Genomic DNA, 230686 nt, shown 5'->3' with positions numbered 1-230686 from the left:
GAATTTATTTATACTTGTAATGAAAAATTTAAATCTTTTAACGCCAATTGTTGTAATTGCCAGTTTATATTTTACTATTTTCACAGGTAATATGATTAGAGTATGGTTTGGAATCGTTAGAGATAAAAAAAGAAGCTTTTATGAAAGTAGTTTTGCAATGGGTCTGTTATTTTTTTATTTATGTGATATTAATGTGGGTCTTAAAAATATAAGCATGATAGAGTCTTTAATTCCATATTTAAATAGATTATTGGCTGTCAATTTTGGATTTATAATTTGGCTTTTTTATTTGCCTTCACAAGTAATTCTTTCTTTACATAGTGTGATTTACTGTGATGAATGAGATAAAGCCACAGTGATCTGTGGCTTTATCTGTTAAAAGCGTACCAAAATGAATTCACTTAATTAAAATAAATATTGTATCAAATTGCATTAAGAAACACAAAGAGAAATAAAATTATATAAAATTATAAATTTCTTATTGCATTATAATTAGGTATATGATAAAATACATTTTGTTCGGTTGTCACATGCGGATGTGGCGGAATGGCAGACGCATCAGACTCAAAATCTGACGAGGGCGACTTCGTGTGGGTTCAAGTCCCACTATCCGCATTAATATTAAGAAATCATTAATTATTGGTATCATATAATTAATGGTTTTTTTGTTTATCATATAATTAAATAACTTTTTTATAAAATTGTTTTAAAATTGTATGTTTTAGTGTATAGTAAATATGTATAATTTTATTGAATAATGATGATTGGGTGTAGTGATACTATTATGGAATGTAAAGAAGCGCAAAAATTAGTGACAAAGTACATAGCGGATGATATAACAGAGCAGGAGTTGGAGCAATTTATGGAACATATTCAAATCTGTAAGGACTGTTATGATGAATTGGAGATTAATTATACCATTTTTTCTGCATTTGTACAGTTGGACAACAATGAAGATTCATCAGATGATATCAATGCAATGCTTCTGGAAAAACTAAAGGCTTCCCGTAAATACATAAGAAGAAAGAAAATATTTAATCATTATAGAATACTCATTTATATTGCAGCTATGATAGTATTGGCGATAATCATATTAGTGCAGTTAGGGCTTTGGCTTTGAAAATAAAAGGATTTGGAGATAACTGATTTATGAAAGAAAAAATTGTTTTGATAGATGGACACAGTATATTAAACCGAGCATTTTACGGAATACCGGATTTAACGAATAGCAGCGGCTTTCATACGAATGCAATTTATGGATTTTTAAATATTATGTTTAAAATATTATCGGAGGAAGCACCACAGTATTTAACTGTAGCATTTGATGTAAGTGCACCTACGTTTCGTCATGAGTTATTTAAGGAATATAAAGGTACTAGAAAGCCTATGCCTCAGGAACTTAGAGAGCAGGTTCCTGTTATAAAGGATTTATTAAAGGCCATGAGAATCAATATCATTGAGAAAGCAGGATATGAGGCGGACGATTTACTTGGAACAATATCAAAACAATCATCAAAACAGGGGTTCGAGGTATCTGTTATTTCTGGGGACAGGGATTTGTTACAGCTTGCGGAAGAAGATATTAAAATCAGAATTCCTAAAACCAAAAGGGGAACGACAGAAATTGAAGATTATAATGCAAAAGATGTATTGGAAGCATACCAGGTTACCCCACTTCAAATTATTGAATTAAAGGCTCTTATGGGAGATACAGCAGATAATATTCCGGGTGTACCAGGAATTGGTGAAAAGACGGCTACTAAAATTATTGTGGAATATGGTAATATCGAGAATGCGTTTGCACACGCAGACGAGATAAAACCGAATAAAGCAAGAGAAGCATTGATGGAAAACTATGACAAGGCAAGGCTTAGTAAGACACTTGCCACAATTGATATCAATTGTGATATCCAATATTCCATAGAAAACGCTAAACTTGGAAATATATATACCGATCAGGCTTATCAAATGTTTAAGGAATTGGAATTTAAGAATCTTTTAAATCGTTTTGATGCACCTGTAAATGACAATACGTTAGAGGAAGTTTTTAAAACAATTACAATGCTTGATGAAGCAGAAAATATTATGAATCAGGCAAAGAAATGCGATAGAATTGGAATTCAAATGATTGTTGATAAAGAACGATTGATAGGAACCTCTATTGCACTAAGTGAGACACAGGTTTATTTTATTGTGGCAGAGGGCTTTATTACTACAGAATATATTGCTGACAGAGTAAATGAAATATTGAATAGTTCTATATCCATTTCGACGATTGGTCTAAAGGAGCAGCTTAGAATTCTGCAAATTTCAGATATTAATCAGTGCTTTGATGTGGAAATAGGTGCTTATTTGTTGAATCCTATGAATCCTATTTATCCTTATAGTGACCTTGCAAAGGAGTATTTGGGATTCATATTACCGGAGAGAGAAGAACTTCTTGGAAAATTATCCTATTTGGACGCATATGAGCAAAAGCCGCAGGAATTGTCAAAGGTAGTATGCTACATGAGTTATGTGGCACTAATGAGTGCGGGGGTTATTGAGGACAGGCTTAAGGCAGCAGGAGAATGGGATCTGTTTAAGAAAATCGAGATGCCGTTGATAGTTACACTTCATGATATGGAGACTACTGGAATTGCGGTAGAAAAAGATGAATTAAAAGAATATGGAAATCAGCTAAGTGTAAGAATCATAGAACTTGAAAAACAAATATATCAACTGTCTGGAGAAGAATTTAACATCAACTCACCAAAGCAGCTAGGGGAGATTTTATTTGGTAAACTCGGGCTCCCTAACGGGAAGAAAACAAAGACTGGGTATTCTACAGCAGCAGATGTTTTGGAAAAGCTAGAGGCTGATTATGAAATTGTGGCATTAATATTAGAATACAGACAACTGACTAAATTAAAATCGACTTATGCAGATGGACTGGCAAATTATATAGAAGCGGATGGCAGAATACACAGTAATTTCAATCAAACGATTACGGCAACAGGAAGAATTAGCAGCACAGAACCAAATTTGCAAAATATTCCAATTCGAATGGAGCTTGGCCGACTCATTCGAAAGGTATTTATACCGAAAGAGGACTATGTGTTTGTGGATGCAGACTATTCACAGATTGAGCTTAGAGTATTGGCACATTTTTCAGGAGACAAAAAGCTAATACAGGCTTATCGGGAAGAACAAGATATTCATAAAATTACGGCATCAGAGGTATTTCATACACCTTTGGAGGAGGTTACCAGCCTACAAAGAAGAAATGCAAAAGCTGTTAACTTTGGTATCGTGTATGGAATCAGTTCGTTCGGATTGAGTCAGGATTTAAGTATTTCCAGAAAGGAAGCCTCTGAATATATTGAAAAATATTTTGAGACTTACCCAAGAGTTAAGGAATTTTTGGATGAAGCAGTTATGAAGGCAAAGCAGGAGGGATATTCGACTACAATTTTTGGTAGAATAAGACCGATTCCAGAGTTAAAGTCAAGTAACTTTATGCAACGCTCTTTTGGGGAAAGAGTTGCAATGAATGCGCCTATTCAGGGGACAGCAGCGGATATTATAAAAATTGCAATGATTCGGGTTAATGACAGATTAAAAAGTGAATCAATGAAATCTAAATTAATTCTTCAAGTACACGACGAACTGTTGATCGAAGCACACAAGGATGAAATTGATAAGGTGAAAGAAATATTAAATTGTGAAATGCATGGAGCGGCCAATCTTTTGGTTCCGCTTGAAATAGATATGAGCACAGGAAATAATTGGTACGAAACGAAATAGGGTGTAATTATGAGAATAATAGGCATTACAGGTGGTATTGGCGCTGGTAAGACAAGTGTGTTAAACTATATACAAAAAAATTACAATGCAAGAATTGTTATGGCTGATCAGGTTGCTCATAGGTTGGAGGAACCGGGTCATAAATGCTATTATAATATTGTTGAGATGTTTGGAAGCAGTATATTGAATGCTGATACAACGATAAACAGACAGCGATTAGCACAAATTGTTTTTGAAGATGAAGAAAAAAGAAAAAAATTAAATGCTATTGTTCATCCCGATGTTAAGGAGTATATAACGAAAGAGATGAATGCTGAAAAAGAACGCGGCAAAATCGATTTTTTTATTGTAGAGGCGGCATTATTGATTGAGGATAAATATGACCTGTTATGTGATGAAGTCTGGTATATCTATGCGAAGGAAGAAATAAGAAGGGAACGCTTAAAAAAGTCAAGAGGGTATACAGATGAAAAAATAAATTTTATTTTTAACAGTCAGTTGACAGAAGATGCATTTAGAGATAAATGTGGGGTAGTAATCAATAATAATTTATCAGAATATAATACATATATGCAAATTGATGAAGTATTAAGGGAGGAACATTAGATTGGCAGAAATGATGAAATATCCTCAGCATTTAGTTTTTGGACTTGATATAGGCACGAGAAGTATTGTAGGAACAGTTGGGTATAAAGAAAGAGATAAGTTTAATGTGGTTGCTCAATATGTGAAAGAGCATGATACTCGTGCAATGATGGATGGTCAGATTCATGATATCAGTAAGGTAGGAGATACAATAACCTTTGTAAAGCAAAAGCTGGAGGAACAGATTGGAAGAGAGCTTACAGAAGTCTGTATTGCTGCAGCAGGACGAGTTTTAAGAACAGTTACGGTTACTGCTCACTATGAATTTGCAGAAGAGACAATAGTTACACCGGAGCATATTTATTCACTTGATTTACTGGGTGTAGAGAAAGCACACGATGAGATTAATGCGAATAACGAAACAGATATTAATTTCTATTGTGTCGGATATACTGTAGTGAAATATTATTTAAATAATTACATTATGAGTAATCTGGAAAATCATAAGGCAAATAAGATATCAGCGGAACTGATTGCAACTTTTCTTCCGGAAGAGGTGGTATCGGGATTAAATACTGCGGTTGGTATGGCTGACTTAGAGGTTGCTAATCTTACATTGGAGCCGATTGCAGCTATTAATGTAGCAATTCCACAGATGTATCGTATGTTAAATATAGCATTGGTTGATGTGGGAGCAGGAACTTCTGATATTTCTATTACAAAGGATGGAAGTATTATTGCATATGGAATGATACCACATGCAGGTGATGAGTTGACAGAACTAATTGCCAAGAATTGTCTTATTGATTTCAAGAGTGCTGAAAAAATAAAATTCAATTTAAGCTCAAAAAAGAAAATAATTACATATAAAGATATTATAGGAAATTCTATAAAAATGCCACATAGTGAGCTTCAAGAATTAGTAAATCCAATGATTGAGAATATAACACAGGAAATTGCTAAAAAAATAATAGAATTAAATGGAGGCAAATCGGTAAGCGCAGTTTTTGTTGTTGGCGGCGGAGGTAAAATTAAAGGTTTTGTAGAAAGCCTTTCGAAATATCTGAATTTGCCAAAGGAAAGAGTAGCGTTACGAGGCGAAGAGGTTCTTGGTGATATCAATTTCTTTCAAAAAGAAATAAAAAAAGATCCGTTGTTGGTAACACCGATTGGAATTTGTCTGAATTTTTATGATCAAAAGAATAATTTCATATTTGTTAACTTTAATGGCGAACGAGTTAAATTATATAACAATAATAGGCTTACAATAGTTGATGTTGCAATTCAGACAGGTTTCCCAAATGAAGAGTTATTTCCTAGAAGAGGGAAAGAATTAAATTATAAAATAAATGGAAAAAGCCGAATGGTTCGGGGGGAATTGGGTGAAGCAGCAATTGTAACGTTGAATGGCTTGCCTGTTGGTATTAATACATTGATTGAAGCAAATGATAAGATTAAAATAATGGGCTCTACATTTGGAGAAGATGCTAAAATTACTATTGATAAGATTCCTGAATTTAGTAATACAATTGATATCTTGGTAGAAGATAAAAAAATTAAGTGCCCTCAATATGCAGAAGTGAATGGACAAATAGTGTCGAATTATTATAGTTTACAAAACAATGATGAAGTAGTTATGAGAAATTATTATACTGTGGCACAAATATTAGAGTTTATGGATGTGGAAATTGATTTCAATACAGAAATATTTGTTAATAACAAGCCAGCTGATTTAGATGAAAAGGTGTATGAAAATTTTACAATAAATTGGACTTTTAAAAGCAGTGAAAGTTATGAAAAGGAAAATGTTAATGAAGCAGTTCAAAGTGGGCAAAACCACGAGGAAAACGAAGTATGGAAAGAGGACAAGCTTGAGCAGAACGAAGAAATAGTAAACTTGAATATTACTGTAAATAAAAAAGCAGTTACATTAAAGGGCAAAAATAAATATGTATTTGTAGATATATTTGACTGGATTGATTTTGACTTAAGAAATTCAAAGGGCAGAGAAATCGTGACCTTGCTAAACGGGGAAAAGACAAAATATACGCAGGAGTTACATGCTGCTGATAGAGTGGAGATTTATTGGAAGGAATAGATTAAGGTGAATTCTTCAAAAATTATTAAAATTCATACATATATTGCAAAAATTCGTTTTATATATTGGGTATTATTTGTCCTATATTATGTAGTGAGGGCGGCTGTAAATAATTGTTATCTAGGAGACTTGTTTGACGTAATTTCCAGGGTACTAATTTCAGTGTTAATTATATTGGACTTTGCTTATTCCAGAAAAAATTATAACAATAATTTTCAAATCATTCAGGTGATTCGAACACCTATGGCTATGTGGTCAAGTGTTAATGTAATCATTCATTCGGACAGAATTTATGTCGCTTTACTTTCTATGCTTTTTTTTGTTGCATTGGTCATACAAATTTTATATTTAACAGATATTTTTAGATTTAGGCACAAGCTTATTATGTTTTTTATTATTTTACTTCCAATGTTGATTGCCGATTGTGTCAAAATCATACAAATGAGTCATTGGAGTTTTATCATACATTTGATTCTTTTTAATTTGATTCTATTTACTTACATGCTAGTTATGATAACTTTAATTTCACATATATTTGCTGAAAATAATCTAGAAATGAAAAGATTAAGAAATGAATTATTTATCATGAAACAAAATGTTAAGTTAGATAATTTGGATACTGAGAAGTCTTTAGAAAATGCATATGAGAGGCTAAGTCACGAAAATTCTGAAATGCTTGTTGAAAATCTGATTCAGCAATATATATCTTCCTCTTTAGAAATAAGTAATCTAATGAAGCTAATATCTGAGAGTCTTTCAGAAGCCTTGGTTGTTAACTTATGCAGTATTATTGTAAAGAACGAATATGATGAAAGCTATCAGTATAATAGTCGTGCTATTTGTGAAAGTATAAAAATGGAACATTTTAATTCTCATATTGAGGATGGTAGTTTGATCAAATGCTTTCAAGATTTCAGAGAACCATTTGTAGATAATCAGGTTGATATGAAAAGATATGATTTTTTAGAGGGTATGAATATTAAATCATTGTTGATTTATCCTTTGGTAAATGAAGAAAATTGGCTTGGTATGCTTGTGATCGGTAAAGACACAAATGATTATTTTTTGAATAATATGAGTTTTTTTGAAAGAGTAAGCACACAATTTTCAATTGCATTAATGAATGCAAGAATATATACTAAAATGGAAAACATGGCAATGAAAGACGGTTTGACTGGTATATTTAATAGGACATATATGATACAAAAAATCAATGAATATATATCTGATATCGTTTTGAATAAAGGTTCATTAACTGTAATCTTATTTGACATTGATAAGTTCAAGAAAGTAAATGATACATATGGCCATTTATTTGGTGATGAAGTAATTAGGGTTTGTGCTGATGCGGCCAAAGAAGTTGCAGAGAAAAATCATGGTTTTGCTGCACGCTACGGAGGAGAGGAATTTGTTATAGTTTGTAAAGAAAAATCAATTAATAAGCTGCATCAACTGGCGAATCAGTTACATACCAAAATTAAGGAAACAAAAATAAAATACAGAGGCAGTACTCTTTTTGTGGATATCAGCATTGGCGCAGCGGCATATCCGACGACATGTGATAATCCCGCCGAGCTTCTTGACAGAGCAGATAAGGCCATGTATCATTCTAAGATAAGTGGAAGAGGATGCATTACATTTGACGGAGAGTATGAATAAGGCTATACAAAAGGAGGCAAACATGAATTTATGTAGTATAACAAGCGGAAGCAGTGGTAATTGTATATATGTTGGTTCTTCAAATACTCACCTGATGATAGATGCAGGAATTAGTGGAAAAAGAATCGAAAATGGTCTAAATCAAATAGGCTTAAAAACTGCGGATATGAATGGAATATTAATCACACACGAGCATTCAGACCATATTGGAGGATTGGGTGTGGTTTCCAGAAGATATGGTATTCCAATTTATGCGACCAAAGGAACTATTCGTGAAATAAAAAGTGCAAAATCGTTAGGTGCGATACCAGATGAATTGTTTAGAGAAATTGAAGCAGATAAGGAATTTCAGGTGGATGAGTTGACAGTACATCCGTTTACCGTGTCTCATGATGCAGTGCAGCCGGTTGCTTATCGAATTTCACGCGGTGAGAAATCAATCGCTGTTGCAACAGATTTAGGAAAATATGATGATTATACTATAGACAATTTAAAGGATTTAGATGTATTATTATTAGAAGCGAATCACGATATCAACATGCTGCAAGTCGGATCATATCCGTATTATTTAAAACAGCGTATTTTAGGTGATAAAGGACATCTGTCAAATGAATTGTCTGGCAGATTACTTTGCAGGCTGCTTAGTGATAAGCTAAAAGCAGTGGTTTTAGGACATCTTAGCAAAGAGAACAATTATGAAGAGCTTGCTTACGAAACAGTAAGGCTTGAAATATCAATGGGTGAAACCTCGTATAAGCCAGGTGATTTTTCTATAACCGTAGCAAAAAGAGACTCAGTATCTGAACTCATAGCAATATAGTACAGAGGGATCGGTTAAATTTAACATAGTAATTTATGAATCAACTGTACAGAATGATACAATAACGAAAAAGAGGAGATTAATATGAAAAAGACAATTATAACAGTAGTTGGAAAAGATACCGTAGGTATCATTGCTAAGGTTTGTACCTACCTGGCTGGAAATGACATTAATATCTTAGATATATCACAAACAATCGTACAGGATTATTTTAATATGATGATGATTGTTGATGCAAACAAATCATCCAAATCTTTTGGTGACATGGCTGTTGAACTTGATAAAATTGGAGAGGAAATCGGGGTTAAGATTACTTGCCAGCATGAAGATATTTTTAATAAGATGCACCGAATTTAGCAAAAGTTGGAGGACTTAACTAATATGATTAATATGTTTGAGGTCAATGAGACCAATAAGATGATAGAACAAGAGAATTTGGATGTGAGAACTATTACCCTTGGAATCAGTTTGCTGGATTGCATTGATTCTGATTTAGAAGAATTAAATAGAAAAATATATGAAAAGATAACAACAACTGCCAAGGATTTGGTTAAAGTCGGAAATGAGATTGAAAAAGAATATGGTATTCCCGTTGTAAATAAAAGAATATCAGTTACTCCGATCTCTTTAATTGGTGCTGCTGCCTGTAAAACTATAGACGATTTTGTAACGATAGCGAAAACGCTAGATAAAGCAGCTGTTGAAGTTGGTGTAAATCTACTTGGTGGGTATTCAGCACTTGTTTCAAAAGGAATGACAGCGTCTGATGAATTGTTAATTCGCTCCATTCCAAAGGCATTGGCAACAACAGAAAGAGTTTGCAGTTCTGTGAATCTTGGATCTACAAAGACAGGAATCAATATGGATGCTGTCCGATTGATGGGTGAGATATTGTTGGAAACAGCAGAAATGACAAAAGAAATAGATTCTGTATCATGTATGAAGCTGGTAGTATTTTGTAATGCCCCTGATGATAATCCATTTATGGCAGGTGCATTTCATGGTGTAACAGAAGCAGACGCTATTATTAATGTTGGAGTTAGCGGTCCTGGTGTTGTTAAGACAGCCTTATCAAAGGTTCGTGGTGAAAGTTTTGAAGTGTTATGTGAAACAATTAAGAGAACTGCATTTAAAGTAACGAGAGTAGGTCAATTAGTGGCACAAGAAGCATCCAAACGTTTAAGTGTACCATTTGGAATTGTGGATTTATCTTTGGCGCCAACACCGGCAATAGGTGACAGTGTGGCTGATATTCTATGTGAAATTGGACTGGAATATGCAGGTGCCCCAGGAACTACTGCAGCATTGGCATTATTAAACGATCAGGTTAAAAAAGGCGGTGTGATGGCATCTTCCTATGTAGGGGGATTAAGTGGTGCGTTTATTCCTGTAAGTGAAGATCAAGGAATGATTGATGCAGTATTAGCTGGTGCATTAACTCTGGAAAAATTAGAGGCAATGACATGTGTTTGCTCTGTTGGACTCGACATGATAGCTATTCCGGGGAGCACTAAAGCAACAACAATATCAGGAATTATTGCGGATGAGATGGCGATTGGAATGATCAATCAGAAGACAACTGCTGTTCGAATTATTCCTGTTATTGGAAAAGATGTTGGGGAGACAGTTGAATTTGGTGGGTTATTTGGTTATGCACCTATTATGCCTGTGAATCAGTTCTCATGCGATGCTTTTGTAAATCGTAAAGGACGTATACCAGCGCCAATTCATAGCTTTAAAAATTAAATCGAGTTTTCAAGCATAATTAGTATAAAGAGTTTCTACAGCAATAAGCTGTGGAGGCTCTTAATTCATGACATGAGGATAAGATTTATTAATTCAGCCTATAGAGCCTGCTATGGAACTAAGGATGGAAAATTTTAAAGAAAGGATAAATGCAAACACATAATTGAAACCCTCTGAGTTTGCGCCTCAACTAATATGTACATATATTGCTTGAGACTAGGTATTAAATTATGAAAACAAGGGATATTGTATCCTGTGGAATGTTAATAGGTGTTGCAATGCTTGCCGGGTATATTGAACAAACGTTTCCAATTAATATGGCAGTACCGGGTATTAAATTGGGACTTGCCAATTCGGCTACAATAATAGCTTTATCTGTTTTGGGAAAAAAGGAAGCAATTTTAATTACTGAGTTGAGAATTATTTTAACTACATTTATGTTTGGCAAATTATTTGCTATGATTTTTAGTATTACAGGCTCGGTACTGAGTCTTCTTGTAATGTTATTATTAAAGAAAACAAATAAATTTTCTAATGTTGGAATCAGTGTATCAGGCGCAGTTATGCATAATGTGGGTCAAATTATTGCGGCGGCTTTACTACTGCATACAAAAGCGATAATATATTATTTACCTGTTTTGTTTCTTTCGGGAATTATTGCGGGAATCATAATTGGGATAATCAGCCAGATAATTATAGACAGAGTGAATGTATTTCAAAATAGGAGTTCAGAGTGAAAAGAAAGTTAAATAATTTTACATTTAAAATATTACTAATAGGTGTAATTACATGGATTGGCTTAACAGGTTGTTCAGCAAAGAATTCAGATGCGTATACGAGTGTAGACTTTGCCATGGGAACGGTTATTAATCAGACTATTTATGCAGATTCTGATGATACCCAAGAGGTATTAAATCTGATAGTTGATATTGAAGATAATATGTTATCATGGAGAATTCAATCATCAGAAATAGCAAAAATCAATGCAATGGCTGGAGTGGGAGCAGTAAATGTATCAGATGATGTGAGAGCAGATTTACTTACTGCAATTGATGTTGGCAATCATAGTGACGGAGCCTTAGATATTACAATAGGAAAAATATCAAGATTATGGGATATTGAAGGGGATAATCCCAAGGTTCCACGCGATGAGGAAATCCAAGCACTTCTAAAGGATGTAGATTTTAATAAGTTAATCGTATCAGATGAAGGTGTTTCGTTACCTGCTAATTCAAGTATTGATCTTGGTGCAATTGGTAAAGGAATTGCATGTGATAAAATCAAACAATACTTTGATCAAAAGGGGAATGTAGATGGGGCAGTTATTTCAGTAGGTGGAAGTATTCTTGTCTATAAAAGCAAGCCGGATTCTTCAAATTGGAAAGTAGGTATTACAGATCCAAGAGGAGAACAGCAAGACGTTTTTGCTGCTTTATCATTTCATGATGCTTGCTTCGTTTCGACTTCAGGCGATTATGAAAAATATTTTATACAGGATGGAAAACGCTATCATCATATTTTAGACCCTAAAACAGGTTATCCAAGTGAGAGTGGTTTGATTTCAGTAACTATTGTAAGTGATTCTGGTGTTCTAAGTGATGCATTATCGACGGCATGCTTTATATTAGGATATGACAAAAGTTTGCCGTTACTGGAGTATTACGATGCCGAGGCTATATTTGTTGATTCCGATAAAAATGTCATGGTAAGTCAAAAATTAAAGGATAGTATTACAATTTTAAAAGATGATTATAAAATAATAGAATAAACAAGCAGCGTTCAATTTAAATGCGCTGATTGCTTTATTCAAAGATAACAATTTGTTGTTGAAATTCATTTGGAATGCTAAAGTCAAATTTATCAATGACAATGGTATTATAAATATCAGACGCTAAAATGTCTTGTTCCAACATAAGAAGTCCTAACTGTGTTAAGTGATTTTTGGCATCAGCCAGCTTGCTGATAATTGGGATACCAGAGTTTGCTTTGATGGCAGTCAGTAAGGGGGTAGAGGATTTCCTAAACCCAAGGATTCGTATATATAGAGCATAGTTATGCTCTATAAATTGGTGAATCGTATCTGCTTCTAGGTTTAATAGAATGTGAATCAGACTGCGATTGATTCTTGTAAAAGTGTATTGTTTACTTTTTAATAAGTTGGCAAAGTCCTCATAATTTTTAAATTGAGAAAGCATTCTTGTAATGGTATTTGCAAGAGATTCGGAAACGTCCCAATATGCCTGAAAAGGTTTTGAATTTTGAAGGAGCAGGCGATACTTTAATAAAGAAGAAAAGTCATTTGGATATATTGGAAAAGTTCTGTTATATGCCTCAGATAAAATGTCAAAAACATAAGAGGGTACCTGTTCCCTAAAGCTATTTAAGCCACTTGTTTGAAAGGCTGTGCGAATGGCTGTAGCGGAGCATATCTTGTCTTTAATTAAACTATCATGATAGCCGGATACGACTCGTTTAATAGCCAGAGGAATAATTTTACTATTTTGCTTAATCAGCGCTTTGATATATTCAATTGCCAGAATATTGTTAGGTTCCGATAAAATGGGCTCAAGCTCTTCTTTTGTCATTGTCGTATCGGCCATGTAATCAAGAAGTGCTTTTTTTCTTCCTATAGGAAAGGAAAGCCCCTCTTTTAGATATTTTTTCAGCAACTCCTTAAAGGTCAATGGCTCATCGGCTAGGATGAAAGCAATCTTTTTTAGAATTTCAGTATCACCACATTCACTGCCAAAGCATAAATAATCAATGCATCCCATTTGGCTAAGCAAAGCGACCGATCCTGATGCAAAGAATTCTGCACTTGACGTGGAATAAGCACAGGGCAGTTCAATGACTAGATCTGCCCCACTGGCTAATGCCATACGAGTACGGCTGTATTTATCAATAATGGCAGGAGTACCACGCTGTAGAAAATTGCCACTCATAACAACAACTACATAGTCGGCATCTGTTAATTTTTTGGCAGTTTTAATATGATATAAGTGCCCATTGTGAAAGGGATTGTATTCTGTAATAAGACCCACTATTTTCATGCTATAGGGAATCCTCTCTTTCTAAAAATATATTTGCATATACTATAACACATGAGTAGCGCAAGTCAAGGAAATTAATATGGTTGACAGGAATATAAATTAAAGCAAATTGTATTTTATTTAAAAATCATGTGAAACTTATGTTAAATAAATTGAGAAAGTATGTTGTTATAGTGCAAAAAGAGTTATAATAAAAAGGAATAAATTGTTAGAGTTAGAGAGGAATTTCAAATGAATATATTGTTTTTTTTGATACCTAAAAGTGATACGGCTTACATATATAGTGATTTTACAGTAAGGCAAGCACTGGAAAAGATGAAGCACTATGGATATACGGCAATTCCTATGATAGACAGAGATGGAAAATATAAAGGTACTGTTACAGAGGGAGATTTCTTATGGACTTTGGCTAATGATTTGAACAAAATAAGTGATTTAGAGCATATATCCATACTTGATATTAAGCGAAGGGTAAATAATAAGCCGGTTAATATTGATGCAAATATTGAGGATTTGATGGACATGTCATTGTATCAGAATTTTATACCGGTTATAGATGATCAAGAGGTTTTTATAGGTTTGGTTACAAGAAAGGATATTATACAATATTTATCAAAGCAATGTTTTCAAAAGTAAGATCTGGTAAAAAAGATTGTTAAAATTTTAATTAAATGTTCTAAAAAAAATACTTCTTGTATACAATAAACATTAGTAGTATAATGAAATTAAGCGTGATAAAGACATAATTTGAGGTAATAAATAGATATTTTCTATTTTTAAGGCGAATTATGCTTTTTTACTGAGAATAGTAATACACACTGGTGAATAAACCTCGATGAATGAGGAAAAAATAATAAGATACACATGAAAGGAGTCTTACCACAATGGGATTTATTGACACTATTAAGGAACGTGCAAAAGTAGACAAGCAAACGATTGTGTTGCCGGAAACTGAGGATCGCAGAACTTATGAGGCGGTGGCTGCCATATTAAAAGAAGGGATAGCCAATGTAGTTTTAGTTGGCAGCAAGGATGCTGTTGAAGAAGGAAGTAAAGGATTAGATATATCAGGAGCAGTTATTGTTGATCCAGCTACTTCTGAAAAAACATCTACATACATTGATAAACTGGTAGAATTAAGACAGAGTAAAGGAATGACACAGGAACAGGCTAGAGAAATATTGTTATCGAATTATTTATACTACGGTGTAATGATGGTTAAATTAGGTGATGCAGATGGAATGGTATCAGGTGCGTGCCATTCAACAGCAGACACCTTAAGACCATGTTTACAGATTCTTAAGACGAAGCCAGGTACCAAATTAGTTTCTGCATTCTTTTTAATGGTTGTTCCAGATTGTGAGTTTGGTGCAAATGGAACCTTTATTTTTGGAGATGCAGGTCTAGAGCAGAATCCTGACCCAGAGAAATTAGCAGCAATAGCAGCTTCTTCAGCAGAATCATTTAAGTTATTGGTACAAGAAGAACCGATTGTTGCGATGCTTTCCCATTCTACAAAAGGAAGTGCAAAGCATGCTGATGTTGACAAGGTAGTTGAAGCAACTAAAATTGCAAAGGAACTGTATCCGAATATTGAGATTGATGGAGAATTACAGTTAGATGCTGCAATTGTTCCAAGTGTTGGTCAGTCTAAGGCACCGGGAAGCAAGGTAGCCGGGCGTGCCAATGTATTAGTATTCCCTGATTTGGATGCAGGAAATATCGGTTATAAATTAGTTCAAAGATTAGCTAAGGCAGAGGCTTATGGACCAGTTACACAAGGAATTGCTAAGCCGGTAAATGATTTATCTAGAGGTTGTAATGCAGATGATATCGTGGGTGTAGTAGCAATTACAGCAGTGCAGGCACAGGCAAATTAGTCAATTAAACATAAGGAGGAAATTCAAATGAATATTTTAGTAATAAATTGTGGAAGCTCATCACTTAAGTTTCAATTAATTAACTCTGACACAGAGGCTGTATTAGCAAAGGGACTTTGCGAGAGAATTGGTATTGATGGAAGATTAGTATATCAGCCAGCAGGCAAAGAAAAAGAAATAACAGAGGCAGCAATGCCTACACATAAAGAGGCCATTCAAATGGTACTTGATGCATTAATGAATGCCAAAACAGGTGTGATTAAGAGCTTAGATGAGGTTGGTGCAGTTGGTCATAGAGTGGTACATGGTGGAGAAAAATTTGCAAGCTCAACTGTAATTACAGCAGAAGTTATGAAAGCAGTAGAAGAATGCAATGATTTAGCACCACTTCACAATCCAGCAAACATTATTGGTATCGAAGCTTGTAAAGCTTTAATGCCAAATACGCCAATGGTAGCTGTTTTTGATACTGCATTCCATCAGACAATGCCTGAGGAAGCATATATTTACGGAATACCGTACAAATATTATGAGCAATATAAGGTGAGAAGATATGGATTCCACGGTACCAGCCATAGCTTTGTATCTAAGAGAACAGCAGAGTATTTAGGAAAACCGCTTGAATCTTTAAAGACTATTGTATGCCATTTAGGTAACGGTTCAAGTATCTGTGCAGTAAATGGCGGTAAATCCGTTGATACTTCTATGGGGCTGACTCCTCTTGAAGGTGTTATGATGGGAACCCGTTCAGGTAATATTGACCCAGCTATCATGGAATTTATTGCTAAAAAGGAAAATCTGGACATTGATGCAATTATGAATATTTTAAATAAGGAATCAGGAGTTTATGGAGTTTCTGGACTTTCCAGTGATTTCAGAGATCTTGAGAATGCAGCGGAAGAAGGAAATGCAAAAGCTAAATTAGCAAGAGAAGCTTTCTGCTATCAGGTAGCAAAAATAGTTGGAGGATATGCAGCAGCTATGAATGGTGTAGATGCAATTGTATTTACAGCAGGAGTGGGTGAAAACGATGGTATCGTTAGAAAAGAAGTTTGTAAATATCTTGGTTATTTAGGTGTACAATACGATGAAGCTTCATCATCAGTAAGAGGTAAGGAAGCAACACTTTCCACTTCTGATTCTAAGGTTAAGGTTTTATTGATTCCAACGAATGAAGAACTTGCAATTGCAAGAGAGACATTATTATTAGTTACAAAATAAAGTATCAGGGCTTGTGTGTTTTAAATAGCTAAATATGTAAATGGTATTTGAATATGCACAGAGCGAATTTTATTTTGTAGTAAGAATATATTTCGATAGTATAGAAAATTTAAGCTCACGAATAATTGTGAGCTTAAATTTATAAAAGATGTTGACAAAGCAACACAAGGTAGGTATAATAATACAAGTGTGTATAGGAGACTATTATGCTAATAAAATTGACAGACGTTTTAGCCTATGAAGATAAAGTAATACAGACGAAAGCGCCATTAGAAATGGATTTTTTTGATATTAAATCAGGTAAATTTGAAATTGTATTTAAAAGTGATGTAAATTTGCTCCTTACGAATGTAGGAAATAAAAACATTACGATTGAAGCAAAAGCAGATTTAACTGTTTCCATTCCTTGTGACCGCTGCTTAGAGCCTGTTAAAACGAAATTTCATATTGATGTCACTAAAGATGTAAATCTGGGCTTAATTGAAGAAAATAGGGAAAATGAGCTGGATGAAAAAGATTATATTATGGGATATGATCTTGACGTAGATAAATTGATTTACGCTGAGATTTTAATTAACTGGCCTATGAAAGTTCTTTGTAAAGATTCTTGCAAGGGAATATGTAATAGGTGTGGTGCAAATCTCAATCTTGGGGAATGCGGCTGTGATCGGGCAGAGTTAGATCCAAGAATGGCAGTTATCCGTGATATATTTAACAATTCTAAGCAATAGTTCAATATTATTGAATTGGAATCATTCAATAATACTTTTGAAACTTATTGAATAATAAGGAGGTGTGACCATGTCTATCTGTCCAAAGAATAAATCTTCTAAATCGAGAAGAGATAAAAGAAGAGCTAATTGGAAAATGAGTGCTCCAAATTTAGTAAAATGCAGCAAGTGCGGTGCTTTAATGATGCCTCATAGAGTTTGTAAGGCTTGCGGATCTTACAACAAAAAAGAAATTATTTCAGTTGATTAGTTAGCTAAAAGCTAGTAAAGACAAGGGTTTGAAACAATATCATCCCTTGTTTTTTGTTATAAAATCTAATTTTACCTATTTGTAACATCAATTTATTTCTTTAACAATATCAGCACAATCTAGCTTAACCATTTCAAGTAAATTAGCACTGACACGTAAAATATGGTACGACAAATCAAAAGGTAAGAGATTATCTGAGTGTAGTAAAGGGAACAATGATCTTGATAATTCTATCAGGGTTATTTTTTTGTAATTTTCGTATTCCACTTTTATTTTTTGAATATGTATGATAAGATAAAAAATGTTTATCAATATAGTCAATAAAAGTTATATATAGATAGTTTACCATTTGTAATCTATTCTTCAATTACAAAGTTTCTATAGAAAAAAATAAGTTATAAAGGAGGAAGAAAATACATTATGAATGCAGATTTCGATACGATTGCGTCTTATTATGATGCAATGTATATTGATGAAGAAGAATACAAAAAAGAGGCTGAAAAAATTATATCTATTTCTAAAGAATTTAATATATCCGGAAATAATAAGCTTTTGGATATGGGATGCGGAACAGGAGAACAGACTAAAAATTTATCAAGTAATTTTGAAATAGAAGGAATGGACTTAAGTGAGGCTATGCTAAAAAAGGCAATTCAGAAAATGCCAAATTGTAAGTTCTACAAAAAAAATATGTTTGATTTTGAGTTGGATGAAACATATGGTGTTGCAGTAAATCTTTTTGGCAGTATTGGATTTGCTAATGATTATAATGAATTAGTCAATGGTTTAAGATGTACTTTTAGATGCTTGGTAAATGGGGGGATTTTAATATTAACACCTTGGGATACGCAGGAAACTTTTGAGGAAAATATTTATCATGGATCAGGAGAGACTGAAACTATTAAATTTTGCTATATGGAGTCTGTAAAAAGAATAAGTAATAAAAAGGTAGATGTAGATATGTATCATCTGATTAGCAATCATGGCAAAATTGATCAATATAAAAGTAAGCAGCAAATTACATTATTCACAGAAAAAGAATATTTATCTGCAATCAAAAAGGCTGGCTTTCATATGGTAAAAAGATTATCAAAGATAGATTTTCGTATGGGAGCTTTTATATGCAGAAAATAGTAGAGGAGAAAATATCATGATAGATACAATTAACGAATGCAGCAACAATAATGCATTGGCAAAAGAATTTACAGTTTATCAATTATTAAAATTTGCATTTCCTACTATCTTAATGATGATTTTTATGGGATTATATACTATTGTTGATACTATATTTGTAGCGCGATTTATTAATACGGACGCATTATCTGCGATGAATATTATTTGTCCGTTGAATAATTTTATTGTAGGTCTGGGGACTATGTTAGCGACAGGAGGGAGTGCTATTGTAGCCTGTAAAATGGGAGCAGGAGAAGATAGAAGGTCAAGACAGGACTTTACACTAATTATATTAGTGGGTTTCGTAATTGGTTGTATGATTGCTGTTGTAGGACTGATTTTTTTACGTTCTATTATATTCGCTCTTGGAGCAAGTTCATCTTTATATCCATATTGTAGAGACTATTTATATATACTATTGCTTTTTACACCTGCAAGTATGCTGCAAGTATTATTTCAAAATCTAATTGTTACAGCCGGAAAACCAAGTCTGGGTATGTTCTTATCCATTAGTGCAGGAGTTGCAAATATAATTTTAGATTATTTGTTTATTGTATTGCTTCATTGGGGCATGAAAGGTGCAGCGCTGGGAACTGGTATTGGTTATCTGATTCCATCCATTATTGGCTTTGCATTTTTTATAATTAACAGAGGTACTTTATATTTTAATAAACCAATTGTGGATTTTAAGGTAATAGCAAAAAGCTGCTTAAATGGTTCGTCAGAAATGGTAAGTCAATTAGCTGCAGCTATTACAACATTTTTGTTTAATATTACAATGATGAAATTAGCAGGAGAAGACGGAGTTGCAGCTATTACAATAATGATTTACACTCAGTTTTTTGCATCTACTTTGTATATTGGCTTTTCAATGGGAGTCGCACCAGTAGTAAGCTATAATTTTGGAAGTAATAATTCACAAAATCTTAAAAAAATCATAACAATATGTTTGCGGTTTATCATTTGTACATCCATTTTAATATGTGCATTACTATTTATATTTGCACCAAATCTGGCAGAGGTATTTTCTCCTTCACATACATCTGTGTATAAGATTACGAAAGAGGGATTTTTAGTATTTCCACTTAGCTTTTTGTTTAGTGGAATTAATATTTTTATTTCCTCTATGTTTACAGCGTTATCTAATGGAAAAATATCTGCAATTATTTCGTTTTTGAGAACATTTGGATTTATAACAATAGGTATTATCATTTTAGCAAAGCTATTTGGAATAATTGGTGTATGGTTAGCTGTTCCAATAGCAGAGTTTTCAACAATATTTATTTCCGTTTTTTTTATTATTAAATATAAAAAAATATATCATTATATTTAGTAGGCATTCAGAACCAACATATCACTATGTGATTTTGTTGGTTTTTTTTGTCCAGCATGGGCAATCATTCGTATGATAAAAGTCATAATAGGTCGAACTAAGATATGCAAAATTGAAATGAGTCGAAACAAAACGTAAGATGCGATAATAATTTCTTGAAAATAAAGATGAATGTTGTTATAATTTGTCTATATAAATAAACATTAAAACGGCTTGAATGCTGCGTTTTTCTGCTTATTTTGATTTGTATTTATGAAAAAGGAAGGGGCTTTTATGTATAAAAGGATGAAATTTCTTGAAGAAGGAAGAACAAAAGAAAAGCTTACGCCATATATGAATCCACCAAAAAATTATATTAATTCTGAAGAAAAGAGTGTATTTTTGGGTTATCCTCAAACAATACCGAATCCAATAGCATTGGAAACGTATAAAAATTATTTGGAATATAATGAAAATCATGTAGGTGTTTTTTCTAATGTATTTACCCAATTAGACCAAACAAGAAAAATGGAAAAAGAATTGATTGAGATGCTAGGGGACTTATATGGCGATGATACTGTGGATGGATATGTGACTTCTGGAGGAACAGAAGGAAATATAATGGGTACTTGGATTGGAAAAGAATTATTGGGAAAGGATTGCTGTGTCATTAAGTCCTATTTAACCCATCAGTCAATTGATAAAGCATGTTGCTTATGTAGTTTATCCAATGTAATAACAATTTCTTATACAGACGAATATGTAATGGATTTAGCCGAACTGGAATCAATCATTAATAGCCAAATTAACCTAGGTGTTAAAAGCTTTATAATTGTTGCAACAATGGGATATACCATGACTGGAAGTAAAGATAATATAGAAAAGATAGATATGCTAATTCAACATTATGAAATGGAAAATAGTATTAAGTTTTATTTTCATATAGATGCTGCAATAGGTGGACTGGTGTTTCCTTTTTTACATGAAAATGAGGGTATATTCAAATACAAAAGTGTGAAATCGTTAACGGTTGATCCACACAAAATGGGGTATGTTCCATTTTCAGCAGGTATATTTATTTGTAGAAAATCATTACAAGAGAGTATTGCTATTCCAATTAAGTATGCTAAAACGGTTTATGATAAGACACTGATTAGTTCAAGAAACGGAGCCGCCGCCGCCACATGTTGGGTTATGTTTCAGTATCTAGGAAAAGAAGGATTTAAGCGTGAATTAAATAAATTAATCATTTTAAAGGAATATCTGGTAAAACAATTATTAAGCAAAAACCTCATAGAAGTAATATCGGACCAAGGAACCAACATGGTATGCATTCATTTTAATTGTATACAAGATGGAATATTATCTGATCAATTAGAAAAAAAATATATTCTGGATGGTTTTATACTTAAATACAGAGGACAAGATTACTACTGCTACAAAATATATATTATGCCCCATGTCACAAAGGAAAGTTTAGACTATTTTATTGAGGATATTGTACGTATAAGCCAAGTAAACAGAAAGGATAACTAGGATGAAAACTATGTTGACGGTTCCATGTCAATGGAATTTAGAAAGTATAAAAAGAATAGTTGGATTGAGACAAAGTAATGGTATTCATATTGGAGAAATGTATGGAGCGTTATCAAACGGGATTACGCCTCAGGGACGGTCTTTAGCAATCGCTCATAATACAACAAAAGAAAATGCTTTGCAAATCAAGAGAATTTTAGATGAACATAATATTTCTTTTGCTTATCTTATTAATACACCTATTGAAATAGAATCATGCAGGTTTTTGGATGAGGAGCTGGAATGGATTATTAATGAGTTTAAGGCAGATTCCTTAACGATATCTTCCAAAGAACTGATGCAATATATAAGAAAGAGATATCCCGATATTAGAATTAACGTTTCAACAATTGCAGGAATAAAAACAATAGAGGATGTAAAATCTTATTTATCAATATCCCCGGCTAAAATCATTGCACACCACGACTTAAATAGAAATTTTAAGGATTTGAGAAAGGTTTTAGATTATGTAAAAAATAATAATATGCAATTAGAACTTATGGTGAATGAAAGCTGCTTGAGAAGATGCCCATATAGAGAGCAGCATTATAACGAATTGGGAATGGGGAATGATGATAGAAAGTTTCATGAAAAATGTAATTTAATCAAAATACAAAATCCTTATCAGCTTCTAATGGCAAATTTTATTAGACCCGAAGATTTGTATGTATACGAAAGCTTAGGCGTTAATCTTTTCAAAATTACAGGACGTTCTAAGCCAATAGCCTGGATGGAAGAAGTAGTTCAAACTTATCTTAACAGAGAATTTAAAGAAAATTTAATGCGTTTGTTAGGTATTGATCCTTTACTAAAAGCAGAAGATTGGATATTCATATCAAATAACAGTTTAGATGGGTTTTTGCAGCATTATTCTGATTGCGATAATTTACAACAGGAAATCAAATATTGTGAAGATTGGATTATAAAATTGTATCATAATAAACAATTTTATATAGATAGAGAAATGAATTGTCAAGAGAAAAATGGAAGATTAATATTTGAACCAGTAAACGGAATTTACTAAACGGGATATGGAGGAAAAATGGAAATTAAAAATTTTGATTATTTTAAAGTAGGAACGGTGTTTAATCCAATTATATGTAGAAATCCTGTTAAATTGCAAGGACAAAAAATATCAATTGATTATCCCATGAGATTAAATGCAATGGCAATAGACCCTAGCAAGATTGTAGAAAATAATAATATGAAATATACTCCAGGAGAGGTTGTTTTTTCTACTCAAATATTTGCAGAAATTGAAATAGGTATCATATCTGATGAAAAGATAGTTGTAAATGAGGAAATAAAAGATAGAGAAACTGTTATTAGACATGCATGTTTAATTATGAAGAAAGCACTGGGATATGAGGGCGGTTTTCAAGTTAATATTAAAAACTACAATAATTTAAAGCATTGTGGATTAGGTTCAACCGGATGCTTGCAAGCAGGAACCGCCGCCGCAATTAATCATTTGTTTGGCTGCCCGATTGAGGCTGACATATTAATAAGGTATTTGGCTCAAAATTATGGGGAGGAAATAGATCATGATTCTTTTAATTTAAATCCCGTTCAGTGTATTGGAGGCTCTGCCGCTTCGGGTCTGCATACCGGCGGATTATTAGTATTGGCAGGTGAAAGTACCGTAATCTTATCGGTTGATATCAAGGAGGACTATGATGTTATTATAGGAATTCCGGACAACTATGTATTTATAGATTCGAAATGTCAATTTGACGATGAAAAAGAGAACTTAGATAAGTTTATGGACTGCGGAACGAAATATAAAAATGAAATTGCCTTTAATATGTTACATTATTTTCTACCCTCCGCAATTAATGGAAATCTAGAAGTGGTAGGGGATGTCATTTACGATTATAGATATAATATGGGTAGTATACAAAATTGCTCCTATACATACAACGGTATGGTCAGCTTAATGGATGAATTATCCTTTCTTAAAACAGAAAAATATGTAGATGTCCTATCAATTTCATCTGTAGGACCGGCAGTATTTGCAATAACTAAAAATTCAGCCAAGTGTTTGGAAGCTTTTAAAGAAAAAGATATGAAAATTATAAAAACGAAGATCAATAATGGCATTTACAAAGTTAATTACATGAAATAGCGGAGAAAAAATATGAATTATTTAAGTCTGTATGAAAAATATCGCAATAATGAGGAATTTAGTGATTATTCATTAAGCTACAATAAGGACAATATGATATTTAATTTAATAAATGACTTATCTCCAAATGAAGTGTTTCAATATTTAAATAAGTATCCCGATGAAAATTATGAGGAAATAAAAAAAATTTTAAGTGAGGAATATTCAAATGAGAACTTTTTGGTTGGAGCAGGTTCTGAGGATATCATATGGAAGATTAATAATTTCCTACTAAAAAATCTAAAAGTAGGCGTTGTAGTACCAAATTTTTATCGAATATATGAAACATTAGATAATGTTGAATTTTTATTTCTGCCTATCAGTATAGAGGAATTATTATTAGATATTGAAAAATTAGAACAACAAATAAGATATAAAAAGTGTCAGGCGGTTTGGATATCCAATCCTAATCCTATTACCGGAAAAGGGTTCTTAATGCAACAATTAAAGACATTAGTGGAAAAAATGTCAGACATACTTTTTATAGTAGATGAAGCTTCCATGGATTCAGTGAGTGATATAAAGAGCTATTCTCTTTTGGAAAATGGAATCAGTTATCCTAATCTTATTATTCTTAGAACATTTTCAAAATATTATGGCTTTCCGGGTATCAGACTTGGTTATGCTGCAATGGACGAGAAATTCAAGCGAATAATAGAGGATCAAGAGTCAGTATTTCCAGTTAGCAATTATTCTGTTCTATTAGCAAAAAAGCTTATATTAAAGAAAAGTCTCTTTAAGAATATGGAGAAAAAAATAGATGATCACAAAATGCAGCTAACAAAGCTTGTTTCAAATAATACTGATTTTTATGTTTGCAATTCCTTAAGTAATACCTTAATTATAGGATATAACAATAATAGTATAAGTATATGGGATTTGCTGGTGAAAGAAAATATACTAAGCTTTTCGGTAAAAGAAGAAAAGGGATTGGAATTTGCAAATGCAGTAAGAATTACAATTCATAGTGATGAGGATAGTTTTGTTCAATTATATAAAGCGGTGGAAAGAATGTTAGGAAATATAAATATATGAAAGAAAAAAACAAGAAAGGAAATTATTTATTCATTAGTGATTTAGACGGTACTTTACTCAATAAAAACCATGAACTGGAGCCGGAAGCTGTCAAAAGTCTAAATGATATGATGAAAAAAGGACTCAAGTTTACGTATATAACTTCCAGAGATCATAGAAGCTCAAGGGAAATTATGAAGCATATTGAATTTACGCTCCCGGTGGCAATATGTGGCGGAGCTGCCATAGTGGATTTTAGAACAGGACGAATAATAAGGGATTGGAACATCAATTATGAAGTGGTAAGAATTGTCATATCTTTTTTGCAATTATACAATTTTGAGGTTTCACTAGTTACAAATGAAAAGGGAAAAGTTAATCATTATAAGATTGCTGGAAGCTCTGATATAGTCAAAATAGACAAGCTTAAATCTGAAAGAATAATTTCGATTGCTTTTAAAGATAAACCAGAAAGAATAAAAAATGTATATGAAAGCTTTATGAAACAAAATGGTAAGATGATGAAAGCATCTGTATTTCAAGATGCCGATAATACATCAGGGGCAATAATAGAAATTATATCTTCTCATGCTTCTAAAGGCTTAGCTGCTGAAAAAATAGTTAATATGTATCAAGAATTAAAAGAGCATAGGGTGGTTGCATTTGGCAATGATATGAATGATTTTGACTTATTAAAGTATGCAAAGATTGGCGTGGGAGTAGGAAATTTACCAAAAGAATTACAAAGGTATGCAGATATTCAATTAGAATATTCTCAAGGATTATCCGTAATCAAATTGATAGAAAACTATTTTTATGAAAGATAAAAGGAAAGGAAGTAAATTGAAGAAAGTAAGTGAAGAAAAAGCAAACGATTATTGGAATAGCAGCAAAATTGTAAGTGAATTTGCAAATGCAGGTATTCCGTTATACTGGAAAGATTATTTTACTTGTGTTGTTGAACCCCAAAATGATACAGTTTTAGATTTGGGATGTGGTGGAGGCAGAAACACGTATATGCTTGCATCACTTGGATTTCAGGTGTTAGCATGTGATTTACATGAAAATATGTTGGAAGCAGCGCGAAAAAAGATTGAATTACTGGAATTAAATGAAACAGAAAAAGTCAGCTTTAAAATAGCTAATATGTTAAGTCTTCCTTATGAAAATGAAAGTATAGATTATGTTTTGGCAAATGGAATCTATCATAATACATCATCTGTTGAAGAATTTATTACAGCAATTAGAGAAACATCACGAATATTAAAGAGAGGAGGACATCTATGCATGAATGTTTTTACCGATGCTTTCGTAGAAAAAGATTTGATTAAGAAAAGCGAAGATTATCTATACGAAACACCGGATCAATTGGATATGATTTTATTGCCAGAACATAAAATATTAGATATTTTAAAGGATAATTATTTGTTGCCAGAAGGTAATACATTTTCATACCAAACAAAAATTAATATTGGAAATAGGAGTGTCTTAAGGGGAATTTTCATAAAAAATAACTTGTGAGCAAAACACTGTATATAAGGTGTGCTAAATATTAAAATCAAACGAAAGGAGTAGTTTTTATGATGTCATTATATTAGATGTCATATGAACGAAAAGTTATATGAGCTTAAAGGTATGTGTAATTTGTAATTTAAATTGTAGCCGCAGAGAAATGGATATGGCTAAATTAAAAGTTTATTTGAGAGCCAATGGTTATGAGTTAACAAATAAAAAAGAAGAAAGTGATTATATTGTAGTTACGAGCTGTGGTTTTATTAATGAAACTGCGAAGATGGCATTAGATGAGATTGAGAGTGCAAAAAAAATATCAGCGGAAATAATTGTAACAGGATGTGTACCAGACACGGATGTGGATAAATTGAAATCTATATTTACAGGTACCGTTATTAGAAACACTGAATTGGAAAAATTCGATGACATATTCGGTAAATTCCATAAACTTTCTGATATTCAAGAAGTACATGATATGACTTGGGGGGACAAATACTTTTGTGTTGAGGTATCACGAGGATGTCCGGAAAATTGCTCATATTGTGCAACAAAATGGGCAGTAGGCAAATTACATAGTAAAACAGTAGAAGAGTGTGTGACAGAGGTGGAAGCATTTAATGAAAGTGATGCTGATAAAGTAGTCATTAATGGAGATAACGTGGGTGCTTATGGTTTGGATATTAAAGAGAGCTTTGCGACCCTACTCACCGCTCTTCCGTTTAAAGAAAATTCTTATAGTGCACTTATTGATTCCTTACATCCTAAATGGCTGTTAAAATATTACGATAGTATACTGGAAGCAGCAAAAAAGAATAAACTAGGAATGATAGTTTCAGCTATTCAGGCTGGAAGTGAGAGAATTATAGACTTAATGAACCGAAAAGTCGATGTGCATCAATTAAAGGAAGCTTATATTGAAATTAAAAAGTATAGTCCTGATATTATTCTGGGAACAGAGGTTATAGTTGGATTTCCAACCGAAACGGAGTCAGAATTTATGGAAAGCGTTGCATTTATTCTGGATACAAAATTTGATTGGGGGCACATCTTTGCATTTTCTCCTAAAGATGGGACAAAGGCAGCAGCTATGAGCGGTCAGATAGAACAACAGGAAAAAATGAGAAGAATTGATTTTTTCATAAGTCAGTTAGGAGAGAATGGATACGTAGTACATAAAGAAGAAAAATCGCAAGCGGTTATTTTTTGTAAAAAAGAAGTCTGTTTAAGAGCAAATACGAATGATAATGTTTATTGGCAACATTGCTTGGATACAATTTGTCCAGATAGAAGCAAGCAGAGCAAATATTTAGAAACCATAAATTCAGGAGTATAATAATGGAGAAGAATAAATATGTTTGTTTGATTCAGCCACATACATCATTTAAGCTGGCAAAAATACAGCCGGCGCTGTTCGATCAGTTTGACAGTATTGGCTTATTAGCCTTAGCTTCTTATCTTAAAAGTAAGGGTTATATTGTAGAAGTCTTACATTTAGCAAAAGCATTAAGAAACGGTTATACGGTAGAACAGGTTATAAATAAGATCAAAGAAAGAAAGCCTGTCTTGTTTGGAATTGGGAATATGTGGGTTCATCAGAGCGTAGGAATGTTAGAAACTGCGAAATTAATAAGAAATATATATGGAGATATTCCTATTGTTATTGGTGGACAGCATGCCAGCTTTTTTGCACAGGATATTGTTAGAGGTTATTTTGATATAATTGATGGAGTAATTGTGGGTGAAGGAGAAGAGACTCTTCATGAATTGGTGAGGTCAGTAGAGAATACCGGTAAGTTGGATAGGGATATAGCCGGATATATGACTTATGATCAGGACATGAATCAAGTCTCGTTTAAGCCAAGAGAAGTCAAACTAAAACTCGATGATCTTCCTTTTATGTCACATTCCGTTGTATGGCCGAAAATAAAGCCTGCAAAGGGTGATATTATACCGTTTGCTGCGGCTTTGGATACGGTTAGAGGAGGATGTCCTCAGCAGTGTGCATATTGCTTAGAAGCAGATGATATTGGGCGTTTGGGCAGAAGAAAACGTGACTTTCATTCTCCTGAATATTTAGTAGAGCAATTAAAAATATATTTAAAAGAAGGCAAAACAAATATTTTGATACAAGATTCCTTTTATGCAAATGGGAATAAACCGATAGAAAAATATGTGGAATTAGTTAAAAAGAATAATTTGAAAATGGATGCTATGCATTTTTTTATTGAGCCAGGCTATGTCAACTCAGATATTTTTGAAGTGTTAGAATCCTTTCCGGCTAAAAAAGTTGCAGTTGACTATGGCATTGAAACAGGTTCTGAAAAAGTTGCTAAAAATATGAACCGTTATCATAACATGGATAAAATATATTCAGATGTAGAAATATTAGGAAAAACAAAAACCTTATCAACAGCATGGTGGCTGATTAGCTTGCCGGGAGAGACTAAAGAGGACGTTCGGTTAACTGAGGAAGCGATTAAAGAGACAACGAAAATGGGAGTATTTACAGAAAGAGTTTCTCAACTATTGCTTTTCCCACAAACTGATTTATATAAAAACAGGCATTTATATAATATAAATGCATATTTTCATAATTATGATGATTTCAAAATATTCTCTACGGTAGAAAGAAGAGAAAATGGAATCTATTCCGAGTTAGTAACTCATGATATGCCATATCAAACTAAAGAGGATACTTTAAGATGGCTAAAGGAATTGAAAAAAAGTACAAGAGAAGCGACAGTAAAATCTCCATATTATAAACAAATGACTGAACTAGGCTTTGAATTAAATGATTTTGATTTCTTTTAAAAATTACATAAGGTGGAATAGAGAAAATGAAATATGTGGATATAGAAAAATCTTCAAGAAAATATTTGTATCAATTATATAAAAACATGGATTATCCGTATATGGGAGTTACTGTAAATGTTGATATGACACAACTTTATCTTTATTGTAAAAAAACAAATCTCTCAATTTTTAAAACAGTTTTATTTTTTGTTTCGAAAGCAGCTAATTCTGTAACAGAATTTAGATATCGATTAAAAGAGGATAAGGTAATAGAATATGAAATTATACATCCTTCTTATACATTGCTGACGGTAGAAGATGCTTTTAATTTTTGTACGGTTGAATTTGATGCGAATTTTAATAGATTCTATGAAAGAGCTGTTATAGAATCAGAAAAGCTGCGTGGCAATATAGATATCTATCATGAACCAGATAGAGATGATCTTATTTTTGTTTCATGCGTGCCATGGCTGGCTTTTACCCAGGTAATACAACCGGTCAATACTAAAACTGCCGATTCCATTCCACGAATTGCGTGGGGAAAGTATGAGAAAATAGGTGATACAGTTAAACTACCATTAGGAGTACAGGCACATCATGCTCTAATGGACGGATTACATTTAAGCCGTTTTTATGAAAAGGTTCAAGAATATTTTTACAATATTGAAAAATATTTGTAATATAGTAATTTTATACTATGCTTGTTATAAGAGGAGCTGTTGTCCAAATGGTTATATTAATCATTTTTCAACGGCTCTTTTTGTTATCTAAAAATGATATAATACAGTATAATGAGTCAGATATAATATTTATTGGAAAATAATCAAAATAAATATTGATTTATAAATCGATATCTAGTATATTGATTATTAGGTATTCAAGGAGGGAAATTGACTCATATGCAAGAAATAGTGAAAGTGGCAGTTGATGCTATGGGAGGGGATCATGCCCCGGGAGAAATCGTAAAAGGTGCAATAGAAGCAATAAATAAGGAGAACAATATTAAAATATTTCTTGTTGGCAAAGAAGAGATTGTTAAGGCAGAACTTAAGAAATATGAATATAATAAAGAACAACTTGAAATAATTAATGCTACAGAAGTAATTGCAACCGAAGAACCACCTGTAATGGCGATAAGACAAAAAAAAGATTCATCTTTAGTAAAGGCTATGAACATGGTAAAAAATCATGAGGCAGACGCTCTTGTATCAGCAGGTAGCTCGGGAGCTATTCTTGTAGGGGGTCAGGTAATAGTTGGAAGAATAAAAGGAATAGAAAGACCTCCACTTGCTCCATTGATTCCTACAGCTAAAGGAGTTTCATTATTGGTTGATTGTGGTGCCAACGTTGATGCCAGAGCATCGCATTTAGTTCAATTTGCAAAAATGGGTTCTATTTACATGGAGAATGTAGTAGGTATTAAAAATCCAAGAGTTGCAATTGTAAATATAGGGGCAGAAGAAGAAAAAGGAAATATGCTTGTTAAGGAGACGTTTCCTTTATTGAAGGAAAGCAGTGATATTAATTTTATCGGAAGCATTGAAGCAAGAAATATTCCAAGCGGATATGCGGATGTAATAGTATGTGAGGCATTTGTAGGAAATGTTATCCTCAAATTATATGAAGGTGTTGGCGCAACTTTATTGACTATGATGAAAGATGGTATGATGTCATCTTTAAAGAGTAAAATAGGAGCACTTCTTGTTAAGCCTGCGTTAAAAGCAACTCTTAAGTCCTTTGATGCCAGTGAATACGGCGGGGCACCGCTTTTGGGACTGAATGGACTTGTAGTAAAGACTCATGGAAGTTCTAAAGCCAAGGAAGTTACCAACTCAATTATACAATGTGTAGCTTTTAAGAATCAAAAAATTAATGAAAAAATCAAAGCAAATATTATAATGAAGGATGAGTAAGTAGAAAGGATTGAAAAAATATGGAATTTGAAAAATTACAAAAAATTATTGCAGAGGTATTAAATGTTGATGCAGATGAAATTACGATGGAGACAACATTTGTTGATGATTTGGGTGCCGATTCTCTAGATATTTTTCAAATTATAATGGGAATAGAGGAAGAATTTGATATTGAGATATCCAATGAAGATGCTGAAAATATAGTTTCAGTTGGAGATGTAATTGAACAAATTAAGAATCTTAACAACTAATTATAAGTGTTAACTGAGAGTATGAAACCCCTTAGGAAGCTTTCGGTTTGTGTGAAGTGCCTTATGGCCATACGATTATGGCGAATTGGCTTGTTTTATCGCATAAGTTGATACGCAAAAGCCCTGAATAGGGCTTTTGTGTTGTAAAATAGTAGGTGCAAAAGACGTTCTTATAAGATTATTTAGTAGTTCATTCAGGGAGGTGTAATAATGACAAAAAAGATATTATTTGAGGATTTAGAAACAAGAATAGGATATCAGTTTAAAGACTCTGGCTTACTTCGTCAGGCAATGACACATAGTTCCTTTTCAAATGAGCATCGATTAAGCAGATTAACGAGTAATGAAAGGCTGGAATTTTTAGGTGATGCTGTTTTGGAAATAGTGACAAGTGATTTTTTATATTCAAAGTATACAAAGTTTCCAGAGGGAGATTTAACTAAAATAAGAGCGAGTATTGTATGTGAACAAACGTTAGCTTTTTGTACCAGAGAAATCGAATTGGGAAAATATTTATTACTTGGAAAGGGGGAAGATTTAACCGGCGGACGAGATCGAAATTCAATAGTTTCCGATGCAATGGAAGCATTGATTGGAGCTATTTATTTAGATGGTGGTTTTGCTAATGCAAAAGAGTTTATCTATAAATTCATTTTATCAGATATAGAACATAAGCAGCTCTTTTATGATAGCAAGACTATCCTGCAAGAAATTGTACAAAGTGATTATAAAGACGAATTAATTTATAAGCTGATTGGCGAAGAAGGACCAGACCACAACAAAAAGTTTATTGTTGATGCAATGATAGGAGATAACATTGTAGGACATGGAATCGGCCGAACCAAAAAAGCGGCAGAACAAGAGGCTGCCTATAGCGCTATTGTAAAACTTAGAAAATCTTAGCAGGAGAATGGTATGTATTTAAAGAGTATAGAGGTGCAGGGTTTTAAATCCTTTGCAAATAAAATAGTGTTTGAATTTCACAATGGAATAACAGGTATTGTTGGGCCAAACGGAAGTGGGAAAAGTAATGTTGCTGATGCGGTTCGCTGGGTATTAGGAGAACAAAGTGCGAAACAGCTTAGAGGTGCCAGCATGCAGGACGTTATTTTTTCAGGAACGGAGAATAGAAAACCTCTTGGCTTTGCTTGTGTCGCTATAACACTTGATAATTCTGATCATAAATTGGCAATCGATTTTGAAGAGGTAACGGTTGCAAGGCGGGTTTATCGGTCTGGTGAAAGCGAATATCTTATGAATGGAACAAGTTGCAGGTTAAAGGATGTTCACGAGCTATTTTATGATACCGGAATTGGTAAAGAGGGTTATTCCATTATTGGACAAGGTCAGATTGATAAAATATTAAGTGGTAAGCCAGAGGAACGCAGGGAACTGTTTGATGAAGCGGCCGGAATTGTAAAATTTAAAAGAAGAAAGATGGTAGCACAGAAAAAGCTTGAGGATGAGAAGCAGAACCTGCTTCGTGTTACAGATATTTTGTCAGAGTTAGAGAAACAAATAGAGCCTCTTGAAAGACAATCAGAAACTGCTAAAGCATTTTTAAAGAAAAAAGAAGAACTTAAGCTTTTTGATGTCAATTTATTTTTAATGGATACCAAACGGATTGAGGAGCAGTTAAGTCAGGTAGATGAAAAGCTTTCTATTGCAGACAGAGATTTGACAGAAACTAAGTCAAGTTATGAAAGTACAAAATTGGAATACGAAAAGCTTGAAGCAGATATTGAAGCTATTGATTTGAAAATTGAAGAATATCGAAACAAACAAAATGAGACAGGTATCTTAAGCCGTGATGTGGAAGGTAAAATAAATGTATTAAAGGAGCAGATTAATTCTGTAAGGCAAAACGATGAAAATTTGCAGGAAAGAATATCAGCTATTACTTCGGAAGTTGCATTAAAAGAAAGACAAAAGGAAGAGTTCACCACTCAGAAAGAGGATATCAATCAACAGCTGGACGCTATTGATGATTTACAGATAAACGCAGCCGATATCATCAGAGAAATACAAAATAGAATTACTGGTTTAAATGCCTGCATAGATGAGTATAAAAATGAAATCTTTGATTTACTAAATGAAAGAGCATCTACTAAGAGCAAGATGCAGCGCTTTGATACAATGCTTGAGCAGATTAGTCTTCAAAAGGCAGAGCTTAGCCAAAAATTACTGAAAGTAAAAAGTGAAGAAGCAGAGCAGGATGAGCTTTTAAAGGAATATCAAAAAGGGTTGGAGACATTTTCAAGCAATATTCTTAAGCTTAATGAAGAAACCAGCTATAACGAAGATAAGGTCAAATTTATTCAAGAAGAGCTTCTTGAAATGAATCAAAGAAGAAATGAAACGCAATCTGCGTTCCATATGGAAAAATCCCGTTTGGATTCTTTGATTAATATAACGGAGAAATATGATGGCTATGGAAACAGTATACGCCGTATCATGGAGAGAAAAGAAGAAGAACAGGGAATTATCGGTGTTGTGGCGGATATTATTAAAGTGGAAAAGGAATATGAAGTTGCAATTGAAACTGCTTTGGGTGGAAGCATTCAAAATATTGTTACTGAGGATGAAGAGACAGCGAAACGAATGATTCACTACTTAAAGTCAAATAAATACGGAAGAGCAACCTTTTTGCCGCTTACAAGCATTGGAAATAAGACTATATTCAATCAAGAAAATGCCTTAAGGGAAAAAGGAGTTATCGGCTTAGCAAGTGATTTAGTGACGACGAAAGAAAAGTATCAGGGACTGTCTAAGTATTTACTGGGAAGGACGATTGTAGTAGATGATATAGATCATGCAATCTCTTTGGCTAGAAAGTATAAATATATACTTAGGATTGTAACCTTAGAAGGGGAATCTTTAAATCCGGGAGGCTCCATGTCTGGAGGTGCTTTTAAGAATACAAGCAATTTGCTTGGCAGAAGACGTGAAATTGAAGAACTAAAGGAAAAGACTGCCCTTCGTTACAAAGAGGCAGAGCTTCTTCAAAAAGAAATAGATGAAAAGAAAACAAAGCGACAATATGCTTATGAACAGATTGAAAAGCTGAAAAAAGAACTTCAAGAACAGTATTTGATGCAAAATACAGCAAAAATGAATATAAATCAGGCAGAGGATAGGAAAAACAGCAGTATTGTGTTATTTGAGGATTTAAAAAAGGAAAGTCAGGAAATCGAACAGCAAATCAAGGATATCACAAAGGGAAAAGAAGAGATTCAAACAGAACTGTCTGACTCAGAAGCAAAAGAAAAAGAATACGAAGTACTCATTGCAAAGGAAAGCAAAAGGTTAGAGGAAGAAAGAGCAAAAGAAATAGAATATTCAAAAAAAGCTGCTGACATAAATTTAGAATTTGCTAATCTGAACCAAAAGAACGAATTTATTTTGGAAAATATCAGACGTGTGAATCAAGAGATCAGTAAGCTAAATGCTCAGTTGCAGCAATTAAACGATAGTATTTTTGGCGCTAAAAATGATATTTTATTAAAAGAAGAGGAGATTAAAGCTCTTCAACAAGAATCTATACAAATGGAGAGTATATTCTTAGAATGTCAGGAAAATCTCAAGTGCTTTACAATAAAGAAGGAAGGACTGACTACAAGTCATAAGGGCTTTTTTTCAAAACGTGAGGAATTGTCTGAACGAATCAACCAATTAGACAAGGAAGTTTTTCGTTTGGTGAACCAAAAAGAAAAGTATGAGGAAGCAAGTGAGAGTCAAATTAACTATATGTGGGAGGAATACGAAATCACATATGGTTCAGCTCTTAAAATGCGAAATGAAGAATTAGATAGCCAGTCAGAGTTAAAAAAAGAAATCATAAGGCTTAAGGAGGAAATCAAAAAGCTTGGTGATGTGAATGTAAATGCAATTGAGGATTACAAAAACATTTCAGAGCGATATCATTTTTTGAGTGAACAAAGAGATGATTTGGTGGAGTCGGAAGAAACACTTCTTAAAATTATTGACGAATTGGATATTGGAATGCGCAATCAGTTCATGGAAAAATTCGAATTGATAAAAATAGAGTTTGATAAAGCCTTTCAAGAGTTGTTTGGTGGAGGTAAAGGAACGATTGAGCTAATGGAAGACACCGATATTTTGGAAGCAGGAATACGCATTATATCACAGCCGCCTGGGAAAAAGCTTCAGAATATGATGCAATTATCGGGTGGAGAAAAGGCACTTACTGCTATTGCATTATTATTTGCTATTCAGAATTTAAAGCCTTCTCCGTTTTGTCTTTTGGATGAAATAGAGGCGGCACTTGATGATTCCAACGTTTCTCGTTATGCAAAATACTTACATAAGTTGACAAAGAATACACAATTTATTATTATTACACATAGGCGTGGAACGATGGCAGCAGCAGACAGGCTATATGGCATCACAATGCAAGAAAAGGGTGTATCAACTCTGGTTTCGGTTAATTTAATCGAAGATGATTTAGATAAATAGAGATTATAATCAGTGAATAATAGTGGTTTCATAAAATAATTAGTTTTAGATACAGGAGGAAGATATGGGTGAGAAAAAGGGTTTTTTTGGAAAGCTGGTAGAAGGACTGACCAAAACAAGAAATAACATTGTATCAGGAATTGATTCTATTTTTAATGGATTTTCCAGTATAGATGATGAATTTTACGATGAAATTGAAGAAATCCTGATTATGGGAGATTTGGGAATTAATGCAACCACTTCTATTATTGAAGATTTGAAGGAAAAGGTGAAAGCAAATAAGATTAAAGATCCTGCTGAATGTAAGGAGCTTTTGATAGAGAGCATTAAGGATGAGATGAATGTCGGAGAGACAGCGTATGAATTCGAACATAGGAAATCTGTTATATTGGTAATTGGTGTGAATGGTGTAGGAAAAACTACAAGTGTAGGAAAACTAGCTGGGAAACTAAAGGATCAAGGAAAAAAAGTTGTTTTGGCAGCGGCAGACACATTTCGGGCAGCGGCAGGTGAGCAGTTGACACAGTGGGCAAATCGTGCAGGTGTCGATATTATCGGAGGTCAGGAGGGTGCTGATCCGGCAGCGGTTGTTTATGATGCAGTTGCTGCTTCAAAAGCAAGAAATGCAGATGTGCTTCTGTGTGATACAGCAGGCAGACTTCATAACAAGAAAAATCTAATGGAGGAACTAAAGAAGATTGACAGGGTATTAGAGCGAGAATATCCTGATGCGTATAGAGAAACTTTGGTGGTGCTTGATGGAACGACAGGACAAAATGCCCTTGCACAGGCAAAGCAATTTAAGGAAGCTGCGAACATTACAGGAATTATTTTGACCAAATTAGATGGAACGGCTAAGGGAGGAATCGCAATTGCAATTCACTCAGAGCTTGGTATTCCGGTTAAATATATTGGTGTAGGAGAAACTATTGATGACTTGCAGAAATTTAATGCGAATGATTTTGTTAATGCATTATTTGACGTAAAGCACGATGAGAAAGAAGATGATGAGTAAATGCTGACTTTAGAAAAATTTGAAGAAGCAACAGAGGTAGTGAAAAAAGTAATTTTAGAAACAAAACTGGTATATAGCGATTACTTTAGTGAACAAACAGGCAATAAAGTGTATTTAAAGCCTGAAAACATGCAATTTACAGGCGCGTATAAGATAAGAGGCTCCTATTACAAAATAAGTACACTAACAGATGAAGAAAGAGCAAAGGGATTGATTACGGCGTCAGCAGGGAATCATGCGCAGGGAGTCGCTTATGCAGCAAAGTTGTTTGGTGTCAATGCGACCATTGTAATGCCTACGACAACTCCATTAATGAAAGTTAATCGAACCAAAGGTTATGGCGCAGAAACAATTCTTTTTGGAAATGTGTATGATGAAGCTTGTAATTATGCTTTGCAGCTTGCGAAAGAAAAAGGTTATACATTTATTCACCCATTCGATGATTTGGCTGTCGCAACAGGGCAGGGAACTATAGCAATGGAAATTATAAAAGAGCTTCCGACAGTAGATTATATATTAGTCCCTATTGGGGGAGGTGGACTTGCAACAGGTGTATCTACTCTTGCAAAGCTTTTGAATCCAAAGATCAAAGTAATTGGTGTTGAGCCTGCAAATGCGAATTGCATGCAAGTATCAATGAAAAACAAAAAAGTAACGACACTTCCAAATGTTAATACTATTGCGGATGGAACTGCTGTAAAAACGCCGGGGAGTAAAATATTCCCATATATACAAAAAAACATTGATGATATCATTACAATTGATGATGAGGAATTAATTGTTGCTTTCCTTGATATGGTTGAAAACCATAAAATGATAGTAGAGAATTCCGGTTTGTTGACGGTTGCAGCTTTGAAGCATTTAGAAGCAAAAGGAAAGAAAATTGTATCAATATTAAGCGGCGGCAATATGGATGTAATTACAATGTCCTCTATTGTCCAGCATGGACTGATTCAAAGGGACAGAATTTTTACCGTATCAGTATTGTTACCTGATAAACCAGGTGAGCTTGTAAGAGTTGCAGACATCATTGCAAAACAGCAAGGCAACGTAATTAAACTTGAACATAATCAGTTTGTAAGTATAAATAGAAATGCAGCGGTTGAACTTCGTATTACACTGGAAGCATATGGACATGATCACAAAGTACAAATTGTACAGGCTTTAAAAGATAACGGATATGACCCTAAATTTTTACAGGCGAATCCTTGATTCATTGCTTCATAAAAGAACAAGATAGCAGCATAATGGAATTAAGAGGTAAGTTCCCCTTTTAATTCCATTATTTTAATAAAAAAATAGTTAGCCGACTATATAAAACGGCATTTTTACTCTGCTTTTATATTAAATATTAGCAAATTTAAATATAAAATGTGAAAAAAATGTGAAATAGCATAAAATATAGTTGCATTTATTAAAATAATGAATATAATAATTATTAGTCGACTAATTAAAGAATGGAAGTGAGAGTATGAATCAAACATCTTATGACAGTAAATCAACCAGAGAACTTTTTTTCGAATTGACGAGAGTATATTTTATTAAAAAGTATAAAATAGCCTCTGATGTAGGAATGCATCCGGGTCAGGAGGCTTTATTGAATCTGGTGAACAATGAATCTGGATTAAATCAAAAAGAAATAGCGAACAAACTGAAGATTCAACCGCCAACTGTAGCGGTTTCAATCAGACGCATGGAGAAAGCTGGATGGATAAAAAAAGAGATTGATTCGACAGATAAAAGAGTATCAAGAGTATTTATAACCAAAGAGGGTAAAATGCTATTAGAGAAAGTAAAAAACGTTACAAAAGATATAGACCAAATAATATTTTCAGGAGTTTCTGATGTTGAAATGTGTCTTTTGAGACGCTTGTTAATTCAATTAATTCAAAATATCCGTCAAACGCTTGATGATAAAGAGATTGATGAAGTAATGCAGGAATTTACTAAACATCATGATAAAATGCATCGAAAATAGATAAATAGGAAGGAAAATGCAATGTTTAAACTAGCTAAGTATTTAAAAAAGTCATTGATACCAATTATAGCAATTATCTTTATGCTTTTTATTCAGGCTTACTGTGACTTGTCGTTACCAGGTTTAACATCAAAAATTGTTAATGTTGGTATTCAGCAAGGAGGGATTGAAGACGCGGTAGCAGATCAGATCAGAGTAGATGAAATGAATAAACTGTATTTGTTTATGAGTGAAGAGGATAAAAGTCTGGTTGAAGCCAATTATGAGCAGGACAAAGACTTGCTAAAATTAGAGCAAATAGATGCTTCAACCAGAGAGCAGCTTAATACAGTCTTTGGTAAACCTATGCTTATTACAATGGCCTTGTCAAATGACACAGATCAAGCAGCGGCCATCAAGGAGAAATTAGGATTAACTAAGGATGAGGACATATTTGCATTTTTATCTCAATTACCAAAACAGCAGCTTGATGTAATGCTAGATAGCATGTCATCAAATATTGAAAATATGTCAGATTCCATTATAACGCAATCTTCAATTGCATATGTGAAAGCAGAGTATGTAGCGCAAGGGATTGATATTGAACATTTACAACAAGTATATATTTTAATGGCAGGATTAAAGATGCTTGCATTTGCTTTGCTAGGTATGATTGTTTCCATTTTGGTTACCTTTTTATCTTGTAAGGTTGCAGCAACCTTTAGTAGTGAACTAAGAGAGTGCGTGTATAAAAAGGTTATCTCCTTTTCAAGTTCAGAATTTGATAAATTTTCCACAGCATCGTTGATAACGAGAAATACAAATGATATTCAACAGGTTCAATTATTCATGACGATGTTATTTCGAATTGTTTTATATGCCCCGATTTTAGGAATAGGTGGTATTCTTAAGGTATTAAAAACGAACACCTCGATGTCATGGATTATTGTGCTGGCAGTAGGTATTATTCTTTTAGTTGTACTTATTCTGATGCAAATAGCGATGCCTCGTTTTAAGCTATTGCAGACATTGATTGATAAATTAAATCTCGTGACAAGAGAAATCCTTACCGGTATTACTGTCATTCGTGCTTTTAGTACTCAAAAGCATGAAGAAGAACGTTTTGAAGATGCGAATGCAAGATTAGCAAAAACAAATTTATTTGTAAATCGCTGTATGACTTTTATGCTGCCTCTTATGATGTTAATTATGAACGTAATAACCTTGTTGATTGTATATGTTGGTGCATACGGTATTGATAAAGGAGCCATGCAGGTGGGTGATTTAATGGCATTTATCCAATACACAATGCAGATTATTATGTCATTTTTAATGCTGACTATGGTATCAATCATGATTCCAAGAGCAAGTGTATCGGCTGTTCGTATTAACGAGGTACTTGATACACCATTGATTATTAAGGATCCGGAGGTATCGATGAAAGAGACACAGACTTTGAAAGGCAGCATAGAATTCAATCATGTATCTTTTGCTTATCCGGATGCAAGGGAAAATGTTTTGTCTGATATTTCATTTAAAGCATCTAAGGGTGAAACAACAGCAATTATTGGAAGTACAGGAAGTGGAAAATCAACTTTAATAAATTTAATACCACGGTTCTTTGATGTAACAGAAGGCGAAATTTTGGTTGATGGTGTTAATGTTAAGGATTATACACAGCACGATTTACATCAAAAAATAGGTTATGTTCCTCAAAAAGGAGTTCTTTTTTCAGGTACAATCGATTCAAATATCCGATATGGCTGTGATCATGTACCGGAATCGGAGATAGAAAATGCCGCAACGATAGCACAGGCGATGGAATTTATTAATGAGAAACCGGAAAAATTTAAAGCTGAAATTTCACAGGGAGGTTCTAATGTATCGGGCGGCCAAAAACAGCGTTTGTCAATAGCCAGAGCGATTGCAAGAAAGCCGGAAATATTTATATTTGATGACAGTTTTTCAGCCCTTGATTATAAAACAGATGTAATACTTAGAAAGGCGTTAAAAGCTGTTACAAGTGAAGTCGTTACCTTAATTGTTGCACAAAGAATTAGTACGATCTTACATGCGGATCAAATCATTGTGCTGGATGAAGGTAAGGTGGTAGGGATTGGAACGCATAAAGAGCTTTTGAATAATTGCGAGGTCTATATGCAAATTGCAATATCTCAGCTATCAAAGGAGGAATTAGCAAATGAGTAATGAAAGACCAAGAGGAAGAGGACCTATGGGACATGGTCCTGTGATGGCAGGAGAAAAAGCAAAAGATTTTAAATCCTCAATGAAAAAACTGATTCAATTTATGAGTACGTCTAAATATATGTTTCGTCTTATTGCAATGCTTGTATTTGCAATAGCAGGTACAGCTTTTAATATTGTAGGGCCGACTATATTAGGCGATGCAACAACTGAAATTTTTGAAGGTTTGATAAAAAAGATTAGCGGTACAGGTGGAATTGATTTTGATAAAATAATAAGTACTTTGACAATGCTTCTAGGACTCTATTTATTAAGTGCATGTTTTTCATTCGTACAAGGTTTTATTATGACTGGGGTTGCCAATGATGTAACCTATTCATTACGGAAAGATATATCAAAAAAAATAAACAGAATGCCTTTAAAGTATTTTGAAAGCAGAACGCATGGAGAAATTTTATCTAGAGTTACAAATGATATCGATACGTTAGGACAGAGTTTAAACCAGAGTATAACGCAATTGATAACATCGGTTACAACACTTATAGGTGTACTGATTATGATGTTAAGAATAAGTGGGTGGATGACACTGGCTGCTTTATGTATTCTTCCAATATCAATGGGATTGATTGGGTCTATTATGAAGCGTTCACAAAAATATTTTCAAAGTCAGCAAAAATTTCTTGGTGAGATTAATGGTCAGGTAGAGGAAGTGTTTTCAGGACATAATATAGTTAAAGTCTTTAATAAGGAAGAGTCTGTTATTCATGAATTTGAAGAGACGAATAAGAAACTATATGATTCTGCATGGAAATCACAATTTTTTTCCGGAATGATGATGCCAATTATGCAATTTATTGGCAATTTGGGCTATGTAATGGTTGCCTTATTGGGGGGCTATTTAACGATTAAAGGAAGTATTCAGGTTGGACAGATTCAGTCGTTTTTCCAATATATCAGAAGCTTTACACAACCAATTCAGCAGATAGCGCAAGTTGGAAATATGCTTCAGCAATCAGCTGCAGCAGGTGAAAGAGTATTTGAATTTTTAGAGGAAGAGGAAGAAGATCAAAACGTGAAAGATGCAGTTAATGTTGCTAAGTTAAACGGAAATGTTGAGTTTGAAAATGTATCTTTTGGATATAATAGGGATCAAATTATTATTAATGATTTTTCGGCTAAGGTTCAAGAAGGGAAAAAGATAGCTATTGTTGGACCAACTGGTGCCGGTAAAACGACGATGATAAAGCTTCTCATGCGCTTTTATGATGTTAATGCAGGAGTGATCAAAGTAGACGGACATGATTTGAGAGCTTTTAACCGTAATGAGCTTAGAGAAATGTTTGGTATGGTCTTACAAGATACCTGGCTGTTTAATGGAACAATAATGGAAAACATTAGATATGGACGTCTTGATGCCACAGATGAAGAAGTAATTGAGGCTGCAAAAGCAGCGCACGCTCATCATTTTATTATGACACAGCCAGATGGTTATCAAATGACATTAAATGAAGAAACAAGTAATATTTCACAAGGTCAGAAGCAATTACTTACAATAGCAAGAGCAATATTAGCGGATCCCAAAATTTTGATTTTGGACGAAGCAACCAGTTCCGTTGATACAAGAACAGAGATTCAAATTCAAAAAGCGATGGATCATCTGATGAGTGGAAGAACAAGCTTTGTAATTGCACATAGACTATCTACCATCAAGAATGCAGATTTAATTCTTGTGATGAAGGATGGAGATATCATAGAGCAGGGTAACCATGATGAACTGCTGGCAGCCAATGGCTTCTACTCCAATTTGTATAATTCACAGTTTGAAAGGGCAGAAGCAGTATAATTATTATGTATATCAGGTGACGCCTTATGAGTTGTAGGGAAGGGCATTAAAAGCCTAGATTCTATGGGGGTTAGGGCGATTTGGAAGTGCTTTTTCTTATCGTAACTCACCGTAGGTTTTGGGGCAAAATTGGAGTCAAAAGGTGTCAAAATTGGAGTCAAAAATGGGTGAAAAAGGTGTCAAATCAAAGTGGTGTCACTTGGTGAAAAAAATCAAGTGATGAGAAAAATTTATAATTGACTCCATTATAATGGTGTCAGGTAAATTTGGTGCTGATTGGCTTTGGAATAATGAATGGCGTCAGGGATTTTGACTGTAATGTGTAAAGAAAATAAATGAATTTGTAACGATGAAGTTGATTGCAGAAGATAATCTGTGAGATGGGAATCGGTACATGGAATGTATGGAAAGCAGTGTGTTTTAAGTTGTCTGTGAGGGTGACTTTGGCTACTGCTTTTATTTCGTTTTCTAAATATTAAAATATGGTTTAAGTAATAAATTGTTGTAGTTGATTTGGACTTTCCAATGAGTCTAAATTGTTATAAAAATAATAAAAAATATACAAATATTTACAGTTAATTAATAAATTAATATGAAAAATATGGTATTATTTAATAATGAATAAGGAAAATTGCAAATAAATGGATTATATGCAAGATATAATGAACAGAAAAAATTCACCAGTGATAAGGAATGGAAAGTTGGTTACTTCAAAAAGTGATTCGGATAACCATGGTCTTGGTATGTCCATTGTTTTAGATATGGTAAGGCAAAATAGGGGGGATATGAATTATATTTTTTCAGGGGATGTTTTTAAGGTTACAATTCTATTGCCAAAGTCAGAGGGAAACCTTAAATCGACATAATCTATTGGACGTGAATTTCAAAACGAAAGCTTGAATGAAAACCGAGAATCCCTCATAATAAAAGTTGAAAGTTTTGAAGGAATAACTACTTTTCTTGATGAAATAAGTGTTTCAAATTTAAGAAAAAGTAATTATAATAGCAGAAGAAACTATAAAAGAGTGATATTTTTTGCGCAAGATATCCAGACATCTGAAAAATACTTGCAAAAGTAAAATCCACATGTCGAAGTTTGTTTTTCATGGAATGATATCTGTCTGCAAGATGAAAGTGAAACAGGAATTAATGTTTCAGAAGTCTCGGTGTTAAAATAATTTTATCGGATTCAATTACATGTAGGTCTAATAGTTCAAGTAGCTTTGAATCAAGAAGCAACAGAGCCAGTTCAAATGGGGTGCGACCATTTAAACTGGCTCTTGCTGTACTGTTGATATGGTTAGTCATTAAAAGGATATCCTGTGGCGTATAATCGGTCAGAGAAATACCTTTAGGTATAATTTTGCGGATATATTCATGATTTTTCTCCAGTTTTCCTTTTTGCCAGGAAGCAAGAGGATCGCAGAAAAAAATCTTTGTCCGTAACGCACCATCCATAACGAAAATTTGAAGGTCACTTACAAAATGTGAAACTCGTTTACATAACGGGAATCTCGTTCTACATTGCACCAAAATCTATTGGAAATAGATTAAAAATATACCACTCGCGTAAATCCTATTGCAATTTTTGTGAATTAGTGTATGATTATAGTCAGAACGGAGGCTAAACATGACGGTTTTTTTTGCAGAATATTTGACTGAAATATTGATAATAAATGGGATTATCTATGCGGATTCTGAAGCCTTATGACTATTTTGAGTATCTTCTGACAGGGATTCCAAAACATCTGGATGAAAAAGACAGCAGTTTCTGCGAAAATCTGCTCCCTTGGTCGGATAAACTTCCGGCGAATTGCCGAATGCCGCTCATAGGAGCGGTTAGCTTTGTAGGAGTACCCACTATGGATCGGTTACGTTATATCTATTAAGACTAGTCACTTCATCAAAAAATGCTCCATACACAGTTCTCTACGATTATTTACATGAGCAACTCTACCATTCGCATGTCCTTTGAGCAGACGAGTTATGTAAAGCAGTGTATAACTCGTTTAATAATACTGTTATATTTTGTAGAAAAATAGGTAGGAAGCCAGCAAATAAAGCTTCTCCCCTTTACTTTACTCTACATATTATTTTTTATTTTATAACCAATCAATAAGTGTCTGCTTTTCTTTTTCGGAGTATTTATCAATAGGCGTATCAATTTTTAATGTGAACTCCTCTAAAAATTTACGCTTGAACTCCGGATTTAATCTTGTATAAATTTCTGTTATTGTAACAGATGAGTGAGCTAGAAAATCTCTGTTATACATAAGATTACACTGCTTTCAAGAAGATGCCTAGAATTCGAAAGCCTCAAAATTGTATATACTATACTCATGATTGCGAACAACTTCTTCTGCTTTACTCATTTTTATATTTTTGCAAGATGATGATATCTCAGAATGAGTGAATAGACCTTGGTGATTATTAATAAAGACAAGCTGTTCTGGATTAGATAACTGATGTATTTTAGCATATTTGCCAATGTTGTCATTCACATTTAACCTTGCGTCCTTTCCCTGTTATAGAGTAACCGATGTAGGCGTTCTAGATGTTCATAAAGTAATGCTTTCAATCGTAGATAGCATTCTGTTGATTCCAAAGGTTTCCTAAATGTGTTTCGTATTGTAACTGGTGAATAATAATCACCATAGGTGGAAATAATCAGTAAAAATGTATATTTTATGTAATCAGAATAGTTCTCAAAAATTTACAGACTAAAAGTGAAATCTCTGATAAAAAGCAAAGTGAGGTTAGGATTTGAAAAATAAATTAATAATAACGGTTGCTATTTTAACTACATTAATTAATATATTTTCTTTCTTGCATATTAATAAAAATGTAATTGATAAATTATTGTTCGATAAAACTACTATATCTTTTTCTTTTTATACTACTGATAATAATGAATTAATATCAGAGTTTTTAAAAAAAATTAATAATTTTTCTGAAGAAAACGATGTTGAAATTGCACAATATAGTTTTTTAAGTACAAATAAAATCGATATATATTCTACTATGAATGATAAATATAAGGAAGCATTATTTATGCCTAATTTATTATTTAATAGGGATATAAAAGTACATAGTTTTGAGGAAATTTTGGATGTCGGATTTAAAAATTTGTTATATATTGATACTAATGATAAGGGCATAATCAAGAAACTTTCAAATGAACTCAAAAACTACTGTGAACTATCTGTTCTAGAATCATCGTTTAAAAAAGATACATATTTATCTAATAGATTTGTTAGTTATATAGATGTAAGTGTTTTCCCTATATTTGCTTTGCTCATTTTTTTGTTTATACTAATCATATTTTTTTATTATTCAAGTAGTAAGAAGGAGTATTTTATTCATCAGCTATGGGGATATACGCATATTCAAATATACAATATATTAAACAAATCTATATACAAGTCATTATTTTTAACTATATTCATAAGTAACTTAACGATGATTGCAATTATATATAAATTTGTTTTTTTTAATCAACAAATTGAAGTTATTTTTATAATGATAACATTGAATATAGCTATCGCGATATTATTATTTTTACTATCTATAGTTTTGTTTTCATTGATTTTTACTACTGTAAATAATAAAAGTAGAAAAAAAGGATTGTCGAAGATAATAATCATTTCTTATTTTTTAAAATTTGTTTTACTTTTACTAGTTATTTTTATATTCCAAAATCTATTTAATCAAAATGTAATATTAAATGAAAATCAAAATAGTTTAACTTTATGGAAAAATACAAAAAATTTATATAATCTACAAGAAATATATTCACCATTTAATTATGATAATTTAAGTTCTGAAAATTTACTTAATGATAAAATTTCAAGAGTATATAAAGATTTAAGTAATTTAAATAAAGGATTTTTAATGAAGACAATAAATTTTGAACGTCCAGAAAAAGAAAATATAGATGGGAACAAAGAAGAGTATGATTATAACTATAATATAAATGTAAAAAGTGAAGAAGATTTATATTCTCCTTATGGCAGAAATATAGTAGTTGATATCAATTATCTAAAGAAACATATTGTCAAAACTCCAGATGAGAAAAATGTTATTGATATAATAGATAGAAATGACAATGTTTTAAACATATTAGTACCAGAAAAATTTATCAGTTATGAAAGTATCATAGAGAAGTCGTTTAAAGAATGGTTTTATTTTCAAAAAGTTGAAGTGACTAATATTTATAAGGATGCTAGTAATCAAAAAAAAATTGAACAAAAAATTAATGATTTAACAATTAATATAATCTATATAGAAAATAACCAGCATTATTTTACTTATAATCAGAATAGTGGAGATGCTCTGAATACAGTAGAAGATCCAATAATTACTGTATACACAGAAAATATAGATAATTCTTTTTTAGCCTCATGTTTGGGAAATTATATGTTTGTAGAGTCTGAAGATGAATATAGTGCATTAAAAGAAATCAGCACAATAACACAAAAATATAATGTTGCCGAACTAAATTCAATTACATCCGTGTATGACAAAAAAGGACAAGAAATTAAAAATGTAGAAGATAAAATCGATAATTTAATATTAAATACTATAATTATATCTTTATTAATAATATTATTTATGATTGTAATAACATACGCCTATTATAAGTCTTTTTTTTCAACAATTATTATAAAGTCTTTACATGGACATCATTTTATCTTTATTTATAAACATTTAATTTTGGCAAACTTATTTATAAATATATTTTTATTAATTTTCGTGGCTATTATATGTAAAAATATACTATTATATAGCATTATTATTGTTGCTCTAATGTCAATTGTGGATTATCTTGTGGCTAGAATAATAAATATGTATTTACTCTTAAAAGGCGAGATCCAATTTATTAAAGGAGAATTAATATGATAAAATTATCAAACATTAATAAGAATTTTGATCAAAGAATAATCTTATCAAATGTATCTCTATGTATAAGTAAAAATGAATTTGTTTGTATAACTGGAGAGAGCGGTGTTGGTAAAACTACATTATTAAACATCATAGGATTACTTGAAAAACCAGATAGTGGAGAATTAAGTTTAAATGGTAGAATTAATTTTACCAAGACAGATATATTAAGACTTAGAAGACAATTTTTTGGATATATATTTCAAGACTTTTTATTGATGACCAATAAAACCGTTGAAGAAAATATCAAAATATCTAATTTGGGAAAGCTGGATAAAAAGGTTATAAATGACATTATGAAAAAAGTAGGTTTAGACCTTAGTTATTTAAATAAAAAAGTTTATCATTTAAGTGGAGGAGAACAACAAAAAGTAGCAATTGCAAGGATGATGATGAAGCCATATGAGCTAGTATTAGCTGATGAACCTACCGGAAATTTAGATTATAAAAATAAAATGGATGTTATAGAGATTTTTAAAGACATAAAAAAAGCTGGAAAAACAATTGTTTGTGTGACCCATGATAAAGAAGTTGCAGATTCAGCGGATAGAATTATTAATTTAAACAAATTATAGTATGATTATCAAATAACTCTAATGAAAGGAATGAACGCTGTATGAAAAAGAATAAAAAAACAGCTATAATCTTCTTATTATTATTTCTTCTTTTGTTATTTATTTTTCTTCTATATAAATATGGTATGCAACATATAATAATTATAATTAGAAGGATAATACATATCTAAGGTATCAAAGAGCCAGACGCTAAGACGCAGAGCCGATGAACTTGTGAGTAATCACAGATCATCGGTTTTTGTTTGTATAACCATAAAAATAAACCTCCGGCTATGCCGGTGGTCCCTCGGTTTTGCTTTAGCTTTAAGTAAAAAACCTCCAGCGTTATAATATGTAAAGGTTCGCCAACCACGCATATAAAACAAAGGAGGATCCAATAATGGATAAAAATACTTTAGCACACACAACGTGGGAATGCAAATATCATATTGTATTTGCGCCAAAATACAGAAGACAGGTATTATATGGACAAATCAAACAGGATGTAGGTCAGATACTTAGCATGTTGTGTAAGAGAAAAGGGATAGAAATAATTGAAGCAGAATGTTGTAAAGACCACGTGCACATGTTGGTAAGAATACCACCCAAAATCAGTGTATCAGAATTTATGGGATACCTAAAAGGAAAAAGTTCATTAATGATATTTGAAAGACATTCAAATTTAAAATATCGATATGGAAACAGGAATTTTTGGTGTAGAGGATATTATGTTGATACAGTAGGTAAAAATGCAAAAAAGATACAAGAATATATTCAGAATCAAATAAAAGAAGATTGTGAATATGACCAAATGACGTTAAAAGAATATTATGACCCGTTTACGGGTGAGCCAGTAAACAAAAGCACTAAGAAATAAGGGAGCCCTTTAGGGCTTTGCGGAAAAAATAGCCCGGCTGGCGATGAGTGCTCTCGTGACGACGCTATATCTCCAAAGCTTTGGCTTATATTCTATAAGATTTATTGGCTTCTAAGGGTTACAAAACTTTTGACTCTCCAGAGTAATATAAATAGAAAAGTCGAGATTTTTCTCGACTTTTGGCATATCAAATCAAGCATTATTAAGTCGTGGTAAATAGAATACCACACAATTAGATGAAAACTTTAGTATACACTTCATGGAAAGTATACTTGACATTGGTTATAAAGAGTGATATTATTCGGTTATGGAAAGTAAACTTAACATTGAAAGGAAGGTTGCTGTGAAAAATCGTCTAGAAGAAATCCGAAAGCAAAGAGGCATCAAGCAAGAGGAATTGGCGGCTATATTAGAAGTTTCTAGACAGACAATAGGTTCACTAGAAAACGGAAGATATAATCCGTCTATTGTTTTAGCTTTCAAAATAGCCCGCTACTTTGAAATGACAATTGAAGAAATATTTATATTTGAGGAGGAATTAAGATGAAAAGTTTGAAATCAAGTTACATTGCAATAATAATGGGTGGAGCTTTATTAGTGATAGGATTATATTTGGTTAAATACTTAATTAATCCACAAGGAATCATGTTAGCATTGCCATATATCTGTGTCGGTCTCGGTTGTGGTGTGTTTGGTCATGGAATGGGCAATTATATTTCATGTAAAGCAATTAAAGGTAATCCAGAAGTACAAAAACAAATTAATATAGATAAAAATGATGAACGTAATGTAGAAATTGCTAATCGATCTAAGGCAAAAGCTTATGATATGATGATCTTTGTATATGGGGCATTGTTATTGTCTTTTGCATTAATGGGTATTGATATGATAGCTTTATTATTATTAGTTTTCACATATCTATTTGTACAAGGGTATGGAATATATTATCGCTTCAAATATGATAAAGAGATGTAAGATTACCGCACCATCAGTAATTTTGCGCTCTTCAAGGGGAAAGCAGTATAGTTTAAATGTTGGCAAGCCAAGTGGCAATCGTGCTAGCACGAATTGGCATTTGGCAAACGTACGACACTGAGTAGCTTTGCTACTAGTGTTTTCAGAAATTTATTTTAGAAAAGATGTGGTTAGGTATCTTTCATTTATGGTAATCAGGTTATAGGGTCATTTATTTACATGATTTTAATTTGTTATATAATGTAATTCCTTTGCTTGTTAGATTAGGCAATATAAGACTCCACAAGATAGATAAATAATTTTTTTGATTTTTAATAAATTTTTTCAGAAAAATTATTTCCTGTGCCCCATACATATTCAATAATAACAAAGAAGTGGATAAATCTTCATATTGCCCAGGATACAATTCTTTTTTCATAATTCCTTTACTAATGAAATTAGAAAATAGGTCATTATAATAAGTATATAATTCATTTACAACATCAATCTGGATTTTTGATATTTCAGGATATTCTTTAGATAATTCTGTAAAATTATAAAAATAAAAGAAATACTTTTTGCGAAAGGCATCAAAACTTAGAAATTGTTGATTAAGTTCTTCCATAGAAACATCTGATGAAAATTTTAATGTTTTGTATTCTTCGTATTGTTTTGCAATTGCAAAAAGCATTAAATCCTTTTTTCGCTTAAAATGATATGTTAAATTACCTATACTTATATTTAATTCCTCTGAAATAGTTCTCATTTTTACATTAGAATACCCTTTCTCATTAAATAGTTCAATTGATTTGTCTATAATTTTATTTTTTAAATTATTGCTCATCGAATCTCCTTAATAAAAAAGTATAAAAACATTTACTTTTTCTATATATATTGAATAACTAAAAGTGATTTTAATTTATCAGTCTAAAGAAGTTTTTTACTTATAATCTCCACTATAATTTCGTATTATATCATAAATATGTTTTAAAAAGTTACTTTTACTAAAACATGTCATGAATATTTTAATGAATTAAATTGTTTAATTAATATAAATAGCATTTTAGAAAGAAGGAATTAGTAAATTTTTAAGTTATGTATACTTAAAAAATTAAACTTGCATTAGTACAAACGTACTAGTATAATATTATTAGTACATATGTACTAATAATATTATACTAAGATAACTTCTCGGAATTAGCACCTATCGGTGCTAAGACAGATTAAAAACTGAATACTGGTAATTTTGGAAAATGCCATAGAAGGCGGCAGTACCAAATTTTTGGTTATTTGTCAAGATTTTTTGTGAAAAAATGCGGGTGATTTTTAAAATAAGGAGTCTGAAAGCCTTATGAAATAAGAGCTCAAGATTCCGAGAAGTTATTAAGATGTAGAGGAGGAAAAACATGAATCAATGCAATATTGATATTAATGAAAGAAGTAATCATTTCTATGAACTTACGTGGGAAGAAGTAAAAATTCCTATGCGTGATGGTAATTATCTTGCCGCTAATCTTTATCAACCTAAATCAGAAGGTAAATTTCCAGTAATTATGACGATGTGCCCATATGGAAAAGATCTTCATTTTTCAGAATTTGGTCCTGCTAATCCCAAAATTGCAATAGAATATTCTCGTAGTCAAGATAAAGGACCATTGCTTAGTTGGGAAACTCCGAATCCTGAATTTTGGGTACCACAAGGATATGCTGTACTTAGAGTAGATGAACGTGGTATAGGTAAATCTCCTGGAAAACTTGATATATTATCAGAATCTTTAAAGAGAGATTATTATGATGCAATTGAATGGGCTGGAGCTCAATCATGGAGCAATGGAAAGATAGGATTACTAGGTATCTCATATCTAGCAATGAGTCAATGGGCTGTAGCATCAGAACAACCTCCTCATTTGTCTTGTATTATACCATGGGAAGGAACAGTGGATTATTATGCTGAATTTGCTTGTCCTGGGGGAATTCAAGCAAATGGTTTTCTAGAATTTTGGTGGAAAAATGCTATTTTGCCTAATCAGTATAACCCTAATGGAGAATATTCAGAAGAGCAGTTGAAAGATAATCGTATTGATTTTCTTACTGTAGTAAAAAATAATCCTTTACGTGATAAAATGTGGACAAATCGTTTTGCTGACCTCAATAAAGTAAAGGTACCTGTTTTATCAGCAAGTAATTGGTTTAGTGCTGGAATTCATACACGTGGAAATTTCCTGGGCTTTCAAAATGCAGCATCTGAATATAAGTGGCTTGAAGTTCACATTGGTAGTCATGTAGGTGAATTTTATACTGCTCAAGGCCGTGCATTGCAAAAAAAATTTTTAGATTATTGGCTTAAGGGACTTGATACTGGCATAATGAAAGAGCCTAAAGTTAAGCTTGCAATTCCTAGTGGAGGAAATAGATATAAATGGCGTTACGAAAATGAGTATCCACTTAGTCGAACTCAATGGACTAGATTTTATCTCAATGCAAGTTCTAAAACACTTTCAAAGGAAGCTCCTAAATCTAAGGAAATGATTTGCTATAAAGGTGATAAGGATCAAGAGTCAAAATATTGGCCAAGACCTTTTATAAAAAAATTTTCTAAGAACGAAAGTAGTTCTAAACGTGTAATGTTTGAAACAGTTCCATTTGAAAATGCCACAGAAATTCTTGGACCCATCAAACTCCGTTTATGGGCATCTTCAACTATTGATGATATGGATATTTTTGTGTCTTTACGTAATATTGATTCATTGGGTCATGAAGTTGTTAACTCTGGAGCAAATTCAAATGAATTTCCTATTAGTCAAGGATGGTTACGTGCTTCTTTACGTAAAATAGATGATAAATTATCTACTGATTATAAGCCTTACTATACTTTCGATGAGGAACAAAAATTAATTCCAGGTGAAGCCTATCCATTAGAAATTGAAATATGGGATAGTGCAATTGTTATACCTAAAGGAAATCGGCTTCTTTTAGAAATTGGAAGCCAAAGTCAGAGTGGCTGTGCACTATTCACACAAACAGGTGATGATAGAATATGGGATGCAGATGTAACTATATACACAGGAGGTCAATTTGATTCATATTTAATGCTACCAATAATTCCTTAAATTCACTAGATAGTTTTGGGTGAAATTGAACTCAAGAATAGTTTTTAAAGGATATAAGGAGAAGATATTAAGCTTAAGAGGTTTTGACAATAGATGACAGAGACAAAAGTAAAGAAAAAATTATATTTATTATGCAAACTATAGAGTCAGTAAATAGGAGGAACCGGAAAAACAGCGGTCGTTGCTGCTTTATCTAAACTGGCTAAAAATATTATTAATTTAACGATTATGAATATAATGGTTATATGGTACCGCTGCTAACAGATGTTACGATAACTAAGGCAGAGGCGCCAGATGTTACTTATATCTATTATAATAATTATTGAAAATGACTTATGTTTAAAATGCATGAGATTAATTTTAAAAAGATTTCGATATTGACATATGCCCAAAATTGCATTAAAATATTTTTTAATGAATTGATAGTAAAATAAAATTTATGATTGGAGTATTATTATGAAGGAAAAAGAAAAAGGATGTTCTGATAGTGAATGTACAAAAGAATCCTGTGAAGGCTGTGAACATAGTAAACAAAGTATGCTAGAGGACTTAAATCAGTATAGCAATATAAAAAATGTGATTGGAGTTGTAAGTGGCAAAGGTGGTGTCGGAAAATCATTTGTTACCGCTATGATAGCAGTATTGATGAGTAGAAAAGGATACAAAGTAGGAATACTTGATGCCGACATTACTGGACCATCTATTCCTAAAATGTTTGGAATTACTCGCAAAGCAATGGGAAATGAGTTGGGAATCATACCAGAATCTACTGCAAACAATATTAAAATAATGTCAGTAAATCTATTATTAGACAAAGAAGATGCGCCTGTAATATGGAGGGGACCAATACTTGCTAATACAGTAAAACAATTTTGGACAGAAGTTGTATGGGAAGAATTAGATTACTTATTTATCGATATGCCGCCTGGAACAGGTGATGTACCACTTACCGTGTTTCAGTCAATTCCATTGGATGGAATTGTTATTGTAACTTCTCCACAGGATCTTGTTTCTATGATTGTTAAAAAGGCTTATAATATGGCGAAAATGATGAACATACCAATATTAGGTTTGGTTGAAAATATGAGCTATGTAAAATGTCCTGATTGTGGGAAAAAAATAAATATATTCGGTGAAAGCAAATTGAATGATATTTCAAAAGAAATAGGGATTGATATATTGGGAAGAATTCCCATTGATCCAGTCATTGCACAATTGGTTGATGAAGGTGATTTTGAAAGATTTTCATGCGATTGTTTGATGGAGGCAGCGGAGAAAATTAATAATAAATTTGCAAATGAAATGGTGTAATGGAAGCAGAAACTAAAATCATTACAAAATATTCGGAAACAGATCAAAATCGAAAGCGGCAGTTAACGAATTGATTAAAAAACAAGTAGTTTAGAAATAACGAAAACCTCCAACCATTTTTATTTATAGTTGGAGGTTTTACTGCTTTTTTGACTAAAAAGGAATCAGTGCTGGCATATGTCAATAATAAATTAATCTATACTTGCAGCATTTTCATACAGAGCCTGAACTTCTTTTTTTGATACCATTTTTGACAAGATAAAAGCGATGATGATAATTCCAGGTATATCAATTAGAAGTCGTGTAATAGCAAAAGTATTGCCAAGTGCTGCTATTTCAAAAAGGAACATAGGAATCTTAGTCGTTGACCATGCACCTATGAATATCAATATATTCATGAATTTAACACCTTTTTTCATAAATACAGCAGCAACAGGAAAAGCTCCATATAATGGGCCGGCGGCAGCAGAACCAATGAAGATGGCAAGTAAGACACCTTTTATTCCTGAACCTTCTCCCATATATTTGATCATAGTTTCTCTTGGTACCCAGACGTCCAAAAGACCAAGCAATAGAAAAATCGGTGGAATTACTAATAACATCTCTTTCACGGAGTTTCCTGTGATGCGAAGTGTTTTAAGTCCAAGTTCTTGATTAAAAAGGATAAGGAGTATCATTGCTGCGAGAACAAATAGAAATCCTCTGTATCGTTTGATTATCTTTTTCATTAAGCCACCACCATTCCAATAATTATAGCTACAATAAAGGAAAAGAAAAATGCCAGTATATTACGTATAATTGAGATTTTCTTTCCAAAATACTTTATTTCAACGGGAAGCGTTACAATACCAACCATCATTAGAGTAGATAAAAATGCGGCAATCTGCATGTAGCCAGCTCCGTTTTCTAGCAGGATAGCTGCAGTTGGGAACGCTACGAATCCAGGAATAAGTGTTATAGAACCGATTATACCAGCAAGTATAATGCCAAACCAACCTGACTCAGCACCTATTATTTTTGAGATTGTCTCAGGGTTTAGAATAGCAAGTAAAAATCCTACTAGTAAAATTACTACTAAAAATTCAGGCAAGATATTTTCAAATGCTTTCCAAGCTTTCATTAACGCCATTTTTGTCTTTTTTTTATCTTTTACGAAAGAGAAAATCAAGAGGAAAATGGCAAGTCCATAGAAAATATAGGAATCCATGGGATTACCTCCTGTTTTTTGTTATTATATCTAATATTGTTACAAATGGATAGTTCGTACATCATGTTCTACAATTAGCTTTAATATCATTTCAAAATATTCCTTATGTGATCGTGGTCTTTACCAATAATCGTGGTGCGGATACCAGCTCTTGTTGTATATAGTGCAGTTGAAATACCTGCAGAACCATTTCCAATAATAATTACATTCGCCATAATACATTCCACCTTTCTTTTTGACTGTGTAGATTATAGCAATAATAATACTGTTTGTTCTGTGACAGAGTCACATGAAATTAAAACTGGCAAAGGCCGTGGTAGAACAACATTTTTGAATCATATCTCATTAAATGTATCTAAGATTACAGTTGGTTCTAAGTAGAATGGAAATGTTATTATTAGGATGGATATCGTAAATGTGGAATAATGCGTTCAAAGTATAAGGACAATTAATTAAGAGTTTACATCTTTTAAACGACGAATTCAAGTTAAAAATATTTTTATTGTACATGTAGATTTCAATGTGTATTTGGTATAGTATAAAGCTATATCAAAAAAGGAGATAGTTAAAATGAGTAAAAAACACACACCATTTCGGTTCGACTATGTAGGAAGTTTCCTAAGACCAGATTATCTTAGAAAAGCTAGAGCAGATTATGAAGAAGGAAGTATAACAAAAGAGGACTTAGTAGAAGTAGAAAACCGTGCAATTCTTGATTTAGTACAGAAACAAAAAGACGCTGGATATCATAGATGATACCTATCTGATCGGCAAGATTTCTGTGGAAAATCATCCATTTGTTCAACATTACAAATTTGTGAAAGTACTTGAGGATGATAAAACAGTTGCCAAGCAGACGATACCGGCACCAGCTCAGTTTTTTCAGCAGATGATTGTACCCTCTAATATTGAAAAGACCAGAGTATTTTATCCTACGAATCAGGAATTAATTGATGATATTGCTTTGGCATACCGAAAAGTAATTAATGAACTGAACAATGCAGGTTGTCGTAATATTCAGTTTGATGATTGTACATGGGGAGTATGTGTCGCGCAGGGAAGTGTGAAACGTTATGGGAAAGATGCTGACCTGAATACAATTATGGAGCAACTTCTGTTAGTTAATAATCTGGCTATTGAAGGTAAACCGGAAGATTTGTCTATCAATACCCATGTGTGTAGAGGAAATTATCATTCTACATTCTTTAGCAGTGGGGCATATGATTCTGTAGCAGAATTTTTGTTTACAAGAGAAAATGTAGATGCTTATTATCTGGAGTATGATGATGAACGATCTGGGAACTTTGAACCGCTTAAGTTTGTTTTAGGTGATAAAAAAGTTGTTTTGGGACTGATTACTTCAAAGTCACCTGTACTGGAAGATAAGGAGCTGGTTATCAGAAAAATTCATGAGGCTGCAAATTTTATACCATTGGATAGAATCTATTTAAGTCCACAATGCGGTTTTGCTTCTTGCGAAATTGGTAATAAACTTACAGAAGGAGAACAGTGGAAAAAGCTTGCATTAGTAAAGGAAATAGCTGAAGAAGTATGGGGAAAATAGATGATAGGAGGAAAACCATGAATAGTAGATTACATAATTGATCCAGATAATGAGGTGCAGTAAACTAAATAAAATGTACAAAATATACTTGACAATGCAATATAAAAGTATTATATTCAAAACAGTGTTATGAAACACTGTTTTGAATTGAGGAGGAAAATGCATGGCAAAACAAATTAAAGGTGTTTATGAGAAAGTGTATGAATGTGCGAAAAAGGAATTCTTAAGTAAGGGATTTAAGGATGCATCTCTTCGCAACATTGCGAAGGAGGCTGGTACCAGCACAGGTTCTATTTATACACGTTTTCATAATAAAGAAGGGTTGTTTCATGCCATCGTATATCCAGTTGTTGATGAATTGAAATCATGGTTTTTAGAGGTACAAGAGTCATTTCACAAAAAAGATTCTGATTATCAAAAGAAGAATATGTTTCATTACAGTGGTATGGAAGCGGAATCATTCGTGGCTTATATTTATGACCACTATGATGTATTCAAATTACTATTAGAATGTGCCGAAGGAACAGAATTTTCTGATTTTTTAGGTCATCTGGTGGAGATTGAAATGGAATATACTGTGAAATACATGGAAGCCACAAAGGATGATGCACTCAAAAATAAGACAATTACATCGGAATTTCTTCACATCGTAACTAGTTCTTATTTTTCCGGAATTTTTGAAATGGTGCGACATGATATGAAAAAAGAAGATGGCATGTTGTATGCAAAGCAGCTAAGAGAATTTTATTATGCTGGGTTTGCTAAAATTTACAATTGGAAATAGTACATTCATGTCTAAAATGCGGGGCTTTTTTCCGCTATTTTTTAAAACATCAGGTTAGATAAAACTAACTAAAAGGAGGATTTATGGAACAAAAAAATCAAAGTCCACTAAAGCGAATATGGGCATTGGCAGAAGTAGAACATTCAAGACTTAAGTTCTCGATTATTTTGGCAGTTCTGGGGGTGTTGTCAGGTTTCATACCGTATTTTTGTGCTGGAAAAATCATTATTATGTTACTGGAGCAGACTGCCGACATGCAAAGCTGTATTCCATGGCTTATACTTGCCTTGACAGGTAGCCTTGGGAAAGTACTCCTTACTACTTTTTCAACTGCGTGGTCCCATAAGGCAACCTTTGCAGTATTGGCAGAAGTACGAAATAAATGTGTACATAAGCTGGCAAAGCTGTCCATGGGAACCTTACAGAATCAATCGGTTGGAAGATGGAAGAGCATATTAGTTGATCAAATTGAGAGTATGGAAACAACGCTTGCTCACCTTTTACCTGAAATGACGTCTAATGTTTTATCTCCGTTGGTGCTAATCATTACACTATTTTTCATTGATTGGAGACTGGCATTGCTATCGATTGCCACGCTTCCAATTGGCATGATATTTATGATGACTACGATGAAATCTTATCCAGTAAAATATCAGGAATCGGTCCAAATCGGTAAGAAAATGAATGATTCTATTGTAGAATACATCAATGGAATTGAAGTAATCAAGGCATATAATCAAGGTCAGGAAGCTTATAAAGGTTATGTGGATGCAGTAGATGCGAATGCCTCTTTTTTTTATGGCTGGATGAAAAGTGCACAGTTTGGTATGGCATGCTACCGGAATTTCAGTCCTGCTGTTCTGATAGGAGTATTACCCGCAGGATTAGCGTTTTATCTTAGCAAAAGTATTACATCTTCTGAATTTATTATGATAATGATTTTGTCCATGGGAATCGTTGGACCAATTATCGCAGCTTCTAATTTTATTGATTCGCTGGCACAGACTGGAACCATTATTGAATCCATAGAAACGATATTAAAAGCACCGGAACAACACCATCCAAAGGAGTCAGTCACCCTGTCAGGAATGGATATTGAGATGAATCATGTTTCCTTTGCGTATGAAAAAGAACAGGGGAATATATTAACGGACATTACATTAAAAATACGTCAGGGCACAGTGAATGCTTTTGTTGGACCAAGTGGAAGTGGAAAATCAACGCTTTCAAAGCTGATTGCTGGTTTTTGGGATATTGAAACAGGAAGTATCCGAATCGGAGGTAAGGAAATTAGCAAAATTCCACTGACACAAATTGCAGATCAGATTGCGTATGTATCTCAAGATAATTTCCTGTTTGATGATACCATTCGGGAAAATATCCGTATGGGAAAGGAAAATGCTTCTGATAAAGAAGTGGAAGAGGTGGCAAGAAAGGCAGGTTGTGATGCTTTCATACGAGGTCTTGAACGTGGATATGAAACAAAAGTAGGTGGTGGTGGAGCACACTTGTCTGGTGGTGAACGGCAGAGAATAGCCATTGCAAGAGCCATGCTAAAAGATGCACCGATTGTTATATTAGATGAAGCTACTGCCTATATTGACCCGGAGAATGAAGCGGTTCTTCAAAAGGCTATCTCAAAGCTGGTACAGGGAAAAACGCTGATTATGATTGCACATAGATTATCGACGATTGTTGGTGCAGATCAGATTATTCTCGTGGATCAGGGAAAAATCAGTGCTGCTGGAACTCATAAACAGTTATTACAGGAATCTGAATTATATCAGAATATGTGGAATGCGCATATCGGAGCAAAGGATGGTGAACAGGAATGATAGAAATTTTTCGTAAAATATGGAGATTCGCTGGCAAGGAACAAAAAAATATTAGAAATTCTATCATCATAGGATTTTTTAATGCGATCTTTCATATGCTGCAGATTGGGGCGATTTTTCTTACTATTCAGGCACTAGTCGAAAAAAATGCCAATCATACAACTATATGGTATGTGCTAGGTCTTATGATTGTAAGTATTGCAGGTAAAATTGCCACAAATTATTTTTCTCAGCTACAACAAACACATGCGGGATATTTTATGGCTGCAAATAAAAGGGTTTTTATTGGAAACAGGATGAAATTAATACCGATGGGATTTTTTAACCAGAGCAGTCTTGGGAATATTACAGGTATTAGTACCACGGTTTTGGGAGATGTGGAAACTACTGCACCAATGGTCTTGGTTCTGACTTTAGGTGGGTTTATCACTACCATCGTATTTACTGTCTATATGCTGGTTTTTGACTGGCGAATGGGACTAATTACATTGGCAGGTGTTCTCTTATTCTGTCTGATAACCTCGGCTATGGAGAAAAAATCAAGGGATACTGCACCTAAAAGACAGAAAGCACAAGCGGAACTTGTAGAAAATATATTAGAGACTATACAGGGAATGGGGATCGTAAAATCCTTCAACCTAACAAAAATTGATAACAAGAAAGTAGATAAAGCAATTGAAAGCAGTAAAATAACGAATCTGGCAATGGAACAGTTGATTACGCCCTATACGATTATGCAAGAAGGAATATTACGGATATTTAGTGTAATCATGATGGCAGCAGCCTTATATTTCTATTTTAATGGAACCATGCAGCTCACATACTCGTTGATGTTTATAGTTGTTTCTTTTATTATTTTTGAACAGATTGAATCCGCAGGACACGGAGTTGCAATTCTTCGTGTATGTGGCAGTTCTATCGAGCAGGCAAATCAGATGGATGATGTACCTTTAATGGATGAAAAAGGAATAATTATTAAACCAGATAATCATGAAATTATATTTGAACATGTGGATTTTTCCTATGAGAAGAGACAAATATTAAAAGACATGAACCTTCAGATCAAGGACAAGACAATGACGGCCATCATTGGACCAAGTGGGTCTGGAAAATCAACTATCTGTAATCTGATAGCAAGATTCTGGGATGTAGATAGCGGTAATATCATGATTGGTGGAAAAAACATCAAAGATTATACACTGGAGTCATTAATGGAACAAATTAGCATGGTGTTTCAAAATGTATACCTTTTTGGAGATACCATTGAAAATAACATACGCTTTGGAAGACCAAATGCAACCAGAGAAGAGGTTATAAAGGCAGCGAAAAAAGCATGTTGCCATGAGTTTATCAACAGTCTTCCAAATGGATATGATACGGTGATCGGAGATAAGGGGTTTGCGCTTTCTGGAGGAGAAAAACAGAGAATATCCATAGCAAGAGCTATTTTAAAGGATGCGCCAATCATAATTTTTGATGAGGCAACAGCCAATGTAGATCCAGAGAATGAAGTGCATTTACAAAAAGCCTTTGAAGAACTGACCAGAAATAAAACAATTATTATGATAGCACACCGATTAAAAACAGTCCGCCATGCAAATCAGATACTTGTAGTAGATGGAGGAAAAATCGTTCAAAAAGGAAGGCATGAAGAACTGATTGAACAGGAAGGAATCTATAAACGTTTTGTAGGTAAAAGAAAAGAGGCTGTTTCCTGGAGCATTTAGATATCGCAGATGGACACAATAATTCATGTCTCTTTTTATGCAGGTTTTAATTCCAGTTATTGATGGGATTTAACATCAAATGGTTACCTATATGTTGTTACGCATAATGTCAGTGAGGATTATCAGAAACCGCCTGAGAGTATTCTTGGCTGGTTATCCAGCCATTTGGACGGACTTGATGTACTACTTACAAAAAAGGATATTGAAAATGCTTTAACAAGACATGGATTTCAATATATTCTTATTGATGATGACGGTGGAGTATTTGAAGGGCTGCAAGGCGAATTTTACTTAAAAAGAACGGGAGGTCTCCAAGATAGATAAGTTACAAAAAATTGTAATTAATGATTTTATACAGATGACAGAGCAAATTGCCAATGGAAAGACAAAGATATTAGATTTTGGCTTGGAAGAAATGCAGTTCTATCGTGGAGAAATCCACATGATTAAAATGGTGGGTGATCATCCAGGTATATTTATTTCTGAAATGGCACGAGGCTTTAATGTAACACGTGCTGTAGTAGCAAAAACTGTCCGAAAACTTGAAGTACACGGATTTCTCGAAAAAAAAGAGGATGACGAGGATAAAAAGCGATTCTGTCTTTTTCTTACAGAAAAAGGAAAAATGGCTTATAAACATATTTAGCATAATTTTATCAGGGGGAAATCGGGCAAATGTGATTAACTTTGGAGAAAATATCTTGTTTCAAAATGTCTTTGTATCAATATCAAACAACTTTAAACGGAAAAAAATTTCAGGGTTAATATTTATGATTGATGAAAAATATGGTATTATTAAAATTATGAATTAAATTAGGAGTTGTAGAGAAAAGGATTATAGTGTACAGGGCATTAATGAGTTCTATAGAAGAATTCATAATCAAAAGTGGCTTAGTATGCTGAAAGGTTAATCTAAAGCGAGGATGAATATAATATGAATACTGATTTTGTGAACTTAACAACAGAAAACCTAGTCAATGAGCATTTATGCTGCATTATCCGCAGTAAAAAGCTCCATCAAGGTATTGAAGCAAAGCGACAATGGCTTTCAGATCGGCTAAAGGAAGGTCATGTCTTTAGAAAGTTAAATGTAAAGGCTCCGGTTTTTATTGAATATGCTCCTCTTGAAACAGCTTGGGTTCCCATAACTGGTGACAACTATTATTATTTGTACTGCTTATGGAGTAGTCAAAAAGGAAAAGGGTATGGGAAATTGCTGATGGAGTATTGTTTGGCTGATGCCAAAGAAAGGGGCAAATCTGGCATTTGTATGCTCGGAGCAAAAAAGCAAAAAGCTTGGCTTTCGGACCAATTATTTGCTAAGAAGTTCGGTTTTGAGGTTGTTGATTCTACCGATAATGGATATGAATTGCTTGCCCTTTCTTTTGATGGAACAAGGCCAAAGTTCGCCGAAAATGCTAAAAAACAAGAAATTGAAAGTAAAGAGTTAACAATTTATTATGATATGCAATGCCCCTTTGTCTATGAAAGGATTGAACTGATAAAACAATATTGTGAGATAAATGACGTTCTAGTTTCTTTTATTCAAGTGGATACGTTACAAAAAGCTAAGGAATTGCCTTGTGTTTTCAATAACTGGGGAGTGTTTTATAAAGGAAAATTTGAAACAGTGAATTTGCTAGATGTCGCTTACTTAAAGAGGATACTCAAAAAATGAAAGATTTTATTAATGGATACAAGTGAATACGATGTTCTGAGAGGACATACTTATAATATTGGAGATATATAATGCTAGCAATTTATCCAAATCAAAAATATATACCTGAACGTGCAGTTATAATGGCTTCGTCAAAGGAAAATACTGTAAAAACAGAGGCAATAATACCCAGAGGAACGCGTTATCAGATTCATGCTGTGGGAATGAAGGGAAAAATTTTGACAACGGAGATTCAAAAGGGATTACTTTTGACGCTCTCAGATTTTACGTTGGACAAAAAATTGGAGATCGATGAACAATATTCTAATCAGGAGATTTTTCAGCTATCTTTTTGTATCGAAGGAGAATTTCAGTGGTTCCATCAAAATGAAAATACGATTCAACAGTACCGACTTGGAGCACAGGAATGTCAGATTCGTTTTGGAGCTTTACAACAATGTCACAGTACTTTCTTTGGAGGCAGGAAATATCATTCGATTAGTATTACACTCGATAAGAGTAGATTTGAAGAACTGTTTCATTGTATTTATATAAGACAAGCAATCTGTATTTTGGAAAAGAATTACCCTGTAAAAGTATATCGGTATACACCCCGTATCAACAAGCTATTATCGGAGATTGAAGAATGCGTTTTGTGTGAAGAAGTAAGAAATATTTATCTTCACGGAAAGATATTAGAGTTGATAGCAATTCTTTGTGATGAGGTGATGTGTGAAGCTGCAATTAATCATTATGGAGTCAGGATTCATGAACAGGAGTATGAGGCACTATTGAAGGCGAAGGAACTAATCAATCAGAATTATGCACACCCATTGACTATTGCAGAGATAGCAAAGAAAGCGGCTATGAGTGAAAGCAGATTACAAAAAGGATTTAAACAGTGCTTTGGATTAACTGTGAATGATTATATCATCAAAAAAAGGATGGAAATGGCAAAAAAACTGTTAGAAAGTGGTAATTACAGTGTCAGTGCTGTTGCATGGATGGTAGGATATACTCATACGGGTTACTTTATTCGGCGATTTCACGAAGAATATGGGATAACACCTGGGGCAATAAAAAAAATAAATAAATAAAATGATTTGAATCAAAAGGGTTTGCTGAACAAAGGCAGACCCTTTTGTGATATAAAAAAGTTGGATTGTGACATTTTAAGCAGAAAGAAACTGATATAATTTTGAGTTAGAAGCAACTAACCAAAGAAAGATTGAAAGCAGGTGTATGAGGTGAAAGAAAAGAGAGAAAATCCAATGAAAGGAATTCTTGGTTTTGCCGGAGATAAGAAGAAAGAGCTTATGAGTGCACGGATATTATCCTTCTTATCCGTACTGGCAGGATTTATTCCTTACATATGTATTGCAATCCTATTAAATGGTATTTTAGAAAAAAGAATGGAACATGGCAGAGTAATTTTACTGCTTGCAGCGGCATGGAGTGGGTATCTGATAAAAACATTATTATTTAGTAAAGCCACTATGATGTCCCATAGAGCAGCATATCAGATAATGAAAAACATTCGAATGAGGTTAATGGATAAGCTGGCGAAAATACCTATGGGAGAGATTCAGAAAAAGACCGCTGGGGAAATAAAACATCTGATTATAGATGATGTGGAACAATTGGAATATCCGCTGGCTCATGCAATACCGGAACAGATGGGATATACGCTTCTTCCCGTTCTAGTAATAGTTTTTTTAATTACAATTGATTTTAGATTGGCATTGGCTTCACTTGCATCTTCGGTGCTTGGAACACTTGCTTACAGTGGAATCATGCTAGGGCATGGAGAAATGATGAAGAGATACATGGAAGCCAACGCAACTATGAATGGAACAATCGTAGAATATATCAATGGTATGGAGGTAATCAAGGCTTTCAACCAAGGAGATTCCTCTTTTAAAAAATTTCATACTGCAGTTGTTAATGTAAAGGATATGACTTTAAAATGGTACCGAAGATGCTGGCCTTACATGAGTCTAGGTCAGGCAATTATGCCATCTTGTATTGCCTTTGTACTTCCTGTTGGAATACTTTTGTTGAGAAATAGTTCTGTAACACAGGGAGAATTGATTACGTCCATTGTACTTGCATTAGGAATTGTGGGTGCACTGCAGAAACGAATAGAGTTTCGAGAGCATGAGGCCGTATTCTATGAGTTGCAGCCTAAAATAGCGGCTGCTTTGGAGGAAGTTGAATTGGAAACAACAAGGGAAACAACGGGAGATTTCATAAAAGAAGCAGTGAAAGTGTATGATATTGAATTCAAAAAGGTGTCATTTGCTTATGACAAGCAAGAGGTGTTACATGATATCTCACTAAAAATACCACAAGGAACATCAACAGCTCTTATTGGACCATCTGGATCTGGTAAATCCACACTGGCCAAACTTTTAAATCGTTTCTGGGATGTAACAGAAGGAGAAATACGGATTGGAGGAAGGAACCTAAAGTCTTTTAGCATGAAAGAGTTAACCGATATGGTCAGCTATGTGTCTCAGGATACTTTCCTATTTGGGCGTTCTATTATGGATAACATTCGAATCGGAAAGCCGGACGCAACTGATCAGGAAGTAATGAGGGCAGCTAGATTGGCACAATGTGAAGAATTCATACAGAGATTTCCAGATGGTTATCGTACGAATGCGGCAGATGCCGGAAAACGATTATCAGGTGGTGAACGACAAAGAATTGTGCTTGCCAGAGCGATATTAAAGGATGCTCCCATTGTAATTCTTGACGAAGCGACCGCATTTGTAGATCCAGAGAATGAAGATAAAATACAAGATGCAATCGTTGTAGTGACAAAAAATAAGACACTTATCACGATTGCACACAGACTTTCAACAGTTATGTTTTTAGACCAGCTCATTTTGCTGGAAAAGGGAAATATAGCGGCAAGAGGATCGCATGAAGAGCTGCTAGATACATCAGATACTTACAGACGAATGTGGGAGGCACATCTCACATCAACAGCGTGGAGTTTGGGAGGAGGTGCACAGAATGATTAAGATCATAATAAGGATTCTTCGAATAGCAGATGAGTTGTCGCAAAGATTAAAGCTTAGTTATTTATTTAGTTTTTTGGATGCTATATTTTCCATGTTTTCTCTGGGAGCATTATTTCTATTTTTGTCAAATTGGGAGAGACAGGGACAGTATACAAGCAGGTTACTGTTTCAAGTCATTCGCTTATTGGTTTTTGGAATCGTTGGAAAGGCTATCAGCCAATATCTTGTCTACCGGCTTCAAAGCACTGCAGGCTATGAGGTGGTGGCAAAAGAAAGAATGAATGTAGGAGATCATTTGAAGCGTGTGTCTATGGGATATTTTTATGAACATGATCTAGGAGATATCACTGCATCTGTGACCAGTGATTTGAATTTTATGGAACAATATTCTATGCATATGATGGACAAAATTGTAACGGGATTTCTTGCAACGGTTACAATCAGCTTCTTTGTCGTGACATTTAACTGGAAAATCGGATTGATTTTTATTGCAGGAGTAGCTATTTCTATGATGGTCTATCATAAGCTACAGATTCAATCCGTCATTGCATCGAAAAAAGAACAGGCAGCACAAAGAGATGCTATTGCAGCTACGTTGGAATACATTCAGGGAATTTCAGTAGTAAAATCTTTTCATATGCACGAAAAGCATCTGGATGGTATGGAGCAGATATTTACCAAAAGTGAGCAGGCATCCAGTGAACCAATAAAAGTCTTTACACCCTTATATGGTGTATACTCCATGATTTTTCGCACGGCGGCCTGCTTGATTGTGCTATCAGCATCCTATCTGGTACTAGGAAATGATATGGATTACGCTAGTTTTGCCGTGATTGTATGTGCAGCATTTACTATATTTACTCCACTTGAAACATTGGGACAGCTTACACAATTGATACGTCGTATGGATGAATCGCTTAATCGCGTGGAAGAATTAAAAACTGCCAAAGAGATTGATCAGGATGGAAAAAAAATTGAGCTTAGTAAGTTTGATATTACTTTTGAGAATGTAGAATTTTCTTATGATGAAAAAACACCTTTGATTCAGAATGTAAGCTTCCAGATTCCAGAGCATACGATGACTGCAATTGTGGGACCATCAGGTGGCGGTAAAACTACAATTACCAGACTCCTTGCACGTTTTTGGGATGTACAAAAGGGAAGTATTCGAATTGGAGGAAGAGATGTACGAGATTTTACCAGTGAGAGTTTGCTATCCTATATAAGTATGGTATTCCAGAATGTATATTTGTTTCAGGATACAATAGAGAACAATATTAAGTTTGGAAATCCAGATGCCACAAGAGAAGAGGTAATAAAAGCAGCGAAAAAAGCCTGCTGTCACGAATTTATTTTGGAATTGTCAAATGGATACGATACTATGATCGGGGAAGCTGGTTCTACATTATCAGGGGGGGAAAGACAACGAATATCGATTGCAAGAGCGATATTAAAGGATGCACCAATTGTATTGCTAGATGAAGCAACAGCAAGTGTAGATCCAGAGAATGAGGTCGAAATACAAAGAGCAATCGATGCTCTTGTTAAGGACAAAACTTTGATTGTAATTGCGCATCGTATCTCTACTATTAAAAATGCCAATCAAATTATTGTAATCAACGAAGGGAAAGTAGCACAGTGTGGGAAACATAAAGAATTGCTTAAAGAAAAGGGAGTTTATCAGACTTATTGGAATATTCGAAAGAAAGCAGATAACTGGCATGTGTAAAGGTCGGTAGTGAAAGGAGGAATTATAATGACAAGAGTGAGACTGGAGAAAGAAGAGAGAAAAAAGCAAATTAAAGAAGTTGCTTTACAGCTCTTTATTGAAAAAGGACTGGTCAGAACTACGATGGACGATATTATAGAAAAAACTGGTATTCATTATATGGCTCTTCTAATTCATAATTCTTCGATATTCTCCGGGGAGTATACCAACATTTCTCTTGAAAAGCTCTGCAAATCTGCTGGCATTAGAGTATCCAATAGTCTGCGCAATCTGTGCGATACTTAAATCGGTATGTGATAATAAAAATTCAGCATGTTCAATTCGTGCCTGTTGGATAAATTCTGTAATGGTACAATCGTGAATTAATTTAAAGCTTATTTTTAATTTCGTTTGTCCCATACATGCAATTCTTGATAGTTGTTCCAACGTTAAAGGAAAAGCAGCATGATCCTTAATATATGCCGATACATTATAAATCTGTTCTATATCTTTATCTGAAATATGCGGCTGTTCCTTACTTTTCTTATGAAAATGTTCCACTACTAGAGAAACAGCCTCATTTACTTTTGCTTCATAAAACAGCTTGGCACTTATTCCAGTGCCCCGATATTCAGCCACTTGATTGAGAAGAAGCAGCATTTCAGGAAAATGTAATGTTTCATCAATGGAGCAAAAGGCTTCATAAGGATTTAAATAATCATCCGGATATTTTTCTTTTAAATAATGTAAATAATAAGCAGGCAGTATTTCTATTCCTACCGCCCGAATGGGTATTCTTTTATGCATGACAGCTTTATATGGACTCTTTCCACCTATAAATGTTTTGATACAATTCGCATTGATTCTACGATACGGAGTTAACTCATGACCAGCAATTGATTGATAATAGGATACGCTCATGCATTCAGGCAGTTGGCACTCGAATAAATAATCCTCAAAAAACGAAAAATCATGTATCTTGATATCGTATAAATCAGTTTCTGAATAAATCCAGTAAAATCCTTCTCCTAAGTCCTTTGAAAGCTGATAAGTTTGTCCACAGGAATTAAATCTTCCATTTGGTTTGATGGATATAAAGCCTCTGTCTACCAATATATTTTCATAAAAAAAATCTATTTTCTCTTTCATTAAACTCTCCATTCTTAACATAATACCTTGATTAGACATATGATTACCTTGATTAGGCGAAACTAATCTACAACCATTGAAAATGAAATACCTATGTGGTAAATTTATAACCGAGGTTAGATACAACTAACATATATTATAACATAATTTCTTGCAACGTCAAGAAATAAGAAAAAGGAGGAAAATTATGGGTAATCAGACGAGAACAAACAAAAAAGGTTTAAGTATAAAAGATCTGGTGACAATTGGTATTTTTACAGCACTTTTATTTGTTACCATGTTAGTAGGTGGAATTGTATTTGCACCTAATCCGGTACTTACTTTTTATATGCCGCTAGGAGCCGCTTTACTTGGAGGACCTGTTATGATGCTTTTAATTGCAAAAGTTCCAAAGAGTGGTGCAATTGCAATTGCGGGTATCCTGTGTGGAGTAATATGGTTTGCAACCGGAATGCACTGGGCAATGGATTTAGGCTATATTGTGGGAGGAATCATCGGTGATTTGATTGCAGGGATTGGAAAATATAAAAATAAATTTCTAAATATGCTTGCATTCATCTGTCTTAGCTTAGGAGCTACCGGGACTTATATCTGCTATTTTGCAAACCGTAATACATGGAGCAATTACATGCTAAATGGCGGAACATCAAAAAGCTATATTGATGCCATGAATACAGCAGCAAAGAACTGGATGCTGGCTGTTATTTTAATTGGAACAGTTGTAGTAGCAGGAATGAGTGCATGGATTGGAAGCATACTATTGAAAAAGCAGTTTGAAAAGGCGGGAATAACAGCGTGATGGGAGTTCGATTTGACCCGAGGACAAAGTTGCTTTTGCTATTACTTTGTGTTATTTGCACCATGTTTGCACCCTCACTACGATATGAATTGGTTTTGGTTTGCCTGATTGCAGTATTTTCACTGCTGTCAGGGCAGTTTGGACATGCTTTTATGGGCACTTTATTTTATGGAATGATTTATGCTGGCACTTTGCTTTCTGTTACAAAGATGACAGGAACTACACAGGCAATATTTGCTGCATTTTTAGGACTGGTAAATAAAGTGTACCCTTGTGGATTCATGGCGGGTCTTATGATCAAAACAACAAAGACAGGAGAATTTATGGCAGCCTTTTATAAAATACATATACCGAATCGCATTGTGATTCCTTTTGCAGTTATGTTGCGCTATCTCCCGGTGGTGAAAGAAGACTGGCATTATATAAAGGATGCCATGCGTATGAGAGATATTTCACCATCCATAAAAAATATCTGTTTACGTCCGATAATGGTAGCAGAATGTCTGTACGTACCGCTCATGATGGCGGCCTCGAATACGGCGGATGAATTATCGATTGCTGCTGTCACACGAGGAATAGAAAATCCAAATCCAAGAACAAGCCTTGCCCAAATCAAATTTTTACTTAGAGATTTGATAGCGGTGTTTGCTTTTAGCATTTACCTTGTCATTGGGCTTATAGGGATGGTATAAGGAGGGGATGATGATAGAGAAAATTCGACTTGATAATATTTCCTTTGCATATGATGGTACAGGGAATGGAAAAATAAAAAACATTAGCTTTTCTGTTTCGCCTGGTGGGTGTGTTGTATTAACAGGACGCAGTGGCTGTGGAAAGACTACTGTTACTAGAATGATCAATGGATTGATACCAGAGTTCTTTTCCGGGGAATTAACAGGCAGCGTGTTTGTAGATGGTGAGAACCTTGCAGATAAACAACTATATGAAATTGCAAAAAAAATAGGATCTGTATTTCAGAATCCCAAAACCCAATTTTTTAATACGGATACGGATGGTGAGATTGCTTTCGGAATGGAGAATAATGGAGTGCCAAGGCAGGAACTTATAAAAAGGGTAAAAAAGACTGCGGATAATCTGAATATCACAAATCTTTTAAATCGCAGTATCTTTTCTTTATCGGGTGGAGAAAAACAAAAGATAGCATTTGCTTCTGTATATGCCATGAATCCTGAAGTTTACCTTTTGGATGAGCCATCCTCCAATCTTGATACCGATGCAATTTGTGATTTAAGAGAGTATATTCAAATTTTGAAAAGTCAGGGAAAAACCATTATCATTGCAGAACATCGTTTATATTACCTTAAGGATTTAGCGGATGAGATTTACTATATGGATGCTGGGGAAATAAAGCATAGATGGACACAAGAAGCTTTTCTAAACTTATCTGTTCATGAGAGAAAGCAGCTTGGACTAAGAAGCCTGAACCAGGAAGAACCTAAAATTAACGATAAATCATTAAGAAATGACAACGCTGATATTGAAATCAAGGATTTTTCTATTGGATATGGTAAAAAAGATGTGTTAACTGATATTAATTTCAAAGCGAATAAAGGAGATATTATTGCTGTAACTGGACATAACGGAGTCGGAAAATCGACATTGTTAAGAACCCTATGTGGTCTGCAAAAAGCCTTGAGAGGAAACATTTTTTGGAATGGAGAAGTACAGAATCAAAAAATGTTGTTAAAGAGAACCTATATGGTCATGCAGGATGTGAACTATCAATTGTTTGCAGACAGTGTAGAGCAAGAGACATGTTTTGGAATCAAAAATCCAGATTATAAAAAGGTGGAACAAGTATTAAAGGAACTGGATTTATATGAATTAAAAGAGAAACATCCAAATACATTATCGGCTGGGCAAAAGCAGCGTCTAGCAGTAGCAGTAAGTATGCTTTGTGATAAGGATATTCTGGTTTTTGATGAACCAACGAGCGGTCTTGACTTAGAAAGCATGCGAATGGTATCAGAATTAATGTATAAATTGGCAAAGATGGGAAAAATCATTTTCTTAGTTACCCATGATTTTGAATTGGTTTCTCTGGCATGCACCCGAATTTTTCCGTTAGGATAAGTTTTTATAATGGATATCGCAATAAAGAAAGGAACGAAAATGATGAAGAAAAAAGAAAGTTCGGTACATCTGCTCTTAAAGTGGGCTGGTAAGGATAAATATTATCTGTATTTATCGATCCTTTGTTCATTGATAAGCGGACTTTGCACTATGATTCCATATTATGGGGTATATCAGGTGATCACAGCAATTTATCAGAATTCATGTACAAAAGAGGTGCTCTTTCATAACAGCATATTAATTTTTGTGTCAATTGTGCTTCGCTTTGTTTTATTTGGATGTTCGGGAGGATTATCTCACAAGGGTGCTTACCGTACACTTTATAAGGTTCGATGTATGATTATAGACCATATGGCGAAGGTTGGGTTAGGTGTATTAAGTGAGCATAATTCAGGTGCCATCAAGACAATATTAAATGAGGACATTGAAAAGCTGGAATTATTTTTAGCACATCATCTGCCAGAATTAATTTATTATATGTGCGGTCCAATTGCAGTATTTTTATATCTTTGTTTTGTTAATTTGCCATTGGCACTGGTTTCTCTGATACCACTTATACTGGCAATGGCAGTTATGGGAGTGATGTTTTCCGGTATGTCGAAAGTGCTAGAGGATGCAAACCAGTCTCTCGTAAATTTGAATTCGGTTATAATTGAATACATAAGCGGTATGAAAGTTATAAAAGCATTCCATATGGGAAGCAACTCTTTCCTAAAATATAAAAATACCATAGAGGAAGAAAATAAGATATGGAATAAGATATCAAAAAAAATGGGACCTCCGTATGCTGCATATATCGTCATAACAGAATGTGGATTGCTTTTTATGGTACCAATTGGGGGATTTTTCTTTTTACAAGGCTCTCTTTCATTGAATGTATTACTCCTTTTCCTATTTATAGGTTCTTTGTATCTGACAGAGCTAAGACCACTTCAGGAGCTTGGCTCAAACTTTGCAAAAGTATTGCATGCAGTGATAAAAACAAAAGAAATTCTGGATATCCCTATTTTTGAAGGCGGTGACGATTTTCCAAAGAGACATGCAATAAGTCTTAACAATGTATGCTTTGCATATCCTTCCAATGAAAAAGAGCCGGTGCTGATAAACTGCAATCTTGAGATTAATCATGGAGAGAAAGTGGCTTTGGTTGGAAAATCAGGCGCAGGGAAAAGTACAATTATTCAGTTGATTGCCAGATTTTATGATACGGAGAAAGGTAGTATTACGATAGGTGGAATGGATGTTCAAAAGTTAAATTATGAGCAGATTTTGGAGAATGTGTCCATTGTATTTCAAAAGACATTTTTAACAAGAGACAGTGTCTTTGAAAACATCCGTATGGGGACACAGGCAACACTTACTCAAGTTAGAGAGGCAGCAAAAAAGGCACAGATTGATTCCTTTATCATGAGTTTACCAAATGGATATGAAACAAAGGTTGGAAGTTATGGAACTCGTTTTTCTGGAGGAGAAAAACAGAGAATTGCAATAGCAAGAGCAATCTTAAAGAATGCACCGATACTAATCTTAGATGAAGCTACTTCCGCAGCAGATCCGGAGAATCAGGTAGAAATAGATAAAGCGATTCAAAATCTTTGTGAAGGTAAAACAGTTATTATTGTTGCTCATCGGCTCAGTGCATTAAAAATATGTGACCGTATTGCAGTTGTAGAAAATCATGCCGTTAGCTGTATCGGTTGTCATGAAGATGTTTTGAAAGAAAGCGCCTATTATAAAGCAGCATGGGAGAGCTTTCACAAAGCAAGGACTTTTGTCTATCAGATGAAAGGAGGTTTAGTTTGAAAAATATAATTTTTCGTCCTAACGAAGTGATTTCACCATTACGAACAAGTGAAAACATGCGTGTTAAAATGAATAAGAATAATCCGATGAAATGGAACAAACAGCTTTTTCTTTCTGTAATTTGTGTTATGTTAGAAGGACTTTTATCTGGATGTAATTTTATGGTCATGTATTATATATTTCAGTCTCTGTGGAAACAGCAGATGGTCATGGGAAAAATCATGGAAATCACAGGAAGTATTGCTGTCATTTTTCTGATCAGACTTATCATTTATAGTTTTGGGTACGTTCAGGGGCAGGTAGGTGGTGCCAGTGTCAGCAAACACATACGATTATTTCTTGGAGATAAATTAAGAAAGATTCCACTTTCCAGATTTCAAAAATCCATGACCGGGGAATATATCAATGTGGCAACAGAAAATGTAAATAGCTATGAACAGATTTTAACACATAAAATGGGAGATATCATAAAAAATCTGACACTTACAGTGATGCTGATTATTTTTATTGCAACTTTATATATACCCTCGGCATTGATTTTATTAGCTGCTGAGCTTTTATTTATTCCTGCAATTGCAATCTCCTTTCGTGCGGTAAAAAAATACGGGATAAAAAAGAATGCAATCTGTGCAGAAAATGTCAGCAGTATGGTAGAGTATATTACAGGAATACAAACCTTTCGTGCTTACGGAATCGGAGGAACAAAAAATAAATCGGTTACGAGTTCTATGAAGAAATTTAGTGATATCAGTTTTATTTATGAGTTGAAAATTATTCCGGATGGAGTAGTATATAGTATTCTAATCGGATGTACACTTCCTCTTGAGATTATGGTTGCTGGTGACAGTTGGATGAGTGGAAGACTGGAAACAACTCCCTTTGTCATAATTTGTCTTTTACCATTATTTTTGACGAAATTATTAGGAACTATATTTGTAGATATGACAAGCTATAAAAATCTGATGATTGCAAAACAAAAAATCAATGCAGTGGTTGAAATTCCAGAGGAGATACAGACCAATCAGGTATTTGCTCCGCAAAAACATGATATTATCTTTGAACATGTTGATTTTTCTTATGAAAAGGGAGAAACTATTTGCAGGGATATGAATATCCGAATAGAGGATCAGAAATTAACTGCGATTGTCGGTGATTCCGGTTCTGGAAAATCTACAGTTTTGAACCTGATATCAAAATATTATGATCCAGATGCAGGAGATATCAGGATAGGAGGATGCTCTATTCAGAATATGGGAACAGAACAGGTTCTCTCACAGATATCCATGGTAGATCAAGATGTGTTTCTTTTTGATGATACGATCCAAAATAATATCCGGTATGCAAGAGTGCAAGCCACGAATGAAGAAATTGAAAAGGCTTGTAGAGAAGCAAATTGCGATGAATTCATACGAAAAATGCCACAAGGATATGATACAATGGCTGGCGAAAACGGAAACCAATTATCTGGAGGAGAGCGTCAGAGACTTTCCATAGCAAGAGCTATCTTAAAAGATGCTCCAATTCTTTTACTGGATGAAGCTACAGCAAATCTGGATGTAGAAAATGAATTAGCTGTAAAACAGGCGATTGTAAATCTACTAAAAAAGAAAAAGACGGTTGTAATAATTGCACATACTATGTCGATTGTTAAAAATTCCGATAAGATTCTAGTGATTGCAGACGGGAAAGTAAAGGAAGAAGGAAAACACGAAGAATTGCTTCGTATCAATGGAAAATATGCTGCTATGTGGAAAGCAGAGCAACAGTTATAGAAATGGACAGTTGATAACAACGCACAAGCAAAACGAATCATAGTCAATTGGCAAAAAATATAAAGCAATCGGATATTGATGTACAAATGTTTCGTCCAATCGGAACAAAATGGTCTGATTGGACTAGATTTAAATAAACACTTCTTATATGCTAACAGATAGAAACGCTCTAGCAGCGTTTTTGTTTGATAGCTAAGTTAGTCAAAACTAATCATAAGGAGGAGTCATTATGTCACAAATATCAAACAGTAGTAGTCTCAAAGGAAAAGACCTAATTACTATTGGTATTTTTTCTTCAATTTATTTTGTTATTAACTTTATTTTTATGTTATTGGGAGGATTGCATCCTATCATGTGGATTCTTATGCCTGGGTTTATTGCTTTGTTTACAGGATTACCTTTTATGCTAATGTGCTCTAAGGTTCCAAAAATGGGAGCAATACTATTAATGGGAGTTATTACGGGATTAATTTATTTTATAACAGGTATGTTTACGGTTGTTATATTGATTACATTTGTGATTGCCTGCGTTTTAGGAGAAGTGGCACGGTTCATCAGCGGGTATTATAGTGTAAAAGGAAATATCGTTGCTTTCATCTTTTTTTCTCTTGGAATGACAGGCTCACCTCTTCCAATCTGGATTATGCATGAAAAATTCATGGCACAGATTAGTGGACAGGGGATGCCAGATAGCTACATAAAATCCCTTGAACGTCTATCCTCTCCAGTTATGCTTTTGATTCTATTCTTTGCACCAATCATAGGAGCGGTTCTTGGGGCATGGATTAGCAAAAGGTTGTTTCACAAGCATTTTGAAAAGGCAGGAATGGTTACTAATGCATCATAGGTCAAGAAGCGGTTCCTTTTTGGATCCACGCACATTTTTATTGCTATTGCTAATCGCAAATGTAATAACTTTTTCTCAAATTAGCTTATGGATTGAAATGGGATGGATTGTATTTGTAGACAGTATGATCTTGTTATCTGGAAAATATAAAATGGCAGTGAAGTGGATTTTGTTATTTTGTATCCTATTACTCTTACAATACATTGTGTTACCTGCATCACCTGAAATCATAGCCACAATTTTCGTTATTTTGGTAAATTATTCAATACGGATGTTTCCGTGTCTGTTGATAGGTTCTTTTATGATGAGAGAAATATCATTACGACAATTTGTTCTAGCTATGAGAAAATTACATTTTTCAGAAAAACTAATCATTTCATTATCTGTAACCATCCGCTATTTCCCTGCGATTAAAGAAGAAATATATCATACCAAAGATGCAATGAGTTTAAGAAAGATAAAATCTTCTAAGAAGCTGGAGGCAATGTTGGTTCCACTTATGATGTCGGCTGCTGCAACGGCGGAAGAGCTATCTGCGGCGGCTGTAACAAGAGGGATTGAGAATCCTATAAAAAAGACAAGTTTACTGACATTAAAATTAAACTTCAATGACTATGCGTGTTGTGTGATTGGATGTCTGTTTCTTGTCGGAACCTTTATACTAAAATAAGGAGCAAACGTTATGGTATCCATACAAGGTGTATCTTATGGCTATGAGAGTCGAAAAAAAATATTAAAAGATATAAATTTAGAGATTAAGCAGGGGGAATGCATCCTTTTGTGTGGTGAATCTGGCTGTGGAAAAACAACAATGACAAAGTTGGTAAATGGTCTGATTCCGCATTTTTGTGAACAATGTGAATTGGAAGGAACTGTTCGCATACAAGACATGGAAGTAGCAAGTACTAAGCTATATAAAATTGCAGAATCGGTTGGATCTGTATTCCAGAATCCAAAGAGTCAGTTTTTTCAACTGGATACAGATAGTGAAATCGCATTTGGAATGGAAAATCAGGGAAAAAGCAAAGAGGAGATGCAATCGAGACTTCAAAATACAGTTCATAATCTTCATTTGGAGAAGCTTTTAGGTCGGAATATATTTGAACTATCTGGAGGAGAAAAGCAGTTATTGGCATTTGCTTCCGTTTATGCCATGAATCCATCTGTCTATGTATTGGACGAACCTACTGCAAATTTAGATTTTTCTGCAATTCAATCAATCAAACAACTTCTTCGTATTTTAAAACAGAACGGTCATACAATAATCATAGCGGAGCACCGACTCTCATTTTTATATGATTTGCTGGATCGAGCGGTATATTTGAAAAATGGAATTCTCATAAAGGTTTATTCCAAAGAGGAGTTTCTGGCATTATCAGAGCAAGATCGCAAACGGATGGGTTTAAGATGTTTGAAAGAGGAAGAGGGGGAGCTTCCTAAGGCGCATGGGGCAGGTAAAGATATTGGCTTATCCATTGAAGCACTTACCGTTGGATATAAAAAGAAGTGTGTTTTATTTAATAACATTTCTTTTTCTGCTATTCAAGGCGAAATACTTGCTATTACAGGGTATAATGGAATTGGGAAAACAACCTTAATTCGTTGTGTATGCGGGTTGATGAAGCAAATGGGAGGACAAATATTACTAGATGGCAAGATAATGCCCGAGAAAGTAAGACGCCAACAATGTATTTTAGTCATGCAAGACGTCAATCATCAATTGTTTGCAGAGAGTGTATGGGAAGAATGTAAAATATCTGGAGACGGACTGGAGGATTCTGTGATAAAATCTGAATTAAAACAAATGGGATTATTGTCTTATGCTGATCGTCATCCGATGGCTCTTTCAGGAGGGCAAAAGCAACGTTTGGCTATTGTTACCGCTATCCTTTCCTGTAAAAAAATTTTAATTTTTGATGAACCCACAAGTGGATTGGATTATGCAACTATGATAATGGTATCTACCCGGTTAAAGAAGCTTGCAAAATCTGGGAGAATTGTCATTGTAGTAACCCATGATAAGGAGTTTATGTTATCTGCCTGTGACAGAGTGTTAAAAATATAGTAAAGAATGATATGGAAGGAGAAATGGACTATGAGGTGTCAGGAAACAAAAGAAGAGGAACAGATGATTCTATTGGCAGAAACAAAAGAATGCAGCGTCTTTCAGATGAAAAATGATACGGGTGAAGGAATTATGACCATGTATCAAGTGTTTCCGGGAGTAAGTATTTCCTATAACGATTACCATATGGAAAGTTTTGACTCAACCTATAACACTAACCGAAATATGTTTTGCATTGACCATTGCAGGGAGGGCAGATTAGAATATGCAACTACGCAGAAAGCCTTTTCTTATTTTGAGGCGGGTGATTTAAAATTAGACCGAAGAATCACCCATCAGGGACACTTCGAATTTCCTCTTGCACATTATCATGGACTTATGATTACTTTTGATATGGATCAGGCAGAGATAACTTTAAAAAAGGAAATCAAGGATTTTCCTGTGAATCTGATAAGCTTGCAAAAGAAATTCTGCAAGGGAAATCAGCCTGTAGTGATTCATAATGCACCTGCGATCAAGCACATTTTTAGCGAGCTTTATATGGTTCCAGAGAAGATTCGTATCCCCTATTTCAAAATTAAGATATTTGAACTATTGCTCTATTTGGACGTATTAGAACTTCCCAAGAATTTAGAAGAAAAGCCATATTTTTATAAAAATCAAGTTGAAAAAATAAAGGCAATGCAGAATATAATGATAGGAAATTTGGAAAAACATTATACGCAGGAAGAATTATCAGAGCATTTTAACATTCCTCTCACTCCCATGAAAAATTGCTTTAAAAATGTCTATGGAAGCCCAATTAATACTTACATGAGAGTATACAGGATGAATCAGGCAGCAGTTTTACTGAAAAAACAGAGCCATATGAGCATTACTGATATTGCTGGTAAAGTTGGATATGACAGTCCGGGCAAATTTTCGGCAGCTTTTAAAAAGGTAATAGGAAAATCGCCTTTAGAGTATCGAAAAATATTCGGTCCAAATGGAATAAAGTAGTCGGGATGGAGAAGAAAATAACATAGCAATACCTTATGATATGGATGGTCAAAGAATTTTGACGATCCATTTTTTATTTAATAAGAAAGTTCTACGAACATCCATATTAAATAAAAGGCACTACGTGCCAAAAAGCGCATCTCGCGGAAAGGAATTCCGCTTTCTTGCGATTACTTGACATTTATGATGTAAAAAGAAAGGAGATTATCATAATGAAAAAGAAAAAGGAGAACTGGTTTTCCTCTCTAATGAATTTTGCGAATGGAAGTAAAGGGAAACTTTCGATGTCTGTGTTGTTATCTGTAATAAGCATTGTGTCAGGTCTTGTACCCTATTATTGTTTGTATAGAATAATTGAATTATTTACCCAAAATGTTGTGACAAATACTTCTATGATTCATTGGGGCGTACTGATACTTATGGCGTATGTGGTAAAGGTGATTACGTTTGGGGTTTCCACTGGCATTTCCCACCAAGTAGCATACCATATTCTTGAGAATCTCAGACTGCGTGTCTCGGATGCATTTATGCATGCACCTCTTGGAGAGGTTACAAGCCATTCAATTGGAGAAATTAAAAATATCATGGTCGATAAAATTGAAAATATTGAACCACCGCTGGCACATATAATTCCTGAGGGAGCCGGACATGCCGTACTGCCACTGGTAAGCCTTATAGGGCTTTTCAATGTAGACTGGAGAGTAGCATTTGCTTCACTGGTTACCTTACCACTTGCTTTTGTGTGCATGGTGCTTACCTATAGAATAAGTGGAAAAAATTTTAATAAGTATAATGAGTCCAATAGTTACATGAATAGTACCATTGTTGAGTATATAGAGGGGATCGAAGTTATTAAGGCATTTGGAAAGGAAGGAACTTCCTATGAAAAATTTGCAGGAGCAATTACAAATTACCGTGATTTTATACTAAAATGGCTCTCCTCCACTTGGATCACCATGAAACTTTCGTTTGCACTTTTTCCATCCACATTGCTTGGAGTACTTCCAGTTGGATTAGTACTATACAGTAAAGGAATTCTAACTCCTGCACAGGTAGCGTTATGCTGCATGTTATCCATGTCTATGATTGGTTCGCTAGCAAAGCTAGAGGTATTTAGTGAAGGGATAAGGGAGATGCAGTTTACCATAGAAAATCTCCAACAGTTTCTTGATATGCCTTCATTACCAGAAGCAAAAGATAATGTGAAACTGAGAGGATATGACATCAATTTTTGTAATGTTACCTTTTCCTATGATGAAAAAGAAGAGCATGAAGTATTGCACGGAATCAACATGAATCTTTCCCAGGGAAGTTTTACGGCACTGGTCGGTCCTTCTGGTGGAGGTAAATCAACAATTGCCAAACTACTTGCACGTTTTTGGGATGTTACAGCAGGAACGATTGAAATTGGCGGCATAAATGTTAAAGAAATACCTCTCAAACAACTTGCAAATACGATTAGTTTTGTCACACAGGATAATTTTTTGTTCCGCTGTTCTTTACTTGAAAATATACGATTAGGCAATCCAAACGCATCGGATGAGGACGTATATGCAGCGGCAAAAGCTGCACAGTGTGACGAGTTCATTCGTAAACTGGAAGCAGGCTATCAGACGCCGGCAGGAGAGGCTGGAAAAAGATTGTCGGGCGGAGAAAAACAGCGTATTGCCATTGCAAGAATGATATTGAAAAATGCACCTATTATCATTCTCGATGAGGCCACTGCCTTTACCGATCCGGAAAATGAAGAAAAAATTCAGCATAGTATTGCAGCACTTACAAAAGGAAAAACGCTTTTGGTAATTGCCCATAGGCTTTCTACCATTAAAAATGCAGATCATATTGTAGTTCTAAATCACGGTAATATTGTTGCAGAGGGAAAACAGGATGAATTACTAAAACACTCATCATTCTATGCAAATATGTGGAAAAACCATATTGGTGCAAAATCATGGTCGGTAGGAGTACGGGGAAAGGAAGTGAGTCAGGATGTTTAAATCGATAAAACGAATCATTTGCTGGTGTGGTGAGTTTAAAGGAAAATTATATATAGGATTTATATTTTCTTTTTTTTCTTCATGGTTTGCGGCAATGCCAGTTATTATTGCAGCATATACAGTAGGCATGCTGATTGAGGAGAAAAAGGGTGGTACGAGATTTAATACGAAATGGATTGGATTCAGTATTTTATTGATGTTACTTTTTGTATTTCTTCGCTTTCTCTTTGATTATTTAAGAGCCAAATTTCAGGAAACAATCAGTTATGAGCTGGTTTCCAGAGATAGACTAGCAATTGGTGATTTGCTAAAACGCGTATCATTGGGCTATTTTCAGAAGATGAATACAGGTGATATCTTAAATTCAATCACGACAGGTCTTCACACATTAGAGAATATGGGAATTCGTATGGTCGATACTTTTATAGGAGGATACTTAAATTTCCTATGTATTTTAATATGGATTGCTGTAATTAACCCAATGATTTCTTTGATTACAATCGCAAGTATGATCGGTTCTTTTGTATTCTTATTGGTAATATCAAAGTATAGTATGCTGAATGCTCCTGTATCTGCTCAGGCAGATCGTGATCTTACCAATGCGGCAATTGAATACGCAAGGGGATTACCGGTAGTAAAATCTTTTGGACAGGATGGTGTGGCCATATCTACCATGAAAAAGGCTTGCAGCGAGAGTAAAAAGATTCATTTAAAAATTGAATGGGGATTTGTACCAGCAAACTGTATTCATTTACTTGTACTGAAAATAGGTTCTCTATGTATTCTTTTGGCAGCTGTTTATCTTGGCGTTACAAATCAGATATCAGTTTCAAATATGCTCTTATTGTCTTTTCTGTCGTTTAGTGTATTTGCTTCTATTGAACCAATCAGTGATAGTGCACATGTATTGGGGGTAATTGAAAATGCCATGAATCAACTGGATGCTCTGAAGTCGGAAGAATTTATTGATGAGGGAGGCAGAGAGGTATCTCTGACTCAATATGGGATAGAATTTCATGATGTATCTTTTGGCTATGATTCCAGATTAATATTAAATCATGTGAGCTTTACAATTCCGGAAAAAACAACGACTGCAATTGTTGGTTCCTCAGGAAGCGGAAAAACAACAATTTGCAATCTAATTGCAAAGTTCTATGCTGTAAATAGTGGAAGCATTGAAATAGGTGGTGTGAATGTAAAGGATTTTACCTGTGATAGTTTGCTATCCAATATTTCAATGGTATTTCAAAAGGTTTATTTATTCCATGATACGATTCGCAATAATATCTGTTTTGGAAATCCTAAGGCTACAGAGAAAGATTTGATTTGTGCAGCGAAAAAAGCATGCTGTCATGATTTTATCTCTGCCTTACCAAACGGATATGATACGATAATCGGAGAGGGGGGTGGAACGCTTTCCGGTGGTGAAAAGCAAAGGATATCCATTGCAAGAGCCATACTTAAAGACGCACCCATTATCATTTTGGATGAAGCGACTGCTTCAATTGACCCTGAAAATGAACACTATATTCAGGCAGCCATTTCTGAACTAACGAAAGGTAAAACGATTGTCACAATCGCACACCGTCTGGCTACTATTGAAAATGCGGATCAAATACTGGTTATTGATCATGGAGAAATTGTAGAAAGTGGAACACATAAACAATTAGTGAAGAAAGAAGGGGTCTATAAGAAATTTGTTGAAATACGTGAAAAGGCAGAAAGATGGAATATGGAATAGAATAGATTTTATCAAGAAAATTGACAAGTGAGATGATTGATGCTAGAGGAGCTAATGGAACGAGGCAAAACCTATGCTTCATTTATTCATAAATTAAGTCAGAGAGGAAATTGGAGTCTGTCTAGATGAATTTTTTAGTATGAATAATGAAGGTACAACCAAATAGTACCTGTTTTGTAAATGGAAGAGACTATTTGGTTGTATAATATCTGCTAGACCCTAAGATTTTATAAATCTCCAGCTTGGGATTTACGTTTTTCTTTATAAGGAAATTGTTTTTCAAAATTTGCTAATTCTATATCAGAAGGATCAAACTTTGTGTCAAAGTAATAAGTACCTGATTTACTTAATAAATATCCATCTACAAGTTCCTTAGCCATAAAAAATGCTGCTTCATCATCTAATGTAAGATTTGGAAGATGTATATTATATCTACTTGCAGAAACAAACCCAAATCTTTGGTAGTATTTGGGATTACCGGTGATAAGAACTGCTTTGTATCCAAGTTCTTTGGCGGTCTGCATAGATTCTGTAATAAGAAGTGAACCTACACCTTGATTTTGGAACTCAGGAAGAACAGATACTGGCCCAAAGGATATGATGTCTTTGCAGAGTTTACCTTCTTTAATCATTTTTGTATAAATAATATTACCGATAATAATGTTATTTTCTTCAATAACATAATCTAATTCTTTAATAAAAGTGGCTGAATTTCGAAGATTGTGAAGAACTAAATGTTCATTACATCCAGGCCGATATACGTTCCAAAATGCCTCACGTGTTACATATTCATTTTCTTTATAATCGTTTTCTGTTTCAATTCTAAGATTCATTATAGTAACCTCCCATTTCTCAATAGAATTATTTTATATCAAAATCAAAAATAAGTATAGTAACAAAATAATTAGAATCTTTAGAGACAGAATGTATGATACGGTAAATAATATGTAAGGAAAAAGAGTGCAAATATTATTGACATATTAATGGACGCTAAGTATAATAAATGCAAATCATTTGCATTTATTATATAATGGATCAATAAAAAGTAATAAATGTTTTATCGTAGTAATGGAAGAATATCTGAAGGCTAATGAACGATAATATAATAAACTTTGTGAGAAATATCAAGGAGAAATAACATGTTTAATCAAATTGAAAATAAAATACCAGTCACATTAATTACCGGATATCTGGGTTCTGGAAAGACAACATTTATGAATGAACTGCTAAAATTGCAATCGAATAAAAAGGTTGCGATAGTTGTAAATGATATGGGCGAAATTAATGTTGATTCCTCATTGATCAAAAATAATTCACTTGCAAAATATCCAAATATGGAATTAATCAGCATGCAAAATGGATGCATTTGCTGCACCTTACGAGAAAAATTCATGGATCAGATAATTGAATTATCGCATAAAGATATTGATGCAATTCTAGTAGAAGCATCTGGTATCAGTGATCCCGTATCAATAGCTGAAGCGTTTTTGGCTTACGAAGAAACCGAAAAAGAGATACCGGTTTATCTGGACTCAGTTATAACTGTTGTAGATGCAGATCGGATATATGCCGAATTTTTGGATGAGTTAAATGACTATGTCGATTCGGATAAAGATAAAACTGAAACAGATGAAACTGAAACAGATGAGGAAGAAAATGATCCTGATATTATTAATCTTATTATGGATCAGATTGAATTTTGCAGTCTTATTCTCCTAAATAAATGTGATCTGTTGACAAAAGAGCAGTTAAGAGAGGTTAAAGAAGTAGTAAAAATTATCCAACCGGAAGCAAAAATTATTGAAACTGAGTATGCAAGAGTTGACTTTGAAAATATAGTTTCTCATATTCCATATGATTATGACAGAATTAGGGATTCTTCACTAATCAATAAGACTTTATTTAAAAATAATCACAATGAGGAGTGGATTGACGGAGTGCATGAAGAATATGGAATATCATCTTTTGTTTATACAAAACGTCAGCCTTTCAGCTATGATAAGTTCATGAAGTTTCTTGAGGATGACTACCCGGAAACTTTGATTCGAGCCAAGGGATATATCTGGTTTGCAGATGATGATATTCATACGCAATTATTTGAACAGGCAGGTAGAAATGCATCGGTTACTGAAATTTCGAATTGGGTTGCAGCTCTTCCAACAAAAGACAGAGAAGAAGCAATGGCAAATTATCCTGAGATTTTAGAGGATTGGGATGAAACCTATGGCGATCGGATAAATCAGATTGTTTTTATTGGAAAAGGTTATTCCAAGGAAGAAATAACAGAAAAACTAAATCAATGCCTCGAAACCTATAAGAATACAAAATAGTATTTATTAAAACAAGGCAGAATTACTTTGTTTGATAATTGAATTATTGATCTTATGTGGTAAGTTAATTATACTTGTATTGTCAGAAGAAAGAAGCCTGCAATCAGATGTCGAGCATGAAAATAGGCTGATGAAAAACTACAAGAGAAATCAAGTAATAAAGTATTTGACATATGGAATAATTCTGATACAATATGTTAAGGGCATATGCTAATAATTAAGCTAATATATTATAAAAATAAGAAAGTTACGAGGATATAGTAAAAGTGGATGCAGAATTACACATAACGGAAAAAACACACTCAGAACTTGCAATGGCATATTTTAAAGAGGGCTATAATTGTTCACAATCTGTGTTTATGGCATTTAGCGAGGAATATGATATGGACTTTGAAATGGCGTTGAAAATCAGCTCCTCTTTTGGAGCAGGAATGGGAAGATTACGAGAAGTATGCGGAGCAGTAACCGGAATGTTTATGGTCGCTGGGATGGTATATGGATATGCAGATCCAAAAGATCATACTTTAAAAACAGAGCATTATAAAAGAATTCAATATCTTGCAAAAGAATTTGAAGAAAAGAATCATTCTATTATTTGCAGAGAACTGTTGGGTTTAGATGCTGGTAAGGATAGTCCAGTTCCAGAACTTAGGACAGCAGAATACTATAAAAAGAGACCCTGTGTCGAGCTTGTTGGCATGGCGGCAGATATTATGGAAAAATATTTAGAAGAAAATAGATAGTATCGGAGCAAAACAAGCGGAGCAGGGATAGAGCATTTTGCAGGTGGAATGGGAGAAACAGCACAGGGAAGGAAATGAATTGTAGAAGAGGGAAAGAAATTGATGGAAATAAAGATAACAACTTTGATTGAAAATAATACAGATGATAAGGGTCAGTTGCTATTTGAACATGGTTTATCTTTATATATAGAAGCTGATGGAAAAAAATTTTTATTTGACACTGGACAGAGTGGCGATTTCATTGAAAACGCTAAGTCTCTTAGTAAAAACTTAAATGAGTTAGATTTTTGCATCATAAGCCACGGACATTATGATCATAGTGGCGGATTTGTAAAATTTGTAAATGAAATTGGTAAATTTCCACCACTTATTGTAGGCGAAGAATCTCAGAAAGGGTTGACATACCAATATACGCTGTGATTGGTGGTACTCATTTAATTGAAGCAGACGAAGCCAGAATACAAAAAACAATCGATGCTTTTAAAGAAATGAAAATACAATTAATTGCAGTGTCACATTGTACTGGAGAGGAAGGAATGCGTCTGATTAGTGAAGAGATGAAAGAGCAATTTCTTTATAATAATACAGGAAAGGTGATAGAGATTTAAATAAAATAATAAAATACGTAAGAAAACGACAGTAAGTAATATAGAACAAAAGAACTGGAGGCAACAATGGAATTATTTTTTGACTGTATACCTTGTATGTTAAAGCAGGCAATAGAGGCAGCCAGAAAGACTACAAGTGATGTGGAAATACATGATAAGATAGTATGTGAAACAATTAATTTAATAACCAATTATAAAAAATATAGAAATTCACCTGATTTGGCACGGGATATTCATAGAATTGTTAAGGAAAAGACTGGAATCAATGATCCATATTCTGAAATCAAAGAAAAAGATTTAGAAGCGGCAAAAATTGTATATCCATATTTGAAAGATTTTATTCAAAGTAAAGAGAATAGTCTTTATTGGGCATTAAAAATAGCTGCCACAGGTAATAACATTGATGCAGCTGTATATAGTAATATCGATGTAAGAAAATGTATTGAGAAAGAGTTAGAGAAAGAGTTCTCAATCTGTGATATTGACATTATGGAGAAAAAATTACAAACCGCATCAAATATACTTATAATTGGTGATAATACGGGAGAGACAATTTTTGATAAAGTAATGATAGAAAGTTTTCCAGATATTAATATTACATATGGAGTAAGAAGTGAACCGATCTTGAATGATGTAACAGAAAAAGAAGCAGTTGCTTCCGGATTGGATCGGGTTTCGAAAATAGTGTCTACTGGATGTAGTGCACCAGGAGCCATATTAGAGGATTGTAGTGAGGAGTTTATAGAGATCTACAATAAATCAGATATTATAATAAGTAAGGGACAAGGGAATTACGAAGCTCTTTCAGAAGAAAAAGGAAACATATTCTTTTTGTTAAAAGCAAAATGTCCCATGATATCACAGAAACTTAATGTTAATTTAAATGATTATATATTTAAGCATGGCTGATTTTTCACTGATTGACTTCATATAAAAATATATGGCAGATTCGAGTAATAAAAATGGAAGAAAAGAAAAACTACATCTTTGCTAAAGAGATGTAGTAATGGAAACAGTAGTTTCCATATATGACATAAAGCCGAGGTTATCTTCGGCTTTTTTTTGTTACATAGGAAAGACCTTTTTGGTGGTAACGTAAAATAGTTTGATTCGAATGTGTAAAATGTTACTGTGTGACTGCATTCCGTTTTTATATTCAAATAATAAAATTTATATATAAGAGGTGTCATATGTATAAGGTTTATTGGAGAATTGTGATAAAAAATACTATAATTCGGCATATAATGACTTAATTATTACTATTATTATTTTTTTGTACTAAATAATACAAAAAAATCTAATTAGTGCAAAAATATTGTACAATTTACCGAATAAAGCTTGACAAATGATTAATAAATGATAAAATATATAACGAATTATATATATTTATTTAATTTTAATACAAATTATTATCAAATACATACAATGATTTTTAGCAAATATATAACAGTCTATAATAAGGTTGTTGAAAATAAGAACGGTAAAGTAAATATAATCTAAGTAAATTTTTGAAAGCTGCAATTGTTTTAAACAGAAATAGATAATTTAATCAAGTTTAACAATTTTATTAAGGAGAAGGTAAAATGAAAAAAGTAAAACTTTTTTGCCTGGCACATGCAGGTGGATCAGCTATGTATTATTGTAAATGGAAGAAAATGTTAAGCGATTCCATCGAATTAATACCGTTAGAACTTGCAGGCAGGGGAAATCGTATAACAGAGAATTTTTATAATAACTGTAATGAAGCTATAAATGATATTCTTAAGCAAGTTTCAGGTAAATTAGACAATAGTGAATTTGCTTTTTGGGGACATAGTATGGGTACAATTATTACATATGAATTAGCTCGCAAGTTAAAAGAATTAAAGGAGGAAGAACCAGTTTGTATGTTTTTTTCAGGAAGATGTCCACCACATATTATAAAAAAAGAAGAAAAAATTCATATATTACCAAATAATGAATTTATAAATAAAATAAAAGAATATGGCGGAATGCCTGATGAAGTATTGAAAGAAGAACAATTAATGAAATTAGTTACACCAATATTAAAAGCTGATTTCAAGCTTATAGATGATTATAAATATGTTAATGATGGTTTTAAATTTAACTGTGACATTGTAGCACTAATAGGAAAGGATGATAAGGGAGGAGCTACAAAAGAGTTTAGAGAATGGAGTAAATATACCAATGGTAATTGCAAGATTTACGAATTGGAAGGAGGACATTTTTATCTTAACGACAGGGAAGATGAAATATTGAACATAATAAACCAAAAATTAGTGTTTCAATAAGAAGATAATAAATAGCTAGTATAGGATATCTATAAATATTTTTATATTTGTTCGTAGAATTTCAAAATATAAAATAGTGAATCTGTAAACTGCATTTTGATTCGGCAATAGAAAAATTAATATTTGCTGAGGTGGGAAGAATGATTAATAAAAATACGATACTAGATTTAATGTATAAGTCAATACAGGGGAAAAATGAAAGTATAACTTTTATAAAAGAAAGTAATATAGAAAAAAAGGTATTATATAAAGAACTATATAGTAAATCAAAATTAGTTTTAAAACACCTACAAGATAGAGGACTGAAAAAGGGTGATGAAGTAATAATTAGATTATCTGATAATGAAAAGTTTCTATATACATTTTGGGCATGTTTACTAGGAGGAATCATACCAGTTCCTTTCGATTATTTAGCAACAAGTGCAAACTTTAACAAGTTAATAAAGATATATAATCAAATACCTAAATCATTTATGGTAACCGAGGAAGATATATTAAAAGAATTACATCATATAAGTGATGATGAAGCAGAAGTAAATTTAAAAGATATTGAAACTAAAGTAATATATTTTCAGGATATAAATTCAGATAACGGATATGGCAATTTAGAAGATATAGTTGAAACAGATATTGCATTTATACAATATTCTTCAGGGTCTACAGGTAATCCAAAAGGTGTTGTGATAACACATGAAAATTTGATGTCAAATATAGAATCAATTATTATTGGGTCAAAACATACGGTGGAGGATAGATATATAAGTTGGATGCCATTGCATCACGATTTGGGATTAACTTGGTTTTGCTTAATGCCTATGGTATTAAATGTGAAACAATATAATATTGCTACATCACTGTTCCTAAAAGACCCATTGTTATGGTTAGAAAAAACCTCTGAAAAAGGGGCGACTATATTGGTATCACCGAATTTTGGATATAAATATTTGCTGGAAAAATACGAAGATAGCAAAAATTATGGTTGGGATTTATCAAGAGTAAGACTCATAATAAATGGAGCAGAACCTATATCTGTAGATATAGTAAATGAATTCATTAAGAAAATGAAAAAATATAATTTAAATCAGAATACTATGTATACCGTTTATGGATTAGCAGAATCAACATTAATTGTAAGTCTGGCCATACCCGGTGAGCCGTTTCAATCAATAAAAATTGATAGAAATTATTTGTCTGTTGGAGATAAAATAGTTAGAACAAAACATAGAGAAAATGGGATTGAACTAGCTATTGAGGGTATAAAAGTAAGAGATGTTGATTTTAGGATAACAGATCTAAAACATAAAGAGTTACCAGATGAGCATATAGGTCAAATAGAGATTAGGGGAAAAAGTGTTACAAAAGGATATTATAAAGAAAAAGCTTCTGACAGGAAAACATATATGTCAGACGATGGTTGGCTGAATACAGGTGATTTAGGATTTGTAACAAATAATTATTTGGTGGTTGCAGCTCGTCAAAAGGAAATTGTAATAATAAATGGTCAGAATTATTATTTATATGATATTGAACAAGTCTTAGAAAAATTAGATGAAATTCCCATTGAAGGAGTAATTGCCAGCGTAGTTTCATCAGCTAATAATGAGGATTTACTGATTATATTTGTAAAACATGAGTTAATAGATGATAAATTTATTAATAAATATAGAGCTATCGTAAGTACGTTAAATAAAGAATTTGGAATTCAAGCATATTCAATATTGCCTATAAAAAATATACCAAAGACAACAAGTGGGAAATTGCAAAGATATAAGGCGGCCGAGATTTATAAACAACTATCCCAAAGCGAAAAAAACAATATGGAAAGTACCATAAAACAAGTTCTGAAATCAGTAAATACTGAATATCGAAAAAATGCTTATAAAATTTTGGAACAATCAGAATATAAGCTAAATTCTGTAGAAAAAAAAGTTATCGAAATAACATCTAGTGTCCTAAAATACAATGAAATCAATATTTTTGATAATTTTTTTGATTTAGGAGTAAATTCAATATTAATGAAGCAAATTGGAGAAGATTTAAGGGAAGTATATGGAGAAAAAATTTTACCTTCAGCGATTTATAAAAACCCAACAATAAAAGAATTATCTGATTACATTATAGAGCACGTCGATACTCCAAATATCAAATTAGAGAAAAAAAATAAGAAAAATAATAATTATTACAAAATAAAAATGGATGATTATTATAAGTTATCAGAAGAACAAGAAAGACAATATGTATTAAACTGTCTGGATCATAAGTCGACTAATTATAATATATCCGTAGTCTGGATATTAGATGGAAAGTTAGACTTAAAACAACTTAATTATGCTTTTATGAAATTGGTAGAGAGACATGAGAGTTTAAGAACATCTTTTCACTTAGTTAAGGGAACACCAAAACAAAAGATACATAAAAATCTTAATATCCGTTTAGAAGAAAATAAATTAAAAAAGGATGAAGATTTAGAGGAAGTAATAAGTAAAAGTATTAAACCTTTTGATTTGACTATGGCCCCACTAATTCGAATCAAGATTATTAATTTTGAAAAAGATAAGAATGTGATGATTTTAGACATGCATCATATAATTGGAGATGGCGCATCTTTAGAGATATTAGTGAAAGAGTTAGAAAGTTTATATTGTGGAAGAAATCTTTCAAAGGTAGATTTTCAGTATAAAGATTATGTAATGTATCAATACGAGTTTATGAAAAGTGTGATGTATCTTAAAGAAAAAGAATTTTGGAATAGTATGTATGAAAAGAAGCCATTTGAAAGAGAATTAATAACTGATTATAAAAGGTATCATACATTAGATAATAGTGGTAAAAGAATATACAAATCCATGAATAAAGAATTAAGTGAGAAAATAAAAGGGATTGGTAGAAGCAATAATTGTACATTATTCATGGTATTACTTGCGGCATTTAGTATCACTCTTTCAAACTATTATTATGAAGATGATATTTCCATTGGAACTCCTATTATAGGAAGACCAAATAAGAATTTTTATGAAGTTATCGGTTTATTTGTAAATACATTAGCTATTAGACTACACTTAAACAAGTCAATTACATTTGAAGAATATTTATGTTATGTAAAAAATATATGTATAGATGCTTTTAGTAATGAAGAATATCAATATAACGAATTAGTAAATCATTTAAATGTAACTAGAAAAACAAACAAAAATCCGATATTTGATGTATTTTTTGCTTTGCAAAATGCAGGTACCAGTGATTTAAATTTAAATCAAATTTTAGCAAAAAAATATAGCTGTAAAAATAATTCTGCTAGATTTGATATATCAATAGATATATATGAAAAAGAAGAATTAAGTTGTGTATTAGAGTATAGAACCGGTTTATTCAAAGAAGAAACAATTTTGGAAATGTTTAGTGATTTTGAAAATGTATTCATTCAAGTAGCGAATAATAGCAAAATAAAAATAAATACGATTAAATGTATTCAGAAAAGACAAAATGATAATAAGAAAAACAGTATGGACTTTAGTTTTAATTTTTAAAATCTTACAATTAGTATACGAAAGGCAGAAAGAAAACAAAGGCAGGAAGAAAGGAAAGATTAGATTTCTTGGTTATTAGGTTGTGAGTATGATAAGAATAGAATAGATAAAGAAAAGAGGTTATACATATGGATAGTAAAGAGAGTGGTAAAAATTTAAGTGAAATTACATATTCTCTTGGAGAAGATTTATCTAAAAAAGTAATAAAAATAAGTAATGATTCATTATATGGAATTTATACTGTAATATTATCAGCGGGTTTGTATGTGATGTCTAATTATGAATATGATGAATTTTCTAATATTGATATACCAATGTTAGAAGATAAGGATAAGAGCATAGTTCTTAAAATGAATTTATCCGATTACGCTAGTTACAAAGATTTTTTAATACATGTAAAGAATTTTTTATCTAATATTTACTCAAGTAACGCAAATACTTTAAATGAAGATAGTTATGATGATAGATGTTTACTATTACTTAGTAATATTCATAAAGAAACTAGTGAACATCTAACTAGAAAATATGATATTGTAATGCACTTTGAGGTATGTGATAAAAATATATTAGTTAGAATGAGTTACAATTGTAAAGAGTATTTACCATGGTACATAGAAAGTGTTTTTGAGAATATCATAAAAACATTAGAATATATAACGGAGAATATTAATATAACTTTTGAGGATTTAAGTAAAAAAGTAGAATCATTAAACTCATTGGTATATAACAAATTGAATGACACAAAGAAATCAATATGGAAAGAAGCTACCGTTAATCAATTATTTGAAGAGGTTGCTGCAAAAAATCATGATAAAGTAGCTTTGATATGCAATGGGAAAAGTATTACTTATCATGAGCTAAATAAGCGTTCAAATATATTGGCCAATGAGTTAATAAAAAATGGTGTTGGTCAGGAGACATTAGTGGGGGTTATGACAAATCGGTCAATAGATCTATTTGTTAGTATTTTAGGAACTCTAAAAGCTGGAGCAGGATATGTACCAATGGATTCAAATTATCCGCAAGACAGGGTTACTTATATTTTAAAAGAAAGTAATATTAATATTCTATTGATAAATGATGATAAATTAAAGCAGCTTGGAAAGATAAAAAATATCAATGTAAATACAGATTTAAATTACTTAGAAGAAGTAAGTGTTCCGGTAGTAAATAATAGTAGTAACATAGCATATGTTATATTTACATCTGGGTCAACGGGAAAGCCCAAAGGAGTGGTAATAGAGCATAAAGCATTAGTTAATTTTATATATGGAATTAAGTCAGTAATTGAAGTTACCCAAACTACAAAAGTATTAAATGCGACAACGGTATCATTTGATATTTTTGCGTATGAATCTTTTGTACCACTACTTTCAGGGGCTACAGTAATATTGGCTAATGATGAAGAGCAAAATAATGTAAAAAAACTTGGTGAAATGATAGAAAAATTCAAAGTAGATCTATTTCAAACCACTCCATCAAAGATGAATTTAATGCTAGATGATAAAAATAATAGTAAGAAGTTATCTGAATTAAAGCATCTTGTTATTGGAGGAGAGCCATTTCCAAGTGAGATGTTAACCAAAATAAGAAAAATGGTAAATGCTGAAATATATAATTTTTATGGACCAACTGAGGCTACAGTATGGGCAACTTATAAAAAATTAAATGATGAAAAGGAAATAAATATTGGGAAGCCTTTACCTAATTATGAGATCTATATAATAGGAGAAAATAATAAACAAATGCCAATAGGTTCCAATGGAGAAATAGGTATTGCAGGGGAAGGTTTAGCAAGAGGATATTTAAATAATAAAAAATTAACTTCAGATAGATTTATAAAATTTATTGATAACAATGGAAATGAAAAAAGGCTATATAAAACAGGAGATATCGGAAAGGTATCGTTTAAGGGCGAAATACAATGTTTTGGCAGGAAAGATAATCAAATTAAGCTGAGAGGATATAGAATTGAACTAGGTGAAATTGAACATGCTTGTATTCAGTATAAGGACATAAAGGATATCGCAGTCCTATGTATAGATGTAAATGGAGAAAAAAGTTTAGTTGCTTATTATATAGCCAATGAAGAAATCGAAATAAAAGAAATGAGACATTTTTTAGTTAAAAGTATTCCATTATATATGATTCCTCAATACTATATAAAAATAGATAAGATGCCACTTAATATAAATGGAAAAGTAGATAGGCTTGAATTAGAAAAAATTAAATTTGAATCCTCTAGTTATGAAGAGGAAGAAGATATTAATTCAGAAATTGAGAGTACATTATTAAATATATGGAAAAGTGTATTAAATAGGAGCTATATTGGAATCCATGACAATTTTTTTGATATAGGTGGTACATCAGTTTTATTATTAACAGCACATAGTAAAATAGATGAAATCTATACAAATAAAATTACAGTATTACAGTTGTTTGATATGCCTACAATTAAAGAGATAGCTGACTTCTTAGAAAAAGATAATGAGAAAGACATATATGAAAACGAAGGCATCCAATTTCCAGACGAATATTTTGATATAGGTCAATATGATAATTATGAATTATTAAGTCAAGAAATTAATAATAAAGATTTAGAGATATTAAATATTTTAATTGAAAAATTAAATATTAGTATGGAAGCGGTATTTCTAGGTATGTTTAATTATTGTATCTATCAGATAACTGAAATAGAAGAAATCAATACGCCTATAATAAAAAATAATGAAGTAATGGGAATATTGATTCATTATTCTAATATAAAGAACATGGAAGATTTATTCAATCTTATAGATCAAAAATTAAAAAGCAGATCAAAAAAAATCACATTAAATCTTTCAAAAATAAAGGATGAAAAGCGTTATCGTAATAAGGTATATCCATTGTTTTGTATAGACAAAATTGGATCTTTCAAAGAATTGGAAAACAGTTACGATTTGATTATAAGATCAGAAATAGTTCAAGGTGGAGTGAAATTTCTGTTAAGTTATAAAAAAGAAAAACTGTTGAAGGAAAAAGTAATAGTATTATTTGAAAGTTATAGGAATCTAATAAAAGCACTAATAGATAGTATAAAAGAATAGAGGGGTTAAAATGAAGGATTTAGCAATCGTGTTTCCAGGTCAAGGTTCTCAATATATAGGTATGGGAAAAGAATTATATGATAAGTATGATTATGTAAAAAATATTTTCAAAGAGGCGAATGAAGCATTAGAAAAAGACATAACAAAGTTAATATTTAATGGAAATGAAGAAGAACTAAAAGATACAAGAAATGCACAAGTTACAATTTTAACTGTCAGCTATGCAGCTTATAAAGTATTTGAAAATGAAATAGGAATGGAACCAAAGATTTTAGCAGGGCATAGTCTGGGAGAAATTTCAGCATTAGTGGTTGCTGGTGCAATCGATTTCTTTCATGGAGTTAAGATAGTAAGAAAGCGAGCTGAAATAATGGCAGAGGCTATGAATGGCTCTATTGGTGGAATGGCGGCAGTTTCATCAATAAACAGTGACATAGTAAAAGAAATATGTATAGAATTATCGAATGAAACAGATAGTATAGCTATATCAAACTATAACTCAAAGAAACAAATAGTAATTTCAGGGAACAAAGATTTAGTTATATTAGCTAAAAATAAATTAGATGCGCTAGGAGCAAAGACAACGCTGTTAGAAGTTAGTGCTGCATTTCACAGTAGATATATGAAGAATGCCGGTGAAAAGTTTAAACTAGAATTAGAAAAGTATAATTTTAAACCTTTGAATCGAAAGGTATTGTCAAATGTAACCGCAGATTTTTACGAAAGTGCTTCAGATATTAAAGATGTATTATCGAGGCAAATATACTCACCAGTACGATGGTTAGAAATAATAGAAAAAATTAAAAAATATAGTGGTCAAGCTATAGAAATGGCTCCTAAAAATGTTTTGACTAATTTATCGAAGAAAGATGATACAAAATTCCCAATATTCAAGTTTGAAAAAGAAAATGACATAAAAGCTGTCATAGAACAAATTTATCCTAATTCAAAATATTTAACGAAAGATGATTTTGTTGAAAGAATTTTAGCTAATGTTGTTTGTACAAAAAATAACAATTTTAATAATGATGAATATGATGCTGGTGTCGTGAATCCTTATAAGAAATTGCAGAAAATGAACACTGATTTAAAAGCGTCAGAAAGAGAAATCAGCGTAGAAGAGATGAAAGAAGCTTTAGATTTATTAAAAGAAATTTTTGATACGAAAAAAACAGAAATAAGTGTTCAAAAAGAGAGATTTAATCAATTACTTTTAGAAACTGATTTAAAAGGATTGTTATCATATTATGTTAATGCAAAATTTCAATAATTATTGGGGGAATTAAAATTATGGCAAAATTATTGGAGTTCAATGGTAAACAAATAGGAGATATAGAACAAGAAAAGAAACAGGAGAGAAGTTCCAAAAAAAATGATGTTGCTATAATAGGAATGTCTGGAATAGTAGGAAATTCGAAAGATATGAATGAGTTTTGGATAAACTTATTAAATGGAACTAGTTTTATAGATAATTTAAATGATGAAAGAAAAAAAAGTAATAATAACTATATAGAGTATTCAAAGAAATATAATATATTAAAAGATGATGCAACGTGTTTTCCAGGAGCATATATGAGTGATATATATTCTTTCGATAATGATTTATTTTCTATATCACCCAGAGAAGCAAGTCTAATGGATCCAAATCAAAGAAAATTTATTGAAGTTGCATATCATACAATTGAGGATGCCGGATATGGTGGAGATAAGCTGAAAGGAACGAATACAGGAGTTTTTTTAGGATATAGTGATGATTTTTTTGAAAATTATAAACATAATATATTATTAAATGACCCATCATCATATGGTTTATCTTTAGTGGGGAATATAAGATCCATAATATCTGGTAGAATATCTTATTTTTTAGATTTGAAAGGACCAAGTATAACGTTTGATACAGCATGTTCATCATCTTTAATAGCTATAAAAGAAGCTTGTATACATATATTAAACAATGAATGTGAAATGGCAATTGCAGGTGGAGTAAAAATTATACAATCTCCAATTAAGGATGATGATTGGGAGATAAAAGTTCAATCACCAGATAACATAGCTAGAACTTTTGATGATTCAGCTTCAGGAACAGGAATTGGTGAAGGTGCAGTAGCGTTTTTATTAAAGCCGTTAGACAAGGCATTAAAGGATAAAGATAATATATATGCAGTAATAAAAGGATGGGCTAATAATCAAGATGGCAAATCTATAGGAATCACAGCTCCTAGTCCAAAAGCACAAGAAGATTTAATGACAAATTTACTAAAGAATACAGGTGTGAATCCAGAAGAAATAACTTTTGTAGAGGCACATGGCACTGGAACAAAATTAGGGGATCCAATTGAGGTAACGGCATTGACAAATGCATTCAGAAAATATACAAATAGAAAGCAATTTTGTGCTATAAGTTCTGTAAAAACTAACATTGGACATTTAGACTGCGCAGCAGGTGCAGTAGGAGTAGCTAAGGCTGTTCTATGTTTGAAAAATAAGATTTTGCCACCACACTTACATTTTAAGAAAATAAATAGAGAGATAGATTTAATAAATTCACCCTTTTATATCCCTGCTGAGTTAACTAATATAGATAAGAATCAAAAATTAAACAAAGCAGTAATAAGCTCCTTTGGATTGAGTGGAACAAACTGTCAGATACTAATAGAAGAAGCTCCACATATAGAGTCTAAAAAAGAGGATAGTAGTACAAAAGTTATATCTATCTCTGCTAGAAACGAAAAAAGTTTTAATCGATATATAAAAAATCATATGGATTTTATAAAGGAAAACAAATTTATAAATTTAGATGATTATTGCTTTACATGTAATACAGGACGAGCCCATTTCGAATATAGATGTTTAATTATCTTTTCGAATAGAGATGAACTATTAAGAAAATTAGAGTATGTAAACAGTCATAAAGACAGTAACAAAAAAGATGGAGTATATATAGGTAAATTTAAAATAATTGACAATAGTGTAATAAAAATGGACAGCAAAGAGATATCGTTAAAAGAAAAATCACAATTGGATTTAAAAGCCAAAAAGGTTTTAACGAATGACAAAAATTTAAATTCTATATGTGACTTATACATAAAGGGAGCTTTTATAGATTGGGAAGACTATTATTCTACTTATGATTATTGTAGAATCAGTGCTCCGGTGTATCCTTATAATGAAGTATTTTATTCAGCTTTACAATATGTTGACTCTTTTGATATTAAATTATTAGTAGAATCCTATGATTTAGAAATTTATTCGCTTAAAATATTTAGTAATCAATGGGTTGTTAATGAACATAAAGTGGACGGTTATAAAGTGTTACCTGGTACTGCATATATTGAAATAATAAGTAATTTATTTAAACGATATTATAATAAGAAAGTCGAAATTAAAGAATTATTTTTTGAAAAAACGTTATCATTTGAGGAAGAAGAAGATAAGGTCTTACAAATAAGATTCAATAAAAATAGCAATGAAATTGTGGTATGCAGTAAGTCAAACGGTATTTGGATCGAACATGCAAACTGTCAAATTGAGGATATGAAAAGTGATAATGGCAGCTCAATCAATATTGATTCTTTTATAAAAAATGCTGAAAAAGTTATTGATGTAAGTGATGAAGATTACAGAGAAGGCTTTGTTTCTACTGGTCCTAGATGGAATAATATTAGGAAAATATATTACAACAAAAACTATATTTTAGCGTATATAGAGTTAAAAGAAAGCTTTGCAGAAGATTTTAAAAATTTTGAATTACATCCAGCAATGCTAGATTGTGCAGCTAATTTAGGAAAAGAACAATATATTGAAGGGAACTTTCTGCCATTTAGGTATGAGGACATAAAAATATACAGTAAGTTAACAAGACAATTATATAGCTATATTGAATTAAAAAATGATCTTGACCAAAGTGATGAAATACTTACATTTGATGTGAAACTCGTAGATATAAAGGGTAATTTATTGATGGATATCAATCATTACTCTATAAAAAAAGTAAATAAGGAGGTAATTGAAAAAAGTAAAATTGAGTATTTTAATCTTCAGCTAAGAGCAAAGCCTTTAGAAAATAAAAAATTATTCTACACAGATAATGTATTAGTTATCAAAAATGATAATGAAATATCCAGAGAGGTTGAAAAAGCATTATTAGAAAATAATGTTAAATATACATTGGTAAATACGAATATATCTATCAATGATTTGAGCAATATTTTGACAACAAAGTCAATCAGGAGAGTGATTCATTTAGGTGCATTTAGCGCTCAATCAGACATAAAAAATATAGATGAATTTGAGCAGGTGCAAGAAGACAGCGTTATTAATTTATTTAAATTATCAAAGGCTATTTTCAAAAGTCACATTAATGATAAATTATCAATCGTTATTTTAGGTAACAAAAAGCTATATCCTGATAGTACAACAGCATACGGTATTGGAAAAGTAATGAATAAAGAATTTTATAATGTGTCATGTAAAACAATAGATATTGATGAATTTACTAATATAAGGCATGTACTGTATGAAATGGATAAAGAAGCAGAGGAAAATATAGTCTACTTTAGAAATAATGTAAGGTATATAGAAGAATTGAGAAATATTTCAATCGATAACAAGGATAAGTTTAAGATTAACCTAAAAGGAGATGGTGTTTATATTATTCCTGGTGGAACCGGAAGTATAGGGCTAGAAGTTTGTAAGTATTTAATAGCTAAAGGGGCTAAAAATATTGTACTGATATCAAGAAATGGAGTGATAAAGGAAGCCGATCAGATAAGTTATAATTTGGTGAAAGAAATTAGTAAAGAGTATAATTCTAAGTTAGCGATATATAAATGTAATCTTTCTCATTATGAAGATATGAAAGAAATCATTAATCAAATAAAGAAAAAGTATAAAAAAATTAATGGTGTTATCAATTGCGCTGGAAATGCTGGAGATGGATTAATTATTAATAAGAGTTTAGAAACGTTTCATAACGTTTTAAAAGCAAAAGTACATGGAACTTGGATATTAGACCAGTTATTACAAGATCAAAATTTAGATTTTTTTATTATTATGTCCTCAACCACGGCTTTAACAGCAGAAATAGGACAGTCAGATTATACAGCAGCTAATTTTTATTTGAATTGCTTTGCAGAAAGACGTAGAGCAGAGGGTAAAAATTATATAGCAATAGGATGGCCTGCATGGAGAGATGTTGGAATGGCTGTTAGATATGGGGTAGATACAAGTAAAGCTTTATTTAAGGCAATTAAAAATGTAGATGCAATAAGAGCATTGGATGAAATAATAAGTTTTAACGTTTCTACTGTAATACCAGGTGAATTAAATATAGGTTTGGCAAATTCCTTAAAAAAGAAATTAAATCTAAATTTATCTGATGAAATAAATAAAAGATTACCTAGAAACTACAAGGAACCAAAGAAAAATACTAATCAAAAGGACGTAATTATTAGGGGAAAATATCAAGAAGAAATAGATGAGATAGAAAATGAGATTGCCAAAATATGGGCAAATGTTTTGCAATTAGAAGAAATTGATGTTAACGATAATTTTAATACATTAGGAGGAGATTCTATCTTAGCCATTAGATTATTACGAGAATTAAACAGCAAATTTGACAATATGGTTGATATGTCTGATATTTATACATATTCATCAGTAGACAAAATGGCAAAAAATATAAGAAGACAAAAAGAACCTATTAAAACGGATTTTAATGAAGAGGAAGATTTAATAGATAATATATTGGATAAATTAGAACAAGGTACTGTTAAAGTAGATGAAATAAAGAATTTATTAGAAAAGCAGGGGTGATATTAGAAATGCTAGAAGTAGAAAATTATATATATAATCAGGTATCTCAAAAAAATCTATCAAAGGAAAGTGCAAAAAAAATGCTTCTTGAATTAAAAAATTCTAATAAAAAAAAGAAGTATAAAGATATGGCGATTATAGGGCTTGCTTGTAGATTACCTGGAGCAAATAATCCAGAGGAGTTTTGGGATAACATTAAGAACGGAAGAAATTGTTTAGATAACTTTCCTTTGGATCGAACAAAAGAATGGATAGATATATATTCTAATGATGTCTTGTATAAATTCCTAACAGGTGTAGAAAAAGGTGAGCCCGAGGAATATGTTATTAACAATAGACCGATTGGCGGATTTTTAAACGATATAAGTCAATTTGACAGTTCATTTTTTGGAATTTCACCTAAAGAAGCTAAGTTCATGAGTGCAGAGCAAAAGTTGATGTTAAAAGTTGCTTGGGAGTCAATTGAAGATGCAGGATATGGTGGAGATAAAATTTATGGAACTAATACAGGAGTTTTCATAGGAAAAGATAATACAACATTAGGTCTTTATAAATATTTAACTGAAGCAGATGTGATGCATGTTACTGGATCGTGGAACTCAATATTAGCTAGTCGGTTATCTTATTTATATAATTTAAAAGGACCAAGCATGATTGTAGATACAGCATGTTCTTCAGGACTGGTATCGTTGCATATGGCATCTAAGGCAATAAGCAATGGTGAATGTGATATGGCAATCGTTGGTGGGTTACAAATTCAATATATGGCAGAAATATCGGATTCTAAGCTAAGTTTAAGCATGGTTGAATCGAAAGATGGTAATGTCAGAACTTTTGATAAGAGTGCTAATGGTACTGTGTGGAGTGAAGGTGTTATATCTGTAATAGTAAAGGACTTAGAAACTGCAATTAGGGATGGAGATAATATACATGCTGTTATGAAAGGAAGTTCCACTAATAATGATGGAGCATCTAATGGAATAACAGCTCCTGATGCACGTGCTCAAGAGGAAGTTATAAGTAAGGCATGGGAAGATGGTGAAATAAATCCGGAAACCATTTCCTATTTTGAAGCGCATGGAACAGGAACAATTTTAGGTGATCCAATTGAGATAAAGGGTTTGACAAATGCATTTAGAAGATTTACAGATAAAAAGCAATTTTGTGCAATCGGTTCAACAAAAGCTAACATTGGACATACTGTAGCTGCATCAGGGTTAGCAGGGGTAATAAAAATAATTTATGCTATGAAGAATAAACTATTACCACCAAGTATTAATTTTATGGAAGTAAATCCTTATATAGATTTTGTAAATTCTCCAGTATATTTAAATGATTCACTAAAAGAATGGAAAGTAGATATGGGAGTGCGTAGAGCATGTATTAATTCATTTGGGTTTAGTGGAACGAATTGTCACTTAGTACTAGAAGAAGCACCTAAAAGAACTAGGGTAAATAGTGATAAAACGGAAAAGATATTTCTACTTTCAGCGAAAAGTGAAAGCTCAATCAAAGAATTATGCAATAAATATATTGAATATTTAGAAAAAGATTTAGATGTTTCAATTGATGATATATGTTACACAGCAAATACTGGAAGAGGTCATTATAACTATAGATTAGCTGTAATATGTATGGATAAAGAGAGTTTAAAAAGCAGGATAGAATTTGCATATAATAACTTAATAAGTGGTAAAAATAGAAACGAAAAAAATGTATTTTATGGATACCATAAAGTTGTTAATAACGTAGGTATCATGGAAGAGAACGAAATAACTGAAAATCAAAGATATGAATTAACCAAGATGCTACGTTCAAATATTAAAAAGAAGAAGGATGATTTAGAAAATATAGGTACGTTATATGTACAAGGAGCCGACATAAACTTCAAAGATTATTATTCAGATCATAAATATAGAAGGGTTTCGTTACCAACTTATGCTTATGATGATAAGTATTGCTGTGCTAAAAAGAAAACTTTTGAAATTGAGGTTACAAAAGAGGTGGATAGAAATATAGATCATCCATTGTTTGACCGATTATTAGCAGATTCAATGAATACTGTGATTTATGAAACTGAATTTAGTCCTTCCAGACATTGGATTTTAGCAGAACATATTTTTTTAGGTGTAAGTGTTGTTCCTGGCACAAGTTATATAGAAATGGCAAGAGAAGTATGCTCAAGATACTTTGATACGGAAAGTATTGAGTTAAAAGATTTGGTATTTTTATCTCCAATATCAATAAAAGAGAATGAATCTCTTAAAGTGCAGACTATTCTCGAAAAAACGGATGAGGGAGTTAAGTTTTCAATTTGCAGTAAGAATGTTGATGGAATTTGGACAATTCATGCCAAAGGAAATGGTTCAAAGATAGAGAAAGAGAATAGAAAATATGAGTTGAAAGAGTTACGGGATAAATTACATCTTTTGTTATATCAAAACGAAGATGGAAAATATTATAAAACAGAAATGAGAAATATTGAAAACATGGCATCAGAATATTTTGTTTTTGGTAAAAGATGGCAAAATACTATCAATGTTTATGGAGATGAAAGATATATTGCAGAGGTATTGATCACTCAAGAATTGCCAGATTTATACGCTGCAGATTTAGATGATTATTATTTGCACCCAGCATTGATTGATAATGCTATCAATAACGAGATAAGCGTTTTGCAGGGAGCATATTTACCTTTTGTATATAAAAGTATAAAAATATATAGAAAAACTGGTAAAAGGCTATATAGTCATATAATAAGAAAAAATCCTGAAGTTGTAAATCCAGAAACTGCAACTTTTGATGTTGTACTATTTAATGAAGACGGGGATATTATATCCGAAATTAATTCATATTCAATTAAGAAAATGAATGTTACAGAACAAAATACATTTTTAAATAAAAATAGTAACAAAGTTCCTTATTTTAAAAAGGTATGGATAGAAAGTCCGATAAAGGATGAAAGTAAATCAATTAGTTCAGAGAAGATTTTAATATTTGAAGACAATAAAGGTATTGGTAAAGAGATAAAATCAATATTAAAGTTACAAGGCGCAGTTACGATAGACGTTAAAAAAGGTGATAGATATGAGAAAGTATCTGATAATGAATATAGATTAGGGAATAGTCTTAATGAATATATTACATTATTTAAAGAACTTAAGGATAGTAGTATAACGAAAATAGTTCATTGTTTCGGGTGTGATTCTCCTAATGAGGATAACCGAACAGATGAAAAACTAGAGGATGGATTATATAGTTTATTCAATATAACAAAAGCATTAATAAACAATAAGATTTCAGATAACATCGGCATTTATGTAGTAAGTAAATATGCTAATTCTGTGGATGGCAGTGAAAAAGTAATATGTCCGGAAAACAATGCATTAATAGGTATTACAAAAGTAATCTCAGAAGAACATGCAAAGTATGCTACTAAGTGTATCGATCTTGATGATGAAACTGATTCTAGCAAGGTAGTCGTTGAAATAAAGAATTCATTTGATAAGGTGGTGGCATATAGAGGTAATGTAAGATATATGGAACAGCTTAAGAAGTACAGTCTAGAAGAGATCAGTTATAATGAAATAAAAATAAAGGAAAATGGAACTTATGTTATTGCGGGTGGAACAGGTGCTTTAGGACTAGAGGTATCAAAATATCTTGCGAATGAGAACAAAGTAAATTTGGTTTTACTAAATAGGTCAAAATTACCTGAACGCAAATATTGGGATGATATTATAACGGATAATAAAGAAAAATCATTAGTTAGTAAGCTAGATAAAATAAGGAAAATAGAAGAGTTGGGAAGTAATGTTTATTCATATAATGTAGATATTTCAGACGAAGATCAGCTATCAAAAGTTATTGATGACATAAAGAATAAGTTTGGAAATATTGATGGAATCGTAGGAGCAGCGGGGGTTGCTGGTGATGGGTTTATAATGAACAAGTCAAGATATGTATTTGATAGTGTAATAAAACCTAAAATTCACGGAATTATTTTATTAGATAAATTAACAGAAGATCTGAATGTTGATTTTTTTATTAATTTTTCATCCGTGGCATCAATTCTGGCTGGGGCAGGACAAAGTGATTATACAGCAGCGAATGCATTCTTAGATAGTTTTAATGATTATAGAAATAAAATGGGCAAGCAAACGAAAGTTATTAACTGGCCGGCATGGAAAGAAATTGGAATGGCAGCAGATTACAGTTTCAATAATGAAAACAATATATTTAAAGAAATTGATATAAATAAGGGAATAGAAGCTTTTGATGAAATATTAAAATCAGATATTTTAAAAGTAATACCAGCAGATATTAATTATGATGTATTGGCCAATAATAAAAATTATTTATCTATTAATTTATCAGATGAATTATTAGAAAAGGTTAATAATATTCAAGTACACAAAGAACGTAAAAATAATGCAAGTATAAAAGAAATTATATCAAATATAACATTAAGAGGCAGAGGAGAAGAATATACTGAAATTGAAAGAAAGGTTGCAGAAATTTGGTGTAAAACATTGGATATTGAAGAAGTAAATATTTTTGATAACTTTAATTCTATAGGCGGTGACTCTATATTGGCATTACAAATTTCAAATAAAATGGAAGAATTATATCCGGGTATCACAGATATTACAGATGTTTTTTCTTATTCAACGATTGCATCTTTCTCAGAATATGTTTCAGGTAAAACAGAAATACATACTAAAATAGAAGAAAAAGAGCAAGAAAAATTTGAAGATAATAATATAGATAATTTATTAGATGATTTTGAAGAGGGAAATATTTCTTTAAATGATATATTGGATAAATTTGAATCATAGTAAATCTAAAATACATCTAGTAAATTTAATGATGCATTCAAATGAGTAAGAGACTTTTATGATTAGTAATAATGTACTTGTAGTGTAGAAAATAAATGGAAGAAGGTAAAGTTGTGATATGAGTAAAAAAGCATTCATTTTTCCAGGACAAGGCTCACAATATATTGGCATGGGAAAAAGTTTATATGAAAATTATAAAATTGCGAAAGATATTTTTGATGAATCGAGTGGAATTCTTAATTTCAATTTAAAAGATCTCATATTTAATGGAGATATAAATGAATTAACGAAAACAGAGAATGCGCAACCAGCAATTTTAATTGTTAGCTATTCCATATTTAAAGTTTTTTCAAATGAATTTGAAATAAAACCCAATTTTTTGGCAGGCCATAGCTTAGGTGAGATATCTGCATTAACTTGTTCAGGAAGTATTCCGTTTCATGATGCCTTAAGACTTGTAAGACAAAGAGGATTATTTATGAAAGAAGCAGCGAAGTCAGATATTGGAATTATGAAATCTATTATATGTGAAGACAAAACCGTTGTTGAGAATGAATGCGAAAGTATAAGAGATTTAGGTGAAGAGGTTGTGATTTCAAATTATAATTCTTCAAAGCAAATTGTTATATCTGGAACTAAAAAAGCAGTAGAAATGGTGGCTGATAATGTAAAGGATAAAGTGAAAAAAATAATAAATCTCGAAGTTAGTGCACCTTTTCATAGTCCAATTATGGAATCTGCTTCCAATAAATTTGGAGAAGAATTAAAAAAATACAATTATAAAAAGGGCATATATACTGTTATTTCTAATACAGACGCTAAGCCTTATGACAATTTCCAAGAAATAAAAGATAAACTAAAAAATCAGATTATTTTACCGGTGCAGTGGAATCAGTCGATAGAGTATTTAGTGAAACAAGGCGTAACTTGTTTTATAGAAATGGGTCCCAAAAAAGTTCTGACAGATATGATAAAAAAAAGTTATCCCAATATGTTGGCTTTATCTTGTCAAGATTCAAATGATATGAATAAATTAAAGAATATTCTAAGTAAAGATATGATAAAAACTAAAATAGCTTTTATTAGCAAATGTATAAAGGCAGCTGTAAGTACTAAAAATAGTAACTTTAATAGTATTGAGTATAAAAAAGGTGTTACAGAGCCATACAAAAAGATAAAAAGGATAGAAGATACTTTAGAAAAAGAAGAAAGAAGGCCTAATGAAAGTGAGATAAATGAGGCAATCATAATGCTTAAATTAATATTTAAAACTAAAAAAGTTCCAATAAAAGAACAAATGGAATATTTTAACGATATATTTGATGAGATAAGTAATAAAGAAAGATTTATTAATATAATACAAGAGTAAAGTGCAAATTATAATAGGGTAAATTCATATATATTGACCATAGGAGGCTATAAATGGGAAGTATAAAAGAAATAAGTAAATATATACTGAATGAAGTTAAAAATAAAAAAATGAATAAAGAGGAAGCATTATTCATTTTGAAAAAAATTTCAAATGAGTTTGTTGAAAAACATACTGACATAGCAATTATTGGATTGAGTTGTCAATTATCAGAAGCAAATAACAAAGATGAATATTGGAAAAATTTATTAAATGGTTATTGTAGTATAAGAGAATTTCCAGATAAGAGAAAAAAGGATATAGAAACTTTGCTGGGATTCAATGAAAACATAAATTATAGTAAGTCAGGTTATTTAGAGGAAATTGATAAATTTGATTCCGAATTTTTTAAGATAGCACCGAAAGAAGCTATTTTAATTGATCCATTTCACAGAATATATTTGGAGAATGCTTATGAAGCATTGGAAGATGCAGGATATGGTGCGGATAGAGTGTATGGTACGAATACAGGAGTATTTGTAGGTATGGATCATACAGCTAAAATCAAAATAACCTATTTAAATTTAGTTGAGGAGGTTGATTTATTAGCTGCAACAGGATCATGGACAGGAATGCTTGCAAGCCGACTCTCTTATTTGTTCAATTTGAATGGTCCTAGTGAAGTAATTGATACAGCATGCTCTTCGGGGTTAGTATGTGTGCATGAAGCGTGTAAGGCTTTAAAAAATGGTGAATGTGATATGGCTATTGCAGGAGGAATAAATTTAATTTTAAATCCTAGTGTTGATGGTATATTGGATTCTATACAGTCTGGAGATATCAGTATAAGATCTTTTGATAGATATGCAAATGGAACAGTATGGGGAGAAGGCGTAGCTTCTGTAGTATTAAAGACTCTAGATAAAGCAATTGAAGATAGAGATAATATATATGCTGTAATAAAGGGTAGTGCTGTCAATAATGATGGAGCTTCTAATGGAATAACAGCACCGAATGCGTTAGCACAAGAGGATGTAATAACGAAAGCTTGGAAAGCCGCTAATATAGATCCTAGAACCATTTCATATATAGAATCTCATGGTACTGGAACATTATTAGGTGATCCTATAGAAATCAAGGGGATTACGAATGCATTTAAAAGATATACAGAGGATAAGCAATTTTGTGCAATTGGATGTGTCAAACCTAATATAGGACATACGGTAGCAGCTTCTGGAATAGCAGCATTAATTAAGGTTGTCTTATCTATGAAAAATAATGTTATTCCAGCAACTATAAACTTTGATGAGCCAAATAAATTTATAAATTTTTGTGAATCACCCTTATACGTAAATGATAGAGCTAGGTCTTGGGAAAAGGCTGAACAACCAAGGAGAGCCGGAATTGATGCATTTGGTTTTAGCGGTACAAATTGTCATGTTGTGATAGAAGAAGCTCCAATCATTTTAAGAAAAAAAGATGAAAGTAAACCTTTCAAGTTATTCACTATTTCTTCTGAATATGCAGAAGGGATTACAAAATTGATTGATAGTTATATTGAATTTATAGATAAAGGAAATGATTATGACTTAGATGATTTATGTTTTACTGCTAATACAGGAAGAAAACAAAGTAAATATAGAGTGGGTATAATAATCGATGGGAAAGAAAGCTTTGAAAAAAAAATAAGAAGCTTAAAAAATAGAACCGTCATGGACTGCTTACATATGAATACTGAGGATAAAGATAAATTATTGACTGAGGTAAATAAAAGAATAAATAGATTTCTGGAAAATAATAATAAAGATAAAGAGGCTTTGGAATATATATGTCAAGCTTATGAAAAGGGGATAAATATACCTTGGAATCTTTTTTATTCAAATGAAAAACGAAATAAGATCAGTATTCCAACAACGCCTCTTAAGAGAACTAGATGTTGGCTAGATGTTTCAAAAAGAAGAACAAGAGCAATGAATGAAAAGAATAGTGAAAAAGAAGAAATTGAGCTTGAAAAAATTAAACTTTGTGGAAGAGAAAATAATACATATACTGAGTTAGAACAAAGCATAGGTACTATTTGGGGTAATGTTTTAGGGTTAAACAAAATAGATATTGATAAAAGTTTTTATGAAATGGGTGGCAATTCTATTATATCAATAAAAATAATTAATTTGATTGAAAAGGAGATTGGAGTTAAATTACAAATATCAGATATATTAAATAATGCCAATATTAAAAAAATAGTTCATTTAGTACAAACCAGAGAGTTAAAAGATAGAATGAGTCAATACGAAGAAATTCCATTATGTGATAAAACTGAATACTATGAAGCTACATCAGCACAACAACGTATTTTTATGCTAGATCAACTGGATAAAGATGAAACGGCATATAATATTCCAGTATTTATTATGATACAAGGAAATTTTAATAAAGACAAATTTGAAGAGGCATTTAAAAAACTGATAGCCAGACATGAGATATTAAGAACTTCATTTGATTTTATAGAGGGGCATGTAGTACAAAGGGTCAGGGATTCTTTTCAGTTTCAATTAGAGGAAATCATAGTTAATAGCGAAGAGGAAATGAATGATATTATTTATAAATTTATAAGACCTTTTAATTTGAAAGAAGATGTACTGATTAGAGGCAGTATTATAAATATTAAACATAATCAAAACCTTTTATTGATAGATGTACATCATATAGTGGCTGACGGAGCTTCAATTGAGATTATTGAAAGAGAACTAATCTCTTTATATGGAGGACAAAATTTAGGAGAATTAAAAGTTAATTATAAAGACTATGCAAGATGGCATAACAGATTAGAACAAAGCGAGGATTTAAAAAGGCAAGAAGAATATTGGATCAATAAATTTCAAGGTGATATTCCAGTTTTAAATATGCCAACGGATTATCCAAGAGGTTATACCAAGGAATATGAGGGTAAAAATATAATCTTTTATTCTGACGAAACTGTTTTAAATAACTTAAATAAACTATGCTTAGAAACAGAAACTACATTATTTATGACTTTAATTGCAGCATTTAACATATTGTTATCAAGATATAGTAATCAAGAGGATATCATTATAGGAACTCCTATTGCAGGAAGAAATCATCCAGATGTTGAAAACTTAATTGGTATGTTTGTAAATACAATTCCTTTGAGATGTAAGATAAATTCGGGTGAATCGTTTAAAGATTTTCTTTTAAGAGTAAAAGAAACGTCTTTAAATGCATATGAAAATCAAGAGTATCAATTTGATAAATTAGTGGAGAAGTTAAATATTCATAGAGAATTAAGTAGAAATGCTCTGTTTGATGTAATGTTTGTATTGCAGACAATGGATGCTCCAACTTTAGAAATTAATAATTTAAAATATATTCCATATGAGTATAGTAAAAAAATATCAAAGTTTGATTTGGTTTTACAAGTGATGCCAAAGGAATCAATATTAAAATTTGATTTAAGTTATTGTTCAAAATTGTATAAAGAGGAAACGATTCAAAAAATAGCCAGTCATTATTTAAACATTTTAACTGAAATTGGAGTAAATCCGGATCTTAAAATTTGTGACATCAATATGTTAAGCCAAGAAGAAAAAGACAAAATAATAAATGTTGGACAGGGGAAAAAGGAATTTGTAGATAAAGTTCATAAAGTTAATGAGCTTTTTGAAAAACAAGTAGAACTAACACCAGATCATATTGCGGTAACAGCTATTGATGGAACACTTACATATAAAGAATTAAACAGTAGAGCAAACCAAGTGGCTAGATTATTAATTAAAAAGGGTGCTAAATCAAATGATATTATAGCAATCATAAGCAATCGTACTAGTTCTATGGTAGTTGCGATAATGGGAATACTAAAAGCCGGAGCCGGATATCTTCCTATAGACATAGAATATCCTACAGAGAGAATCAATTATATGTTAAAGAATAGCTGTGTAGATATCATTTTAACCACAGAGGTTTTGGCTGAAAATGTAGAGTTTACTGGAGAGTTTATAGACTTAAATGTTCAAAAAATAAAAGAAACCGATGATGGAAATATTAAAACTTATGGAGAACAAAATGATGCAGCATACGTAATATATACTTCTGGCTCTACAGGAACTCCAAAAGGGGTAATGATAGAGCATCGCAACTTAGTGAATTTAATGACTGCATTAAATAATAAAATATACAAAAAATTTGATCAGTACTTAAATATTGCATTACTGGCACCATATGTTTTTGATGCATCGATTAAACAAATATTTGTTGCATTACTAAATGGACATAACTTAAATATAGTTCCAAGTGAAGTAAGAATAGATGGAGTTAAGCTTGTTAAATATTATAAGGATAACAAAATCGATGTATCAGATGGCACACCAAGTTATATAAAAATTTTATCAGAAACGAAAGGGTGTGCTGAAATTAATGTAAAGCAATTTATAATAGGTGGAGAAGTTCTTCTGGCAGAAAATGTTCGTAAATTTTACGAAAGATTTTCACTTAGAATTGATGCTCCTTGTATTGCCAATGTATATGGACCAACAGAGTGTTGTGTAGATACTACAATTTATATGGTTCATGACGATAATTTACGTAATTTTGTATCCATTCCACTAGGAAATCCGTTACCAAATTGCAATGTATATCTATTGGATACGAACTTAAAACCGGTTCCAAATGGAGTAATAGGAGAAATTTTTATTTCGGGAAATGGAGTAGGAAGAGGATATTTAAATAATGAAGGCGCAACGAATCAAAGCTTTCTGAAAGATATAATGAATCCTAACAAAAAAATGTATAAAACTGGAGACTTGGGGTTATGGTTAGATGATGGTAATATTCAATTTGTTGACAGGGTGGACAACCAGGTAAAAGTAAGAGGATTTAGAATTGAATTAGATGAGATTAAGAATATTATATTAAAGAATAGAGCAATTAAGGATGCTGTTGTAACAATTCATAAAGATAGAAGAGGAGAAAATTATATTTGCGGCTATGTTATCTATGAAGATGGTATTGAAGAAATAAATTTACCAGACTATTTGAAGCGGTATTTACCAGAATATATGATTCCTAAATATATTGTAAAAATACAACAAATACCTCTTACTTATAATGGAAAAATTGATTACAAAAATTTACCAAATCCTAAAAAAGTATGGGATGATAAAAACAGATATGTTCCCCCAAGAAATGATATAGAGAAAGCATTATGTGAAATATGCAGAAATTTATTAGGTGTTGACGAGTTTGGAATTGAAGATAACTTTTTTGAGAACTCTGGTGATTCTATTAAGGCAATGCAACTAATATCCAGAGCAGAAAACTGTGGATTCTTACTTGAGGTAAAGCAAATATTTACATATCAAACAATAAAAGAGCTTAGCAAGGTAGTAAAGATAGGGCATAAATACATAGATAACCAACTTATTACGGGCGAGATTGGAATTACTCCACTTCAGTTTTTCCTTTTAGAATATGGAATAAAAAATGCAGGAATTAGAAATCTTTCATTTATGTTATACAGAAAAGAAGGATTTGGAATAGACAATATTAAGAAAATATTTAAGAAGATCATTGAGCAGCATGACGCATTAAGAATCCTATTTAAGTTTAGGGATGAGAAATTAATCCAATATAATAGGGGGCTTGAGGATAATATTATAGAAATAAGAGAGGCAGATTTATGTAATACCTCTAATCAATTAGAGTATGTAAATTTAGAGGTAGACAAGTTACAAAAAGGAATGGATTTAACCAAAGGGCCTTTAATTAAATTAATACTATTTAAGGATAATGTTGGAGAACATTTATTTATAACTATTAATCAAATGTTGATCGATCATATGTCCTGGAGAATAATTTTAGAGGATTTAACGATAGCATATATGCAGCTTATTAATAATGAAGATATTAAGTTACCTAATAAGACAGATTCATTTATGAGTTGGAGCAAATATATCTATGAATATTCAACTAGTGAACGCTTATTAAATGAAAAGGAATATTGGAAAAAAATTGAATATACAGAGATTAAGAATATTCCAACTGATTATAAATGTGACAGGAGTATTGCAAGAGATACTAGGCTGATAGAAGGTTATTTATCGATAGAAGATACGGAAGAACTAATTAGAAAAGTAGATTTAAATAAAGGAATTAAAATAGATAATATACTTTTAGCAGCTTTGGGGTTAACATTAAGAGAAATTGCAGGGGAGTTTGTTTATGCCGTGAATTTCGGTAATAACGGAAGAGATATAGAAGGCTGCAATTTGAAAATTAACAGAACCGTAGGAAGATTTACTTCAATATATCCAATATTAATTGATATGAGCAACTATATCAATATAGAATTATTAATGAACGATATGAACCAAAATATCCAATCCATTCCAAACAAAGGTGTAGGGTATAATATTCTTAAATATTTGTCAAACAGTAATGATATTAATTATAAATTAAGACCAGAAATAGGATTTAGCTTTATGGGAGCATTTGATCAAGATATTATTACTGATGTATTTACTATATCTAAATTAATAACTGGAAAGAACTTAAGTGATGAAGAGCCAAGAAGATACAAATTTAATATAGTAACTATGATAAAAATGAATAGGTTAAATATAAGAATAGATTATAGTTCAAGACAGTTTAAAGAAGAGACTGTTGTTAAATTTAGAAATTATTATATAGAAAATATATATAAGATGATAAATATAATAAAGAGGAAGAATTAATACATTAAATTATTTGTAAAAAATATTATCCTATGTAAACTTAAGCTAAATCTGCTAAATAATATGAATTTAATAGAATACTAATATCATGTAGTAAATTAATAAAGGAGATAAATAGAGTGGATAAAAATTTGAAAAATATACAATCACTACAGGCTATTGTAATACAAGGAGTTGCAGGATACGCATTTTCATTTGCAATAAAGGCAGCAATTGAAATTAATTTATTTAACGAATTAATAAGTGGCTCAGCTAAAATCAGTAAATTAGCAGAGAAGTTAGAAGTCAATGAATCTTCTTTAGCAAGATTAATAAGAGTATTGATGTCTGCAGGGCTTATTTATGAGAAAGATGATACATTTATGGTAACAGAAATGGGAGAGGTTCTTCAAACAGATTCCAAGGGTTCATTAGAAGGGCTGGCTAAATACTTCCTGAACGATCTGTTGATTAGTTCTATGGCAGATTTACAATATAGTATAAAAACAGGAAAATCATCATTTGAAAAAAACAATGGAACAAGCTGGTATGAGTATGGAAAGAAAAATCCAGATTTGTTAAAAACTATGGATAAGGGAATGAATGAATTTTCTAAAATAGGTATTTTACAATTTGTAGAATCATATCCATTTGAAAAATACCAATTAATTGTAGATATTGCCGGAGGAAATGGACAAATAATATCAGCAGTACTTCAATACAATAAAAATGCAATTGGAATATTATTTGATCAGCCAGCAACAATTGAAAGGATAGAAGCTGATAAAGTTAGTTTTGGACTAGATGATAGATGCCAATTAGTTAGTGGAGATATGTTCAAGAAAATTCCAGAAGGAGGAAATTTATATTTAATAAGTAAAGTTCTAAATGATTGGGAAGATAATAGTGTCATTAAAATTCTGAAAAATATAAAAGCTGCAATGTCAAAAGAATCAAGGCTTTTAATAGTAGAATCATTGATAGATAATAATGAAAAAATATCACCCAAAGAGGCATATAGAGACTTACTTTTCTTAGTATGTTCCGATGGAGGAAAGGTTCGAAGTAAAGTAGAATTTAATAAACTGATAGAGGAATCAGGTTTCGTTGTCACTAATGTAAGAAAAGCGTATGGAGAGTTTTGGTCGATAGAATGCAAATTACATTGAAAATGGAGAAAGCGCCTATAAGGGGCTTTCTATTTCTACATAGAAAAATATTTGCAAAAAACTATTGACTTAAGTCAGTCAATATAATATGATTAAAACAGATTCAATACTGACTGATGTCATTCAAAGGAGCAATAAAGAGATGAATAAACAAGAAAAGTTGGAAAAACAACCTATAAATAGTTTAGTATTTAGTTTAGCAGCGCCGTCGATCGTATCACTTTTAATGAATTCAATCAATATAGCTATTGATAGAATTTTTATTGGAATTGGAGTTGGAACAGTAGGAATAACGGCTGTAACGGTTGCATTTGGTATTTATTTAATTATTCAAGGATTATCACAATTAGTTTCTGGAGGTGCGGCTTCAACAGTTGCTTTAAAACTTGGTAAAAAAAATATTGAAGATGCAGAAAAGGTCATAGGAAACACAGTAATATTATCATTAATGTTATCATTATTTATTTCAATTATGGGATATATTTGTATGAATCCAATCATTAAATTGTACGGTGGTTCAGGGCAGGTATTTAACGATGCAAGAGAATATGCATCCGTGCTAATATTAGGATGTGTATGTTTTGTATATGCACAATCCTTAAATTCAATCATACGCGGTATGGGAAATGCAAAAGCAGCAATGATTAATTTTCTTATAGATATATTTTTAAATATAGTTATGGATGCTATATTCATATTTGTTTTTCATATGGGTGTATTTGGAGCTGCTTTGGCTACTACATTAAGTAGTGGAGTTTGTGCAGTTATTGCTTTTATACAATTATGTTCTACTAAGAATCCGGCTAAAATAAAACCTAAGTATTTTAAATTAGAGAAGAATATTGTAAAAACTATAGTTTCCATTGGAATACCAAGTTGTATTACGCAAATAGCTATGAGCGTAGTCGCATTGGTGTTTAACAGAGCTTGTTTAAAGTATGGCGGCGAAACAGGTGTAGCAGCCTATGGAATAGTTACAGCAGTTTGCTTGCTAATTAATATGCCTATAGTTGGGCTTGCATTGGGAATTCAACCAATCATTGGATATAATTATGGAGCACATGCAATAGATCGAGTAAAAGAAGCATTAAAGGTAGGTTTCAAAGCGGGAACTCTATTTGTTACAGCAGCCTTTTTAATCGTAGAACTATTTGCAGGACAAATAGTAAATATTTTTGGAAGTAGTGATGATTTAGAGCTATATCACTTGGCAACAAAAGCATTAAGATTATCTCAAATTATGCTGCCAATATTAGCAATTCAAGTTATTGGAACATTTTTCTTTCAATATATTGGTGAAGCTAAGAAATCAATACTTTTAAGCGCTTTACGTCAAATAATAGTTTTAATACCATTAATACTATTATTACCTATTAAGTTTGGCATGAATGGAATATTTATATCACAATCAGTATCAGATTTAATTTCTGGAACAATAATTATCAGATTTATCATGAAAGAAATTAAATTGCTAAATAAAGTAGAAGAAAATAAAAACGTTGAAGAAATTGAAAATACAGAAGAATCTGAAAATATAGTAGAAAATAAGAATTCAGAAAATGTAATAATATAAAGGTAAAATGAAATACTAAAAAACATATAGTTAGAGATATACTTTTTGTAACTTTTATATTATACTTTTTTAGAGGTGATTCAAAAGTGGGAAGAATAACAAAAACTCCAGAAGAAAGAAAAAGCGAATTAATTGAAGCAGCAGAAGAACTTTTTAGTACGGTAGGTTACAGTAAAACTACAGTAAGTCATATAGTAAAAAAAATTAATGTAGCACAAGGAACATTTTATTATTATTTTAAATCAAAAGAAGATATATTTTTAGCTGTATTTGATCAAAATGTAAAAAAAAGTATAGTCATATTGAATGAAATTGTCAACCGTAAAGAAGGAACAATTATAGAAAAATATATGGAGATGTTAGAAATTCAATTTAAAACTATAGATTTTCATGAAAGCTTAAATATTCAGTTACATCAAGAAGAGAACAGAGAGATCCATCAAAAAGCAATTATTAATACAATAAAATTATATTCACCAGTATATGGAAGATTATTCAAAAAAGGCGTAGAGGAAGGGTTTTTCAAGACCGAATATCCAGAAGATATAGCAGAATATTTTATGATTGTTGTTAATTATTTATTTGATCCAGGTATCTGCCAGTTAAAAGAAAATGAATATGATAAGAAAATTTTAGCATTGAATAATATTATGATAAGGGCACTTGGAATAACTGATGAAGATTTCAAAATTTCTACAATAGTTAAAAGAACTTTTGAGTTGCATCAAAAATTACAATATATAAGTCCCAATTAGAAAATATTGTTGGGAATATAAAAACAAATGATGTATGATTAGTTTATTAAGCATCGTCTTTTAAAGTGGCGGTGCTTTTGGTATGCCAAGCTTTATGCAAAGACTTCTCTGTTATAGTATCAATATGGTATAATGACAAGGAAGATTTTTGATTGTAGGACGAGTAAAGCGTATCAGAGATATTTCTGTTACTGATTGTACAAGGAATTAGGAAAGGCGTTGAGGTAAAATGAATATACAGATATTTGGAACAAACAAGTGTTTTGATACGAAGAAAGCACAAAGATATTTCAAGGAACATGGTGTAAAATTCCAATTCATTGATTTAAAAGAAAAGGGGATGAGCAAAGGGGAATATAACAGTGTAAAGCAGTCGGTCGGAGGTCTTGAGCATATGTTGAATCCAAATTGTAAGGACAAAGATGCATTGGCATTGATTCAGTACATTGCAAAGGAAGATAAAGATGAAAAGGTATTGGAGAATCAGCAGGTACTCTTAACTCCAATTGTACGTAATGGTAAGAAAGCAACGGCTGGGTATCAGCCTGACGTGTGGAAGGGATGGGATTAAAGAAAATTAGTATAAATGATGCTGAATTTTCAATCCCCTTTTTGTAAGTGAAAGGAAATAAATATGCAGAAGAAAAAATCCTTTATTAGAAAAATAATGTTATATCTGTTAGTTTTAACAGGTTTACTTATTGTGGCTTTGGGAGGCTTTCTCATATCTTCCTATGGCATATTGAATAAAGAAATTAAAGATTCTTCTAATACTTTTTTAGAAATATATAGCAATGAGCTTAGTAATAATATAGCAGAACTGGATCAAATATTAACAAGTGTTACAATGCAACGAGAAGATCTGGAAAAACTAAAAAGAAATAATGAAAATGAGCGTTTGCTGTCTTCTATAGCATTACAACAATATATGCAGAGTTTAATATCAGATAATGGAGTAACAGATATCATTGTAGTATATGATAGTAATTATGACATTTGTCTAGACGCCATTAAAACAGGTTTTCATTTTCAGAACAAGAATAGTATTAGAGACTATACAAAATTAGCTTTTGAAAATAAGACGACACAAAATTTTAAGTGGGATTTTATATATCTAGATAATGAACGCTATTTATGCAAAATGTTCTTAACAGATAGCCGAGTTATTGCTGTTTATATCAGGACAAGTAAATTATTGGACTATCTTGACATGCAAAATAATGGGAATCGTTCCATTGCATTAGTAAGCAATACAGGAATGATAGGAAAATTATGGGGATATGAAAAAAAGGATATTAATGAGGGTGGATATATCAGTAAAATTAATTTAAATAATTATTATACAGATAAGAAAATGATTGTTGACGGACAGCTTACGATTTATTGCTATACAGGTAAAACCAGTGTCTTTCAACAGGTACATTCCAGTATGATTGTAGTTGCTATTACAGTTTATATTGCTGTTTTATTTATGCTGTTTATTTTACGATATACCCAAAAAGATATTGCGGTTCCAATGAAACTTATGGTTAATGATATGACATCAATCAGAGAAGGAGAATATCAGAAGCGTATTCAGGGAGAATTTAATACAAAGGAATTTCAGTTACTGCAAGAAACCACCAATCAGATGGTAGATGAAATTATAGGACTAAAAATACAAACATATGAAAAAAGAATTGAACTGCAAGATATGGAACTCAAAAGTATACGTCTGCAACTGAAACCACACTTTTTTCTTAATGCGTTAACAACAATTTCAAGTTTAAACAGTCAGAATAAAAACGAACAGGTAAAAATGTATATAGACTCATTGTCTAAAAATGTGAGGTATATGTTTCGTGCTGGTTTTCATACGGTATCAATCAAGGAAGAAGTAAGACATGTGAAAAACTATTTTGAAATGCAGGAACTAAAATATCCAGAGTGCATTTTTTATTTGATTGATTTGCCCCAAGAATTAGAAGAATGGAAAATACCACAGATGTTAATTCATACCTTTGTTGAAAATGAATATAAGCATGCTATTTCAATGGGCAAAATTTTGACTATATTAATAAAAGTTTGCAGGCAGGATTATAAGGGAGAAAATACGTTGTTAATTGAAATAGAAGATGATGGAAAAGGCTATTCTAAAGAAGTTTTAGACTATATGAACGGTCACACCATAAACATCAGTGAAAAAGGTAACAGAATTGGGCTGTGGAGCATAAAAAGATTGATGGAGCTTATGTATGAAAGAAATGATTTGGTTATGCTGGAAAATATCAATCCACACGGATGCCTAAATAAGATTTATGTACCAGAAAATCCAAAACATGAATTAGAAGAAGAAACAATTCAGATTAAAATATAGGAAGAGGTATTATGATAAATCTATTGATTGTAGATGATGACATAGCAACAGTTGAAGTAATTAGGGACTCGATTAGTTGGAGCAAGATGGACATTGATAATGTAAGTACGGCTTTTAATGTGTTTGATGCAAAGAAAATACTACTAGAGCAGAAGATAGATATTATAATTAGTGATATTGAAATGCCACAGGAAACAGGTCTGGGCTTATTAAAATGGATAAGAGATGAAAAGCTGGAATGTGAATTTTTGTTTCTTACGTGCCATGAGAATTTTTCTTATGCAACCAATGCAATCAACTATGATGCAGCAGCATATTTAACAAAGCCATTTGATATTAACATTATGGAACTTAACATACAGAAAATAGTTTCAAAGCTAAAACAAAAACGTAATTTAAAAAAGAATAGCGAATATGGAATATGGGTAGAGAAAAATCTTAGGGTTATGAAGTTGGATTTTTGGAAGGCAGTTTTTGAGAGTGAGCTGCTTGATGATACACATATTAAATTAGAAATTGAACGCAGACATCTCAACATTGATTTTTATAAGAAATATTGTTTTGTATATTCAAAGCTAAGCAATAACGACATTGATATCGAACGTTATGGTAAAAGTGTGTTTGAATTTATATTAGAAGGATTTCACTCAGAAATATTAACTGAAAAAGTTGAAAATGAAAGTGTAATAAAGTTTTATAGTACAGATACATTAAGTTTAAGTATCATAACAATATGTGATGATGAAAAACGTGTAGAACTGAGAGAAAAATGTGAACATTTAATTGAAGTTTATAATCAATATTTTAAATCAACAATTACTTGCTGTATTAGCAATGCGTATGAGATTACAAAGCTTTCGAATGCCAGACAAAATATGAAGAAATTATTTGATTATAATGTTGGATGTTTTGGGAAAGTGTATCTGGAAAACGAATTAAAATTGCCAGATAACAATGAAATTCAAATTCTAGATCTAGAAAAAGTAGTTAGTTTTGTAGAAAATAAAGAGAAACCAAATTTATTGCGTTATTTAAAACAGATTTTTGATGAGTTATCGGCAAATAATAAATTGAATCTTCATTCCCTTTATTTGATAAAACAAGAAATTGTTCAGGTAGTGTATGCAGATTTAATGAAGCAGGGGATACAAGCTACAAAGCTGTTTTATGATGAATTATCAATCGAAATGTCTGATCATGCATTGGATTCGACTGTTGATATGATTCGTTGGGTAAATTATTTGCTTGAGAAGACATTTGCGTATGAGGATGAGATTGCGAAGTCGGTTACAATTGTTGATAAAATAAATGATTACATTCATAAACACTATTCGGAAAACATTGGGCGAAGCGAAATTGCAAGAGACTTTTATTTAACATCAGAATACCTTTCAAAATTGTATAAGAAAAAGACGGGTATTAATCTAAAGGATTATATTAATGAATATCGTATTGAAAAGGCAAAAGAGCTTTTAAGAGCAGGAGAACAAAATATTAGCGAGGTTGCAATTAAAGTAGGATTCGATAATTTTTCATATTTCTCAACCTTATTCAAGAAATTAACAGGGATTTCTCCTAAGGACTATAAGAAATAACTTTAATTCTTACTATATTTTATGATTAAAAAAATCTATCCTAATGTTAAAAACAAATTTAGGATAGGTTTTTTTATATGAATTAAAATAATGCTTTAAGGTATTCTATTAGAAAATGAAGCCGTACAACAATAACTTATGGTGTAGAATATAGCTTAAAATTAAAAAAATATAGCTTATTTTTAAAAGAGCGCTAAAGATAATATTGATATACTTGTATTATCAAAAGGAGGAGATTTTAAGATGAAAAAGATGAAAAAAATAACAGCAGCAATCCTAACTATTTCGATGATTGCCGGACTTTCTGCTTGTGGTACAAGCGATGGAGAAGAAAGTTCTACAAAAGATGCCAGTACTGATTATGATAAGATTGTTTATGCGTATGCTACATTTAACAATATTCCAGAGTCAGATACACTGGATACGGTAGAAGAGGAAATCAATAAAATTACAAGAGAGAAAATTGGTGTTGAAGTTGAGCTGATGCCTATTGCCATTTCTGATTATTCTTCTAAAGTTAATCTCTCATTACAAGGTGGAGACCAAATTGATGTTTTTGAATCTCTAGGTGATTTTAATACTAGTGTATCAAGTAGTATGGCTTATGATTTAACAGATTTGATGGATACATGTGCACCAGAAACGAAAGCACTTCTAGGTGAAGATTTACTAAATGCATGTGTAAAGGACTCAAAACTTTATGGCATTCCAACTTACAAACCATATGCATTGACACCAATGGTTATCTACAAACAAGAAATAGCAGATGAACTTGGAATTGACATGACTCAAGTAAAAAGTATCTATGATTTAACAGATGTTTTAAGAAAAGTAAAGGAAGCATATCCCAATATGGCACCTCTTGTGCCAGTATCACAAGGTACTTCGGGCATTAATCTAACAATTGGGAATGTAGATTATTTGACAGATGATTATAATTATCCTAAGGGAATTTTATTAGGGGATGATATGACAGTAAAAGATTACTATAGTACAGAAGAATTTACAAATGCTTGTTCACTTGTTAGAACATGGTATAACGAAGGATTGATTTTACAGGACGCTGCAACAACAACAAGTACGTCTACAGAACTTATGTCAGCAGATAATAGTTTTTGCTATGTAGCAGCATACAGTTATCCAACGGAAGATACAGCAGCTTCATTGGAACCACAGGTTGGTGGAACTTCTTTGGGAGCAGTTCAAATAGGAGATGCATATTTGGATACAACTTCTATTAATGCAGTATCCTGGATGGTTTCTTCCACTTCTAAGGTACCAGAAGCAGCACTTAAATTTTTGAATTTAACATTTACAGATAAGGACATTGTAAATCTTTTGGTATATGGTATTAAAGATAGAGATTATGTACTAAATGATGATGGTTCCGTATCTTATCCGGAAGGTCTGGACGCAGCTACAGTTCCTTATACTGCGCAGTTATGTAGTGGAACATTAGGAAACTTTTTTAATATGTATCAAATGGGAACTTCAAACCCAGAATCCTTAGTATGGGAAGAAGAACAGAACCAAACAGCTAAAAAATCGCCGGCAATGGGATTTACATTTGATTCTAGTTTAGTTAAAACAGAATATACTTCAGTAACTAACGTGATTCAACAATATCTACCAGGATTATTATGTGGAAGTATTGATCCAGAAACAGCTCTGTCAGAATTTAGAGGTAAATTAGCAGCTGCTGGTTTGGATAAAATTATAACAGAAAAGCAGAAGCAATTAGATGAGTGGTTAGCAAAGAAGTAAAATGGAGAAAGATATGAAAAGTACAACAAAAAGGAAGAATAAGGGACTGGTCAAAAACGGTCCCCTTCTCTTAATCGCATTGCCAGGAATTACATATCTTATCATTAACAATTATATTCCTATGTTTGGTGTATTTCTTGCATTTAAAGATTACAATTACGTAAAAGGAATTTTTGGAAGTGATTGGTGTGGTTTTAAAAATTTTGAATATTTATTCAGTCAGGATGCGTTTACAATAGCCCGTAACACAATACTATATAATTTAGCATTTATCATACTAGGTACAATAGCGGCCATTTTTGTTGCAATATTGATGAGTGAATTAGGAACAAAGTTTAGAGTTAAGTTTTTCCAGTCTTCCTTGCTCTTACCAAATATATTATCATGGGTAGTAATAGGATTTGTTGGTTTTGCATTTCTTAACTCAGATACAGGTTTTATAAACAATACGGTGATAGAATTATTTGGTGGAAAAGATGTGGCTTGGTATACTACACCAAAATATTGGCCAATTATATTAACTATAGTGTTTATGTGGAAAAACGTAGGTTATAGCAGCATTATTTACATGGCAAGTATTGCTGGTATAGATAAAAGTATTTTTGAAGCTGCTAAAATTGATGGAGCTACAAAGCTAGAACAAATCAAGCATATAACAATTCCAATGTTAAGACCTACCGTTACGATTCTAACATTAATGGCAATCGGAAGAATATTCTATTCCGATTTTGGATTATTTTATCAAGTACCTATGAATTCAGGAGCTTTGTATGATGTTACACAGACGATTGATACTTATGTATATCATGGATTGATGGAATTAAATAATGTTGGTATGTCTGCGGCAGCTGGATTATATCAATCCGTTATTGGATTTGTTCTTGTTATTTCAGCAAATGCAGTCGTTAGGAAAGTTGATAATGACAATGCACTGTTTTAAGGAAGGAATGATGAATAAAATGACAGATGAAAAAAAATTTAGAATAGGTGCTACCGTTATTCTTACGATATTATCGGTTATTACACTTCTTCCAATTATTTTGATAGTAATTGCTTCCTTTACGGATGAACAGGCATTAATTTCAAATGGATACTCTTTTTTTCCAAAAGCATTTAGCTTTGATGCATATTATTATATTATTAATCAAGGAAAAACAATACTAAGATCTTATGGGATAACAACTATAGTAACTGTATTGGGAACGTTAGGGAGCGTTATTGTTACCACAACATTGGCATATCCCATGTCAAGAAAAAACTTTAAATATAGTAACTTTCTAGCTTTCTTTGTATTTTTTACAATGCTTTTTAATGGAGGAATTGTATCATCCTATATTATGTGGTCAAGTATATTTCATATCAAAAATACAATATGGGCATTAATTTTACCAAACTATTTTTTGACGGCCTTTAATGTATTTCTAGTAAGAAATTATTATACAAATAATATTCCTGAAGCATTAATAGAATCAGCAAAAATTGATGGTGCAAGCGAACTTCGTATTTTCTGGAAAATCATTATTCCACTTTCTGTACCATCAGTGGCAACTATTAGTTTATTTACCGCTTTAATCTACTGGAATGACTGGGTAAATGGATTATATTATATAACAAAACCAAAATACTTTGGAATTCAAAATCTATTAATTAAAATCATGAATAATGTGCAATTTTTAAAATCAGGATCTTCTAATCTATTAGGCGTAGGGAATATTGATTTGCCCGGTACTTCGGTAAGAATGGCAATGGCTGTAATTGGAATTCTTCCGATCGTTATTATCTATCCGTTTATTCAGAAATATTTTATAAAAGGTGTAGTAGTGGGAGCAGTAAAAGGCTGATATAACAGGGCATGCATTTTTATGCATGCCTTTTCAAGAGAAAAAATAAAGATGATAACGTCTGAATAGAATAGATTGTTCTAAAAAAATGCAAACCGTTAATGAATGAAACAGAGATGTTTTTACGAATTGTAGGAGGAATGAAGATGACAGTAAAAGAAATTATTGATGGAATCATTAAAAAAACAGGAATGGAACCATTGCCGCAAGACAAGACTTGCGATCGTTTGATGACAGGCAGTTATGATATGGAGGTTACGAAAATTGTAACTACGTTTATGGCAACAGTAGAGGTAATACAAAAAGCAATTGATATAGGAGCTAACTTTATAATTACCCATGAACCAACCTGGTTTACAGGAATGGATGGGATCGATTGGCTAGAAAATGATCCTGTATATCATCAAAAAAGAAAACTAATTGAAGACCATAATATTGCAATCTGGAGATTTCATGACCATATGCATATGGGGAATGAAGACGGAATTTATCGTGGATATGATTTGGAATTTGATTGGGGAAAATACAAAATTCAAAGCCCAAAAGAAATGCAATATTTTGGTGCATGCTACCAGTTGCCAAGCATTACATTAGAAGAGTTATGCAAGTATTTTAAAGAAAAACTGGATATGAGTGTAATACAAATAGTAGGAAATCCTAAAATGATTGTAGAACGTGTTGGAGTACTTGTTGGCGGGGGGAGTCTAGGACTTGGAATTGAAGAACTACCAATGAAGCTTATGCATGAGAATAAGCTGGATTTACTTATATGCGGTGATATTACAGAATGGACGATTAGCGCCTATGTCAGAGATGCAGCAGCTATGGGAATGAACAAAGGAATGCTTGTATTAGGTCATGAGCGTAGTGAAGAGATGGGAATGAAGCATCTGGGTGCATGGATGCAGGATATTACAGGCAATCTTGAAATACAGTTTGTTGATGCGAAAGAGCCATTTCTTTATTTATAACAGGAAAAGTGTGATACTGCATTTTTTCAAATAGATTAAAGATTAGCAATTCGGTGAATGGTATAGATTAGGAGTAAAATATTATGACAAATATAGTGGAATCAAACATACTAAAAGATAAGAAATTCAATCAAATTCTAATGGATTCATGGAATCCGCCAGTCGTTTCGGCAGATATTTCTCATGGTGATATGCCAGGAGATAAAGTGGAAATTAATGAAACACATATTGCAAAAGCAAATATTATTTTCCCCGAACTATTAAAACAAATAAATACAATTATACAGAAGAACAAATATCAGAAGGCAGTCATAGCAATTTGCGGAGGTTCAGGCGTTGGCAAATCAGAGATTGCATCTTTAATATCATACTATTTCCAACAGATTGAAGTTGGAAGTTATACACTTTCTGGTGACAACTATCCGCATAAAATTCCAAAGTATAATGACGCAGAAAGATTACATGTTTTCCGTGAAAGTGCTATCAAAGGGATGATAAAGGAGGGGGAATATACAAAAGAAAGATTTGATATTATTAATAAATTTCAACAAGCCGGTGATGATGCAAATCCAGAACATATAAAAACATTTCCGTGGTTTGAGTCTTATCTTAATTTTGGAAAAAAAGGATTACAAGGATATCTTGGAACTAAAAATGAGATTGGATTTGATGATATTACATCTATTATTTCGTCGTTTAAAAAGGGAGAGGAAAAAATCTGGCTAAAAAGAATGGGACGAGAAGATACCGAATTATGGTATGAGCAGGTGGATTTTTCAAAAATAAATGTACTTGTAATAGAGTGGACACATGGAAATAGTGACAATTATCAGGGAGTAGACATTCCAATATTATTAAATAGCACACCGCAGGAAACATTGTCACATAGGAGAGCAAGAAATCGTGATGGTGCTACAGATAGTCCTTTTACGACTATGGTACTAGAACTTGAACAGAAATTATTAGAGAAACAGTCACATAAAGCTAAAATTATACTATCCAAAAATGGAGAGTTATTGACATATAACCAGTATTGTAAATTGATGTTAGAGAGTAAACAGTAGAAAATAGAATACAATTTAAGTTGATATTCAGTTGGAATGAGAGGAATCTATGAGCAAAACATATACAGATAATGGCCCAATGTTAAATGCATATCCAGATAGCGTTGGTGGTACATTATCAGACATTACATATTTTCTTAATAAAAAGGAAGTAAAAGATGTATTCCAAACATTTTACATTCTTCCAAGTATTTTTAATACGGATTTAGACCGTGGCTTTTCCGTTATTGATTATGAATTAAATGAACTTTTAGCAAGCAGGGAAGACCTTGAAACGTTAGAAAAGCTAAATCTTGATTTGAAACTAGATTTTATATTAAATCATTCTTCTGTTCTTTCAAAACAGTTTCAGGACATCTTAAAAAATGGGAATAATTCAAAGTATAAGGACTTTTTTATTAATTGGAATCAATTCTGGAAAGATCATGGAACAATGACAGAGGATGGGTATATCCAACCAGATCAGAAATTGATTAAAAACATGTTCTTTCGTAAGAAGGGGTTACCAATTCTTATGGTCAGAATGCCAGATGGAAAAAATATTCCTTACTGGAACACTTTCTATCAAGAAGTGCGTTATGAGCGATTGGATGCACAGGATTTGATGAAGGCAATGAATATACAGTACGCATCAGCAGTCGAATTAGCAAAGATGATTGATACTGAATTAGCAGAAGGAAAAACTCCTGTTGAAATTCAATATGGCAGGTATGAAAAATATAGTAAAAGAGTAATTGAACTATTGGAGTCTAAACGCAAGTATTTAGGACAGATGGATTTAAATATACAGTCACCTCTTGTGTGGGACTATTATGATGATACATTAAAAACGCTTGCTAGTTATGGAGCTAAAATTGTTCGTCTTGATGCATTTGCTTATGCACCAAAAGCGCCTGGTGAAAAGAACTTTTTAAATAATCCTGGAACTTGGGATTTGCTTAAAAAAGTTCAAAATTTAGCAGATCAATATCAATTGACACTTTTGCCTGAAATTCATTCTAGCTATGCTGAAAAAACATATGAATTGTTAGCCCAAAAAGGATATATGACCTATGACTTTTTTCTTCCAGGTCTGATTATTGATGCAATGGAACGAGGCAGTGGAGAAACCCTTGTAAACTGGGCAAAAGAATTACAGGAAAAAAAGATAAGAGTTGTAAATATGCTTGGTTGTCATGACGGAATTCCTTTATTAGATTTAAAAGGTTTGATTTCAGAAGAACAGATTGGAAAACTGATTGATATTGTTGTAGAACGAGGTGGCTATGTTAAAAACCTTCACGGACAGAAAAATGTATATTATCAAGTAAACGCTACTTATTATAGTGCACTTGGTGATGATGATCAAAAAATGCTTTTAGCTAGGGCAATACAGTTATTTATGCCAGGAAAGCCGCAGATTTGGTATCTTGATTTATTTGCAGGAAAAAATGATTATGAGGCGATAGAAAGAGCAGGAGAAGGTGGTCACAAGGAAATCAACCGTAGTAATCTTTCCTTGAATCAGATTGAGGATAAATTGAAATACGATGTTGTGAAAAAGCAATTAACGATGTTGAGGTTTCGCAATACATTTGCAGCATTTGGCTTTGATTCGGATTTAATGATTCGTGAACAGTGTGGTTGTATAGAATTTGTATGGAAGAATCAGGGCTGTGAAGCAAGATTAAATGTGGATTTAAAGAAATATGAGTTTGAGATGACAGGAATCAGTATTAATAATGAAATAATATTTCATATGGATTAAGAATAATAAACTTGATGTAATAAACGATTAAATTAAAATAATACAGAAGTTATTATTGTTGTTGAACTGTTGAGGTGGAAAATTCAAATAATGAGTTTTCCACTTTTTTGTGTTATAGGTTATAGCTAATTGCGTCCTATTACATAAAAATGCTTTGCAGGATGCGCACGAATAAATATATAAATCCGCTGGAATATCGCAGACTTTGTTCTTTACTAATTCAATAAAAAACAGCAATATATGGTAAGTGTTTCGCAAGCTATGATAGGAAAGAAATAAGAAAATATAGTATGCTGTTATGTGATAAAAGTCTTGTGAATAGATGTCCAGAACCAGATAAAAGATGTCTGTTCTATGAAAGAAGTGTCTCATTCTATGAAGATTTTTAAATCGAAGAAAATATAACTGACTAGTATAGAAAGAAAAGGGTAAAAAGATGGGGATTCAATATTTTGAAAAAGAAAGATTATTTAAATTAGATACTCCGGGGAGCAGCTATTCGATTGGAATAATTGGAGAAGAAAACTTTGTGGCACATATTTACTATGGAAGAAAGATAAAAAGCCATCAATTAACTTATCTTATGGGATTAGGAGAACCGGCGAGTGTTCCGGATGAAAATTCTTTTGACCGTGTTACTTTTATGGGGTCATATCCAAAGGAATATCCCTCTCATGGACTGGGTGACTACAAGGAGGATGCTATTGGTATACGTACCAAAAGCGGGCATACCGCATTAAAGTTATGTTATAAAGAGCACAAAATCTATAAAGGGAAACCTAAGCTTCTGAATTTACCGGCCACCTTTGGTACAAAGGAAGATTGTTCAACATTAGAACTTATTTGCGAAGATAAACTTCTAAAAATAAAGGTTATATTAATGTATAACACGTTTGAAAATATTGATGTTATCACCAGAAGTGTAAAAATCATCAATGAAAGTGAAACAAAACTCTACCTTACAAAGGTGATGAGTGCCAGCTTAGATATGGATAATAAAAACTTCGATATCATTACCTTACATGGAGATTGGGCAAGAGAGTGCCGAATCAATCGGTATCCACTTACAATGGGTACTCATAACGTAAATTCTGTTTGTGGTAAAACAGGTCAACAGTCCCAACCTTTTATGGCGATGGCTGCACATACGACTGATCAAAACCAAGGAGAGGTCTATGCCATGCATCTTGTGTATTCTGGTAATTTTCTGACTCAGACCGCGTTGGAGCCAAGTGGTGCATTACGTTTTGTTATTGGAATTCATCCACAGGATTTTTGTTGGAAATTGGAAGAAAATCAGTTTTTTCAGTCCCCAGAAGCAGTTTTGGTATATAGTACAAAAGGGATCGGCGGTATGACTAGAAGCTTACATGATCTGTATAGAAAGCATCTGATACGTGGAGCATATTCCAACAAAAAGCGTCCGATTTTAATCAACAATTGGGAGGCAACTTACTTTGATTTTAATACTGAAAAGCTATTAGCGATTGCAAGAGAAGCCTCAAAGCTTGGAATTGAGATGCTGGTAATGGATGATGGATGGTTTGGTAAAAGAAATGATGACAGCAGTTCTCTGGGAGACTGGTTTGTAAATGAAGATAAATTACCCGGTGGTCTTTCCTTTTTGGTAAGTGAGGTAAACAAACTAGGAATGAAATTTGGTATCTGGATGGAGCCTGAAATGGTTTCACCAAATTCTGACCTATATCGTGCACATCCAGACTGGGCAATTGCAATTCCAGGCAGAAAAGCAGGTTTACGACGAAACCAGTATGTTTTGGATCTTTCCAGACAAGAGATTGTGGATGCTATTTATGAAATGATTTCAACGGTATTACATAGTGCAAATATCGAATATATCAAATGGGATATGAATCGTTCACTTTGCGATCTTGGCACACTTGGGCTGCCTCCTGACAGACAAGGAGAATTAATGCACCGCTACGTTCTGGGAGTTTATCAGCTACAGGAGCGTATGACGGCACAATTCCCCTATCTGCTTTTGGAAAACTGTTCGAGTGGTGGAGGGCGTTTTGACCCCGGAATGCTCTATTACGGTCCCCAGATATGGACCTCCGACGATAGTGATGCCATAGAACGACTAGCTATTCAGGAAGGAACAGCGATGCTTTATCCTCTGTCAGCATTGGGTGCACATATCAGCGACTGTCCCAATCATATTACCGGCAGAAGCACTTCATTTCATACAAGAGGTATGGTTGCTTTGGCAGGAACTTTCGGTTATGAACTGGATGTAACAAAAATACCGAAAGAGGACAAAGAATTGATTCCACAGCAAATAAATGAATATCATTTGTACAATGATTTAGTTCGGGATGGGGATTATTATCGAATTGCTTCTTATACGGATAATCATACCTACGACTGTTATATGGTGGTATCTAAGGACAAAAAAGAGGCACTTGTTACTTTTATTCATGTAGTGCTTCATCCAGGTGAGTTAATTCATACCATATGTTTTAAAGGGCTAAATCCAGATGCCGAATATGAAATTGATGGAGAGAATCGTACCTATACCGGTGAAGAATTGATGTATGGAGGCTATCAGTTCAATACTCCATGGGCCAGTGGTGATTTTACGGGACATTTGATTCACTTGTCATTAAAAAATAGCAATATTTGATGCCTATTCTTTTTAAAAAAATTGAGAGCAGTACCCATAAAGAGCTGATGAATACAGAGAGGAATTTATTACAAGCTTGTTAAACACAGCTTTCCATCAAAGAAAAGAGAGAAACTTATTAATTAGTATAATGTACTTTACTATATAAAGCTCTGTATTCACTAGGGGTACAATTTTTTTGATGTTTAAAAATGCGGTTAAAGGTGGTAATACTGGTAAATCCAGACTGTAAGGCTATTTCTGTAATAGAAAGATCTGGTTTGGCCAGTAGATTTTCTGCTGTTTTGATACGTTTATAACTAAGATAGTCATAGAAAGTAAACTCGGTATATTGCTTGAATAATCTGGTGAAGTGATATTTGGAAAAGCCACTATAAGAAGCAATATCATCTAAGGTCAAGTCTTCCATATAATGAGAATCAATGTAATCTAAAACATTATTGAATTTTTGCATATATTCTTTCTGCTTATAAATCCGTACATTTGGAAAAATATCAGTATTACTAACTCGGTTTCTGCCAAAGATGACAAACAGATTAATTAAATGGGAATAAATAGCAAGCTCACGGATTTCATTGTTGCCAAAATATTCATTTCTAATTTGTAATAGAAGCTGATAGATATCCTCGTATATTTGAGGATAGGTCTGTTTTGTCATATAAAGGCAGCTATTTAACATAGACTGGATACAGGAAAATCCTTTCAGTCTGCTGATATTAGATATATCAAACAAAAAGATAAAGCGTTTTCCTGTTTCAGGGGCAATTAACTGATGCGTTTCGCCTGATGGAATGATAAGAATTTCACCAGGTAAGATATGATAAGTAGTGGATGATGCAATTACCTCATAGTAATTTTCTACAGGTATAATAACTTCTAATGCAGTGTGCCAGTGAGGTTTAAAATTCTGATTCTGTTCGTTATACCAGATACGGATAATTGTATCATTCTGGTATTTGATGATTTCGTAATCACCTTCTACAATGCGTTCTTTCCAGTCACTGTTTTGCGTGTAAAAGTCTAAATGATTTCTTTTTATTTTATTAAATTTTGTCATATAATTTCCCCCCAAAATGATATGTGCAGAGATGGCATAAGAGCACAGATGTTACACTCTTATTTATGAAAAAAGATGCAAAAATATGCGATTAATACGAAAAAAATGCACGAAAGCACTAGCTAAATAGTATTATAACATATTACAAAGTAAATATTGTATAATAAAAGGAATAATAATCAGAATAATTAGGCAATAATTGCATATTAACTAGCAATAAATGATAAGCAGTAATATTTGAGAATGATATGATATTAATATAGTGAATTGGTATCTAAAAATAGATTGCTATACATTAAAAAGAAGGTTCTCTGATAGTAATGCAATAGACAAACAGTAATCTTTAGGAATGATTCAAAAAATAAGTGGAGGCATTATGAAAGCGGCTGTTAAGAAAGTATTAATAATGGTTGGAGTAGTTCTCGTAATAGGAATCATTTGCTTTGTCAAAAACAAGACGACAGTAAATGATAATTATGCTGATAAGTATGAGAGTACGGATCTTACCGCAAAGGTGGATGGACTGAGCCGGGAAGGTACTTATACAGAGTATTTAAGTAATCATGCTAATGCTGAATATCCAAAAGAGAACATTGACATTGATCTTTGCAATTATGATTCAGGTGAAAATATAGAGGTTTATCAAAATTATAAAGGGGAAGAAAAAGTTCTTTATACAAAAGATCAATCATCCGTTACATGGAGCGTTGATGTTCCAGAAGCAGGATACTACAATGTGTATATAGAATACATGACAGTGGAATCAAGAGGAGTTGTAGTGGAACGCTCCTTTCTTATTAATAATGTGAATCCGTTCAAGGATGCAGCAAATCTTACATTTAATAGATTATGGACAGATGACGAAAATGTAATTACGGATAACCAGGGCAATGAAATCCGACCGACTCAAGTAGAGGTATATGAATGGCAAAGTGCTTACTGCAAGGATTGTATGGGTTATGAAATAGAGCCATATCAGTTTTATTTTGAAAAAGGAAAAAATAAAATCACATTGGATGCAGTAAACGAACCTATGATTTTAAGGAAACTTGCACTGACAGCGATCGGTGAGAGAAAAGATTATATAATATATTGCAGTGAGCAGCCAATTATGAAAAATACTTTATCTGATTTTGAATTAAAGATTCAAGGAGAGGATTCTATTATGCGTTCGGAACCTTCTCTTTATGCAAAATATGACAGATCATCACCGACAACACAACCTTACAGTGTGACTAAAACAGTTTTAAACTATACAGGTGGTGAGGCATGGAACACTCCGGGACAATGGATTGAATGGGAATTTAATGTGCCTGAAGATGGATATTATAACATTACAGTAAAAGGCAGGCAAAACTATGCAAGGGGAAGCGTATCGTGCAGAAGCTTATATATAGATGGAGAGATTCCATTTAAGGAAGTTGAGACTATTTCCTTTGATTATGATAACGACTGGAATGTAATGATTTTAGCGGATGAAAAAGGAACACCATACAGATTTTATCTGGCAGAAGGTACACATAGGATAAGATTAGAAGCTACGCTTGGGAATATGGGGGAGATTTTGGAAGAACTGGAAGATTCCATCTATCGTTTGAATCAGATTTACCGTAAGATTTTAGTCTATACGGGGGCAGATCCGGATGACTATCGTGATTACAATATAGAACAGGTTTATCCAGAGGTAATCGAAGCAATGGATTTAGAATCAAAACGTTTATATAAAATCATTGACGAGGTTGTCGCCTATACCGGTCAGAAGGCAGAAAAAATTGCTACAGCCCAGACACTGGCCAGGCAACTGGAACAGTTTGTTGAAAGACCGGATAAGATAACGGTTAACTTTACTACATTTAAAGATAATATTACATCACTTGGTACTGCAATTTTAAACATGAGTGAGACAAAACTGGATATTGATTATCTAATTGTAAGCAATGATGGGAATGAGATAACAAAAGATAAAACCAGCGTATTTGCAAAGATATGGCATGAAATGAATTCCTTTATTGCCTCTTACTTTGTAGACTACGATGCTGTTGGCGATGTCTATCAGGAAGATAATGATGTTGTAAAAGTATGGATTGTAACAGGACGTGATCAGGGAAGTATTCTAAAAACAATGGTAGATGATACGTTTACTCCCAAAAGTGGAATTAAAGTCAATGTAGAAATTGTTGATGCCAGTGCACTTTTAAATGCAGTAGTGGCAGGAAGAGGTCCTAATGTAGTTTTATCTGTTGGAGCAGATCAGCCAGTGAACTATGCATTACGAAATGCAGTAGAGGATTTAACTCAGTTTGATACTTGCGATGAAGTGCTTAATTCTTTCTATGAGAGTGCATACCGTGCTTATGAATATAATGGCGGTTTGTATGCCATACCGGAAACACAGACATATAACGTTATGTTTTACCGCAAAGATATTTTGGAAGAACTGGGACTTGAAATACCAAACACTTGGGATGAGATGATTGAGATGCTTCCAACGATTCAGGGTAACAATATGGAGGTTGGAATTCCCGCAACAGCAAGTACCACATTACCTGACTTATCACTTTTTTATACATTGCTTTACCAAAATGGAAGTGATGTCTATGATGAGGATGCCAAAAAGACAATTATTGATAACGAAGCAGGCGTCCATGCATTTGCTATGTATACTAGCTTCTTTACTGAATACGGAATGCCTGCCGATTACGATTTTGTCAGCCGTTTTCGTTCTGGAGAAATGCCAATTGGAATTGCAAGCTATAGCATATATAACACACTGATAGTATCAGCACCAGAAATCAGGAGTTTATGGGATTTTACATTGATTCCGGGAACCGTTACAAAAGATGAAAATGAATGGGAGCATATAAACCGTTCTGATTATTCCACTGGAACCTGTAGCATGATGATTAAAACAGAGAATGAAAATACAAGGCTGAATGCATGGAACTTTATGAAATGGTGGGCACAGACTGAAACACAGGTACGTTTTGGTCGTGAATTGGAAGCATTGCTTGGTTCATCAGCAAGATATGCAACGGCGAATAAAGAAGCTTTCAGCCAGCTGGCATGGAGTGCCAATGATGTGCAGGTACTTCAAAAACAGTGGGCATCTACAGTGGGATTTCGGGAGGTTGCCGGTGGATATTATACCGGACGACATATCATCAATGCAGTTCGTAAGGTAATCAATGAAAAGGAAGATCCAAGAGAGACAATTCTCGATTACGCAATTACAATTGATGAAGAGCTTATTAAGAAACGAACCGAATTTGGACTTCCATTGGACTAACAGGGGGATAACAATGAAAAATTATGTAAAAAAATTATGTATATTGTGTCATTACGAGCTTCAAATTATGATAAAAAAAGCGAGAAAAAGCAAAGCCTGCTATCTATTTTTGGCACCATACGCAATTTTGTTTACTATGTTTTATATACTTCCGGTATGCACCTCAATTTTCTTTAGCTTTACTTATTATAACATACTAGAAGTACCCAAATATATAGGGTTACACAACTATATTAATTTAATTATGCAGGATGATATTTTCTTGACAGCAATCAAGAATACGTTTTTGATTGCTGTTATCACAGGACCACTTGGTTATATCATGGCGTTTTTGTTTGCCTGGCTCATTAACGAATTGCCCAGATGGCTAAGAACCATTGCAGTGATTGTATTCTATGCACCCTCCATTGCAGGAAATGTATTTGTAATTTTCTCCATTTTCTTTCGTGGGGATGCTTATGGTTATGTCAATGCATTGTTTATGAATGCAGGAATAATTGGTTCACCAATTCTTTGGCTGACCAATCCCCAATACATGCTTTCTGTCTGCATGATTGTTATTCTTTGGATGAGTCTTGGAACAGGATTTCTTTCCTTTGTAGCAGGTCTTCAAGGTGTGGATAATGCCCAGCTTGAAGCAGGTTACATGGATGGCGTTAAGAACCGTTGGCAGGAATTATGGTATATCACATTACCTAATATGAAACCAATGCTGATGTTTGGTGCGGTTATGACGATTACACAGGCGTTTGGAGTTTGTGATGTTACTATGGCTCTATGTGGTTATCCAAGTACGGATTATGCAGCAAGAACGGTAGTAACCCATTTGTACGATTATGGATTCTCCAGGTTTGAAATGGGATATGCGTCAGCAATAGCGACAACACTGTTTTTGATTATGATTTTATGTAACAAAGCAATTCAGAGCTTATTAAGAAGAGTGGGAACTTGATATGAGTAAAAAAATAAAAGATGAGACAATAAAGCGTCTAAAGCATAAAAAATTAAAAAAAAGAAAACCAAATCGTTCTTTCGCGGGTGATTTATTTATTTATTTCATATTATTTTTGTTTGCGCTGGCAATGGTATTTCCACTGGTATTTGCAATCAGTAGTTCATTGAAACCGTTAGATGAATTGTTTTTGTTTCCACCTAAGGTATTTGCACAGAATCCAACGCTGGATAACTTTCAGGATCTGTTCGTAACCATGAGTAAATCATGGGTAACTTTCTCTAGATATATATTTAACACCATATTTATTACAGCAGTCGGTACTGCCGGACATTTGATTATTGCTTCAATGGGTGCATTCGTACTTGCAAAATATGATTTTCCTGGTAAGAAACTTTTCTTTACGATTGTAGTAACTGCCTTGATGTTTAACGGATATGTAACAGCAATTCCTAATTATTTAATTATTAGTAAGCTAGGATGGATAGATACTTACTGGGCTATTATTATACCTGCATTTGCAGCGCCGATGGGTCTGTTTCTTATGAAACAGTTCATGGAAGGAATTCCAATGTCACTTGTGGAAGCCGCAATGATTGATGGAGCAGGTCTTGGAAAAGTATTCATGCAGATTGTTATGCCAAATGTAAAACCTGCATGGCTGACGTTAATCATCTTTTCTGTTCAAAATCTGTGGAATAACAAAGCTGCAACATTTATTTATTCCGAAGAGAAGAAAACACTGGTTTATGCATTGCAGCAGATTCAAAGCGGCGGCATTGCGAGAACAGGTCAGGCGGCAGCAGTAACTGTTGTTGTAATGATTGTTCCAATCACAATTTTCATCCTGTCGGAGAGCCAGATTCTTGAAACAATGGCAAGCTCTGGTTTGAAAGAATAATGAAGATGGAGAATGATAAGATGAAGAAAGGATTCAAAAGTCTGATTATGCTGCTTATAGCTGCTTGTATATTTTTTAGCTCTGTAACAGTGGGAAATGCAGACGATGGTTCAGAAAAAGGATATACCTACAATTATGATTATTGGGGAGATATTCAGTATTCACCAGATGCATACAGCACAGTAGGCGTGTATACATCAGTAGAATTGAAACTGGATAAAGGATTTAATAATGCGACAGGTATGTATGTGCATGGAGATACAGTTTATATTTGTGATACAGGAAATAACAGAATTGTAAAATTACAGCGAACGAATACAAATACTTTTGAATTGGTAAGGATTATTGAATATATCAATGGAGATATAGATGTAAAAACATTATCAGGTCCTACAGATATCTGCGTACCGGAAGATGGATATTTATATATTTGTGATAAAGGAAATAACCGTATTTTAAAACTAGACAATGATTTAAATTATGTAATGGAATTTACAAAGCCAATGGATGCAACCTTTGATCAGTCCACTGCATTTTTACCAAACAAATTAGAGGTGGATGGAACCGGCAGAGTTTACTGTATTGCTGACAATGTCAATAAAGGTATGATTAAATATGAATCCGATGGAACCTTTATGGGATTTTACGGAGCCAGTGAGGTTACCTATGACTGGACAGATTATCTTTGGAAAAAATTTGCAACGAAAGCACAGCGTTTGGCGCTTAAATCCTTTGTTCCAACTGAGTATGACAATTTATATATGGATTCAGAAGGCTTTATTTTTGCATGTACCACGAATGTCACTGAAGCTGGAATAGATAATGGAACAGATGCGCCAATCCGCAGGCTGAATCTAATGGGAAAAGATATTCTCATTGAAAATGGTAATTTTAATGTTATTGGTGATATTTACTGGGGAGATGCAGGTGGTTATAAGGGTTCTTCCTTAATGACTGATATTACAGCGCTGGATAATGGTATTTATTTTGCTTTGGATAAAGTGCGAGGAAGAATTTTTGGATATGATACCCAGGGAAATCTATTGTATGCCTTTGGTGGTAATGGTAACTTGGCAGGTTGCTTTAAATTACCGTCAGCAATCGAACATATAGGTAAGCAACTTATTGTACTTGATTCTCAGAATGCAAGTATTACCATATTTAATCCAACTGAATACGCAAGTCTGATTTATAAAGCAATCGAAGAATATGATGCAGGAGATTATGATGCCTCAGGTGCCACATGGCAGCAGGTAAAAGCCTTAAATGGAAATTATGATCTTGCCTATATTGGTATCGGAAGAGCCTTAATGCGTCAAGGAAAATATAAAGAGGCCATGTCCTATTTTAAACTGAAATGGGATGAACGCAATTATTCTAAGGCATTCAAACAATATAGGAAAGAGTGGGTTGAAGATCATATGGGATTCATTGTTGCAATTTTTATCCTTATTTTTATTTTACCAATGCTGACAAGAAAAATTAAAGCAATAAAACATAAGATTGACGTAGCAAAAATATTTCAAGATTGATCTAGAAACGGAGACAGAAATGCAAGCTTTATTAAAGAAAAAAGAAATATACAGCTCCTATTTTGCAACCCTAAAATATGCATTGTATGTTATTACCCATCCATTGGATGGTTTTTGGGATCTGACACATGAAAAAAGAGGATCATTAGCAGCGGCGAATACAATAGTTATCTTAATGTTAATGGCCAGAATTATGAAACTTCAATTCACAAGTTTTTTGTTCCTAAAGGTTTATTGGGAAGGAATCAATATCTTCTTATATATTGCAAGTATGTTATCTCAACTGGTATTGTTTTGTGTAGGTAACTGGGGGTTAACAACCTTGTTTGATGGAAAGGGGAAATTGTCACAAATTTATATGGGAACTGCTTATGCGTTAACACCATATCCACTGCTACAGTTTTTAATGATTCTTTTTAGTAATGTAGTGACAGATGAAGAGGGAGCTTTTTATTTTTTTGCAGCCGCCCTTTCTATCGGATGGACGGCAATCCTAATTATTTGTGCCATGATGCAGATTCATGAATATACAATAAGCAAAACAATTTTATTTATCATTGCCTCGTTTTTTGCAATGCTGGTTATGATATTTATTTTATTATTGTTTTTTAGTATGATCACCCAGGGAATTGCATATTTTGTTTCCATCATGAAAGAAATCATGTTTCGAATGTGACAGGTTGGAGGGTAAAAGGATATGAAGAAAGTCAAGGCAGTAACAATTGTTAAGAAACTGATTCCTGTTCTGTTTTTACTGGTGATTATAGCAATCATTTTAATAGTAGTAATTTATAAAGAGGAAGAAGAACCAGAAGAGATTATTAGGGTGAATGAATATGAAGCTTTGGATAATAAAATTACATTGGAGAATGATAAACTGAAATTCGTTATGGATTCGTCTACCACACAGTTTTTGGTAACAGTAAAATCCACAGGAAAGACGTGGTATTCCAATCCACAGGATGCAGATGAGGATACCATAGCACTTTCCACGGATATTGATAATCTGAAATCAACACTTCTTCTGACCTACAGTACAATCAATGGTGTTGATACACTGTATAACAATTACAAATACAGTATGTCAACTGGACTTTATAATATTAAAGCAACCAATGATTATGTCAAAGTATATTATTCTATTGGTGAGGTAGAAAAAGAGTATATTGCTCCAAGAGTCATTTCAGCAAAACGGATGGAAGAGTTGTTATCTAATATGAGTCATACGAATGCCAACACAGTGGAGCAGTATTATAAAAAGTATGATATTAACAATCTTGGTAAAAAGGATGACAAGAATGAGCTGTTAAAACAGTATCCGATTCTTGAAAATGAAATCATTTATGTAATACGCGATGGTATAAAAGACAATTTAAAGAAAAAATTCGAAACTTATTTTAGTGATGCAGGATATACAGAAAAAGAATATGCAGAAGAAAAAGAATTATATGTAATTGATTCTTCCTCAACAAAACCGGTATTTAATATCAATATGGAATATAGCCTTGATGACAGTGATCTGGTAGTAGAGATTTGCAAGGATGAGATTGAGTATAAAGAAGATTATCCACTTCTTACTTTAAACGTATTACCATTTTTTGGAGCCGCAGGAACTTCAGAAAAAGGATATATGCTAGTTCCAGAAGGTGGTGGCTCTATTATTCATTTTAATAATGGAAAGACAGTACAAAACAGCTATTATTCCAATATGTATGGATGGGATATGGCACAGGGAAGAACTTCTCTGGTTCATGAAACGAGAAACGATTATGGTGTTTATGGAATATCAAATAGTGAAGAATCTTTTATCTGTATGTTAGAGGAGGGGGCTGCATATGCATCCATTCAAGCTGATATCAGTGGAAGAATCAACAGTTATAATTATGTAAATGCCAGTTACAGTATTTTACACAGAGAACAATGTGATGTTGCAGATAAGTATAATGGAGAAATGTTTGTATATGAGCAGAGTATTCCAGAGGAAGATATTGTAACACGTTATCGTTTCATTAATTCTGGAGGTTATGTTGATCTGGCAAATGCTTATCATGATTATCTAGAGGAAAAATACGGCGACAAATTTACAGAAAATGATGATAATGATGTGCCAGTTGCAGTTGAAATCATTGGTGCCGTTGATAAGGTAGGACAGGTGCTTGGAGTACCTGTTTCCAAAACATTAGAGCTTACTACTTATCAAGAAGCAACAAAGATGATTGAGACGTTGAGGGCGAATGGAGTAACCAATATGTCTGTCAAATTAAGTGGTTGGATGAATGGAGGAATCAAGCAGACTATACTTACCGATGTTCATTTAATCAAAGAATTGGGAAGAAAAAAAGATTTCAAAAGTTTAACCTCTTATGCAACTGAGAATGGGATTAATATTTATTTAGATGGTGTAACAAATTATGCATATAATAACAAGCTGTTTGACAGCTTCTTCATATTTAAAGATGCAGCAACACTGGCAAGTAAGAAAAAAGTTGAGCTTTTAGACTTTGACCCCATTTATTATGGCAAACAGGAATGGATGGATTCCTATTATTTATTAAAACCAGAATTAATTACTAAAATGATGGCAAATCTTGCAGATGCAGCAAAAACTTATAAAGCGGCAGGAGTATCATTTAGAGATATTGGTTATCAACTTTCGGCAGATTACAGCCAAAAGCATTTGGTTAGCAGACAGCAGGCAGAAAATGAACAGATAAAGCAATTAAATAAAATTAGTGATTTAAGTCTTGGCATTATGACAAATAAAGGAAACGACTATACGCTTGGTGCTACGGATTTTATAACCAATATGGACTTAAATGGTTCAGACTATAACATTATTGATGAGACGGTTCCATTTTACCAGATTGCCATTCATGGTTACGTTAATTATGCTGGAGAAGCATTGAACCTTGTAGGAGATAATCAGGAGGAGCTTCTTAAGTCAGCAGAATATGGAGCTGGATTATATTTTACATTTATGGAGGCGGATACCTCAATATTACAGAATACATGCTATACACAGTATTATGGAGCAAGCTTCGATGCATGGAAAGACAATATGCTTACCATATATCAGAAATACGAAAAGAATCTTGGTGGTACTTTTAACCAGCGAATAACAGATCATGAAATCATAGACAGTGGAATTACCGTAACCACCTATGAAGATGGAACAAGGGTTTATGTGAATTACAACTATGAAGACTACAAAATAGCAGGTGGCAGTATTCTGCCGGCCAGAGACTATTTGGTAATTCGATAATAATGATAGAACGCGTCAGTGTATCAGACTGAGGATTTGGAAAGGGTTGGTTTATAGGATGAAGAGGCAAAAGAAATATAGGGGTATTCAAAGAAGAAAAGCAATATCAGGATATATGTTCATAATGCCTTTTATAATTGGATTTCTGACATTTATGGTAAAGCCTTTTATTCAGTCGCTTTACATGAGCTTTTGTAATGTGGAAATAAGCTCTGACGGATTTTATTTGGTATTTGCTGGACTTGCAAATTATACCAGATCATTTACTGTTGATACAGAATTCAATAGAATGCTAACAGAAACTATTGGAAAAATGACTTATAATGCACTGGCAGTCATGGTATTTAGCTTTTTTACAGCTATGATTCTAAACCAGAAATTCAAAGGGCGTGCATTTGTCAGAGCAATCTTTTTCCTACCAGTCATCTTATCCTCAGGGGTTATTCTTGGGATTGAATATAATAATTCATTACTGGCAAGTGTACAGGATGCAATTCAGGAATCGACGGGAAATGCAAGCATTACGAGTGTCATTCAGAAAATTTTAACGACTAGTGGAATGGCTAACAGAGCACTGGAAAAGGTATTTGAAATTGTAGAAGGAGTATATGATGTTGCAATTGCATCAGGGATTCAGGTTATAATTTTCTTATCCGGATTACAGACAATTTCAAAGAGTATGTATGAAGCAGCAGAACTTGAAGGTTGTACCAGTTGGGAAAGCCTTTGGAAAATTACGTTTCCAATGATTAGTCCATTGTTTCTGGTTAATTGGGTTTATACGATTGTAGACTTTTGTATGAGGTCAGATAATCAGGTCATGGAGAAAATCAGCGATACCATGATTGTTGATTTAAATTATGGCTTTGCTTCGGCAATGGCTTGGGTATATTTTGGCATTGCAATTACAATTATAGGCATAAGCTCACTCATTATTTCAAAAGGAGTTTATTATTATGAATAAAGAACAGATGCAAAAAAAATACATCAGTTATTGGGAACGGAATAAAAAAACGAGTGGTTATCTGTTAAAAAAGGATATCAAAAATTTAATTTATCGAATCATACGTTTTTTTCTTTTGTTTGGTATGTGCTTCCTGATATTGCAGCCAATTTTTAATAAAATATCTATTAGCTTTATGGCTGAAGAGGATTTGTATAATGCAATGGTAATTTCAGTGCCTGAGCATTTTACCAGTGCCAATTATCTGCTGGCAGCACAGTTTATGAGTTACTTTAGTACTCTTCGTAATACTCTGCTGGTATCTTTAACAATTGCTGTATTGCAGATTATAGTTTGTACGGTGGCTGGCTATGGATTTGCCAGATTTGAGTTTCCATTTAAAAAGTTCTGGTTTGCATGTGTCATGTTAGCTATTATTATTCCACCCCAGACAATCTCATCTTCTTTGCATCTGCATTTCAGATATTTTGATATCTTGGGGATTGCGAATTTGACGATGGGACACACCATAAACTTAAGAGGCTCTGTACTTCCTTACTATTTGATGAGTGCAGGGTGTATGGGACTGAAAAATGGTTTATATATCTATATGATCAGACAATTTTTTCGAAACATACCAAAAGAAATGGAAGAGGCAGCTTATGTGGATGGTTGTGGAACATTTAAAACATTTATCCGCATCATGCTTCCGGATGCAAAACCAATTGTAACATCCTGTTTTTTGTTTTCTTTTGTTTGGCAATGGACAGACAGTTTTTATTCAAAGATGTTCCTTGGAAATGTAAAATTACTTTCCATTCAGTTGCAACAGATTGGAGAAAAATTAAGTAACTATATGATTTATACACTAAATCAGGCGACCGGAGCATCGGTTGGATATACCGAGTGTATCATTTCTACTGGTACTCTTATGGTTATTTTTCCACTATTGATTCTGTATCTATTTGCACAGAAAGGGTTTGTAGAAAGCTTAAGTAGTACTGGTATTAAAATGTAACGATATTTTTTCTGGAGTGCCAAAAACTGTTGATACAACAGGAAATCAAATGGAATATCATTTGCAGCCGTGAATTTATTAATTAGAGAGAAGAATCTAAAGGAGGAAATTGAAATGAGTCAATTGAAACGAATATTGGCAATTATGATGGCAGGAATTATGCTTATTGGTATAACTGCATGTGGAGAACCTTCCGATGAAGCATCATCTACGGTTGGAGAGACATATGAAACAAAGGATGCGTTAACTGAAAATACGAAAGAGGAAGCAGCAGTTACAGAAGAAGAGGTTGATCAGTATATCATTCTTACTGACGAGGATGGAAATCCATATGATTTGGGTGGCATGGAAATCATTATTGCAGATTGGTGGAGTTCAGGAGAAGAGGAGGAAGCTGTCAGTGCATATGATGAAGCACATCAGGAATATTTAGACTGGATTCAGAAAACCTATCACTTCACAATCAAGCAGCAGGCAATTACTTCATGGGGGGATGTACCAGAGGATTTTGTAAACTATGCGACTACTGGTGGTGAGGAAAATTATATCTTTACTTTGTATCAGGGAAGTGCATTAACATCAGCGCTTATGAGTGGTTTAATGTATGATCTTTCAACATTGGATTGTCTTGATTTTTCTGAAGATAAGTGGGAAACTGTAGTAACAAATTTAATGACAATTGGAGATGCAACCTATGGCATGCGAGGTATTTTACATGAAGCAACGGCAGGTATTTATTTTAATAAGAGATTATTAGAGGAATCTGGTATTGATCCGGATTCTATCTATGAATTACAGGCAAATAATGAATGGACATGGGATAAATTTGAAGAACTCTGCCAACAGGTTCAGAAAGATACAGATAATGACGGTGTCATTGATCAGAATGCTATGACAAACTTTACAAGTACTTTATATCCAGCAGCTGTTTTCTCAAATGGGGGAGAATTTATTGGAAAAGATGAAAATGGATACTATAATGCGCTTGAAAGTGATGCAACTTTGGAAGCTTTAAACTGGGCGCTTGATATGATTGACAAATACGAAATGATATATCCCGAAGATGCGGAATGGGATTATACCTATACAGCATTTGCAAATGGTGAAGCAGTATTTACTTGTGCAGAATCCTATAAAGCTGGTGAATGGTCTGATATGGAGGATGACTTTGGTTTCGTTTGCTTTCCAATGGGACCTTTGATGGATCATTATGTAAACTACGCACATGACAATGTATATGTAATTCCTTCTTGCTACGATGAAGACAAAGCTTGGAAGCTTGCTTTTGTTTATAATCTATATACAGATCCAGTACCAGGGTATGAGGATTCAGAAACATGGAAATCTGGTTATTATCAATCCTTTAGAGATACAGAATCGGTAGATGAAACACTTGCTATCATGGTTAACAGTGGTGTTCCTATGAATGAAAAAGCAATCAATGGTATTGACATGGGATCAGATCTTTTCTGGAGCATAAGTAAGGATAACACTCCAGCACAAAAAGCAGAATCGATTAGAAATACATGGCAATCCTATATTGACCAGACAAATAGTCAGTAAGATAAAATGAATGATATTTAAATGTATGTAATAATGAGTATTGAGAATACGAAATTCTTTGCGGGGTGGTATGCATTGGCTGCCATCCCATGATTTGTCATTTGTAAAATGTAACATTGTAAGATGTTAAAATTTGTATAGAGGCAGTGTGAAATGAGGTAAATATGGAAGAGATTTTTAGGCTGGATGGAGTGATTATGAACTTTTTGTCGAAAGTATCTGATATTTGTATTATAAGTATTTTATGGTTGTTATGCTGTCTTCCGATGGTCACGATTGGAGCATCTACAACAGCAGCATATTATACAATAGTCAAGGTGGTAAGGCGTCAGACTGGAACACTTCATCAGGAATTTGTTAAATCATTCAAGAGTAATTTTAAAGATTCATTACTAACTAATCTGATATATTTGGTAATAAAAGGAATTCTGGGAGTCAACATATGCCTTGTATTCCAATCATTAGAGACAACAAATTCCTCTTTTGCACTGGATCTGCTTTTTATTTATGTAATATTTTTTTTATTAGTGATTGGAGTAGAAATTTATACATATCCGATTTTGTCAAGATTTGTTATGGGAAGAATTCAATTGGTAATGTTTTCAATAATGTTACTGTTTCGACATTTTCCGACAACACTGCTTTTCATTACATTATTTATTTTATCCGTGGTTATCATGATTGTTTTTCCTGTTGGGGTTATTTTTATGCCTGGATTTTGTCTCTATTTCTATAGTAATTTCATGGAAAAAATTATACGTAAATATATGACAGAAGAGATGAAAAAGACATGGGATGAGTTGGGAAAAGTTGAGAAAGAAAATTAGACATGGGGACATAAATTCTGAGAACTCGCAAGATAAGAATAGTAATTAACAAAATCTGAGAAGAAATGAATGAAAAAGAAAGCTATAATAAGAAAAGAGATGAGGATGTTGGTAATGGGTAGGTAGTACATAAGCTGGCAGAATTTGATCAAATTCAGAAAGTAGATAGCAATTGAAAGGAGGAGAAAAAATGGAAGGACCAAAGGCACCAAGGGATCCTGAAAAGAGACGTCCGTATTTTTATATTATGCGGGGAAAAGAGATTTTTGGAGCAAAACAGACAGATGGAAAAGGGGTTCAGTTTATTTTTGAAAATGATGGACGTTTGATTAATAGTGCCCAGATTACTGGTAATATTGCAGACCAGGAGATTTTGGATTTATTAAAGACTACGGACGGATTTCGAAAATTGATACATAGTATTGGTATTTCAATTGAAACGGAGAATACAGAAGATAGTGTTGAATTTGTATTTCAAATGTACGGACAAAAGGATGTGTATGGAGGTGGTTCACTTCTTATATTGAAACTAAAAGGGGATGGAGCAGAGAGTAGAATTTATCTATCTGATGTTCTGTGGACAGAGGATGATTTTGAACCAGGACAGATTAGATTTGTTTTTGATGTTCCAGAAAAGATTGCAAAAGCCAGTGTACGTTTTTACCTCAATGAGGGATACTCAGCGCCAATAATAATAGACGAAGAGGAAGTTGATGTCAATTCAAAAGATTACCAGATCATGATTGCACGCTCCTTAATGCAGACTGGTAATGCAGTCCGTATTATGAAAGCCATCAGAAAGGCACGTGCAGGAGAGGATGTTACACTTGCTTATATCGGAGGTTCTATTACTCAAGGAGCAGGAGCTATACCAATTAATAAAGAGTGCTATGCATATAAATCTTATCAGGAGTTTGCATATAAGTATGGAACGGGTGATAATGTACATTATGTTAAAGCAGGAGTAGGCGGGACACCATCCGAGCTTGGAATGCTTCGTTTTGATCGGGATATTTTAAGGGACGGCGTACAGCCTGATGTGGTAATTGTTGAATTTGCAGTTAATGATGAAGGTGATGAGACAAAGGGAATATGCTATGAGAGTCTGGTAAAGAAGATTTTAAAGCTTCCAAATCATCCGGCAGTCATATTGCTTTTTGCTGTATTTGCAAGCGACTGGAACTTACAGGAGCGGCTTTCACCAGTAGGAAAGCTTTATGATCTTCCCATGGTAAGTATTCTTAATGCAGTAACACCTCAATTTAAATTGAACAAAGCACAAGGAAAAGTTTTATCTAAAAACCAGTTTTTCTACGATGTATTTCATCCAAGTAATATAGGGCATACTATTATGGCGGACTGTCTGACTAACTTATTTAAGCTGTCAGATAGTATGTTGGATAGTAATAAAAGTGAAATACCAGATGATCCAACAGAATCACTTTTATTGCAAAAGCCAGTCCTTGGGGATGACTTTACAGAAGTAAAACTAATAGATAAACAGATGAAATGCAGTATTTTCAAGATTCAGCCTGGTGATTTTACAGAAACAGATAAGGAGCTGCAATGTGTGGAAATGGATGAAAATCTAATGGGGACACCCGAATTTCCATATAATTGGATGTATGATGGAACAAATGGTGTTAAAAAGCAACCTTATCTAGAATTAAAGATAAATGTAAAAGCATTTTTTGTTATTTCTAAGGATTCTGGAGCCATGGATGTTGGAAAAGCAGATATTTATGTGGACGGTAAAGTGGTTAGAACCGTAGATCCTCATCAGAATGGCTGGATTCATTGCAACCCTATACTTGTTTTAAACGAAACCGAAAGTAAGGAACATGTTATTCGGGTACAGTTAGCTTCTGGTGATGAAGATAAAAAGTTTACTATCCTTGGCTTTGGCTATGTAGCATGAAAGGGATGCTATATGATGAATGTTGATAAATTGCTGCATTGTTATACAGTATCAAGAACTTCTGTCAAGTAGACAGGAGTTCTTATTCTGTAATCCGTTTAGCGTTTTTCCCAAAAGCGTTTAATGGAATCCATATTTGAGGTCATACTCATAAATAACATATCAAGCACAGTAACTGCAACCATAGATTCTACTACCACAACAGCTCTTGGTACAATAATCGGGTCGTGACGGCCTTTAATATTAATATTAATATTTTCACCTGATTTATTGATGGTTTTCTGAGACGCAGCAATGGATGGAGTAGGTTTTATAGATGCTCGCAATAAAATATCAGTACCATCACTGATTCCTCCAAGTATCCCACCTGAATGATTCGAAAGCTTTATGATATTGCTGTTTTCATCATATTGATAAGCATCATTATTGCTTAAACCGGTTGCTGTTGCAACCTCAATGCCATCCCCGATTTCAAAGGCCTTTACAGCTCCGATGGAAGTTACAGCCTTAGCCAGATTTGCATTCAGCTTCTCAAAAGCAGGTTCACCTACCCCGGCAGGTAAATTTGAAATAATACATTCGATTTTCCCGCCGGCAGAATTATGGTTTTTTATACATTCTTCAAGATAAGAAGAAGCATCAAGAGCTGTATTGGCATCAGGCATATAAAGTGAATTGTTCATAATTTCATTTCGATCAAAAGTATGAATTTCAAAAGGACCTATGGATTTTGTATAAGCAAAAATGTCTATTCCAAGAGTGTTCAAAATTTTAGAGGCAATTGCACCGGCAGCTACACGGCCAATAGTTTCTCTGCCTGAGGACCGTCCGCCACCTCGATAATCGCGAAACCCATATTTCACATCATAGGTTAAATCGGCATGTCCCGGTCGATAATAATTTGCAATCTCACTGTAATCACCAGAACGCTGTGTTTGATTATAAATAATCAATGAAATGGGAGTTCCAGTTGTCTTACCGTCAAATACACCGGACAGTATTTCAACAGAATCTTCTTCTTTACGCGGGGTAGAAAATTTAGACTGGCCGGGTTTTCTTCTATTTAAAAATAACTGAATATCTTCTTCACATAAATTAAGCCCTGCAGGGCAACCGTCGACTACGACACCAATTCCCTTGCCATGTGATTCACCCCATGTGGCTATTGTAAATAAGTTTCCTAATATTGAACCTGACATAATGACCTCCATTGTATGATAAAACAAGTATTTATTTTTTATAAAGTTTTTCATATCTATTTTTGTTTATAGAAGAAATGGCTTCTTTTCTCATTCTAGTATAGAGACAGGTTCCCAAATTTGCAATATAAATATTAGCAAAATTATAAAAATTTCATAATAAATATAACTATTATTCTTATAATATTCACATTTTTATGTTATAGTATTTGTGAATTTTGTGTTAGTTTGATACTTACTGACGAGTGGAGTAGAAATATGAAATCGGGTAATGAGGGGTTACAAGATTAATAGGAGTATTCTTAACAAGGATAAAAGTAAGTAAGAGGTGATTAATTTATGGCAGATTTAGAGCAAAACACAGAGGTTGGGCAAATTAGTGTAATTGGTGATAAGGAATTAATTAAAAATCCTGAATTTTTTATTAATCAAACATTACAATTTCAAGAGCTTATGATGATGTATGATTGTGCTATTAAGGAAGTAAAAACTAAATTGGAGGTTCTGAATGCTGAATTATCGGTAAGATATAAAAGAAATCCCATTGAGTTCATCAGTTCCAGAATTAAAAAACCTGTAAGTATAGCCAAAAAACTTCAAAAAAAAGGTAAAATAATCAGTGTTGATTCCATTGAAGAAACGCTATCGGATGTTGCAGGTGTACGAGTGATTTGTTCATTTGTAGATGATATATACGAAATTGCTTCCATGCTTGTAAGACAGGATGATATTGCTTTGGTAGAACAAAAGGATTATATTAATGAACCCAAATTAAATGGTTATCGAAGTTTACATTTAATAATAGAAATACCGGTATTTTTTTCCGATCAAAAGAAAATGATGAGAGTAGAGGTTCAAATCAGAACCATTGCAATGGATTTTTGGGCAAGCTTAGAGCATCAGTTAAGATATAAGCATGTAATTAATAATGAAGAGGAGATTACAAAGGAATTAAAGGAGTGTGCTGATATTATAGCAGCTACTGATGTTAGGATGCTTAGTATCAGAAATAAAATACAGGAAAATACGAATGAAGAGGATTTCCTTGATAAGATGGAAAAGTTTGATTTGTCGAGTTTTTACTAACTGAAAATAGGAAGAAAAATCTTCCTATTGTTAAGACTGCTAATGTATATTGCAAACGTTATGTTTTTTAATTTATTCTTGTATATCAAACATTTTCCAAGTGTGTTTTGATACATTATATATTAGTTCTAAAGTGGTTTCCTGATTGAGTATCTGAGCCTTGCATAAGTAGCGGATAAATTTAATATTTCTTAAATAGAATTCTTTATAATTTAAAATTTGCTTTATTTCTACCATTTGAATACCGTGATTTCCGTCTTCAAAGCGAAAGTACATGGGTGAATATTCTGAATTATTATGAAAAGCAGAAAATATTTGTACTGGCATAAGAAACCTCCTTTATAATAATGTGAACTTGTTTTCTTACTATAGTATGTGTAATGCTTGTCTTATTATTCTAATTCGAAAATGTAGATAGTACATGAATATATAGTGAAAATTAGATGAATCATACATATTATGGAATTTAAAAGAAAATGATAAAATCTTAAACCTAATTGATTACAATATAATTGTATGATAGAATAGTAAAAACATTAAAAGTTAGGAGTAAAAATGAAAGATGATTTATTAAAGTTGGAAAATCAACTATGTTTTCCATTATATGCATGTGCGAAAGAAGTAGTAAAACAGTATAAACCATATTTAGATGAAATTGAGCTTACCTATACTCAATATATAACCATGATGGTATTATGGGAAAAAAAATCTTTAAATGTAAAAGCACTTGGCAAATACTTATATCTGGATTCGGGAACATTGACTCCATTACTTAAGAAGCTTGAAAAACAGGGATTTATAAAAAGAGAACGTTCAACTCAGGATGAGAGAAATTTAATCGTTACAATTACAAAGGAAGGTGAAGCCTTAAAGAACAAGGCGATTGAAATACCTGCAAAGATTGGAAGTTGTATCAATATTCCGGAAGAAGATGCAAAAGTATTGTATCGCATTTTATATCAAATACTAAATCAGATTGTGCAGTAAAACGCAAATAAAAAACGTTTTACTGCATCTGCTTGCGATTAGTCAAAAGGAATGAAATAGTTCTGACCATCAGGCGTAGTAATCGTCAAGGAGCTTAAATTAAATTCATCGTCAAAAATGGTAAGATTATATTCGAAGATATCATCATTATCATGCTTTGACATGAATACATAGCTTCCATTTTTCTTGCCGTCCACTTCATCGCAGATTTCATTATAAATATCAAAACCGCTTATACTGGATAAATATCCAGAAGCTTTAATCAGATTTTCTATAATTTCATATATATCGTCCATAAAACCTCCATATAAATTATTTTTTAAAGTAATAGGAAATTGCGTCCTATTACATTAAAATGTTCCGCGGGATGCGCACGAATGCAAGTGGAAAATGTCACTGCGTGACTGCATTCGACGCGGCAAAGCAGTCAAGTCCCTCATGAGTGAGGGATTAGGGAGTTGGTGCGGACTTGTCCACTTTGTTCTTAAAATCTTTCATATTGTAACATATAATTGGAATTATGGAAATGAAAATGTAACAGTGTGCGTGTAACATGAATAAAATGAGTATTAGGTATTGTAGTATTTTTATGGTATAATGTTACAGAGAAACTTTATCAAAATCAGCAGGAGGGATGAGTAATGAAAGTTTTACTAATAAACGGCAGCCCGAATAAGGAAAAGTGTACGTATACGGCACTTAAGGAAGTTGCAGATCAATTAAATAAAAATGATATTGAGACAGAGATATTTCATATCGGAAACAAACCAGTCAGAGGCTGTATTGGGTGCGGAAAATGCTCATCAAATCAAAATCGATGTGTATTTAATGATGATACAGTGAATGAAGCTATTGCGTTAATGGAGGAAGCAGACGGTTTAATTATTGGCTCTCCGGTATATTATGCATCTGCTAACGGATCATTAATTTCATTTCTTGACAGAATGTATTATGCAGGAAAAACTTGCTTTGCGTATAAACCTGGTGCAGCAATAGTTTCTGCCAGAAGAGCGGGTACTACTGCATCATTAGATGAGTTAAATAAATATTTTACAATAGCCAAGATGCCTGTTGTGTCTTCACATTATTGGAATATGGTTCATGGAAACACACCACAAGAGGTTAAAAAGGATTTAGAAGGTATGCAGATACTTCGAGCATTGGCAGATAATATGGCATGGCTTTTAAAGTCAATTGAAGCAGGTAAAAAGGCCGGTATCACATTACCTGAAAGTGAAACAAGGGTAAGAACTAGTTATATTCGTTAAGAGCTTCGTCTCTTAGAAAAATGTCAGATTATACATTATAGTTGCTGTTGAATATATTGTTATTCAGATGTATAATAACTGTATATGTCAAAGCGTAGAGATATGAAATAGAGTGAAATAATTGAGGGAAACGAATGAAGAGATATGTAAAAAATATAATAATACTATCATTGGCTGTGGCTATGATGACAAATACAGTGCATGCAACGTCTTCTTCTGAGGTGAAAAAGCAAAAAGAAGAAACTGAGAAAAATCTAAATTCGATCAAGCAAAATATTAATAGTCTGGAACAAAAGAAGTCCAATATGTCAGCACAAATATCCGATAAAAACAATCAGTTGGTAGATTTGCTTGTTGTATTGCAGGTTTTAGAGGATGATATGGCGAATAAAGAGGTAGAAATTGCTCAGGCTCAGGAAGATTTCGATGCAGCGAAGGCAAAAGAAGAGGAACAGTATGTTGCCATGAAAAAGCGTATTAAATACATGTATGAAAATGGTAATACGATGTATATAGAAGCGTTTTTAGATTCAGACAGCTGGTCGGATTTGCTAAATAAGGCTGAGTATGTGAATGAAATCTATAATTATGACAGTCAGTTGCTAACGAATTATGAGCAGGCCAAGGAAGAGGTTGCAAAACTTCAGGTAGAATTAGGGGAACAAAAGGAAGAAATGGTTGCTTTGGAGGCGGATTATAAGGAACAGCAATCGAATCTGGAAGCTGCTATTTCGGATATGAAAGAGCAGGTATCTGATTTTGATTCTGAGCTTTCCAAGGCACAGGCACAGGCTAAATCCTATCAGAACATGATCACAGAGCAGGCAGCGCAAATCAAAAAATTGGCAGCAGCTGAGAAAAAAGCAGCGGATGAAGCAGCAGCGAAGAAAGCAGCCGAGACGGCAAAGAAAACTACTCAAAGTTCAAATTCATCATCCAGTAGTACTACTTCCACAGAAACAACTACATCAACCACGACAACTACATCAACTACTACAACTAATAGTTCGGCAGGAAGCGGTTCAGGAGCTTCCATTGCATCCTATGCGTGTCAATTTATTGGGAATCCTTATGTTTCAGGTGGTACATCCTTGACCAATGGTGCTGATTGTTCTGGATTTACGCAATCAGTGTATGCTCATTTTGGCATATCAATTCCCAGAACATCAGGAGAACAAGCGTCATCTGGAACATCAGTGTCCTTTTCTGATATACAGGCAGGGGATATCGTATGTTATGCGGGACATGTTGCTATTTATATAGGAAATGGGCAAATAGTACATGCTAGTACACCTGCAACGGGGATTAAATATGGGAATGTTACATATAGGACTATTTTAGCAGTCAAAAGATATTATTAAGATTTTCTAATAGAAGAAAAGTGCAAATTGTACATTTACAGTTTGCACTTATTTACTCTTTAAGGATGACCGTGTATCGTAAAGAAAGCAGCAAATGCAAAAAGAAAAAGATACTACATGAAGGATGCATATTAATCCACTTTTACTCAAATAAGAAAGGAAAATAAAATGTTAAAATGTTTTGTCTTGAATCAGGAAATTAGTGAGGAAGAATGCAAAAATACAATTGAACAATCCTATCAGAATAAACCGATAATACCAAAAAAATTTAAAAGAATAGTAGGCTGGAAATATATTTGTAAAGAATGCCCAAATCATAAGAATAAGTAAAGCAGTTAACGTAAAACGTTGACGTTTTTATCAACTTGTTTTATACTATTTCCTAGAAATATTATCAAATTAGTAGGAAAAGGAAAGAGAATATGTTAAATCAATTTTCACGAACTGAGCTTTTATTTGGAAAAGATGCAATGCAGCGTTTGGAGCAGGCCAGAGTAGCCATATTTGGCATAGGAGGAGTAGGGGGATATACCGTCGAGGCATTAGCAAGAAGCGGGATTGGCACGATTGATATTATTGATGATGACAAGGTTTGTTTGACAAATATTAATAGACAAATTATAGCTACCAGAAAAACTGTAGGACAATATAAAGTTGAGATTATGCAGGAAAGAATCCATGATATCAATCCTAAAACACAAGTGAATAAGTATCAGTGCTTTTTTTTACCGGACAATGCAGATCAGTTTGAATTCGAAAATTATGACTATATAGTGGATGCAGTTGACACAGTTACGGCTAAAATAGAATTAGTAATGCAGGCTCAAAAATACAATGTACCAATTATTAGTGCAATGGGGGCAGGAAATAAGCTAGACCCAACTAAATTCGAAGTGGCTGATATATACGATACTTCAATTTGTCCGTTGGCTAAGGTAATGCGCCGTGAACTGAGAAAAAGAAACATAGGAAGCTTAAAGGTCGTATACTCGAAGGAAGAACCAATAAAACCTCTGGAAGATATGGCTATTAGCTGTAGGCAAAATTGTATTTGTCCGCCTGGTGCAGAACGAAAATGTACACAAAGAAGATCGATTCCAGGAAGCAATGCTTTTGTGCCATCTGTTGCAGGATTGATAATTGCAGGAGAAGTAATTAAAGATATTGCTTACAATTTTGGAAAAAATTAAATTTCTGCTGTACGAAAAATAATTTCTGCTGTACGAAAAATAATGCCTTGACAAATATTTTGAAAATATATATAATAAATGAAATTAAACAAGCGAAATTAATTAAATGATTAATAATAAGATAAAGAAAAGCTATGATAAGAAGAAGTAGTAGCAATGATTCCATACAGAAAGTTACCGGTTGATGAGAGGTGCATGGCGAATTACTATGAATACATCTTTGAGCTTCACACCAAACGACGAAGTCTAGTAGGCTGCTGACGGATTCCCGCACACGTTATAGTGCTAGAGTATTACCCATATTATAATGGAGTACTTGAAAAGGTAAACAGTGTGAGCTGTTTATAAACTTAAGGTGGTAACACGAGATGATGCTCTCGTCCTTTTGAATAAGGACGGGAGCTTTTTTTTGTTCTTTAGAGGAATTTAGTTATAGTGAAGTAATAAAGTAAGCGAATTTTAAAGAATAAAAAAACTCCGAATTAAAAACCTAGATGCTTTTTCTAAATCTTAACGCTGACAAGAATATAAGGAGAGATTACTATGAAAACGGTAGAAGAGCAATTTAGAATTATAACAAAAGGAGTAGATACACTGGTTAATGAGGAAGAATTAAAAGAAAAATTAAAGTTATCTGTTGAGCAAAACAAGCCGTTAACCATTAAGCTTGGACTGGATCCAAGTGCGCCGGATATACACCTTGGTCATGCAGTTGTCTTAAGAAAAATGAAACAAATGCAGGACTTAGGTCATAAAGCAGTTATCATAATTGGAGATTTTACCGGCAAAATCGGAGATCCCACCGGAAAAGCAAAAGGGAGAGCAGCATTAACGACCAAACAAGTGGAAGAAAACGCCAAAACCTACTGTGAACAAATTTTTAAGATACTCGACAAAGATAAAACAAGAGTATGTTTTAATAGTGAATGGCTGGCAAAACTGAACTTTGAAGATATAATCAGGCTGGCTTCAACAACCACGGTTGCTCGAATATTAGAAAGAGACGATTTCCAGAATAGATATCAGAAAAAGATAACAATTGGCTTACATGAATTTTTTTATCCATTAATGCAAGCCTATGATTCGGTAGCAATAGGAGCAGATATTGAATTAGGAGGAACAGATCAGACTTTTAATATTTTAATGGGAAGAACATTACAAAAAAGCAGAGGTGAAAAGTCTCAGGTTGCTATATTTATGCCGATTTTGGAAGGCTTAGATGGAATAGAGAAAATGAGTAAGAGTCTCGGTAACTATATCGGAGTAAATGAAAGTGCCGAGGTAATGTTTAAAAAAGTAATGGAAATACCGGATTGTCTTATTATAAAATATTTTGAATTAGCAACCGATGAGCATCCAGATCGGATTTTAGTATTTAAGAAAAAATTAGAAGACGGATTTAATCCGAAAGAAATCAAGCTTCAACTAGCTCTGACAATTACAGGATTGTACTTTGAGGACAGAGAAACTCAAAAAGCATATGATTATTATCATGCAGCTTTCGAGACAAAAGCAATACCAGATAATATTCCAAAGCTAGTCATAGAATACCAAAAAGATATGCTGTCGGATGTGATTGGTTTGTTGGTAGAAAATAATTATGTAAGTAGCAGCAGTGAATTTAGAAGATTAATTATTCAAGGAGGAATAAGCATAAACGGCGAAAAGATAAGTGACTTAAATATTGTGATGGCGTGTGGTGATGTTATCCGAATTGGGAAAAAAAAATTTGTGAAAATAGTTAAATAACTTTAAAAAAGCAATAAAATACTCAAATTTAAAAAGCAAATGTCATAAATTATCAGTTTATAAAAGAAAAATATTATATATTACACACAAAAAAACTTGTTCTTTTCTGTTTGATTTGTTATCATTAAAGTAGGGTAAAAGGTGCGGAAGAAAATTGCCAAACATGTCAGGTCTTAACATATAGTAAACAAAGTTTTGTTATATGAAAGAGGGGCAGTGTTTATGCAAAAAATATATGAAATAATTATAGGGGCGTTGATTTCAAAATTAATAAGTTTTACATTTGATAAAATTGATAAAATCATTGAAAACGAAATTAACGGTCGTTCCTCACGCAAAGTCAACGACCGTTAAATAAAGGGATAGAAAGCTAGAATTTAACCTTCTATCATTTCATAAGAGTAATAGGCATTTGGCATTTTAACTTGCGTTACCTTTTACCCAAATAGATTATATCATGCAGGGATTAATTATACAATAAAAACACTACTCTATATTATATGCAAAAAGTCTATTTTAAGCACTATTTTTTTTGAATTCAATATATTTTGAATCATAGTTGTTATCAATGAATGATTCAAAAATGAGAATAAAAAATAAAAAAGGAGGGTAGATAGTTAGGTAACTTATTGATTAATAGGGGGGTTGTTATGATGATAAATAAAAACAGAACTATAAAACTCAGCTTCAAGCAGCTATTGACACCATTGTTAATATTTGCGCTTTTTATAATTTTAATTCAAAATAATATACTAAGTGCAAATGCTCAGAATATGCAAGATTCATCTGTAAATGCTAATGATTTATTAAATGTAAATACAAATGAGAGGATTGAAGATGGTACAATTTTACATGCTTTTTGTTGGTCCTTTCATACAATCAAAGAGAATATGAAGGATATAGCAGATGCTGGTTTTACCAGTATTCAAACATCACCAATAAATGAAATTAATTCTGATTATTCTAATATGAAGCTTATGGGATCAGATACAAGCAATGGAACTGACGGCGCATGGTGGTGGCATTATCAACCTACAGATTGGAAGATAGGAAATTATCAACTAGGAACTAGAGATGAATTTATTGCAATGTGCAAAAAAGCAGACGAATACAATATAAAAATAATTGTAGATGTAGTTCCAAATCATACAGCAAATAATACAGAGAAAGTATCTAAAAATCTAATCAATGCATGTAACGGAAATTTATATCACGACACAGGATTTACAGCAGTATCTAATTGGTCTGATAGGCTTCAATGTACAAGGTACTCACTTATAAGCCTGCCGGATGTTAACACTGAAGATAGTGGTTTTCAAGATTATTTTATATCATATTTAAACGATTGTATTGCATGCGGAGCAGATGGATTTCGATATGATACAGCCAAACATATAGGCTTACCCGATGATGATAGACCTTATGGTGTAGTAAATAATTTCTGGACAAGGGTAACTTCTGAAATCAGAAATGCTTCTGAGATATTTAATTATGGTGAAGTATTACAAGGCGGCAATGAAAGAATTTCGGAATATATTAAAGTAATAGGCTCAACAACAGCAAGCAGTTATGGATATCAAATCAGAAATGCAATAAATGGCAATAATTTAAGCGTTTCAAATATTATAAATTATCAAGTTGGTGATGTAGATACTTCTAAACTTGTAACTTGGGTTGAATCACATGATAATTATATTAATGACGGAACATGGCAACAATTTGATGATACCAAAATAAAGCTTGCCTGGGCAGTAATAACAGCTCGTAAAGATGGTGTTCCATTGTTTTTTGATAGACCTTATGGCAGTTCAACCAATAATAAATGGGGTAGTAATACAATTGGAATAGCAGGAAGTGATATTTATAAGGATGATGAAATAGCAGCTGTTAATAAATTTAGAAATGCTATGATAGGAGAAAGCGAAAATCTTATAAATCCCAACAACAATTCACAAGTTCTTATGATTGAAAGAGGTACAAAAGGTGCAGTACTTGTGAATACAAGCTATAATGACGTTACGGTTAATACTTCAACTAATTTAGCTGATGCTGCCTATAACAGTATTACCGATGATCAAACCATGTATTATGTTACAAATGGTAAACTGTCTGGAACAATTCCAAGTCGATCAGTATCAGTGTTAATGAAAGATAGCGAGTATGGATCAAAGTTATATATAGAGAATTTTAAAGCATATTTTACTTCAGATACTTGTGATATTATACTTAGAGCTAAGGATATAACAAATGCAACCTATCAAATTAATAATGGTACAAGCAAATCATTTTCAGATGGGGACACTATTACGATAGGAAAAGGAGATGCATATAACACAAGTTATACTTTGGTTCTTTCAGGAAATGATACCAATGGAGAAAAATATAGTAAAGAGTATACTCTAATTAAAAAAGAACCTGGAAAAGAAAATACAGTTTATTTCCAAAAGCCAACCTCTTGGTCAAATAATATTTATGCATATGTTTATGATGAGAGTGAATCATCAGTAAAAGAAATTGCTCCATGGCCAGGTGAAGCCATGAAAATTAATGAAAATGGTGTATATAGTTATTCATTTGAAGAGGAATATGAGGAACCTTTAATTATATTTAATGATGGCACGAATCAGGCACCTGGTAGTCAAGAGCAAGGATTTTTGCTTATAGATGGTGGAACCTATAGTATTGATGGATTAATTACTAATCAGGAGAATGAAATTACAATATACTATTACTCAAGTTGGTCAGGAGCCAATATTCATTATAAAATTGGTAATAAAGATTGGACAAGTGTACCTGGAATTAAGATGAAAGATTCGAAAATAAACGGATATAAAGTGGTAACGATTGATATGGCTGGAGAAAAAACGTTGACAGTCTGTTTTAATAATGGCAACGGAAGCTGGGATAATAATAATGGCAATAACTATTACATTAATAACACAGGTATTTATACAATAAAGAATGGAACTATTACAAACGGGATACCATAATTAATATTTACCCAAAAGCATAGGAAAGATAGAGCATAGATACTTATTTTTGAAACTATAAAAAATCTAGATAGGATAAGTTTCAAAGCGATTAAAAATAAAAATGTCAAGAATCTAGAAATAAAAATATTGACATAAGTCAAATTATAACTTATAATTAGCTCGAAATTATTTAAATAGTTCCGGTAGGTGAGGCTACTACAGGGATATGGATTGCTGCCGCGAAATGGTGGAGACACTATGAGCTGGTTTGAACAGGCTATATCGAACAAGAAGGTATAATCTAATGCAATTTCACGTTGCTCATGCAACATGCCCTGCAAAGTCAAAGCTCAAACGGTGGCGTTACTTTATTTTGAGTAATGAAGGGTATTATTAGGTGATAACCTCGTCATTGTTTAACTTTGACGAGGTTTTTTGACGTGAAGCTATTTAATTATTTCTGCTTTGAAAAATGAGTGAGAAATTTAATCTGCAATAAAAGAAAGAGAGGTGAGGTCAATGGATTATGACGGGCATATGCAAAAGGGAAAAATGAAAGAAAAATATGGAGGATATGCTATGGATAAGAAAGAATTCTTAGAATTATTTGAAAAAAATGAACTTAAATTAATTCGGGAAGCACTGAATTTAATGAATGCTGTTGACCTTGCTTCGTTATTGGCAGAGCTTTCAGATAAAGAAAATGTGATTGCTTTTCGTTTAATCGAAAAAAAGAAGGCAGCAGAAGCATTTGCCTATATGGACGGAGAACAGCAAGAAATGTTTTTGAAAATATTTACGAATAAAGAAATGAAAGAAGTATTAGATTCCATGTATACTGATGATACGGTTGATTTGGTGGAGGATATGCCAGCTAATGTAGTAAATCGAGTATTAGAGAATCTGGACAAAGAAACAAGAATACGTATTAATGAAATTTTGCGTTATCCTGATGATAGTGCCGGAAGCATTATGACAATAGAATATGTTGATTTACATGAAGATATGACGGTCAAGGAAGCCTTGAAGAAAATAAAACGCGTAGGGATTTACAGTGAAACCATTTATACTTGCTATGTCATTCATGATAGAAAATTACTCGGCGCAGTTTCAGCAAAAGACCTTTTAATCCATCAGGATGAAACTCTGATTGAGGAATTGATGGAAAAAAACATTATTTCAGTTAATACGCATGATGATAAAGAAAAAGTGGCCAATCTGTTTCGTAAATATGGTTTGCTTGCAATACCGGTAGTTGATTCCGAACAATGTATTGTCGGGATTGTAACAATAGATGATGCTATTGATGTATTAACCGATGAAACAACAGAAGATATGACTAAAATGGCAGCTATGAATCCAAGTGATGAGTCCTATTTTAAGACGAGTGTTTTTACTCATGCTAAAAATAGAGTTTTATGGCTTCTGATTCTAATGCTTTCCGCAACGATTACAGGAACCATCATAACAAAATATGAGGCGGCATTTCAAGTCATTCCAATATTGGTATCTTTCATTCCTATGCTAATGGATACTGGTGGTAATTGCGGATCGCAAAGCGCTACACTGATTATTCGCGGATTGGCCATTGATGAGATAAATTATACTGATATTTTTAAGGTTATGTGGAAAGAATTCAGGGTAGCAATTCTTGTCAGTGCTGCTTTAGCTTTGGCAAATGGACTTAGAATATGGTTAATGTATCAAGATTTTAAGCTGGCATTAGTTATTGCTATTTCTTTGATAGCAACCGTAATAATATCAAAATTAGTAGGATGTGTACTGCCTTTGGTGGCCAAAAAGGTAAAACTGGATCCGGCCATAATGGCGGCACCGTTGATTACTACTTTAGTGGATACTTGTTCTATTTGTATTTATTTTAATATCGCAACTTTTATTTTTAAATTATAATGTAGTGAAAGAAAATCTTAAAATCCTTTAAGTATTCTTGCTACAGTACATACTTTTCGCTATAATTAAAGTATATTAAGTCTTAAAATATAGGAGGCATTTACTTTGATTGATAGTATTATAGATTATAATAAAGAGTTTGTGAAACAGCAAAAATATCTTGAGTATCAGACAGAGAGTAAATATCCAAATAAGAAAATTGCTATTTTATCCTGTATGGATACCAGATTGACACATTTGCTTCCGGCGGCTTTAGGTATTAAGAATGGGGACTGTAAGATAATTAAGAATGCTGGTGGCGTAATTTCACATCCATATGGAAGTGTAGTAAGAAGCCTTTTAATTGCTATTTTTGAATTGGGTGTGGAGGAAATTATGGTAATTGGGCATACTGACTGTGGAGTTGGATATATTGATGTAAATTCTTTACTTACTAAGATGAAACAAAGAAATATTTCAAAAGAAAACATTGATATGATACAATTTGGAGGCATTGACTTTCAACGGTGGCTTGGAGGGTTTGAAAATGTATCTCAATCTGTAAGAGAATCGATTCATTTACTGCAAAAACATCCATTAATACCAAAAGACATTACAATAAGAGGATTTGTTATGAATATTGAAAACGGAAAATTAGAAGAAATTGAATAAATTTGTATGTGTGAGGTTAATATGAATTATGAATTTAACAATGAATTAGAAATACAGACAGGAGAACCTTTTACCGGAGAAAAATTAGTAAAATTAAAGCAGTTTTTATCTTTGCAGGATTTAAGCTATGACAATCAAATTCAATATTCCTGTAACTTAATAGATGAAAATTATTCTATTATAGGTACGGGATCCCTGGATCAAAATGTATTAAAATGCATTGCGATTGACGAAAAATATCAGGGACAAGGTTTGCTTTCCAAAGTGATGACCAATTTGACATGGAAAGCCTTTGTGAATAATCAGAATCATTTATTTCTATATACCAAGCCTGCTAATGAAAAGATGTTTTCTGATTTTGGATTTTATGAAATTGCTAAAACAGAAGATGTTTTATTAATGGAAAATTTAAAGCATGGCATTAAAGAATACGTGGGTGAAATAAAAGAGAAAACGCAACAAAAATTCAAAAATATGAATCAGAAGCAAGTACTGCAAGGTGCTATCATTATGAATTGTAATCCTTTTACATTAGGGCATCAATATTTAATAGAGAAAAGTGCCAGTATGTGTGATATTCTTCATATTTTTGTTGTTTCCAATGATGTCAGTATGTTTTCACAAACGGCTAGGTTTAAGCTTGTATATGAAGGTACTAAGGAATTATCAAATGTAATATTACATGAAACTAAGGATTATTTGATTTCTCCGGCTACATTTCCTACTTATTTTATTAAGGATAAGGCAAGAGGAGAAGAGATAAATTGTAAATTGGATATTGAAATATTTAGAAGATATATAATAGAAGCATTAAATATAAAAAAAAGGTTTGTTGGTACAGAGCCAAATTGTAGACTTACAGCATTCTATAATCAGCAATTAAAGAAGTACTTAAACAAATGTGATGTAGAATTGGTAGAAATTGAGAGAGTCAAAAGAAATGGTGTAGCAATTAGTGCGTCAATGGTCAGAAAGAATATGGAAGAAAATAAGCTTGAAGAAATAAAAAGCTTAGTTCCTCCATCAACTTATCAATATATTATTGAAGAATTTTATTCAACAACAAATTGATAACCAACACCCCAAACGGTTAATAAATATTTCGGTCGTTTTGGGTGTTGCTCTATTTTGTTACGAAGATGACTGATATAAACCATAATTGCATTTTCATCCACAATACAGTCGCCCCATATTTGCTCATAAAGCATATCTTTTGTATATACTTGGCCTGGGTGATCCAAAAACAATTTCATCATTTGAGATTCTTTAGAGGAAAGAACTATTTCAATATCATTTTTGTAGAATTTCATTGTTGCATTATTAAACTGAAAGGGACCAACCTGCTGTATTGTTTTATTAGAAATAGCAGAAGCGGCATTACGTCGAATTAAAGCCTTTACTTTGGCTCCAAGTATGACAGGGTTAAAGGGTTTCATGATGTAATCATCCGCCCCTAGATCCAAACCGTATAGCGCATCATAATCCTCATTACGACCACTTACCACTATAATTGGTACATTAAGACCTTGCTGTCTGATTTTTTTAATTACATAAAATCCATCTATATCGGTCATATTTATATCCAATAAAATCAGTTTATAGGTAAAAGATTTAATTAGTTCAAGAGCTTGAGTACCATTACATGCAGTCTGTGGTTCAAGCCCATTTGTTGTAATAACCTTTGACAATAACTTGCGAATTGCGACATCATCATCTACGATCAGAACTTTACCTGACATAATAACCTCCTGTATTTATACAATATATTTAATTATTATAACAAAATAAAAATTAAAAACAACAAATTGTAACATAAAATTATAAGTGTTTTGATGAATTAAAATTTTAAGGGGATGCATATGAGAATTAGAAAAAATAATAGTACCAAATATATAGTTGCTATTATGATAATTTGTACAGGATTAATAGGGATTTTATTAGTGTATATATGCAAGGGTTATTTCGATATTACAATTGAAAATCAGGAAAAGCAATTGCTTATTATATCAAAAAATGTTGCTACAGCACTTGAGACAACAATTCAAAGAAGTGAAGATGATATGGAATATCTGATTTCTTCACCAGAGTATTTAGCAGGAGAAGAGGAATATTGTGAAACAGGAAGCTGCGATAAAATAGATACATTAATTCATTCTTATCTGGATACACATTCATGGGAAGTAGACAATATGCTTTTGTGCAAAGAATCCTATGATGTACCATTTTATACAGCTAAAGATATTCAATATGAGAAGGTATCAGATGTCAGCATTGAACAAGACAGAGAGATTATATTATTAAAAAATTCAGATAATCAGATGTTTATGGCAATTTCGACAAAAGATAATAGAAATTATAAATTATTTATCATGATTAATTTAGAACATTTGTATGAAGAACTTGTATCCTATATTACCTTAGGTGATCAAGGCTATGTTATGGTAAAGGATTCCAATGCGACAATTATTATGCATAAACTTTCTAATCAAATCGGTATTAATGCGATTGATGACAGACAAAATTTATATCCATCGATCGACATTAAAAATGACAGTTTAGAAAATATGATAAATAATCAAATTCTCAAAGAGGAAGGTAGTGAAGTTTACGAATCCTATTGGTGGGCGGAGGAAAACCCAAAATTAGTAAAAAAAATAACTGCCTATACGCATGCTGAAATTGAAAAAGGATTTCTCATTGTAAGTGCAGTCATGGATTATTCTGCAGTAGCTAAGCTTATTATAAATGATGTAATGAGAATTGTATTATTATCCATACTAGTGGTGATCGGTGTGGCGGGTTTGATGATTTATATTATACTATCTATTAGAAGAAGAAATATAATTGCCAAAGAAAATGAGTATTTAAAGGAATTAAATAAGTCATTACAAACTATACATGAAAACGAATTGCTTATGGCACATCAACAGCAGCTACAAATTATAGGGACAATGACGGGAGGAATTGTGCATGAATTTAATAATCTTTTAACACCGATTATGGGATATGCCGGCTTAATTATAAACAGTATGGATCAAAACGATATCTATTATGAGGATATATCAGAGATATACGATGCGGCTGATAAGGCCAAAGAAATTATTCATCAAATATCCAGTTTGAGCAGACAGAATATGGATACGGTATTTAAATTTGTTGATATGAATCAGTTGTTAAATAGAGTAAAAAAAATGGCAGAATCAGTGAAGCCTGATAATATTGAAATTTCAGCACAAATCCAGTCAAGTGAAAATGGAATTTTTGGTAATGCTACACAAATTAATCAAGTTATGCTTAATTTAATTATGAACGCTTATTATGCAATTGGAAATAATCAAGGTAAAGTAGTAATTAGATATGATGAGATTGAAAAAGAAGAGTTAGAAAATTTCCAACATGAATCATTAGAAGCTTTAAAGAAATATAATTGTAAATTTGCAAAAATAGTCGTAGAGGATAACGGATGTGGAATAGAGGATCATATTGCTATAAGGATATTTGAACCTTTTTTTACTACAAAAGGAAGTGAAGGAGTGGGATTGGGTCTGGCTCTGGTTAATAATATAGTCTCCTCACATAAGGGTATTATATTCGTTAAGAGTAAGGTTTTGTCAGGAACAAAGTTTTTTATAATCTTTCCGCTTACAGAAAAAGCAAATCAGAAAAATTATATTGCTACAAATAAATCAATAATAGGTTCTGATACAAGTATTAAAATATTGGTAATAGATGATAATCCAAAGGTATTACGATTATTGGAAAAAGGTCTAAAAAGCCATGGTTATCAAGTAAAAGGAAAGAGCAATCCTCTTCAGGCCCTGGAACTGTTTGAGGAGGATAATAGTTACAATATTGTTATTTCCGATGATTCTATGAAAGATATGAATGGGATACAGCTTGCCATGAGTATAAAACAAAAATATCCTCAGATATCAATTATAATTATTACCGGAATGTTAAGAAAGGAAATAATTGAAGCTAAAGAATCAAAGGTAATTGAAGAATATATGGTTAAGCCCATTGCAATTGACACAATTGAAGAGGTTATTTTTAAAATAATAAAAAAGTCTTAAAATTTTTTAAGACTTTTTTATTTGCTTTTAAGATGCTGATTTTATAATGAGAATATAGCAAATAACAAAGTAAAAAAATAGATCGAGGAGGATGACAATGAAAGTCGTAAAAACTGGTGTTGCAGGAACTATGGAATCAAGTGATATTATGATTACAGTCTGCAAAAGTGATAAAAATGGAATTGATATTAAATTAGAAAGTTCCGTTGAAAAGCAGTTTGGAAAACAAATTAAAGCAGTAATAGAAGCAAGTGCGAACAGACTTCAATTAAAAGATGCAAAAATTATCGCAATTGATAAAGGTGCTTTGGACTGTGTTATTAAAGCAAGAGTCGAAACCGCAATCTATAGAGCATGTGAATCAACTGATTATAGGTGGGGAGAGCAATAATGATGGATGAAAAATTAAGACGTACAATGATGTTCGTGCCGGGAAATAATCCAGGTATGGTAAAGGATGCATACATTTATAATAGTGACAGTATTATGTTTGATTTAGAAGATTCCGTGTCAATTGCTGAAAAGGATGCAGCCAGAGCCTTGATTTATTACGCACTTACTTCATTTGACTATGGTGATAAAGAGCTAGTGGTTCGTGTCAATGATCCTGCAACAGAAGTTGGAATAGCAGATTTAGAAGCAATGGTTAGAGCAGGTGTTCATGTAATCAGACTTCCGAAAACAGAAAAAGCAGAAGATGTAGTGTTTTGTGAACAGCAAATTGAAAGAATCGAAAAAGAAATTGGAAAAGAAGTAGGAGTTACAAAGATGATGGCAGCAATAGAGAGCGCAGAAGGCGTTCTCAATGCAAGAGAAATTGCTTTGGCAAGTAAGAGACTGATTGGTATTGCACTTGGAGCGGAAGACTATGTTACCGATATGAAAACAAATCGTTCCCCAGATGGAATAGAATTGTTATTTGCCAGAAGTATGATTCTTCACGCCGCAAGAGCGGCCGGAATTGCAGCAATTGATACTGTTTATTCAGATGTCAATAATGAAGAGGGGCTGATTCATGAAGCAACATTGATAAAGCAATTGGGCTTTGATGGAAAATCTGTAATTAATCCAAGACAAATTAAACCAATCATTAAAATATATACTCCTACAGAAAAAGAAATTCAAAAATCATTAGCCATTATGGAGGCGATAAAAGAAGCAAATGCCAAAGGTTCAGGTGTAATTGCGTTGAATGGAAAAATGATAGATAAGCCTATTGTTTTAAGGGCAAAAAGAGTATTAAAGCTTGCAAAGGCTGCGAAAGTTTTGGAATAGGAGGATTTACCATGAAAAAGATTGAGGTTAATAAAATACCTTACATAGAAGAAATGGATGGTATTCATGAAACATTTACTGAAAAGCATGCAAAAAAAGATATAAAAACATTAATAGAGAGAGAAGCAAGCCAAAATAAAATAGTTGCTTCCTTAGAAGAGGCCATTACTAAATGTGGCTTAAAGGATGGAATGACAATTTCTTTTCATCATCATTTCCGTAATGGAGATTTTGTTATCAATATGGTTATGGATGTCATTGCTAAAATGGGATTCAAAAATCTTACACTTGCTGCATCTTCGCTAATTGATATACACAAACCCCTTATCAAACACATTAAAAATGGTGTCATACATAGAATTGAAACAAGTGGAATTCGAGGGGAATTAGCGGAAGAAATTTCCAGAGGACTTATGGAAGTACCGGTTGTATTTCGGTCACATGGTGGAAGAGCGTATGCAATTGAAAATGGACAATTAAAAGTAGATATTGCTTTTTTGGGTGCACCTTCTTGTGATCCATTTGGTAACGCAAATGGTTATTCAAGGGACAATGACAAAGGAGTCATATGCGGTTCTATGGGTTATGCAAAGTTAGATGCTCAATATGCAGGAAAAGTGATTATTGTTACTGATAATATTGTGCCATTCCCTAATATACCATTTGGGATTCCACAGTCAGATGTTGACTATATAGTAGAGGTAGATGCAATTGGTGATCCAAACGGAATAATGAGTGGTGCAACACGATACACAAAGAATCCCAAAGAGCTTCTGATTGCGGAAACAGCAGCAGATGTTATTGAGGCGAGCGGGCGTTTTAAAGAGGGATTTTCTATTCAGATGGGAACTGGCGGAGCTTCTCTTGCCACAGCAAGATTCTTGAGAGAAAAAATGATTGCAAAGGACATTAAAGCAAGCTTTGCATTAGGCGGGATTACGGGTCAGATTGTTGAACTTCATAAAGAAGGATTAATTAAAAAAATTCTGGATGTACAATCATTTGATTTGGATGCAGCACATTCTCTTAAGGATAATCGATTTCATCAACAGATTTCAGCGTCCTATTATGCTAGTCCCAATAATGAAGGAACAGCGGTCAATCAGCTTGATATAGTCGTTCTTTCTGCTCTTGAGGTTGATATAGATTTTAATGTAAATGTTTTGACAGGCTCTGATGGTGTAATCAGAGGTGCAATAGGGGGACATTGTGATACAGCAGCGGGGGCTTCAGTATCTATTATAGTGTGTCCTTTGATCAGAGGAAGAATTGCGACGATAGTAGACCATGTAAATACAATCGTAACGCCTGGAAAAACTGTTGATATTGTTGTTACAGATCAAGGCGTAGCCGTACATCCTAAAAGAAAGGATTTACAGGACTTGCTTACAAAAGCTGGAATAAAAGTTCGAACCATACAAGAATTAAGGGATAATGCAAAAAGAATAGTTGGTGATGCTGCGTCAATTAAATATACAGATAAAGTAGTTGGCGTTGTAACATATAGAGATGGCTCAGTCATTGATTTAATATATCAAGTTGATGAAAGTGAAGAGGAATAATTTAGGAGTTTAAAGATATGAAAGAAGCACTGATAGAAATTACATTAGAACAAATGCTGCAAGTACGAGAAGAACGTGTGAAAATTCAAAACGAAATATTGGAAAAAACAAATTCAATATTAATTACTTTCACTATGAATATACCAGGACCCATCAAAAACAATAAGGGGATAGAACAAAGTTTTATTTATGGGAAAAGAGATCTTATCAAATATATGAAAGACTATTTGATAAAAGAGATACGGTGTAGAAAACTTGCTTCAGGAGGAGAAGCATACTTAGTGATTGATAAACAATTTTCTGCCAAAGAAATTAAATCAAAAATTATTGAATTTGAAGAAACTCATCCAATAGGCAGATGGTTTGATATTGATGTAAAAAGTGCTCCTAATAGGAATATCTCAAGAGCCGAACTTGGCATTAAGCCAAGAAAATGTTTTTTATGTAATGAAGATGCTAAAGTGTGTGGAAGAAGCAGGCGTCATAGTGTGGAAGAACTCTATAAATTTACTAATGAAAAAATTCAGGCTTATGTTGCTTCTCAATCACGCAATAGTATAAAAACAGCATGATAAGGGAAAAGGAGAAAGTTTATGTATTTAGGTGTTTTAGGATTTATAACAATGGCAATTATTATTGTTTTATTGCTAAAATCAAAAACAGTACCATCTATTGCATTTATTGCGGTACCAGTAGTAATGGCTTTAATTGGAGGATGCAAAATTGCCGACATTGGGACATATGTTAAGGCTGGTGTGTTAGATACAGCATCAACAGCAACCTTGTTTATTTTTTCTATTTTGTTTTTTGGAATCATGTCAGATGCAGGAATGTTTGATAAAATTATTGATGCGTTGGTAAAAAGAGCGGGTAATAGTGTGATGGCAATTACTATGCTTACAGCGTTGGTTGCAATGATTGGACATCTCGACGGAGGTGGAGCATCTACCTTTTTAATTACAATACCAGCTATGCTGCCAATTTATAAGAAGATGAATATGAGAAAAACAACACTTATGACAATATGTACAGCTTCTATGGGTGTTATGAATCTTTTGCCTTGGGGAGGACCGACTATGAGAGCGGCTTCCGTACTGGAAATGGATGTAACAGCTCTTTGGATGCAGCTTATTCCAATGCAATTTGTAGGCATTTTCTGTGCCTTTGGACTTGCCTTTATTTTGGGCCGAGTAGAGAAGAAAAGAGGGGCAGGCTATCAGGGTGATGCTGTTGCTGAAGTTGCTTTAACGACTCAAGTAAAAGAAAATGAATTAGCAAAGCCGAAATTATTCTGGTTTAATATTGCGCTTACTATAACTGTTATTATCGCTTTAGTATTCTTAACAGAAGTACCTTCCTATTTAATATTTATGCTTGGAGTAGTAATTGCATTAATGATCAATTATCCAGGAAAGGAAATGCAGGATAAAATTATTAAATCGCATTCTGGTCCTGCCATTATGATGGCAACTACACTGTTAACAGCAGGTGTTTTACTTGGTGTGCTAGAAAATAGTGGAATGATGGACCAGATGGCCAATTTATTGGTAGCGGTTATTCCAGAAGCATTAGGACCACATCTTGCAATTGTAATTGGTGTTTTATCAGCGCCACTGGCTTTAGTATTCTGTACAGATTCTTATTTTTACGGTGTGCTTCCAATTATGATTAGTGTTGGTGCAAAATTTGGCGTTAATCCATCAGAAATTGCAATTACAATGGTAGTGTGTCGTAACTGTGCAAGCTTTATCAGCCCGGTAGTTCCAGCAACTTTCCTTGGGTGTGGTCTTGCTGAAGTTGAAATAAATGATCATATTAAAAGCTCATTTGTTCCGGTATTTGCGATTAGTATAATTTGTTTAATTTTAGGAATTGTTTTAGGAGTAATTAAATTTTAAAATAATAATTATTTAAATGGAAAGGGGAAGGTGATATGTTGAAGCAGAAACAAAAGGAAAATTTTTATATGCACACTAAATTGTCGCATCAAATCGTTGAGTTGATAGGATGTGCTGCTACGAGCAGCCTGATTGCCGAGGTAAGTACAACTCCAAAGCCGGGTTTAGTGGACTGCGTCAGTAACGGCGCGCATAAGGATATGAATTACAGAACCTTTATGTATAGTGCTTTTGCAATATCACCTTACTTTTTCGAAATGGCACAACTAGGATTTGGATGGAAACATTCTCTTCAAGAATTATTTTTAGAAATACGGAAAATTGGAATGAAAGCAGAAAATGAGATGTTTAGAGCTACTAATGGTGTAAACACTCACAAGGGTTTGATATTTTCAGCAGGAATTCTATCGGCTGCTTCTGCTTATATATACAGTAGATTTGGTATGTTTGATATCGATGCGATGTTGGAAACCTGTAAACTTATGACAAATGATATTTTAGAAGAAGATTTTAAAAATATAGATTATAATCATCCAAAAACTAATGGAGAAAGACTTTATATTAGGTATGGAAATAGGGGGATCCGCGGAGAGGTTCAAAATGGTTTCCCAACGGTTAAAAATATAGCATTACCGGCTTTACAATATTATAAAAGCCTTAATTTCAATAATAATCTTACACAAATCCAAGTGTTAATGCATTTGATTGCGAATACAGAGGATACCAATGTTTTGGCAAGACATAATCAAGAGACGCTTATTTTTGTTCAGGAAACAGCTAAGAATTTTCTTGCGCAGGGAGGTGTTTTTGCCGAGGATAGTTTGAACAAACTTAAGAATATGGATCATTTGTTTATTGAAAAAAATATAAGTCCGGGTGGATGCGCAGATTTGCTAGCTATTACAATTATGTTATGTAATTTATCAAAGGAAATATAAGATTTAGGATATTTTGAAGAAATTAATTAAAAATATATTTACTTGCAAGATAGTATTTTTTATGATATAGTTTCAAAGGAAATAATTGACATTTTAAATATAGAGAAAGGAGGAAATTATAATGATAAGAATGAATCATAAAGTAAAACAGAATTGCTTATTAAAATTAAATAGTAGTCCTTACTGTCTTGAGTATACGGATATAATTACCCTCCATTTTATGAAGTGTGTTGATTAAAGCCATCTGATATAGAACTCATTCTGACAGTGAGGTTTAAGAACTGTCAGCAAAGATAGATAACAGTAGTGTAAGAATTAGAGCTGATTATTAAGCTTTTGCGCTGTGACGCAGAAGACTTATAATTAGTTCTTTTTTATTTTAGGAGAAAATAGTATGGCAAAGGATAGAGAAACAGTTTGTATGTATTATGAATCACTTGGAAAATGTAAAAAGGGAAGAAATGCCAGTCATAAAGGCTATTGTCAAAAATGTGATAAATATGTTCCAAGAGTAAGAGAAAGACATATCAATCAAAAGAAAAAGAAGCTTGAAAAGATAAAAAGAGAGGAACGTTATTAACATGCAAATAATAGAAGGAATTTTTAACCAGGCAAAGGTTTTTACAAATGTGACAGAGGAAACGGCACGAGAGCAGATTCTCTTATTGTGTAATCAAGAATTTACAGTAGATTCCAAAATAAGAATTATGCCAGATGTGCATGCCGGCGCAGGTTGTACTATAGGAACAACCATGACGCTAAAAGATAAGGTGGTTCCAAATTTAGTTGGAGTGGATATTGGATGCGGTATGGAAACAATTCAAATTAAAAATAAGCATATAGAGCTTGAAAAGCTAGATAAGCTTATTTATGAAAAAATTCCGTCAGGATATAACATACGAGAGACATTTCATAAATATAATGATGAAGTCGATTTAAAAGAGCTGCGTTGTATAAAAGATGGAAAAATAAACCTCGAAAGAGCAGCAAAAAGTATTGGAACATTAGGAGGCGGTAATCATTTTATTGAGGCAGATCAGGATGAAGAAGGAGTCATTTATCTGGTAGTACATTCGGGCAGCCGCCATCTTGGTTTGGAAGTTGCAGGCTATTATCAGGAGCAGGCTTATTTACAGCTTGATAATCGATTAAGAAAAGAAATTCCTAAAACGCTTGCTTATGTTCAGGGAAATCTAATGGAGGATTATATTCATGATATGAAGCTCGTACAAAGATTTGCTATGCTGAATCGAAAAGCGATTATGGATGAAATAATTCGAGGTATGAAGCTTAAGGTAGAAGATGAATTTACAACTATTCACAATTACATTGATACAAAATCTATGATTTTAAGAAAGGGAGCTGTATCAGCAGCAGTTGGAGAGAAATTGTTGATTCCAATTAACATGAGAGACGGTTCTTTAATCTGCATCGGAAAGGGAAATAAGGATTGGAATCAGTCAGCTCCACATGGAGCCGGGCGTTTAATGTCAAGACGCGAAGCCAAAAATACGTTTACTGTATCAGAGTTTAAAAAGCAAATGAAACAGGTATATACTACATCTGTTAATTCAAACACATTAGATGAATGTCCAATGGCTTATAAAAATATGGAGGATATTGTAGAAAATATAAAGGATACGGCTGAAATCATAAACATAATAAGGCCGATTTATAATTTCAAGGCAACAGAATAAAAAGAAAATTAATACCCCCTTAAGCATAATTTATTCCATGTGCGGCATATACTATATCAGCACATTACGTTATATTATCGCAAGGGGGTATTATGATACATGGAACCGAATAATGAGTTCAATCTATACAAAGATATACAAATGCGGACAGGAGGAGAAATATACATAGGGGTAGTAGGACCGGTACGGACGGGAAAATCGACTTTTATTAAACGATTTATGGATTTAATGGTTCTTCCAAATATGGACAATGAACATAGCAGACAAAGAACGCAGGATGAATTACCACAGTCAGCAGCAGGCAAAACGATTATGACCACAGAGCCCAAATTTATTCCGAAAGAAGCGGCACATATACAATTAGCAGATGATGTCAATGTAGATGTCAGACTGATTGATTGCGTGGGTTATATGGTAGAGGGAGCTACCGGCCATATAGAGGATAATGCGGAGCGTATGGTGAAAACTCCTTGGTTTGATTATGAAATACCTTTTACCCAAGCAGCAGAATTGGGAACAAAAAAGGTTATTAATGATCATTCCACAATAGGTATTGTTATAACTTGTGATGGTTCTTTTAGTGAAATACCAAGAGAAAATTATGCAAAACCGGAAGAAAAAACAATTACAGAGTTGAAGAAATTAGGAAAGCCATTTATTGTCCTTGTTAATAGCCAAAAGCCTTATAGCGAGGAAGCAATTAATCAGGCAAAAAATATTGAGGATAAATATAAAGTAACTGCTATGTCAGTGAATTGTGAGCAGTTAAGAAAAGAAGACATCAATAAAATTCTGGAACGCATTTTATATGAATTTCCAATTTCAGAGATAGAATTTTACATTCCTAAATGGGTGGAAATGTTGCCAATGGATAACAAAATAAAAGCTGATTTAATTGCTAAAATAAAAGAAACTATAAAACCTATTAAAATGATTAAAGATGCAAATAATGAAAGTCTGCAAATAGATAGTGAATACATAAGGCGGATGAAAGTAGACTCTATCTCTATGGCAACGGGTTGTATCAAAGTAATAATTGATATATTAGAAAAATATTATTATGAAATTATCAGTGAAATGACAGATACACAAATTGACGGTGAATATCAGATGATATCAATGCTAAAAGAGCTATCAAAGATGAAAAAAGAATATGTTAAGGTTCTTAGTGCAGTTGATTCAGTAAGACAGCGAGGATATGGGGTCGTTACACCGGATCAAAGTGAAATAGTATTGGCTGAACCTGTGCTGATAAAACACGGTAATAAATTTGGCGTTAAAATTAAGGCAGAAAGTCCATCCATTCATATGATACGAGCTAATATAGAAACAGAAATAGCCCCTATTGTAGGAAGTGAAGCACAAGCAGAGGACTTGATTAAGTTTATTAAAAATACTAGTAGTAGTGGAGATGGAATATGGAAAGCCAATATATTTGGAAAATCAATAGAACAACTGGTTGAAGATGGAATTAACAGTAAAATCGCTCAAATGTCGGATGAAAGCCAACTTAAATTACAAGAGACTATGCAAAAAATAGTAAATGATAGCAATGGAGGATTAGTTTGTATTATCATTTAGTTTAACAAAGTTTTGAATGATTGTGTATAAAAAAACTCCTTGCGGCAATAATAAATATAACCCCTTTTATTAGACATAAATCTAATGAAAGGGGTTTTTGAAATCAGAAATCAACAATATTTGATTTAAAAAATACAAAGAATGGTGTGAAAATATAGACAAAATGTTTAAATATTGTAAAAAATTAGAATTATATAAAGAAAATATAGATAAATTTAGATGTAAATTTAAAGGTTGCAAAAATTACTGTTTGGAGTTATTATGTACTACAAAAGAAGAAGGAGGAGGAGCTATAATGGCGTTAACATCAAATAAAAAGCAGACTGCAGCAAAAAGAACTGCGATAATAGAAAAAGAGACAAAACCAATTGTAATAACCCAAAATTCTATTGGAATTGATAAAGAAATCAATCAAAAGACGACTGAGAGAGTCACAGATAATAAGCTTTCAGAGAAAGAAATGGATAAGAATCAAGAAAAAGCAAAAACTACGAAAGCAAAAACTACTTCAGTTAAGACTACAAAAGCCAAAGCTACATCGCCAGTCAAAGAGGCAAATGTTAAGACTTCCTTAGTGTTACAATATCAATCACTTGAGATTAACAGTGAGAATTTGATATCGAAAGTAAAAGATATGTGGGTGAATACTCATAACAAAACGGAAAAGGAACTAAAAAATATTGATTTATATGTTAAGCCGGAAGAATATTCTGCTTATTATGTAATTAATAATAGTGTTAAAGGCAGGATAGATTTATAATAGAAAAGTATTTTTCTATGTGCTATAATAAGATTGTCACTTCGTGGCAGTCTTATTTTATTCCATAAAATTGTCAGTATTTTAATCAATTACTTTTGGAGGTGTTCTATGAGTGAAGAATATTTAAAACTACAAAAATGTTATGAAAGTTTTAAGAAAAAAATAGATTTCATACCAAAGATAGCCCTTATTTTAGGATCTGGACTGGGTGATTATGCAGAAACGATAAAAGTGGAAGAAACACTTGATTATCATGAAATTGAAGGCTTCCCGATATCAACAGTTCCTGGGCATAAAGGAAGATTTATATTTGGATATATTAAAGAGGTACCTGTTGTTATTATGCAGGGACGTGTTCATTACTATGAGGGATATCCTATTTCAGATGTTGTTTTGCCAGTCAGACTTATGAAACTGATGGGCGCACAGGTGTTGTTTCTTACCAATGCCGCTGGTGGAGTGAATTATGATTATAATGCCGGAGATTTTATGCTGATTTCGGATCATATTTCGAACTTTGTGCCATCTCCGTTAATTGGCCAAAATATGGATGAGCTTGGTACTCGGTTTCCGGATATGAGTCATGTTTATGATAGTGATTTAAGAGAAATCATTAAGAATACGGCTAAAGAGCTTACGATATCATTGCAGGAAGGTGTTTATGTTCAGTTGACAGGCCCTGCTTATGAATCGCCGGCGGAAGTTAGAATGTGCCGTATTCTTGGTGGTGACGCAGTTGGTATGAGTACTGCTTGTGAAGCTGTTGCAGCAAATCATATGGGTATGAGAATATGTGGAATTTCATGTATATCTAACCTTGCATGTGGTATGAGTGATGCACCGCTGAATCATAAAGAGGTGCAAGAGGTAGCAGATCGGGTAGCACCTTTATTTAAGAAGCTGGTTACGGCATCTATCATAAATATGAGTAAGACGTTAACCGATTAAGGAGAGAATTATGAAGCATAGTGAACTGATTAAAGAGGCTTTATTGGCAAGAGAAAAATCGTATTCTCCCTATTCAGGCTTTCGTGTAGGGGCAGCATTGCTTGCTTCAAATGGTATGGTTTATCAAGGATGCAATATTGAAAATTCATCCTATACACCTACAAATTGCGCAGAACGTACTGCTTTTTTTAAAGCCGTAAGTGAAGGGATTACAGACTTTGAAGTGATTGCAATTGTTGGTGGGAAAAAGGATGAAGACTTGGATTACTGTGCTCCATGCGGGGTATGCAGACAGGTTATGATGGAGTTTTGTGATCCACAGAAATTTAAAATTGTTCTTGCTAAGTCGGAGGATGAATATAAGGAATATACTCTGGAAGAGATTCTTCCGCTTGGATTTGGACCTAAGAATATTTTGAACGATAGTATAATAAGAAAGTGATACCATGGAAAAATATACGTTTAAAAACAATAAAAAGTTACGATACGGTTATACAACGGGTTCTTGTGCAGCAGCAGCTTCCAAAGCTGCTGCAATCATGCTTTTTCGAAAATGTGAAATTAGTAAGATCTCCATTATGACTCCCAAAGGTATTTTACTTGATTTACAAGTATTTGATATTAAAATAAATTCTGACTATGTAAGTTGTGCGATTCAAAAAGACAGCGGTGACGATCCTGATGTTACGGATGGAGTTTTTGTATATGCAAAAGTCAAAAAGATTAGTCAGCCAAAGATTATAATTGAAGGAGGTCTGGGAGTAGGAAGAGTGACTAAACAGGGATTAGAACAACCCGTACACAGTGCAGCTATTAATAAAGTGCCAAGGCAGATGATATATCAGGAAGTAAAAGATGTTTGCAACGAATTTGAATACCCGGAAGGTATTTATATAGAGATAAGTATACCTGAGGGGGTAGAGATTGCAAAGAGAACCTTTAATGAAAGACTTGGAATCAAAGGTGGTATTTCGGTACTTGGTACAAGTGGTATCGTGGAGCCGATGAGTGAAGCCGCACTCATTGACAGCATTAAAGTTGAAATGAATATTTTAAAAGCATCGGGTGCGAAGCAGATATTAGTAACGCTTGGAAATTACGGAGAGAATTTCAGTACTTCTGAATTAAATATAAATATAGAAAATAGCTTAAAATGCAGCAACTTTATTGGCGAGACTATTGATTATGCTGTAGAGTTAAGCTTTGAACGGATCCTTATCATTGGACATATAGGTAAGCTTGTTAAGGTGGCAGGTGGAATCATGAATACACATTCCAAAAATGCAGATGCCAGAATGGATATTTTGACTGCGGCTGCAATCAGGGCTGGAATTACATTGGAAGGCGCAAAGCAGATATTAAATTGTATTACGACGGATGAAGCAATTCAAATATTGAAGAAAGAAGAGATATTTGAGGAAACTATGTCAATACTGGTAGATAAAATGCAATATTTTATGCAAACACGTGCTTATGATAAAATCAAAGTAGATGTTATTACTTTTTCGAATGAATATGGATTGCTAGGGCATACAAAAAATGCAATGGAAATAGCAACTTTATTTTCGAAAAAATCAGATAAAGAACAATAAGAGAGGAAAATAAAATGTCAGGAATTTTATATGGAGTAGGTGTAGGACCTGGAGATCCAGAGCTTCTTACCTTGAAAGCAGTGAGAATTATGAAAGAAAGTGATATCATTCTTGTACCTGGTGAGGAACCCCGAAATAGTGTAGCATACAAAATTGCAACAGGTGTCCTTGATTTATCAAATAAGGAAGTGGTTGCAATTGAAATGCCAATGACCAAGGACAAGCAGGTATTAGAAAAGGCTCATCAAGAGGCAGCAGAACAAATTATGGGGTATTTAAAAGATAACAAGCAGGTAGCTTTTCTAACACTTGGAGATCCATGTGTTTACTCTACCTATATTTATGTTCATAAAAGAATTCTAAAAGCAGGAGGCAAGGCAAGTATCATCAGCGGAATCACTTCCTTTTGTGCGGCGGCAGCCTTAATTGGTGACAGTCTGGTAGAGAAAGCAGAACCTCTTCATATCATTCCGGCTTCCTATGCAATTGAGGAGGCAATGAATCTAAAAGGAACTAAGGTATTAATGAAAGCAGGGAAAAAGCTGTCATTAGTAAAACAAAAGCTAAAGGAAAGCGATGCCCAGGCAGTTATGGTAGAAAACTGTGGAATGGAAGACGAAAAGATATATTATGGCGCAGATGAAATAGAGGAAAATGCAGGATATTATTCATTAATAATTGTTAAGGATAAATAGCAATATGCATACTAGGAGGTTAATATGGTTCATTTTGTAGGAGCAGGTTCAGGAGCAGTCGATTTGATTACGGTACGGGGGCAAAACTTATTACGCGAAGCAGATGTAATTATTTATGCAGGATCTTTGGTTAATCAAGAATTGCTGGAAGTCAGGAAAGAAGATTGTAAGGTTTATAATAGTGCGTTTATGACATTAGAGCAGGTAATTGGAGAGGTGAAAAAGGCAGAGGAGGCAGAATTAACAACGGTACGACTGCATACGGGTGACCCAAGTATTTACGGTGCAATTCGAGAACAGATGGATTGCCTGGATCAATTAGAAATCGCATATGATTATTGTCCGGGTGTGAGTTCTTTTTGTGGAGCAGCATCGGCGCTTAATCTGGAATATACACTTCCTGACGTTTCTCAGACTGTAATTCTAACCAGAATGGAAGGAAGAACCAGCGTTCCTGAAAAGGAAAAGATTGAATCATTGGCATCACATCAGGCAACCATGGTGATTTTTTTAAGTACGGGTATGCTTGATGAATTATCAAAAAGGCTCATAGATGGTGGCTATCAGGAGGATACGCCGGCTGCTATCGTATATAAAGCAACTTGGCCGGATGAGAAGAAATTTGTGTGTACGGTTAAGACATTAGAAAAGACAGCAAGAGAGAATCAGATTACAAAAACAGCTTTGATTATAGTCGGAAATGTTCTTGCTTGTGAATATCGTCGTTCAGACCTATATCACCCTAATTTTGAGACTGAGTTTCGTAAAGCAGACTAGAAAAGGATGAGGATATGAATTTAGCTATAATTTCCTTTACAAAGGCAGGCAGTATATTAAATGCTAAAATAGCAAAGCTTTTAAACAAAGAGCATCACAGTATCACCTATTACAAGGGAAGATGTGAAGAAAGCCTGACCTTACAAGAGGTAGAAGTGCCGTTGAAAGATTGGTGCAAGGAGGTCTTTCATACAATGGATGGTATTATTTTTATTGGAGCGTGCGCCATTGCAGTGCGAACCATAGCACCATTTGTTCAGGATAAGATGAATGATCCCTTGGTTCTTGTATTGGATGAGAAAGCTTCCTTTGTAATATCTTTATTATCGGGACATTTGGGAGGCGGAAACGAGCTGACTCAAGCCTTGAGTGAACAAATAGGAGCTATACCCGTAATTACTACAGCTACGGATGTAAATCATAAATTTGCAGTGGATGAGCTGGCAAGAAAAGAAAAGCTTACTATTTCAGATAGGAAACTTGCTAAGGAAGTTTCTGCCACAATATTGGATGGGGAAAGAATAGGTTTTGTGAGCAGACTCTTGATACAGGGAGAGCTTCCAATGGAATTGGAGCATATTAATGAAGAGGATGATATAAAGCATGAGCTGGGTATCTGCATTACCTGTGATGAATATGATACCCCTTTTATCAATACACTGATATTGATGCCACGGGTGATAACAATTGGTGTCGGATGCAGGAAAAATACGGACACAGAACAATTTGAATCATTTATCTTAAGAATTTTAAAGGAGAATCATATTTCGATTCGGGCAGTTAAAAATATAGCAAGCATTGATTTAAAAGAAAATGAGCCTTGTATCAGAGCTTTTGCAAATAAATATGAAGTTGACTTTTTGATTTTTTCAGCAAAGCAATTAGAGCAGGCAGAAGGTGAATTTGAAGAATCTGAATTCGTAAAGCTGACGACCGGCGTAGGAAATGTATGTGAGCGCTCAGCTATGTTAGCATGTAGGCAACCGACACTGTTATTAAGAAAGAAGGCTTTTGAAGGAATGACAATCGCATTGACGAAAGAAAAGAGAGGGATTCGATTTGAATAAATTGTATGTAGTAGGAATAGGACCAGGAAATTATGAGCAGATGACGATTGAGGCTTATGAGGCCTTGAAAGACTGTGATATTATTGTAGGCTATACGGTATATGTAGAGCTTGTCAAAGAGCACTTTTCCGATAAAGAGTTTTTAACAACACCAATGACCAAGGAAGTTGAGCGATGCGAGCTTGCGTTTGAGAAAGCATCACAGGGTAATACAACTGCCATGATATGCAGCGGAGATGCAGGTGTATATGGCATGTCGGGATTAATTTTAGAAATTGGTCAAAAATACGAGAATGTAGAGGTTAATATTATCAGCGGAGTTACTGCTGCAATGTCTGGAGCTGGTGTGCTTGGAGCACCACTCATTCATGATTTTGCAGTAATCAGCTTAAGCGATTTGCTTACCCCGATGGAGAAAATTGAAAAAAGACTGGAATGTGCAGCAATGGCTGATTTTGTAATTTGTCTTTATAATCCATCTAGCAGAAAACGAAGTGATTATTTGAGGAAAGCATGTGATATCGTGCTTCAACACGCCTCCAAGGAAACAGTATGCGGATATGTACAAAATATTGGAAGAGAGGGAGAGCATGCGGTTGTTCTTACACTTGAACAGCTAAGAGATAGTACAGTTGATATGTTTACTACGGTTTTTATTGGTAATTCACAAACTAAAAATATAAATGGCAAAATGGTAACACCAAGAGGATATAAAAATGTGTAAGCTTATTCTTTTTGCAGGTACGACGGAGGGGAGAAACCTTGCAGAATATCTTAACAGACAAAGAATTTCCATTCATGTCTGCACAGCAACCGAATATGGTGAAAGTCTGATTCCTAAGTCTGAATATGTAGAAGTGTCAGGAAGGCGGCAAAACAGAGAGGAAATAGAGCGGCTGATTCATAATGAGCAGGCTCTGCTTGTCGTGGATGCAACGCATCCTTACGCGACCTTGGTATCTAAGCATATCAAGGATGCGTGTGAAAATACTGGGGTTTTCTATCTTCGCTTATTGCGGGAAGAATCACATGTGTCCTATGCTCAGAACCATAAGTTGGTATACGTCAATTCTGTAAAAGAAGCTTGTGATTATTTAAAAGGAACGAATGGCAATATTTTTGTAACAACCGGAAGTAAAGAATTAATAGAATTTACTAATATTGATCACTATAAAAAGAGGGTTTATGCAAGAGTGCTGTCAAGTAGAGATGCCATTTCAAATGTAATGGATTTAGGTTTTGAAGGCAAAAATTTAATTTGTATGCAAGGGCCTTTTAGCGAAGAACTTAACTATGAAATGCTTAAGGAGTCGGGTGCCGGTTATCTGGTAACAAAGGAAGCAGGCAAAAATGGCGGCTTTTTGGAGAAGATTAATGCTGCGAACCGATTGGGCATTACAACGCTTGTAGTTGGCAGGCCGGTCGAGATGGAGGGATACTCCTATTCTGAGGTAATTAAAATAATAAAAGAAAAACTGGGAATTTTAAAGGGGAAAAGAAAAATAGCGGTAATCGGAATTGGCACAGGAACCCTTGAGGGTATGACTAAGGAGGCAATCAATGCAATTTTGGATTCCGAAGTGATATTTGGGGCAGCACGTATGCTAGACAGTGTAAAGCCACTTCATAAGGCGGCCGTAGAACAGTATAAAAAGGAAGAAATAGCTGCTTATTTAAGCGAGCATGAGGAATATGAAAAGATTGCAATTCTTGTGTCTGGAGATGTAGGCTTTTATAGCGCGGCAAACGGCTTTAAGGAATATTTTGGGGAGGATGAAGTAGCATATATATGTGGAATTTCATCCCTTTCCTATTTATGTGCCAGAATCGGAGTAGCTTGGGAGCAGGTAAAGCTGATAAGCAACCACGGCAGACAGGCGAATATGATTGATGCAATACGACGAAATTCTAAGGTGTTTTTACTGACTGGGGGAAAGAACAGTATCAAAAAACTTATGGAGGATTTGATTTATTATGAGTTTCCTTCTCTTCGCGTTTGGGTAGGTGAAAATCTGGGTTATGAAAAGGAAAAAATTACTATAGGTACTCCCAATGAAATTGCTACGCAGGAATTTGAAGCCTTAAGTGTTTTATATATTGAAAATTCTTGCGCAGAATCCAATACAGAGCGAATCAGGGATGAAGAATTGATACGCGGCGAGGTACCGATGACCAAAGAGGAAATAAGAACAGTATCAATATCCAAGCTGGAACTTGACAGGGATTCTATCCTATATGATATTGGAGCAGGGACAGGCTCAGTTTCCATTCAGGCAGCAAAAAAGGCTTACGAGGGTTTTGTATATGCAATCGAAAAGAAGTCGGAGGGTACGTCACTAATTGAGCAGAATAAGAAGAAATTTAAGGTATCAAATCTTAAGATCATAGAAGGAATGGCGCCTAAGGTTTTAGAGGATTTGCCGGTACCGACACATGCCTTTATTGGAGGCAGCAGTGGGAATCTAAATGAAATAATAAAAATATTATTTCATAAAAATCCAAATATCAGAGTGGTCATTAATGCAATTACGTTAGAAACGGTTTCAGAAATAATTCAAATGATAAAGGAGTCAGGCTGGTTGGAATATGAAGTGCTTGCGCTTCAAGTATCCAAGGCAAAAACTGTCGGCAGCTATCATATGATGCTGGGGCAGAATCCCGTTTCAATCATAACGATTAAAGGGGGAAAATAACATGAGATTTCCCAGAATTATGATATCGGCGATTTCCAGTGGCAGCGGCAAAACGTTAATCACCTGTGCGATTTTAAAGGCCTTAAAAAACAGAAATAAAAATGCTGCAGCCTTTAAGTGTGGGCCGGATTATATTGACCCAATGTTTCACAAGAAAATATTAAAAACGCCTTCCAGAAATTTAGATACCTATTTTACAAAACCTGATACAACAAGATATCTATTTACCAGAGCCTCAAAGGGCTATGATATATCTGTAATTGAAGGAGTAATGGGATATTATGACGGAGTAGGCGGCATTTCAGAATGGGGAAGTGCCTATGAGCTTTCTAAAACGTTACTAGCACCTGTTATCTTAGTAATCAACGCAAAAGGAATGAGTCTGTCTGTAGCGGCCGTTATCAAGGGCGTCATGGAGTTTAGGACAGACAGTAATATTTCAGGAGTCATATTAAATCAGGTATCTGGAATGTTTTATCCTGAGTTGAAAAAGGTTATTGAGGAAGAACTGCATATTAAGGTACTTGGTTATCTTCCAAATGTAAGGGACTGCGTGATAGAAAGCAGGCACCTTGGTCTGGTGCTGCCTGATGAAATTGTAGAAATTGAGGAAAAAATTGAAAAATTAGCACAATATATGGAAGAGACAATTGACATTGATGCAATTGTTCATATTGCAGACCATGCACCAGAGCTAAAAGAAGAGCTGAGAAAACCTGTCAGATTAAGGAATAAACCTGTTATTGCGCTTGCATATGATGAGGCATTTTGTTTTTATTATGAAGACAATCTTGAACTGATGAAAGAAATGGGGGCTGAAATTATTCTATTTTCACCCTTGCATGATGAAAACTTACCCGATCATATAGATGGTCTTATATTAGGAGGAGGTTATCCGGAGCTTTATGCCAGTCAATTGAGTAAAAATCAGACTATGCTTTTGCAAATAAAGAATTTTGTAAAAGATAATCGCCCGGTCATAGCAGAGTGCGGTGGATTTATGTATTTGCATGAGACAATGGAGGATAATGAGGCCAAGGCTTATCCGATGGTGGGAGCAATTGAGGGAAAGGCTTATAAGACCAATAAGCTTGGCCGCTTTGGATATATTGAATTAACACCAAATCAAACAGACAGCCTGTTGGCAAAACATCAATCGGTCAAAGGTCATGAGTTTCATTACTTTGACAGCACCAATTGCGGACAAGCTTATCATGCGAAAAAACCAATGAGAAAAAGAGAGTGGGATTGTATCCATGGCTCACAAATGCAATATATGGGATTTCCGCATCTTTATTATTATTCCAATCCGGAGTTTATTTACAATTTTTTGAGCAAATGCAAATAAAAGGAGTAAGAGAAAATGACATTAGAAGAACAGATAAAGCAAATTAAGACAGTGAACAAACAGGCCATGAAAGAGAGTAAACTTCGATGGGATAGTATCGCAAAGCCGTTAAACAGTCTTGGAAAGCTAGAAAAAGCAGTCATAAAAATTGCAGGAATTACCAATTCTCATCAAGTAGTTCTTGATAAAAAGGCATTGATTATTATGTGTGCGGATAATGGGATTGTGGAAGAAGGCGTGACACAGACAGGTCAAGAGGTAACGGCCATTGTAGCAGAGAATTTCCTAAAGAAAAAGGCAAGTGTCAGCATAATGTCAGATTACACACATACAGATATTTTCCCTATCGATATTGGTGTTGCAAAGGACACAAATATAATTAATAAAAAGATTGCTTATGGAACAAAGAATTTTGCAAAAGAACCTGCCATGACCTATGAAGAAGCAAAAAGGGCAATTCAGACAGGAATAGATATGGTTGGTGAACTAAAGGAGAAAGGTTATCACATTATTGCAACGGGAGAAATGGGAATTGGCAATACAACAACAAGTAGTGCCATTGCAGCTCTGCTGTTGGGAAAAAGTGTTGAAGAGGTAACGGGTAAGGGTGCCGGGCTTTCAAATGAAGGATTAAATCGAAAGATACAGGTTATACAGGATGCTCTCTTACTACATAAACCGGATAAAGAGAATATGATTGATGTATTAAGCAAAATAGGAGGCTTTGATATCGCAGGGTTGGCCGGAGTTTTTCTAGGTGGAGCAATGTATCATATTCCTGTAGTAATAGACGGCTTTATTTCAGCGGTTTCTGCCCTAGTAGCAGCAAGGATGAATGCTTTGGCAATTGAGTATATGTTGCCTTCACATGCGTCTAAGGAGCCGGCGGCATGGTATGTATTACAAGCGCTTGGGCTAGAGCCTTTTATTACCTGTGATATGTGTCTTGGGGAAGGAACCGGAGCAGTAGCTGTATTTTCTATTCTTGATATGGCAACAGCAGTTTATAATAGTATGAGTACTTTTGAACAAATTGAGGTGGCTGCTTATCAGCCTCTAAGTTAATTACACTAAAATGATATATGCAGATACATAAATAAAGCATAAAAGATATGAGGAGATTACAGAAGATTTATGATTGTATTAATAACAGGAGGCAGTGCAAGCGGAAAATCAGAATATGGTGAAAATCTGGCTGTGAAGCTTAGCAAAGCTGAAAAGAAAACTTATATTGCGACCATGTATCCTTATGGAGACGAAACACTTCAAAAGATACAAAGGCATAAGGAAATGAGAAAAGGAAAAGGCTTTGAAACACTCGAGTGCTTCTGTGGATTAAAGAACATAGACACGAACAATTCGACAGTGTTATTAGAATGTATGTCTAATTTACTGGCAAACGAGCTTTATAGGGAAGAAGGAGCGAAAGACAAAGCCCTGGAAGAAATTATGACTGGAATACAAAAACTTGGTAAAGAGACTGTAAACCTGATTATAATTTCTAATGAGGTATTTGGTGATATAACAGCTTCCAATTCGGAAATGCTTGAATATATCCGCCTGCTTGGCAGAATAAATTTAGAAATCGGAAAAATGGCAGATGTAATATGTGAAGTGGTATATTCTATACCAATTTTTCATAAGGGGGTAATCAAATGATTTGGAATGGATTTAAAATTGCTTTTTCTATGTATTCCAAAATTCCAATGCCTAAAACGGTTTGGAATGAAAAGAATATGCGTTATTCCATGTGTTTTTTTCCGTTTGTCGGAGCTGTTATTGGAGCATGTATTTTCCTGTGGAATATATTATGCAGATATTTTGACTTTGGAAGTATGCTCTGTCTTTCGGGTTATCTCGTTATCCCCATATTGATAACAGGAGGTATTCACTTAGATGGTTTTATTGATACACAGGATGCACTAAGCTCGTATCAGCCTCAGGAGAGAAAGCTTGAGATCTTAAAGGATTCGCATATAGGCGCTTTTGCGCTGATTAGCAGTATGGTATATTTTATTATCATGGGAGGTGTCTGGAGTGATCTAAAGCAGTCCTCCATTCCTATTTTAGCTATTGGATTTGTGCTGTCCAGAGCATTAAGCGGTTTTTCTGTGGTAACATTTTCCTGTGCTAAAAACAGCGGTTTAGTACATGCTTTTTCAGATGCAGCTCAAAAAAAGACGGTACGCATTGTAATGATTATATTAATCATGTGCTCTGCCATTTTATTGGTATTGACAGGAGGAGTGGTTGGCTTTTGTATTCTTTTGGGTGCAATGCTTGTATTTTATTTATATCGGCATATGGCCTACAAGCAGTTTGGTGGTATTACAGGAGATATAGCAGGATGGTTTTTACAAAGCTGTGAGCTTATAATGGCATTGTCAGCTTTAATTGGTCAGCTTATTATACATTAACGGAGGTAATTATGATATTTGTAACAGGAGGAGCGTTTCAGGGCAAAACAGAATTTGTGAAAGAACATTTTAATATCCAGGAGCAGGAAATTGTTGATGGTTGTCTTTGTGAGTATCATAAAATTTATCATGCAAGAGTGATTAATCATTTTGAAGGCTTGCTTTTACGATTATTAAAAGAAAATAAATCAGTATCAAAGGTAATAGAGGACTTGCTTTGGGAAAATAAGAATGCTATCATTATTTCAACGGAAATTGGCTGTGGTTTAGTTCCTGTTGATACATTTGAAAGAGAGTACAGAGAAACAGTAGGAAGAAGCTGCTGTCAAATCGTAAAGAATGCAAATCAGGTATATCGTGTACATTGCGGTATTGCTACGAAGATTTATGATAGTGGAAATTCCTAATTTATAGTTATAAGGAGAGGTTTGAATGATAAAGGTTTACTTAGTAAGACATTCAATAACAAAAGGAAATTTGGAGAAAAGGTATGTTGGCAGTACCGATGAACATTTATGCGAAGAAGGTATTAAATTGGCTAAATCAAAGAAGCTGACAACAGTAGATAAGGTCTATACAAGTCCTTTGTTAAGATGTGTGGAAACAGCAGAAATTTTGTATCCTAATATATATAGGGCAATTATTCCCGCGCTTCGAGAAACCGATTTTGGTGATTTTGAGTATAAAAATTATGAGGAACTAAATGGCAATGTAGATTATCAAAAATGGATTGACACCAAAGGTGCATCCGGATTTCCAAACGGAGAAAATTTAGAGGAAGTTGACTGTAGGGTGAAAAATGCTTTTCGCTTTATTATTCGGGATGCGGTGGAGAACCAGTGCGAGAGTATTGCAATAGTAGCTCATGGCGGAACAATTATGTCGATAGCATCTCAGTTTAGAGTAGAAAAAATGGATAAATTTGAATATATGGTTAAAAATTGTGAAGGTTACTTATTGGAAATTGACGGAGGAAGTCTATGTTACCAGTGATATTAGGCTTTTTTTTAGATTTGCTGATTGGAGATCCCTTTGGAAGCTGGCATCCGATTTGTGCGATTGGTAATCTAATTAGCTTTTTAAGAAAAAGAATACGAAAGTTATTTCCTAAAAGTCAGACAGGTGAGTTGGTTGGTGGAGCAGTTCTTGCTTTTTGTGTTATTGTTTTATCGATAATAATGCCATTCGTCTTGTTATTTATCAGCTATCGACTTCATTTTTACCTTGGATTTGCACTGGAAACGGTCATGTGCTATCAGATATTTGCGGCAAGGTCACTTCATGATGAGAGTATGAAAGTATATCAGGCATTTCAGACGGGTGATATAGAGAAAGCCAGATACGCAGTTTCTATGATTGTCGGACGGGATACTTCCTCTTTGACTCAGGATGGCATTATTAAGGCAACGATAGAGACAGTGGCCGAGAATACTACGGATGGAGTGATTGCACCGCTTATTTATATGCTGATAGGAGGACCAACTCTTGGATTTTTATATAAGGCTGTTAATACGTTAGATTCTATGGTAGGATATAAAAACGAGGAATACCTTTATTTCGGAAGAATCAGTGCGAAACTAGATGATATCTTGAATTTTATACCTGCCAGAATCAGTGGAATTTTCATGGTAATTGCTTCATTCATGTGCGGTTTGGATGGAAAAAACGCCTGGAAAATCTTTAAACGAGACAGATATAATCATGCAAGTCCCAATTCAGCGCAAACAGAAGCGGTTTGTGCGGGAGCATTAAACGTGGTACTTGCGGGAAATGCGTACTATTTTGGTAAACTGTTTGAAAAAAAGACAATTGGAGATAATATTAGAGAGATTGAGCCAATTGATATTAAGAGAGCGAATATGTTAATGTATGCGACCGCATTCTTAAGTCTAATTCTATTATCAAGTTTTAAGGCATTTATTTTAGTTATTACATATTTATAAAGGAGTTATCATGATAAACGAACACGGCGGAGATATTTATAAGCATAAAAATGTAATTGATTTTTCAGCAAATATCAATCCTCTAGGATTACCAAGGGGAGTTAAAATTGCTTTAATGGACTGTATTGATAAGACTGTTCATTATCCGGATATTAATTGTGAAGCATTGCGGGAAAAGTTAGCATTTAAATATAGCATCAAAAAGGACTATCTTATCTGCGGAAATGGAGCGGCTGATTTGATCTTTGCGATAAGCGTAGCATTAAAGCCAAGGAAAGCTCTGATTCTGGCACCAACTTTTGTTGAATATGAGCAGTCACTAAGGGCAGGCGGTTCTAAAATTTTTTATTACAATTTGAAAGAAGATCAACATTTTCAATTAAATAAAAATTTTCTGAATTGTATTACTTCGGATTACGATATGATATTTCTTTGCAATCCGAATAATCCAACAGGTGAAATAATTCAAAAACCTTTGTTAATGCAGATAATAGAAAAATGCCATAAACATAATATTATTTTGATAGTGGATGAATGCTTTAACAGCTTCTTAGAAAATCCGGAAGCGGAAAGCGTTATGCAGGAAGTTGCAAATTATGATAATTTAATTGTGCTCAATGCGTTTACAAAGCTATATGCAATGCCAGGTATAAGACTTGGATTTGGTGCAATGAGCAATATGCGTATACGAGAGTTGATTGAAAAGTCGACTCAGCCTTGGAATGTATCTGTGCTGGCCCAGGAGGCAGGACTCGCAGCTTTAGAGGAGACAGAGTATGTTACAAAGACGATGGAATTAATTACTCAGGAAAGAGAATTTTTAATTACACAATTAAAGCAGTCAGGCTATCAAGTGTACGGTTCAAAAGCAAATTACATTTTTTTCAGAGGAGAAAAGGGGCTTTTTGAGAAGTGTCTTTTAAATCAGATATTAATTAGAGATTGCAGTAATTACAGGGGTTTAGAAGAAGGATATTATAGAATCGCAGTAAAAACACATGAGGAAAACGAAAAGTTTTTAGAGTCTTTACACAGCTAAGAAAAAGTTAGGAGATAACAATGGCAAAAGCAATCATGATACAAGGAACCATGTCAAATGCAGGCAAAAGTCTGATTGTAGCTGGTTTATGCAGAATATTTAAGCAAGATGGTTATAAGACAGCACCCTTTAAATCACAAAACATGGCACTGAACTCTTACATTACAAGTGATGGTTTGGAAATGGGACGGGCACAGGTGATGCAGGCAGAGGCAGCTAAAATAGCTCCCAGTGTTTTGATGAATCCCATCTTGTTAAAGCCTACTAACGATGTTGGTTCACAGGTAATTGTCAATGGTGAGGTGATCGGCAATATGAGTGCCGTCGATTACTTTAAATATAAGAAAAAGCTGATACCGGACATTTTAAAGGCTTATCAGTCACTTAGTGATGAATTTGATATCATAGTAATCGAAGGTGCAGGCAGTCCTGCGGAGATTAACCTTAAGAGTGAGGATATTGTAAATATGGGGATGGCAAAGCTTGCCAATGCACCTGTACTGATAGCAGGGGATATAGACCGGGGCGGAGTATTTGCACAGCTTGTAGGAACCGTCAGCCTTTTAGAAGAAGATGAAAGAAAAATGGTAAAGGGTACCATCATTAATAAATTCCGCGGTGACAAAAGTATTCTTATGCCCGGATTAACGATGTTAGAAGAAAAGACAAATATTCCTGTTGTTGGAGTGATTCCGTATATGTATATAGATATTGAAGATGAGGATAGCTTAACGGAACGTTTTCAGCAGACAAAAAAGGCTGCAGCAATCGACATTGTAGTTATTAAATTGCCTCGAATTTCTAATTTTACTGATTTCAATTCCATAGAGCGCATAGAAGGCATATCAGTTCGATTTGTTGAAAAGGTTCATGAGCTTCAAAAGCCAGACATGATTATCATACCCGGTACCAAAAATACCATGGGTGACCTTTTGTGGATGAGACAAAATGGTTTGGAGGCCGCTATATTAAAGGCTGCTTCAAATGAAACCATAATATTTGGAGTATGCGGCGGCTATCAAATGCTTGGAGAGGAATTGAGTGATCCTTATGCAGTAGAGTCAGGCGGCGACATGAAAGGCATGGGTCTGTTGCCTATCAAAACTGTGTTTGAAGAGAGGAAAACAAGAACAAGAGTACTTGGAAGCTTTGAAACAATAGATGCACAGCTAAGTCATTTATCCGATGTCAAATTAAAAGGTTATGAAATTCATATGGGTGTTACAACTATGCTTAACAGTCAGGTAAGGCCTTTAACAAGGATTAAAGAAATAAGTACCAGCCAAGAGGATCATTTTGAAAAATACAAATGGGACGGAGCGTACCTAAATAATATTTATGGCTCTTATATTCATGGGATATTTGATGAGGAAGAGGTAACAAGGAAACTAATTCTGTCTCTTGGTATTAAGCTGGGGCTAAAAGAGGAAGATATTAAATCAGTTGATTATGAGGAATATAAAGAAAAACAGTATGATGCATTGGCAGATGGCTTAAGAGAGAACCTTGATATGAAAGCAATTTATCAAATATTAGAGGAAGGACTTTAAAAGATGAAGATAGAATTGGAGAATGTGCTTCCAAAAGACATTGAAAAGAGAAGTTTTGAAATAATTACCAAAGAGTTAAATGGACAGATTGCAGAGGATGAGAAAGCTTCCATCATCAAACGTGTCATACATACATCGGCTGACTTTGAATATGCAAAAACCCTTATGTTTTCAGAACAGGTGGTAAAGAAGAGTCTGGAGGCTATTAAGAGAGGTGCTTGTATAGTAACAGATACACAAATGGGAAAAGCAGGTATCAATAAAAAATCTCTGGCTAAATTTGGCGGGGAAGTATATTGTTTTATGTCTGATGAGGATGTGGCAGCAAAAGCAAAAGAGAATAAAAGTACAAGGGCAACTGCTAGCATGGACAAAGCAGCGCTTCTTGATAGGGAACTGATTTTTGCAATAGGTAATGCGCCAACTGCTTTAATTCGCTTGTATGAGCTGATACAGGAAATGAAGATTAATCCAGCGCTTATTATAGGGGTTCCGGTCGGCTTTGTGAATGTAGTACAGTCTAAGGAGTTAATCATGAGTCTGGAGGTACCATATATTGTGGCCAGAGGACGTAAGGGAGGAAGTAATGTAGCAGCAGCTATTTGCAATGCGTTATTGTATATGCTTGATGAGGAACGATAACATGAGAAAAATTATAACTATATTATTGGTGCTGTGTCTATCTGTGGGTATGCTTGGGTGTGCTTCTTCCAATAAACAGGCAGATAGCAGCCAGAATAAAAATGCTAATGAAACAGATGATCAGGATAGTGCAGTAACGGATCATACCAATTCACAAAGTACGGATTCATTAAATGAAAATCAGGGGAATAGTAACGATGTGATTACGAAGCAGGAAAGTAATGAGGCAGGCGAAAGCAATGAAGCTGAGACGAATAATACAAGCGAGATTTTGGATGAAGAAGTTTCGTTTACCCAAGTAGATGAAAAAGTATACGCCACTTCAAATGTAAATATAAGAACAGCTCCAAATACGGATAGTGAAAGTTTGGGAATGCTTACAAAATACAAAGCCGTACAAAGAATTGGGATATCAGACGAGTGGAGTAAGGTGGTATATGAAGATAAGGAATGCTTTATAGCAAGTGAATACCTTTCCACAGAAGAACCGGATACGTCAGGTATCTCTTCTTATTATGGAAATGGAAGTGGCCATATTGTTGCAATAGATGCAGGTCATCAGGCTAAGGGAAATAGTGAGCAAGAACCAATTGGCCCTGGTGCATCGCAGACTAAGGCAAAGGTAGCTTCAGGAACGAGTGGATGCGTAAGCGGTCTGGCAGAATATCAATTGACCCTTTCTGTTGCTCTCAAGCTCAAAGAGGAGCTGATTAATCGTGGCTATCAGGTAGTTATGATTCGAGAAACAAATGATGTTGACATCAGCAATGCACAAAGAGCGCAGATTGCAAATGATGCAGGTGCAGAGGCATTTGTTCGAATTCATGCTAATGGTTCGCAAGACAGTAGTGTCAATGGTATTTTAACCATGTGCCAGACCGCCTCAAATCCTTACGTTAGTGCTTTTTATAGTCAGAGTAAAAAGCTGTCAGGTGCGGTTTTGGAGGAGATGGTGGCAATGACTGGAGCAGCAAGTAAGGGAGTCACTGAAACAGATAGTATGAGCGGTATTAATTGGTGTAATGTTCCAGTTACAATTGTTGAAATGGGATTTATGACAAATCCAGCCGAGGATGCCTTAATGGCAACAGACGATTATCAAAATAAGCTTTCTACTGGTATTGCAAATGGATTAGACCGGTATTTTACAAAGGATTAACAAAGCGGACAATAATCCCTCACTCATGAGGGACTTGACCGCTTTGCTGCGCCGAATGCTGTTAGGCAGTGACATTTTCCACCTGCATTCGTGCGCATTGTGTTTTTATTTCATTGGTATCAAACTTTTTACGTTACCACAACAAGGTCTTTCCTATGAACTAAAAAAGAATGTGCAAAGCACATTCTTTATAAATAGTTAGTAGCATCTTTGATATGTTCGATATAGATGTCACGGATTTCTTTCATCTCACCAAGTCCTTTTATTATTGTCTCTACCTTATAACCTTCTTTTAGAAAACGGGATTTCCAGGAATCCTCTTTGCTTCCTGCCATATCGTTTTGGGCATGATCGCCGGCTACCAGCATAAAAGGTAAGAGTATTATTTTAGATAATTTTTCATTTTGGACTAAAGATATAACGTCATCAAGTTCTGGATAACCCTCCACGGTTCCTACAAAAATATTTGAAAAGCCTTGTTGCTTAAAGGTATAGTCTAGGGCAGGGTAAGTTGCATTGGCATAATGTGCAGTACCGTGTCCCATTAATACAAGGGCTTCTGTTTTTGAGGGATTGTAATACTTTGAAATAATGTGAACTGTTTTGATATAATCCGTTGCATCAGAGAGTAACGGTTTACCTAGCTTGATTGATGTAAAATGATCCTTTGCCTGATTAATATCTCGAATCATATTATCATTTTCTATACCATGAATCATATGAGTCGGCTGAACAATCAGCTCTTTGATATCATCAGCTATGATTTGTTCAAGTGCTTTTGATACGGTATCTACTGAAAGATTATAAACAGATTTCAGCTTTTTAATAATCACTTTACTGGTAAAAGCCCGATATATTTTACAGTCAGGGAACGCATGCTGGATACTGTCTTCTATTGCTTTAATATTTTTATCCAAAGTATCTAGATGGCTTGTACCAAAGCTTACAACAAGAATGGCTTTTTTATTTAACATAGGGATCTCCTTTGTAATAACAATTCATATTTTTATGGGCAAGCATGATTGCTTTAGCCAGATATTAAAATATGAAAATGTCTTAATTAATATAATTCATTCTTATATAAGTTTATCATTCGGCAATAGCATTGTCAACGTATGAATCATAATGAAAGGAAATCATTAATAAAGGGAAAAGAGGCTAAAAATGATTGAAATAGATTATGAGAAAGAAAAAACAAATTATGAAGATAAGAAAAAAGCATTTTTATATGCCTTTCCAAAAACGATACCTGTATTAACAGGTTTTCTGGTATTAGGTATGGCATATGGTGTACTCATGCAGTCAAAGGGCTATGGTGTTTTATGGTCGGTTCTCATGAGTGCAGTTGCATTTTGCGGCAGTATGCAATTTGTTGCAATCACGCTACTGACTACAGCATTTAATCCACTTCAGGCACTTTTCCTTAGTATTATGGTTAATGCCAGACATTTATTTTATGGCATTTCCATGCTGGAAAAATACAAGGGCTTAGGTAGAGCCAGAATGTTTTTAATTTATGTACTTTGTGACGAAACATTTTCCATTGCTTCAAGTGATGCACCGCCAAGTGATGTTAACCATAAGTATTACTATTTATCTATTTCAGCGCTAGATTATTTTTATTGGGTTTTGGGAACCTTTCTGGGTGGACTGGCAGGAAATGTTGTGAATTTTAATACAAAAGGGCTTGATTTTGTGTTAACTGCTTTATTTGTTGTTTTATTTCTTGAACAATGGAAGAAACGAGAGAATCGGGCTTCCGGAGTAATTGGTATAATTGCAACCATCATCAGTCTCTTTTTATTTGGTAAAAATAATCTGGTCATCCCTTCCATGATTTTAATTCTTATTATATTAATGTTAAGGGGGAAGAAGGAATGTATTTAACAGCTATACAAACACTTATTATCATTATTGTAATTGCTATTGGCACTATGATTACAAGATTTACTCCTTTTATCCTTTTTCCGGAAGGAAAAGAAAAACCAAAATATATTTTGTATTTAGGTAAGGTGCTGCCCCCAGCTATGATGGGATTACTCGTAGTATATTGCTTGAAAAGTGTTTCCATTTTAAGCAGTACACATGGTGTGCCTGAAATATTTGCCATATTAAGCATTATACTATTACATAAGTGGAAAAATAATGTTTTATTAAGCATTGGTGGTAGTACTTTAATTTATATGATGCTTGTGCAACATATTTTTCAATAACATCAATTGAATTTGTCTGGAATCAGCTTTTCAATTTCGAATTGAGAGTTGATAATCAGCCATAATTGTGCAGTATATATCATGAGATTCCAAAGGCCTGCTCCTTGAAGACTATACTGATTGATTAAATCAACCAAGGAGGAGATCGTTCTTGCATCGACTGACCATACAATATGTTCTGATGTTTCTAATTGAATATAAGTAAAAAAGGGTGATTGGGATACTTCGTCAAATTGTATACTGACACCCTTATCCTGTGCCAAACGCAAGGCAGAGTTTAAGCTTAGAGAATTAGCATAAGAGTTGCCTGGAATATAAGGAAGCTGCCAATCATAGCTAATGATAGAAAGGCCAACTGCAATACTTGTGGAACTTATATTGGTAATTGCATAATCAATAAAGGATTTAATTTTTGCTATGGAATTAACAGGTAAGGGAGGACCATAATTTGTTCCCCAGATAAACTGAAGAAATATAATACCGTTTACTTTCGTGTTTAGTACACTATAATCGATTTTATCAAAGGTTAGTTCATTATTTACGTAGCTCGTGTTTGGATTAACAGTTACAAATAATAATAAGTTATCTTTATCTAACTCTACTTTAAGCCTTTCAATCAGATTTAGATATAAATAAAGACTGTTTGGATTCATATAATTGAAAACAATATTAGTGCCTAAATATCCTTTTTCCTTAATAATTCTTATTGTATTATTGACATAAGCCACAAGATATTCTTCATTTAATAAAATGCTGTAAGCAGTTTCAATATCTGGCTCACCTTGAGCCGATAAAGTGGTAGACATCATAAGTGGGATGGTACCGTAGTCCTTTGCAAGCTGTATAATTTCTTCATCCGCCCAATAAGAAATAATTTTTCCTTCATTGATTGCCCGATAGTTATAAACAGTTAAATAGGTGAGATCGGGTAATGTTTTTTTTAGAGTGTTCTTATCAATATAGGGATAAATGTAGCCTCCTATTGCGATATTACCTGACGTATTATAGCTGATTGTTAATTCAGTACCGGGGATAATAGGAGTATCAGAAAGAAAAGGATTATTTCGAAGCAATTGCATTTGTGAGATGTTAAACTGCTTCGAAATACTTTCTATTGAGTCTCCTTTTTGTGTGATATAGGTCTTTTCAGGATACACAATTACAATGGTTTGACCAGGTACCAATTGTTCCGTAAATTCCAGTTCATTGTCCCGAATCATCTTATCTAAGGATATGTTAAATTTACGAGAAATTGAATAAAGGGTATCGTTTGGTTGTACAACATATATTTCCATATTATAGTCACCTTTGTTTTGATATATTATATGCGAAGCAATAATGAGATTATTATAGAAATCACTTTAATTGGAATCAAATATATTAGGTAGAAATTTATTAATTTCATATTGGGAGTTAACAACTAACCATAATTGCTCTGTATATACCATAAGATTCCAAAATCCTGCACCGTGAAGATTATACTGAGTAATCAAATCACTCAAAGAGGAGATCGTTCTTGCATCGACAGACCATACAATGTGTTCGGAAGTTTCGCCATTAATATAGGTAAAGTAAGGAGACTGGGAAACCTCATCAAATTGTATGACAGCGTTTTCTTCTTGTGCTAAGCGAAGAGAAGAGTTTAAACTTAAGGAATTAGCATAAGAGCTTCCCGGAATATAAGGAAGTTGCCAGTTATAGCTAACTAGTGAAAGTCCTACCATAATCTCTTTAGGATGTATATTGGTTACTACATAGTCAATAAAGGTTTTAATTTTCGTTATTGAATTAACAGGCAAAGGGGGACCGTAATTTATTCCCCAGATAAACTGGAGAAATACGATTTTATTTATAATTTTGCTAATGGTATCGTAATTGATTTTATCAAAGGCTAATTCATTATTGATATATTTGGTATTTGGATTGATGGTTACTAATAATATTAAATTATCCTTATCTAATTGTGTCTTAAGCTTTTGAATAACATTTTGATATATTTCTACACTGCCTTGATTGATATAATTAAAAACGATATTGGCACCTAAGTAGCCTTTTTCTTTAATAATGTTTATTGTGTTTTCAATAAGGATATCTTGATAAGATTCTTTTAATAAAAGGCTGTAAGCTGCTTCAGTATCGGGTTCTCCTTGTAAAGACAATGTTGTACCAAGCATAAGAGGTATGGTACCATAGTCCTTCGCAAGCTGAATCACCTCGCTGTCATCAGAGTAAGTAATGATTTTCCCCTCGCTAATTGCCCGATAATTGTAGATAGTCAGGTAAGTAAGGGAGGGCAAAGTTTTTCTTAATGTATCCTTATCAATATAAGGGTATATATAGCCACAGGTGGTAAGTTTTTCTGTTGTATTATAGCTAATTGTAAGTTCCATACCGGGCGCAAGTGGAGTACTAGTAAGAAAAGGATTATTCCGAAACAATTGCATTTGTGAAATTCCAAACTGCATAGATACACTATTTAGAGTGTCTTTTTCTTGTACGATATAAGTTTTGGCAGGGGACACAATTACGATGGTTTGACCGGGCACTAATTGCTGCATAAATTGCAAACCATTATCTAGAATGAGCTTATCTAAAGGTACATTGAATTTACGAGAAATTGAATAAAGGGTATCATTTGGTTTTACAACGTATATTTCCATTTCTACCAAACATTTTGTTTTTTATATTATATGCTTAAATTTATGGATATTACTATGAAAAGAAAAAATAGAGCAAGGGGTTCTTTGAATTAAGAATCCTTGCTCTATGTTATTTATTTGGGTTCTACTCCCCATTGAAGATTATCTGAAATGTATGCTGTTGCCTGTGTCCACTGAGTGAAGCTTGTAGCTGAAGATAGAAATGAATAATCATTAGATTGTGAATAATTACTCCAATCTGATTTTGCAAACCTTGTCTGCAACACTGCCGATTCACCACTCGAGAGACTGCCAGCAGAACTTAAAAAGCTAATCTCAAGATAACAATCGGCCGTCTCAGTTGGTTCTTCCATAGTTACAAATTTACCAATAACATTAGTACAATCAACATTTGACCAGTCACACCAGAAATTTTGATCAGAAGCATTCTCCTTTGTAAAATAATATCTTAATTTTAAATCAGAAAGCTTAATGGAATCTGATCCATTATTAATAATTTTAAATTGTGGTGCAATAGAAACAGTAGAATCGTTTGTGTTATTGTTAAACATTTGAATTTCCAAATCCCCCTGAACTACAGGAGTTGAAGTTGAAGTGGAATCGGAGATATTAACTTTAAGTATAGCGTTATCGCCCGCATTAAATTCAAAAATCAAACTAGTTGCCCCAGTAGCTAGTTGGGTTAAATATTCTTTTTTAATTATTACAGTATTGTCTTCAAATGTATAATCAGTATCCTTGACTAATGTAGTTGAACCGTTTTTGATTGCATTAAGTGTATTGCCATTTAGTTCTATTGTCACCGTTATGTCTTCCTGCTTATCAATATTTTTATCAAAAGCAGCGATAGCAGGTGAAAGAGTAGCTGAATTGACTTCAGGAGTAGGATCAGGATCAGGTATAACAGTTTCCTCATTCGTATCGCCGTAGACAATTCCTCTTCCATTAGTTCCTACATAAACGCGTCCGTATACTCTTGGATCTCCTGTGATGCTTGAATTAGTAGAACCATATTGATGTTGGTCGTCATTAATTCTTACCCAAGTTTCACCAACATCATCAGAACGAAAGATTCCTCTGACACCATTGATTTGTGCTGAAACATAAAGTGCCATATAATCTTTTCCAGGTGCAGCCTTACCAAATCCTACTACATCTGCTTTTTCTACATTTGAAAGCTTAGTAAAGGTTTTTCCAGAATCAGTGGAATGCCAAAGTCCATATTCTGCGTCGTTATGACCTCCGGCAACCCAAATATCACCTTCGATGCCCGGCATTGCTTTAAGATGTAATGTACCAGCGTTTGATGCACTTAAAATCGTAGCAGTAGTTGTAAATGTAGCGCCGCCATCTGTGCTGACATAAAAGCTTCCGCCTGATACAGCATAGAATTTATTTGAATTAGCACGGTCTGATGCAACGACAGCATTATTTGGAAGACCTTTGCAGGAAGTCCAAGAGCTAGCATTATTTGTTGAATAGCATGGAGTCTGATTGGTAGGTGCCCATACAATTGTGTCGCCGTCTGCTGACATAGCTACATTACCGCCGCCTGTACTGTCAGTACTTGAGGAGGACCAGCAATTAGAACCGGAAAACCAGTTTTTTGCGGTATCATAGGAAATACCTATTCTTGTATTTGTACCTGAATCGGTATTGCCGACTCTGACATATTTATTTGGAGTAAGTTCAGCATAATCCATGCCAGTCGTACTTGAAAAATATGGTCGGATCATCATCATGTCTGGAACCTTAGTTAAATCTTCGTGAACAAAACCCGTAACATCGCCCAGACCGCTGACTAAATGAGCAGTACCAGTGGTAGGACTAATCAGTGAAAGAACAGCCGTTTGCTCTATTCCCAATGTTTTTACAGTGAGATTTACCTTTCCACCATTGTCCCAATCAGTTAAATTATCGGCACTATAGATTGTTGCGCCGGTACTATAGAACATACGGTCGGAATTAAATGGATCAATTGAAATATTGCCTATCATCCAGCCAAGCTTTGGTGATGGTTCAGGAGGAACCGCTTCAATACCAAAAGTCAGCCAAGGTGTTGCTGAGATATCCTGGGTATAGCGAAGAGTTCTGGTTGGGTAACCGTTCCATTCCCATAGGCTAGTCCAAGTGGTGCCACCGTCTGTAGAACGGTAAATATTTGCATCCGGCCACCAGCTATTTAGGGTAGTAACCAATAGAGTATCTGGATTTTGTGCATCTACACTGATGCCTCCATAACCAAAATAATTATCTTCACTGCTAGAAGAAACGGGGCTGATTTGAGTCCATATTCCAGTGTTTGTATCATATTTCCATACATCACCTTTTGTACCGTCATAAGGTCCTGCACCATTACTGTAGGTGACATAAAGGATTCCATCGGAGGATAATACCCCATGATGAGGTAAATAACCATCCTTTGGCTGTCCTGCAACAGCATTCCAGGTTTCACCTCCATCTTTACTGCAAAATACTGTATTTTCAGCTTCCTCACCCTCTGCTGCTTTATTGGCAACACCTACATAAATAGTCTGAGATGGACTCCCTGATTTACCGGTGGAGGAATCAAATGTAACCCATACCACACCAGTTAATGTATCGTCATAGGAAGAAGAATTATCATTAGTGGGAGCAAAATCACCGACTTCAGTAAAGGAACTTACTTGATTCCAGGTCACTCCATAATCTGTACTTTTCCACAAACCATTTCCAGAGCGGGTTCCCATATATAGGATATTGTTGCTATTAGGATCTATTGCTAATCGTTCACCCATAGAGCGCCCCATCATATTGGCACCTACTTTAAAAGGTAATTCAGTAGTTTCCCAGGTTTCACCCTTATCGGTAGAACGTAAAATACATCCATTTGCATCGGTCCAATTATTGGTATATGTACCTGCTGCAATATAAACACGATTCGTGTCCACAGGGTCAGTAGCCATACTGTCACAACCTAAATTATTCCAGTCATCAAAACCAATCATGTCAGTTAAGGGGATCCATCTTTGTGTTTCAGGATTAAACCGATATGCACCCCCCATATCAGTCCTTGCATAAATCAGATCCTTTTCAGTTTCGTTAAAAATCACATTTACAACATAGCCACCACCGCCAATTTCAACATTTTGCCAGGTATAGGACTCCGTTGTAACATCACTGGCGGCATTAGAATTTATGACTGAGCCATTAGGAAAAGTGCAAAGCAACCCCATTGCTGCTATTACACTAATCATAGTTTTTATTTTTCCCTTTATCATTATTTTACACCTCTCTAGTTGCCAACTCTAGCAGAGTATGGCTTATTTGCTTAAATTTAACAATTTATTCAATTATATTAACCCCCTGATATAGTAATGAGATAAAATATAAATTAACCTCCTTTCTGTCGTTTTTAAGTACAAAGTCTGAATAGACAAATGAACAAAGTGACTGTGGATTTTCAATTCATAACCTTTAGAAACTTCTATAAATGGATAAATTGTAAAATATACTCGAATTTTATCATTTGTAAAATATTGTCTAATAATAAAAAAATAAGTATAATTATTAGAAAATAAGCAGTTTGATAAAACCATTTACAGAATATCATATTTATCAAAAATAAAAAATATACAACTTGCATAAATATGTGTGTCGTATTTTGTGTAAAATTCGTCTAAAGTTTTAGAGGAAAATGTCGACAAAAATCCAATAATAAATATAAAGTCGAAAAAGCGCAATGAAATATATTGAAAACTTATTAAAAAGTTTCAAAACATGTTTAAAAATATAGACAAAAATACTATAATATAAATAACATAGAATTTTTAAAACAGTCTGAAAATAAGTGTATTGAGCGGTACAGTCAAAAGTAAAATGCTAAAACCTACATTCTAACTGTGATAGCATTTTGCAAATAAAAAAGAAGGAGAGATATTTATGAGGAAAGGGGTAAAAAAAATGATATGTGCCAGCCTTGCGCTGACACTAATCAGCTCGGTGATGTCATTCACCACAAAACCTGTCGAGGCAGCGTTATATTCAGCGTATGTAATGGGGTATTTTAAGGAGACACCAAATGGTTCGGGCAACAGTCCCAATCTGTACCTTGCAGTCAGTAAGGATGGTTTGAATTGGACACCCTTGAACCAAAACAACTATGTATTAAAGCCGACAGAGGGGACAGGCTATTTAAGAGATCCATTTTTTTTAAGAAAGCAGGATGGAACATTTGTAATCGTGGCAACCGATAACTGGAATAGTGAGTATATTCATATTTGGGATTCTGCGAATTTAACGGATTTTACAAATGAACGTCTGGTGCGTATGAATACATCAGGTATGCATGCATGGGCACCGGAGACCTTTTATGATGCTTCAAAGGGGCAGTATGCTGTTATATGGTCAGGAAATACAGACCGTAACAGAATTTATGTAAATTACACAAAAGATTTTGTTAATTTTACAAGCCCTAAGGTATATTTTGATCCTGGTTTCAGTGTCATAGACGGTCATATGGAAGTGAATGTAAATGGCTATAATTATTTATATTATAAAAGTGAGAAGGATTTCAAATTATATGGTACGAAGTCAACCTCACTGGAGTCTGGAAGCTTTAATTCCAATACTTACACCAGCGGATATGGACCAAATATTTCAGGAAGCCATATTGAAGCACCTATTATAATGAAAAGCCTTACATCTAACACGTGGTGGCTATGGGGAGACAGCTACAATCCAGTTAATGCAGTCTTTTATGCATGGCAGACGAATGATTTAACTTCCAACTCTTGGACTGCGATTGACCGGAAGGACTATAATGCACCATTAAACAGCAAACATGCCACAATAGCAGCCATTACTTTAACAGAGTATAATAATCTGATTGCAAAGTGGGGAGCGCCGGAATGGAACCGATTAAAATCATATAATTATCCGGACAGGTACATTAGACATGCAAACTATACGGGTAGAATTGACTCAGCTCCATTTGACCCGACTTCCAATATGCAGTGGAAGATAGTACCCGGTCTTGCCGATTCGGGAGGAGTATCGTTCCAATCAGTTGATAATCCGTCCATGTATTTAAGACAGTCATCCTACAACGTAGTGCTTGCTTCTAAAGATAACACAACGGCATTTAAAAATGATGCTACCTTTTATATGACAAATGGATTTGCAGATTCAAGCTGGACTTCCTTTCAATCCTATACATATCCGGGTTATTATATCAGACACTCAAACTATGTACTAAAATTAAGCCAGATTACAAACAGCTCATCCGTAACGGATAAGCAAGATTCTACCTTTAAAATTTGCTATTAAACTGCAAGATAAAACTTTGCTGGTTTTTCAAGTGATTAAGGTATTTGTAAAATGTTTCTGCAAGCAGAGTATTTTACTTATTACCAATGTTAATTAAAATATTTGTTATGCGAAAACGAATATAGAAAATGGAGGTTATATATGAAAAAAGTAATAAAATATTTGCTTTCTTCTTTAATTTTTACAATGTTTTTCTCTATGGTCTGCTATGCGGATAATCCTGTTATTACAGATTGCTACACAGCTGATCCTGCCACTTTGGTGTATAACAGTGTGTGCTATTTGTATGTTGGTCATGATCAAAATGATGCACCTGATAATGCATACAGAATGAAAGATTGGAAATGTTATTCCTCAACAGACATGGTGAATTGGAAAGATGAGGGAATCCCTCTTACAACCAGTACCTTTCAGTGGTCCGGCGGTGATGCGAATGCGGCTCAGTGCGTTTACCGAAATGGTAAATTCTATTGGTATGTCAGTACTCATGATAAGACACATCCCGGAGTTGCCATCGGGGTTGCTGTTTCCGACAGTCCTACAGGACCGTTTAAAGATGCAATTGGTCATGCTCTTGTTACAAATGATATGACAACATATGCATCGCATTCATGGGATGACCTTGATCCTACGGTGTTTATTGATGATGATGGACAGGCTTATATGTATTGGGGAAATAATGCTTGTTATTGGGTAAAGCTTAACAATGATATGATTTCTCTAAATGGCTCTATTACAGCGATACCTCTTACTATAGAAGCATTTGGACCGGACTATGAAGAGGCTCCTTGGCTTTATAAACGTAACGGAATATATTATTTGGTTTATGCAGCCTGTTTTCCTGAGCGTATTGCCTATTCTACAAGTACCAACCCAACCGGACCTTGGAAATACAGGGGCATTATTATGCCAAATATCGTTACAAGTAACACAATTCATCCTGCAATTGTAGATTTTAATGGCAGCTCTTATTTTGTATACCATAATGGTTCTTTACCAAATGGCGGAAGCTATAGACGTTCAGTTTGCATTCAAAAGTTTAGCTATAATGCCGATGGAACCATTCCGACCATTCTTGATACCTCAAATAGAAGAGAATGATACCAAAAAGCTGTTGAAAAACTTTCATAATAAGTTTTTCAACAGCTTTTTTTAGTTATATACGCTATTTCTCATATTATTAGAAGATTGCTTCCTAATCTGTAATGGCGAGAAAGAGTCAGCTTACCGACTGTTTGTTTTAAGTAATTATAGCGATTTCAGCCATAGACATACAAGCATGAAAAGAGTATAATCTATAAAGTATATTATAATATTAGGAGTATTATTCTAGTAGGAAAAAGGAGCAATACAGTGAACATAAGAATGGTAGGAATCGACCATGATAAAGCATCAGTCGAATATAGAGAACAATTTGCTTTAACAAAGCATAAAAGCATTGAGGCGATGATGAAAATGAATCAAGTGGAGGGTGTGGAAGGATGTGTTGTACTGTCAACTTGCAACCGAACGGAAATCTGGATCAGTCATTTGGATACTTTTGATAAAAATTTAGGAGAGTGTCTCTGCTTCTTAAATGGTCTTGATTATTATAACTATCGACAGTATTTGACCCAACGTTGTGGAATAGAAGCAGTAGAGCATTTATTTAATCTGTCCTGCGGAATTAAGTCAAAGGTGTTTGGGGAAGATCAAATCATTACACAGGTAAAGGATGCGTTGGCGTTAGCCAGAGAAAATTATTGTACGAATAATGTACTAGAGGTACTATTTCGGATGGCAGTTACCGCTGCCAAAAAAGTGAAAACAGAAATCAAACTGACCAATGCAAGTCATTCTGTTATAGAAGAAGCAATCAGACATTTGCAAAGAAAAAATGTAGAATTAAAGGATAAAGTCTGTATGGTGATAGGCAATGGCGAAATGGGAAAACTATCAGCTATTGCATTAAAAGAACAAGGCGCAAAAGTAACCGTTACAATCCGGCAATATAAAAGCGGCGTAGTAGAAATACCAACAGGCTGTAATCGGATTAATTATGGCGAACGAATGGAATTTATCAGACAGTGTGATCTTGTTATCAGTGCAACAGCAAGTCCAAACTGCACGATTAAATATGAAGAGATAAAGAATTTGGAATTAAAAGATTCGATTATACTTGTCGATTTGGCTGTGCCCAGAGATATTGATGCAAGGGTAAATGAATTAAAACAGGTGAAGCTATATGATATTGATGATTTTAAGCTAGATATAACGGATGAAAAAAGAAAGGAAAATCTGGAAAAAGTAGAGGATATTCTACATAATCAGATCGAAGAGTTTTTAAAATGGTACGAATGTAAAGACATCATGCCAGTTGTGAAGCAGATTGCAGATTCAGCCGCCAGAGATATTCAAAACAGAGTATGGGGGGCATCTGGTAAACTTAACATTGAAGAGGAATCTAAGGAAAGTCTTGAAAAGACTATTCAAGATGCGTCAATAAAGGTTGTGGATAAGCTGATATTTGGTTTAAGAGACAGCTTAACCACGGATGCATGGAGAGAGTGCATAGAAGGGATGAATAAAATATATTCAGAATAATATAAAACAGTAAGGCGTAAATGCTAAAAGAGGTGAGAAATGGTGAGAAAATTAAGAGTAGGAAGCCGCGAAAGCAAATTGGCTGTTGTACAGTCGCAAATTATCATTGACTGTATCAAGAAGCATCATCCAGATCTGGAAATTGAATTCATTACAATGAAAACTACAGGAGATAAAATACTTGATAAAGCATTAGATAAAATCGGAGGAAAGGGACTGTTTGTCAAGGAGCTTGATAAAGCTTTGATAGAAAATAAAATTGATATTGCAATCCACTCTCTAAAGGATATGCCTATGGAGATTAACAAAGAACTTCCTATTATTGCATATTCAAAAAGAGAAGATCCAAGAGACGTACTCATTTTGCCAAAAGATAATCTAGAATTAAACCCTGATAGGCCAATCGGCTGTTCCAGCCTAAGAAGAACCCTTCAAATAAAAAAGCTATACCCGGATATGCAGATCAAACCTATCCGCGGAAATGTTCTTACCAGACTAGATAAACTGGATCAAGGAGAATTCAGCGCTTTGATACTTGCTGCTGCAGGAATCAAACGACTTAAGCTAGAGGAACGAATTACCAAAGAATTTACGATACAGGAATCACTTCCGGCAGCAGGGCAGGGAATTTTAGCAATTCAGGGAAGAAAAGGAGAAGATTATTCTTTTCTCTCCTGTGTTAATGATAATGAAAGTGAGATTGCTGCACTGTGTGAGAGAGCTTTTGTTCGGGAACTAAATGGCGGCTGCAGCTCTCCGATTGCTGCATTTGCCACAATAGAGAATGAAAGAATTGTATTAAATTGTATGTATGAGGATGGTAAGAAAATGACCTTTTATGATGAACCACGAAATGCAGAGGAACTCGGTAGATTTGCAGCCAATTATAAAACGCCTTCGAAAGGAAAAGTTTGGCTGGTCGGTGCAGGACCATCCGATCCTGAATTATTAACAGTTAAAGGTAAAAGACTTATAGAAAATGCTGAAGTTGTTGTATATGACAGGCTGGTTGGGGATGGAATTTTATCCTTGATAAGCAAAAAAGCCAAGAAAATCTATGTAGGTAAGGAATCAGGAAATCATGCAGTGAGACAGGATAGAATTAACGAAATCCTTTTAGAGGAAGCTTGTAAGGGCCAAAAGGTAGTACGACTCAAAGGAGGAGATCCGTTTGTTTTCGGACGTGGTGGCGAGGAGCTTGAATTATTGGTAAAGCATAACATTCCTTTTGAGATTGTGCCTGGAATAACCAGTTCGATTGCAGTAGCTGCATACAATGGCATTCCTGTAACCTATCGTGATTTTTGTTCTTCCTTACATATTATTACAGGACATAAAAAGAAAGATGAGCCATTGGATATCGATTTTGAGGCTTTGGTAAGAACGAAAGGAACATTGGTCTTTCTAATGAGTGTAGCCTCTTTAAAGGATATATGTGAGGGGCTTTTACAAGCCGGTATGAAACCAACGATGCCGGCAGCTATTTTAGAAAATGGGACAAAAGCACATCAAAGAAAGGTAATATCGACTGTTTCTGAGTTATCTTTGGCGGCAGAAAAGGCTGAGATTAAGTCACCATCTATTATTGTTGTCGGCGAAGTTTGTTCTCTTTCGGATAAGTTTTCGTGGTATGATAAAAATGTTTTATCCGGTTGTAAGGTAGCAGTAACAAGGCCAAAAGAACTCTCTTCAAAACTCTCAGAGCTTTTAAGGGAAAAGGGAGCTGAGGTATTGGAAATTCCGTGTATTGTAACAGAGAGGATACCAAATAATGAAACTTTATATAGCTGCATGAAAGAGATAGAGAATTTTCAATGGATTGTATTAACCAGTCCGACTGGTGCAAGAATATTCTTTGAAGAATTAAGCAGTTACAGGGTAGATATTAGGAAATTAAACCAGCTTAAATTTGCTGTAATCGGTAAAGGTACCAGTCAGGTATTAGAGGATAAAGGAATCTATCCTGAGTTAATGCCAAAAGTGTATCAAGGAAAAGAGCTTGGAGGTATCCTTTCACAATCCATCAAAGAGGGGGATAAAATACTGATACCAAGAGCCAGACAAGGTGCCAAAGAATTGATAGAGGAATTGTCAAAAACAAAGTGCATAATATATGATATTCCCACCTATGATACTTTATATCAGGAATCGATGAGTGAGCTGAAGATGGAATTTGAAAATGCTGAAATAGATTATGCTATTTTTACCAGTGCATCCACGGTTAAGGGATTTGCACAAGCACATAAAAATCTGAATTTGAAAAAGGTAAAAGCCATCTGCATTGGACAAAAGACAAAACAAACAGCAGATGAGTATCAAATGCAAACCTATGTATCCAAAGAAGCAACGCTTGAGAGTCTGGTAGAATGTTTGGAGCAGCAGTTTCAAAACAAAGAGCAGAGCATGCTAAACACATAAGAGATAAATACAAGGATAAGGATAGACGGAGGCAAAAAAGTGATAAAACGACCAAGAAGATTAAGAAACAGAGAAGTGTTAAGAAAAATGATAAGAGAAACCAGAATTGATAAGGCTGCTCTTATGTATCCGATTTTTGTACAAGAAGGTAATCAGATAGAGGAAGAAATTGCGTCTATGAAAGGGCAATATCGCTATAGTATTGATAAATTGATGTATGAGCTTCAAAGAGTTTCAGATGCTGGTATTTCAAGTGTTATGTTGTTTGGGATTCCGAGCAGCAAGGATGAGTATGCAAGTGCAGCCTATGCAGATAACGGTATTATACAAAAGGCATTAAGAGAAGCGAAGAAAGAATTCCCTAACCTTTATTATGTAACGGATGTATGCCTTTGTGAATATACTTCTCATGGACACTGCGGAATTTTGAGAGACCATTATGTAGATAATGATACTACGCTTGAACTGCTTGCTAAAACTGCACTTTCACATGTAGAGGCAGGAGCAGATATGGTAGCACCCTCTGATATGATGGATGGAAGGGTACTTGCAATTCGAAACCGGCTCGATTCGAAAGGATACGTTGAAACCCCTATTATGTCCTATGCGGTAAAATATGCCTCTGCCTTTTATGGACCATTTCGTGAGGCAGCAGGCTCAGCACCGGCCTTTGGAGACAGAAAAAGTTATCAAATGGATTTTCATAATAAAAAGGAAGCAAGAAAGGAAGCTTTATTGGATGTCGAAGAAGGTTCCGATATTATTATGGTAAAGCCGGCACTTTCTTATCTTGATATCATACATGAAATTGCAAATACGGTTGATACACCAATTGCTGCCTATAGTGTAAGTGGTGAATATTCCATGGTCAAAGCAGCAGCCCAAATGGGATATATTGATGAAGCAGCAATTGTAGGTGAAATGGCAGTCAGTACATTTCGTGCCGGTGCCAATGTTTATATTACTTACTTTGCAAAAGAGCTTGCACAATACATTAATGAGGGGAGAATTGGATAATGACAAAATCAGAACAGCTTTTTGAAGAAGCACGAAAAGTGATTCCGGGGGGCGTAAACAGTCCTGTTAGAGCATATGGTTCAGTTGGGATGGCTCCAAGATTTATAAGCAAAGCAGAGGGTGCTTATATCACGGATGTAGACGGAAATGAATATATTGATTTTATTGGTTCGTGGGGTCCTATGATTCTTGGAAGCGCTCATAAAGAGGTCTATAAAAATGTGCTGGATGCTTGCCAATATGGCTTAAGCTTTGGAGCTGCAACTGAAATAGAAGTAAAAATGGCAAAACTAATCTGTGAATTAGTTCCATCCATAGAAATGATTCGTATGGTTAATTCTGGGACAGAAGCAGTTATGAGTGCAATACGAGTGGCACGAGGCTTTACAGGGAAAAATAAAATAATTAAATTTGAGGGCTGCTATCACGGACATAGCGATGCCATGCTAGTGAAAGCAGGATCTGGTGTGATGACAGCAGGAATTCCAGACAGCGCAGGAGTCCCAAGCGGTTGCGCAGAGGATACGTTGAGCGCAGTTTACAATGATTTTAACAGCGTAGAAGAGTTGTTTCATCAATGGGGAAATGAAATTGCTGCTGTTATTATAGAGCCTGTTGCAGCAAATATGGGAGTTGTCCTGCCGGAAAAAGATTTCTTGAATAAACTTAGAAAAATATGTGATGATAATCAGTCCCTGCTTATTCTTGATGAAGTTATTACAGGCTTTCGGCTTGGAATTGATGGTGCACAAGGCTACTTTGGCATTAAACCGGATATTACCACGTTCGGTAAAATTATTGGCGGGGGTATGCCAGTTGGAGCATATGGCGGTAGAAGAGAAATTATGGAACTGGTATCACCCTCAGGAGGAGTTTATCAAGCAGGAACATTAAGCGGCAATCCGGTTGCAATGGCTGCAGGTTACACACAGCTAATGATATTAAAGAATAATCCTGATTTTTATACAAGGTTGAACCAGACCTCCAAACAGCTTTTTGAAGGAATGAAACAGATAATTGAAGAGTATCATGTGCCGGCAACGCTTAATTATTTGGGTTCCTTAGGTTGTATTTTCTTTACCCAAAACCAGGTTAAGGATTATACATCAGCAAAGACATCCGATACAAAAGCGTTCGGCAAATACTTTAAATATATGATAAATCATGGTATCTATATCGCACCGTCACAATTTGAAGCAATGTTTGTATCGGGAGCAATGGGGGAGAAAGAAATTAATCAGACACTTGTTGTTATGAAAAAATATTTCGAGGGCTTATAGATGCCAAAAATTAAGATTACAATTATTGAGAGCCGTTGCAGAGGTGGATATTGTAAAACAAATGACGTATTTATAGTAGAGGATTTATGTCCGCCATTATGTCATGAACTTTGGCATTCAATGTATCCTTTTGTATACGCATTGCAAAATGGGGCCAATTTGGATTATGGTAATAAAAAAAGACCAATGTTTGACATGAAGTGTCCGGATGAAGGCAGAGTGGTAATTCATGCAGAAAGAATAGAAGAACAGTCATGAAATGATGAATTACCTGCGTATACTTATATATAAATAAAAAAGAAGAGGGTATTTCATGGAGCTTAAAATGATAGATTTTAAGTATACGCCGGATATTACTGTAATTAATGAGGAAACCTTTCATGTACATATGAAGCTTTATCAAGGCTATATTAATAAAATAAATGAGATTGACCAATTATTACAGCAAGGTAGTGACTACGAACAGGCAAATGCTACTTACAGCAAATATCGTGGTATAAAAAGAGGAGAAACCTTTGCACTGGACGGGGTGATTCTTCATGAACTTTATTTCCAAAATATAGGGAATGCTTTGCCTAACGAAACAACAATGAAATATTTGATGAAAGATTTTGGAAGTTTTCAGGATTGGGAAAAGCATTTTAAGGCAACTGCAAAGGCAAGCCGTGGTTGGGCTGTTTTAGTATTTGACTGGCGATCTTACCGTTTTAGAAATATCAGTCTGGATGCGCATGACGTCGGAAATATCTCTCTTTCAACTCCGATATTAGTATTGGATGTGTATGAGCATGCCTATTTTATGCAATATGAAAACAATAAAGATGAATACATTAACAATTTTATGAAAAATATCAATTGGAATATTGTCAGTAAGCGTATTATGAGAAATGTACTGGGAGAATAAATTCAACTAAACTTTCATCAGTGATTGATACATGTTTTGAGAACATTTAACCAAATATTACCCTAATATGAAGTCGATTTAGTTGACTATTTGATAAAGGAATTGATGAGGGTGTCCCAAAATGATATACTCCCATTTAGGTTCATTTAGGTAGACAAGTGAAGTAATAATAACTTGTCATTTAGTAGGGAGCATATCAAAAGTTATGAAATAACTTGAGGGATACTCTTTTTTTATTTCATAGAAAGACCTTGCTATGGTAACGTAAAAAGTTTGATTCCTATGAAATAAAAACACAATGCGCACGAATGCAAGTGGAAAATGCCACTGTGTGACTGCATTCGGCGCTGGAAAGCGGTCAAGTCCCTCATGAGTAAGGGATTAAAAGCTGATGCGGACTTGTCCACTTTTTTATTTTATAGGAAAGACCTTGGTATTTTATTCGTAAGCACATATTATCCAGCCATCATAAATGGCAGGTGTTAATTTATAGTTGCGTACCCCAAAAGCATAGTAGGCTGTTTCTGGCACTTGTCCTATGTAGATAGAAGTGCCTTGATTATTTTGCATTGTGCAAAATAAATTGAGAACTTTCACAAATTCTCCATTTTCATCTCGCCTATAAACAATCATATCAATAGGGGAATACTGGTAAGCATTTATCTGAAAGGAAATGCGCGCTCCTTTTGGTATTAAATAACCGGTATTATTCGTACCACTCCAGACTGCTATTTCAGCATTGTTTATTGTACGTGCATCTAATTCTAAAACATCAGTAAAGAATTGGGTGCTGGTTTCCTGTGCATTTGCATAGGTAACTGCCAAAGGGGAAAGAAACGTAAACACAACAAGTAATGTCGCAAAGTAAATTTTAAGGGTTTTCATATTTTAACCACCTCTCTATTTTGATAGACATATTATAGCTTAATTCTAGTGACACATCAACTTAAATTGATCTTGCTTTTTCATCATAAAGATACAATATAAAATATTATTAGTGTAAATAATATTAAACTTGATTATTGATTGCTAATATATTATAATATAACAAATAATCAGACAAATAATGCGGCTTAATTTAATGCATCTTTAAGTTACATGAAGTCCATAGGTGCAATTGAATTATGATTAGATAAGGGGGGAATAGATAGTATTCAATTTTTATTGTATCAATGCACTATATTTATGAGGGATAATATAATGTATCTAAGCGCCGGTTTTAAAAGATTAAATGTGCGCTAAAATACGAATTAGTAAGGGGGATAATCATTAATGAAAAAAATATTTACATGTCTTTTCAGTGCGGTAATTTTAGTCAGTCTTTGCCTTTGCGGTAATCAGATTAAATCAGAGGCAGCAAAAGAGGCAATATTGCCAAGTCAATCTGCTAACTCAAGCAATGGATTCTATGTGAGTGGTACAAAGTTATATGATGCAACAGGTAAGGAATTTGTTCTTCGCGGTATTAATCATGCCCACACTTGGTATAAGGGTTATCTAGATACTACGCTTACAGCAATAGCCAATACGGGTTCTAACAGTGTAAGAATTGTACTTTCAAATGGTCAGCAATGGAACAAGGATGATTTAAATTCAATCAAAAGCATTATTAATAAATGCCGTGAAAAAAAACTGATAACAATTTTAGAAGTGCATGATGCAACTGGAAAATATGATCTTGAGTCACTTCAAAAGGCAGCAGACTATTGGATTGAAATGAAAAGTGCATTGATTGGTAATGAAGCATATGTTATCTTGAATATCGCAAACGAATGGTATGGCGGATGGGACACAGCTACCTGGAAAGAAGGGTATTTGAATATAATACCAAAGCTTCGTGACGCAGGAATTAAAAACACATTAATGGTTGATAGTGCAGGCTGGGGACAATACGCAAAGAGTATTGAACAATATGGTCAAGAGATATTAAATAGTGATTCTTTAAGAAACACGATGTTTTCCATTCATATGTATGGCACAGCAGGCAAGGATGCGGCTACGATAAAGGCAAATATAGACAACGTAACAAACAAAAATCTCTGCGTAGTAATCGGAGAGTTCGGACAATATCATTCAGATGGCGATGTAGACGAGGATTATATTATGTCATATTGTACGCAGAAAAATATTGGCTATATGGGCTGGTCTTGGAAAGGCAACAGTGGTGGTGTTGAGTATTTGGATATTGCAAATCAGTGGGATGGCAGTCAACTTTCTTCAGATTGGGGAGAAAAACTGATAAACGGAACAAATGGAATTAGGAAAACTTCCAAAATATGCTCTGTTTTTGGAAACTAAATAAAAAATATGCAAAGAGAAAGTCAAAGGAGAAATTGGCTTTCTCTTTTTTGTTACATCAGTAAAACAAGCTTTGAAATTTTGTGTATAAAAATCGACTTTATTTATATGCAAACAAGAAAGGGCTTTACACTTTCTTGACAAAAAGTAAGAATATGATAGAATGAAAAGTGTTAAATTATTATGTAGGAAAGAAGGAAAGATATGTATATTAGCATAAATAGAAAAAAAATGATATCTTGGTTTATCTGCATTTTTCTTATCATGGTGTTATCTCTTTCTTACTTGTTTATTGTAACTCATAAAAAGCATCAATGTACAGGTGATAAATGTCCCATCTGTGAACAACTTCAATTAGCAGAGCATATTATTGCTCAAATAAAAACAGCAGTTTTACCTGCAATCATTTTACTTGTGTCGAATATCTTTGTGTATGAAAGTAAAAAAAATGTACACATCTTTCACGAAAGTGATACCCTGATTAAAAGAAAAGTGCGTCTGAACGATTGAATCCTCTATTATTGTGTAACTAATTAAATAAAAACACAAAATCAAAAGGTATTAAATAGTTTTAAGTTTATAAGAAGTGAAACGATAGATCGCTTCGCCTTGTTTTGTGTACACAATTAAAGTATGGAGGATTAAAATGAAACGAAAAACATTATTAATAATTGCTGCTTTACTTTTGGCAGCTTTAGTTGGCTGCGGTCAAAAAACGAATCAAGCGACAGAAGATGTGGCAGAAACATCTAAGGAGCTTACAACCAGCACAGAAGAAAATGCAAAGCTAAATGTAGTTGCCACCCTATTTCCTTATTACGACTTTGTCAGAGAAATAGCTCAGGATAAGGTGAATTTGACAATGTTGGTACCTGCCGGAATGGATACACATTCCTTCGAGCCAACTCCTGCAGATATGATTGAAGTTAACAATGCAGATGTTTTTATTTATAATGGTGGTGAAATGGAAAGCTGGGTAACGAAAGTATTGTCATCCACAGAAAATAAGAAACAAATATCAGCCTGCATGATGGATTACGTAGAGACTGTCATCGAAGAAGAGACGGAAGGTATGGAGCCAGAAGAGGCTGCGGATGAGGAAGAACAGTCAGAGGAAGAACCAGAGTATGATGAACACATTTGGACCTCTCCGGTTAATGCGCAGAAAATAGTTATTGAAATTTGTAATGTCTTAAAAGAGGCAGATCCAAACAACGCAGATTATTATCAAATGAATGCAGATAACTATGTGAAAGAGCTTGAAGAGTTGGATTCCGAATTTAAGGAAGTGGTGGAAAACTCTAAATATAAAATTATGATTTTTGGAGATAAATTTCCGCTGCGCTACTTTGTTGATCAGTATGGTTTATCCTACCGTGCCGCTTTTAACGGATGCAGCAGTGAAACCGAGCCAAGTGCAGATACGGTAGCGTATTTAATTGACAAGGTAAAACAAGAGCAGCTTCCGGCAGTTTATCATATTGAGTTAAGCAGCGGTAAAATTGCTGAGACAATCAGTGAGGCAACAGGAGCAAAAGTGCTTGAATTTAATTCCTGCCATAATGTATCGCAGGAAGATTTTAACAACAAAGTCACCTATTTGCAATTAATGCATCAGAATGTAGAGGCACTTAAGGAAGGATTAAATGAATGACAGAAAATCGTATAAGCAATGATAAAATATTACTTTCCTGCCAAAGTGCATGTATTGGATATGATAATAAAATAGTAGTTAAAGATCTGGCAATTGATATTTGGGAACGTGATTATATTGCTGTAATTGGTGAAAATGGCTCCGGTAAAAGTACATTAGTGAAAACCTTGTTAGGACTGCAAAAAACCATATCTGGTAAAATTATAATGCATGAGGAAGTAAAAAATAATGGAATTGGTTACTTACCGCAACAAACGCAGGTACAAAGGGATTTTCCGGCCAGTGTATATGAAATTGTGATTTCGGGCTTTTTAAATTCGAGTAAAAGAACCCCTTTTTATTCAACTGGTCAGAAAAAAGCAGCATATAAAAATATGGAACTTTTAAATATTGAAAGGCTAAAGAAACGTTGCTATCGAGAGTTGTCAGGTGGACAACAACAAAGAGTATTACTGGCTCGTGCCTTGTGTGCGGCACATAAGTTATTAGTGCTTGATGAACCAGTTACAGGTCTTGATCCAGATGCTACGGTTGAATTATATGAGAATCTAAGAATGTTGAACCAAGAGCTTAATATGACTATAATCATGGTATCACACGATATTCGAAATGTACTCATATATGCAGATACCGTTCTTCAGCTTAAGCAGAGCAATTGGTTTTATGGTACGACAAAGCAATTTTTAAATACTGACTATGGTCGAAAATATTTTGGAGGTAATGAAACATGCAATTAATATTCGAAATGTTTACTTATCCCTTTATTTTAAGAGCATTTGAGGTTGGTATTATGGTGTCCCTATGTGCCGCATTACTGGGAGTTAGCCTTGTATTAAAACGTTATTCGATGATAGGGGATGGATTATCCCATGTTTCCTACGGCGCACTTTCTATAGCGATGGCATTTGGCTTAGCGCCCCTTAAAGTATCAATTCCAATTGTGGTAATTGCCGCATTTTGTCTGCTTCGTATTACACAGGAAGGAAAAATTAAAAGTGATGCCGCGATTGCAGTACTTTCCGCTGCATCATTGGCGATTGGAGTAATTATAACTGCGCTGACAACCGGAATGAATACTGATGTATGCAGCTATATGTTTGGCAGTATTTTAGCAATGAGTGAAAGTGATGTGCAGTTGAGTGTTGTATTATCAATTGTGGTACTCATTATGTTTGTCTTTTGCTATCATAAGATTTTCGCTGTAACATTTGATGAAAATTTTGCCAAGGCAATTGGAGTAAAGACATCTTTTTACAATTCACTGATTGCAGTATTAACTGCAATCACAATTGTACTAGGAATGAGAATGATGGGAGCCATGCTCATATCAAGTCTTATTATCTTTCCGGCACTTTCATCAATGAGAATAATAAAGAATTTTTTGGGCGTCGTCATTTGCTCGGGATTTCTCTCGGTTCTATGCTTTTGCATTGGAATTGTTATCTCATATCGATATTCAACACCGACAGGTGCAAGTGTTGTTATCGTTAATTTAGGTGTATTTTTAGGTTTCTGCCTGCTTGCGAAGCGAAAAGATAAAATAATAAAAGAATAGGGGGAATGTAAAATTGAAGAGGTTTTTAAGAATCGGTTTTATAGTGGTAATGATTATTTCCATGAATGCGTGTTCCAGACAAGATAGTGCTACATCCAATAGCAAGATGACGCAGGCACAAAGCAGTGAAGAGTCTGTGTCAGATGACTCTTCTGATAAAAGTATGGCAGAGGTGTTACAGACTTTTGATCAAACAGAAACAAATGGTACAAATACCCAATCGCAATACAATCAAATTGATACAACACAAAGTAATACACCTCCACATTCATCATTAAACTATAATTGTGACATAGAAAAGGATCGGGAAACTTTCGATGATAAAAATATTGATATTGTAGTAGGAGATAATTATTATTCCACACAAATTAATGATTGGTACATGAATTTTGACCAGTATGAAGGAAAGACGGTTGAAATAGAAGGCTACTACATCGCAGATTATCTGCCGTACTTATTTGTAGGAAGATATGGTCCTACATGCCCTTATTGTCAGGGTGCATATGTTTGCTTTGAGTTTTATACGAAACAAGATTTAACGCAGTTGATATCAGGTCAGGATTGGATTAAGGTAAAAGGAATTCTAAGAAAGGATACTGATGAGAGCGGAGAATTTTATTATATTGAAGCAATATCTATTGAAAAAATGGATGAAGCAGGTCTTGATACAATTACAAATTAAGCTTAATAATCACTATCTTTTATAGTAAGCAAAAAATATAAAATAACAAGGCATTGGTTGATTGAAGAATGATGAACCAATGCCTTTGATCTTTAAGAGAATGATTTTAATACTTTGCCTGCATCTACGTTGTTTTGTATAAAAAATAGCTGACTAAATGTTATAATAAAAACTTTTTAATTACCTCCGATATTCCGTGATTATTATTATTGTGCTCGGTAATATAATCTGCATATTCTTTTATTCCATTTGTGGCATTAGCCATAGCGATACCGATGCCTGCAGACTGAATCATGGAAATATCGTTTTCTTCATCTCCTACAGCAATAGAATTTTCTATTGGTATGTTAAGATAATTGCATAAATAATTTACAGCATTACCTTTTGTCGCCTTTAGTGAGCCAAATTCCAAAAAAAATGGATTGGAAAAGCTACAATTTATCTTTCCGTGACACCAGTCGCTTAGTTCATCTTTTATTTTATTAAGCTTGTTTTGCTCTGTAAAATCAATCATGATTACCTTAACAGGTTCGTTAACTAAATCTGTATGTATATTCTCTACAAGTTCATATGGAACTATAATACGGTTGCAATATTTTTCTAATTCATTCGTTAATTTTTCTGAAATAACAGAATCATCCGAATAAGTATGACAATGAATTTTATTTTCTTTTGCCACATCAAATATATAATTTACATATTCTAGTGGAAGCGTGGTCTTAAAGATTGCTTTCTTTTGAAAGGTATCATAAATAAGACCACCATTATAAGTAATTGCATAGCAACCTTCATAATTCAGTCCTAAGTCTTCAACTAAGTGTACAGCACTTGGAAGAGGACGGCCGGTAGCAATTACCACCTTGTGATTTCTTTCAAGTGCTTTTTTGATAGCCAATCTATTTTCATATGAGATTTGCCGTTCGCTATTTAATAAGGTACCATCTAAATCAGTGAAAAGAATTTTAGTTTCGCTCATTATTTTCTCCTTGACTGTAATTTCTTAATATTTAGTTATTATACTATGTAAAATCTGTTTGAACAAGTTTTAAAACATTCCTAGAGAGTATCAGATACAATGCGTTATTACTTAGTCCGAATATTGTAATGGAAATTTAATGATTTATACAAATTATTATGATAATATTACAATATATGGCTTGCATTCATGAAATCAATATTAATAATTAGTGAAAGGAAGAAAAGCAAATGTCAAATATTAATATTCTAGTAGTAGATGATGAAAAAGAAATTGCAGATTTGGTTGAAATATATTTAGTAAGTGACGGTTACAAGGTTTATAAGGCATACAACGCACAGGAGGGTTTTAAAATATTAGGGGAGCAAAAGATTGAGCTGGTGTTACTAGATATTATGATGCCTGGAATGGATGGACTTGAAATGTGCCGAAAGATTAGAGAAAATAATAATATACCGATTATAATGCTAAGCGCAAAGTCTACGGATTTGGATAAAATACTGGGCTTAGGAACTGGTGCAGATGATTATGTGGTGAAACCCTTTAATCCACTTGAGCTTACAGCAAGAGTTAAATCACAGCTAAGAAGGTATACACAGCTAAATCCCGGAAAACCGGTTGAAGAAATAGAAAGTGATATACAAATTCATGGTCTGCAAATTAATAAGGAAAATCATATGGTAACAGTATTTGGTGAGGAGGTAAAACTGACACCCATTGAATTTGATATTTTGTATTTACTGGCATCGAATCCGGGCAGAGTATTTAGTACAGATGAGATATTTGAAAGAGTGTGGAATGAGAAAGTGTATGAAGCAAACAATACGGTTATGGTTCATATTAGAAGGCTAAGAGGTAAGATACACGAAGATTCCAGAAATAAAAAAATTATAACAACCGTTTGGGGGGTAGGTTATAAAATTGAAAAGTAATTTCTTTAATTCCTTTCGAAAAAAAATAATTATATATACACTGGTAAGCACTACGATCACTATAGCTGTAGAACTATTTTTAATTATAGATTTGCATATGCTGATTGAATTTTTAAGAACTCACGGATATAGAAGTTATGTGATTGGAAGAGATGGAATCGATCCAAAGATAAAAGTTGTTATTTTGCTATTTTGCGGTCTTTTGGTGTTCTTAACAAGTTTTTTTATTATGATTGGTGATTTGTTGCAATATGTAAAAGAGATTTCGAACAGCATTCAGGAGATAGCAGAAGGGAATCTTGGTATTTTAATTGATGTAAAAGATGATGATGAATTTTCCCAATTAGCAGATAATATAAACAAAATGACAGAAGAGATATTGGTCATTATGGACAGAGAGAGGGAGACTGAAAGAAGTAAAAACGAACTGATAACAAGTGTAGCGCATGATTTGAGAACTCCTTTAACTTCAATAACAGGATATTTAGAGTTAATTAGAAGTAATCGTACACTTAATGATGAAACGCGGGATAAGTACCTTGAGATTGTTTACAATAAATCAAAACGTTTAGAACATTTAATTTATGATTTATTTGATTTTACCAAATTAAATCATGGTAGAATAAATCTAAAACCTGGAACAATTAATATTGTAAAATTATTAGAGCAGCTATTGGATGAATTTTATCCAAGTTTTCAAAGCAATCATCTTGAATATGAGTATCAAACGAGTAAAAAGGATATTTGTATCGAAGCGGATGGAGATTTGATTGCGCGGCTTTTTGATAATTTAATTAATAATGCAATCAAGTACGGTGCAGATGGTAAATTAATTAAGGTATGTATTAGCGAGGTACCGGGGATGGTAAAAATTGATGTGATTAATTATGGTAAAGTGATACCAAATCAAGAGTTAAACAATATATTTAAAAAGTTCTATCGGGTAGAACAGTCTCGCTCCGAAAATACAGGTGGTACAGGATTAGGTCTGGCGATTGCAAAGAATGTTGTTGATATGCATAATGGTACGATAGAAGTAACAAGCAGTTTGAAAGGAACCTCTTTTACAGTATGTCTGCCATATAGCTTAAGCGAATGTAAAGACAAATTTATGATAGATAATAAAGGTGAAACAGTGGGGAACAATAAATGATAAATAAGAATAAGGCAATAAGAACAGCAAAAACATTCAAAAAATTAATTCGATTAATTTTTTGCTGCATCCTGCTTAGCTGTATTGGGACACATCCTGTAAAGGCAGCAGCCTCAAACGAGTTATCCGCTGAAATCTCTTATGGCTATAACCTCATTACAAAGACAGATACCAATTCACCACTTACGATATCTGTGACTAACCAAGGGAGCGAATTTAACGGAACAGTACAAGTGATTTTATCGGCGGTAACCACTACAAATTCTGCTACACAAGCAATTATGCTGAATGGTTACAAAGAGAAGAACTATATGTATGAAAAGACGGCTCACATTGCTGCAGACGCTACTACAGATGTATCCTTAATCATACCACTAAAATATCGGAGTAATCAGCTAAGGATTATGATCTACGATGAGTATGGCAATGAATTATTTAACGGCATAAAGGTAATTGAGTCAGAGGATTATTCTTATTATGTTTATGCTGCGGTTTTTACGGATTCTCCTTCGGTTTTGAACTATTTTGAAAATACGGCAATTTATCAATATAATGACTATACTTTTAAATCAATTATCATCAGTCAAGAGGATATACCTCAAGAAAATTATGCTTTGGATCTTTTTGATATAATAATAGCAAATCAAAATCAGCTAGACAGTCTTACTAAGGAGCAGAGCAAAGTCATTGATAATTGGGTTAAAAATGGAGGCTTTTTAGTTTTGGTTAATGACGCCAATGAAAGCATCTCATGGGAGACAGTGATACCAGATGAAGAAATAAGAAAATTAAACTATTCCTATCGCTCGTATACCGATTGGGCGATTACTTATGCACTTAGTAGTGTATTTATGAACAATTTACCTGATTTTACGATATTTATTATTGCACTCATTATTTATTCGATTATCATGGGTCCATTATTATATCTTTTATTAAAGAAGTTAAATAAAAGAAAATTTTTCTGGTTATGTGAAATAACTGCTTCTGTTTTATTTACATTTTTGATAATAATATTAGGAAACAGTACAAGGTTGAAAGCTCCTTTCTTAAATTACTTTAAAATTGTAACCTATAATGAAAAGACGATCGATGACAGTGTTTACTTTAATATAAGAGCTCCCTTTAACAATGAATATAAGCTGTATGTAGACAAAGAATATTCTTTTAAACCAATATTTGATACTGTCTATTACGATGATCGAAATAAAAAATTTAATTTAAATGATTATAATGTTGGTATCTCATATGGTGAACAGGAAAATACAATAACGATTAAAAACGATGTTGCTTTTACAAAAGAAAATTTTATAGCTGAAAAATCAGAGGAAGCAAATAGTAGTGATTATATTAGTGTGAATATGAATTTGTTTGGAGACAAGGTAAGCGGATTTGTGACCAATTATATGGACTATTCAATTGAGAATGCTGCGATTTTAGTATATAACAAGGTGATTTTTCTTGATACAATACCTGCTGGTTCCACGATCAATTTAGATGATATGAAAATATATACGTATAATCCAAAATTTAAATATGGGCTTACCAATGCAATTGCTAATCTTAAGACGACTGAAAAAGGATTAATCCAAGATGGCTATATGCTGCAAAATCAGAAAAAATCAATTCTTGATTTTTATCTTGAAAAAAAATTTGGATACTATACAGATAAAGCCTATCTAATTGGTTTCGCAAAGGATATGAATCAATTAGATTTACAATTGGATTCTGCTTATGATGCATACGGGATGACCTTGATAGAGGTACCGGTTGATGTGGACTATACTTGTGATAATCTTGAGTATACAACCTACGTTCCAATTAAAAATGAGGAATATAGTTCATCAGGAGATGTTATGTATACGGATGAAATGATTTTAACATATAATCTGGGGCAAAATCTGAAAGACATTAATTTGTATTTTAATGATTTAAGTTATTTTGATGATAAATATTATAAAACTTTTTCTGGTCATATATATTTTTATAATCGTGTTACAACATTATATGATCCCATTGATTTATCCCAAAAGAATATTTTCTCTCATGAACTTAAGCCATATTTAAATGATCAGAATGAAATTGTAGTAAAATATGTTGAACATTTCGACGAAGAAGAAAAGCAGGCATTACTACCTTCATTATCAACAATAGGGAGGGTAAATGATGTTGAAAATTGAGAATCTGTCAAAGTCATACGGAAACTTTAAAGCAGTTGAAAATTTTAATCTAACAGTTAAGGAGGGCGAGATTTATGGCTTTGTAGGACCTAATGGAGCAGGAAAGACAACTATAATGAAAATAATGTCAGGACTTTTACCTGCGGATTCAGGTATAATTACTGTAGCGGATGAAAATATACTCCATAATATTAAGAAGTTAAAGCAGACAATTGGATATATGCCAGATTTTTTTGGAGTATATGACAATTTAACCGTAATTGAATATTTACTGTTTTACAGCTCAGCATACGGCATTCCAGAGGATGTTGCATTAAATCGTGCAAGTGAATTACTAGAGCTTGTAGATTTGAAAGATAAAATTAACGAATATGTAGATGGACTATCGCGCGGAATGAAGCAGCGCTTATGTCTGGCCAGAACATTGGTTCATAATCCTGATATATTAATACTGGATGAGCCGGCTTCGGGACTTGATCCATTGACACGTCATCAGTTAAGATATATTCTTAAGCACTTAAGTGGACAGGGTAAAACGATTATAATCAGCTCTCATATATTAACAGAGTTGGCTGAAATGTGCAGCAGCATTTGCATTATTGATAAAGGAAATGTCATAATGAGCGGTAACATCGAAGAAATACTTTTCCAGGTGGATTCTTCAAATCCTTTAATTATTAATGTATACGGCGAGGTCAATAAGGCAGTTCCTATTCTTCGGTCGAATAAATATGTCAGAACCATATCGGTTGACAATAATAATATTATGGTAACTTTTATTGGAAGAAAGGAAGATGAAGCTAATTTATTGAAGGAGCTTATCCTAAATGATGTATTAGTTGTATCGTTTAAACGAGAACAGAGCAATTTGGAATCTTTGTTTTTGAAAATTATGGAAAAAGGAAGTGAATTTGAATGAGATTGAATCCAGTTTTTGAAAAAGAGCTTCGCATGTTTGAGAGAAGTGTTAAGATATCATGGGTTATTTTCGTATATAATTTTATATTGGCATGTGTAGCTTTAATAATCTTTTACGAAATGTTGAATTCGTATCAATATACAGGTTCAATCGAATATGAGAATATGATTCAGATCTATATTGTTATGGCTTATATTCAATTTGCAATGCTTATTCTTATTATTCCGGGGTTGACGGCTGGAGCAATTTCAGGCGAGCGGGAACGTCAAACGTTAGATATATTGCTATCAACGCAGATGAAGCCTTGGCAAATTATAATAGGTAAATTGCAAAGTTCATTGAGTATTGTGCTTTTACTAACTATTACCAGTATGCCGATTGTTTCAGTAATTTTTATATTTGGCGGAATTAAATTGATAGATTTATCAATTCTCATTATTTTACTTGTTGTTGAGGCGGTGTTTATTGGTACAATTGGTCTGTTGTTTTCCTCTGCATTTAAGAAATCAACAACAGCAACAGTTTTAACCTATGCAGCATTGCTTTTTATCTTCTTGGGAAGTTATTTAATTGTGCAAAGCTCATATATCATTTCACAAGCCCAAAATGCAGGATTAGAAAATACTACTGTAGATATCAAAGGAGTAATTTATGTTTTATTGATTAATCCGATGATAACTTTTTCAGGATTGATTAGCAGACAAGCGGGAAATACAGATGAAATTTTAACTATATGCAACAAATTCGGAGACTATAATGATGATCTGATTGTAAAATACTGGGTTATTATTAGTATGTCAATTCAGCTTGCGCTATCCGTCTTGTTTGTGTTTATAGCACAAGCTAAAATTAATCCATTAAGAGAATGCAAATTGTTCAAGAAGCGAAGCAGGAATAAGAAGGTTTCCTCTGCCAATACCTAAATCAATATTTGGCTTGTTTTTTCCGTGGAAATCAGAACCGCCTGTTACTTTCAGATTATATTTCCTTGCCAATGCAAGCATATTAGCTTCATCCTGATTTTTATTCAAAGAATAGATTGCTTCAATCCCCATTAATCCTGAATTTTTCAAAAGATGTACCATCTCTTCTAGTTGTTTATTATTAAAATGGTACAATAGTGGATGAGCGAGTACTGGTACACCATTTGCCTTTAATATAATGTCAATAGCTTCAAAGGGGGAACACTTGTACTTTGGAACATAGCACGAACAGCCAACATCTAAATACGAATCAAAAGCTTCTTTCATAGAAGAAAGATAGCCATGATCTAATAAATATCTGGCAAAGTGTGCTCTGGTAATAACAGTGTCTCCAAATTTTTCATACATTTTTTTGATGGAAATGTCAAAGCCTTCCTTTTGAAGTAAATAACACATTTGATCATTTCTTTTGGCTCTGATGGCATTAAGATCTTTTAGCTTACTTAAAAAAGAATCGTTAGTGTAATCAATAAACAGACCAAGTATATGTACATCTTGGTTATTATAATCTGTTGATAATTCAACACCTGGTATCACTTTTATATTGTACTGGGTAGCTGCGTGTATTGCTTCATTAACACCTGCTACTGTATCATGATCGGTTAGTGCAAATGCACTTAAATGCTTCTTTGAAGCATACTCAACTAATTGAGTGGGAGAATATGTTCCATCTGATGCATTAGAGTGAACATGCAAATCTATAGTGTTCATAAATAAGATTCCTTTCAGTTTTTTTACTATACAAATTTATTATAACATGATTAAATACAAAAAACTTTATATAAAATGTTAGAAGAATAACAAAAGATTGACATTAATTTGTCAGTTATATATAATTGAATATATGTTTAAATAGGAGGTTAGTTCGTGGAAGAGAAAGAAATTTCAAAAGCGGTTATTAAAAGACTGCCTAGATATTATAGATATTTGGGTGAATTACTAGAAAGCGGTGTTGAGAGAATCTCCTCAAATGAATTAAGTACAAAGATGAAAGTAACGGCATCTCAGATAAGACAGGATTTGAATAATTTTGGCGGATTCGGTCAGCAAGGCTATGGTTACAATGTAAAGCATCTTTATACAGAAATTGGTAAAATTTTAGGACTTGATCAAAATCATAATGTGATAATTATTGGTGCTGGCAATTTAGGTCAGGCAATTGCTAATTATGGAGCATTCGAGAAGAGAGGATTTATCATTAATGGGATTTTTGATGTTAATCCAAGATTACAAGGTGTTACCGTAAGAGGGATTGAGATTAGAATGATTGATGAACTGGAGCAATTTATTAAAGAAAATAATGTTCAGATCGCAGCATTAACCATTCCAAAGTCAAAGGCTGCTGAGATGGCAGATTTATTAATTGAGTATGGAGTAAAAGCAATTTGGAATTTTGCCCACACAGATTTAAATCTACCTGAAGAGGTTTTAGTTGAAAATGTACATTTGTCAGAGAGCTTAATGAGACTATCATATAATATAACACGATATGAGAAAGAACATTTTAAAGACTAAAATAATGATCAGCGCAAAGGAGAAAGCGGGGAGATACTGAGTGAAAGAGAAGAATTTAGATAAATTTGAAAGAGCGTTAGAAGGAAAAAAGGTACCTATTGTTACTTTGGACAATAAATGGTATCTGTTATTTGATAATAATTTGAAGACTTTCACGATGAATAGTTTAGAAAAAAAATTAAACAAGCTTTTGGGAAGACAGGGACAGTTATATAATGATCTAAAGGAAATGGAAGCTGCGAAGAAGACCTTAATGGATAAAATACTTGAGAACATGAATCCAAACGAGGATGAAGTATATGGCAATGTGAAGAATAAGAAGCTGGATGCAAGCCAAAAATTAATTAGGGATTTAAACAGCAAAATGATAGACAGTGAAAAAGAGTTGGAAGAATTGCCAAATACGATTGATACAGTTAATAAAATGTTGCTCATTGAAGGTATGCGTATTTGTTATAATACAATGAAGGATAATAAACTCAAGTTAACTGAAATTGACGAATGGATAGAAAAAGTTCGTATGCAGCTTAAGGAAAACGTAATAAGAAAACAAGAGATACAAGATGAGTCAAATCTAATGTATTCTTATATGCATGATATTTTAGGCTTTGAAATTGTAGATCTATTTGATATGTATAATGAGGCGTTACCGGAAGAATGATAGTAAGAATAGGAATAAATATAATTAAAAAACAACGCATTAATAAAGCCTGGTAAAAGAGGCTTTCTTTTTGCGTTGTTTTTATAAAATTGTAGGAGGTAAATGCAATGGAATATTTATTAACAAGTGATCAAATGAAGTTGTTAGATAACAATACGATTGACAAGATTGGTATTGCATCATCGGTTTTAATGGAAAAAGCGGCACTTAGTGTAGTGTCTGCAATTGATGAAGAATGCGCAAATGCCAAAAATATTCTGGTTGTCAGCGGAATTGGAAATAACGGTGGAGATGGAATCGCAATAGGAAGAATACTTCATTTACAGGGTAGACAGGTTCGGATCGTAGTTATAGGAGATAGGCAGCATTCTTCTCCTGAGACTAAGAAACAGATTGAGATTGCTGAAAAATATAATATTAAAATCTATAACACCTTTGACAAAAATGAATATAATGTAATAGTAGATAGTGTGTTTGGAATTGGTTTAACTCGTAGCGTAGAAGGTCAATACAAAAAGGCAATTCATTTTATTAATCAAGCGAAAGGTTTTAAGATAGCAGTCGATATCCCATCCGGCATATCTGCTGATACTGGTAAGATAATGGGGTGTGCAGTGAAAGCAGATTTAACTGTTGCGATTGCATATAAGAAATTAGGGCATGTCTTTTATCCGGGTGCACAATATTGTAATAGGATTAAAGTAGCAGATATAGGAGTTTATGGTGCCGATGAAATATGCTTTAATTTTTCTTATAATAAGAAAGATTTAGATAAACTACCGCAAAGATCAAATGATTCCAATAAAGGTACATTTGGAAAAGCACTTATTATTGCAGGAAGTAATAATATGTCAGGAGCGGCTTATTTAGCTTCATTAGCTGCTTATAAAATGGGATGTGGACTTGTAAGAATATTTACGCCACTCGAAAATCGGGAAATCTTACAGACTTTGATACCCGAGGCAGTTTTGACCACATATGATACAAAGCAGTTTAGTCATAAAAGCTTAGAAGATGCCATAGCATGGGCAGACGTAATTAACATAGGCCCGGGACTTGGCATGAGTGATATAGCAAAGCAGATTCTTGAAACAGTCCTAAAAAAACACAAATGTCCATTAGTAATTGATGCAGATGGTATAAATTTACTGGCAAAATATGAACAGT

Annotated in this window: 187 protein-coding genes, 1 tRNA gene, 2 pseudogenes, 1 riboswitch and 1 other annotated feature (2 of these 192 running past the window's edge); of the genes and pseudogenes, 169 read left to right on the top strand and 21 right to left on the bottom strand. The window is 33.5% G+C overall.

From position 1 onward, the window contains the following. The 12 genes from C8E03_RS02935 to C8E03_RS02880 form a co-directional block, all read left to right on the top strand. Nucleotides 1–343: the 3' end of a hypothetical protein gene (locus tag C8E03_RS02935; protein ID WP_110290248.1), read on the top strand. 410 nt of this gene lie to the left of the window's left edge; the window shows 343 of its 753 coding nt (coding positions 411–753); its start codon lies off the left edge, out of view; the stop codon is at nt 341–343. Nucleotides 344–532: 189 nt separating this feature from the next. Continuing rightward, a tRNA-Leu gene (locus C8E03_RS02930) sits at nt 533–615 on the top strand. A 169-nt stretch (nt 616–784) separates the two neighbouring features. Next, nucleotides 785–1120, top strand: a complete 336-nt coding sequence (locus C8E03_RS02925; RefSeq protein WP_170122877.1) for a zf-HC2 domain-containing protein — start codon at nt 785–787, stop codon at nt 1118–1120. A 29-nt stretch (nt 1121–1149) separates the two neighbouring features. Further along, a complete protein-coding gene (gene polA / locus C8E03_RS02920) occupies nt 1150–3786 on the top strand; it encodes a DNA polymerase I (protein WP_094379906.1) in 2637 nt (878 codons plus the stop codon). 9 nt (nt 3787–3795) lie between these two features. Further along, entirely contained in the window at nt 3796–4392 is a 597-nt protein-coding gene (gene coaE / locus C8E03_RS02915; RefSeq protein ID WP_094379904.1) for a dephospho-CoA kinase, read from the top strand. A gap of 10 nt (nt 4393–4402) precedes the next feature. Next, nucleotides 4403–6469: a cell division FtsA domain-containing protein gene (locus C8E03_RS02910; protein WP_242993382.1), complete on the top strand. Its 2067-nt coding sequence runs from the start codon at nt 4403–4405 to the stop codon at nt 6467–6469. Between the two features lie 6 nt (nt 6470–6475). Beyond that, nucleotides 6476–8128 carry a sensor domain-containing diguanylate cyclase gene (locus C8E03_RS02905; protein ID WP_110290246.1) on the top strand — a complete coding sequence of 551 codons (1653 nt, stop codon included), beginning with the start codon at nt 6476–6478 and terminating at the stop codon, nt 8126–8128. A gap of 22 nt (nt 8129–8150) precedes the next feature. Beyond that, entirely contained in the window at nt 8151–8948 is a 798-nt protein-coding gene (locus C8E03_RS02900; protein ID WP_094379951.1) for an MBL fold metallo-hydrolase, read from the top strand. Between the two features lie 84 nt (nt 8949–9032). Then, nucleotides 9033–9305, top strand: coding sequence for an ACT domain-containing protein (locus tag C8E03_RS02895; protein ID WP_094379901.1), 273 nt, complete (start codon nt 9033–9035; stop codon nt 9303–9305). A gap of 24 nt (nt 9306–9329) precedes the next feature. Continuing rightward, a complete protein-coding gene (locus tag C8E03_RS02890) occupies nt 9330–10694 on the top strand; it encodes a PFL family protein (RefSeq protein WP_094379899.1) in 1365 nt (454 codons plus the stop codon). Between the two features lie 230 nt (nt 10695–10924). Next, on the top strand, nt 10925–11431 hold the full coding sequence (locus C8E03_RS02885; protein WP_094378722.1) for a Gx transporter family protein: 507 nt from the start codon (nt 10925–10927) through the stop codon (nt 11429–11431). After that, complete coding sequence (locus C8E03_RS02880; RefSeq protein WP_110290245.1) at nt 11428–12462, top strand: FAD:protein FMN transferase; 1035 nt, start codon at nt 11428–11430, stop codon at nt 12460–12462. The genes C8E03_RS02885 and C8E03_RS02880 overlap by 4 nt, the downstream gene beginning before the upstream one ends. 34 nt (nt 12463–12496) lie before the next feature. On the opposite strand, the gene C8E03_RS02875 is transcribed toward C8E03_RS02880, so the two are convergent. Further along, complete coding sequence (locus tag C8E03_RS02875; protein ID WP_094378725.1) at nt 12497–13744, bottom strand: nucleotidyltransferase; 1248 nt, start codon at nt 13742–13744, stop codon at nt 12497–12499. Nucleotides 13745–13975: 231 nt separating this feature from the next. Here C8E03_RS02875 and C8E03_RS02870 point away from each other — a divergent pair, with 231 nt between their 5' ends. From C8E03_RS02870 to C8E03_RS02745, 26 genes are all read left to right on the top strand, one after another. Continuing rightward, nucleotides 13976–14380 (top strand): CBS domain-containing protein, encoded by a 405-nt coding sequence (locus tag C8E03_RS02870; protein WP_094378727.1) that lies wholly within the window; start codon nt 13976–13978, stop codon nt 14378–14380. 248 nt (nt 14381–14628) lie between these two features. After that, on the top strand, nt 14629–15624 hold the full coding sequence (gene pta / locus C8E03_RS02865; protein WP_110290244.1) for a phosphate acetyltransferase: 996 nt from the start codon (nt 14629–14631) through the stop codon (nt 15622–15624). Between the two features lie 27 nt (nt 15625–15651). Further along, the gene (locus tag C8E03_RS02860; RefSeq protein ID WP_094378731.1) at nt 15652–16845 is read left to right on the top strand and encodes an acetate kinase; all 1194 of its coding nucleotides are present in this window, start codon (nt 15652–15654) and stop codon (nt 16843–16845) included. Between the two features lie 206 nt (nt 16846–17051). Continuing rightward, nucleotides 17052–17576, top strand: coding sequence for a YceD family protein (locus tag C8E03_RS02855; protein ID WP_094378733.1), 525 nt, complete (start codon nt 17052–17054; stop codon nt 17574–17576). Between the two features lie 70 nt (nt 17577–17646). Then, nucleotides 17647–17826, top strand: coding sequence for a 50S ribosomal protein L32 (gene rpmF / locus C8E03_RS02850; protein WP_094378735.1), 180 nt, complete (start codon nt 17647–17649; stop codon nt 17824–17826). Between the two features lie 420 nt (nt 17827–18246). Further along, nucleotides 18247–18960: a class I SAM-dependent DNA methyltransferase gene (locus C8E03_RS02845; protein WP_094378737.1), complete on the top strand. Its 714-nt coding sequence runs from the start codon at nt 18247–18249 to the stop codon at nt 18958–18960. Nucleotides 18961–18976: 16 nt separating this feature from the next. After that, nucleotides 18977–20332, top strand: coding sequence for an MATE family efflux transporter (locus tag C8E03_RS02840; RefSeq protein WP_094378739.1), 1356 nt, complete (start codon nt 18977–18979; stop codon nt 20330–20332). A 273-nt stretch (nt 20333–20605) separates the two neighbouring features. Continuing rightward, a complete protein-coding gene (locus tag C8E03_RS02835) occupies nt 20606–21847 on the top strand; it encodes a pyridoxal-dependent decarboxylase (RefSeq protein ID WP_170122876.1) in 1242 nt (413 codons plus the stop codon). A 1-nt stretch (nt 21848) separates the two neighbouring features. Then, complete coding sequence (locus C8E03_RS02830) at nt 21849–22910, top strand: U32 family peptidase (RefSeq protein ID WP_146212295.1); 1062 nt, start codon at nt 21849–21851, stop codon at nt 22908–22910. A gap of 18 nt (nt 22911–22928) precedes the next feature. Next, on the top strand, nt 22929–24011 hold the full coding sequence (locus tag C8E03_RS02825; RefSeq protein WP_110290241.1) for a GHMP family kinase ATP-binding protein: 1083 nt from the start codon (nt 22929–22931) through the stop codon (nt 24009–24011). 12 nt (nt 24012–24023) lie between these two features. Next, nucleotides 24024–25085 carry an aminotransferase class I/II-fold pyridoxal phosphate-dependent enzyme gene (locus tag C8E03_RS02820; RefSeq protein WP_110290240.1) on the top strand — a complete coding sequence of 354 codons (1062 nt, stop codon included), beginning with the start codon at nt 24024–24026 and terminating at the stop codon, nt 25083–25085. Further along, on the top strand, nt 25082–25891 hold the full coding sequence (locus C8E03_RS02815; protein WP_094378749.1) for an HAD-IIB family hydrolase: 810 nt from the start codon (nt 25082–25084) through the stop codon (nt 25889–25891). Before C8E03_RS02820 ends, C8E03_RS02815 begins: the two co-directional genes overlap by 4 nt. A gap of 16 nt (nt 25892–25907) precedes the next feature. After that, complete coding sequence (locus C8E03_RS02810) at nt 25908–26585, top strand: class I SAM-dependent methyltransferase (protein ID WP_170122875.1); 678 nt, start codon at nt 25908–25910, stop codon at nt 26583–26585. 100 nt (nt 26586–26685) lie between these two features. Beyond that, nucleotides 26686–27909: a radical SAM protein gene (locus C8E03_RS02805; RefSeq protein WP_094378753.1), complete on the top strand. Its 1224-nt coding sequence runs from the start codon at nt 26686–26688 to the stop codon at nt 27907–27909. A gap of 2 nt (nt 27910–27911) precedes the next feature. Then, nucleotides 27912–29387: a B12-binding domain-containing radical SAM protein gene (locus C8E03_RS02800; protein ID WP_110290238.1), complete on the top strand. Its 1476-nt coding sequence runs from the start codon at nt 27912–27914 to the stop codon at nt 29385–29387. Between the two features lie 26 nt (nt 29388–29413). After that, nucleotides 29414–30049 (top strand): CatA-like O-acetyltransferase, encoded by a 636-nt coding sequence (locus C8E03_RS02795; protein WP_110290237.1) that lies wholly within the window; start codon nt 29414–29416, stop codon nt 30047–30049. Nucleotides 30050–30268: 219 nt separating this feature from the next. After that, the gene (gene plsX / locus C8E03_RS02790; RefSeq protein WP_094378758.1) at nt 30269–31282 is read left to right on the top strand and encodes a phosphate acyltransferase PlsX; all 1014 of its coding nucleotides are present in this window, start codon (nt 30269–30271) and stop codon (nt 31280–31282) included. 20 nt (nt 31283–31302) lie between these two features. Beyond that, nucleotides 31303–31533, top strand: a complete 231-nt coding sequence (acpP, locus tag C8E03_RS02785) for an acyl carrier protein (RefSeq protein WP_094378760.1) — start codon at nt 31303–31305, stop codon at nt 31531–31533. Nucleotides 31534–31743: 210 nt separating this feature from the next. After that, nucleotides 31744–32436 (top strand): ribonuclease III, encoded by a 693-nt coding sequence (rnc, locus tag C8E03_RS02780; RefSeq protein ID WP_110290236.1) that lies wholly within the window; start codon nt 31744–31746, stop codon nt 32434–32436. Between the two features lie 12 nt (nt 32437–32448). Then, entirely contained in the window at nt 32449–36009 is a 3561-nt protein-coding gene (smc, locus tag C8E03_RS02775) for a chromosome segregation protein SMC (protein WP_110290235.1), read from the top strand. A gap of 64 nt (nt 36010–36073) precedes the next feature. After that, a complete protein-coding gene (gene ftsY / locus C8E03_RS02770) occupies nt 36074–37024 on the top strand; it encodes a signal recognition particle-docking protein FtsY (RefSeq protein WP_094378766.1) in 951 nt (316 codons plus the stop codon). Continuing rightward, complete coding sequence (gene ilvA, locus C8E03_RS02765) at nt 37025–38236, top strand: threonine ammonia-lyase (RefSeq protein ID WP_110290234.1); 1212 nt, start codon at nt 37025–37027, stop codon at nt 38234–38236. 259 nt (nt 38237–38495) lie between these two features. Continuing rightward, nucleotides 38496–39002 carry a MarR family winged helix-turn-helix transcriptional regulator gene (locus C8E03_RS02760; RefSeq protein ID WP_094378770.1) on the top strand — a complete coding sequence of 169 codons (507 nt, stop codon included), beginning with the start codon at nt 38496–38498 and terminating at the stop codon, nt 39000–39002. Nucleotides 39003–39023: 21 nt separating this feature from the next. Then, nucleotides 39024–41189 carry an ABC transporter ATP-binding protein gene (locus tag C8E03_RS02755; protein WP_094378772.1) on the top strand — a complete coding sequence of 722 codons (2166 nt, stop codon included), beginning with the start codon at nt 39024–39026 and terminating at the stop codon, nt 41187–41189. Next, the gene (locus tag C8E03_RS02750) at nt 41182–43029 is read left to right on the top strand and encodes an ABC transporter ATP-binding protein (RefSeq protein ID WP_110290233.1); all 1848 of its coding nucleotides are present in this window, start codon (nt 41182–41184) and stop codon (nt 43027–43029) included. The genes C8E03_RS02755 and C8E03_RS02750 overlap by 8 nt, the downstream gene beginning before the upstream one ends. A 641-nt stretch (nt 43030–43670) precedes the next feature. Beyond that, a complete protein-coding gene (locus C8E03_RS02745) occupies nt 43671–43895 on the top strand; it encodes a GHKL domain-containing protein (protein WP_110290232.1) in 225 nt (74 codons plus the stop codon). Between the two features lie 280 nt (nt 43896–44175). Here the strand turns inward: C8E03_RS02745 and C8E03_RS22225 are convergent, their stop codons facing one another. Further along, nucleotides 44176–44337: a hypothetical protein gene (locus tag C8E03_RS22225; protein WP_207657776.1), complete on the bottom strand. Its 162-nt coding sequence runs from the start codon at nt 44335–44337 to the stop codon at nt 44176–44178. A 389-nt stretch (nt 44338–44726) separates the two neighbouring features. On the opposite strand from C8E03_RS22225, the pseudogene C8E03_RS22220 reads away from it, so the two are divergent. Beyond that, nucleotides 44727–44918 (top strand): annotated as a pseudogene (locus C8E03_RS22220) (hypothetical protein); the annotation flags it as partial. Nucleotides 44919–45131: 213 nt separating this feature from the next. Here C8E03_RS22220 and C8E03_RS21835 read toward each other — a convergent pair. Continuing rightward, the gene (locus C8E03_RS21835) at nt 45132–45302 is read right to left on the bottom strand and encodes a hypothetical protein (protein WP_170122873.1); all 171 of its coding nucleotides are present in this window, start codon (nt 45300–45302) and stop codon (nt 45132–45134) included. Between the two features lie 490 nt (nt 45303–45792). Here C8E03_RS21835 and C8E03_RS02730 point away from each other — a divergent pair, with 490 nt between their 5' ends. From C8E03_RS02730 to C8E03_RS02710, 5 genes are all read left to right on the top strand, one after another. Beyond that, on the top strand, nt 45793–47928 hold the full coding sequence (locus tag C8E03_RS02730) for a hypothetical protein (protein WP_110290230.1): 2136 nt from the start codon (nt 45793–45795) through the stop codon (nt 47926–47928). After that, complete coding sequence (locus C8E03_RS02725) at nt 47925–48545, top strand: ABC transporter ATP-binding protein (RefSeq protein ID WP_110290229.1); 621 nt, start codon at nt 47925–47927, stop codon at nt 48543–48545. Before C8E03_RS02730 ends, C8E03_RS02725 begins: the two co-directional genes overlap by 4 nt. 379 nt (nt 48546–48924) lie before the next feature. After that, on the top strand, nt 48925–49401 hold the full coding sequence (gene tnpA, locus C8E03_RS02720) for an IS200/IS605 family transposase (RefSeq protein WP_110290228.1): 477 nt from the start codon (nt 48925–48927) through the stop codon (nt 49399–49401). Between the two features lie 343 nt (nt 49402–49744). After that, the gene (locus C8E03_RS02715) at nt 49745–49948 is read left to right on the top strand and encodes a helix-turn-helix transcriptional regulator (RefSeq protein ID WP_094378778.1); all 204 of its coding nucleotides are present in this window, start codon (nt 49745–49747) and stop codon (nt 49946–49948) included. Then, nucleotides 49945–50376, top strand: coding sequence for a DUF6442 family protein (locus C8E03_RS02710; protein ID WP_094378780.1), 432 nt, complete (start codon nt 49945–49947; stop codon nt 50374–50376). Before C8E03_RS02715 ends, C8E03_RS02710 begins: the two co-directional genes overlap by 4 nt. A gap of 211 nt (nt 50377–50587) precedes the next feature. On the opposite strand, the gene C8E03_RS02705 is transcribed toward C8E03_RS02710, so the two are convergent. Continuing rightward, nucleotides 50588–51199 (bottom strand): TetR/AcrR family transcriptional regulator, encoded by a 612-nt coding sequence (locus tag C8E03_RS02705; protein ID WP_110290227.1) that lies wholly within the window; start codon nt 51197–51199, stop codon nt 50588–50590. 562 nt (nt 51200–51761) lie between these two features. Between C8E03_RS02705 and C8E03_RS02700 the strand changes: the two genes are divergently transcribed. After that, nucleotides 51762–53465 carry a CocE/NonD family hydrolase gene (locus C8E03_RS02700; RefSeq protein ID WP_110290226.1) on the top strand — a complete coding sequence of 568 codons (1704 nt, stop codon included), beginning with the start codon at nt 51762–51764 and terminating at the stop codon, nt 53463–53465. A 456-nt stretch (nt 53466–53921) separates the two neighbouring features. Next, complete coding sequence (locus C8E03_RS02695) at nt 53922–54776, top strand: Mrp/NBP35 family ATP-binding protein (RefSeq protein ID WP_110290225.1); 855 nt, start codon at nt 53922–53924, stop codon at nt 54774–54776. Nucleotides 54777–54967: 191 nt separating this feature from the next. Here the strand turns inward: C8E03_RS02695 and C8E03_RS02690 are convergent, their stop codons facing one another. The 3 genes from C8E03_RS02690 to C8E03_RS02680 all read right to left on the bottom strand — a co-directional run bounded on the left by C8E03_RS02690 (nt 54968) and on the right by C8E03_RS02680 (nt 56198). After that, complete coding sequence (locus C8E03_RS02690) at nt 54968–55504, bottom strand: permease (RefSeq protein ID WP_110290224.1); 537 nt, start codon at nt 55502–55504, stop codon at nt 54968–54970. Beyond that, entirely contained in the window at nt 55504–55983 is a 480-nt protein-coding gene (locus C8E03_RS02685; RefSeq protein WP_110290223.1) for a permease, read from the bottom strand. Before C8E03_RS02685 ends, C8E03_RS02690 begins: the two co-directional genes overlap by 1 nt. A gap of 86 nt (nt 55984–56069) precedes the next feature. Continuing rightward, nucleotides 56070–56198 (bottom strand): FAD-dependent monooxygenase, encoded by a 129-nt coding sequence (locus C8E03_RS02680; RefSeq protein ID WP_242993348.1) that lies wholly within the window; start codon nt 56196–56198, stop codon nt 56070–56072. A 355-nt stretch (nt 56199–56553) separates the two neighbouring features. On the opposite strand from C8E03_RS02680, the pseudogene C8E03_RS02675 reads away from it, so the two are divergent. The 10 genes and pseudogenes from C8E03_RS02675 (at nt 56554) to C8E03_RS02635 (ending at nt 68308) form a co-directional block, all read left to right on the top strand. Then, nucleotides 56554–57547: pseudogene (locus tag C8E03_RS02675) on the top strand (5-methyltetrahydropteroyltriglutamate--homocysteine methyltransferase). Between the two features lie 163 nt (nt 57548–57710). Continuing rightward, nucleotides 57711–58331, top strand: a complete 621-nt coding sequence (locus tag C8E03_RS02670; RefSeq protein ID WP_110290222.1) for a TetR/AcrR family transcriptional regulator — start codon at nt 57711–57713, stop codon at nt 58329–58331. 83 nt (nt 58332–58414) lie between these two features. Beyond that, nucleotides 58415–60166 carry an ABC transporter ATP-binding protein gene (locus tag C8E03_RS02665; RefSeq protein ID WP_110290221.1) on the top strand — a complete coding sequence of 584 codons (1752 nt, stop codon included), beginning with the start codon at nt 58415–58417 and terminating at the stop codon, nt 60164–60166. Further along, nucleotides 60163–61893: an ABC transporter ATP-binding protein gene (locus C8E03_RS02660; RefSeq protein ID WP_094378810.1), complete on the top strand. Its 1731-nt coding sequence runs from the start codon at nt 60163–60165 to the stop codon at nt 61891–61893. Before C8E03_RS02665 ends, C8E03_RS02660 begins: the two co-directional genes overlap by 4 nt. 165 nt (nt 61894–62058) lie before the next feature. Continuing rightward, a complete protein-coding gene (locus C8E03_RS21830; RefSeq protein ID WP_170122872.1) occupies nt 62059–62217 on the top strand; it encodes a hypothetical protein in 159 nt (52 codons plus the stop codon). Nucleotides 62218–62251: 34 nt separating this feature from the next. Continuing rightward, the gene (locus C8E03_RS02655) at nt 62252–62539 is read left to right on the top strand and encodes a MarR family transcriptional regulator (protein WP_110290220.1); all 288 of its coding nucleotides are present in this window, start codon (nt 62252–62254) and stop codon (nt 62537–62539) included. Nucleotides 62540–62827: 288 nt separating this feature from the next. Beyond that, nucleotides 62828–63571 carry an N-acetyltransferase gene (locus C8E03_RS02650; protein WP_094378811.1) on the top strand — a complete coding sequence of 248 codons (744 nt, stop codon included), beginning with the start codon at nt 62828–62830 and terminating at the stop codon, nt 63569–63571. Nucleotides 63572–63642: 71 nt separating this feature from the next. After that, nucleotides 63643–64647: a helix-turn-helix domain-containing protein gene (locus C8E03_RS02645; protein ID WP_110290219.1), complete on the top strand. Its 1005-nt coding sequence runs from the start codon at nt 63643–63645 to the stop codon at nt 64645–64647. 150 nt (nt 64648–64797) lie between these two features. Beyond that, on the top strand, nt 64798–66579 hold the full coding sequence (locus C8E03_RS02640) for an ABC transporter ATP-binding protein (RefSeq protein WP_110290218.1): 1782 nt from the start codon (nt 64798–64800) through the stop codon (nt 66577–66579). Further along, nucleotides 66572–68308 (top strand): ABC transporter ATP-binding protein, encoded by a 1737-nt coding sequence (locus C8E03_RS02635; RefSeq protein WP_110290217.1) that lies wholly within the window; start codon nt 66572–66574, stop codon nt 68306–68308. Before C8E03_RS02640 ends, C8E03_RS02635 begins: the two co-directional genes overlap by 8 nt. 168 nt (nt 68309–68476) lie before the next feature. Here the strand turns inward: C8E03_RS02635 and C8E03_RS02625 are convergent, their stop codons facing one another. Continuing rightward, on the bottom strand, nt 68477–69436 hold the full coding sequence (locus C8E03_RS02625; protein WP_094378819.1) for a helix-turn-helix transcriptional regulator: 960 nt from the start codon (nt 69434–69436) through the stop codon (nt 68477–68479). A gap of 187 nt (nt 69437–69623) precedes the next feature. On the opposite strand from C8E03_RS02625, the gene C8E03_RS02620 reads away from it, so the two are divergent. From C8E03_RS02620 to C8E03_RS02570, 11 genes are all read left to right on the top strand, one after another. Then, complete coding sequence (locus C8E03_RS02620) at nt 69624–70235, top strand: MptD family putative ECF transporter S component (RefSeq protein WP_094378821.1); 612 nt, start codon at nt 69624–69626, stop codon at nt 70233–70235. Further along, nucleotides 70235–70927, top strand: a complete 693-nt coding sequence (locus tag C8E03_RS02615; RefSeq protein WP_110290215.1) for an energy-coupling factor transporter transmembrane component T — start codon at nt 70235–70237, stop codon at nt 70925–70927. Before C8E03_RS02620 ends, C8E03_RS02615 begins: the two co-directional genes overlap by 1 nt. A gap of 10 nt (nt 70928–70937) precedes the next feature. Continuing rightward, the gene (locus tag C8E03_RS02610) at nt 70938–72329 is read left to right on the top strand and encodes an ABC transporter ATP-binding protein (protein WP_110290214.1); all 1392 of its coding nucleotides are present in this window, start codon (nt 70938–70940) and stop codon (nt 72327–72329) included. A 39-nt stretch (nt 72330–72368) separates the two neighbouring features. Then, nucleotides 72369–74132 (top strand): ABC transporter ATP-binding protein, encoded by a 1764-nt coding sequence (locus C8E03_RS02605; protein ID WP_110290397.1) that lies wholly within the window; start codon nt 72369–72371, stop codon nt 74130–74132. A gap of 68 nt (nt 74133–74200) precedes the next feature. Continuing rightward, a complete protein-coding gene (locus C8E03_RS02600) occupies nt 74201–75904 on the top strand; it encodes an ABC transporter ATP-binding protein (protein ID WP_110290396.1) in 1704 nt (567 codons plus the stop codon). Between the two features lie 229 nt (nt 75905–76133). After that, complete coding sequence (locus tag C8E03_RS02595) at nt 76134–76751, top strand: MptD family putative ECF transporter S component (protein WP_110290213.1); 618 nt, start codon at nt 76134–76136, stop codon at nt 76749–76751. Next, complete coding sequence (locus C8E03_RS02590) at nt 76741–77421, top strand: energy-coupling factor transporter transmembrane component T (protein ID WP_110290212.1); 681 nt, start codon at nt 76741–76743, stop codon at nt 77419–77421. Before C8E03_RS02595 ends, C8E03_RS02590 begins: the two co-directional genes overlap by 11 nt. Nucleotides 77422–77433: 12 nt before the next feature. Beyond that, the gene (locus C8E03_RS02585) at nt 77434–78816 is read left to right on the top strand and encodes an ABC transporter ATP-binding protein (protein ID WP_110290211.1); all 1383 of its coding nucleotides are present in this window, start codon (nt 77434–77436) and stop codon (nt 78814–78816) included. 30 nt (nt 78817–78846) lie between these two features. Beyond that, a complete protein-coding gene (locus C8E03_RS02580) occupies nt 78847–79815 on the top strand; it encodes a helix-turn-helix domain-containing protein (RefSeq protein WP_110290210.1) in 969 nt (322 codons plus the stop codon). Nucleotides 79816–80027: 212 nt separating this feature from the next. Then, complete coding sequence (locus C8E03_RS02575; RefSeq protein WP_110290209.1) at nt 80028–81812, top strand: ABC transporter ATP-binding protein; 1785 nt, start codon at nt 80028–80030, stop codon at nt 81810–81812. After that, nucleotides 81805–83553, top strand: coding sequence for an ABC transporter ATP-binding protein (locus C8E03_RS02570; protein ID WP_094378837.1), 1749 nt, complete (start codon nt 81805–81807; stop codon nt 83551–83553). The genes C8E03_RS02575 and C8E03_RS02570 overlap by 8 nt, the downstream gene beginning before the upstream one ends. 227 nt (nt 83554–83780) lie before the next feature. Here C8E03_RS02570 and C8E03_RS02565 read toward each other — a convergent pair whose 3' ends face one another. Continuing rightward, entirely contained in the window at nt 83781–84386 is a 606-nt protein-coding gene (locus C8E03_RS02565) for a GNAT family N-acetyltransferase (RefSeq protein WP_110290208.1), read from the bottom strand. 306 nt (nt 84387–84692) lie between these two features. On the opposite strand from C8E03_RS02565, the gene C8E03_RS02560 reads away from it, so the two are divergent. The 26 genes from C8E03_RS02560 to C8E03_RS02440 all read left to right on the top strand — a co-directional run bounded on the left by C8E03_RS02560 (nt 84693) and on the right by C8E03_RS02440 (nt 132342). Further along, entirely contained in the window at nt 84693–85883 is a 1191-nt protein-coding gene (locus C8E03_RS02560; RefSeq protein ID WP_110290207.1) for a CobW family GTP-binding protein, read from the top strand. 266 nt (nt 85884–86149) lie between these two features. After that, a complete protein-coding gene (locus C8E03_RS02555) occupies nt 86150–86626 on the top strand; it encodes a C-GCAxxG-C-C family protein (protein ID WP_330410662.1) in 477 nt (158 codons plus the stop codon). 102 nt (nt 86627–86728) lie between these two features. Continuing rightward, nucleotides 86729–87046, top strand: coding sequence for an MBL fold metallo-hydrolase (locus tag C8E03_RS22365; protein ID WP_242993380.1), 318 nt, complete (start codon nt 86729–86731; stop codon nt 87044–87046). After that, nucleotides 87043–87234 (top strand): MBL fold metallo-hydrolase, encoded by a 192-nt coding sequence (locus C8E03_RS22360; protein ID WP_242993346.1) that lies wholly within the window; start codon nt 87043–87045, stop codon nt 87232–87234. Before C8E03_RS22365 ends, C8E03_RS22360 begins: the two co-directional genes overlap by 4 nt. A 66-nt stretch (nt 87235–87300) precedes the next feature. Further along, on the top strand, nt 87301–88143 hold the full coding sequence (locus C8E03_RS02545) for a damage-control phosphatase ARMT1 family protein (protein WP_110290206.1): 843 nt from the start codon (nt 87301–87303) through the stop codon (nt 88141–88143). Nucleotides 88144–88817: 674 nt separating this feature from the next. Beyond that, nucleotides 88818–89525: a thioesterase II family protein gene (locus C8E03_RS02540; RefSeq protein ID WP_094378842.1), complete on the top strand. Its 708-nt coding sequence runs from the start codon at nt 88818–88820 to the stop codon at nt 89523–89525. A 140-nt stretch (nt 89526–89665) separates the two neighbouring features. After that, nucleotides 89666–93052, top strand: coding sequence for a condensation domain-containing protein (locus tag C8E03_RS02535; protein ID WP_110290205.1), 3387 nt, complete (start codon nt 89666–89668; stop codon nt 93050–93052). A 128-nt stretch (nt 93053–93180) separates the two neighbouring features. Beyond that, nucleotides 93181–96138, top strand: a complete 2958-nt coding sequence (locus C8E03_RS02530; protein WP_110290204.1) for a non-ribosomal peptide synthetase — start codon at nt 93181–93183, stop codon at nt 96136–96138. A 10-nt stretch (nt 96139–96148) separates the two neighbouring features. Next, entirely contained in the window at nt 96149–97408 is a 1260-nt protein-coding gene (gene fabD, locus C8E03_RS02525; RefSeq protein ID WP_110290203.1) for an ACP S-malonyltransferase, read from the top strand. 20 nt (nt 97409–97428) lie between these two features. Then, a complete protein-coding gene (locus C8E03_RS02520; protein ID WP_110290202.1) occupies nt 97429–101952 on the top strand; it encodes a type I polyketide synthase in 4524 nt (1507 codons plus the stop codon). An 8-nt stretch (nt 101953–101960) separates the two neighbouring features. Beyond that, nucleotides 101961–106790, top strand: coding sequence for a type I polyketide synthase (locus tag C8E03_RS02515; RefSeq protein WP_110290201.1), 4830 nt, complete (start codon nt 101961–101963; stop codon nt 106788–106790). Nucleotides 106791–106908: 118 nt separating this feature from the next. After that, on the top strand, nt 106909–108159 hold the full coding sequence (gene fabD, locus C8E03_RS02510) for an ACP S-malonyltransferase (RefSeq protein ID WP_110290200.1): 1251 nt from the start codon (nt 106909–106911) through the stop codon (nt 108157–108159). A 53-nt stretch (nt 108160–108212) separates the two neighbouring features. Then, a complete protein-coding gene (locus tag C8E03_RS02505; RefSeq protein ID WP_110290199.1) occupies nt 108213–114884 on the top strand; it encodes a non-ribosomal peptide synthetase in 6672 nt (2223 codons plus the stop codon). 119 nt (nt 114885–115003) lie between these two features. Then, the gene (locus C8E03_RS02500) at nt 115004–116032 is read left to right on the top strand and encodes a methyltransferase (protein ID WP_110290198.1); all 1029 of its coding nucleotides are present in this window, start codon (nt 115004–115006) and stop codon (nt 116030–116032) included. Between the two features lie 142 nt (nt 116033–116174). Further along, the gene (locus C8E03_RS02495) at nt 116175–117605 is read left to right on the top strand and encodes an MATE family efflux transporter (protein ID WP_170122871.1); all 1431 of its coding nucleotides are present in this window, start codon (nt 116175–116177) and stop codon (nt 117603–117605) included. Nucleotides 117606–117691: 86 nt separating this feature from the next. Next, complete coding sequence (locus tag C8E03_RS02490) at nt 117692–118360, top strand: TetR/AcrR family transcriptional regulator (protein WP_170122870.1); 669 nt, start codon at nt 117692–117694, stop codon at nt 118358–118360. Nucleotides 118361–118589: 229 nt separating this feature from the next. Continuing rightward, nucleotides 118590–118931 (top strand): arsenate reductase family protein, encoded by a 342-nt coding sequence (locus tag C8E03_RS02485; RefSeq protein ID WP_094378863.1) that lies wholly within the window; start codon nt 118590–118592, stop codon nt 118929–118931. Between the two features lie 63 nt (nt 118932–118994). Then, the gene (locus tag C8E03_RS02480; protein ID WP_110290195.1) at nt 118995–120716 is read left to right on the top strand and encodes a sensor histidine kinase; all 1722 of its coding nucleotides are present in this window, start codon (nt 118995–118997) and stop codon (nt 120714–120716) included. 11 nt (nt 120717–120727) lie between these two features. Then, complete coding sequence (locus C8E03_RS02475; protein ID WP_110290194.1) at nt 120728–122311, top strand: response regulator transcription factor; 1584 nt, start codon at nt 120728–120730, stop codon at nt 122309–122311. 243 nt (nt 122312–122554) lie between these two features. After that, nucleotides 122555–124075, top strand: a complete 1521-nt coding sequence (locus C8E03_RS02470) for an ABC transporter substrate-binding protein (protein ID WP_094378869.1) — start codon at nt 122555–122557, stop codon at nt 124073–124075. Nucleotides 124076–124088: 13 nt separating this feature from the next. Beyond that, nucleotides 124089–125015, top strand: coding sequence for an ABC transporter permease (locus C8E03_RS02465; protein ID WP_110290394.1), 927 nt, complete (start codon nt 124089–124091; stop codon nt 125013–125015). 10 nt (nt 125016–125025) lie between these two features. Next, nucleotides 125026–125916 (top strand): carbohydrate ABC transporter permease, encoded by an 891-nt coding sequence (locus tag C8E03_RS02460; RefSeq protein WP_094378904.1) that lies wholly within the window; start codon nt 125026–125028, stop codon nt 125914–125916. Between the two features lie 146 nt (nt 125917–126062). Then, entirely contained in the window at nt 126063–126887 is an 825-nt protein-coding gene (locus C8E03_RS02455; RefSeq protein WP_094378871.1) for a Nif3-like dinuclear metal center hexameric protein, read from the top strand. Nucleotides 126888–126970: 83 nt separating this feature from the next. After that, nucleotides 126971–127951, top strand: coding sequence for an ATP-binding protein (locus tag C8E03_RS02450; RefSeq protein ID WP_330410661.1), 981 nt, complete (start codon nt 126971–126973; stop codon nt 127949–127951). Nucleotides 127952–128000: 49 nt separating this feature from the next. Beyond that, nucleotides 128001–129698 carry an alpha-amylase family protein gene (locus tag C8E03_RS02445; protein WP_110290193.1) on the top strand — a complete coding sequence of 566 codons (1698 nt, stop codon included), beginning with the start codon at nt 128001–128003 and terminating at the stop codon, nt 129696–129698. Between the two features lie 436 nt (nt 129699–130134). Further along, on the top strand, nt 130135–132342 hold the full coding sequence (locus tag C8E03_RS02440) for an alpha-galactosidase (RefSeq protein WP_110290192.1): 2208 nt from the start codon (nt 130135–130137) through the stop codon (nt 132340–132342). 118 nt (nt 132343–132460) lie between these two features. Here C8E03_RS02440 and C8E03_RS02435 read toward each other — a convergent pair whose 3' ends face one another. Continuing rightward, complete coding sequence (locus C8E03_RS02435) at nt 132461–133399, bottom strand: AraC family transcriptional regulator (RefSeq protein WP_094378876.1); 939 nt, start codon at nt 133397–133399, stop codon at nt 132461–132463. 376 nt (nt 133400–133775) lie between these two features. Here C8E03_RS02435 and C8E03_RS02430 point away from each other — a divergent pair, with 376 nt between their 5' ends. The 11 genes from C8E03_RS02430 to C8E03_RS02380 all read left to right on the top strand — a co-directional run bounded on the left by C8E03_RS02430 (nt 133776) and on the right by C8E03_RS02380 (nt 149601). Further along, nucleotides 133776–136685 (top strand): extracellular solute-binding protein, encoded by a 2910-nt coding sequence (locus C8E03_RS02430; RefSeq protein WP_110290191.1) that lies wholly within the window; start codon nt 133776–133778, stop codon nt 136683–136685. A gap of 13 nt (nt 136686–136698) precedes the next feature. Next, nucleotides 136699–137637, top strand: coding sequence for a carbohydrate ABC transporter permease (locus C8E03_RS02425; RefSeq protein ID WP_094378880.1), 939 nt, complete (start codon nt 136699–136701; stop codon nt 137635–137637). 1 nt (nt 137638) lies between these two features. Next, nucleotides 137639–138538, top strand: coding sequence for a carbohydrate ABC transporter permease (locus C8E03_RS02420; RefSeq protein WP_110290190.1), 900 nt, complete (start codon nt 137639–137641; stop codon nt 138536–138538). A 20-nt stretch (nt 138539–138558) separates the two neighbouring features. Continuing rightward, nucleotides 138559–140070, top strand: a complete 1512-nt coding sequence (locus C8E03_RS02415; protein ID WP_110290189.1) for an NHL repeat-containing protein — start codon at nt 138559–138561, stop codon at nt 140068–140070. A 19-nt stretch (nt 140071–140089) separates the two neighbouring features. Next, complete coding sequence (locus C8E03_RS02410) at nt 140090–140746, top strand: YIP1 family protein (RefSeq protein WP_110290188.1); 657 nt, start codon at nt 140090–140092, stop codon at nt 140744–140746. A gap of 21 nt (nt 140747–140767) precedes the next feature. Next, the gene (locus tag C8E03_RS02405; RefSeq protein ID WP_110290187.1) at nt 140768–143332 is read left to right on the top strand and encodes a DUF5696 domain-containing protein; all 2565 of its coding nucleotides are present in this window, start codon (nt 140768–140770) and stop codon (nt 143330–143332) included. Nucleotides 143333–143390: 58 nt separating this feature from the next. Next, a complete protein-coding gene (locus C8E03_RS02400) occupies nt 143391–144296 on the top strand; it encodes a carbohydrate ABC transporter permease (RefSeq protein WP_094378890.1) in 906 nt (301 codons plus the stop codon). Continuing rightward, entirely contained in the window at nt 144289–145293 is a 1005-nt protein-coding gene (locus C8E03_RS02395) for a carbohydrate ABC transporter permease (protein WP_110290186.1), read from the top strand. Before C8E03_RS02400 ends, C8E03_RS02395 begins: the two co-directional genes overlap by 8 nt. Nucleotides 145294–145407: 114 nt before the next feature. Further along, a complete protein-coding gene (locus C8E03_RS02390; RefSeq protein ID WP_110290185.1) occupies nt 145408–146856 on the top strand; it encodes an ABC transporter substrate-binding protein in 1449 nt (482 codons plus the stop codon). Nucleotides 146857–147020: 164 nt separating this feature from the next. Then, a complete protein-coding gene (locus tag C8E03_RS02385; RefSeq protein WP_110290184.1) occupies nt 147021–147683 on the top strand; it encodes a YesL family protein in 663 nt (220 codons plus the stop codon). 190 nt (nt 147684–147873) lie between these two features. Next, nucleotides 147874–149601 (top strand): SGNH/GDSL hydrolase family protein, encoded by a 1728-nt coding sequence (locus C8E03_RS02380; protein WP_110290183.1) that lies wholly within the window; start codon nt 147874–147876, stop codon nt 149599–149601. 98 nt (nt 149602–149699) lie between these two features. Here the strand turns inward: C8E03_RS02380 and aroC are convergent, their stop codons facing one another. Beyond that, the gene (gene aroC, locus C8E03_RS02375) at nt 149700–150800 is read right to left on the bottom strand and encodes a chorismate synthase (RefSeq protein ID WP_110290182.1); all 1101 of its coding nucleotides are present in this window, start codon (nt 150798–150800) and stop codon (nt 149700–149702) included. Between the two features lie 339 nt (nt 150801–151139). Between aroC and C8E03_RS02370 the strand changes: the two genes are divergently transcribed. Then, entirely contained in the window at nt 151140–151886 is a 747-nt protein-coding gene (locus C8E03_RS02370; protein ID WP_110290181.1) for a GTP pyrophosphokinase, read from the top strand. 72 nt (nt 151887–151958) lie between these two features. Here C8E03_RS02370 and C8E03_RS02365 read toward each other — a convergent pair whose 3' ends face one another. Further along, nucleotides 151959–152213 (bottom strand): hypothetical protein, encoded by a 255-nt coding sequence (locus C8E03_RS02365; RefSeq protein WP_110290180.1) that lies wholly within the window; start codon nt 152211–152213, stop codon nt 151959–151961. A gap of 228 nt (nt 152214–152441) precedes the next feature. On the opposite strand from C8E03_RS02365, the gene C8E03_RS02360 reads away from it, so the two are divergent. Then, nucleotides 152442–152873 carry a MarR family winged helix-turn-helix transcriptional regulator gene (locus C8E03_RS02360; protein ID WP_110290179.1) on the top strand — a complete coding sequence of 144 codons (432 nt, stop codon included), beginning with the start codon at nt 152442–152444 and terminating at the stop codon, nt 152871–152873. Between the two features lie 38 nt (nt 152874–152911). On the opposite strand, the gene C8E03_RS02355 is transcribed toward C8E03_RS02360, so the two are convergent. Continuing rightward, nucleotides 152912–153169 carry a hypothetical protein gene (locus C8E03_RS02355; RefSeq protein WP_110290178.1) on the bottom strand — a complete coding sequence of 86 codons (258 nt, stop codon included), beginning with the start codon at nt 153167–153169 and terminating at the stop codon, nt 152912–152914. Between the two features lie 345 nt (nt 153170–153514). On the opposite strand from C8E03_RS02355, the gene C8E03_RS02350 reads away from it, so the two are divergent. From C8E03_RS02350 to citC, 9 genes are all read left to right on the top strand, one after another. Beyond that, the gene (locus C8E03_RS02350; protein ID WP_110290177.1) at nt 153515–154141 is read left to right on the top strand and encodes a flavodoxin family protein; all 627 of its coding nucleotides are present in this window, start codon (nt 153515–153517) and stop codon (nt 154139–154141) included. 134 nt (nt 154142–154275) lie between these two features. Further along, nucleotides 154276–155502, top strand: coding sequence for a C40 family peptidase (locus tag C8E03_RS02345; protein ID WP_110290176.1), 1227 nt, complete (start codon nt 154276–154278; stop codon nt 155500–155502). A 168-nt stretch (nt 155503–155670) separates the two neighbouring features. After that, on the top strand, nt 155671–155832 hold the full coding sequence (locus tag C8E03_RS21825) for a hypothetical protein (RefSeq protein ID WP_170122869.1): 162 nt from the start codon (nt 155671–155673) through the stop codon (nt 155830–155832). A gap of 92 nt (nt 155833–155924) precedes the next feature. After that, entirely contained in the window at nt 155925–156692 is a 768-nt protein-coding gene (locus tag C8E03_RS02340) for a tRNA threonylcarbamoyladenosine dehydratase (protein ID WP_110290175.1), read from the top strand. A 125-nt stretch (nt 156693–156817) separates the two neighbouring features. Next, nucleotides 156818–157080: a binding site (T-box leader), on the top strand. A gap of 155 nt (nt 157081–157235) precedes the next feature. Continuing rightward, entirely contained in the window at nt 157236–158441 is a 1206-nt protein-coding gene (gene tyrS, locus C8E03_RS02335) for a tyrosine--tRNA ligase (RefSeq protein WP_110290174.1), read from the top strand. 650 nt (nt 158442–159091) lie between these two features. After that, a complete protein-coding gene (locus C8E03_RS02330; protein ID WP_110290173.1) occupies nt 159092–161431 on the top strand; it encodes a starch-binding protein in 2340 nt (779 codons plus the stop codon). A 174-nt stretch (nt 161432–161605) separates the two neighbouring features. Further along, nucleotides 161606–161782: riboswitch (M-box (ykoK) riboswitch) on the top strand. Nucleotides 161783–161992: 210 nt separating this feature from the next. Beyond that, a complete protein-coding gene (gene mgtE / locus C8E03_RS02325) occupies nt 161993–163324 on the top strand; it encodes a magnesium transporter (RefSeq protein WP_110290392.1) in 1332 nt (443 codons plus the stop codon). A gap of 105 nt (nt 163325–163429) precedes the next feature. Continuing rightward, the gene (locus tag C8E03_RS02320; protein WP_110290172.1) at nt 163430–163975 is read left to right on the top strand and encodes a beta-class carbonic anhydrase; all 546 of its coding nucleotides are present in this window, start codon (nt 163430–163432) and stop codon (nt 163973–163975) included. Nucleotides 163976–163996: 21 nt separating this feature from the next. After that, entirely contained in the window at nt 163997–165046 is a 1050-nt protein-coding gene (citC, locus tag C8E03_RS02315) for a [citrate (pro-3S)-lyase] ligase (protein ID WP_170122868.1), read from the top strand. On the opposite strand, the gene C8E03_RS02310 is transcribed toward citC, so the two are convergent. Next, nucleotides 165028–165714, bottom strand: coding sequence for a response regulator transcription factor (locus C8E03_RS02310; RefSeq protein WP_110290170.1), 687 nt, complete (start codon nt 165712–165714; stop codon nt 165028–165030). The genes citC and C8E03_RS02310 overlap by 19 nt on opposite strands. 120 nt (nt 165715–165834) lie before the next feature. Between C8E03_RS02310 and C8E03_RS02305 the strand changes: the two genes are divergently transcribed. From C8E03_RS02305 to C8E03_RS02160, 30 genes are all read left to right on the top strand, one after another. Next, entirely contained in the window at nt 165835–168048 is a 2214-nt protein-coding gene (locus tag C8E03_RS02305; protein ID WP_170122867.1) for a hybrid sensor histidine kinase/response regulator, read from the top strand. Between the two features lie 97 nt (nt 168049–168145). After that, nucleotides 168146–168439 carry a citrate lyase acyl carrier protein gene (gene citD, locus C8E03_RS02300; RefSeq protein ID WP_094375617.1) on the top strand — a complete coding sequence of 98 codons (294 nt, stop codon included), beginning with the start codon at nt 168146–168148 and terminating at the stop codon, nt 168437–168439. Continuing rightward, nucleotides 168439–169323 (top strand): citrate (pro-3S)-lyase subunit beta, encoded by an 885-nt coding sequence (gene citE, locus C8E03_RS02295; protein ID WP_242993344.1) that lies wholly within the window; start codon nt 168439–168441, stop codon nt 169321–169323. Before citD ends, citE begins: the two co-directional genes overlap by 1 nt. An 11-nt stretch (nt 169324–169334) precedes the next feature. Next, entirely contained in the window at nt 169335–170885 is a 1551-nt protein-coding gene (gene citF, locus C8E03_RS02290) for a citrate lyase subunit alpha (RefSeq protein WP_094375618.1), read from the top strand. Nucleotides 170886–170902: 17 nt separating this feature from the next. Further along, nucleotides 170903–171457 (top strand): citrate lyase holo-[acyl-carrier protein] synthase, encoded by a 555-nt coding sequence (gene citX, locus C8E03_RS02285; protein ID WP_110290168.1) that lies wholly within the window; start codon nt 170903–170905, stop codon nt 171455–171457. A 21-nt stretch (nt 171458–171478) separates the two neighbouring features. Then, entirely contained in the window at nt 171479–172783 is a 1305-nt protein-coding gene (locus tag C8E03_RS02280; protein ID WP_094375620.1) for a CitMHS family transporter, read from the top strand. A gap of 35 nt (nt 172784–172818) precedes the next feature. Then, a complete protein-coding gene (gene citG, locus C8E03_RS02275; RefSeq protein WP_110290167.1) occupies nt 172819–173721 on the top strand; it encodes a triphosphoribosyl-dephospho-CoA synthase CitG in 903 nt (300 codons plus the stop codon). Between the two features lie 394 nt (nt 173722–174115). Then, complete coding sequence (locus C8E03_RS02270) at nt 174116–174301, top strand: hypothetical protein (protein WP_094375622.1); 186 nt, start codon at nt 174116–174118, stop codon at nt 174299–174301. 1 nt (nt 174302) lies between these two features. After that, nucleotides 174303–175418, top strand: coding sequence for an RtcB family protein (locus tag C8E03_RS02265; RefSeq protein ID WP_094375623.1), 1116 nt, complete (start codon nt 174303–174305; stop codon nt 175416–175418). Nucleotides 175419–175517: 99 nt separating this feature from the next. Then, a complete protein-coding gene (gene spoIVA, locus C8E03_RS02260) occupies nt 175518–176999 on the top strand; it encodes a stage IV sporulation protein A (protein WP_094375624.1) in 1482 nt (493 codons plus the stop codon). A 295-nt stretch (nt 177000–177294) separates the two neighbouring features. Next, nucleotides 177295–177759, top strand: coding sequence for a DUF6465 family protein (locus C8E03_RS02255; protein ID WP_094375625.1), 465 nt, complete (start codon nt 177295–177297; stop codon nt 177757–177759). Nucleotides 177760–177867: 108 nt separating this feature from the next. Further along, complete coding sequence (locus C8E03_RS02250) at nt 177868–178707, top strand: purine-nucleoside phosphorylase (protein WP_094375626.1); 840 nt, start codon at nt 177868–177870, stop codon at nt 178705–178707. Nucleotides 178708–178717: 10 nt separating this feature from the next. Beyond that, a complete protein-coding gene (gene cdd, locus C8E03_RS02245; RefSeq protein WP_094375627.1) occupies nt 178718–179149 on the top strand; it encodes a cytidine deaminase in 432 nt (143 codons plus the stop codon). A gap of 4 nt (nt 179150–179153) precedes the next feature. Then, nucleotides 179154–180299, top strand: coding sequence for a cobalt-precorrin-5B (C(1))-methyltransferase CbiD (cbiD, locus tag C8E03_RS02240; RefSeq protein WP_094375628.1), 1146 nt, complete (start codon nt 179154–179156; stop codon nt 180297–180299). 14 nt (nt 180300–180313) lie between these two features. Next, nucleotides 180314–180994 carry a precorrin-2 C(20)-methyltransferase gene (cobI, locus tag C8E03_RS02235; RefSeq protein WP_094375629.1) on the top strand — a complete coding sequence of 227 codons (681 nt, stop codon included), beginning with the start codon at nt 180314–180316 and terminating at the stop codon, nt 180992–180994. A gap of 24 nt (nt 180995–181018) precedes the next feature. Then, nucleotides 181019–181771: a precorrin-4 C(11)-methyltransferase gene (gene cobM, locus C8E03_RS02230; protein WP_094375630.1), complete on the top strand. Its 753-nt coding sequence runs from the start codon at nt 181019–181021 to the stop codon at nt 181769–181771. 14 nt (nt 181772–181785) lie between these two features. Next, nucleotides 181786–182838, top strand: coding sequence for a cobalt-precorrin 5A hydrolase (locus C8E03_RS02225; RefSeq protein ID WP_094375631.1), 1053 nt, complete (start codon nt 181786–181788; stop codon nt 182836–182838). After that, nucleotides 182831–183562: a precorrin-3B C(17)-methyltransferase gene (cobJ, locus tag C8E03_RS02220; protein WP_094375632.1), complete on the top strand. Its 732-nt coding sequence runs from the start codon at nt 182831–182833 to the stop codon at nt 183560–183562. Before C8E03_RS02225 ends, cobJ begins: the two co-directional genes overlap by 8 nt. Then, nucleotides 183555–185531 carry a precorrin-6A reductase gene (gene cobK / locus C8E03_RS02215; protein WP_110290166.1) on the top strand — a complete coding sequence of 659 codons (1977 nt, stop codon included), beginning with the start codon at nt 183555–183557 and terminating at the stop codon, nt 185529–185531. Before cobJ ends, cobK begins: the two co-directional genes overlap by 8 nt. A gap of 1 nt (nt 185532) precedes the next feature. Continuing rightward, nucleotides 185533–186879, top strand: coding sequence for a cobyrinate a,c-diamide synthase (locus C8E03_RS02210; RefSeq protein ID WP_110290165.1), 1347 nt, complete (start codon nt 185533–185535; stop codon nt 186877–186879). 15 nt (nt 186880–186894) lie between these two features. After that, on the top strand, nt 186895–187944 hold the full coding sequence (gene cobT / locus C8E03_RS02205; protein WP_110290164.1) for a nicotinate-nucleotide--dimethylbenzimidazole phosphoribosyltransferase: 1050 nt from the start codon (nt 186895–186897) through the stop codon (nt 187942–187944). A 69-nt stretch (nt 187945–188013) separates the two neighbouring features. After that, the gene (locus C8E03_RS02200) at nt 188014–188538 is read left to right on the top strand and encodes a bifunctional adenosylcobinamide kinase/adenosylcobinamide-phosphate guanylyltransferase (protein ID WP_094375636.1); all 525 of its coding nucleotides are present in this window, start codon (nt 188014–188016) and stop codon (nt 188536–188538) included. Then, complete coding sequence (locus tag C8E03_RS02195) at nt 188535–189296, top strand: adenosylcobinamide-GDP ribazoletransferase (protein WP_110290163.1); 762 nt, start codon at nt 188535–188537, stop codon at nt 189294–189296. The genes C8E03_RS02200 and C8E03_RS02195 overlap by 4 nt, the downstream gene beginning before the upstream one ends. Nucleotides 189297–189307: 11 nt before the next feature. Beyond that, entirely contained in the window at nt 189308–189703 is a 396-nt protein-coding gene (locus tag C8E03_RS02190; protein WP_110290162.1) for a bifunctional adenosylcobinamide kinase/adenosylcobinamide-phosphate guanylyltransferase, read from the top strand. Between the two features lie 25 nt (nt 189704–189728). Further along, on the top strand, nt 189729–190289 hold the full coding sequence (locus C8E03_RS02185; protein ID WP_094375639.1) for a histidine phosphatase family protein: 561 nt from the start codon (nt 189729–189731) through the stop codon (nt 190287–190289). After that, nucleotides 190277–191239 carry an adenosylcobinamide-phosphate synthase CbiB gene (gene cbiB / locus C8E03_RS02180; protein ID WP_094375640.1) on the top strand — a complete coding sequence of 321 codons (963 nt, stop codon included), beginning with the start codon at nt 190277–190279 and terminating at the stop codon, nt 191237–191239. Before C8E03_RS02185 ends, cbiB begins: the two co-directional genes overlap by 13 nt. Nucleotides 191240–191249: 10 nt before the next feature. Continuing rightward, nucleotides 191250–192278 carry a pyridoxal phosphate-dependent aminotransferase gene (locus tag C8E03_RS02175; protein WP_094375641.1) on the top strand — a complete coding sequence of 343 codons (1029 nt, stop codon included), beginning with the start codon at nt 191250–191252 and terminating at the stop codon, nt 192276–192278. A 20-nt stretch (nt 192279–192298) separates the two neighbouring features. Next, on the top strand, nt 192299–193828 hold the full coding sequence (locus C8E03_RS02170; RefSeq protein ID WP_094375642.1) for a cobyric acid synthase: 1530 nt from the start codon (nt 192299–192301) through the stop codon (nt 193826–193828). Between the two features lie 3 nt (nt 193829–193831). After that, on the top strand, nt 193832–194470 hold the full coding sequence (locus C8E03_RS02165; protein ID WP_094375643.1) for a precorrin-8X methylmutase: 639 nt from the start codon (nt 193832–193834) through the stop codon (nt 194468–194470). A gap of 1 nt (nt 194471) precedes the next feature. Then, nucleotides 194472–195629 (top strand): N-acetylmuramoyl-L-alanine amidase, encoded by a 1158-nt coding sequence (locus tag C8E03_RS02160; protein WP_242993343.1) that lies wholly within the window; start codon nt 194472–194474, stop codon nt 195627–195629. Between the two features lie 188 nt (nt 195630–195817). On the opposite strand, the gene C8E03_RS02155 is transcribed toward C8E03_RS02160, so the two are convergent. Beyond that, nucleotides 195818–196603 carry a sirohydrochlorin cobaltochelatase gene (locus C8E03_RS02155; protein ID WP_094375644.1) on the bottom strand — a complete coding sequence of 262 codons (786 nt, stop codon included), beginning with the start codon at nt 196601–196603 and terminating at the stop codon, nt 195818–195820. 190 nt (nt 196604–196793) lie between these two features. Between C8E03_RS02155 and C8E03_RS02150 the strand changes: the two genes are divergently transcribed. Both C8E03_RS02150 and C8E03_RS02145 read left to right on the top strand, forming a co-directional pair. After that, nucleotides 196794–197516 (top strand): AzlC family ABC transporter permease, encoded by a 723-nt coding sequence (locus C8E03_RS02150; protein WP_110290161.1) that lies wholly within the window; start codon nt 196794–196796, stop codon nt 197514–197516. Then, nucleotides 197507–197842: a branched-chain amino acid transporter permease gene (locus C8E03_RS02145; protein ID WP_110290160.1), complete on the top strand. Its 336-nt coding sequence runs from the start codon at nt 197507–197509 to the stop codon at nt 197840–197842. Before C8E03_RS02150 ends, C8E03_RS02145 begins: the two co-directional genes overlap by 10 nt. 2 nt (nt 197843–197844) lie before the next feature. Here C8E03_RS02145 and C8E03_RS02140 read toward each other — a convergent pair whose 3' ends face one another. From C8E03_RS02140 to C8E03_RS02130, 3 genes are all read right to left on the bottom strand, one after another. After that, complete coding sequence (locus C8E03_RS02140; RefSeq protein WP_110290159.1) at nt 197845–199137, bottom strand: LysM peptidoglycan-binding domain-containing protein; 1293 nt, start codon at nt 199135–199137, stop codon at nt 197845–197847. A gap of 66 nt (nt 199138–199203) precedes the next feature. Further along, complete coding sequence (locus C8E03_RS02135) at nt 199204–200502, bottom strand: LysM peptidoglycan-binding domain-containing protein (RefSeq protein WP_110290158.1); 1299 nt, start codon at nt 200500–200502, stop codon at nt 199204–199206. A 113-nt stretch (nt 200503–200615) separates the two neighbouring features. Then, entirely contained in the window at nt 200616–203762 is a 3147-nt protein-coding gene (locus C8E03_RS02130) for a X2-like carbohydrate binding domain-containing protein (protein ID WP_110290157.1), read from the bottom strand. Between the two features lie 661 nt (nt 203763–204423). Here C8E03_RS02130 and C8E03_RS02125 point away from each other — a divergent pair. From C8E03_RS02125 to C8E03_RS02090, 8 genes are all read left to right on the top strand, one after another. After that, nucleotides 204424–205809, top strand: coding sequence for a glycoside hydrolase family 43 protein (locus C8E03_RS02125; RefSeq protein WP_201798192.1), 1386 nt, complete (start codon nt 204424–204426; stop codon nt 205807–205809). Nucleotides 205810–205950: 141 nt separating this feature from the next. Then, nucleotides 205951–206910, top strand: a complete 960-nt coding sequence (locus C8E03_RS02120; protein ID WP_110290156.1) for a glycoside hydrolase family 43 protein — start codon at nt 205951–205953, stop codon at nt 206908–206910. Between the two features lie 252 nt (nt 206911–207162). After that, nucleotides 207163–208392: a glutamyl-tRNA reductase gene (hemA, locus tag C8E03_RS02115; RefSeq protein ID WP_110290155.1), complete on the top strand. Its 1230-nt coding sequence runs from the start codon at nt 207163–207165 to the stop codon at nt 208390–208392. Nucleotides 208393–208431: 39 nt separating this feature from the next. Next, complete coding sequence (gene cobA / locus C8E03_RS22565; protein WP_110290154.1) at nt 208432–210810, top strand: uroporphyrinogen-III C-methyltransferase; 2379 nt, start codon at nt 208432–208434, stop codon at nt 210808–210810. Nucleotides 210811–210849: 39 nt separating this feature from the next. After that, on the top strand, nt 210850–211827 hold the full coding sequence (gene hemB, locus C8E03_RS02105) for a porphobilinogen synthase (protein ID WP_110290153.1): 978 nt from the start codon (nt 210850–210852) through the stop codon (nt 211825–211827). Further along, nucleotides 211827–213107, top strand: coding sequence for a glutamate-1-semialdehyde 2,1-aminomutase (gene hemL, locus C8E03_RS02100; protein ID WP_110290152.1), 1281 nt, complete (start codon nt 211827–211829; stop codon nt 213105–213107). Before hemB ends, hemL begins: the two co-directional genes overlap by 1 nt. Next, nucleotides 213108–213365, top strand: a complete 258-nt coding sequence (locus tag C8E03_RS02095; RefSeq protein ID WP_110290151.1) for a TIGR04076 family protein — start codon at nt 213108–213110, stop codon at nt 213363–213365. It abuts the gene before it with no gap. A 55-nt stretch (nt 213366–213420) separates the two neighbouring features. Next, entirely contained in the window at nt 213421–214011 is a 591-nt protein-coding gene (locus C8E03_RS02090) for a superoxide dismutase (protein WP_110290150.1), read from the top strand. A gap of 438 nt (nt 214012–214449) precedes the next feature. Here the strand turns inward: C8E03_RS02090 and C8E03_RS02085 are convergent, their stop codons facing one another. Continuing rightward, nucleotides 214450–214896, bottom strand: coding sequence for a hypothetical protein (locus C8E03_RS02085; protein ID WP_094378116.1), 447 nt, complete (start codon nt 214894–214896; stop codon nt 214450–214452). Nucleotides 214897–215283: 387 nt separating this feature from the next. Between C8E03_RS02085 and C8E03_RS02080 the strand changes: the two genes are divergently transcribed. From C8E03_RS02080 to C8E03_RS02055, 6 genes are all read left to right on the top strand, one after another. Further along, a complete protein-coding gene (locus C8E03_RS02080) occupies nt 215284–216309 on the top strand; it encodes a glycoside hydrolase family 5 protein (RefSeq protein ID WP_110290149.1) in 1026 nt (341 codons plus the stop codon). 204 nt (nt 216310–216513) lie between these two features. Next, nucleotides 216514–216819, top strand: a complete 306-nt coding sequence (locus C8E03_RS02075) for a hypothetical protein (protein WP_094378117.1) — start codon at nt 216514–216516, stop codon at nt 216817–216819. 136 nt (nt 216820–216955) lie between these two features. Beyond that, the gene (locus tag C8E03_RS02070; RefSeq protein WP_094378118.1) at nt 216956–217963 is read left to right on the top strand and encodes a metal ABC transporter substrate-binding protein; all 1008 of its coding nucleotides are present in this window, start codon (nt 216956–216958) and stop codon (nt 217961–217963) included. Next, complete coding sequence (locus C8E03_RS02065; RefSeq protein WP_094378119.1) at nt 217960–218700, top strand: metal ABC transporter ATP-binding protein; 741 nt, start codon at nt 217960–217962, stop codon at nt 218698–218700. The genes C8E03_RS02070 and C8E03_RS02065 overlap by 4 nt, the downstream gene beginning before the upstream one ends. Continuing rightward, entirely contained in the window at nt 218691–219518 is an 828-nt protein-coding gene (locus C8E03_RS02060) for a metal ABC transporter permease (RefSeq protein WP_110290148.1), read from the top strand. The genes C8E03_RS02065 and C8E03_RS02060 overlap by 10 nt, the downstream gene beginning before the upstream one ends. 13 nt (nt 219519–219531) lie before the next feature. Then, complete coding sequence (locus tag C8E03_RS02055; protein WP_094378121.1) at nt 219532–220200, top strand: TIGR03943 family putative permease subunit; 669 nt, start codon at nt 219532–219534, stop codon at nt 220198–220200. A 160-nt stretch (nt 220201–220360) separates the two neighbouring features. Here the strand turns inward: C8E03_RS02055 and C8E03_RS02050 are convergent, their stop codons facing one another. Next, on the bottom strand, nt 220361–221176 hold the full coding sequence (locus C8E03_RS02050) for a Cof-type HAD-IIB family hydrolase (RefSeq protein ID WP_110290147.1): 816 nt from the start codon (nt 221174–221176) through the stop codon (nt 220361–220363). A 230-nt stretch (nt 221177–221406) separates the two neighbouring features. Here C8E03_RS02050 and C8E03_RS02045 point away from each other — a divergent pair, with 230 nt between their 5' ends. From C8E03_RS02045 to C8E03_RS02025, 5 genes are read left to right on the top strand one after another with little or no spacing between them, the layout of a single operon-like run. Further along, complete coding sequence (locus C8E03_RS02045; protein WP_094378123.1) at nt 221407–222108, top strand: response regulator transcription factor; 702 nt, start codon at nt 221407–221409, stop codon at nt 222106–222108. Continuing rightward, nucleotides 222098–223261 carry a sensor histidine kinase gene (locus C8E03_RS02040; RefSeq protein WP_242993341.1) on the top strand — a complete coding sequence of 388 codons (1164 nt, stop codon included), beginning with the start codon at nt 222098–222100 and terminating at the stop codon, nt 223259–223261. The genes C8E03_RS02045 and C8E03_RS02040 overlap by 11 nt, the downstream gene beginning before the upstream one ends. Beyond that, a complete protein-coding gene (locus tag C8E03_RS02035; RefSeq protein WP_110290146.1) occupies nt 223258–225441 on the top strand; it encodes a hypothetical protein in 2184 nt (727 codons plus the stop codon). Before C8E03_RS02040 ends, C8E03_RS02035 begins: the two co-directional genes overlap by 4 nt. Further along, on the top strand, nt 225428–226360 hold the full coding sequence (locus C8E03_RS02030; RefSeq protein ID WP_094378125.1) for an ABC transporter ATP-binding protein: 933 nt from the start codon (nt 225428–225430) through the stop codon (nt 226358–226360). The genes C8E03_RS02035 and C8E03_RS02030 overlap by 14 nt, the downstream gene beginning before the upstream one ends. Further along, nucleotides 226357–227283: an ABC transporter permease gene (locus tag C8E03_RS02025; RefSeq protein WP_110290145.1), complete on the top strand. Its 927-nt coding sequence runs from the start codon at nt 226357–226359 to the stop codon at nt 227281–227283. Before C8E03_RS02030 ends, C8E03_RS02025 begins: the two co-directional genes overlap by 4 nt. Here C8E03_RS02025 and C8E03_RS02020 read toward each other — a convergent pair. After that, entirely contained in the window at nt 227218–228054 is an 837-nt protein-coding gene (locus tag C8E03_RS02020; protein WP_110290144.1) for a PHP domain-containing protein, read from the bottom strand. The genes C8E03_RS02025 and C8E03_RS02020 overlap by 66 nt on opposite strands. 156 nt (nt 228055–228210) lie before the next feature. Between C8E03_RS02020 and C8E03_RS02015 the strand changes: the two genes are divergently transcribed. The 3 genes from C8E03_RS02015 to C8E03_RS02005 form a co-directional block, all read left to right on the top strand. After that, on the top strand, nt 228211–228858 hold the full coding sequence (locus C8E03_RS02015; protein WP_094378128.1) for a redox-sensing transcriptional repressor Rex: 648 nt from the start codon (nt 228211–228213) through the stop codon (nt 228856–228858). Nucleotides 228859–228898: 40 nt separating this feature from the next. After that, entirely contained in the window at nt 228899–229519 is a 621-nt protein-coding gene (locus tag C8E03_RS02010) for a hypothetical protein (RefSeq protein WP_094378129.1), read from the top strand. A 107-nt stretch (nt 229520–229626) separates the two neighbouring features. Beyond that, nucleotides 229627–230686, top strand: partial view of an NAD(P)H-hydrate dehydratase gene (locus tag C8E03_RS02005; RefSeq protein ID WP_110290143.1) — the 5' portion only. It continues 416 nt past the right edge of the window; only the first 1060 of its 1476 coding nucleotides appear in the window; it begins with the start codon at nt 229627–229629; its stop codon lies off the right edge, out of view.

The sequence above is a fragment of the Lachnotalea glycerini genome (assembly GCF_003201285.1).
GTDB lineage: Bacteria > Bacillota > Clostridia > Lachnospirales > Lachnospiraceae > Lachnotalea > Lachnotalea glycerini.
Note: the sequence above shows the minus strand (reverse complement) of the source record. Positions and strands in the feature narration are given on the sequence as shown.

What these genes read in the sequence shown, in the direction of transcription:
- C8E03_RS02410 (WP_110290188.1), top strand. Translation starts at nt 140,090, where the DNA reads ATGCAAGCTTTATTAAAGAAAAAAGAAATATACAGCTCCTATTTTGCA.
- C8E03_RS02310 (WP_110290170.1), bottom strand. Translation starts at nt 165,714, where the DNA reads ATGTCAGGTAAAGTTCTGATCGTAGATGATGATGTCGCAATTCGCAAG.
- cobA (WP_110290154.1), top strand. Translation starts at nt 208,432, where the DNA reads ATGGTGAGAAAATTAAGAGTAGGAAGCCGCGAAAGCAAATTGGCTGTT.
- acpP (WP_094378760.1), top strand. Translation starts at nt 31,303, where the DNA reads ATGGAATTTGAAAAATTACAAAAAATTATTGCAGAGGTATTAAATGTT.
- C8E03_RS02390 (WP_110290185.1), top strand. Translation starts at nt 145,408, where the DNA reads ATGAGTCAATTGAAACGAATATTGGCAATTATGATGGCAGGAATTATG.
- cobK (WP_110290166.1), top strand. Translation starts at nt 183,555, where the DNA reads ATGTGTAAGCTTATTCTTTTTGCAGGTACGACGGAGGGGAGAAACCTT.
- C8E03_RS02855 (WP_094378733.1), top strand. Translation starts at nt 17,052, where the DNA reads ATGCTAATAAAATTGACAGACGTTTTAGCCTATGAAGATAAAGTAATA.
- C8E03_RS02455 (WP_094378871.1), top strand. Translation starts at nt 126,063, where the DNA reads ATGACAGTAAAAGAAATTATTGATGGAATCATTAAAAAAACAGGAATG.
- C8E03_RS02470 (WP_094378869.1), top strand. Translation starts at nt 122,555, where the DNA reads ATGAAAAAGATGAAAAAAATAACAGCAGCAATCCTAACTATTTCGATG.
- C8E03_RS02605 (WP_110290397.1), top strand. Translation starts at nt 72,369, where the DNA reads ATGATGAAGAAAAAAGAAAGTTCGGTACATCTGCTCTTAAAGTGGGCT.
- C8E03_RS02890 (WP_094379899.1), top strand. Translation starts at nt 9,330, where the DNA reads ATGATTAATATGTTTGAGGTCAATGAGACCAATAAGATGATAGAACAA.
- C8E03_RS02690 (WP_110290224.1), bottom strand. Translation starts at nt 55,504, where the DNA reads ATGAAAAAGATAATCAAACGATACAGAGGATTTCTATTTGTTCTCGCA.
- C8E03_RS02035 (WP_110290146.1), top strand. Translation starts at nt 223,258, where the DNA reads ATGATAAATAAGAATAAGGCAATAAGAACAGCAAAAACATTCAAAAAA.
- C8E03_RS02080 (WP_110290149.1), top strand. Translation starts at nt 215,284, where the DNA reads ATGAAAAAAATATTTACATGTCTTTTCAGTGCGGTAATTTTAGTCAGT.
- C8E03_RS02685 (WP_110290223.1), bottom strand. Translation starts at nt 55,983, where the DNA reads ATGGATTCCTATATTTTCTATGGACTTGCCATTTTCCTCTTGATTTTC.
- C8E03_RS02925 (WP_170122877.1), top strand. Translation starts at nt 785, where the DNA reads ATGGAATGTAAAGAAGCGCAAAAATTAGTGACAAAGTACATAGCGGAT.
- C8E03_RS02565 (WP_110290208.1), bottom strand. Translation starts at nt 84,386, where the DNA reads ATGAATCTTAGAATTGAAACAGAAAACGATTATAAAGAAAATGAATAT.
- C8E03_RS02445 (WP_110290193.1), top strand. Translation starts at nt 128,001, where the DNA reads ATGAGCAAAACATATACAGATAATGGCCCAATGTTAAATGCATATCCA.
- C8E03_RS02800 (WP_110290238.1), top strand. Translation starts at nt 27,912, where the DNA reads ATGGAGAAGAATAAATATGTTTGTTTGATTCAGCCACATACATCATTT.
- tyrS (WP_110290174.1), top strand. Translation starts at nt 157,236, where the DNA reads ATGAAAACGGTAGAAGAGCAATTTAGAATTATAACAAAAGGAGTAGAT.
- C8E03_RS02595 (WP_110290213.1), top strand. Translation starts at nt 76,134, where the DNA reads ATGTCACAAATATCAAACAGTAGTAGTCTCAAAGGAAAAGACCTAATT.
- C8E03_RS02755 (WP_094378772.1), top strand. Translation starts at nt 39,024, where the DNA reads ATGTTTAAACTAGCTAAGTATTTAAAAAAGTCATTGATACCAATTATA.
- C8E03_RS02060 (WP_110290148.1), top strand. Translation starts at nt 218,691, where the DNA reads ATGCAATTAATATTCGAAATGTTTACTTATCCCTTTATTTTAAGAGCA.
- C8E03_RS02160 (WP_242993343.1), top strand. Translation starts at nt 194,472, where the DNA reads ATGAGAAAAATTATAACTATATTATTGGTGCTGTGTCTATCTGTGGGT.
- C8E03_RS02875 (WP_094378725.1), bottom strand. Translation starts at nt 13,744, where the DNA reads ATGAAAATAGTGGGTCTTATTACAGAATACAATCCCTTTCACAATGGG.
- C8E03_RS02645 (WP_110290219.1), top strand. Translation starts at nt 63,643, where the DNA reads ATGCTAGCAATTTATCCAAATCAAAAATATATACCTGAACGTGCAGTT.
- C8E03_RS02395 (WP_110290186.1), top strand. Translation starts at nt 144,289, where the DNA reads ATGAATAAAGAACAGATGCAAAAAAAATACATCAGTTATTGGGAACGG.
- C8E03_RS02505 (WP_110290199.1), top strand. Translation starts at nt 108,213, where the DNA reads ATGGGAAGTATAAAAGAAATAAGTAAATATATACTGAATGAAGTTAAA.
- C8E03_RS02795 (WP_110290237.1), top strand. Translation starts at nt 29,414, where the DNA reads ATGAAATATGTGGATATAGAAAAATCTTCAAGAAAATATTTGTATCAA.
- cbiB (WP_094375640.1), top strand. Translation starts at nt 190,277, where the DNA reads ATGTTACCAGTGATATTAGGCTTTTTTTTAGATTTGCTGATTGGAGAT.
- C8E03_RS02255 (WP_094375625.1), top strand. Translation starts at nt 177,295, where the DNA reads ATGGCGTTAACATCAAATAAAAAGCAGACTGCAGCAAAAAGAACTGCG.
- C8E03_RS02135 (WP_110290158.1), bottom strand. Translation starts at nt 200,502, where the DNA reads ATGGAAATATACGTTGTAAAACCAAATGATACCCTTTATTCAATTTCT.
- rnc (WP_110290236.1), top strand. Translation starts at nt 31,744, where the DNA reads ATGACAAAAAAGATATTATTTGAGGATTTAGAAACAAGAATAGGATAT.
- C8E03_RS02570 (WP_094378837.1), top strand. Translation starts at nt 81,805, where the DNA reads ATGTTTAAATCGATAAAACGAATCATTTGCTGGTGTGGTGAGTTTAAA.
- C8E03_RS02365 (WP_110290180.1), bottom strand. Translation starts at nt 152,213, where the DNA reads ATGCCAGTACAAATATTTTCTGCTTTTCATAATAATTCAGAATATTCA.
- C8E03_RS02145 (WP_110290160.1), top strand. Translation starts at nt 197,507, where the DNA reads ATGTATTTAACAGCTATACAAACACTTATTATCATTATTGTAATTGCT.
- C8E03_RS02540 (WP_094378842.1), top strand. Translation starts at nt 88,818, where the DNA reads ATGAAAAAAGTAAAACTTTTTTGCCTGGCACATGCAGGTGGATCAGCT.
- C8E03_RS02405 (WP_110290187.1), top strand. Translation starts at nt 140,768, where the DNA reads ATGAAGAAAGTCAAGGCAGTAACAATTGTTAAGAAACTGATTCCTGTT.
- C8E03_RS02585 (WP_110290211.1), top strand. Translation starts at nt 77,434, where the DNA reads ATGGTATCCATACAAGGTGTATCTTATGGCTATGAGAGTCGAAAAAAA.
- C8E03_RS02400 (WP_094378890.1), top strand. Translation starts at nt 143,391, where the DNA reads ATGAAGAGGCAAAAGAAATATAGGGGTATTCAAAGAAGAAAAGCAATA.
- C8E03_RS02665 (WP_110290221.1), top strand. Translation starts at nt 58,415, where the DNA reads ATGGAACAAAAAAATCAAAGTCCACTAAAGCGAATATGGGCATTGGCA.
- smc (WP_110290235.1), top strand. Translation starts at nt 32,449, where the DNA reads ATGTATTTAAAGAGTATAGAGGTGCAGGGTTTTAAATCCTTTGCAAAT.
- ilvA (WP_110290234.1), top strand. Translation starts at nt 37,025, where the DNA reads ATGCTGACTTTAGAAAAATTTGAAGAAGCAACAGAGGTAGTGAAAAAA.
- C8E03_RS02165 (WP_094375643.1), top strand. Translation starts at nt 193,832, where the DNA reads ATGAAGATAGAATTGGAGAATGTGCTTCCAAAAGACATTGAAAAGAGA.
- C8E03_RS02185 (WP_094375639.1), top strand. Translation starts at nt 189,729, where the DNA reads ATGATAAAGGTTTACTTAGTAAGACATTCAATAACAAAAGGAAATTTG.
- C8E03_RS02620 (WP_094378821.1), top strand. Translation starts at nt 69,624, where the DNA reads ATGGGTAATCAGACGAGAACAAACAAAAAAGGTTTAAGTATAAAAGAT.
- C8E03_RS02090 (WP_110290150.1), top strand. Translation starts at nt 213,421, where the DNA reads ATGGAGCTTAAAATGATAGATTTTAAGTATACGCCGGATATTACTGTA.
- C8E03_RS02860 (WP_094378731.1), top strand. Translation starts at nt 15,652, where the DNA reads ATGAATATTTTAGTAATAAATTGTGGAAGCTCATCACTTAAGTTTCAA.
- C8E03_RS02225 (WP_094375631.1), top strand. Translation starts at nt 181,786, where the DNA reads ATGAATTTAGCTATAATTTCCTTTACAAAGGCAGGCAGTATATTAAAT.
- C8E03_RS02745 (WP_110290232.1), top strand. Translation starts at nt 43,671, where the DNA reads ATGGATTATATGCAAGATATAATGAACAGAAAAAATTCACCAGTGATA.
- C8E03_RS02350 (WP_110290177.1), top strand. Translation starts at nt 153,515, where the DNA reads ATGAAAGTTTTACTAATAAACGGCAGCCCGAATAAGGAAAAGTGTACG.
- spoIVA (WP_094375624.1), top strand. Translation starts at nt 175,518, where the DNA reads ATGGAACCGAATAATGAGTTCAATCTATACAAAGATATACAAATGCGG.
- C8E03_RS02820 (WP_110290240.1), top strand. Translation starts at nt 24,024, where the DNA reads ATGAATTATTTAAGTCTGTATGAAAAATATCGCAATAATGAGGAATTT.
- plsX (WP_094378758.1), top strand. Translation starts at nt 30,269, where the DNA reads ATGCAAGAAATAGTGAAAGTGGCAGTTGATGCTATGGGAGGGGATCAT.
- ftsY (WP_094378766.1), top strand. Translation starts at nt 36,074, where the DNA reads ATGGGTGAGAAAAAGGGTTTTTTTGGAAAGCTGGTAGAAGGACTGACC.
- C8E03_RS21825 (WP_170122869.1), top strand. Translation starts at nt 155,671, where the DNA reads ATGTTAAAATGTTTTGTCTTGAATCAGGAAATTAGTGAGGAAGAATGC.
- C8E03_RS02030 (WP_094378125.1), top strand. Translation starts at nt 225,428, where the DNA reads ATGTTGAAAATTGAGAATCTGTCAAAGTCATACGGAAACTTTAAAGCA.
- C8E03_RS02495 (WP_170122871.1), top strand. Translation starts at nt 116,175, where the DNA reads ATGAATAAACAAGAAAAGTTGGAAAAACAACCTATAAATAGTTTAGTA.
- citC (WP_170122868.1), top strand. Translation starts at nt 163,997, where the DNA reads ATGAATTATGAATTTAACAATGAATTAGAAATACAGACAGGAGAACCT.
- C8E03_RS02530 (WP_110290204.1), top strand. Translation starts at nt 93,181, where the DNA reads ATGGATAGTAAAGAGAGTGGTAAAAATTTAAGTGAAATTACATATTCT.
- C8E03_RS02125 (WP_201798192.1), top strand. Translation starts at nt 204,424, where the DNA reads ATGAGGAAAGGGGTAAAAAAAATGATATGTGCCAGCCTTGCGCTGACA.
- polA (WP_094379906.1), top strand. Translation starts at nt 1,150, where the DNA reads ATGAAAGAAAAAATTGTTTTGATAGATGGACACAGTATATTAAACCGA.
- C8E03_RS02515 (WP_110290201.1), top strand. Translation starts at nt 101,961, where the DNA reads ATGCTAGAAGTAGAAAATTATATATATAATCAGGTATCTCAAAAAAAT.
- C8E03_RS02695 (WP_110290225.1), top strand. Translation starts at nt 53,922, where the DNA reads ATGAAGGAAAAAGAAAAAGGATGTTCTGATAGTGAATGTACAAAAGAA.
- C8E03_RS02130 (WP_110290157.1), bottom strand. Translation starts at nt 203,762, where the DNA reads ATGATAAAGGGAAAAATAAAAACTATGATTAGTGTAATAGCAGCAATG.
- cobM (WP_094375630.1), top strand. Translation starts at nt 181,019, where the DNA reads ATGGTTCATTTTGTAGGAGCAGGTTCAGGAGCAGTCGATTTGATTACG.
- C8E03_RS02560 (WP_110290207.1), top strand. Translation starts at nt 84,693, where the DNA reads ATGTTTAATCAAATTGAAAATAAAATACCAGTCACATTAATTACCGGA.
- C8E03_RS02095 (WP_110290151.1), top strand. Translation starts at nt 213,108, where the DNA reads ATGCCAAAAATTAAGATTACAATTATTGAGAGCCGTTGCAGAGGTGGA.
- C8E03_RS02370 (WP_110290181.1), top strand. Translation starts at nt 151,140, where the DNA reads ATGGCAGATTTAGAGCAAAACACAGAGGTTGGGCAAATTAGTGTAATT.
- C8E03_RS02460 (WP_094378904.1), top strand. Translation starts at nt 125,026, where the DNA reads ATGAATAAAATGACAGATGAAAAAAAATTTAGAATAGGTGCTACCGTT.
- C8E03_RS02805 (WP_094378753.1), top strand. Translation starts at nt 26,686, where the DNA reads ATGAGCTTAAAGGTATGTGTAATTTGTAATTTAAATTGTAGCCGCAGA.
- citX (WP_110290168.1), top strand. Translation starts at nt 170,903, where the DNA reads ATGAAAGAAGCACTGATAGAAATTACATTAGAACAAATGCTGCAAGTA.
- C8E03_RS22225 (WP_207657776.1), bottom strand. Translation starts at nt 44,337, where the DNA reads ATGACTAACCATATCAACAGTACAGCAAGAGCCAGTTTAAATGGTCGC.
- C8E03_RS02475 (WP_110290194.1), top strand. Translation starts at nt 120,728, where the DNA reads ATGATAAATCTATTGATTGTAGATGATGACATAGCAACAGTTGAAGTA.
- C8E03_RS02070 (WP_094378118.1), top strand. Translation starts at nt 216,956, where the DNA reads ATGAAACGAAAAACATTATTAATAATTGCTGCTTTACTTTTGGCAGCT.
- C8E03_RS02435 (WP_094378876.1), bottom strand. Translation starts at nt 133,399, where the DNA reads ATGACAAAATTTAATAAAATAAAAAGAAATCATTTAGACTTTTACACG.
- hemL (WP_110290152.1), top strand. Translation starts at nt 211,827, where the DNA reads ATGACAAAATCAGAACAGCTTTTTGAAGAAGCACGAAAAGTGATTCCG.
- C8E03_RS02425 (WP_094378880.1), top strand. Translation starts at nt 136,699, where the DNA reads ATGAAAAATTATGTAAAAAAATTATGTATATTGTGTCATTACGAGCTT.
- C8E03_RS02415 (WP_110290189.1), top strand. Translation starts at nt 138,559, where the DNA reads ATGAAGAAAGGATTCAAAAGTCTGATTATGCTGCTTATAGCTGCTTGT.
- C8E03_RS02635 (WP_110290217.1), top strand. Translation starts at nt 66,572, where the DNA reads ATGATTAAGATCATAATAAGGATTCTTCGAATAGCAGATGAGTTGTCG.
- C8E03_RS02150 (WP_110290161.1), top strand. Translation starts at nt 196,794, where the DNA reads ATGATTGAAATAGATTATGAGAAAGAAAAAACAAATTATGAAGATAAG.
- C8E03_RS02725 (WP_110290229.1), top strand. Translation starts at nt 47,925, where the DNA reads ATGATAAAATTATCAAACATTAATAAGAATTTTGATCAAAGAATAATC.
- C8E03_RS02175 (WP_094375641.1), top strand. Translation starts at nt 191,250, where the DNA reads ATGATAAACGAACACGGCGGAGATATTTATAAGCATAAAAATGTAATT.
- C8E03_RS02340 (WP_110290175.1), top strand. Translation starts at nt 155,925, where the DNA reads ATGTTAAATCAATTTTCACGAACTGAGCTTTTATTTGGAAAAGATGCA.
- tnpA (WP_110290228.1), top strand. Translation starts at nt 48,925, where the DNA reads ATGGATAAAAATACTTTAGCACACACAACGTGGGAATGCAAATATCAT.
- C8E03_RS02705 (WP_110290227.1), bottom strand. Translation starts at nt 51,199, where the DNA reads ATGAGCAATAATTTAAAAAATAAAATTATAGACAAATCAATTGAACTA.
- cdd (WP_094375627.1), top strand. Translation starts at nt 178,718, where the DNA reads ATGAAGCATAGTGAACTGATTAAAGAGGCTTTATTGGCAAGAGAAAAA.
- aroC (WP_110290182.1), bottom strand. Translation starts at nt 150,800, where the DNA reads ATGTCAGGTTCAATATTAGGAAACTTATTTACAATAGCCACATGGGGT.
- C8E03_RS02050 (WP_110290147.1), bottom strand. Translation starts at nt 221,176, where the DNA reads ATGAGCGAAACTAAAATTCTTTTCACTGATTTAGATGGTACCTTATTA.
- C8E03_RS02845 (WP_094378737.1), top strand. Translation starts at nt 18,247, where the DNA reads ATGAATGCAGATTTCGATACGATTGCGTCTTATTATGATGCAATGTAT.
- C8E03_RS02835 (WP_170122876.1), top strand. Translation starts at nt 20,606, where the DNA reads ATGTATAAAAGGATGAAATTTCTTGAAGAAGGAAGAACAAAAGAAAAG.
- fabD (WP_110290200.1), top strand. Translation starts at nt 106,909, where the DNA reads ATGAGTAAAAAAGCATTCATTTTTCCAGGACAAGGCTCACAATATATT.
- C8E03_RS02360 (WP_110290179.1), top strand. Translation starts at nt 152,442, where the DNA reads ATGAAAGATGATTTATTAAAGTTGGAAAATCAACTATGTTTTCCATTA.
- C8E03_RS02305 (WP_170122867.1), top strand. Translation starts at nt 165,835, where the DNA reads ATGAGAATTAGAAAAAATAATAGTACCAAATATATAGTTGCTATTATG.
- C8E03_RS02840 (WP_094378739.1), top strand. Translation starts at nt 18,977, where the DNA reads ATGATAGATACAATTAACGAATGCAGCAACAATAATGCATTGGCAAAA.
- C8E03_RS02650 (WP_094378811.1), top strand. Translation starts at nt 62,828, where the DNA reads ATGAATACTGATTTTGTGAACTTAACAACAGAAAACCTAGTCAATGAG.
- citE (WP_242993344.1), top strand. Translation starts at nt 168,439, where the DNA reads ATGATGGATGAAAAATTAAGACGTACAATGATGTTCGTGCCGGGAAAT.
- C8E03_RS02700 (WP_110290226.1), top strand. Translation starts at nt 51,762, where the DNA reads ATGAATCAATGCAATATTGATATTAATGAAAGAAGTAATCATTTCTAT.
- coaE (WP_094379904.1), top strand. Translation starts at nt 3,796, where the DNA reads ATGAGAATAATAGGCATTACAGGTGGTATTGGCGCTGGTAAGACAAGT.
- C8E03_RS22365 (WP_242993380.1), top strand. Translation starts at nt 86,729, where the DNA reads ATGGAAATAAAGATAACAACTTTGATTGAAAATAATACAGATGATAAG.
- C8E03_RS02830 (WP_146212295.1), top strand. Translation starts at nt 21,849, where the DNA reads ATGAAAACTATGTTGACGGTTCCATGTCAATGGAATTTAGAAAGTATA.
- C8E03_RS02760 (WP_094378770.1), top strand. Translation starts at nt 38,496, where the DNA reads ATGAATCAAACATCTTATGACAGTAAATCAACCAGAGAACTTTTTTTC.
- C8E03_RS02590 (WP_110290212.1), top strand. Translation starts at nt 76,741, where the DNA reads ATGCATCATAGGTCAAGAAGCGGTTCCTTTTTGGATCCACGCACATTT.
- C8E03_RS02610 (WP_110290214.1), top strand. Translation starts at nt 70,938, where the DNA reads ATGATAGAGAAAATTCGACTTGATAATATTTCCTTTGCATATGATGGT.
- C8E03_RS02450 (WP_330410661.1), top strand. Translation starts at nt 126,971, where the DNA reads ATGACAAATATAGTGGAATCAAACATACTAAAAGATAAGAAATTCAAT.
- C8E03_RS02045 (WP_094378123.1), top strand. Translation starts at nt 221,407, where the DNA reads ATGTCAAATATTAATATTCTAGTAGTAGATGATGAAAAAGAAATTGCA.
- mgtE (WP_110290392.1), top strand. Translation starts at nt 161,993, where the DNA reads ATGGATAAGAAAGAATTCTTAGAATTATTTGAAAAAAATGAACTTAAA.
- C8E03_RS02900 (WP_094379951.1), top strand. Translation starts at nt 8,151, where the DNA reads ATGAATTTATGTAGTATAACAAGCGGAAGCAGTGGTAATTGTATATAT.
- C8E03_RS02385 (WP_110290184.1), top strand. Translation starts at nt 147,021, where the DNA reads ATGGAAGAGATTTTTAGGCTGGATGGAGTGATTATGAACTTTTTGTCG.
- C8E03_RS02170 (WP_094375642.1), top strand. Translation starts at nt 192,299, where the DNA reads ATGGCAAAAGCAATCATGATACAAGGAACCATGTCAAATGCAGGCAAA.
- C8E03_RS02485 (WP_094378863.1), top strand. Translation starts at nt 118,590, where the DNA reads ATGAATATACAGATATTTGGAACAAACAAGTGTTTTGATACGAAGAAA.
- citG (WP_110290167.1), top strand. Translation starts at nt 172,819, where the DNA reads ATGTTGAAGCAGAAACAAAAGGAAAATTTTTATATGCACACTAAATTG.
- C8E03_RS02025 (WP_110290145.1), top strand. Translation starts at nt 226,357, where the DNA reads ATGAGATTGAATCCAGTTTTTGAAAAAGAGCTTCGCATGTTTGAGAGA.
- C8E03_RS02155 (WP_094375644.1), bottom strand. Translation starts at nt 196,603, where the DNA reads ATGTTAAATAAAAAAGCCATTCTTGTTGTAAGCTTTGGTACAAGCCAT.
- C8E03_RS02065 (WP_094378119.1), top strand. Translation starts at nt 217,960, where the DNA reads ATGACAGAAAATCGTATAAGCAATGATAAAATATTACTTTCCTGCCAA.
- fabD (WP_110290203.1), top strand. Translation starts at nt 96,149, where the DNA reads ATGAAGGATTTAGCAATCGTGTTTCCAGGTCAAGGTTCTCAATATATA.
- C8E03_RS02430 (WP_110290191.1), top strand. Translation starts at nt 133,776, where the DNA reads ATGAAAGCGGCTGTTAAGAAAGTATTAATAATGGTTGGAGTAGTTCTC.
- C8E03_RS02280 (WP_094375620.1), top strand. Translation starts at nt 171,479, where the DNA reads ATGTATTTAGGTGTTTTAGGATTTATAACAATGGCAATTATTATTGTT.
- C8E03_RS02680 (WP_242993348.1), bottom strand. Translation starts at nt 56,198, where the DNA reads ATGGCGAATGTAATTATTATTGGAAATGGTTCTGCAGGTATTTCAACT.
- C8E03_RS02670 (WP_110290222.1), top strand. Translation starts at nt 57,711, where the DNA reads ATGGCAAAACAAATTAAAGGTGTTTATGAGAAAGTGTATGAATGTGCG.
- citF (WP_094375618.1), top strand. Translation starts at nt 169,335, where the DNA reads ATGAAAAAGATTGAGGTTAATAAAATACCTTACATAGAAGAAATGGAT.
- C8E03_RS02265 (WP_094375623.1), top strand. Translation starts at nt 174,303, where the DNA reads ATGCAAATAATAGAAGGAATTTTTAACCAGGCAAAGGTTTTTACAAAT.
- C8E03_RS02535 (WP_110290205.1), top strand. Translation starts at nt 89,666, where the DNA reads ATGATTAATAAAAATACGATACTAGATTTAATGTATAAGTCAATACAG.
- C8E03_RS02440 (WP_110290192.1), top strand. Translation starts at nt 130,135, where the DNA reads ATGGGGATTCAATATTTTGAAAAAGAAAGATTATTTAAATTAGATACT.
- C8E03_RS02210 (WP_110290165.1), top strand. Translation starts at nt 185,533, where the DNA reads ATGAGATTTCCCAGAATTATGATATCGGCGATTTCCAGTGGCAGCGGC.
- cobT (WP_110290164.1), top strand. Translation starts at nt 186,895, where the DNA reads ATGACATTAGAAGAACAGATAAAGCAAATTAAGACAGTGAACAAACAG.
- C8E03_RS02345 (WP_110290176.1), top strand. Translation starts at nt 154,276, where the DNA reads ATGAAGAGATATGTAAAAAATATAATAATACTATCATTGGCTGTGGCT.
- rpmF (WP_094378735.1), top strand. Translation starts at nt 17,647, where the DNA reads ATGTCTATCTGTCCAAAGAATAAATCTTCTAAATCGAGAAGAGATAAA.
- C8E03_RS02420 (WP_110290190.1), top strand. Translation starts at nt 137,639, where the DNA reads ATGAGTAAAAAAATAAAAGATGAGACAATAAAGCGTCTAAAGCATAAA.
- C8E03_RS02885 (WP_094378722.1), top strand. Translation starts at nt 10,925, where the DNA reads ATGAAAACAAGGGATATTGTATCCTGTGGAATGTTAATAGGTGTTGCA.
- C8E03_RS02355 (WP_110290178.1), bottom strand. Translation starts at nt 153,169, where the DNA reads ATGGACGATATATATGAAATTATAGAAAATCTGATTAAAGCTTCTGGA.
- C8E03_RS02575 (WP_110290209.1), top strand. Translation starts at nt 80,028, where the DNA reads ATGAAAAAGAAAAAGGAGAACTGGTTTTCCTCTCTAATGAATTTTGCG.
- C8E03_RS02465 (WP_110290394.1), top strand. Translation starts at nt 124,089, where the DNA reads ATGAAAAGTACAACAAAAAGGAAGAATAAGGGACTGGTCAAAAACGGT.
- C8E03_RS02330 (WP_110290173.1), top strand. Translation starts at nt 159,092, where the DNA reads ATGATGATAAATAAAAACAGAACTATAAAACTCAGCTTCAAGCAGCTA.
- C8E03_RS02380 (WP_110290183.1), top strand. Translation starts at nt 147,874, where the DNA reads ATGGAAGGACCAAAGGCACCAAGGGATCCTGAAAAGAGACGTCCGTAT.
- C8E03_RS02870 (WP_094378727.1), top strand. Translation starts at nt 13,976, where the DNA reads ATGAATATATTGTTTTTTTTGATACCTAAAAGTGATACGGCTTACATA.
- C8E03_RS02200 (WP_094375636.1), top strand. Translation starts at nt 188,014, where the DNA reads ATGATTGTATTAATAACAGGAGGCAGTGCAAGCGGAAAATCAGAATAT.
- C8E03_RS02085 (WP_094378116.1), bottom strand. Translation starts at nt 214,896, where the DNA reads ATGAAAACCCTTAAAATTTACTTTGCGACATTACTTGTTGTGTTTACG.
- C8E03_RS02750 (WP_110290233.1), top strand. Translation starts at nt 41,182, where the DNA reads ATGAGTAATGAAAGACCAAGAGGAAGAGGACCTATGGGACATGGTCCT.
- C8E03_RS02895 (WP_094379901.1), top strand. Translation starts at nt 9,033, where the DNA reads ATGAAAAAGACAATTATAACAGTAGTTGGAAAAGATACCGTAGGTATC.
- C8E03_RS02825 (WP_110290241.1), top strand. Translation starts at nt 22,929, where the DNA reads ATGGAAATTAAAAATTTTGATTATTTTAAAGTAGGAACGGTGTTTAAT.
- C8E03_RS02075 (WP_094378117.1), top strand. Translation starts at nt 216,514, where the DNA reads ATGTATATTAGCATAAATAGAAAAAAAATGATATCTTGGTTTATCTGC.
- C8E03_RS02545 (WP_110290206.1), top strand. Translation starts at nt 87,301, where the DNA reads ATGGAATTATTTTTTGACTGTATACCTTGTATGTTAAAGCAGGCAATA.
- C8E03_RS02710 (WP_094378780.1), top strand. Translation starts at nt 49,945, where the DNA reads ATGAAAAGTTTGAAATCAAGTTACATTGCAATAATAATGGGTGGAGCT.
- pta (WP_110290244.1), top strand. Translation starts at nt 14,629, where the DNA reads ATGGGATTTATTGACACTATTAAGGAACGTGCAAAAGTAGACAAGCAA.
- C8E03_RS02580 (WP_110290210.1), top strand. Translation starts at nt 78,847, where the DNA reads ATGAGGTGTCAGGAAACAAAAGAAGAGGAACAGATGATTCTATTGGCA.
- C8E03_RS02120 (WP_110290156.1), top strand. Translation starts at nt 205,951, where the DNA reads ATGAAAAAAGTAATAAAATATTTGCTTTCTTCTTTAATTTTTACAATG.
- C8E03_RS02520 (WP_110290202.1), top strand. Translation starts at nt 97,429, where the DNA reads ATGGCAAAATTATTGGAGTTCAATGGTAAACAAATAGGAGATATAGAA.
- citD (WP_094375617.1), top strand. Translation starts at nt 168,146, where the DNA reads ATGAAAGTCGTAAAAACTGGTGTTGCAGGAACTATGGAATCAAGTGAT.
- cbiD (WP_094375628.1), top strand. Translation starts at nt 179,154, where the DNA reads ATGGAAAAATATACGTTTAAAAACAATAAAAAGTTACGATACGGTTAT.
- C8E03_RS02655 (WP_110290220.1), top strand. Translation starts at nt 62,252, where the DNA reads ATGACAGAGCAAATTGCCAATGGAAAGACAAAGATATTAGATTTTGGC.
- C8E03_RS02270 (WP_094375622.1), top strand. Translation starts at nt 174,116, where the DNA reads ATGGCAAAGGATAGAGAAACAGTTTGTATGTATTATGAATCACTTGGA.
- C8E03_RS02625 (WP_094378819.1), bottom strand. Translation starts at nt 69,436, where the DNA reads ATGAAAGAGAAAATAGATTTTTTTTATGAAAATATATTGGTAGACAGA.
- C8E03_RS02190 (WP_110290162.1), top strand. Translation starts at nt 189,308, where the DNA reads ATGATATTTGTAACAGGAGGAGCGTTTCAGGGCAAAACAGAATTTGTG.
- C8E03_RS02910 (WP_242993382.1), top strand. Translation starts at nt 4,403, where the DNA reads ATGATGAAATATCCTCAGCATTTAGTTTTTGGACTTGATATAGGCACG.
- cobI (WP_094375629.1), top strand. Translation starts at nt 180,314, where the DNA reads ATGTCAGGAATTTTATATGGAGTAGGTGTAGGACCTGGAGATCCAGAG.
- C8E03_RS02250 (WP_094375626.1), top strand. Translation starts at nt 177,868, where the DNA reads ATGAGTGAAGAATATTTAAAACTACAAAAATGTTATGAAAGTTTTAAG.
- C8E03_RS21835 (WP_170122873.1), bottom strand. Translation starts at nt 45,302, where the DNA reads ATGTATAACAGAGATTTTCTAGCTCACTCATCTGTTACAATAACAGAA.
- C8E03_RS02195 (WP_110290163.1), top strand. Translation starts at nt 188,535, where the DNA reads ATGATTTGGAATGGATTTAAAATTGCTTTTTCTATGTATTCCAAAATT.
- C8E03_RS02020 (WP_110290144.1), bottom strand. Translation starts at nt 228,054, where the DNA reads ATGAACACTATAGATTTGCATGTTCACTCTAATGCATCAGATGGAACA.
- C8E03_RS02615 (WP_110290215.1), top strand. Translation starts at nt 70,235, where the DNA reads ATGGGAGTTCGATTTGACCCGAGGACAAAGTTGCTTTTGCTATTACTT.
- C8E03_RS02660 (WP_094378810.1), top strand. Translation starts at nt 60,163, where the DNA reads ATGATAGAAATTTTTCGTAAAATATGGAGATTCGCTGGCAAGGAACAA.
- C8E03_RS02815 (WP_094378749.1), top strand. Translation starts at nt 25,082, where the DNA reads ATGAAAGAAAAAAACAAGAAAGGAAATTATTTATTCATTAGTGATTTA.
- C8E03_RS02600 (WP_110290396.1), top strand. Translation starts at nt 74,201, where the DNA reads ATGAATAAGAATAATCCGATGAAATGGAACAAACAGCTTTTTCTTTCT.
- C8E03_RS02480 (WP_110290195.1), top strand. Translation starts at nt 118,995, where the DNA reads ATGCAGAAGAAAAAATCCTTTATTAGAAAAATAATGTTATATCTGTTA.
- C8E03_RS02140 (WP_110290159.1), bottom strand. Translation starts at nt 199,137, where the DNA reads ATGGAAATATATGTTGTACAACCAAACGATACCCTTTATTCAATTTCT.